General features: G+C 70.8%; 216 protein-coding genes, 2 tRNA genes and 1 pseudogene (2 of these 219 running past the window's edge). 87 read left to right on the forward strand and 132 right to left on the reverse strand.

The genetic code is table 11. The features are described 5' to 3' along the window. The 4 genes from EUA94_RS00560 to leuS form a co-directional block, all read right to left on the reverse strand. On the reverse strand, positions 1-532 hold the start of the coding sequence (locus EUA94_RS00560; protein ID WP_129423641.1) for a ComEC/Rec2 family competence protein. The gene continues 1,733 nt to the left of window position 1, outside the view; only the first 532 of its 2,265 coding nucleotides appear in the window; its start codon is at positions 530-532; its stop codon lies off the left edge, out of view. Positions 533-535: 3 nt separating this feature from the next. Further along, the gene (locus tag EUA94_RS00565) at positions 536-1,357 is read right to left on the reverse strand and encodes a ComEA family DNA-binding protein (protein WP_129423643.1); all 822 of its coding nucleotides are present in this window, start codon (positions 1,355-1,357) and stop codon (positions 536-538) included. 62 nt (positions 1,358-1,419) lie between these two features. Then, on the reverse strand, positions 1,420-2,277 hold the full coding sequence (locus tag EUA94_RS00570; protein WP_129423645.1) for a DegV family protein: 858 nt from the start codon (positions 2,275-2,277) through the stop codon (positions 1,420-1,422). Positions 2,278-2,306: 29 nt separating this feature from the next. After that, on the reverse strand, positions 2,307-4,802 hold the full coding sequence (gene leuS / locus EUA94_RS00575) for a leucine--tRNA ligase (protein WP_129423647.1): 2,496 nt from the start codon (positions 4,800-4,802) through the stop codon (positions 2,307-2,309). A 156-nt stretch (positions 4,803-4,958) separates the two neighbouring features. On the opposite strand from leuS, the gene EUA94_RS00580 reads away from it, so the two are divergent. Further along, on the forward strand, positions 4,959-5,723 hold the full coding sequence (locus tag EUA94_RS00580; protein WP_129423649.1) for a hypothetical protein: 765 nt from the start codon (positions 4,959-4,961) through the stop codon (positions 5,721-5,723). Positions 5,724-5,727: 4 nt separating this feature from the next. Here EUA94_RS00580 and EUA94_RS00585 read toward each other — a convergent pair whose 3' ends face one another. Further along, positions 5,728-6,213, reverse strand: coding sequence for a DUF4870 domain-containing protein (locus tag EUA94_RS00585; protein ID WP_129423651.1), 486 nt, complete (start codon positions 6,211-6,213; stop codon positions 5,728-5,730). 307 nt (positions 6,214-6,520) lie between these two features. Between EUA94_RS00585 and EUA94_RS00590 the strand changes: the two genes are divergently transcribed. From EUA94_RS00590 to EUA94_RS00600, 3 genes are read left to right on the forward strand one after another with little or no spacing between them, the layout of a single operon-like run. Beyond that, on the forward strand, positions 6,521-7,078 hold the full coding sequence (locus tag EUA94_RS00590) for an ArsR/SmtB family transcription factor (protein ID WP_129423653.1): 558 nt from the start codon (positions 6,521-6,523) through the stop codon (positions 7,076-7,078). Then, positions 7,075-8,316, forward strand: a complete 1,242-nt coding sequence (locus EUA94_RS00595; protein WP_129423655.1) for an MFS transporter — start codon at positions 7,075-7,077, stop codon at positions 8,314-8,316. Before EUA94_RS00590 ends, EUA94_RS00595 begins: the two co-directional genes overlap by 4 nt. Positions 8,317-8,333: 17 nt before the next feature. Continuing rightward, positions 8,334-9,095: an SDR family NAD(P)-dependent oxidoreductase gene (locus tag EUA94_RS00600; RefSeq protein ID WP_129423657.1), complete on the forward strand. Its 762-nt coding sequence runs from the start codon at positions 8,334-8,336 to the stop codon at positions 9,093-9,095. Here EUA94_RS00600 and EUA94_RS00605 read toward each other — a convergent pair whose 3' ends face one another. The 8 genes from EUA94_RS00605 to EUA94_RS00635 all read right to left on the reverse strand — a co-directional run bounded on the left by EUA94_RS00605 (position 9,096) and on the right by EUA94_RS00635 (position 14,883). Next, complete coding sequence (locus EUA94_RS00605; protein ID WP_129423659.1) at positions 9,096-10,364, reverse strand: VOC family protein; 1,269 nt, start codon at positions 10,362-10,364, stop codon at positions 9,096-9,098. It abuts the gene before it with no gap. Positions 10,365-10,379: 15 nt separating this feature from the next. After that, a complete protein-coding gene (gene rocD / locus EUA94_RS00610; protein WP_165356748.1) occupies positions 10,380-11,618 on the reverse strand; it encodes an ornithine--oxo-acid transaminase in 1,239 nt (412 codons plus the stop codon). A 95-nt stretch (positions 11,619-11,713) separates the two neighbouring features. Beyond that, positions 11,714-11,789, reverse strand: a tRNA-Ala gene (locus EUA94_RS00615). A gap of 31 nt (positions 11,790-11,820) precedes the next feature. Beyond that, positions 11,821-12,468, reverse strand: a complete 648-nt coding sequence (locus EUA94_RS00620) for a histidine phosphatase family protein (RefSeq protein WP_165356749.1) — start codon at positions 12,466-12,468, stop codon at positions 11,821-11,823. Further along, entirely contained in the window at positions 12,465-12,824 is a 360-nt protein-coding gene (gene rsfS, locus EUA94_RS00625) for a ribosome silencing factor (protein ID WP_129423661.1), read from the reverse strand. The genes EUA94_RS00620 and rsfS overlap by 4 nt, the downstream gene beginning before the upstream one ends. Further along, the gene (gene nadD, locus EUA94_RS00630; RefSeq protein ID WP_277986068.1) at positions 12,821-13,447 is read right to left on the reverse strand and encodes a nicotinate-nucleotide adenylyltransferase; all 627 of its coding nucleotides are present in this window, start codon (positions 13,445-13,447) and stop codon (positions 12,821-12,823) included. The genes rsfS and nadD overlap by 4 nt, the downstream gene beginning before the upstream one ends. Before the next feature lie 4 nt (positions 13,448-13,451). Then, positions 13,452-13,601: a hypothetical protein gene (locus EUA94_RS21985; protein WP_165356750.1), complete on the reverse strand. Its 150-nt coding sequence runs from the start codon at positions 13,599-13,601 to the stop codon at positions 13,452-13,454. Positions 13,602-13,632: 31 nt separating this feature from the next. After that, positions 13,633-14,883, reverse strand: a complete 1,251-nt coding sequence (locus tag EUA94_RS00635; RefSeq protein ID WP_129423663.1) for a glutamate-5-semialdehyde dehydrogenase — start codon at positions 14,881-14,883, stop codon at positions 13,633-13,635. Positions 14,884-14,958: 75 nt separating this feature from the next. On the opposite strand from EUA94_RS00635, the gene EUA94_RS00640 reads away from it, so the two are divergent. Continuing rightward, positions 14,959-16,503 (forward strand): hypothetical protein, encoded by a 1,545-nt coding sequence (locus EUA94_RS00640; protein ID WP_129423665.1) that lies wholly within the window; start codon positions 14,959-14,961, stop codon positions 16,501-16,503. A 66-nt stretch (positions 16,504-16,569) separates the two neighbouring features. Here the strand turns inward: EUA94_RS00640 and EUA94_RS00645 are convergent, their stop codons facing one another. The 6 genes from EUA94_RS00645 to EUA94_RS00670 form a co-directional block, all read right to left on the reverse strand. Then, positions 16,570-17,523, reverse strand: a complete 954-nt coding sequence (locus tag EUA94_RS00645; protein ID WP_129423667.1) for an electron transfer flavoprotein subunit alpha/FixB family protein — start codon at positions 17,521-17,523, stop codon at positions 16,570-16,572. Between the two features lie 22 nt (positions 17,524-17,545). Beyond that, entirely contained in the window at positions 17,546-18,328 is a 783-nt protein-coding gene (locus EUA94_RS00650; protein ID WP_242494603.1) for an electron transfer flavoprotein subunit beta/FixA family protein, read from the reverse strand. A 129-nt stretch (positions 18,329-18,457) separates the two neighbouring features. Then, complete coding sequence (locus EUA94_RS00655) at positions 18,458-19,126, reverse strand: Ig-like domain-containing protein (protein WP_129423671.1); 669 nt, start codon at positions 19,124-19,126, stop codon at positions 18,458-18,460. Then, on the reverse strand, positions 19,126-20,304 hold the full coding sequence (locus EUA94_RS00660) for an Ig-like domain-containing protein (RefSeq protein ID WP_129423673.1): 1,179 nt from the start codon (positions 20,302-20,304) through the stop codon (positions 19,126-19,128). Before EUA94_RS00660 ends, EUA94_RS00655 begins: the two co-directional genes overlap by 1 nt. A gap of 40 nt (positions 20,305-20,344) precedes the next feature. Then, positions 20,345-20,644, reverse strand: coding sequence for a hypothetical protein (locus EUA94_RS00665; protein ID WP_242494604.1), 300 nt, complete (start codon positions 20,642-20,644; stop codon positions 20,345-20,347). Between the two features lie 50 nt (positions 20,645-20,694). Continuing rightward, a complete protein-coding gene (locus tag EUA94_RS00670; RefSeq protein ID WP_129423677.1) occupies positions 20,695-21,471 on the reverse strand; it encodes an enoyl-CoA hydratase/isomerase family protein in 777 nt (258 codons plus the stop codon). 97 nt (positions 21,472-21,568) lie between these two features. On the opposite strand from EUA94_RS00670, the gene glgX reads away from it, so the two are divergent. Then, the gene (gene glgX / locus EUA94_RS00675) at positions 21,569-23,749 is read left to right on the forward strand and encodes a glycogen debranching protein GlgX (protein ID WP_242494605.1); all 2,181 of its coding nucleotides are present in this window, start codon (positions 21,569-21,571) and stop codon (positions 23,747-23,749) included. On the opposite strand, the gene EUA94_RS00680 is transcribed toward glgX, so the two are convergent. Next, positions 23,746-24,144 (reverse strand): hypothetical protein, encoded by a 399-nt coding sequence (locus EUA94_RS00680; protein WP_129423681.1) that lies wholly within the window; start codon positions 24,142-24,144, stop codon positions 23,746-23,748. The two genes, glgX and EUA94_RS00680, sit on opposite strands and share 4 nt — an antisense overlap. Before the next feature lie 116 nt (positions 24,145-24,260). On the opposite strand from EUA94_RS00680, the gene EUA94_RS00685 reads away from it, so the two are divergent. Beyond that, positions 24,261-24,629 (forward strand): hypothetical protein, encoded by a 369-nt coding sequence (locus EUA94_RS00685; RefSeq protein ID WP_129423683.1) that lies wholly within the window; start codon positions 24,261-24,263, stop codon positions 24,627-24,629. 128 nt (positions 24,630-24,757) lie between these two features. On the opposite strand, the gene EUA94_RS00690 is transcribed toward EUA94_RS00685, so the two are convergent. Next, entirely contained in the window at positions 24,758-25,084 is a 327-nt protein-coding gene (locus tag EUA94_RS00690) for a hypothetical protein (protein WP_129423685.1), read from the reverse strand. An 82-nt stretch (positions 25,085-25,166) separates the two neighbouring features. Then, positions 25,167-27,749: an alpha-glucan family phosphorylase gene (glgP, locus tag EUA94_RS00695; protein ID WP_129423687.1), complete on the reverse strand. Its 2,583-nt coding sequence runs from the start codon at positions 27,747-27,749 to the stop codon at positions 25,167-25,169. 92 nt (positions 27,750-27,841) lie between these two features. Here glgP and EUA94_RS00700 point away from each other — a divergent pair, with 92 nt between their 5' ends. The 5 genes from EUA94_RS00700 to glgB all read left to right on the forward strand — a co-directional run bounded on the left by EUA94_RS00700 (position 27,842) and on the right by glgB (position 38,778). Beyond that, a complete protein-coding gene (locus EUA94_RS00700; protein WP_165356751.1) occupies positions 27,842-31,618 on the forward strand; it encodes a M36 family metallopeptidase in 3,777 nt (1,258 codons plus the stop codon). 107 nt (positions 31,619-31,725) lie between these two features. Next, positions 31,726-33,699 (forward strand): alpha-1,4-glucan--maltose-1-phosphate maltosyltransferase, encoded by a 1,974-nt coding sequence (locus EUA94_RS00705; protein WP_242494615.1) that lies wholly within the window; start codon positions 31,726-31,728, stop codon positions 33,697-33,699. Positions 33,700-33,737: 38 nt separating this feature from the next. Next, on the forward strand, positions 33,738-35,477 hold the full coding sequence (treS, locus tag EUA94_RS00710; protein ID WP_129423690.1) for a maltose alpha-D-glucosyltransferase: 1,740 nt from the start codon (positions 33,738-33,740) through the stop codon (positions 35,475-35,477). Then, the gene (locus EUA94_RS00715; protein ID WP_129423692.1) at positions 35,474-36,895 is read left to right on the forward strand and encodes a maltokinase N-terminal cap-like domain-containing protein; all 1,422 of its coding nucleotides are present in this window, start codon (positions 35,474-35,476) and stop codon (positions 36,893-36,895) included. The genes treS and EUA94_RS00715 overlap by 4 nt, the downstream gene beginning before the upstream one ends. After that, on the forward strand, positions 36,892-38,778 hold the full coding sequence (gene glgB / locus EUA94_RS00720; protein ID WP_242494606.1) for a 1,4-alpha-glucan branching protein GlgB: 1,887 nt from the start codon (positions 36,892-36,894) through the stop codon (positions 38,776-38,778). Before EUA94_RS00715 ends, glgB begins: the two co-directional genes overlap by 4 nt. A gap of 12 nt (positions 38,779-38,790) precedes the next feature. Here the strand turns inward: glgB and EUA94_RS00725 are convergent, their stop codons facing one another. Continuing rightward, complete coding sequence (locus EUA94_RS00725) at positions 38,791-39,624, reverse strand: hypothetical protein (RefSeq protein WP_129423696.1); 834 nt, start codon at positions 39,622-39,624, stop codon at positions 38,791-38,793. A gap of 194 nt (positions 39,625-39,818) precedes the next feature. Between EUA94_RS00725 and EUA94_RS00730 the strand changes: the two genes are divergently transcribed. From EUA94_RS00730 to ppdK, 3 genes are all read left to right on the forward strand, one after another. Beyond that, on the forward strand, positions 39,819-41,651 hold the full coding sequence (locus EUA94_RS00730) for a multicopper oxidase domain-containing protein (RefSeq protein WP_129423698.1): 1,833 nt from the start codon (positions 39,819-39,821) through the stop codon (positions 41,649-41,651). A 132-nt stretch (positions 41,652-41,783) separates the two neighbouring features. Then, complete coding sequence (locus EUA94_RS00735) at positions 41,784-42,524, forward strand: NUDIX domain-containing protein (protein WP_129423700.1); 741 nt, start codon at positions 41,784-41,786, stop codon at positions 42,522-42,524. A gap of 14 nt (positions 42,525-42,538) precedes the next feature. After that, positions 42,539-45,217: a pyruvate, phosphate dikinase gene (gene ppdK, locus EUA94_RS00740; protein WP_129423702.1), complete on the forward strand. Its 2,679-nt coding sequence runs from the start codon at positions 42,539-42,541 to the stop codon at positions 45,215-45,217. Here the strand turns inward: ppdK and EUA94_RS00745 are convergent. After that, positions 45,203-46,141, reverse strand: a complete 939-nt coding sequence (locus EUA94_RS00745) for a co-chaperone YbbN (protein ID WP_129423704.1) — start codon at positions 46,139-46,141, stop codon at positions 45,203-45,205. The genes ppdK and EUA94_RS00745 overlap by 15 nt on opposite strands. Positions 46,142-46,200: 59 nt before the next feature. Between EUA94_RS00745 and EUA94_RS00750 the strand changes: the two genes are divergently transcribed. Beyond that, the gene (locus EUA94_RS00750; protein WP_129423706.1) at positions 46,201-46,800 is read left to right on the forward strand and encodes a GtrA family protein; all 600 of its coding nucleotides are present in this window, start codon (positions 46,201-46,203) and stop codon (positions 46,798-46,800) included. Positions 46,801-46,872: 72 nt separating this feature from the next. After that, positions 46,873-47,589, forward strand: a complete 717-nt coding sequence (locus tag EUA94_RS00755; protein WP_129423708.1) for a Rossmann-fold NAD(P)-binding domain-containing protein — start codon at positions 46,873-46,875, stop codon at positions 47,587-47,589. A gap of 5 nt (positions 47,590-47,594) precedes the next feature. Here the strand turns inward: EUA94_RS00755 and meaB are convergent, their stop codons facing one another. Both meaB and EUA94_RS00765 read right to left on the reverse strand, forming a co-directional pair. Beyond that, positions 47,595-48,554 carry a methylmalonyl Co-A mutase-associated GTPase MeaB gene (meaB, locus tag EUA94_RS00760; RefSeq protein WP_129423710.1) on the reverse strand — a complete coding sequence of 320 codons (960 nt, stop codon included), beginning with the start codon at positions 48,552-48,554 and terminating at the stop codon, positions 47,595-47,597. Between the two features lie 7 nt (positions 48,555-48,561). After that, positions 48,562-49,746, reverse strand: a complete 1,185-nt coding sequence (locus EUA94_RS00765) for an acetyl-CoA C-acetyltransferase (protein ID WP_129423712.1) — start codon at positions 49,744-49,746, stop codon at positions 48,562-48,564. A gap of 150 nt (positions 49,747-49,896) precedes the next feature. Here EUA94_RS00765 and mce point away from each other — a divergent pair, with 150 nt between their 5' ends. The 4 genes from mce to EUA94_RS00785 all read left to right on the forward strand — a co-directional run bounded on the left by mce (position 49,897) and on the right by EUA94_RS00785 (position 54,484). Then, positions 49,897-50,349 carry a methylmalonyl-CoA epimerase gene (mce, locus tag EUA94_RS00770; RefSeq protein WP_129423714.1) on the forward strand — a complete coding sequence of 151 codons (453 nt, stop codon included), beginning with the start codon at positions 49,897-49,899 and terminating at the stop codon, positions 50,347-50,349. A gap of 82 nt (positions 50,350-50,431) precedes the next feature. Further along, complete coding sequence (ccrA, locus tag EUA94_RS00775) at positions 50,432-51,772, forward strand: crotonyl-CoA carboxylase/reductase (RefSeq protein WP_129423716.1); 1,341 nt, start codon at positions 50,432-50,434, stop codon at positions 51,770-51,772. A gap of 130 nt (positions 51,773-51,902) precedes the next feature. Continuing rightward, positions 51,903-53,180 carry a coiled-coil domain-containing protein gene (locus EUA94_RS00780; RefSeq protein WP_129423718.1) on the forward strand — a complete coding sequence of 426 codons (1,278 nt, stop codon included), beginning with the start codon at positions 51,903-51,905 and terminating at the stop codon, positions 53,178-53,180. 86 nt (positions 53,181-53,266) lie between these two features. Further along, positions 53,267-54,484 carry an AI-2E family transporter gene (locus EUA94_RS00785; RefSeq protein WP_165356752.1) on the forward strand — a complete coding sequence of 406 codons (1,218 nt, stop codon included), beginning with the start codon at positions 53,267-53,269 and terminating at the stop codon, positions 54,482-54,484. Here EUA94_RS00785 and EUA94_RS00790 read toward each other — a convergent pair. Next, positions 54,462-55,433 (reverse strand): EamA family transporter, encoded by a 972-nt coding sequence (locus tag EUA94_RS00790; RefSeq protein WP_207210342.1) that lies wholly within the window; start codon positions 55,431-55,433, stop codon positions 54,462-54,464. The genes EUA94_RS00785 and EUA94_RS00790 overlap by 23 nt on opposite strands. A 59-nt stretch (positions 55,434-55,492) precedes the next feature. Between EUA94_RS00790 and EUA94_RS00795 the strand changes: the two genes are divergently transcribed. After that, the gene (locus tag EUA94_RS00795; protein ID WP_129423724.1) at positions 55,493-56,029 is read left to right on the forward strand and encodes a CGNR zinc finger domain-containing protein; all 537 of its coding nucleotides are present in this window, start codon (positions 55,493-55,495) and stop codon (positions 56,027-56,029) included. A 7-nt stretch (positions 56,030-56,036) separates the two neighbouring features. Here the strand turns inward: EUA94_RS00795 and EUA94_RS00800 are convergent, their stop codons facing one another. Beyond that, positions 56,037-56,834, reverse strand: coding sequence for an alpha/beta fold hydrolase (locus tag EUA94_RS00800; protein WP_129423726.1), 798 nt, complete (start codon positions 56,832-56,834; stop codon positions 56,037-56,039). Between the two features lie 46 nt (positions 56,835-56,880). Beyond that, positions 56,881-57,642 carry a hypothetical protein gene (locus EUA94_RS00805; protein WP_129423728.1) on the reverse strand — a complete coding sequence of 254 codons (762 nt, stop codon included), beginning with the start codon at positions 57,640-57,642 and terminating at the stop codon, positions 56,881-56,883. Positions 57,643-57,913: 271 nt separating this feature from the next. On the opposite strand from EUA94_RS00805, the gene EUA94_RS00810 reads away from it, so the two are divergent. Both EUA94_RS00810 and EUA94_RS00815 read left to right on the forward strand, forming a co-directional pair. Further along, on the forward strand, positions 57,914-60,349 hold the full coding sequence (locus EUA94_RS00810; protein WP_129423730.1) for a LuxR family transcriptional regulator: 2,436 nt from the start codon (positions 57,914-57,916) through the stop codon (positions 60,347-60,349). 47 nt (positions 60,350-60,396) lie between these two features. Beyond that, positions 60,397-60,858: a VOC family protein gene (locus EUA94_RS00815; RefSeq protein ID WP_129423732.1), complete on the forward strand. Its 462-nt coding sequence runs from the start codon at positions 60,397-60,399 to the stop codon at positions 60,856-60,858. On the opposite strand, the gene EUA94_RS00820 is transcribed toward EUA94_RS00815, so the two are convergent. Both EUA94_RS00820 and EUA94_RS22325 read right to left on the reverse strand, forming a co-directional pair. Continuing rightward, a complete protein-coding gene (locus EUA94_RS00820; protein WP_129423734.1) occupies positions 60,859-62,652 on the reverse strand; it encodes a 3-hydroxyacyl-CoA dehydrogenase family protein in 1,794 nt (597 codons plus the stop codon). A gap of 46 nt (positions 62,653-62,698) precedes the next feature. Then, positions 62,699-63,781, reverse strand: a complete 1,083-nt coding sequence (locus tag EUA94_RS22325; protein WP_207210343.1) for a GNAT family N-acetyltransferase — start codon at positions 63,779-63,781, stop codon at positions 62,699-62,701. Here EUA94_RS22325 and nucS point away from each other — a divergent pair. Continuing rightward, positions 63,770-64,495, forward strand: a complete 726-nt coding sequence (gene nucS / locus EUA94_RS00835) for an endonuclease NucS (protein ID WP_129423736.1) — start codon at positions 63,770-63,772, stop codon at positions 64,493-64,495. The genes EUA94_RS22325 and nucS overlap by 12 nt on opposite strands. Here the strand turns inward: nucS and EUA94_RS00840 are convergent, their stop codons facing one another. Next, positions 64,496-65,083, reverse strand: a complete 588-nt coding sequence (locus EUA94_RS00840; protein WP_129423738.1) for a 3'-5' exonuclease family protein — start codon at positions 65,081-65,083, stop codon at positions 64,496-64,498. 17 nt (positions 65,084-65,100) lie between these two features. On the opposite strand from EUA94_RS00840, the gene EUA94_RS00845 reads away from it, so the two are divergent. After that, on the forward strand, positions 65,101-65,544 hold the full coding sequence (locus EUA94_RS00845; protein ID WP_207210345.1) for a DUF952 domain-containing protein: 444 nt from the start codon (positions 65,101-65,103) through the stop codon (positions 65,542-65,544). 6 nt (positions 65,545-65,550) lie between these two features. Here EUA94_RS00845 and EUA94_RS00850 read toward each other — a convergent pair whose 3' ends face one another. The 5 genes from EUA94_RS00850 to EUA94_RS00870 form a co-directional block, all read right to left on the reverse strand. After that, a complete protein-coding gene (locus tag EUA94_RS00850) occupies positions 65,551-65,769 on the reverse strand; it encodes a hypothetical protein (RefSeq protein WP_129423742.1) in 219 nt (72 codons plus the stop codon). 44 nt (positions 65,770-65,813) lie between these two features. Beyond that, the gene (locus EUA94_RS00855; protein ID WP_129423744.1) at positions 65,814-66,422 is read right to left on the reverse strand and encodes a histidine phosphatase family protein; all 609 of its coding nucleotides are present in this window, start codon (positions 66,420-66,422) and stop codon (positions 65,814-65,816) included. Continuing rightward, the gene (locus tag EUA94_RS00860) at positions 66,415-67,326 is read right to left on the reverse strand and encodes an FAD-dependent oxidoreductase (protein WP_129423746.1); all 912 of its coding nucleotides are present in this window, start codon (positions 67,324-67,326) and stop codon (positions 66,415-66,417) included. Before EUA94_RS00860 ends, EUA94_RS00855 begins: the two co-directional genes overlap by 8 nt. 32 nt (positions 67,327-67,358) lie before the next feature. Further along, positions 67,359-69,368 (reverse strand): protein meaA, encoded by a 2,010-nt coding sequence (locus EUA94_RS00865; RefSeq protein WP_129423748.1) that lies wholly within the window; start codon positions 69,366-69,368, stop codon positions 67,359-67,361. 68 nt (positions 69,369-69,436) lie between these two features. Next, a complete protein-coding gene (locus EUA94_RS00870) occupies positions 69,437-69,745 on the reverse strand; it encodes an STAS domain-containing protein (protein ID WP_129423750.1) in 309 nt (102 codons plus the stop codon). Positions 69,746-69,886: 141 nt separating this feature from the next. On the opposite strand from EUA94_RS00870, the gene EUA94_RS00875 reads away from it, so the two are divergent. The 3 genes from EUA94_RS00875 to EUA94_RS00880 all read left to right on the forward strand — a co-directional run bounded on the left by EUA94_RS00875 (position 69,887) and on the right by EUA94_RS00880 (position 71,885). Continuing rightward, entirely contained in the window at positions 69,887-70,462 is a 576-nt protein-coding gene (locus EUA94_RS00875; RefSeq protein WP_129423752.1) for a cob(I)yrinic acid a,c-diamide adenosyltransferase, read from the forward strand. Between the two features lie 136 nt (positions 70,463-70,598). Then, the gene (locus EUA94_RS21990) at positions 70,599-70,751 is read left to right on the forward strand and encodes a hypothetical protein (protein WP_165356753.1); all 153 of its coding nucleotides are present in this window, start codon (positions 70,599-70,601) and stop codon (positions 70,749-70,751) included. Positions 70,752-71,078: 327 nt separating this feature from the next. Beyond that, positions 71,079-71,885 (forward strand): ArsR/SmtB family transcription factor, encoded by an 807-nt coding sequence (locus EUA94_RS00880; protein ID WP_129423754.1) that lies wholly within the window; start codon positions 71,079-71,081, stop codon positions 71,883-71,885. Here the strand turns inward: EUA94_RS00880 and EUA94_RS00885 are convergent. From EUA94_RS00885 to argS, 23 genes are all read right to left on the reverse strand, one after another. After that, positions 71,882-73,051, reverse strand: coding sequence for an MFS transporter (locus EUA94_RS00885; protein ID WP_129423756.1), 1,170 nt, complete (start codon positions 73,049-73,051; stop codon positions 71,882-71,884). The genes EUA94_RS00880 and EUA94_RS00885 overlap by 4 nt on opposite strands. Before the next feature lie 5 nt (positions 73,052-73,056). Further along, the gene (locus tag EUA94_RS00890) at positions 73,057-73,500 is read right to left on the reverse strand and encodes a DUF2550 domain-containing protein (protein ID WP_129423758.1); all 444 of its coding nucleotides are present in this window, start codon (positions 73,498-73,500) and stop codon (positions 73,057-73,059) included. 86 nt (positions 73,501-73,586) lie between these two features. Further along, positions 73,587-73,991 (reverse strand): F0F1 ATP synthase subunit epsilon, encoded by a 405-nt coding sequence (locus EUA94_RS00895; RefSeq protein ID WP_129423760.1) that lies wholly within the window; start codon positions 73,989-73,991, stop codon positions 73,587-73,589. Then, positions 73,991-75,448: a F0F1 ATP synthase subunit beta gene (gene atpD / locus EUA94_RS00900; protein ID WP_129423762.1), complete on the reverse strand. Its 1,458-nt coding sequence runs from the start codon at positions 75,446-75,448 to the stop codon at positions 73,991-73,993. Before atpD ends, EUA94_RS00895 begins: the two co-directional genes overlap by 1 nt. A 3-nt stretch (positions 75,449-75,451) precedes the next feature. After that, positions 75,452-76,372 (reverse strand): F0F1 ATP synthase subunit gamma, encoded by a 921-nt coding sequence (locus EUA94_RS00905; RefSeq protein ID WP_129423764.1) that lies wholly within the window; start codon positions 76,370-76,372, stop codon positions 75,452-75,454. Between the two features lie 3 nt (positions 76,373-76,375). Continuing rightward, a complete protein-coding gene (gene atpA, locus EUA94_RS00910; RefSeq protein WP_129423766.1) occupies positions 76,376-78,019 on the reverse strand; it encodes a F0F1 ATP synthase subunit alpha in 1,644 nt (547 codons plus the stop codon). 63 nt (positions 78,020-78,082) lie between these two features. Beyond that, complete coding sequence (locus EUA94_RS00915; RefSeq protein ID WP_129423768.1) at positions 78,083-78,877, reverse strand: F0F1 ATP synthase subunit delta; 795 nt, start codon at positions 78,875-78,877, stop codon at positions 78,083-78,085. Beyond that, positions 78,877-79,458, reverse strand: coding sequence for a F0F1 ATP synthase subunit B (locus EUA94_RS00920; RefSeq protein WP_129423770.1), 582 nt, complete (start codon positions 79,456-79,458; stop codon positions 78,877-78,879). Before EUA94_RS00920 ends, EUA94_RS00915 begins: the two co-directional genes overlap by 1 nt. Before the next feature lie 29 nt (positions 79,459-79,487). Then, positions 79,488-79,676, reverse strand: a complete 189-nt coding sequence (atpE, locus tag EUA94_RS00925; protein WP_207208869.1) for an ATP synthase F0 subunit C — start codon at positions 79,674-79,676, stop codon at positions 79,488-79,490. A 106-nt stretch (positions 79,677-79,782) separates the two neighbouring features. Beyond that, positions 79,783-80,583 carry a F0F1 ATP synthase subunit A gene (atpB, locus tag EUA94_RS00930; protein ID WP_129423774.1) on the reverse strand — a complete coding sequence of 267 codons (801 nt, stop codon included), beginning with the start codon at positions 80,581-80,583 and terminating at the stop codon, positions 79,783-79,785. A 4-nt stretch (positions 80,584-80,587) separates the two neighbouring features. Beyond that, the gene (locus EUA94_RS00935; protein WP_129423776.1) at positions 80,588-80,836 is read right to left on the reverse strand and encodes an AtpZ/AtpI family protein; all 249 of its coding nucleotides are present in this window, start codon (positions 80,834-80,836) and stop codon (positions 80,588-80,590) included. A gap of 29 nt (positions 80,837-80,865) precedes the next feature. Next, the gene (locus EUA94_RS00940; RefSeq protein ID WP_129423778.1) at positions 80,866-81,333 is read right to left on the reverse strand and encodes a hypothetical protein; all 468 of its coding nucleotides are present in this window, start codon (positions 81,331-81,333) and stop codon (positions 80,866-80,868) included. A 73-nt stretch (positions 81,334-81,406) separates the two neighbouring features. Further along, positions 81,407-82,642 (reverse strand): MraY family glycosyltransferase, encoded by a 1,236-nt coding sequence (locus EUA94_RS00945; protein WP_129423780.1) that lies wholly within the window; start codon positions 82,640-82,642, stop codon positions 81,407-81,409. Positions 82,643-82,644: 2 nt separating this feature from the next. Continuing rightward, on the reverse strand, positions 82,645-83,310 hold the full coding sequence (locus EUA94_RS00950; RefSeq protein ID WP_129423782.1) for an L-threonylcarbamoyladenylate synthase: 666 nt from the start codon (positions 83,308-83,310) through the stop codon (positions 82,645-82,647). After that, the gene (gene prmC / locus EUA94_RS00955) at positions 83,307-84,149 is read right to left on the reverse strand and encodes a peptide chain release factor N(5)-glutamine methyltransferase (protein ID WP_129423784.1); all 843 of its coding nucleotides are present in this window, start codon (positions 84,147-84,149) and stop codon (positions 83,307-83,309) included. Before prmC ends, EUA94_RS00950 begins: the two co-directional genes overlap by 4 nt. Further along, complete coding sequence (gene prfA, locus EUA94_RS00960) at positions 84,150-85,223, reverse strand: peptide chain release factor 1 (RefSeq protein WP_129423786.1); 1,074 nt, start codon at positions 85,221-85,223, stop codon at positions 84,150-84,152. A gap of 88 nt (positions 85,224-85,311) precedes the next feature. After that, positions 85,312-85,545 carry a 50S ribosomal protein L31 gene (gene rpmE / locus EUA94_RS00965; RefSeq protein ID WP_129423788.1) on the reverse strand — a complete coding sequence of 78 codons (234 nt, stop codon included), beginning with the start codon at positions 85,543-85,545 and terminating at the stop codon, positions 85,312-85,314. 129 nt (positions 85,546-85,674) lie between these two features. Then, the gene (gene rho, locus EUA94_RS00970) at positions 85,675-87,444 is read right to left on the reverse strand and encodes a transcription termination factor Rho (RefSeq protein ID WP_242494607.1); all 1,770 of its coding nucleotides are present in this window, start codon (positions 87,442-87,444) and stop codon (positions 85,675-85,677) included. Positions 87,445-87,563: 119 nt separating this feature from the next. Then, on the reverse strand, positions 87,564-88,475 hold the full coding sequence (gene thrB, locus EUA94_RS00975) for a homoserine kinase (protein WP_129423790.1): 912 nt from the start codon (positions 88,473-88,475) through the stop codon (positions 87,564-87,566). Between the two features lie 2 nt (positions 88,476-88,477). Then, positions 88,478-89,545 carry a threonine synthase gene (gene thrC / locus EUA94_RS00980; protein ID WP_129423792.1) on the reverse strand — a complete coding sequence of 356 codons (1,068 nt, stop codon included), beginning with the start codon at positions 89,543-89,545 and terminating at the stop codon, positions 88,478-88,480. Continuing rightward, positions 89,542-90,849 (reverse strand): homoserine dehydrogenase, encoded by a 1,308-nt coding sequence (locus tag EUA94_RS00985; RefSeq protein ID WP_129423794.1) that lies wholly within the window; start codon positions 90,847-90,849, stop codon positions 89,542-89,544. The genes thrC and EUA94_RS00985 overlap by 4 nt, the downstream gene beginning before the upstream one ends. After that, the gene (gene lysA, locus EUA94_RS00990; protein WP_129423796.1) at positions 90,846-92,252 is read right to left on the reverse strand and encodes a diaminopimelate decarboxylase; all 1,407 of its coding nucleotides are present in this window, start codon (positions 92,250-92,252) and stop codon (positions 90,846-90,848) included. The genes EUA94_RS00985 and lysA overlap by 4 nt, the downstream gene beginning before the upstream one ends. A 6-nt stretch (positions 92,253-92,258) precedes the next feature. Then, positions 92,259-93,944, reverse strand: a complete 1,686-nt coding sequence (gene argS / locus EUA94_RS00995; RefSeq protein ID WP_129423797.1) for an arginine--tRNA ligase — start codon at positions 93,942-93,944, stop codon at positions 92,259-92,261. Positions 93,945-94,016: 72 nt separating this feature from the next. Between argS and EUA94_RS01000 the strand changes: the two genes are divergently transcribed. Beyond that, positions 94,017-94,514 (forward strand): thioesterase family protein, encoded by a 498-nt coding sequence (locus EUA94_RS01000; RefSeq protein WP_129423799.1) that lies wholly within the window; start codon positions 94,017-94,019, stop codon positions 94,512-94,514. A gap of 84 nt (positions 94,515-94,598) precedes the next feature. Next, positions 94,599-94,671 (forward strand) — tRNA-Arg (locus EUA94_RS01005). Positions 94,672-94,688: 17 nt separating this feature from the next. Here the strand turns inward: EUA94_RS01005 and EUA94_RS01010 are convergent. Then, positions 94,689-95,621 (reverse strand): LCP family protein, encoded by a 933-nt coding sequence (locus EUA94_RS01010; RefSeq protein ID WP_129423801.1) that lies wholly within the window; start codon positions 95,619-95,621, stop codon positions 94,689-94,691. Next, complete coding sequence (locus EUA94_RS01015; RefSeq protein WP_129423803.1) at positions 95,621-96,238, reverse strand: hypothetical protein; 618 nt, start codon at positions 96,236-96,238, stop codon at positions 95,621-95,623. The genes EUA94_RS01010 and EUA94_RS01015 overlap by 1 nt, the downstream gene beginning before the upstream one ends. Before the next feature lie 206 nt (positions 96,239-96,444). On the opposite strand from EUA94_RS01015, the gene EUA94_RS01020 reads away from it, so the two are divergent. Together EUA94_RS01020 and EUA94_RS21995 are read left to right on the forward strand one after the other, a co-directional pair. Beyond that, positions 96,445-100,221, forward strand: coding sequence for a multifunctional oxoglutarate decarboxylase/oxoglutarate dehydrogenase thiamine pyrophosphate-binding subunit/dihydrolipoyllysine-residue succinyltransferase subunit (locus EUA94_RS01020; protein WP_129423805.1), 3,777 nt, complete (start codon positions 96,445-96,447; stop codon positions 100,219-100,221). A 12-nt stretch (positions 100,222-100,233) separates the two neighbouring features. Beyond that, positions 100,234-100,410: a DUF6104 family protein gene (locus EUA94_RS21995; protein WP_165356754.1), complete on the forward strand. Its 177-nt coding sequence runs from the start codon at positions 100,234-100,236 to the stop codon at positions 100,408-100,410. Here the strand turns inward: EUA94_RS21995 and EUA94_RS01025 are convergent. Both EUA94_RS01025 and EUA94_RS01030 read right to left on the reverse strand, forming a co-directional pair. Continuing rightward, on the reverse strand, positions 100,407-101,513 hold the full coding sequence (locus tag EUA94_RS01025; RefSeq protein ID WP_129423807.1) for a fatty acid desaturase family protein: 1,107 nt from the start codon (positions 101,511-101,513) through the stop codon (positions 100,407-100,409). The genes EUA94_RS21995 and EUA94_RS01025 overlap by 4 nt on opposite strands. 11 nt (positions 101,514-101,524) lie before the next feature. Then, positions 101,525-102,613, reverse strand: coding sequence for a ferredoxin reductase (locus EUA94_RS01030; RefSeq protein WP_129423809.1), 1,089 nt, complete (start codon positions 102,611-102,613; stop codon positions 101,525-101,527). Positions 102,614-102,715: 102 nt separating this feature from the next. On the opposite strand from EUA94_RS01030, the gene EUA94_RS01035 reads away from it, so the two are divergent. Together EUA94_RS01035 and EUA94_RS01040 are read left to right on the forward strand one after the other, a co-directional pair. Further along, positions 102,716-103,363 (forward strand): TetR family transcriptional regulator, encoded by a 648-nt coding sequence (locus EUA94_RS01035; protein ID WP_129423811.1) that lies wholly within the window; start codon positions 102,716-102,718, stop codon positions 103,361-103,363. Continuing rightward, the gene (locus EUA94_RS01040; protein WP_129423813.1) at positions 103,363-103,884 is read left to right on the forward strand and encodes a nitroreductase family deazaflavin-dependent oxidoreductase; all 522 of its coding nucleotides are present in this window, start codon (positions 103,363-103,365) and stop codon (positions 103,882-103,884) included. Before EUA94_RS01035 ends, EUA94_RS01040 begins: the two co-directional genes overlap by 1 nt. Here the strand turns inward: EUA94_RS01040 and EUA94_RS01045 are convergent, their stop codons facing one another. Together EUA94_RS01045 and EUA94_RS01050 are read right to left on the reverse strand one after the other, a co-directional pair. After that, positions 103,885-104,580, reverse strand: coding sequence for an SDR family oxidoreductase (locus EUA94_RS01045; protein ID WP_129423815.1), 696 nt, complete (start codon positions 104,578-104,580; stop codon positions 103,885-103,887). A 13-nt stretch (positions 104,581-104,593) separates the two neighbouring features. Next, positions 104,594-105,562 carry a zinc-binding dehydrogenase gene (locus tag EUA94_RS01050; protein ID WP_129423817.1) on the reverse strand — a complete coding sequence of 323 codons (969 nt, stop codon included), beginning with the start codon at positions 105,560-105,562 and terminating at the stop codon, positions 104,594-104,596. A 37-nt stretch (positions 105,563-105,599) separates the two neighbouring features. Between EUA94_RS01050 and EUA94_RS01055 the strand changes: the two genes are divergently transcribed. Continuing rightward, positions 105,600-106,841 carry a GNAT family N-acetyltransferase gene (locus tag EUA94_RS01055; protein ID WP_129423819.1) on the forward strand — a complete coding sequence of 414 codons (1,242 nt, stop codon included), beginning with the start codon at positions 105,600-105,602 and terminating at the stop codon, positions 106,839-106,841. Between the two features lie 9 nt (positions 106,842-106,850). On the opposite strand, the gene EUA94_RS01060 is transcribed toward EUA94_RS01055, so the two are convergent. Beyond that, positions 106,851-107,768: a DUF6910 family protein gene (locus EUA94_RS01060; RefSeq protein WP_129423821.1), complete on the reverse strand. Its 918-nt coding sequence runs from the start codon at positions 107,766-107,768 to the stop codon at positions 106,851-106,853. 33 nt (positions 107,769-107,801) lie between these two features. Here EUA94_RS01060 and EUA94_RS01065 point away from each other — a divergent pair, with 33 nt between their 5' ends. Together EUA94_RS01065 and EUA94_RS01070 are read left to right on the forward strand one after the other, a co-directional pair. Further along, positions 107,802-108,164, forward strand: a complete 363-nt coding sequence (locus tag EUA94_RS01065; RefSeq protein ID WP_129423823.1) for a hypothetical protein — start codon at positions 107,802-107,804, stop codon at positions 108,162-108,164. 32 nt (positions 108,165-108,196) lie between these two features. Then, on the forward strand, positions 108,197-109,408 hold the full coding sequence (locus EUA94_RS01070; protein WP_129423825.1) for a D-arabinono-1,4-lactone oxidase: 1,212 nt from the start codon (positions 108,197-108,199) through the stop codon (positions 109,406-109,408). Between the two features lie 18 nt (positions 109,409-109,426). Here the strand turns inward: EUA94_RS01070 and EUA94_RS01075 are convergent, their stop codons facing one another. After that, positions 109,427-110,614 (reverse strand): NAD(P)-dependent malic enzyme, encoded by a 1,188-nt coding sequence (locus EUA94_RS01075; RefSeq protein ID WP_129423827.1) that lies wholly within the window; start codon positions 110,612-110,614, stop codon positions 109,427-109,429. 20 nt (positions 110,615-110,634) lie between these two features. Further along, complete coding sequence (locus tag EUA94_RS01080) at positions 110,635-111,015, reverse strand: S24/S26 family peptidase (RefSeq protein ID WP_277986069.1); 381 nt, start codon at positions 111,013-111,015, stop codon at positions 110,635-110,637. Between the two features lie 64 nt (positions 111,016-111,079). Between EUA94_RS01080 and sodN the strand changes: the two genes are divergently transcribed. The 4 genes from sodN to EUA94_RS01100 all read left to right on the forward strand — a co-directional run bounded on the left by sodN (position 111,080) and on the right by EUA94_RS01100 (position 113,864). Continuing rightward, positions 111,080-111,481 (forward strand): superoxide dismutase, Ni, encoded by a 402-nt coding sequence (sodN, locus tag EUA94_RS01085; RefSeq protein WP_129423831.1) that lies wholly within the window; start codon positions 111,080-111,082, stop codon positions 111,479-111,481. Positions 111,482-111,610: 129 nt separating this feature from the next. After that, positions 111,611-112,570, forward strand: coding sequence for an SDR family NAD(P)-dependent oxidoreductase (locus EUA94_RS01090; protein ID WP_129423833.1), 960 nt, complete (start codon positions 111,611-111,613; stop codon positions 112,568-112,570). 45 nt (positions 112,571-112,615) lie between these two features. Continuing rightward, a complete protein-coding gene (locus EUA94_RS01095; RefSeq protein WP_129423835.1) occupies positions 112,616-113,029 on the forward strand; it encodes an ATP-binding protein in 414 nt (137 codons plus the stop codon). A gap of 1 nt (position 113,030) precedes the next feature. Further along, entirely contained in the window at positions 113,031-113,864 is an 834-nt protein-coding gene (locus tag EUA94_RS01100; protein ID WP_207210346.1) for a SigB/SigF/SigG family RNA polymerase sigma factor, read from the forward strand. On the opposite strand, the gene EUA94_RS01105 is transcribed toward EUA94_RS01100, so the two are convergent. Next, the gene (locus EUA94_RS01105) at positions 113,861-114,229 is read right to left on the reverse strand and encodes a hypothetical protein (protein WP_129423839.1); all 369 of its coding nucleotides are present in this window, start codon (positions 114,227-114,229) and stop codon (positions 113,861-113,863) included. The genes EUA94_RS01100 and EUA94_RS01105 overlap by 4 nt on opposite strands. A gap of 172 nt (positions 114,230-114,401) precedes the next feature. Here EUA94_RS01105 and EUA94_RS01110 point away from each other — a divergent pair, with 172 nt between their 5' ends. Then, positions 114,402-114,653, forward strand: a complete 252-nt coding sequence (locus EUA94_RS01110) for a WhiB family transcriptional regulator (protein WP_056601527.1) — start codon at positions 114,402-114,404, stop codon at positions 114,651-114,653. A 10-nt stretch (positions 114,654-114,663) separates the two neighbouring features. Here EUA94_RS01110 and EUA94_RS01115 read toward each other — a convergent pair whose 3' ends face one another. Genes EUA94_RS01115 through EUA94_RS01140 form a run of 6 tightly spaced genes read right to left on the reverse strand, consistent with a single transcriptional unit; the run spans position 114,664 to position 122,671 of the window. After that, complete coding sequence (locus EUA94_RS01115) at positions 114,664-116,133, reverse strand: sensor histidine kinase (protein ID WP_129423841.1); 1,470 nt, start codon at positions 116,131-116,133, stop codon at positions 114,664-114,666. Positions 116,134-116,142: 9 nt separating this feature from the next. Next, on the reverse strand, positions 116,143-117,171 hold the full coding sequence (locus EUA94_RS01120) for a LacI family DNA-binding transcriptional regulator (protein WP_129423843.1): 1,029 nt from the start codon (positions 117,169-117,171) through the stop codon (positions 116,143-116,145). A gap of 22 nt (positions 117,172-117,193) precedes the next feature. Then, positions 117,194-119,071 (reverse strand): ABC transporter ATP-binding protein, encoded by a 1,878-nt coding sequence (locus EUA94_RS01125; protein WP_129423845.1) that lies wholly within the window; start codon positions 119,069-119,071, stop codon positions 117,194-117,196. A 1-nt stretch (position 119,072) separates the two neighbouring features. Further along, positions 119,073-119,999, reverse strand: coding sequence for an ABC transporter permease (locus EUA94_RS01130; RefSeq protein WP_129423847.1), 927 nt, complete (start codon positions 119,997-119,999; stop codon positions 119,073-119,075). After that, on the reverse strand, positions 119,996-120,985 hold the full coding sequence (locus tag EUA94_RS01135) for an ABC transporter permease (protein ID WP_129423849.1): 990 nt from the start codon (positions 120,983-120,985) through the stop codon (positions 119,996-119,998). Before EUA94_RS01135 ends, EUA94_RS01130 begins: the two co-directional genes overlap by 4 nt. Positions 120,986-120,997: 12 nt before the next feature. After that, complete coding sequence (locus tag EUA94_RS01140; RefSeq protein WP_129423851.1) at positions 120,998-122,671, reverse strand: ABC transporter substrate-binding protein; 1,674 nt, start codon at positions 122,669-122,671, stop codon at positions 120,998-121,000. A gap of 181 nt (positions 122,672-122,852) precedes the next feature. On the opposite strand from EUA94_RS01140, the gene EUA94_RS01145 reads away from it, so the two are divergent. Genes EUA94_RS01145 through EUA94_RS01170 form a run of 6 tightly spaced genes read left to right on the forward strand, consistent with a single transcriptional unit; the run spans position 122,853 to position 133,708 of the window. Continuing rightward, positions 122,853-126,107, forward strand: a complete 3,255-nt coding sequence (locus EUA94_RS01145) for a cellobiose phosphorylase (RefSeq protein WP_129423853.1) — start codon at positions 122,853-122,855, stop codon at positions 126,105-126,107. Next, entirely contained in the window at positions 126,107-128,269 is a 2,163-nt protein-coding gene (locus EUA94_RS01150; protein WP_129423855.1) for a glycoside hydrolase family 3 N-terminal domain-containing protein, read from the forward strand. The genes EUA94_RS01145 and EUA94_RS01150 overlap by 1 nt, the downstream gene beginning before the upstream one ends. Continuing rightward, positions 128,266-130,656, forward strand: a complete 2,391-nt coding sequence (locus EUA94_RS01155) for a beta-galactosidase (RefSeq protein ID WP_129423857.1) — start codon at positions 128,266-128,268, stop codon at positions 130,654-130,656. Before EUA94_RS01150 ends, EUA94_RS01155 begins: the two co-directional genes overlap by 4 nt. A gap of 33 nt (positions 130,657-130,689) precedes the next feature. Continuing rightward, positions 130,690-131,544: a DUF2785 domain-containing protein gene (locus EUA94_RS01160; RefSeq protein ID WP_129423859.1), complete on the forward strand. Its 855-nt coding sequence runs from the start codon at positions 130,690-130,692 to the stop codon at positions 131,542-131,544. Between the two features lie 10 nt (positions 131,545-131,554). Next, positions 131,555-133,225, forward strand: a complete 1,671-nt coding sequence (locus EUA94_RS01165) for an acetolactate synthase (protein WP_129423861.1) — start codon at positions 131,555-131,557, stop codon at positions 133,223-133,225. Between the two features lie 3 nt (positions 133,226-133,228). Beyond that, on the forward strand, positions 133,229-133,708 hold the full coding sequence (locus tag EUA94_RS01170) for a GNAT family N-acetyltransferase (protein ID WP_129423863.1): 480 nt from the start codon (positions 133,229-133,231) through the stop codon (positions 133,706-133,708). On the opposite strand, the gene EUA94_RS01175 is transcribed toward EUA94_RS01170, so the two are convergent. Both EUA94_RS01175 and EUA94_RS01180 read right to left on the reverse strand, forming a co-directional pair. Continuing rightward, the gene (locus EUA94_RS01175; protein WP_129423865.1) at positions 133,705-135,105 is read right to left on the reverse strand and encodes a hypothetical protein; all 1,401 of its coding nucleotides are present in this window, start codon (positions 135,103-135,105) and stop codon (positions 133,705-133,707) included. The two genes, EUA94_RS01170 and EUA94_RS01175, sit on opposite strands and share 4 nt — an antisense overlap. Continuing rightward, positions 135,102-135,638, reverse strand: a complete 537-nt coding sequence (locus EUA94_RS01180) for a SigE family RNA polymerase sigma factor (protein WP_129423867.1) — start codon at positions 135,636-135,638, stop codon at positions 135,102-135,104. The genes EUA94_RS01175 and EUA94_RS01180 overlap by 4 nt, the downstream gene beginning before the upstream one ends. A 68-nt stretch (positions 135,639-135,706) precedes the next feature. On the opposite strand from EUA94_RS01180, the gene EUA94_RS01185 reads away from it, so the two are divergent. Continuing rightward, a complete protein-coding gene (locus tag EUA94_RS01185) occupies positions 135,707-136,084 on the forward strand; it encodes a thioesterase family protein (protein ID WP_129423869.1) in 378 nt (125 codons plus the stop codon). Between the two features lie 403 nt (positions 136,085-136,487). On the opposite strand, the gene EUA94_RS01190 is transcribed toward EUA94_RS01185, so the two are convergent. From EUA94_RS01190 to EUA94_RS01205, 4 genes are all read right to left on the reverse strand, one after another. Next, a complete protein-coding gene (locus EUA94_RS01190) occupies positions 136,488-137,267 on the reverse strand; it encodes a hypothetical protein (protein ID WP_129423871.1) in 780 nt (259 codons plus the stop codon). 259 nt (positions 137,268-137,526) lie between these two features. Continuing rightward, on the reverse strand, positions 137,527-139,815 hold the full coding sequence (locus EUA94_RS01195; RefSeq protein ID WP_129423873.1) for an AAA family ATPase: 2,289 nt from the start codon (positions 139,813-139,815) through the stop codon (positions 137,527-137,529). A gap of 114 nt (positions 139,816-139,929) precedes the next feature. Next, complete coding sequence (locus EUA94_RS01200; RefSeq protein WP_129423875.1) at positions 139,930-140,931, reverse strand: phospholipase D-like domain-containing protein; 1,002 nt, start codon at positions 140,929-140,931, stop codon at positions 139,930-139,932. 101 nt (positions 140,932-141,032) lie between these two features. Beyond that, complete coding sequence (locus tag EUA94_RS01205; protein WP_129423877.1) at positions 141,033-141,599, reverse strand: hypothetical protein; 567 nt, start codon at positions 141,597-141,599, stop codon at positions 141,033-141,035. Between the two features lie 354 nt (positions 141,600-141,953). On the opposite strand from EUA94_RS01205, the gene EUA94_RS01210 reads away from it, so the two are divergent. From EUA94_RS01210 to EUA94_RS01220, 3 genes are all read left to right on the forward strand, one after another. Next, positions 141,954-142,553 carry a hypothetical protein gene (locus tag EUA94_RS01210; RefSeq protein ID WP_129423879.1) on the forward strand — a complete coding sequence of 200 codons (600 nt, stop codon included), beginning with the start codon at positions 141,954-141,956 and terminating at the stop codon, positions 142,551-142,553. Between the two features lie 2 nt (positions 142,554-142,555). Beyond that, positions 142,556-144,142 (forward strand): exonuclease domain-containing protein, encoded by a 1,587-nt coding sequence (locus EUA94_RS01215; RefSeq protein ID WP_129423881.1) that lies wholly within the window; start codon positions 142,556-142,558, stop codon positions 144,140-144,142. A gap of 179 nt (positions 144,143-144,321) precedes the next feature. Continuing rightward, entirely contained in the window at positions 144,322-145,767 is a 1,446-nt protein-coding gene (locus EUA94_RS01220; RefSeq protein ID WP_129423883.1) for a hypothetical protein, read from the forward strand. Positions 145,768-145,832: 65 nt separating this feature from the next. Here the strand turns inward: EUA94_RS01220 and EUA94_RS23080 are convergent, their stop codons facing one another. The 6 genes from EUA94_RS23080 to EUA94_RS01245 all read right to left on the reverse strand — a co-directional run bounded on the left by EUA94_RS23080 (position 145,833) and on the right by EUA94_RS01245 (position 149,068). Then, the gene (locus tag EUA94_RS23080) at positions 145,833-145,907 is read right to left on the reverse strand and encodes a 50S ribosomal protein bL37 (protein WP_369759046.1); all 75 of its coding nucleotides are present in this window, start codon (positions 145,905-145,907) and stop codon (positions 145,833-145,835) included. A gap of 64 nt (positions 145,908-145,971) precedes the next feature. Next, positions 145,972-146,244, reverse strand: a complete 273-nt coding sequence (rsrA, locus tag EUA94_RS01225; protein WP_129423885.1) for a mycothiol system anti-sigma-R factor — start codon at positions 146,242-146,244, stop codon at positions 145,972-145,974. Continuing rightward, positions 146,241-146,903 (reverse strand): sigma-70 family RNA polymerase sigma factor, encoded by a 663-nt coding sequence (locus EUA94_RS01230; RefSeq protein ID WP_422879870.1) that lies wholly within the window; start codon positions 146,901-146,903, stop codon positions 146,241-146,243. The genes rsrA and EUA94_RS01230 overlap by 4 nt, the downstream gene beginning before the upstream one ends. A gap of 75 nt (positions 146,904-146,978) precedes the next feature. Beyond that, positions 146,979-147,641 carry an alpha/beta hydrolase family protein gene (locus EUA94_RS01235; RefSeq protein ID WP_129423887.1) on the reverse strand — a complete coding sequence of 221 codons (663 nt, stop codon included), beginning with the start codon at positions 147,639-147,641 and terminating at the stop codon, positions 146,979-146,981. Next, complete coding sequence (locus EUA94_RS01240) at positions 147,638-148,375, reverse strand: SOS response-associated peptidase (protein ID WP_129423889.1); 738 nt, start codon at positions 148,373-148,375, stop codon at positions 147,638-147,640. The genes EUA94_RS01235 and EUA94_RS01240 overlap by 4 nt, the downstream gene beginning before the upstream one ends. A 30-nt stretch (positions 148,376-148,405) precedes the next feature. Then, complete coding sequence (locus EUA94_RS01245; protein WP_129423891.1) at positions 148,406-149,068, reverse strand: hypothetical protein; 663 nt, start codon at positions 149,066-149,068, stop codon at positions 148,406-148,408. 249 nt (positions 149,069-149,317) lie between these two features. Here EUA94_RS01245 and EUA94_RS01250 point away from each other — a divergent pair, with 249 nt between their 5' ends. The 4 genes from EUA94_RS01250 to rsgA are packed head-to-tail and all read left to right on the forward strand — an operon-like array spanning position 149,318 to position 153,921. Continuing rightward, positions 149,318-151,039 (forward strand): sigma-70 family RNA polymerase sigma factor, encoded by a 1,722-nt coding sequence (locus EUA94_RS01250; protein ID WP_165356755.1) that lies wholly within the window; start codon positions 149,318-149,320, stop codon positions 151,037-151,039. Positions 151,040-151,093: 54 nt separating this feature from the next. Further along, a complete protein-coding gene (locus EUA94_RS01255) occupies positions 151,094-151,624 on the forward strand; it encodes a DoxX family protein (protein ID WP_129423895.1) in 531 nt (176 codons plus the stop codon). An 18-nt stretch (positions 151,625-151,642) separates the two neighbouring features. Further along, positions 151,643-152,920 carry a 3-phosphoshikimate 1-carboxyvinyltransferase gene (gene aroA / locus EUA94_RS01260; protein WP_129423897.1) on the forward strand — a complete coding sequence of 426 codons (1,278 nt, stop codon included), beginning with the start codon at positions 151,643-151,645 and terminating at the stop codon, positions 152,918-152,920. Continuing rightward, positions 152,917-153,921 (forward strand): ribosome small subunit-dependent GTPase A, encoded by a 1,005-nt coding sequence (rsgA, locus tag EUA94_RS01265; protein WP_129423899.1) that lies wholly within the window; start codon positions 152,917-152,919, stop codon positions 153,919-153,921. Before aroA ends, rsgA begins: the two co-directional genes overlap by 4 nt. A gap of 31 nt (positions 153,922-153,952) precedes the next feature. Here rsgA and EUA94_RS01270 read toward each other — a convergent pair whose 3' ends face one another. From EUA94_RS01270 to EUA94_RS01280, 3 genes are all read right to left on the reverse strand, one after another. Continuing rightward, positions 153,953-154,732 (reverse strand): alpha/beta fold hydrolase, encoded by a 780-nt coding sequence (locus EUA94_RS01270; RefSeq protein ID WP_129423901.1) that lies wholly within the window; start codon positions 154,730-154,732, stop codon positions 153,953-153,955. Positions 154,733-154,736: 4 nt separating this feature from the next. Next, positions 154,737-155,147, reverse strand: coding sequence for an ester cyclase (locus EUA94_RS01275; protein ID WP_129423903.1), 411 nt, complete (start codon positions 155,145-155,147; stop codon positions 154,737-154,739). A 100-nt stretch (positions 155,148-155,247) separates the two neighbouring features. After that, positions 155,248-155,709: a DUF2231 domain-containing protein gene (locus EUA94_RS01280; RefSeq protein ID WP_129423905.1), complete on the reverse strand. Its 462-nt coding sequence runs from the start codon at positions 155,707-155,709 to the stop codon at positions 155,248-155,250. 42 nt (positions 155,710-155,751) lie between these two features. Here EUA94_RS01280 and EUA94_RS01285 point away from each other — a divergent pair, with 42 nt between their 5' ends. Genes EUA94_RS01285 through EUA94_RS01295 form a run of 3 tightly spaced genes read left to right on the forward strand, consistent with a single transcriptional unit; the run spans position 155,752 to position 157,527 of the window. Continuing rightward, the gene (locus EUA94_RS01285) at positions 155,752-156,642 is read left to right on the forward strand and encodes an inositol monophosphatase family protein (RefSeq protein ID WP_129423907.1); all 891 of its coding nucleotides are present in this window, start codon (positions 155,752-155,754) and stop codon (positions 156,640-156,642) included. A 57-nt stretch (positions 156,643-156,699) separates the two neighbouring features. Continuing rightward, positions 156,700-157,131 carry a CBS domain-containing protein gene (locus EUA94_RS01290; protein WP_129423909.1) on the forward strand — a complete coding sequence of 144 codons (432 nt, stop codon included), beginning with the start codon at positions 156,700-156,702 and terminating at the stop codon, positions 157,129-157,131. A gap of 54 nt (positions 157,132-157,185) precedes the next feature. Continuing rightward, positions 157,186-157,527 (forward strand): FKBP-type peptidyl-prolyl cis-trans isomerase, encoded by a 342-nt coding sequence (locus EUA94_RS01295; protein WP_129424107.1) that lies wholly within the window; start codon positions 157,186-157,188, stop codon positions 157,525-157,527. Here the strand turns inward: EUA94_RS01295 and EUA94_RS01300 are convergent. Continuing rightward, positions 157,524-158,207: a response regulator gene (locus tag EUA94_RS01300; RefSeq protein ID WP_207210348.1), complete on the reverse strand. Its 684-nt coding sequence runs from the start codon at positions 158,205-158,207 to the stop codon at positions 157,524-157,526. The two genes, EUA94_RS01295 and EUA94_RS01300, sit on opposite strands and share 4 nt — an antisense overlap. Beyond that, entirely contained in the window at positions 158,204-159,355 is a 1,152-nt protein-coding gene (locus EUA94_RS01305; RefSeq protein WP_129423911.1) for a sensor histidine kinase, read from the reverse strand. The genes EUA94_RS01300 and EUA94_RS01305 overlap by 4 nt, the downstream gene beginning before the upstream one ends. 138 nt (positions 159,356-159,493) lie before the next feature. Between EUA94_RS01305 and EUA94_RS01310 the strand changes: the two genes are divergently transcribed. Both EUA94_RS01310 and EUA94_RS01315 read left to right on the forward strand, forming a co-directional pair. Next, positions 159,494-160,390: an ABC transporter ATP-binding protein gene (locus tag EUA94_RS01310; protein ID WP_129423913.1), complete on the forward strand. Its 897-nt coding sequence runs from the start codon at positions 159,494-159,496 to the stop codon at positions 160,388-160,390. Further along, the gene (locus EUA94_RS01315) at positions 160,387-161,190 is read left to right on the forward strand and encodes an ABC transporter permease (protein ID WP_129423915.1); all 804 of its coding nucleotides are present in this window, start codon (positions 160,387-160,389) and stop codon (positions 161,188-161,190) included. The genes EUA94_RS01310 and EUA94_RS01315 overlap by 4 nt, the downstream gene beginning before the upstream one ends. Before the next feature lie 4 nt (positions 161,191-161,194). Here EUA94_RS01315 and EUA94_RS01320 read toward each other — a convergent pair whose 3' ends face one another. Continuing rightward, complete coding sequence (locus EUA94_RS01320; protein WP_129423917.1) at positions 161,195-161,443, reverse strand: RNA-binding S4 domain-containing protein; 249 nt, start codon at positions 161,441-161,443, stop codon at positions 161,195-161,197. A gap of 36 nt (positions 161,444-161,479) precedes the next feature. Here EUA94_RS01320 and EUA94_RS01325 point away from each other — a divergent pair, with 36 nt between their 5' ends. Continuing rightward, positions 161,480-162,667 carry a phospholipase D-like domain-containing protein gene (locus tag EUA94_RS01325; protein WP_129423919.1) on the forward strand — a complete coding sequence of 396 codons (1,188 nt, stop codon included), beginning with the start codon at positions 161,480-161,482 and terminating at the stop codon, positions 162,665-162,667. Between the two features lie 9 nt (positions 162,668-162,676). Here the strand turns inward: EUA94_RS01325 and EUA94_RS01330 are convergent, their stop codons facing one another. Then, positions 162,677-163,951, reverse strand: coding sequence for a DUF445 domain-containing protein (locus EUA94_RS01330; protein WP_129423921.1), 1,275 nt, complete (start codon positions 163,949-163,951; stop codon positions 162,677-162,679). Positions 163,952-163,988: 37 nt separating this feature from the next. On the opposite strand from EUA94_RS01330, the gene EUA94_RS01335 reads away from it, so the two are divergent. Further along, complete coding sequence (locus EUA94_RS01335) at positions 163,989-164,384, forward strand: FAD synthase family protein (protein WP_129423923.1); 396 nt, start codon at positions 163,989-163,991, stop codon at positions 164,382-164,384. 66 nt (positions 164,385-164,450) lie between these two features. After that, a complete protein-coding gene (locus EUA94_RS01340; RefSeq protein ID WP_129423925.1) occupies positions 164,451-165,998 on the forward strand; it encodes an MXAN_6640 family putative metalloprotease in 1,548 nt (515 codons plus the stop codon). A gap of 3 nt (positions 165,999-166,001) precedes the next feature. Here the strand turns inward: EUA94_RS01340 and EUA94_RS01345 are convergent, their stop codons facing one another. Then, positions 166,002-166,622 carry a TetR/AcrR family transcriptional regulator gene (locus EUA94_RS01345; RefSeq protein WP_207210349.1) on the reverse strand — a complete coding sequence of 207 codons (621 nt, stop codon included), beginning with the start codon at positions 166,620-166,622 and terminating at the stop codon, positions 166,002-166,004. 28 nt (positions 166,623-166,650) lie between these two features. On the opposite strand from EUA94_RS01345, the gene EUA94_RS01350 reads away from it, so the two are divergent. From EUA94_RS01350 to EUA94_RS01370, 5 genes are read left to right on the forward strand one after another with little or no spacing between them, the layout of a single operon-like run. Continuing rightward, positions 166,651-167,904 (forward strand): acyl-CoA dehydrogenase family protein, encoded by a 1,254-nt coding sequence (locus EUA94_RS01350; protein WP_129423927.1) that lies wholly within the window; start codon positions 166,651-166,653, stop codon positions 167,902-167,904. Then, a complete protein-coding gene (locus EUA94_RS01355; RefSeq protein WP_129423929.1) occupies positions 167,901-168,662 on the forward strand; it encodes an SDR family NAD(P)-dependent oxidoreductase in 762 nt (253 codons plus the stop codon). The genes EUA94_RS01350 and EUA94_RS01355 overlap by 4 nt, the downstream gene beginning before the upstream one ends. Then, on the forward strand, positions 168,659-169,729 hold the full coding sequence (locus EUA94_RS01360; protein WP_242494609.1) for a phosphotransferase family protein: 1,071 nt from the start codon (positions 168,659-168,661) through the stop codon (positions 169,727-169,729). The genes EUA94_RS01355 and EUA94_RS01360 overlap by 4 nt, the downstream gene beginning before the upstream one ends. Beyond that, the gene (locus tag EUA94_RS01365; protein WP_129423931.1) at positions 169,726-170,394 is read left to right on the forward strand and encodes a histidine phosphatase family protein; all 669 of its coding nucleotides are present in this window, start codon (positions 169,726-169,728) and stop codon (positions 170,392-170,394) included. The genes EUA94_RS01360 and EUA94_RS01365 overlap by 4 nt, the downstream gene beginning before the upstream one ends. Positions 170,395-170,403: 9 nt before the next feature. Next, a complete protein-coding gene (locus EUA94_RS01370; RefSeq protein ID WP_129423932.1) occupies positions 170,404-171,147 on the forward strand; it encodes an SDR family oxidoreductase in 744 nt (247 codons plus the stop codon). 14 nt (positions 171,148-171,161) lie between these two features. Here the strand turns inward: EUA94_RS01370 and EUA94_RS01375 are convergent, their stop codons facing one another. The 6 genes and pseudogenes from EUA94_RS01375 to EUA94_RS01395 all read right to left on the reverse strand — a co-directional run bounded on the left by EUA94_RS01375 (position 171,162) and on the right by EUA94_RS01395 (position 176,544). Beyond that, positions 171,162-171,509: a hypothetical protein gene (locus EUA94_RS01375; protein WP_129423934.1), complete on the reverse strand. Its 348-nt coding sequence runs from the start codon at positions 171,507-171,509 to the stop codon at positions 171,162-171,164. A 541-nt stretch (positions 171,510-172,050) separates the two neighbouring features. Further along, positions 172,051-172,272 (reverse strand): HNH endonuclease signature motif containing protein, encoded by a 222-nt coding sequence (locus EUA94_RS23020; RefSeq protein WP_340640846.1) that lies wholly within the window; start codon positions 172,270-172,272, stop codon positions 172,051-172,053. Beyond that, a pseudogene (locus EUA94_RS01380) lies at positions 172,264-173,040 on the reverse strand (DUF222 domain-containing protein); the annotation flags it as partial. The gene EUA94_RS23020 and the pseudogene EUA94_RS01380, both read right to left, overlap by 9 nt. A gap of 389 nt (positions 173,041-173,429) precedes the next feature. Next, the gene (locus EUA94_RS01385; protein WP_129423938.1) at positions 173,430-173,996 is read right to left on the reverse strand and encodes a TerD family protein; all 567 of its coding nucleotides are present in this window, start codon (positions 173,994-173,996) and stop codon (positions 173,430-173,432) included. Then, positions 173,989-174,732 carry a hypothetical protein gene (locus EUA94_RS01390; protein WP_129423940.1) on the reverse strand — a complete coding sequence of 248 codons (744 nt, stop codon included), beginning with the start codon at positions 174,730-174,732 and terminating at the stop codon, positions 173,989-173,991. The genes EUA94_RS01385 and EUA94_RS01390 overlap by 8 nt, the downstream gene beginning before the upstream one ends. Positions 174,733-174,816: 84 nt before the next feature. Continuing rightward, the gene (locus EUA94_RS01395) at positions 174,817-176,544 is read right to left on the reverse strand and encodes a sulfatase-like hydrolase/transferase (RefSeq protein WP_129423942.1); all 1,728 of its coding nucleotides are present in this window, start codon (positions 176,542-176,544) and stop codon (positions 174,817-174,819) included. A 183-nt stretch (positions 176,545-176,727) separates the two neighbouring features. Between EUA94_RS01395 and EUA94_RS01400 the strand changes: the two genes are divergently transcribed. Next, positions 176,728-177,612: a formylglycine-generating enzyme family protein gene (locus EUA94_RS01400; RefSeq protein ID WP_207210356.1), complete on the forward strand. Its 885-nt coding sequence runs from the start codon at positions 176,728-176,730 to the stop codon at positions 177,610-177,612. Between the two features lie 16 nt (positions 177,613-177,628). On the opposite strand, the gene EUA94_RS01405 is transcribed toward EUA94_RS01400, so the two are convergent. The 3 genes from EUA94_RS01405 to EUA94_RS01415 form a co-directional block, all read right to left on the reverse strand. After that, on the reverse strand, positions 177,629-177,832 hold the full coding sequence (locus EUA94_RS01405) for a hypothetical protein (RefSeq protein WP_242494610.1): 204 nt from the start codon (positions 177,830-177,832) through the stop codon (positions 177,629-177,631). Positions 177,833-178,032: 200 nt separating this feature from the next. After that, positions 178,033-178,476 (reverse strand): hypothetical protein, encoded by a 444-nt coding sequence (locus EUA94_RS01410; RefSeq protein WP_129423948.1) that lies wholly within the window; start codon positions 178,474-178,476, stop codon positions 178,033-178,035. 12 nt (positions 178,477-178,488) lie between these two features. Continuing rightward, complete coding sequence (locus tag EUA94_RS01415; RefSeq protein WP_129423950.1) at positions 178,489-178,953, reverse strand: DUF5709 domain-containing protein; 465 nt, start codon at positions 178,951-178,953, stop codon at positions 178,489-178,491. 64 nt (positions 178,954-179,017) lie between these two features. Between EUA94_RS01415 and EUA94_RS01420 the strand changes: the two genes are divergently transcribed. Continuing rightward, positions 179,018-179,443 (forward strand): P-loop nucleotide/nucleoside kinase family protein, encoded by a 426-nt coding sequence (locus EUA94_RS01420; RefSeq protein ID WP_165356756.1) that lies wholly within the window; start codon positions 179,018-179,020, stop codon positions 179,441-179,443. 129 nt (positions 179,444-179,572) lie between these two features. Here EUA94_RS01420 and EUA94_RS01425 read toward each other — a convergent pair whose 3' ends face one another. Both EUA94_RS01425 and paaK read right to left on the reverse strand, forming a co-directional pair. Then, positions 179,573-181,687, reverse strand: coding sequence for a DEAD/DEAH box helicase (locus tag EUA94_RS01425; RefSeq protein WP_129423954.1), 2,115 nt, complete (start codon positions 181,685-181,687; stop codon positions 179,573-179,575). Between the two features lie 198 nt (positions 181,688-181,885). Further along, positions 181,886-183,193 carry a phenylacetate--CoA ligase PaaK gene (paaK, locus tag EUA94_RS01430; protein WP_129423956.1) on the reverse strand — a complete coding sequence of 436 codons (1,308 nt, stop codon included), beginning with the start codon at positions 183,191-183,193 and terminating at the stop codon, positions 181,886-181,888. Positions 183,194-183,244: 51 nt separating this feature from the next. On the opposite strand from paaK, the gene EUA94_RS01435 reads away from it, so the two are divergent. Then, positions 183,245-183,838: a TetR/AcrR family transcriptional regulator gene (locus tag EUA94_RS01435; protein ID WP_129423958.1), complete on the forward strand. Its 594-nt coding sequence runs from the start codon at positions 183,245-183,247 to the stop codon at positions 183,836-183,838. Positions 183,839-184,040: 202 nt separating this feature from the next. Beyond that, a complete protein-coding gene (locus tag EUA94_RS01440) occupies positions 184,041-184,886 on the forward strand; it encodes a hypothetical protein (protein WP_129423960.1) in 846 nt (281 codons plus the stop codon). On the opposite strand, the gene paaE is transcribed toward EUA94_RS01440, so the two are convergent. Genes paaE through paaA form a run of 5 tightly spaced genes read right to left on the reverse strand, consistent with a single transcriptional unit; the run spans position 184,883 to position 188,636 of the window. Then, entirely contained in the window at positions 184,883-185,950 is a 1,068-nt protein-coding gene (paaE, locus tag EUA94_RS01445) for a 1,2-phenylacetyl-CoA epoxidase subunit PaaE (RefSeq protein ID WP_129423962.1), read from the reverse strand. The genes EUA94_RS01440 and paaE overlap by 4 nt on opposite strands. 4 nt (positions 185,951-185,954) lie before the next feature. Continuing rightward, positions 185,955-186,446 (reverse strand): 1,2-phenylacetyl-CoA epoxidase subunit PaaD, encoded by a 492-nt coding sequence (gene paaD / locus EUA94_RS01450; protein ID WP_129423964.1) that lies wholly within the window; start codon positions 186,444-186,446, stop codon positions 185,955-185,957. Beyond that, positions 186,443-187,399, reverse strand: a complete 957-nt coding sequence (gene paaC, locus EUA94_RS01455; protein ID WP_129423966.1) for a 1,2-phenylacetyl-CoA epoxidase subunit PaaC — start codon at positions 187,397-187,399, stop codon at positions 186,443-186,445. Before paaC ends, paaD begins: the two co-directional genes overlap by 4 nt. Then, a complete protein-coding gene (gene paaB / locus EUA94_RS01460; RefSeq protein WP_129423968.1) occupies positions 187,399-187,692 on the reverse strand; it encodes a 1,2-phenylacetyl-CoA epoxidase subunit PaaB in 294 nt (97 codons plus the stop codon). Before paaB ends, paaC begins: the two co-directional genes overlap by 1 nt. Then, positions 187,689-188,636: a 1,2-phenylacetyl-CoA epoxidase subunit PaaA gene (gene paaA / locus EUA94_RS01465; RefSeq protein WP_129423970.1), complete on the reverse strand. Its 948-nt coding sequence runs from the start codon at positions 188,634-188,636 to the stop codon at positions 187,689-187,691. Before paaA ends, paaB begins: the two co-directional genes overlap by 4 nt. A gap of 113 nt (positions 188,637-188,749) precedes the next feature. On the opposite strand from paaA, the gene paaZ reads away from it, so the two are divergent. After that, positions 188,750-190,780: a phenylacetic acid degradation bifunctional protein PaaZ gene (gene paaZ, locus EUA94_RS01470; protein WP_129423972.1), complete on the forward strand. Its 2,031-nt coding sequence runs from the start codon at positions 188,750-188,752 to the stop codon at positions 190,778-190,780. Positions 190,781-190,907: 127 nt separating this feature from the next. Continuing rightward, complete coding sequence (locus EUA94_RS01475; protein WP_129423974.1) at positions 190,908-191,207, forward strand: hypothetical protein; 300 nt, start codon at positions 190,908-190,910, stop codon at positions 191,205-191,207. Between the two features lie 4 nt (positions 191,208-191,211). On the opposite strand, the gene EUA94_RS01480 is transcribed toward EUA94_RS01475, so the two are convergent. The 4 genes from EUA94_RS01480 to EUA94_RS01495 are packed head-to-tail and all read right to left on the reverse strand — an operon-like array spanning position 191,212 to position 194,119. Continuing rightward, positions 191,212-191,868, reverse strand: coding sequence for an SDR family oxidoreductase (locus EUA94_RS01480; RefSeq protein ID WP_129423976.1), 657 nt, complete (start codon positions 191,866-191,868; stop codon positions 191,212-191,214). 21 nt (positions 191,869-191,889) lie between these two features. Continuing rightward, positions 191,890-192,078, reverse strand: a complete 189-nt coding sequence (locus EUA94_RS01485; protein WP_129423978.1) for a hypothetical protein — start codon at positions 192,076-192,078, stop codon at positions 191,890-191,892. A 52-nt stretch (positions 192,079-192,130) separates the two neighbouring features. Continuing rightward, positions 192,131-193,153 carry an LLM class flavin-dependent oxidoreductase gene (locus EUA94_RS01490; RefSeq protein WP_129423980.1) on the reverse strand — a complete coding sequence of 341 codons (1,023 nt, stop codon included), beginning with the start codon at positions 193,151-193,153 and terminating at the stop codon, positions 192,131-192,133. Between the two features lie 42 nt (positions 193,154-193,195). Next, positions 193,196-194,119, reverse strand: a complete 924-nt coding sequence (locus EUA94_RS01495) for a cation diffusion facilitator family transporter (RefSeq protein WP_242494611.1) — start codon at positions 194,117-194,119, stop codon at positions 193,196-193,198. A gap of 52 nt (positions 194,120-194,171) precedes the next feature. Between EUA94_RS01495 and EUA94_RS01500 the strand changes: the two genes are divergently transcribed. Genes EUA94_RS01500 through EUA94_RS01510 form a run of 3 tightly spaced genes read left to right on the forward strand, consistent with a single transcriptional unit; the run spans position 194,172 to position 196,767 of the window. After that, the gene (locus EUA94_RS01500; RefSeq protein ID WP_129423984.1) at positions 194,172-194,861 is read left to right on the forward strand and encodes a GntR family transcriptional regulator; all 690 of its coding nucleotides are present in this window, start codon (positions 194,172-194,174) and stop codon (positions 194,859-194,861) included. Beyond that, positions 194,858-195,898, forward strand: coding sequence for a 1-aminocyclopropane-1-carboxylate deaminase (locus EUA94_RS01505; protein ID WP_129423986.1), 1,041 nt, complete (start codon positions 194,858-194,860; stop codon positions 195,896-195,898). Before EUA94_RS01500 ends, EUA94_RS01505 begins: the two co-directional genes overlap by 4 nt. Before the next feature lie 17 nt (positions 195,899-195,915). Further along, positions 195,916-196,767: a phosphotransferase family protein gene (locus EUA94_RS01510; protein ID WP_129423988.1), complete on the forward strand. Its 852-nt coding sequence runs from the start codon at positions 195,916-195,918 to the stop codon at positions 196,765-196,767. Here EUA94_RS01510 and EUA94_RS01515 read toward each other — a convergent pair. Continuing rightward, positions 196,760-197,449: an aspartate/glutamate racemase family protein gene (locus tag EUA94_RS01515; protein ID WP_129423990.1), complete on the reverse strand. Its 690-nt coding sequence runs from the start codon at positions 197,447-197,449 to the stop codon at positions 196,760-196,762. The two genes, EUA94_RS01510 and EUA94_RS01515, sit on opposite strands and share 8 nt — an antisense overlap. A 31-nt stretch (positions 197,450-197,480) precedes the next feature. On the opposite strand from EUA94_RS01515, the gene EUA94_RS01520 reads away from it, so the two are divergent. Continuing rightward, the gene (locus EUA94_RS01520; protein WP_129423992.1) at positions 197,481-198,080 is read left to right on the forward strand and encodes a GNAT family N-acetyltransferase; all 600 of its coding nucleotides are present in this window, start codon (positions 197,481-197,483) and stop codon (positions 198,078-198,080) included. On the opposite strand, the gene EUA94_RS01525 is transcribed toward EUA94_RS01520, so the two are convergent. The 4 genes from EUA94_RS01525 to EUA94_RS01540 all read right to left on the reverse strand — a co-directional run bounded on the left by EUA94_RS01525 (position 198,064) and on the right by EUA94_RS01540 (position 202,179). Then, complete coding sequence (locus tag EUA94_RS01525) at positions 198,064-199,149, reverse strand: TolB family protein (RefSeq protein WP_129423994.1); 1,086 nt, start codon at positions 199,147-199,149, stop codon at positions 198,064-198,066. The two genes, EUA94_RS01520 and EUA94_RS01525, sit on opposite strands and share 17 nt — an antisense overlap. Before the next feature lie 11 nt (positions 199,150-199,160). Then, the gene (locus tag EUA94_RS01530) at positions 199,161-199,451 is read right to left on the reverse strand and encodes a hypothetical protein (protein ID WP_129423996.1); all 291 of its coding nucleotides are present in this window, start codon (positions 199,449-199,451) and stop codon (positions 199,161-199,163) included. Positions 199,452-199,555: 104 nt separating this feature from the next. Then, positions 199,556-200,206: a response regulator transcription factor gene (locus EUA94_RS01535; RefSeq protein ID WP_129423998.1), complete on the reverse strand. Its 651-nt coding sequence runs from the start codon at positions 200,204-200,206 to the stop codon at positions 199,556-199,558. Next, on the reverse strand, positions 200,197-202,179 hold the full coding sequence (locus EUA94_RS01540) for a sensor histidine kinase (protein ID WP_129424000.1): 1,983 nt from the start codon (positions 202,177-202,179) through the stop codon (positions 200,197-200,199). The genes EUA94_RS01535 and EUA94_RS01540 overlap by 10 nt, the downstream gene beginning before the upstream one ends. Before the next feature lie 150 nt (positions 202,180-202,329). Between EUA94_RS01540 and EUA94_RS01545 the strand changes: the two genes are divergently transcribed. Continuing rightward, positions 202,330-204,996 (forward strand): FAD/NAD(P)-binding protein, encoded by a 2,667-nt coding sequence (locus EUA94_RS01545; RefSeq protein ID WP_129424002.1) that lies wholly within the window; start codon positions 202,330-202,332, stop codon positions 204,994-204,996. A gap of 7 nt (positions 204,997-205,003) precedes the next feature. Then, positions 205,004-205,141, forward strand: a complete 138-nt coding sequence (locus EUA94_RS22000) for a hypothetical protein (protein ID WP_165356757.1) — start codon at positions 205,004-205,006, stop codon at positions 205,139-205,141. Here the strand turns inward: EUA94_RS22000 and EUA94_RS01550 are convergent. Together EUA94_RS01550 and EUA94_RS01555 are read right to left on the reverse strand one after the other, a co-directional pair. Then, on the reverse strand, positions 205,138-205,329 hold the full coding sequence (locus tag EUA94_RS01550) for a hypothetical protein (RefSeq protein ID WP_129424004.1): 192 nt from the start codon (positions 205,327-205,329) through the stop codon (positions 205,138-205,140). The genes EUA94_RS22000 and EUA94_RS01550 overlap by 4 nt on opposite strands. Before the next feature lie 21 nt (positions 205,330-205,350). Further along, positions 205,351-205,728: a DUF6281 family protein gene (locus EUA94_RS01555; protein WP_129424006.1), complete on the reverse strand. Its 378-nt coding sequence runs from the start codon at positions 205,726-205,728 to the stop codon at positions 205,351-205,353. A gap of 634 nt (positions 205,729-206,362) precedes the next feature. On the opposite strand from EUA94_RS01555, the gene EUA94_RS01560 reads away from it, so the two are divergent. Then, a complete protein-coding gene (locus EUA94_RS01560) occupies positions 206,363-207,658 on the forward strand; it encodes a calcium-binding protein (RefSeq protein WP_129424008.1) in 1,296 nt (431 codons plus the stop codon). A 156-nt stretch (positions 207,659-207,814) separates the two neighbouring features. Here the strand turns inward: EUA94_RS01560 and EUA94_RS01565 are convergent, their stop codons facing one another. Continuing rightward, a complete protein-coding gene (locus EUA94_RS01565) occupies positions 207,815-209,053 on the reverse strand; it encodes an IS110 family RNA-guided transposase (protein ID WP_129424010.1) in 1,239 nt (412 codons plus the stop codon). 286 nt (positions 209,054-209,339) lie between these two features. On the opposite strand from EUA94_RS01565, the gene EUA94_RS01570 reads away from it, so the two are divergent. Both EUA94_RS01570 and EUA94_RS01575 read left to right on the forward strand, forming a co-directional pair. Next, on the forward strand, positions 209,340-209,918 hold the full coding sequence (locus tag EUA94_RS01570; RefSeq protein ID WP_165356758.1) for a DinB family protein: 579 nt from the start codon (positions 209,340-209,342) through the stop codon (positions 209,916-209,918). 106 nt (positions 209,919-210,024) lie between these two features. Then, positions 210,025-211,497 (forward strand): hypothetical protein, encoded by a 1,473-nt coding sequence (locus tag EUA94_RS01575; protein ID WP_129424014.1) that lies wholly within the window; start codon positions 210,025-210,027, stop codon positions 211,495-211,497. Positions 211,498-211,503: 6 nt separating this feature from the next. Here EUA94_RS01575 and EUA94_RS01580 read toward each other — a convergent pair whose 3' ends face one another. Continuing rightward, positions 211,504-212,214, reverse strand: a complete 711-nt coding sequence (locus tag EUA94_RS01580; protein WP_129424016.1) for a hypothetical protein — start codon at positions 212,212-212,214, stop codon at positions 211,504-211,506. Between the two features lie 4 nt (positions 212,215-212,218). Then, positions 212,219-212,725, reverse strand: a complete 507-nt coding sequence (locus EUA94_RS01585; protein ID WP_129424017.1) for a SigE family RNA polymerase sigma factor — start codon at positions 212,723-212,725, stop codon at positions 212,219-212,221. Positions 212,726-212,832: 107 nt separating this feature from the next. On the opposite strand from EUA94_RS01585, the gene EUA94_RS01590 reads away from it, so the two are divergent. Next, positions 212,833-213,174 (forward strand): DUF2200 domain-containing protein, encoded by a 342-nt coding sequence (locus tag EUA94_RS01590; RefSeq protein ID WP_129424019.1) that lies wholly within the window; start codon positions 212,833-212,835, stop codon positions 213,172-213,174. 10 nt (positions 213,175-213,184) lie between these two features. Here the strand turns inward: EUA94_RS01590 and EUA94_RS01595 are convergent, their stop codons facing one another. Beyond that, positions 213,185-214,864, reverse strand: coding sequence for a copper resistance CopC/CopD family protein (locus tag EUA94_RS01595; RefSeq protein WP_242494612.1), 1,680 nt, complete (start codon positions 214,862-214,864; stop codon positions 213,185-213,187). Next, positions 214,861-215,442, reverse strand: a complete 582-nt coding sequence (locus tag EUA94_RS01600; protein ID WP_129424021.1) for a YcnI family copper-binding membrane protein — start codon at positions 215,440-215,442, stop codon at positions 214,861-214,863. The genes EUA94_RS01595 and EUA94_RS01600 overlap by 4 nt, the downstream gene beginning before the upstream one ends. 159 nt (positions 215,443-215,601) lie before the next feature. On the opposite strand from EUA94_RS01600, the gene EUA94_RS01605 reads away from it, so the two are divergent. Then, on the forward strand, positions 215,602-215,826 hold the full coding sequence (locus tag EUA94_RS01605) for a tautomerase family protein (protein ID WP_129424023.1): 225 nt from the start codon (positions 215,602-215,604) through the stop codon (positions 215,824-215,826). Between the two features lie 84 nt (positions 215,827-215,910). On the opposite strand, the gene EUA94_RS01610 is transcribed toward EUA94_RS01605, so the two are convergent. The 4 genes from EUA94_RS01610 to EUA94_RS01625 form a co-directional block, all read right to left on the reverse strand. Then, complete coding sequence (locus EUA94_RS01610; RefSeq protein ID WP_129424024.1) at positions 215,911-221,691, reverse strand: LamG-like jellyroll fold domain-containing protein; 5,781 nt, start codon at positions 221,689-221,691, stop codon at positions 215,911-215,913. A 221-nt stretch (positions 221,692-221,912) separates the two neighbouring features. Beyond that, positions 221,913-223,010, reverse strand: a complete 1,098-nt coding sequence (locus EUA94_RS01615; RefSeq protein WP_129424026.1) for a sugar kinase — start codon at positions 223,008-223,010, stop codon at positions 221,913-221,915. After that, entirely contained in the window at positions 223,007-223,648 is a 642-nt protein-coding gene (gene eda, locus EUA94_RS01620) for a bifunctional 4-hydroxy-2-oxoglutarate aldolase/2-dehydro-3-deoxy-phosphogluconate aldolase (protein WP_129424028.1), read from the reverse strand. The genes EUA94_RS01615 and eda overlap by 4 nt, the downstream gene beginning before the upstream one ends. After that, positions 223,645-224,701 carry the 3' portion of an aldehyde dehydrogenase family protein gene (locus tag EUA94_RS01625; protein ID WP_129424030.1) on the reverse strand. 446 nt of this gene lie beyond the right edge of the window, so the window shows 1,057 of its 1,503 coding nt (coding positions 447-1,503); its start codon lies off the right edge, out of view; it ends in the stop codon at positions 223,645-223,647. Before EUA94_RS01625 ends, eda begins: the two co-directional genes overlap by 4 nt.

Consider the following 224,701-nt stretch of genomic DNA (forward strand, 5'->3'; position numbering starts at 1 on the left):
CGGGCTCGGCGACGACGCGCGGGTCGCCGGTGGGGCGGACCAGCGCTGCCACCTCGTCGTCGCCGGGCACCAGCCGGGCCGTGGTCTCGAACGACGTGCCCAGCGGCAGTCGCGGCCACCCGGCGTCCGCCATCAGCACGACCGGGACGTCCAGCGACCACGCGCTCCCCCGGCCCTCGACGCGCGACACGTCGGCGCGCGCCACCAGCAGGTCGCCGTACTGCCCGGCCACGACGCGTACGTCCGACGTGAGCTCGAGCCGCAGCGTCACGACCGCACCCTCCTCGGCCAGTGACGCCACGGGCGAGGTCGTGACGAGGGCCTGCTGGAGGGCAGCCACGCCCGCCACCGCGACGAGGGCAGCCAGCGGCCCGAGCCACGCAGCGGACCAGCGCCTCCCCCGTACGCCGGCGCCGACGACGACCACCAGCAGGCAGACGGCCCCGAGCGCCGCCGAGCCCGGGAGCACGAGGACGAGGAGTGCCCCGCCCCAGGCGCCTGCGCCGAGGGCGATTGCCCGCAGGTCCGGCATCGGTCAGAGCGTGACGAGCGGGGCGAGGTCCTCGAGCGTGGCCTCGCCGATGCCGTCGACCTCCAGCAGCTCGTCGACCGAGGTGAACCCGCCGTTGTCGGTGCGCCAGGCGAGGATCGCCCCGGCAGTCACGGGGCCGACCCCCGGCAGTGTCTCGAGGACGGTCTGGTCGGCCGTGTTGAGGTTGACCAGCGACGTACCTTCGGGCGCGCTCGTCCCGAGGCTGCCTGCGATGCCCGGCGCCGGCGCGACTCCGACCAGGATCTGCTCGCCGTCGACAACGAGCCGGGCCAGGTTCAGCGCCGTGAGGTCGACCCCGCGCCGCGCTCCCCCGGCCGCCTTCAGCGCGTCGACCACGCGCGACCCGGGCGGCAGGACGGCGATGCCGGGCTTGCGGACCTTCCCGGCGACGTCCACCACGAGGTCGACGTCCTGGCCGACGGCCTCAGTCGACTCCTCGGGCGTCACCGGGGCCAGCGGCTCCGCAGACGAGGTCACGGTCGCGGTCGGCACGAGCTCGGCCTGGTCGCGGACGGCCCACCAGGCCGCGAGGGCCACCGCGGACGCGGCCACCACAGCGACGACCGCCAGGTGCACCGGCCCGAGCTGCAGCCCGCCGATCCGCAGCCGCCGCGACGCGTGCCGTCCCGGCACCGCCAGCACGACCGGCACGGGCGGGTCGTCGGGCCGCTCGCGCACCCGCGTGTGGGTGGACGGGTCGGACTGCGCCGGCTCACCTCGTACGGCGGCGAGCTCGGCGCTCAGCGTCGCCAATCGCCGCGACACCGCCTCGGCGTGCTCGGGCGAGGACTGGGATCGGCGCATCCCTCCACGCTAGGAACGCCGACACCCGCCCAACAGGGGCGATCGGCAATCTGTGGACAGGCTCAGGGACGGGGCGAGACGCAGACCGCGACCATGCCCGGCCCGACGTGGGCGCCCAGCACCGCGCCGAGCTCGCCGCACATGACCTCGCGGCCCTCCAACCCTGACGCGAGCCGCTCGGTCAGCAGTGCGGCAAGCTCCTCGGCGCGGTCGGCGTTGGCGAGGTGGGAGACGCAGACGTCCAACGACTGCTCACCGGCGGCCTCGACGGCGAGGTCGGCGAGCCGGGCCAGCGCGCGCGACGCCGTACGCACGCGCTCGAGCGGCATCACCTTGCCGTCGGTGATCTGCAGCAGCGGCTTCACCGAGAGGGCGCTGCCGAAGATCGCAGCCGCCGCCCCGATCCGGCCGCCGCGGCGGAGGTACTCCAGGGTGTCGACGTAGAACAGCGACGTCGCGCCCTCGCCCCGGGCCAGCGCCGCCTCGGCGGCCTGCTCAGCCGTCCCGCCGGCGTCGAGGACGTCGCAGGCGGTCAGCGCGGCATAGCCGGTCGCGATGCCGACCTGGCCGGAGTCGACGACGTGCACCGGCAGCTCGAGCTCGAGCGCGGCGAGCTGCGCGGACTCGAAGGTCCCGCTCATCTCGCCCGACAGGTGCACCGACACGATCTCGTCGACGCCCTCGGCCTCCAGCGAGCGGTAGAGCTCGGCGAAGAGCGCCGGCGCCGGGCGCGACGTGCTGACCGGCACGAACTCGCGCAGCGCCTCGGCGACGACCTCGGGGGTCGCACCGTCCGGCCCCTCGTCGAGCACCTTCGCGCCGATCACGACCTGCAGTGGCACGACCCGGATCCCGCGAGCCTGCGCCACCTCGGCGGGCAGGCTCGCGGTCGAGTCGGTGACAACGACCACACGAGACATAGGGGCGACCCTACTGGCGCGCAGGAGCCTCAGACGACGATGTTCACGAGCTTGGGCGCGACCACGATCACCTTGCGCACCGGAGCGCCGTCGATGGCCCGCTGCACGCCCTCGTCGGCCATGGCTGCCGCTTCCAGGTCGGCCTCGGTGACGTCCGGGGAGACCTCCAGGCGCGCGCGCACCTTGCCGCGGACCTGCACCACCGCCGTGACGGTGTCCTCGACCAGCAGCGCCTCGTCGACCTCCGGCCACCCGACGCGTACGACGGTGGGCTCGTGGCCCAGCCGCTCCCACATCTCCTCGGCCGTGTAGGGCGCGACCAGCGACAGCAGGATCGACACGGCCTCGGTCGCCTCGCGTACGGCGGGGTCTGCGGGACCGCACCCGGAGTCGATGGCCTTGCGCGTGGCGTTGACCAGCTCCATCACGCGCGCGACCATCACGTTGAAGCGGTAGGCCTCGACCAGCTCGGCAGCGTCGTGCACCGTCCGCGCGGTCGTACGCCGCAGCGCCAGGTCGCCGGTCGACACGTCAGCACCGGGCGACGAGGTGACGTCGCCCGACAGCCTCCAGGCGCGCTGCAGGAAGCGCAGCGACCCCTCCGGCGACATGTTGGCCCAGTCGATGTCGTCCTCGGGCGGACCCGCGAAGACCAGCGTCAGGCGCACCGCGTCCACACCGAAGGCACCCAGCTGGTCCCCCAGGTCGACGCCGTTGCCCAGCGACTTGCTCATCTTCTTGCCCTGGTTGATCACGAAGCCCTGGTTCAGCTGCGCCGACCACGGCTCGCGGAAGTCGACCAGGCCCATGTCGTTCAGGACCTTGGTGAAGAAGCGGCCGTACAGCAGGTGCAGCACGGCGTGCTCGACGCCGCCGACGTACAGGTTCGACGGCATCCACGCGTTGACCTTGGCGCTGTCGAACGGCTGGGTGTCGTCGTGCGGCGAGCAGTAGCGGAACATGTACCAGGACGAGTCCACGAAGGTGTCCATGGTGTCGGTGTCGCGGGTGGCCGGACCACCGCACGTGGGGCACGCGACGTTGACCCACTCGGCCGCCCCGCCCAGCGGCGAGGTGCCCTTGGGCTTCAGGTCGGAACCGCGCAGCATCGGCAGCGTCACCGGCAACTGGTCCTCGGGGACGGCGACCTCACCGTCGACGGGGCAGTGGATGATCGGGATCGGCGCGCCCCAGTAGCGCTGACGGCTCAGCAGCCAGTCGCGCAGGCGGAAGTTCACCGTGCCCTTGCCGGTCTTCTGCGCCTCCAGGAACTCGATCGTCGCGCTCTTGGCCTCGGCGACCGGCAGGCCGTTGATGTCCAGCGGCGCGGCGCTGCCCGGTGCGGGCGAGTTGATGGTCGCGCCCTCGCCGCTGTACGCCTCACCGTCGAAGTCGGCCGGGACCTCGGTGGTGCGTACGATCGGCAGCCCCATCGTGGTCGCGAACTCCCAGTCGCGCTGGTCGCCGCCGGGCACGCCCATGACGGCGCCGGTGCCGTAGTCGGCCAGCACGTAGTCGGTCGCCCACACCGGGATCTGCTCGCCGGTCACCGGGTTGGCGGCGGTGATGCCCAGGTCGACGCCCGTCTTGGCGCGGTCGGTCGCCAGGCGCTCGATGTCACTGGCCTTGCGGACCTCGTCGCGGTAGCCCTCGAACGCCTCGCGCTGCCCGTCGCTGACCAGCTCGGCGGCCAGCGGCGAGTCGACGGCGACGACCATGAAGGTCGTGCCGAAGATCGTGTCGGGGCGCGTCGTGTAGACGGTGACGGGCTCGTCACGCCCGGCGATGATGAAGTCGACGTGCGCACCCTCGGACCGCCCGATCCAGTTGCGCTGGGCCGTGACCACGCGGTCGGGCCAGGTCTTCTCCAGGTCGTCCAGGCCGTCCAGCAGCTCCTGGGCGTAGTCGGTGATCTTGAAGTACCACTGGGTCAGCTCCTTCTTGGTCACCTCCGCCCCGCACCGGTCGCAGACGCCGCCGACGACCTGCTCGTTGGCCAGCACGGTCTGGTCGTTGGGGCACCAGTTGACCGCGCTGTTCTTGCGGTAGGCCAGGCCACGCTTGAAGAACTCCAGGAACAGCCACTGCGTCCAGCGGTAGTAGTCCGGGTCGGAGGTGTTGAACGTGCGCGACCAGTCGAAGGACGCGGCGTACTTCTTGCACGACTCGATCGACTTCGCGATGTTGGCGCGCGTGTAGGTGTCGGGGTGCTCGTCGTTGCGGATCGCAGCGTTCTCCGCGGGCAGGCCGAAGGAGTCGAAGCCCATCGGGTTCAGCACCTCGTAGCCGCGCTGCCACCAGTAGCGCGCGACCACGTCGTGCAGCGCGAACACCTCGGCGTGACCCATGTGCAGGTCACCGCTCGGGTACGGGAACATCGTCAGCGCGTAGCGCTTCTCGCGCGGGCTGTCGTCGTCGGCGCGGAACGGGTCGAGCTCCTCCCAGACACGCTGCCACTTCGTCTCGGTGGCGGCGATGTCGTACGTCGCGCGCTCTCCGTCGTGAGCTGCGTTGTCCTGCGTCATGGCGTGTCCTCTTGTTGCTGGCTGCTGGGTGGTGGCATGAAAAAACCCCTCACATGGAGGGGTAGCCGCGTGTCGGTCCTCGTGGGTGGGAGGACTCGATCAGCGCGGCTGAGGAAGGAGGAGCTGGTTCTGCACGGGACCAGCATACTCGTTTCCGTGAGTGCCGACCTGAGCAGGTACGACGACGTCCTCGATCTCCTCCGCGACCTGCCCCGCCGCGTGCCCGCGCTGCAGGTCGTCGTGGTGAACGGGTCCGCGGCTGCTGGCGGCTGGGACGACCACTCCGACCTCGACATCGAGGCCTGGTGCAGCGGCGACGCCGCCACGACGTACGCCGCCGTGCTGGCGCTGCTGCGCGCCGAGCTCACGGTCGACAGCGTCTGGGAGCTGCCCGAGGCGACGTGGCCGGACGGGCGCCAGTGCTTCGTGCACCTCCAGCCCGACGCAGCCGACCTGTCGCGGCCGACGCGGCTGCTCGACATCGTCGTGCTGACCACGCCCGAGCGGCTGACGATGGACACACGCCGCCACGGCACACCGATCGTCGTCCACGACCCCGACGGACTGCTCGTCCTGGAGGACGACGACGAGGCCGAGCTGGCAGCCCAGCGCGCGCAGGCGATCGAGCAGACCGCGGCGCGGCGCCAGACGGCCGCGTGGCTGGTGGAGCGGGCGATCGCGCGCGACGACCTGGCCGAGGCGACCCTGCTGCACCTGCGGTTCGCGGTGGAGCCGCTGGTCAAGCTGCTGCGCATCCAGCACTCCCCCGCCCGCTTCGACTTCGGGCTGCGCTACCTGCGCACCGACCTGCCCGACGGGTTCGCGGAGCGGGTGGAAGCACTGCTGCCCGGGCCGGACCTGGCGGTCCGGTCCCGGGCAGCGTTCGCGTGGCAGGACGAGGTCCTGGATCAGCTCAGGTGACGACTCACTTCACGAAGCGCGGCGTGAGCGGCGGGTTCCACCACTCGCCGTTGTAGGCCTTCACGGCACCGATCACGTGCAGGATGCCAGCCACGACGAACGCCGCGGCGAGCGCCGGGAGCATCACGACCAGGCCGAGGCCGAGGGTCAGCAGGGCGATCGGGATGGTGAGGATGCCGAGCACCACCAGCCAGATGAACATCGTGATCTGGATGTTGAGCGAGTTCGCGGCGTGGGCCCGGACGAACGGGCCGCGGTCCTTGTGGATCACGTAGACCGCGATCGAGGCGAGGAAGCCCAGGAAGCCGGCGGAGCAGATCATCGCGACGACCGCGCCGGCGTGGCTGATCGCACCCCAGGTGCGCTCGTCCTCGGCGGACATCGTCGACGGCTGGGTCTGGTAGCCCTGCGGCTGCTGGACGTACGCCTGCGTCGGGTGGGGCTGCGTCGGGTCCGCGGCCTGCGGGTCCTGCGGGTACTGGTCGGACATCTCACTCACTCCTCGGTGGGCCGGGTGCCCTGTCGATGACACCCACTCAAGCACGCCGGGAGCACCGTTTCATCCCGTTCCGGGGTCGAGTCAGGGTCGGGTCAGGGGTCGTTCCGGGCGGGGCGTCGTCGCGATCCCCGGGTACCCGGGGAAACTGCAGCCTCCACCCCGAAACTTCGCGGGTGAGGCTCCAGTTTGGATATGGAACCTCCGCCTCCCGCCTCCCCGACATCGACTGCCCAATAAGTGTTTGACAGTCGCCGGTCCGCGGGGCACACTCACTCCCCAAGAACTCTTGGAGGGTGAGATGGCGGACGAGACGCGCGATCCCGGCGACGTGGCCCGGCTGCGGGCGACGGCCCACCCCGTACGGCTGCGCATCATGTCCTTGCTGACCGCGGAGGCGATGAGCGCGGCCGACGTGGCCCGCGCGCTGGATCTCACGCACGCCAACGCGTCGTACCACCTGCGCGTGCTCCACGACATCGGCGAGCTCGTCGTGGAGAGCGAGGAGAAGATCCGCGGTGGGGTCGCCAAGCGCTACCGGTACGACGCCACGCGCGAGGTCGCGGACCGTACGAGCCAGGTCGACGACCGGATCGCGTACGCCCGGGCCAACGCGCTCGAGGTGGAGCGGCGGCTGCGCGACGCCGCCACCGGGTCGGGCTCGGCCAGCGACCTCGAGGCCTGGGTGCCCGTCGCGGCGTGGCACCGCGCGCTCGACCTCCTCCACGAGGCCTCGCACCTCCTGCACGCCGCCGCGCTCCCGGCGGGCACCCCCGACACCGTCCACATCAGTGCGACGACGAACGCCTTCACCATGACCGGTGGCCTCACGGGCGAGGTCGCGAGGTGGCGGCCGTGACCTGGTCCAGCGCCCTCGCGCCCCTGCGCAACCGCAACTTCGCGTGGTACTTCGCCTCGCGCTTCGTCAACACGCTCGGCAACATGATGGCGAGCATCGCGCTCGCCTTCGCCGTCCTCGACATCACCGACTCCCCCACGGCGCTCGGCCAGGTCCTGGCTGCCCACACCATCCCGATGGTCGCGCTGCTGCTCTACGGCGGTGTGATCGCGGATCGGTTCCCCCGCACGCTGGTGCTGCAGTTCTCCAACGTCGCGTCGGCCCTGAGCCAGGGCGCGATCGCCGTGCTGGTGCTGGCCGGTCATGCCGAGATCTGGATGCTCGTCCTGCTGAGCATCGTCCACGGCGCAGTGTCCGGCGTCGGGTTCCCCGCGATGGCCAGCGCGCTCCCACAGCTGGTGCCACGCTCCGACCTCCAGCCGGCCAACGCGCTGATCTCGCTGACGCGCAACGGGATGATGGTGATCGGCCCCACCCTCGGCGCGCTGCTGGTCGTCACGGTGGGATCGGGGTGGGCGCTCGCGGTCGACGCCCTCACCTGGGCGCTCGCTGCGCTCCTCCTGGTACCGGTGACCATCCCGCCCAAGGAGTCCGCGGGCGAACCGGCCGACACCCTCCGTGAGCTGCGCGAGGGATGGAGCTTCTTCTGGGCGACGCCCTGGCTCTGGATCGTCGTCGTCGGCTTCGGCGTCCTCAACCTCATCCACGCCGGCGCCTGGTCCACGCTCGGACCCGCGATCGCCGACGACACCATCGGCCGACAAGGCTGGGGCTTCGTGCTGTCCGCGGAGGCAGCCGGATTCCTGGTCACGACCGTCGTCCTGCTCCGGGTCCGTCTGGAGCGCCCCCTGCTGCTGGGCATGCTCGGCGTGCTGCTGATGGCACCGCCCATGCTGATCCTCGGGGTCTCACCGCACCTGGTCGGCCTCGTGATCGCGGCCTTTGCGGCCGGCGCCGGCACGGAGGTGTTCGGCATGGGATGGAACCTCGCCATGCAGGAGAACATCGAGGACCGCATGCTGTCGCGCGCCTACTCCTACGACGCACTCGGCTCCTTCGTGGCGATCCCGATCGGTCAGATCGCATTCGGGCCCCTGGCCGCAGCCTTCGGCTACCGGCCGGTCCTCATCACCTCCGCCGTCGCCTACGTCGTGGTCGTGGCACTCGTGCTCTGCTCTCGGTCCGTACGCACCCTGCCGCGGGCACCGGTCTCCGAGCCTGCACCGGCCGCGCAGTAGGTCGCTAGGGTCGCGTCATGAGCCTCCTGGACCTCTTCCGCCTCGACGACAAGGTCGTCATCGTCACCGGCGCCTCGAGCGGCCTCGGCGTCGCTTTCGCCCACGCGTTCGCCGAAGCCGGGGCCGACGTGGTCCTCGGCGCGCGGCGGGTCGACAAGCTCGAGGCGGTGGCCGAGTCCGTACGCGCCACTGGCCGGCGCGTGCATACGGTGGCCACCGACGTGGCCGACCCCGAGCAGTGCCAGCGGCTCGTCGACGAGGCGATGGAGGCGTACGGCCGCGTCGACGTCCTCGTCAACAACGCGGGCATCGGCACCGCCGTCCCCGCCACCCGCGAGACGCCCGAGCAGTTCCGCTCGGTCATCGACGTCAACCTCAACGGCTGCTACTGGATGGCGCAGGCCTGCGGGCGCGTCATGCAGCCGGGGTCGAGCATCATCAACATCTCCTCGATCCTCGGCATCACCACCGGCGGCCTGCCGCAGGCGGCGTACAGCGCCTCGAAAGCGGGACTCGGCGGACTGACCCGCGACCTCGCCCAGCAGTGGACGGGTCGCAAGGGCATCCGCGTCAACGCGCTGGCGCCCGGGTTCTTCGCCTCGGAGATGACCGAGACCTATCCCGACGGCTACCTCGACCTGGCGATGCAGCGCGTGCCCGCCGGACGCACCGGCGACCCGCGCGAGCTCGCCGCCACCGCGGTCTGGCTCGCCTCCGGCGCCGGCGGGTACGTCACCGGTCAGATGATCCCCGTCGACGGCGGGCTCACGATCGCCTGATCAGACCCAGGGTTCCCCGCGCAGCACGCCGTCCGTACGCGTGCCGTCGACGGCCTCGGCGAGCCACTGGGCTGCCTCGTCCGGCTCGTGGAGCCCCGACCCGCTCCAGCCGTCGAGCGACCGGACCACGAGCGACCGGCCGTCCCGCACGGCGTACACGCCACCGGTGAGCGCCAGGACGAAGGCGTCGTCGATCCGCCCGGCCTCGTGCCCCGCACCGGGCGAGCGCCACTCGGGCTGGCGTTCGAGCAGCACCGGAGCGGCGCCCACGCCGATCCCCACGACATCGTCGCCGAAGGTGGGGTGGGCACCCCACTGGACGGTGATGGGCTGGGTGGCGCGCGGACCCGTGAGTCGCACCGTCCTGCGGACCTCGAGGTTGGGTCCGTCGGACCACGCCAGGTCCACCGGCTCGCTTACGGCCCGCCCGGACGCCACCAGTGCATCGACCCAGGCCTCCGCACGTGCGGAGGCGCCCGTGCTCCCGTCCTGCGGCACGAGCGTCGACGCCGCGAACCGCCGCCGGTCCGGCCAGGCCACGACGGCCACGCCGTCGAGGGTGACCTGGGTCAGCTCACCGGACGACGTACGCAGCGCGAGCGTCGCACGCGTTCCACGCTCGTCGTCGTCCCAGCCCATCGACCACGAGGCCGGACCCAGGTCGACCTGATCACCGATGGGCTCCAGCGTGATCCCCACTCCCCCGCCGGAGGGCTCGAACACCCGCCGGGGCCAGTGGCGGCTCGGCTCGAACCCGAGCGCGATCAGCAGGTCGGCGACCCGCTCGGGGTCGGGAGGGCTCAGCTGCAATCGCTCCACGACGGCCCCGTCCGCAGGCCCGGGAGGCATCGGCGACGTCCACTGGATCAGGAACGGCAGCGCATCGTCGTACGGTCCACCGCCGACGTCGCAGACCTCCCACTCGACGAGGTCACCGTCAGGAGTGCGACGCGAGCCCGGCACAGCGGGTGCGGGCTCGAAGCCGCCGGCCGAGAGCGACGTACGCGCCGCCTCGAGGTCGTCGACTGCGATCGCCCACGAGATCGGTCCCCGGGCGGCGCGGATCCGGTCCAGCCAGGGGTTCGACTCGTCGGAGCCCGCCGCGATCAGCTCGACGTACGCCGGGCCGGGACCGCGAACGAGGGCGTTCTCGGTGCCGACCGGGTGCCTGCCGCCAGGGGCAGCGGGAATCCCCGCTGCCGTCCACCGGGCCGCCGCCTCGTCGAGGCCCTCGACCGCGACGACCAGGTGGTCGAACCGGGCGATCATCGGGACGGCCAGGTCTCAGCCGGCGGCGAGGATCTCGGTGACGGCGGTGACCAGACCGGCGATGTCCTCGTCGCTGGCGACCAGCGGCGGGGCGAAGCGGACGGTCGAGCCGTGGGTGTCCTTGGCGAGGATGCCGCGCGCCATCAGGGCCTCCGACATCTGGCGACCGGACATCAGGGACGGGTCGATGTCGATGCCGGCCCAGGCGCCGCGGACGCGTACGTCGGACAGACCGCTGCCGATGAGCGGGGTGAAGCCGGCCTCGAGCTGGGCGCCGATCTCGGCCGAGCGGGCCTGGAAGGTGCCCTCCTCGAGCATCGCGACGACCTCGGTGCCGATCGCGGCGGCGAGCGGGTTGCCGCCGAAGGTCGAGCCGTGCGAGCCGGGCGTGATGACGTCCATGATGTGGTGGTCGGCCGCGATCGCCGAGACGGGGTAGATGCCGCCGCCGAGCGCCTTGCCTAGGATGTAGATGTCGGGGACGACGTCCTCGTGGTCGCACGCGAACGTCCGGCCGGAGCGCGCGAGGCCGGACTGGATCTCGTCGGCCACCATCAGCACGTTGCGCTCGGTGCAGAGCTCGCGCAGGTCGCGCAGGAAGCCCTCGGGCGGCATCACGACGCCGCCCTCGCCCTGGATCGGCTCGAAGAGCACGGCGACCGTGGTCTCGTCGATCGCCGAGGCGATGGCCTCGATGTCGCCGTACTTCGCGCTGCGGAACCCGGTGGTGAAGGGCGCGTAGCCCGAGGTCGCGACGTCGTCGTCGGAGAAGCTGACGATCGTGGTGGTGCGGCCGTGGAAGTTGCCCTCCATGGTGATGATCGTGGCCTGTCCGGCGGGCACGCCCTTGACCTCGTAGCCCCACTTGCGGCTGACCTTGATCGCGGTCTCGACGGCCTCGGCGCCGGAGTTCATCGGCAGGATCATGTCCTTGCCGGTGAGGCGGGTCAGCGCCTCGGCGAAGCCGCTGAGCTGGTCGTTGAAGAAGGCGCGGCTGGTCAGCGTGAGCTTGCCGAGCTGCTCGCGCGCGACCGCGACGAGCCGCTCGTTGGTGTGGCCGAAGTTGAGCGCGGAGTAGCCCGCGAGGCAGTCGAGGTAGCGCTTGCCGTCGACGTCGATGACCCATGCGCCGTCGCCCTGCGCCAGCACCACCGGAAGGGGGTGGTAGTTGTGCGCTGCGTAGCGCTCGGTGGTCTCGACGTGGGAGGCCGTGAGGTCGGAGACGGTGCTGGTGGAGGAGGCGGTCGCGGTCATGAGCACATGGTGCCACCGGCCCTCGCCGAACGCCGATTTCGCTGCGATCGGTGCAACGAGAAGAGGCCGGACCCTTGCGGATCCGGCCTCTTCGTTGGTGGAGGTGAGGGGACTCGAACCCCTGACCCTCTGCATGCCATGCAGATGCGCTACCAGCTGCGCCACACCCCCAACAGCAGAGAAGATTAGCCGACGCCTCGACCTAGGTGAAATCGGGGTCCGTGGCCGGTGACGCGAGGCGGTTCCACGCGATCAGGCGCCACCGTTCGACCCCGCCGGTCCACGTCGAGGCCGAGTGCTCGAGCACCACCCAGCCGCAGTTCGCGAGCACGCCGAGCGACTCGGCAGGGTCGCCCGACCACCCGAGGAAGGCCGGCACGGCCACGCGCAGCGCGGCTCCATGGGACACGACCAGGCCGGTCTCGCCGTCGGCGAGCGTGTCGACGTACGACGTCAGCGCGGGCACGAAGCGCGCCAGCACGTCGTCGCGGGTCTCCCGCCCCGGGATCGCCTCGAACTCGCCGGCGAGCAGGGCGGCGTACTCCTCCGGGTGCGCGGCGGCGTACTCCTCGCTGGTCAGGCCGGCGCGGTTCGGGCCGATGTCGAACTCGCGCAGCCGCGGGTCGCGGACCGGCTCGAGGCCGCACTCGGCGGCGACGGCATCGGCCGTCTGTGCCGCGCGGGCGAGGTCGGACGACCAGATCGTGACGGGTCGCAACGCGGCGAGCACCGGCGCAACCTCCTTGGCCTGCGCCAGCCCGACGTCGTCGAGGGGCACGTCGGCGTGGCCCTGCGCACGGCCGGTGTCGTTCCACTCCGTGCGCCCGTGCCGCAGGAGAACGAGCCTCACGTCAGGGTGAGCGGGATCACCGGGCAGTCGCTCCAGAGCCGCTCGAGGGCGTAGAACATCCGCTCCTCCTCGTGCTGCACGTGGATGACGATCTCGCCGTAGTCGAGCAGAACCCAGCGACCCTCGCGGTGGCCCTCGCGGCGGATCGGCTTGGCGCCGGCGTCGCGGAGCTTGTCCTCGACCTCGTCGACGATGGCGCCCACCATCCGCTCGTTGGTGGCGCTGGCCAGCACGAAGGCGTCGGTGATCGCGATCTGCTCGCTGACGTCGAAGGCCAGGACCTGGTCGGCCTTCTTGTCGTGCGCGGCCTGGGCCGCGACGGCGACGAGCTCGAGGGCGTGGTCGGTGGCTGTCATGCAGTGTCCTTGCTGTCGTGCGTGGTCGAGGGAGAGGCGTAGAGGTCGTGCTTGGCGATGTACTGGACGACGCCGTCGGGCACGAGGTACCAGACCGGTTCGCCGCGCCGATGACGGTCGCGGCAGTCGGTCGAGGAGATCGCCAGTGCGGGGATCTCGACCATGGTGACCTTGTCGGACGGGATCTTCTCAATCGTCGCGGGGTCCATCTCGTAGCCCGGCCGCGTACAACCGACGAAGGTCGCCAGCTCGAAGAGCTCGTCGGCGTCGCGCCAGGTGAAGATGTCGGCCAGTGCGTCGGCGCCGGTGATGAAGAACAGCTCCGCGTCGGGCATCTCGGACTTGAGGTCGCGCAGCGTGTCGATCGTGTACGTCGGCCCGTCGCGGTCGATGTCGACGCGCGAGACGTTGAACCGGGGGTTGGCCGCGGTCGCGACCACCGTCATCAGGTAGCGGTGCTCCGCCTCGGTGACGTCGCGGTCGCTCTTCTGCCACGGGTCGCCGGTGGGGACGAAGACGACCTCGTCGAGGTCGAACCACGACTGGACCTCGGAGGCGGCCACCAGGTGTCCGTGGTGGATGGGGTCGAACGTGCCGCCCATCACCCCGACGCGACGCACCACGGGATCAGCTGTGCTCGCGTCCGCCACCGAAGGAGACGACGGCCGCCAACAGCACGAGGAGCAGGCCGAGGGCGATCGCGCCCACGAGGTAGGGGCTCACCACGGGGTCGCCGTGCTCCGCCTCGGCGGCGAGGACGATCAGGGAGTTCAGCATGCGCGCATCCTATCGGCCCGGCCGGTGCGCCTCAGCGCACGTGCCCGTCACCGACCACGACGTACTTGCTCGAGGTCATCTCGGGCAGCCCCATCGGGCCGCGGGCGTGCAGCTTCTGGGTCGAGATCCCGATCTCGGCGCCGAAGCCGAACTCGCCGCCGTCAGTGAACCGGGTGGAGGCGTTGACGACCACGGCGGCGGAGTCGACGGCCGCGACGAAGCGTCGGATGGTGGCCTGGTCCCGCGCCAGGATCGCCTCGGTGTGGCCGGAGGAGTAGCGCCGGATGTGCTCGATGGCACCCTCGACGTCGTCGACCACTGCCGCCGAGATCTCCATGGCCAGGAACTCGGCCGCGTGGTCCTCGTCGGTCGCCGGCACCACGTCGTCGTACTCAGCGAAGGCGGGGTCGCCGTGGACCAGTACCCCCGCGGCCTGCAGGGCCTCGACGACCGTCGGGAGGAACTCGTCGGCGACGTCGCGGTGCACGAGCAGCGACTCGGCCGCGTTGCACACGCTCGTACGTTGGGTCTTGGCGTTGAGCACGATCGCGAGCGCCTGCTCGAGGTCGGCGGACGCGTCGACGTACACGTGGCAGTTGCCCACCCCGGTCTCGATCACCGGGACCGTGGACTCCTCGACGACGCTCCGGATCAGGCCCGCGCCGCCGCGCGGGATCAGCACGTCGACCAGCCCGCGGGCCCGCATCAGGGCCTTCACGCTGTCGTGGGTCTCCCCCGGCACCAGCTGTACGACGTCCTCCGGCAGGCCGGTGCCGGCCAGCGCCCCGCGCATCGCCGCAACGAGGGCGGCATTGCTCGACCGGGCACTGGACGAGCCCCGCAGCAGCACGGCGTTGCCGGCCTTGAGGCAGATCCCGGCAGCATCGGCGGTGACGTTGGGTCGGGCCTCGTAGATCATTCCGACGACGCCGAACGGCACCCGTACCTGCCGCAACTCGAGGCCGTTGGCCAGCGTGCTGCCGCGCAGCACCTCGCCCACCGGGTCCGGCAGCGCCGCGACGTCGCGCAGTCCCTGCGCCATCGCCGCGAGCCGGTTGGTGTCGAGACGCAGCCGGTCGACGATGTTGGCCGGGGTGCCGCCGGACTCGGCGCGCGCGACGTCCTCGGCATTGGCGGCCAGCACATCGGCTTCGGCGGCGAGCAGCGCGTCGGCCATCGCGTGCAGCGCGGCGTCCTTGGTCGCCCGGGTGGCCGTGGCGAGGACATGGCTGGCCGTCCTCGCCCGGGTGGCGACCTCGCGGACGTCCTCCTCGCTGCTCATGCCGCACAGCGTAGGCCGGTGAGGCGTCCGGGGCGTCGAGCGCGGTGGCGCGTGGACCGGGACTACCCTCCCTCCATGTCGCGCTACACCGGGCTGGTCGTCGCACTGGCGACGGCCGCAGCAGTCATGACCGTCGCGACCGTGGACGCCACTCCGCCGGCGACATTCGCGGTGGCGGCAACGGCCGAGCTGCCACGCGACATCGAGACCGGCGTCGAGCTCACGCTCGCCGACGGCGACCTGTTGCGGGTGTGGGCGGAGGACAGCGACGGACGCAGGGTCTGGTCGCGCCGGCGCGATGCGGCGGCCGGCGTCTGGGGCCCACGCCTGCTGGTCCTGAAGACGACGAAGGGCCAGTGCGACGACGTCGACGCGCGCACGGCGAACGGAGCGGTGGCGGTCCTGGCCCACTGCGACATCGGCGGCATGGGGGACGAGTCGACGCCGACGCCCGACGCTCGCGCCCTCTGGTCCCCCGACGCGGTCACCTGGTCGGCGTACGAGCTCGAGGGCGAGGCGGGCGAGGAGCCCGGCATCTCCCCCGACGGCCTCAACGCGGTCTGGCCGATGGCGGACGGGTACGTCACCCACACCGCGGCCGGGTTCGCGCCGCACGTGCTGGCCACGCCCGACCGGGAGACGGGCGCAACGGCCACCATCAACGACGCCGCACTGGTGTCCTACCTGTACGGCATCACGTCCGGCGATGCCTGCAGTCTCGTCGTGCTCACGCGGACCGGCGACGGCTCACCCGCGCGCCAGGACCTTCCTCTGCGCAGTGAGTGCTGGCACACCTTGATCGCCAACATCGACGCGGACACCGCCTGGGTGGGCGACGTCCACTACCCGGAGGGGCGCGCGGTGGTCTCCCGTCCAGACGCCGGCTCGCCGTGGTCGGTCACCCAGATCGCTCCCATCGACGCGCCGGGGCTCGAGGACGTCAGCGGAGTGCTCTCCACCGACTTCTTCACGGCGCCCGGGCTTCCTCTCGTCGCACTCGGGTCACGTGTCGGCCGGCAGGTGCGCGCCCAGCGCTACGACCCGGCCGCCCAGGCATGGGGACCGGTGACCACGGTGCACAGGTCGCGCACCCCGTGCCAGTGGGGCAACAACCTCATCGAGACGCCGCTCGCCGTCCTCGCCATCGTCCTGCAGTGCGGGGACAGCAACGTGGTGCTCACCACGCGCGACGGCCTGGCGTGGAGGGCGCTACGGATGGGTGAGCGCCCGGTCGGCAACTCACCCGACGGTCGCTACGTCGCCGTGCCCGGACCGACCAGCACCCACGTCATCTCGGCCGAGCTCGGCGTCGTGAGCCTGCCCGGCGGGATCACGGGGCGGTGCGACGTCGTGGTCCCCGACGGTCCCCGGGCAGCCGTGCAGCTGCTCGCGGAGGCAGGCTCGCGGCGGTGGCCGACACTCCTGCGGCGCGTCTCCGCGACCGGCACGAAGCGGCTGGGGCGGTACGCGGCGCGGACCACCGGCCGGTGCTCGGAGGCCGAACCGGGTTACTACCTGCCCCTCCACTTCGACATGAGGAGCACCCGCATCGACCTGGGCCAGGCTGTGCGGATCGTGCGGCGCGACAGCGGCTGGACGGTGCGGATCAAGCGTTTCTGACGGGCCCGGACGCGCGGACGGCCCGGCAGATCGCCTGCCGGGCCGTCGTACGCGGTGGTGCTGGGCTCAGCCCTTGCGCTCCTTGACCTTCTCGGTCGCGGCGGGCAGGACCGTGTGCAGGTCACCCACGACGCCGAAGTCGACGAGCTCGAAGATCGGCGCCTCGGGGTCCTTGTTGACCGCGACGATCGTCTTCGACGTCTGCATGCCGGCGCGGTGCTGGATCGCACCGGAGATGCCGTTGGCGACGTAGAGCTGGGGCGAGACCGTCTTGCCGGTCTGGCCGACCTGGAACGCGTGTGGCATCCAGCCCGAGTCGACCGCTGCGCGCGAGGCGCCGACCGCTGCGCCGAGGCTGTCGGCGAAGCCCTCGACGGGCTCGAAGTTGCCGCCGGTGCCACGACCGCCGGAGACCACGATGGCCGCCTCGGTCAGCTCGGGGCGACCGGTGGACTGGCGCGGCTGGGTGGCCACGATCTGCGCGGTCTTCGCGCCGTCGCTGATGGTCGCGGCGAACGCCTCGACCGTCCCGGCACCCTCGGACTCCTCGGGAGCGGCCGAGTTCGGCTTGACGGTGATGATCGGCGTGCCCTGCGTGACCTTGGCCTGCACGGTGAAGTTGCCGGCGAACACGCTCTGCGTGGTGACGCCGCCCTCCTGCACGTCGACGGCGTCGGTGATCAGCCCGGAGCCGATCTTGATCGCCAGGCGCGCGGCGACCTCCTTGTTCTCGAAGGTCGAGGGCAGCAGGATCGCGGCCGGAGAGGTCTTCTCGACCAGCTGCTGCAGGGCCTCGGCCTTCGGCGCGACGAGGAACCCCTTGATCTGCGCGTCGTCGATCACGTAGACCTTCGCGGCGCCGTACTTCTTGACCTTCTCGGCCACGGCGTCGCCCTGCTCGGGCGAGCCGAAGAACACTGCGGCCGGCTCGCCGAGGCGCTTCGCGATCGTGAGCAGCTCGTAGGTGGGCTTCTTGACCTCGCCGTCGGCGTGGTCGACGACTACCAGGACTTCAGACATGTTCTCGCTCCTCTTCCCGGTCTCAGATGAACTTCTTGGACGCGAGGAAGTCGACAAGCGCGCCAGCGCCCGAGCCGTCCTCGTCGGTGACGATCTCGCCGGCCGTACGCGGCGGGCGCTCGGTGGTGTCCTCCACCTGCGACCAGGCGACCGACAGGCCGACCTCGCCGGCGTCGACACCCAGGTCGGACAGCGACCAGGTCTCGAGCGGCTTCTTCTTCGCGGCCATGATGCCCTTGAACGACGGGTAGCGGGCCTCGCCCGACTGGTCGGTCACGCTCAGGACGATCGGGAGCGTCGCGCCGATGACCTCGGTCGAACCCTCGTTGTCGCGCTTGATCCGGATCTGGTCGCCCTGCGACTCGATCACGGAGGCGAGCGTGACCTGCGGCAGGCCGAGGCGCTCGGCGAGCATCGCGGGGACGACGGAGCCCGACGCGTCGGTCGACGCCATCCCGCAGATCACGAGGTCGGCACCGGCGTCGGCCTTGATCTTCTCGACGGCCTTGGCCAGCACCAGCGAGGTGGCGATGTAGTCGGAGCCGGCGATCGCGTCGTCGACGACATGGACACCGGAGTCGGCACCCATCTGCAGCGCCTTGCGCACCGCGTCGGCGGCCTTCTCGGGGCCGACCGTGAGCGCGGTGACGGTGATCTCCTCACCCTCACGCTTCTCGCGGAACTGCAGGGCCTGCTCGACGGCGTACTCGTCCAGCTCGGACAACAGGCCATCGACACCGACGCGGTCGACGGTGAAGTCGTCCTCGAACTTCCGGTCGGCCGTGGCGTCCGGCACGTGCTTCACACAGACAACAATGTTCATGGTGGTGTGGCCTCGCGGCCCCTCCTGTGGACTCGGATGTGCTTGCGAGGTTACTAGCCAGTCACCCCGGCACGGAATGCCGTTCCGGGTGGAGTGGCTCACAGCCCTCGCTCAGCGTTGCCGGACCGCGAACTTCTCGGAGTGGCGCTCCGCGAGGTGCTGGCCGTCGCCGGCGTACGTCACCCGCAGGCGGTACGTGCCCGTGCGGAGGATGCCGAACCGGGCGAGCGCGGCTCCGGTCGTGTCGAGCGTGCGCTCACGCGGCGTGATCGTGCCGGTTCCGAGATGACGGACGGTCACGGTCACCGGACCCGTCGGGCGCGTGCCGTACTCCCCCGCCGCCGTCACGACCACGGAGGTGGGGATGCGTGCGCCGCGCCCCGTCACCCGCACCTGGAGGCGGGTGCGCACCTGACTGACCACCCACGTGACGGTCGGGGACGCGCTGCTCGCCTGCCGGTCGGGGAACTGCGGGGCGAACGTCGCGGACACCGGGTGCTCCCCCACGAGCGCGCGCGGCAACACCGCGCTCGCACTGCCGTCCGCCCTGAGGTTGGCCTTGATCACGCTGCCGTCGATCGTGAACGTGACGTCCCCCTCTGCGGGTCCGCCGGGGGTGTCCACGTGCGCCGACGCGGTCACGGTCTGGCCGTACGCCGACTGCACCGTGCTCAGCACCAGCGTGGTCGTCGACGTCGGGGCGCCGTACGCAGGCACTGCCGACGCCGCGCCCGCGAGGACGAGGAGTGCGACGGTGCCGGCGGCACGGGACCCGACCATCAGCGGCGCGCGACCTTGAAGGTCTTGGTCTTCCGCTCGGCGAGGTGGTTGACGTCACCGCGGTAGGTCACCACGACGCGGTAACGCCCCTGGGCCAGCACGCCGAGGCGGATCTGCGCGGTGCCGGCGTCGCTGAGCGTGCGGCTCTTGAGCCACTTGCCGGGCTTGCCGAGGCGCTTGACCTTGAGCTGCACCTTGCCGGTCGGCACGGTGCCGTACACGCCCGCTGCCTTCACGCCCACGCGGGTGACGGAGTTCGTGGTCCTGCCGGTGACGGGGATCCGCACCTTGGTCTCGGCCTTGGCCACGGTCCAGGCCTGAGCAGCCGACGAGCTGCCGACGAACGCCGCCAGGTCCGTCGGCGCGAAGGTCGCCACGATGCTGTGGGCACCGACGGCCGCGTCCGGCAGCACGAGCGACGCGATCCCGTCCTTGTCGACCTTCGCGCGGGTCACGATCCCGTCGACGAAGAACACGACCTCTCCCGCCGGGGTGCCGGACGACGCCACGACCTTGGCCGAGGCGTTGACGTCCTGGCCGTACGTCGCCGTGGCCCTCGCGAGCGTCAGCGTCGTGGTCGTGGAGGCAGCGACTGCGATCGTGTCGATGACGGGCGGCTTGCCGTTGGGCGCCTCGCAGGAGATCGCTGCGTCGCCCGCGGCCACGTTGTTGTTGAAGAACCGCAGCGATCCGGTGATCCTGCCGGCGGAGACCTCGAGGGTCGACGGGGTCGGAGGGGCGGTGTACGTGAAGGGAGCCGAGGCACCGTTGAGCAAGACCGCCGTGGGGACCGTCTGGTCGTTGAGCGCCGTCCTGGGGACGTTCAGGACGGGGTTGGCCGCCGCCGTACCGAAGGTGACGCTCGAGGTCAGCGTCGCCTCGACCTGGGTTGCCGGCTTGGCGGCGATCGCCTTCGCCGTCTCACCGGGCAGCGTGGCCTTCGCCGTGACGATCAACTGCGTCGACTGGCCCGTGATCATCCGCGGCGGGGCGTTGGTGTCGAGGACGACCGGCAGGGTGAAGGTGCCGAGCCCGTCCGCGGTGCAGGTGTAGTCGATCGACGGACTCACCGCCTCGGCGGCGGGCGGAAGCGCCGCCAGGGCAACGACGGCGAGCGAACCGGAAGCGACCGCCGCGGCGGCGCGGCGGGACCGGGTGCGTACGGAGAACGTCATCATGCCCCTGACGATAGACGCTCCGAGGCGCCGCCCGGTGGGATCAGGGCTTGATGATCCGGTCGAGGATGCGACCCACGACCAGGTAGGCGATCGCGCCGAGTCCCCAGTTGAAGAGCGCGTTCTTGACCTGGGCGCCGTCGCCCTGGAACTGCTTGATGCCGTCCTTGCGGGAGAAGACGTCGAGGTCGACGTAGTCGGCCGCGCGGAGGACGAAGTCCACCGCGACGTTGGAGCGGTTGGCGTCGAGCGCGATCAGCAGCGCCCCCACGGCCAGCAGCAGGGCGGCCAGGACGCACACCAGCCAGATGAGCTGGGCCACGCGTGCCCGGATCTTCGTCACCACAGGTCGTTCTCCTCAGTTCGTGCCGGTCGTGTGTGGTCGAGCGGGGATCACCGTCCCACGAAACTCGCCTTGCCCGGTCCGTTGTCAACGAACGAGGTCATGCCGCGGGTACGGTCTTCGGTCGCGAAGATCGCGGCGAACTGCTGGCGCTCGATCTCCAGGCCCGTGTCGAGGTCGGTCTCGCTGCCCCGGTCGATGCACTCCTTGGCGGCCCGAATCGCGAGCGCAGCGCCCCCGCTGAACTGCGCGGCGTAGGCAACGGCCTCCTCGAGGACCTTCTCGGCCGGGACCACCCGGTCGACCAGGCCGATCCGGAGCGCCTCGTCGGCCTTGACGAAGCGGCCGGTGAAGATCAGGTCCTTCGCCCTCGCCGGGCCGACCAGGCGGGTGAGGCGCTGCGTACCGCCCGCGCCCGGGATGATCCCGAGGAGCACCTCGGGCTGGCCGAAGACCGCGTCCTCTGCGGCGAAGCGCAGGTCTGCCGATAGCGCCAGCTCGCAGCCCCCGCCCAGGGCGTACCCGTTGACGGCGGCGATCACCGGCTTGGGGATCCGCGCAATGGCCGTGGTGGCCGAGCTGGCCGACGTGGCGACCTTCACCATCTCGGCGTACGACAGGTCCACCATCTCCTTGACGTCGTTGCCGGCGGCGAAGACACGCTCGCCGCCCCACAGCACCACGGCGCGTACGTCGTCACGCTCGGCGAGCTCGGCGGCGGCCTCACGCAGGTCGGCCTGCACCTGCAGGCTGATGGCGTTCATCTTCGGCCGGTCGAGCCGCAGGACGCCGACCCCGTCGGTCACGTCGATCGAGACGAACTCCATGGTGTGCTCCTCATCGTGGTGGTCCCGGCGTCAGGAAATGTGTGACGCGAGTGAGATGTCGCATTGTGCCGTGCGCCTTGTCCACCACAATGACCCGGTGACACCGCCCCCCGACACGACACCAGTCTGGAACCACGACGGCGAGACGCGAGAGGTCTGGCCCGGTCGCCACTTCCCCCTGGGCGCGACCTGGTCGCACGAGTCGACCAACTTCGCGGTGTACGCCCCCAAGGCCGAGGAGCTGTGGGTCTGCCTGTTCGACGAGGACGGCGTCGAGGAGCGGCACCTGCTCAGTGAGTCGACGCTCGGCGTCTGGCACGGCGCCCTGCCGCGTGTCGCCCCGGGAACGTGCTACGGCTACCGCGCCGCAGGACCGTGGGACCCCGCGGCCGGCCTGCGGTTCAACTCCGCCAAGCTGCTGCTCGACCCCTACGCCAAGGCCGTCTCCGGCGAGCTGGTCGTCGACGACGCGATCTTCGACTACGTCCCCGCCGCGCCCGCGACGAAGAGCGACCTCGACTCGGCGCCCTTCGTGCCGCGCAGCGTGGTGGTCTACGACGAGTTCCAGTGGGGCGCCGACACGGCACCGCACCGCCGCTGGCGCGACACCGTCATCTACGAGATGCACGTCAAGGGCATGACCGCCCTGCACGACCGCGTGCCCGAACACCTGCGCGGGACGTACGCCGGCCTCGCGACGCCTGCCGTCACCGACTACCTCAAGGACCTTGGCGTCACGGCCGTCGAGCTCCTCCCGGTGCACCAGTTCTTCTCCGAGCCGGCCCTCTCGGCGAACGGGCTGGTCAACTACTGGGGATACAACTCACTGGGCTTCTTCGCCCCGCACAACTCCTACAGCGCCGCGGGCGACCGCGGCCAGCAGGTCACCGAGTTCAAGGAGATGGTGCGCGCCTTCCACCGCGCCGGGCTCGAGGTCATCCTCGACGTGGTCTACAACCACACCGCCGAGGCCGGTCCGACGGGCCCGACGCTCAGCTTCCGCGGCCTCGACGACCTGGGCTACTACCAGCGGGTGGTCCACCCGCCGCCGAAGAAGGCCGGCGACAAGCCGATGTCCGACACCTACTGGGACGTCACCGGCTGCGGCAACACCGTCGACGCGACGCACACCCAGAGCCTGCGGATGATCCTCGACTCGCTGCGCTACTGGGTCAACGAGATGCACGTCGACGGCTTCCGCTTCGACCTGATGAGCGCCCTGACCCGCACCAACCAGGTGGTCGACATGGGCAGCCACCTGATCACCGCGATCGGGCAGGACCCCGTGCTCCGGCACGTCAAGCTCGTCGCGGAGCCGTGGGACGCCTCGATGGACGGCTATCGGGTGGGCGAGTTCCCGCCCCCGTGGATCGAGTGGAACGACCAGTTCCGCGACACGATGCGGGACTTCTGGCGCGGGCACTCCGCCGGCGTACGCACGGTGGCGACGCGGCTGGCCGGGTCGAGCGACCTGTACGCCGACGACGGCCGCTCGCCGTACGCCTCGGTCAACTTCGTCACCGCCCACGACGGCTTCACGCTGCGCGACCTCGTGTCCTACAACGACAAGCACAACGAGGCCAACGGCGAGGACAACCGCGACGGCACCGACAACAACCGGTCGTGGAACCACGGCGTGGAGGGCGAGACCGACGACGCGGAGATCATCGCGCTGCGTCGCCGGCAGGCCGCGAACCTGATGGCGACGCTCTGCTTCTCCAGCGGTGTGCCGATGCTGACCGCGGGCGACGAGCGCGGCCGGACGCAGGGCGGCAACAACAACGCCTACGGCCAGGACAACGAGACGTCGTGGATCGACTGGCGATCCGACGACGCGTGGCTCGACGTCTACGAGATCACCAAGACCGCGCTGCGGCTGCGCCGCGAGCACCCGGCGCTGCGCCAGCGACACTGGTTCGAGGGCCGACCCACCATCAAGGGCGGCATCAAGGACCTGGTCTGGGTGCACCCCAGCGGCCGCGAGATGTCGACCAGCGACTGGAACGACGACTCGGGCCGCATCGTCGGGATGTTCCTCAACGGGGCGCCGCTGCGCTACCCCGGCCCGCGCGGCGAGCAGGTGCGCGACAAGTCCTTCATGATCTGGCTCAACGCCGGCCCCGACGACGCCAAGCTCACCCTCCCCGACAACCAGTGGGTGCACCACGGCGAGGTCGTGCTGTCGACCAACGCCGAGCTCGCCATCGGCACGCCCATCCTGGCCGGCAGCTCGCTGGAGCTGCAGGCGCAGTCGGTGCTGGTGCTGCGCCAGACCTAGGCCGGCTCGGCCACCCACTGGGCGGGGTCGCCGGCGTCGAGGTCGGTGATCCCGAGGGTCTCGAGGGCGCCGAGCACCACGAGCCGCCGGACGGCCGCGAAGGTCAGCACGTGGGCGATCATCCCGCCGTAGGTGAAGACCCTCGGCGGCTCGCAGGTGACGTCGACGAACGTGTCGTCGAGGCGGCCCTCCTCGACCGTCGTACGCGCCTGGGCGAGGAACGCGGGCCCCTCCTCCGCCAGCTCGCGGCGCAGGGTGGTCACCGACTGGCCGCGCTCCTGGTCCCAGTCGTACGACCGCTGCGTGGCCGCGGCGCTCCACTGCGCGAGCTGGCCGACGAGGCGGCCGCACACCGACCGGATCGTCATGTCGTCGTCGATGGTGCCGATCGGCATCTCGATCGGGGCATCGAGCTGCTCGTCGGTCAGGCGGGCGGCCCGGTCGAGGATCTCGCACCTGCGCAGTCTGCACCGAATCGCCGCGCCGGCTCGCGGGCTGGGACACTGGTCCCATGGCCAGCAGCGTTCCGTCCCGTCGTCAGGAGAAGGGCCGCGGCCACCTCCTCGACATGAATGCGCCGCGGCAGGTCATCAAGGACCCCGAGAAGGACGCCCGCGACCTCGCCCGCGTCCAGCGCTGGGTGATGTCGGTGCTCGCCGTGACCACGATCATCCACCTCGTCGTCGGCCTTGTGGTCGCCGCCGTGATGATCGACGACGTGCCCGACACCTCGAAGATCGGGCTCACCGTCATCGCCGGGATCTTCGGCGCCATCGCCGTCGCGACCGGCCTCGCCATCCACGGCAAGCGGATCCTTTCGCCCTGGCTCCTGCTCGGCGTCGTACCCACCGCGATCGGCCTGTGGCTGGCCTTCGCCTGACGGTGTCGTAGACGCGCGGACCCGCCCGCCCGGTCAAGCCGACGAACGGACCGAACGCGCAGACAACACCGAGGTCCACGATCGTCGGGACGGACCGAGCGGACGTTCGGTCCGTTGATGGGCACGGCTCAGAGCCCGAGCACCTGGACCGTCACGAGGTACGCCGCGCGTACGCCCTCCGGGTCGTGAAGCCCCGCGGCGGACGGGGCCGCAGCACACGCGCGTACGGCCTCCGTCGGGTCCGGCGCAACGAGCGCCGTGGCGAGGGTGGCGACGGCCACTCCCAGGTCGTGCTCGTCGAGGTGGTCGAGGGCCAGGCTGTTGTGCAGCATCGCCGCCGCCTCGCCCATCAGCTCGCGGGCGAGGTCACCGTCCACCTCCGGCCGCACAGCAGCAGCCGCATCGGCGGCGGCGAGGAACGGCTGGAGGATGGCGGGCGGCACGGTCATGACCATGGGCCCGATCCTCGCGAGCCCCTCCTCGCGTGGCAACGGCATATCCCGCGAGCAGGGGTTGTCAGGCGTCCACTGGAGAAGCTCAGGCCGGCTCGGCCACCAGCCCGAGCTCGGCGACCGAGGCAAGGGCCGCGTTGCGCGGGACGACGCGGACGGTGTAGCCGAAGGGGCCGGACGTCGTGAGCGGGACGGTGGCGTCGAAGCGGTGGCGGTTGCCGTCGTAGGACTCCCCCACCGACATCGGCGTGGTCGAGGTGGCGGTGAGCACGTCGTCGGACCCGATCCGGCCGTGCACGACCTGCACCTCGACGTCGTCGGCGGAGAGGGAGCCGAGGGCCACCCACGCACGGACGGCGAGCGTGGCGCCGACCTCGGCCTGGTCGCCGACGCCCTCGGAGTCGATGTGCTCGACCCGGACGCCCGGCCACGCCGCGCGCACCGACTGCTTCCAGCCGGACAGCTCGTGGGCACCGGCGTAGTCGGAGTTGAGCGAGCGCGTCGTCTGCGCGGCGGGGGCGTACAGCTCGCGCACGTAGTCACGGACCTGGCGGGTGGCGAGCACCTTGGGGCCGAGCGACTTCAGCGTGTGCCGCACCATCTCCAGCCAGCGCGGCGGGACGCCCTCGTCGTTCGTCTCGTAGAAGCGCGGCACGACGTCGGTCTCGAGCAGGTCGTAGAGCGCGTTGGCCTCGAGGTCGTCACGACGGTCGGCGTCGACGATGCCGTCGGCGGACGGGATCGCCCAGCCGTTGGTGCCGTCGTACCACTCGTCCCACCAGCCGTCGAGGATCGAGAGGTTGAGGCCACCGTTGAGCGCAGCCTTCATGCCCGACGTGCCGCACGCCTCGTACGGGCGCAGCGGGTTGTTGAGCCACACGTCGCAGCCGGGGTAGAGCGGCTGCGCCATGGCGATGTCGTAATTGGGCAGGAACGCGATCCGGTGCCGCACCGCCGGGTCGTCGGCGAAGCGCACCATCTCCTGGATCAGCCGCTTGCCCGTCTCGTCGGCCGGGTGCGCCTTGCCGGCGATGACCAACTGGATCGGGCGCTCGGGGTCGAGCAGCAGCGCCTTGAGGCGGTCAGGGTCGCGCAACATCAGCGTGAGGCGCTTGTACGTCGGCACGCGACGCGCGAAGCCGATGGTCAGGATGTCGGGGTCGAGCGCGGTGTCGATCCAGGTGGTCTCGGTGGGAGCGAAGCCCCGCTTGGCCGCCGACTTCTTCATCCGGTCGCGCGCGTCCTCGATGAAGCGGGTGCGCAGGGTGCGCTTGAGGTCCCAGATCTCCCGGTCGCCGAACTGGTCGACGAGCGGCCAGAGGGCGTCGGTGTCGTCGCCGTCGATGTCGGCGCCGCGGCTGGCCGCGAGCTCGATGACCTCGCGGGCGATCCAGGACGGGCCGTGCACGCCGTTGGTGATCGACGTGATCGGCACCTCGGCCTCGTCGAACGCCGGCCACAGGCCGTTGAACATCCCGCGCGACACGTGACCGTGCAGCTCGGAGACGCCGTTGGCGCGCTGGGCCAGGCGGAAGCCCATCACCGCCATGTTGAAGACACCGGCGTCGCCGCTGTCGTAGTCCTCGGCGCCGAGCGCGAGGATCCGGTCGACCGGCACGCCGGGCGTGGGCGAGTTGCCGCCGAAGTACTGCGAGACCAGCTCGCGCGGGAAGCGGTCGATGCCGGCCGGGACCGGCGTGTGGGTCGTGAAGACGGTGCCGGCGCGGGTGACCTCGAGCGCGGTGTCGAAGTCGACGTGGGGACCGTCGTCGCCGACCGTGAGCTCGCGGATCCGCTCGATGCCGAGGAAGCCCGCATGGCCCTCGTTGGCGTGGAACACCTCCGGAGCGGGGGCGCCGGTGATGCGCGACCACACCCGCAGGGCGCGTACGCCGCCGACGCCGAGCAGGAGCTCCTGGCGCAGCCGGTGCTCGGAGTTGCCGCCGTACAGCCGGTCGGTGACGTCGCGGTAGTGGGCGCTGTTCTCCTCGATGTCGGTGTCGAGGAGCAGCAGGGGGACCCGGCCGACCTGCGCGACGAGGATCCGGGCCACCAGGTCCGGTCCGTCGGGAAGCGCGATCGACACCGTGGCGCGGCTGCCGTCGGACTCGCGGAGCTGGGTCAGGGGGAGCTCGTCGGGGTCCAGGACGGGGTAGCTCTCCTGCTGCCAGCCGTCGCGGTCGAGCGCCTGTTTGAAGTAGCCGTGGCGGTAGAACAGGCCGACCCCGACCAGTGGGATGCCCAGGTCGGAGGACGCCTTCAGGTGGTCGCCGGCGAGGATGCCGAGGCCGCCGGAGTACTGGGGCAGCACGGCGGCGATGCCGAACTCTGAGGAGAAGTAGGCGATGGCACGCGGCGCGTCGGCGCCGGCCTTGCGGGCGTACCAGCGGTCATCGGACAGGTAGCGCTGCAGGTCGTCGTGCGCCGCGTCGAGGCGGGCCCGGAAGTCGGCGTCGTCGACCAGCTCGTCGAGCCGCTCCCGGCCGATCGCTCCGAGGAACCGGACCGGGTCGCCGGCCACGTCGCGCCACAGCGTCGGGTCGATGGACGCGAAGACGTCCTGCGTCGGTGGGTGCCACGACCAGCGGAGGTTGCCCGCCAGCACGGACAGGGTGCCGAGGGGCTCGGGCAGGACAGGACGGACGGTGAATCGTCGGAACGCTCGCACGATCGAGCACGCTAGGGCATTTCTTGGAACGATCCAAGCGCGTGTCGCGAACTGGTCAGTAACCTGCGCGCACCTCCGGCAGTTGTCGCAGCATGACCTCTCGCCGCCGTCTCGGCCGCACATCCCTCGCGGTCGCATCGCTCCTCGCGATCTCCACCCTCGCCACGATCGCCTCGCCGGCCACCGCCGAGCCAGAGACGATCACCCCCGGCAAGACGCCGCCGGACATCCGTACGTTCGGTGACCCGGTCGCCGGGCCGAGCGACACCGACGAGCGCGGCACCGCGGTGCCGACCACCGTCCAGCGCCAGGCCGTCGCAGCGCTGGGAGACGTCACCGCCCGCTGGAACACCCTCGGCACTCCCGCCTCGATCCTCCCTGCCAGCGGCAGCCTCGGGGCCGCGACCGGCGCCCCCGACGTGGCCGCCCGCGGCTGGCTGCGCGACCACGCCGCCCTCTTCGGCATGTCCGCCCCCGCTGTCGACGGGCTCGAGCTCGTCAGCTCGCAGAAGCTCGCCCAGTCCGACGCCCGGGCCGTGCTGTTCCGCCAGGACTTCGGCGGGGTCGCCCCCGCCCTCGGCGGCCTGGTCACCGTCGGCGTCGCGGACGGCAAGGTCGCGTACGTCTCCTCGTCCCTGGCGCGTACGACGAGCGCGATGCCCGCCGCGTCCCTCACGCCCCTCCAGGGCTGGCTGAAGGCGGCCGGCGACCTGTCGGTCCTGGCCGACGTCGAGGTCGCGGACATCACGAAGACCGTGAGCGGAGGCTGGACCCGGCTGACCGTCCCCGGCTTCGCCCAAAAGCAGCAGGTGCGCCTACGGGCCCTGCCGATGGCCGACGGCACCGTACGACCGGTCCTCGAGGCCAACGTGGTCAACGTCGCCGGCGCGGCCTCGCTCGCGTTCACCAGCCTCGTCGACGCGGTCACGGGTGACGTGCTCGCCCGCCACAACAAGTCCGAGAACTTCGTCTACAACGACGTCTTCCAGGGCACCGTGACCCCCACCGTGTGCGGCAAGCACTCGTTCGAGCTCACCGACGACCTCACGAAGACGATCAGCGCCGTCGCCGTGGGCGCGCCGGTCGACGACTTCGTCGTCCGGATCGTCAAGGGCAGCACCGTCCTGGCCTCCGGTGACACCGCCACCAACCCCGAGGCCGTGACCTACTCGGCCGCCTCGATCCCCTCGGGCACCTACTCGGTGGAGGTCTGCGCCTTCGACGCCGCCTCGATCGTCGTCGGGCAGTACGCCGTCGCGGTCTCCACCGGCGACACCGCGGCCCCCGGCACCGGCGACCTGACCGGCAACCCGAAGTGGCGCTACTTCACCGCCAACCCGAACAGTGACGGCACCAACTCGGTCGTCGGGTGCTGGCGGCCCACCGCCCCGGACTGCACGACGCCTCCGGGCGAGCTGCGCAACGTGGCCGCCTTCGGCCCGTGGGACACCATCGGCCCGCTGTCGACCTTCACGACCGTCGGCAACAACGCCAACACGCACGAGGCCTGGCTCAGCCCGCTGACCCCCGGCGGCCTCGCCCAGGCGCCGCTGTCCCCGACCCGCGAGTACACCGAGGGCTTCGAGGACCGCTGGAACAACAGCCGGTGCGACGTCGCCGAGCTCGTCCCGGGCGGCAACGACATCAACGCCTCGGTCGGCAACCTCTTCGTCGCGCACAACCGGATGCACGACTACTCCTACTACCTCGGCTTCACCGAGGAGAACTACAACCTCCAGCTCGACAACGGCAGCCGTGGCGGCGTCGGCGGCGACCAGGAGGTCGGCAACGCCCAGGCCGGCGCGATCTCCGGCGGCAGCCCGAGCTTCCTCGGCCGCGACAACGCCAACCAGGTCACGCTGCAGGACGGCACGCCCGGCATCACGAACCAGTACCTCTTCGAGCCCATCGCGGGCGCCTTCTACGCGCCGTGCACCGACGGCGGCCTCGACATGGGCATCGTCGGCCACGAGTACACCCACGCCATCAGCAACCGCATGGTCGCCGGTCCCGACGAGGGGCTGACGTCCGAGCAGGGTGGCGCGATGGGTGAGTCGTGGGGCGACCTGGTCGCCGGCGAGTACCAGTTCGCGCACGGCTACAGCAACGGCGGCAACGTCTGGGCCGTGGGCGCCTACGCCACCGGCAACACGGAGACCGCGATCCGCGACTACTCGATCGACCAGAACCCGCTGAACTACTCCGACTACGGCTTCGACACCACCGGCACCGAGGTGCACGCCGATGGCGAGATCTGGAACGGCACGATGTGGGAGGTCCGCCAGGCCCTCGTCGAGAAGTACGACGCCCAGTTCCCGTACGCCGACAAGGCCCTGCAGCTCGCCTGTGCCGACGCGACGGCCGCGGCCACGCCGCGCGCGGCCGACGCCTGCCCGGGAAACCGCCGGTGGGTCCAGCTGATGTTCGACGCCTTCCTGCTCCAGCAGGGCGCCACGTCGATGCTCGACGCCCGCGACGCCATGATCGCCGCCGACCAGATGCGCTTCGGCGGGGCGAACACGAGCACCATGTGGGCCGCCTTTGCCCGCCGCGGGATGGGTGTCGACGCCACGGTGGCCGACGCCGACGACGACGAGCCGACGCCGAGCTTCGCCACGCCGACGGGCTCGAGCCCGACGATCACGTTCGCCACAACCGGCAAGGCGAAGATCTACGTCGGTGACTACGAGGCCCGGGTGACCCCGGTCGCCGACACCGACCCGACGACCGCGCTGGGTGCCGGCGCGGCCTTCACCCCCGGCACGTACGACATGGTGGCGGTGTCCCCGGACCGCGGCTTCACCCGCTGGACCATGACGGTCCTGCCCGGTGGCGGCGACCGCACCGAGACACTGGGCGACGTGGTCAACCTGGCCTCGGCGGCGGCCGGCGCGACGGTCCTGGGCTCCACCGAGGGCTCGCTCAACCCCGAGGCGCTGATCGACGGCACCGAGGCGACCAACTGGGGCGGCGTGACCGAGGCCCAGGTCGACGAGTCGAACCCGTCGGTCTCGGTCGACCTCGCTGGCGCGGTGAGCACCGTGAAGCGGGTCCAGGTGAGCGCCTACCTCACCCCGGCCCCGGCCTCGCCGACCGACCTCCCGCTCGCGCAGGAGGACCCGGACTCGGGCTCGCGATTCACCGCACTGCGCCAGTTCGCCCTCGAGGCGTGCACCGCGGGCTGCGAGTCGGGCGATGCCACGTGGACGCGGTTCTACACCTCGCCCGCGGACGCCTTCCCGAGCATGCTGCCCCGCCCGGTCGCGCCGACGCTGAACATGCGGGCGTTCGACGTGCCCGACACTCAGGCCGCCGCCGTACGCCTGGTCACGCTGGAGAACCAGTGCACCGGCCAGGCGGCGTACGCCGGCCAGCAGACGGCCAGCGCGACCGTGCTGACCGACTGCAAGGAAGGCTCCGACCGAGGCACGATCGTCCACGCCTCCGAGCTCCAGGTGTTCGGTGAGGACGCGACGCTGCCGACGCAGCCCGCCCCTCCGGGCACCGGCGGTTCAGGCACCGGCACGGGCACCGGCACCGGAACGGGCACGACCACCGGGGCCGCGGCGACGCGCATCCGGATGATCGTGAAGCGGGCCTTCCAGACCCCGCAGAAGCCGGCGCCGGTCCTCTTCCTGACCATCCGCTCCGCGGTGGAGAAGGAGGCCGGGAAGTTCATCGTGCGGATCAACAAGAAAAAGTTCAAGGTGGTCACCACCGCTGGTGGCACGGCCCGCATCAAGGTGAAGAAGTCGGTCCTGCGCAAGCGGAGCAACACCGTGCGCGTCCGGTTCGTGCCGGCCGACACCACTGCGCTGGCAGGGTCGAAGACCAGGCTGCGCCGCATCACCGTCGCCGAGAGCCGCTGATCCCGCACCGCGCCCGGGCCGTCCCAAGGGGTGGCCCGGGCCGCGGTCGGCTTGCGCCCGGCCTACGGGTTCGCAAGTGTGGGGTCATGGTTGGACGCATACCCGTGATGGATGTTTCACCTGTCGTCGACCTCGGTCGCCAATCGGCGAAGGCCACTGTCGGTGAGCCCATGCCCGTGCGCGCCGCAGTGTTCCGCGAGGGCCACGACCAGCTCGCCGCCGAGGTGGTCGCGATCGACCCGTCGGGCCGCCGGCGGACCCCGGTGCGCATGCGTCTGGAGGGCGACCAGCCCAACCGCTACGTGGCCCACGTGACGCCCGACGTCGAGGGCGAGTGGACCTTCGAGATCCACTCCTGGTCCGACCCGATCGCGACGTGGCAGCACGACGGCGGCATCAAGATCCCCGCCGGCGTCGACGTCGAGCTGATGTTCACCGAGGCGCGGCTCCTGCTCGAGCGGGTCGCCGCCACCACGGGTGACGACGCGCTCGACGCGCGCGGCGCGACCCTCGTCGCCGGGGCGATCGCAGCGGCGTCGGACACCGAGCGTCCCGCCGGCGCGCGCCTCGCCGCCCTGCAGGACCCCGAGCTCGACGCCGTGCTGCTGGCCCACCCCCTGCGCGAGCTCGTCACGATCACCGGTCCCTTCCGCTTCCGCGCCGACCGGGTCCGCGCCCTCTTCGGCAGCTGGTACGAGTTCTTCCCGCGCTCCGAGGGAGCGACGCGCGACGAGAAGACCGGCAAGGTCATCTCCGGAAGCTTCATCACCGCCATCGAGCGCCTCGACCGGGTCGCTGAGATGGGCTTCGACGTCGTCTACCTGCCGCCCATCCACCCGATCGGCGAGCTCAACCGCAAGGGCCCCAACAACACCCTCACCCCCGGCCCCGACGACCCCGGCTCACCGTGGGCGATCGGCAGCAAGGACGGCGGCCACGACGCCATCCACCCCGAGCTCGGCACGTTCGACGACTTCGACGCGTTCGTCGAGCGGGCCCGGGAGCTCGACCTCGAGGTCGCGCTCGACCTGGCCCTCCAGGCCGCGCCCGACCACCCGTGGGTGACCACCCACCCCCAGTTCTTCACCACGCGCGCCGACGGCACGATTGCGTACGCCGAGAACCCGCCGAAGAAGTACCAGGACATCTACCCGGTCAACTTCGACAACGACCCCTCCGGCATCTGCCGCGAGGTGCTCCGGATCGTTCGGCTGTGGATCTCCCACGGCGTGAAGATCTTCCGCGTCGACAACCCCCACACCAAACCCCTCGCGTTCTGGGAGTGGCTGCTGGCGGAGGTACGTCGTACGGACCCCGACGTGCTGTTCCTGTCCGAGGCCTTCACCAAGCCGGCGATGATGCACGGCCTGGGCTCGGTGGGCTACCACCAGAGCTACACCTACTTCACCTGGCGCACCGGCAAGCGCGAGATCGAGGACTACCTCGTCGAGGTGTCGAGCGAGTCCGACCACCTGATGCGGCCGAACTTCTTCGTCAACACCCCCGACATCCTCCACGCCTACCTGCAGTACGGCGGCCCGGCGGCGTTCAAGGTCCGCGCGGCCCTCGCCGCCACCGGCTCGCCCAGCTGGGGCGTGTACGCCGGCTACGAGCTGTTCGAGCACGTCGCGGTGAAGCCCGGCTCGGAGGAGTACCTCGACACCGAGAAGTTCCAGATCCGGATCCGTGACTGGAAGAAGCACGACACCGAGGGCACGACGCTCGCGCCGTACCTCACCCGGCTCAACGAGATCCGTCGCCAGCACCCGGCCCTCCAGCTGCTGCGCAACATCTCGATCCACCACGCCGAGGACGACCACGTGCTGGTCTTCAGCAAGCGCCACGTCCTGCCCGACGGCCAGAGCGACACCGTCATCGTCGTGATCAACCTGGACCCCCACGGCACCCGGGAGACGATGATCCACCTCGACATGCCCGCGCTCGGCCTCGAGTGGCACGACTCCTTCGGCGCGCACGACGAGATCACCGGCGCCGACTGGAGCTGGCACCGGCACAACTACGTCCGCCTCGACCCCGGCCACGAGCCTGCCCACATCATCAGTGTCAGGAGCACGCGTTGACCGACCCGTCCACCCCCGCTCATCCCACATCGGCACAGATGCCGGCGGACGCCGGCGCGGCGACCGCCGTGCTCAATGCCGAACCCGACTGGTTCCGCACTGCCGTCTTCTACGAGGTGCTGGTCCGCTCGTTCCGCGACTCCAACGGGGACGGCACCGGCGACTTCAAGGGCCTCATCGAGAAGCTCGACTACCTCGAGTGGCTCGGCGTCGACTGCCTGTGGGTGCCGCCGTTCTTCACCTCGCCGCTGCGTGACGGCGGCTACGACGTCGCCGACTACAACAACATCCTCCCCGAGTGCGGCACCGTCGAGGACTTCCACGAGTTCCTCGACGCCTGCCACCAGCGCGGGATCCGGGTGATCATCGACTTCGTCATGAACCACACGAGTGACGCGCACCCGTGGTTCCAGGCCAGTCGCAGCGACCCCGAGGGTCCGTACGGCGACTTCTACGTCTGGTCCGACACCGACGAGCTCTACCAGGACGCGCGGGTGATCTTCGTCGACACCGAGCCGTCCAACTGGACCTACGACCAGGAGCGCGGCCAGTACTTCTGGCACCGGTTCTTCCACCACCAGCCCGACCTCAACTTCGACAACCCCCAGGTCCACGACGCGATGCTGGAGGCGATGGCCTTCTGGCTCGACATGGGCCTCGACGGGTTCCGCCTCGACGCGGTGCCCTACCTCTACGAGCGCCCGGGCACCAACGGCGAGAACCTCCCCGAGACGCACGAGTTCCTCAAGAAGTGCCGCCGCTTCGTCGATGAGAACTACCCCGGCCGCGTGCTCCTCTGCGAGGCCAACCAGTGGCCCGCCGACGTCGTCGAGTACTTCGGTCCCGAGCAGACCGAGGACGGTCGCTGGATCGGCACCGAGTGCCACATGGCGTTCCACTTCCCGGTGATGCCGCGCATCTTCATGGCCGTACGCCGCGAGTCGCGCTTCCCGATCTCGGAGATCCTCGAGCAGACGCCGGCGATCCCCGACGGCTGCCAGTGGGGCATCTTCCTGCGCAACCACGACGAGCTCACCCTCGAGATGGTGACCGACGAGGACCGCGACTACATGTGGTCGGAGTACGCCCACGACCCACGCATGAAGGCCAACATCGGGATCCGGCGACGACTGGCCCCGCTCCTCGACAACGACGTCAACCGGATGGAGCTCTTCACCGCGCTCCTGCTCTCGCTGCCCGGCTCCCCCGTCCTCTACTACGGCGACGAGATCGGGATGGGCGACAACATCTGGCTCGGAGACCGCGACGGCGTGCGTACGCCGATGCAGTGGACGCCCGACCGCAACGCGGGGTTCTCCTCCGCCACGCCGGGCAAGCTTCACCTGCCGGCGGTGCAGGACCCGATCTACGGCTACCAGTCCGTCAACGTCGAGGCGCAGCTGGAGAACAGCTCCTCGCTGCTGCACTGGACCCGACGGCTCGTGCACGCCCGGCGCCGCCACCCGGCCTTCGGGCTCGGCGGGTTCACCGACCTCGGCGGCTCCAACCCGAGCGTGCTGTCCTACATCCGCGAGCACGACCTGACGGGTGACCAGGAGGGCGAGCGCGACGTGATCCTCTGCGTCAACAACCTCTCCCGCTTCCCCCAGCCGGTCGAGCTCGACCTCCGCCAGTGGGAGGGCATGGTCCCCGTCGAGCTGCTCGGCGGCGTGCCGTTCCCGGCCATCGGCGAGCTCCCCTACCTGCTGACGCTCGGCGGCTACGGCTTCCTCTGGCTGCGGCTCACCGAGAGCAGCGTCTCGGGGGTGGCCGGATGACCATCCCCCACGACCAGCTCCGCGGCTTGATCGACCACGCCCGGTGGTTCGGCGGCAAGGGTCGCGAGTGGACCCTGGCGGGCGTACGACGCGTGGGCGAGCTGCCCGACGCACCCGACGGCCTCCACGTGGCCATCGACCTCGCCGAGATCGCGTACGACGACGGGACGACCGACTACTACCAGCTCCCGCTCGCCCTCTACGCCGAGCCGCAGGACCGCCTCTCGCACGCCTTCGTCGGCGAGTGGGACGACGAGGACCACGGCCACGCATTCGTCTACGACGCGCTCCACGACCGAGAGTCGATGGGCCTGTGGTTGCGCGCGTTCGCCGTCGCCGAAGGCGCGAACAGTCCCGGGCTGCTGGCCTTCCACCGCCTGCCGGGGCACGAGTTCGACCTCGGAGCGCACTCCACGCTCTTCTCCGGCGAGCAGTCCAACTCCTCGGTCGCCTTCGGCGAGGACTCGCTGATGAAGGTGTTCCGCAAGGTCACCCCCGGGGTCAACCCGGACATCGCGATCCACCAGGTGCTGACCGAGGCGGGCTCCTCGCACGTCGCGGCACTGTACGGCTGGCTGGACCTCGTCGATGACGAGGTCGGAGGCACCTACTCCACCATCCAGCTCGCGATGCTCCAGCAGTTCCTGCGCACCGCCAGCGACGGCTGGGACCTGGCCCTGGCCAGCGTGCGCAACCTGTTCGCCGAGGCCGACCTGCACGCCGACGAGGTCGGCGGCGACTTCGCCGGCGAGGCCGCCCGCCTCGGCGTGGCGCTCGCCGAGGTGCACGCCGACCTGGCGGAGCACTTCCCGGTCGAACGGCGCGACGGGGCGGCCCTCGACGCCCTGGCCGGGGCGATGGAGGGCCGGCTCGACGCCGCCCTCGACGTGGTGCCCGACCTGGCGCCGTACGCCGGCGGGCTGCGCGAGACGTTCGGTCGGCTCCGCGAGCTCGACGGGATCGACGTCCAGCAGGTCCACGGTGACTTGCACCTCGGGCAGACCCTGCGCACCGTCAAGGGCTGGAAGATCGTCGACTTCGAGGGCGAGCCGGCCAAGCCTCTCGCCGAGCGTCTCCTGCCCGACTCGGCCTGGCGCGACGTGGCCGGGATGATCCGGTCGTTCGACTACGCCCCCCGCGTCGTGGCGATGACCGGTGGCGCCAGCCTCAACCAGCAGAGAGACATCGACGCCGAGTCCGACCAGCGCGCCTACCGGGCATCGGAGTGGGCAGCGCGCAACCGCGCCGCCTTCCTCGACGCGTACACGACACACCGGGGCCAGGACCTCGACAGCACGGCCAGCACCCTGCTGGAGGCCTACCTCGCCGACAAGGTCGTCTACGAAGCGGTCTACGAAGCACGCAACCGCCCGGGATGGCTGTCCATCCCCCTTGCAGCGTTGGGAGACACGTCATGACCGACACGCACGCACCCGGTGAGCTCGACCTGCACCTGATCGGCGAGGGCCGCCACGAGGAGCTGTGGACCGTCCTCGGCGCCCAGGTGACTGAGACGGGCACGTCATTCCGGGTCTGGGCGCCCAACGCGCTCGAGCTCCAGGTGGCCGGCGAGTGGGCCGGCTGGGACGGCTCACGTCACCCGATGACCAGGCTCGACGGCTCGGGCGTCTGGCACGTGCACGTCGACGGCGCCGGCGTCGGCGCGCAGTACAAGTACCGCCTGCGCGGCGCCGACGGCCAGTGGGGCGACCGGGCCGACCCGCTCGCCCAGTACGCCGAGAAGCCGCCGAGCTCGGCCTCGGTGGTCTGGAAGTCGCAGCACCAGTGGGGCGACGACGCGTGGCTCGAGAAGCGGCGTACGAGCCAGCCGGTCGACGAGGCGATGTCGACCTACGAGGTGCACCTGGCGTCGTGGCGCAAGCACTACTCGGGCGAGCTCTACTCGTGGGACGAGCTTGCCGACGCGCTGGTCCCCTACGTGTCCGACCTCGGCTTCACGCACGTCGAGTTCATGCCCGTCATGCAGCACCCGTTCGGCGGGTCGTGGGGCTACCACGTCACCTCCTACTTCGCCCCCGACGCCCGCTTCGGCGACCCCGACGGCCTCAAGCGGCTCATCGACCGGCTGCACCAGGCCGGCGTCGGCGTGATCCTCGACTGGGTTCCCGGCCACTTCGCCACCGACGAGTGGGCGCTGGCGCGCTTCGACGGCACCCCGCTGTACGAGGACCCCAACCCGCAGCGCGGGTGGCACAAGGAGTGGGGCTCCCACATCTTCAACTTCGGGCGCAACGAGGTCCGCAACTTCCTCTACGCCAACGCGGTCTACTGGCTCGAGGAGTACCACGCCGACGGCCTCCGGGTCGACGGCGTCGCGTCGATGCTCTACCTCGACTACGCCCGCGAGCACGGCGAGTGGTCGCCCAACATCCACGGCGGCCGCGAGAACCTCGAGGCCGTCCAGTTCCTCCAGGAGATGAACGCGACCGTCTACAAGCGCATCCCCGGCATCGTCACGATCGCCGAGGAGTCGACCGCGTGGCCCGGCGTCACCGGCCCCACCAGCGAGGGCGGGCTCGGCTTCGGCTTCAAGTGGAACATGGGCTGGATGCACGACTCGCTCAACTACGTCGCCAAGGACCCGCTCTACCGCAGCCACCACCACGGCCAGCTGACGTTCTCCCTGGTCTACGCGTTCGCGGAGAACTACGTCCTGCCGATCAGTCACGACGAGGTCGTCCACGGCAAGGGCTCGCTCCTGCGCAAGATGCCCGGCGACCGCTGGCAGCAGCTGGCGAACCTGCGCGCCTACCTCGCCTTCATGTGGGCGCACCCCGGCAAGCAGCTGCTCTTCATGGGCTGCGAGTTCGGCCAGGAGTCGGAGTGGGCCGAGAGCCGCGAGCTCGACTGGTGGCTGCTCGAGCATCCGGAGCACTCCGGCGTGCACGCGATGGTGCGGGACATGAACGCCGCGTACGCCGGGTCCGGTGCGATGTGGGGCCGCGACAACGACCCGTCGGGGTTCCAGTGGATCGACGCCAACGACGCGGGCCGCAACGTCTTCTCGTTCGTACGCCGCTCGCCGGGCGAGCCCGACGTCGTCTGTGTCGCCAACTTCGCCGGCACGCCCCACGAGGGCTACCGCCTCGGGCTGCCCTCGGCCGGCACGTGGTCGGAGGTGCTCAACACCGACGCCCAGGCCTATGCGGGCTCGGGCGTCGGCAACCTCGGGGCGATCACGGCCACCAGGGGCGACCACCACGGCCAGCCGGCGTACGCCGACATCGTGGTGCCGCCCCTGGCGACGGTGTGGTTCCGTGCAGAGGAGACGACCTCCTGAACCGGGACTGACCTACGTCAGGTGGATCATCTCCAGCATCCCCATGAGGGCGTGCGGCATGCCGTCCATCTTCGGGTCGGGGAAGAAGCACATGACGACGTACTGACCTGCCGGCAGGTCGTAGTCCACCGTCATGCTCCTGCCTGGGCTGAGCGAGGCCGACTCCATGCCTCCGGGCAGTCCCCAGGGCGGCTGTCCCTCGTCACCGCTCTGGAGGTACTCCAGCACGGTGTCGGTGGTGGTGCCCTCCGCGACCTGCTGCAGGACGAGGAAGTGCGGGACGCCCGTGTTGCCCTTGTTCTTGAACAGGAGCCTGCCCTGCGCCGGCAGGGTCGTCGAGCCGCCCCACGCGGGGCCGGTCGTGGCGAGGATCCTGCCGTCGGTGCGAGGCGTCGACGACGCGCGCTTCTCCCCACGGACGATGATCGGGTCACCCAGCACGACGCCGCGCCTGCCGATCGAGAACGGCGTGTACGAGCCCGCCCTGGGCAGCACGACGGTGCCCGACCCGCCGCCCTCGAAGCCGCCGAGGATCTGCGTGTTGGCCAGGGCGTGCTTGAGCGCCTTGATGTCGTTCTTCGCGCCGAAGAGGCCGATGTCGGCGTTGAAGTCCTCGCCGTCGTAGCCGCGCTTGAACATCGCGATCTCCACGACGCCCTTGCCTTCGACGCTGAGCTTCACCCGGCCCGGTCGCAGGTGGTCGGCACCGGTGACCTCGATGGTCTTCCCGGTGAGGGTGGCGGTGAGGTGGGGCGTCGCTGCGCGTGACGTCGTGGGTGCGGGCGAGGCAGTCGCTCCGATCGGTGCGAGCAGGAGAGGCGTGCACGCGAGTGCGGTTGCACTCATCACGGCCACCCCTCTGCGCAGTCTGTTCACCATCTGCATGAGTGGACCAAACCTTTCTGGTGTGCTGGACGTTCCCCCGGCAACAGACCAGTAATGGCACGATCCGAGGACCCCGTCATCGGTAGTTCTGTCCATGTCCAGACCACCGCAGAAAAGGCGTGCCTTCCCCTCCGTGGAGGAGGAACATCGACGGGATGTGGGGACGGGTCCGGGTCGGTGCCGTCGCGGTGCTGCTCGCGACCACGGCCCTGGTGGCGTACGACGTCGGCGGTGCGTCCGAGACACCGCAGGCCTTCGCCGAACCGGTGCGCAACGCCACCGTCGTGATCGAGGAGGGCGGTGCCCGCAAGGGCTACTCCACCCCCGCGGTGACTGTGACCGGGGGTGGCACCGTCACGGTGGTCAACCTCGACTCGATGGACCACACCGTGACATCGGTGGCCAAGGGCGCCGACGGCCTGCCCGTGTTCGATGTACGCATCGCCGCCGGGACGACCGCGACGGTCCCGGACGTCGAGTCGCTCGCCGACGGCGACTGGGCGTTCTACTGCAAGTTCCACCCGAGCATGCGGGGCGTCCTGACCGTCGCCGGGGCCGGCGGCGGGGTCGAGCCCGAGCGGCCGAGCTTCGACCAGCCGCTGGTGGTGCCCGCGACGAAGCGCGGCGCCGAGATCCGACTGGTGATGAGGCGCAGCCGCGTACGCACCCTGCCGCACGGGCGGCGTACGTCGATGTGGACCTACGACGGCACCTACCCCGGCCCGACGATCCGGCGCCGCGGCGGCCGTGGCACCCGGGTCACCGTCGTCAACCGGCTGCCGAAGGGTGCCGGCTCCATGTCGACCCACCTGCACGGCGACCACCACGCGTCGAAGGACGACGGGCAGCCCACCAGCCGGCTGATCCGCCGCGGCTCCAGCCGCACGTACGACTACCCGCTCACCTACGACGGGCGTGCCGAGCCGGGGTCGTTCTTCTGGTACCACGACCACCGGATGGACCGGACCGCGCGCAACAACTGGCGCGGCCTCCAGGGGATGTTCATCGTCACCGATCCCCCGACGCCGGGGCTGCGGCTCCCCAGTGGGGCGCGCGACATCCCGCTGATGATCTCGGAGCGGTCGTTCACGCCGAGCAACCAGCTCACCGACCCGTTCGCCGACGGCCCCTCGATGGTCGGCCACCACGGCGAGATGGCGTGGATCGGCCCGAACGCACCGCCGGACGACGCCACGGTCGGCGACACCGTCCTGGTCAATGGTCGCGCGGCCCCGTACCTCGGCGTGACCGCGACCCGCTACCGGCTGCGGCTGCTCAACTCCTCGCCGTTCTCCAGCTACAACCTGACCCTCTCCGACGGGCGACCCCTCCTCCAGATCGGCACCGGCAGCGGCCTGCTCCCCCGCGCCGTCGTCCGATCGTCGGTGCTCCTCGGTCCGGCCCAGCGCGCGGACGTCATCGTCGACTTCAGCGGCGCCACCGGCCGGCGCCTGGTGCTCGAGTCGGTGCCCGCGGCCATCGGGAGCACCGGCGCCGATGCCCGCGAGACGGCCGTGATGGAGTTCCGCGTGGGCGCCAGCGCCCCCGACCCCTCCCGCCTCCCCTCGCGCCTGCCGTCCCCCGAGCTCGTCTCCCCCGTTCCTGCGACGGTCTCGAAGACGTGGACCTTCGGCCTCAGCGAGGGCCACCACAGCAGCTCCTGGACGATCAACGGCCAGGCCTTCGACCCCACCCGCACCGACCACCGCGCGGGGCTCGGCACCGTCGAGCGCTGGCGCTTCCGCAACACCAGCGACCTCACCCACTACGTCCACATCCACGCCGAGCAGTGGCGCACCCTCCTGCGCGACGGCAAGGCACCGCCGCCGTGGGAACAGGGCCTCGAGGACACCTGGCGCCTCGAGCCCGGCGAGGAGGTCGAGGTGTCCGCCCGCTTCACCGACTACACCGGCGCCTTCATGATCCACTGCCACATGCTCGACCACGAGGACCACGGGATGATGGCCCGCTTCGACGTGGTCCCCTGACCCGATCAACGTAGGCAGTTCGCCCTCCCACCAGCCAGTGCTGAGCATGGAACGGGCGGAGCTCCACGCCAACTGCCTACGTTGGTGCTCGGGCGGCGACGGCCGTGACCCGCCCCTCGTTAGGGTGGCGGAGTGCCCAGCCCGATCTCCGTGACCTCCGGCGACGGGGTGGCCCGACTCCAGTGGGCGGGCGAGGTCAGCACCGACGAGCTCCGACGCGAGGTCGCCGAGGCGCTCACCGGGCACTCCCGGGTCGAGGCGCTGGTCGCGAGCGGCGACACGACCGGGCAGCGGGCTGCGACGTGGGCCGGCATGCACCGCGAGGGCGTACGCCGGGGGCTGGGGCCGGGCGGTGAGCAGGAGGACCGGATCGTCTACGCGCGGCTCGTCACGGATGCTCCCGTCAACGAGCCCGGCGGATTCCGGTCGCTGCTCAACTCCTTCCTCCCCCGCAAGCGGGCGATCTCGCAGATGCTGGTGCGCGACCTGGAGGGGCGCGTGCTGCTGTGCCAGCTGACGTACAAGCGCGACTGGGACCTGCCCGGTGGCGTCGTCGAGGTCGGCGAGTCGCCGCGCCTCGCGGTGCAGCGCGAGGTCGAGGAGGAGCTCGGTCTCCAGATCGAGCCGGGCGGCCTCCTGCTCACCGACTGGCTGCCCCCGTGGGGTGGCTGGGACGACGCCGTGTGCCTGGTCTTCGACGGCGGCACCAAGGACGCGTCGGTGCTCGACCAGGTGGTCAAGCAGGAGCGCGAGATCCGAGACGCCCGGTTCTGCACGCTCGAGGAGGTCGACGAGCTCGCGGCCGACTTCACCGCCAGGCGCGTACGAGCGGCGGTCGAGGGTCGCCAGCCGTATACGGAGTCCGGCCGCTGAGGCAGGATGCCTCCATGGCGTGGGTCTACGAATTCTCAGAAGGCAACAAGGACCAGAAGGACCTCCTCGGCGGCAAGGGTGCGAACCTCGCCGAGATGACGACGCTGGGACTCCCGGTGCCACCCGGCTTCACGATCTCGACCGAGACGTGCCGGGCCTACCTGGCGCTCCAGGAGTCGGGCGAGGGCGGCATGCCCGAGGGCCTCGACGAGGAGGTCACCGAACACCTGGAGGCCCTCGAGGCCGCGATGGACAAGAAGCTCGGTGATGCGACCGACCCACTGCTCGTCTCGGTGCGCTCCGGCGCGAAGTTCTCGATGCCCGGGATGATGGAGACCGTCCTCAACGTCGGGCTCAACGACACGTCCGTCGGCGGCCTGGCCGCCCGCAGCGAGGACGAGCGGTTCGCCCTGGACTCCTACCGCCGCCTGCTCCAGATGTTCGGCGGCACCGTCCTGCACGTCGACTCCGAACTGTTCTCCGAGGCCCTCGACGAGGCGAAGAAGGCGAAGGGCACCGAGTCCGACCTCGACCTCGACGCCGACGACCTGCGCGGCATCGTCGAGGCGTTCAAGGGCATCATCAAGGAACAGACCGGCCGCGACTTCCCGCAGGACCCGCGCGAGCAGATGGACCTCGCGATCCGCGCGGTCTTCGACTCGTGGAACACCGACCGTGCGCGGCTCTACCGCCGCCAGGAGCGGATCCCCGAGGACCTCGGCACAGCCGTCAACGTGCAGGCCATGGTCTTCGGCAACTTCGGCATGGACTCCGGCTCCGGCGTCGCGTTCACCCGTGACCCCGCGAGCGGCGCCCAGGGTGAGTACGGCGACTACCTCCAGAACGCGCAGGGCGAGGACGTCGTCGCCGGCATCCGCAACACCGTCAGCCTCGCCGACATGGCCGACATCGACCAGAAGTCGCACGACGAGCTGATGGCGATCATGACCCGCCTCGAGCGGCACTACCGCGACATGTGCGACATCGAGTTCACGGTGGAGCGCGGCAAGCTCTGGATGCTCCAGACCCGCGTCGGCAAGCGCACCCCCGAGGCGGCGTTCCGGATCGCGATCCACATGGTCAACGAGGGCCTGATCCAGATGGACGAGGCGGTGCTGCGGGTCACGGGCGACCAGCTCGCCCAGCTGATGTTCCCCCGCTTCGACGAGAAGGCCGAGCGCACCCTGCTCGCCAAGGGCATGAACGCCTCCCCCGGCGCGGCCGTCGGCAAGGTCGTCTTCGACTCCGACACCGCTGTCGAGTGGGCCGAGCGCGGCGAGGACGTGATCCTGGTCCGCAAGGAGACCAACCCCGACGACCTGCGCGGCATGGTCGCGGCCCGCGGCATCCTCACCAGCCGCGGCGGCAAGACGTCGCACGCCGCCGTCGTCGCCCGCGGCATGGGGCGTACGTGCGTGTGCGGCGCCGAGTCCCTCGACGTCGACACCAAGGCCCGGACGTTCCGCGTACGCGACGGCGAGACCATCGGCGAGGGGGACGTCATCTCGATCGACGGCACCACGGGCGAGGTGTTCGCAGGCGCCGTACCGGTCACGGACTCCGTCGTCGTACGCCACTTCGAGGGCGAGAAGCTGGACGACGACCTCGCCCACGCCGTGGCGCGGATCATGGCCCACGCCGACGGCGCGCGCCGGTTGCGCGTGCGCACCAACGCCGACACGCCGGAGGACGCCGCGCGCGCCCGCCGCTTCGGCGCCCAGGGCATCGGGCTGTGCCGCACCGAGCACATGTTCCTCGGCGAGCGGCGCGAGCTGGTCGAGAAGCTCATCGTCGCCGAGGACGAGGCCGGCACGGAGGCCGCCCTCGCCGCGCTGCTCCCGCTGCAGCGCCAGGACTTCACCGAGATCCTCGAGGCGATGGACGGGCTCCCGGTCACGATCCGCCTGCTCGACCCGCCGCTGCACGAGTTCCTGCCCGACCTCACCGATCTCAGCGTGAAGGTCGCCGTGGCCGAGGAGCGCGGGGAGGTCGACGCGCACGACGCCGCCCTGCTCACCCACGTACGCCGCCTGCACGAGTCCAACCCGATGCTCGGCCTGCGCGGCGTTCGCCTCGGCATCCAGATCCCCGGCCTGTTCCGCATGCAGGCCCGCGCGATCGCCGAGGCCGCCGCCGACCGCACCGACGCGCACGGCACGCCGCGCGCGGAGATCATGGTCCCGCTGGTCGCGAGCGTGCGCGAGCTGGAGATCGTCCGGGCCGTGCTCGAGAAGGAGATCGCCGAGGTGCAGGAGTCGCGCGGAGTCACGCTCGACATCTCGATCGGCACGATGATCGAGCTGCCACGCGCCGCGTTCCTCGCCGACCGGATCGCGATGGAGGCCGACTTCTTCTCGTTCGGCACCAACGACCTGACCCAGATGGGATGGGGCTTCTCCCGCGACGACGTCGAGGCGGCGTTCTTCTCCCGCTACTTCGAGCACGCGATCTTCGACGTGTCCCCCTTCGAGACCCTCGACCAGCTCGGGGTCGGCGGGATGGTCGAGATGGGCACGATCAAGGGTCGCCAGACCAAGCCCGACCTCAAGGTCGGCGTGTGTGGTGAGCACGGCGGCGACCCGCGCTCGGTGCACTTCTTCGACCGGATCGGCCTCGACTACGTCTCGTGCTCCCCGTTCCGGGTGCCCGTCGCCCGGCTCGAGGCCGGACGCTCCGTTCTAGAAAAGCGCTGACGCCAGGTTGCGGCGGCCCGCCAGCACGCGCGGGTCGTCGTTGCCGACGGCGGCGAAGAGGCCGAGCAGGTGGTCGCGCGCCTTCGTACGGTCGGCGTCGGCCGTCCGGGCCACCAAGTTCACCAGCCGGGTGAAGGCGTCCTCGACGTGGCCGCCGAGCATGTCGAGGTCGGCGACCATCGTCTGCGCGTCGACGTCGTCGGGCTGCTCGGCCGCCGCGGCGCGGGCCGCCGCGAGGTCGACGCCCTGGGTGCGCTGCATGACCTTGGCCATCGCCAGGCCGCCGGCCGCCTCCGCGTCCGCCGGGTTGGCGTCGAGGAGCTTCTGGTACTCCGCGACGGCACCGTCGATGTCGCCGGCGACGAGTGCATCCTGGGCGGGCGCGTAGCGCGGGTCGACCGTCTCCTCCTCGCCCTCGGCGGCCGGGGCGGCGCTCGAGCGCGGCTGGTGCCGCCCGGCGATGCCCTGGGCGGTGAGCTGCTGGCCGACCTGCGTCAGCGCGGTGCGCAGCTCCTCGATGGGCAGCGCATCCTGCAGCAGCGGCATCGGCCGCCCGTCGACGACGGCCACGACCAGCGGGATCGACGGGATCTGCATGGCCTGCGCGATCTGCGGCACGGCGTCGACGTCGACCAGGCCGAGCAGGTAGCGGCCCTCGTGCTCCTCGACGACCGTGACGAGGTCGTCGGCGAGCTGGCCGCTCTCGGGCATCCGGGTGCGGGAGTAGAACGCCAGCAGCACCGGCGCGGTCATCGACTGCTCGAGCAGGGCCTGGAAGCCCGGCTCGTCGACCTGCACGCTGTACGACGACCCCGCGGCGCTCGGTGTACCCGCGGGTGCTGATGCGGCCGCCCGGGGCGGCGCGGGCTGTCCGAGGCCGGAGAGGTCGATGGCACCGGGGCGGCTGAACGGTTGCTGCGTCATGGGGTCAATCCTAGGGAGACCGCCCTCGCGGGAGCGCCCGGGTCGGTAGCCTCCGCGGTATGACTTCTCGGAGCACCCGGCTCTACGTGCGCCACCGGCGTAACCTCGGGCTCCTGGCGCGCTTCGGGGTCGTCGGCGGATCGGGTGTCGCGGTCAACCTGCTGACCCTCGTCCTGCTGCGCCGGCTCGGCCCGCACTTCGACGAGGCCGTCGTCGGGCTCGGCGGCTCGGACTTCAACCTCCGCTGGTACCACGTCTACTCGACGATCGCGTTCCTCGTGGCCAACCTCTCCAACTTCCAGCTCAACCGCACGTGGACCTTCCAGAGCAGCCGGCACTCCCGGTGGTGGCACGAGTACTGGCCGTTCCTGGTGGTCGGCTTCGGGGGCCAGGTCGTGGGCCTGGCCCTGCTCACCCTCCTGCTGCACCCGCACTCCCCCGTCGGCCTGCCGACCGGCATCTTCGACGACTCGAGCGGCCTGCGCAGCCGCCTCTACTGGTCGCAGCTGATCGTCATCACGCTCGTGATGCCGGTGTCGTTCGTCTTCAACAAGCTGTGGACCTTCGCGGCCGTGCGGACCGGCCGTCCCGACCTCGCAGACCCGCTTTTCGAGGGGGAAGTGGTGGTTGTGGAGGAAGTGGTCCGAGACCACTCCTGAGGTTCCTTGCCGACTGTGACCTCACCCCACAGGCGTGGTAGACACACCCGGAGTCGAGGGGAGGCCGGAGCCATGACATCGGGGTCATACGACTTCGCCGGCTACCAGGTGCTGGTGGTCGGCGGCGCGCGCGGCGAGGGTCACACCATCGCGACGTCCTTCGCCGAAGCAGGGGCGTCGGTGACGGTCACCGGCACGATGATGCTGCGCGCGCTCTACGACACCGACCTCTCGCCCTTCGAGTACGAGTCGGTCAACCTGGCCCGCCAGGACTCGATCGACCACCTCGCGGCGATGGTCGACCACCTCGACGTGCTCGTCCTCGCCGCGTCCTGCAACCTCCCGTACGCATTGCCGCCCGACGAGCGCACGTTCATCGCCCAGGCGGCTCGCTCCGGCCTCCTCGGCCCGACGTTCCTCACCACCCGCCTGCGCCTCAAGCTCAGCCAGAGCCCCGCGCCCGGAGGCGGCTGCGTCGTCAACACCGGGGCCGTACGCAGCTGGCTCGAGCTCTCCTCCACGGCCGACGAGGCCCAGGCACAGGTCATCGAGTCCACCGCCCGCGCCGGCGAGAAGTGGGCGGGACTCGGGGTCCGGGTGAACTCCGTGCTGCAGACCACGCGCCCGGTGCTGCCCCGCCCGTACGCCCCGCGCGCCGGCACGCGCATGGCGGGCGGCGACACCCTCGTACGCTCGCAGGAGGCGCGCACCGGTGAAGCGGTCGCCCAGGCCGCGCTGTTCCTCGCCGCGAGCGCCCGGATCACCGGTCAGACCCTGCGCCTCAGCTGACGTCGTCAGGCTCCGTCGACCAGCTCGTCCGCCGCTGCATAGGGATCGGCCTCCCCGTCCGCCACCCGGGCGGCCAGCCGGTCCAGGTCCGCCCCGCCGCCGGCCGCGGCCCACCGCTCGCTCATCGTGGCGAGCGCGATCGCCTCGACCTCGCTCCGCGCCCGCGCCGTACGACGCCGGACCATCTCGCCCGACTCGGCGAGCCAAGCGGCGTGACGATCGATCTCCGCCAGCAGTGCGTCGATCCCCTCCCCCGTGCTGGCCACGGTCTGCAGGACGGGCGGGCGCCAGGCGCCCTCGGGCCGTTCGGCCATGGTCAGCATCGTGCGCAGCTCGCGCCGGGTGCGGTCCGCACCCTCCCGGTCGGCCTTGTTGACGGCGTACACGTCACCGATCTCGAGGATGCCGGCCTTGGCGGCCTGGATGCCGTCGCCCATGCCGGGGGCAAGCAGCACGAGCGTGGTGTCGGCCAGGCCGGCCACCTCCACCTCGCTCTGCCCGACGCCGACGGTCTCGACGACGACGACGTCGCAACCCGCGGCCTCCAGGACGCGTACGGCCTGGGGGGTGGAGCGGGCCAGTCCCCCGAGGTGCCCGCGGGCGCCCATCGAGCGGATGTAGACCTCCGGGTCGAGGGCGTGGTCGCCCATCCGCACCCGGTCGCCGAGCAGGGCCCCGCCCGAGAACGGGGACGACGGGTCGACGGCCAGCACCCCGACCCGGCGGTCGTCCGCGCGCATGGCCGCGACCAGGGCGTTGGTCGAGGTCGACTTGCCGACGCCGGGCGCCCCGGTGATGCCCACCACGTGGGCGCGACCGGTGTGCTCGCGCAGGGCCGACATCACCTCGCGCAGGGCGGGCGAGTCGGCCTCGACGAGGGTGATCAGGCGGGCGACCGCGGCGGCCTCGCCCTGCCGCGCCCGGGCGACGAGGTCAGGTACCGCCGGGGCGCTCCGCCGGGTCACGCCTCCCTCAAGACGCGGGGACGCGGATGATCAGGGCGTCGCCCTGGCCACCGCCACCGCAGAGCGCGGCGGCACCGACGCCGCCGCCCCGGCGCTGGAGCTCCAGCGCGAGGTGCAGCACGATGCGGGCGCCGGACATGCCGACCGGGTGGCCGAGCGCGATGGCGCCGCCGTTGACGTTGACCCTGTCCTGGTCGACGCCGAGCTGCCGCGCCGACTCGATGCCGACAGCGGCGAACGCCTCGTTGAGCTCGAAGAGGTCGATGTCGGAGACCGCGATGCCCTCCTTCTCGGCCGCCTTCGCGATCGCGTTGGCGGGCTGGAGTTGCAGCGAGGAGTCGGGGCCGGCGACCTGGCCGGAGGCGCCGATCTCGGCGAGCCAGGTCAGCCCGAGCTCCTCGGCCTTCGCCTTGCTCATCACGACCACGGCGCAGGCGCCGTCGGAGATCTGGGACGCGGACCCGGCGGTGATGCTGCCGTCCTTGGCCACCGGGCGCAGGCCCGAGAGCGACTCCACCGTGGTGTCGCCGCGGATGCCCTCGTCCTCGGCGACGGTGATGTCGCCCTTGCGGCTGGAGATGGTGACCGGGACGACCTCGTCGTCGAAGACGCCGTTCTTCCAGGCCACGGCCGCGCGCTGGTGCGACTGCGCCGCGAACGCGTCCTGCTCCTCACGGGTCAGGTTCGCGCCGGCCGCGTTGCACCCGTCGGTCAGGCTGATCATCGCCTGGTGGGTGAACTGGTCGTAGAGCGCGTCGTAGGCCATCGAGTCGACGAGCGTGGTGTCGCCGTACTTGAAGCCCTCGCGGCTCTTCGGGAGCAGGTGGGGAGCCTGGGTCATCGACTCCATGCCGCCGGCGACGACGATCTCGTGCTCGCCGGCGCGGATGAGCTGGTCGGCCATCGCGATCGCGTTGATCCCGGACAGGCACACCTTGTTGATGGTGATCGACGGGACGCTCATCGGGATGCCGCCCTTGACGGCAGCCTGGCGGGCGGTGATCTGGCCGGTCCCGGCCTGGATCACCTGGCCCATGATCACGTAGTCGACCTGCTCGCCGCTCACGCCCGCCTTGTCGAGGGCGCCCTTGATCGCGACGCCGCCGAGGTCGGCCGCCGACTGGTCCTTGAGGCCGCCGAGCAGGCGGCCGATCGGGGTGCGTGCTCCGGCGACGATGACTGAACCGGTCATGGGCTTTTCCTCCAGGCGATGCGGGTGAGGGGTACGTCTGGCGACGATACCCACCCCTGCGCCCGGCGCGGCAGGGGCTGTGACGCGCTCGGCGTGAGGCACACGTCACACCCCCTCGCGCCCCGCGCCGCCTTCGGCCACCATGTGGCCATGAGCGCTCCCGAGCAGTCCCTGCCGCAGGACGTCCAGCACCTCTTCACGGCGATCGACCACGTCGGCATCGCGGTGCCCGACCTCGACGAGGCGATCGCGTTCTACCGCGACACCTACGGCATGCAGGTCCTCCACGAGGAGGTCAACGAGGAGCAGGGCGTACGCGAGGCGATGGTGGGAGTCGGCGACACCGGCTCCTGCATCCAGCTGCTCGCGCCGCTGACCCCCGAGTCGACGATCGCGAAGTTCCTCGACCGCAGCGGCCCCGGCCTGCAGCAGCTCGCGTTCCGCGTCGACGACGTGGAGCACGTCGCCGACGTGCTGCGCGGGCGCGGCCTGCGCCTGCTGTACGACGCCCCGCGCCGCGGCACGTCCGACAGCCGGGTCAACTTCATCCACCCCAAGGACGCGGGCGGGGTGCTCGTCGAGCTCGTCGAGCCCGCTCGCTAGCGACGTACCTCACACCTCGGCCCACCCGAGGTTACCGACCGGTATCTTGACCCGACCGACCTTCGCGCCTCAGGAGACACCCGTGCAGAACATCCTCGACGCCATCCAGTCCGGCTCCGCGACCGCGGAGGACTTCGCCTCACTGGCGCTCCCCGAGTCCTACCGCGCCGCCTTCGTGAAGAAGGAGGAGGTGGACATGTTCGAGGGCCTCACCGCCAAGGAGAAGGACCCGCGCAAGTCCCTCCACGTGGACGAGGTGCCGCTGCCCGAGCTCGGTCCCGGCGAGGCCTTCGTAGCCGTGATGGCCTCCGCCATCAACTACAACACCGTGTGGACCTCGATCTTCGAGCCGGTGTCGACCTTCGGCTTCCTCGAGCGCTACGGCCGCAACAGCGAGCTCACCAAGCGCCACGACCTGCCGTACCACGTGGTCGGCTCCGACCTGTCCGGCGTCGTCCTCAAGACGGGCCCCGGCGTCACCAAGTGGAAGCCCGGTGACCGTGTTGTGGCGCACTGCCTCTCGGTCGAGCTCGAGGGCCCCGACGGCCACAACGACACGATGCTCGACACCGAGCAGCGGATCTGGGGCTTCGAGACCAACTTCGGCGGTCTGGCCGACGTGGCGATGGTCAAGGCCAACCAGCTGATGCCCAAGCCCGAGCACCTGACCTGGGAGGAGGCCGCCTCCCCCGGCCTCGTGAACTGCACGGCGTACCGCCAGCTGGTCTCCAAGAACGGCGGCGACATGAAGCAGGGCGACAACGTCCTGGTCTGGGGCGCCTCGGGCGGACTCGGCGGCTTCGCGACGCAGTACGCCCTCAACGGCGGCGCCACCCCCGTGTGCGTGGTCTCCAACGAGGAGAAGGCCGCCATCGCCCGGAGCATGGGCGCGGAGCTGATCATCAACCGCTCCGAGGAGGGCTACAAGTTCTGGAACGACGAGAACACCCAGCAGGACCCGAAGGAGTGGAAGCGCTTCGGCGCCAGGATCCGTGAGCTCACCGGTGGCGAGGACATCGACATCGTCTTCGAGCACCCGGGTCGCGAGACGTTCGGCGCGTCGGTCTTCGTGACCCGCAAGGGCGGCACGATCACCACGTGCGCCTCGACCTCGGGCTACATGCACGAGTACGACAACCGCTACCTGTGGATGAACCTCAAGCGGATCATCTCCAGCCACTTCGCCAACTACCGCGAGTCGTGGGAGGCCAATCGCCTCATCGCGAAGGGCAAGATCCACCCGACGCTGTCGCGCACGTACACCCTCGAGGAGGTCGGACAGGCCTCGCTCGACGTCCACCACAACACCCACCAGGGCAAGGTCGGCGTCCTGTGCCTGTCGCCGGAGGAGGGCCTCGGCGTCCTCGACCACGAGCTCCGCGCCCAGCACGAGACCGCGATCAACCGGTTCCGCGGGGTCTGATCGCGACCTGAGACCTTTCCCTCACCCTGCGGGGCGGATCCCCTGCGAGCCGGGGTGTCCTCATCCCCGGGCATCGGACAGACTGGCACCGAAGCAGTCCGTACGACGACGTGAGAGTGGGTGTCGCAGCATGAGCTCCGACCAGGGCCTGTCCATCTTCGACGAGCCGGAGTCCGACGGTGACGACCCGGCAGGCGCGGGCGAGGAGACCCAAGTCCTCCCCGTGACGCCGAAGGACGAGCCCGCGCGGGGAGAGGCGGCGCCCGAGAAGGCGCCCGCCGCGGCCAAGCCGGCGGAGCCGACGATGCCCGTGAAGGCCGCGGAGCCCGCGAAGCCCGCCCCCGTGGTGCCCCCGCGCGCTGCCTCGCCCGACCTGGAGACGACCCGACGGTCCCCCGTGGTCCCGGCCGCTGGCGCTGCCCCGCTGCCCCAGGTGAGGCGCGGCGGCTACGACAGGACCGCGGTCGACCAGCGCGTCGGCCAGCTGCAGACCGAGAAGTCTGGCCTGGCAACGAGCCTGGCCAGCAGCGAGCAGCGGGTCATCGACCTCGAGGGCGAGATCGCCCGGCTGCGCACCGAGCTCGAGGAGAACAGCAACCCGACGTACGCCGGCCTCGGTGGCCGCGCCACCTCGATGCTCAAGCTCGCCGAGGACGAGTCGACCGACGTGCGCAACGCCGCGCGGCGCGACGCCAGCGAGATCCGTTCGCAGGCCGAGCGAGACGCCCAGGGCATCCGGGCCGACGCCGCCCGCGAGGCCGACGACATGCGCATGGTCCAGCTCAAGGAGCTGGACGAGATGCGCGCCCGACTGACCGCGGACGCCGAGACCGAGCGCAGCCTGGCCAAGGCGGAGGCGGAGGACCTTCTTGCCGCCGCGCGTCGCGAGTCCGACCAGGTCCGGCTGGCCGCCCAGCAGGAGACCAACGAGATGCGCGTGACCGCCACCCGCGAGTCCGAGCAGGCCCGCGCCGCCGCCGACCGGGAGGTCCAGGAGGCGCGGCGCACGCTGTCGGTCGAGAAGGAGCGGCTCACCCGCGAGGCCGCCGAGCACCACAGCAACGCCACCGCCGAGACCCAGCGCCTCGTCACCGAGGCCGAGGAGCGCTCCACGGCCGCCGAGCAGCGCGCCCGGGAGGCCACGGCCCAGGCCAACGCCCACCGCCAGCAGGCACAGGCCGAGGCCGAGGGCCTGCTGTCACGGGCGCGCCGCGAGGCCGAACAGGTCGTCTCCTCGGCCCGCAGCCAGGCGGACTCGATCGGCACCAGCCGTGTCGCCGAAGCCGAACGCGAGCTCGCCAACATCCAGGCCGAGGTGGACCGGATGGCCAAGCGCCGCGACGCGATCACCGCGCAGCTCGGTGCCCTCCGTGACGTCGTCGCCGGCTTCAAAGAGGACGAGTCCTGAGCTGGCGCGACCGGCTCCGGGAGGCGACCTCCCGCGACGCCGCGTCCGACATCCCGCTCGACACCACCCTCGCCGAGGCACCCGAGGTGCTCGAGACGGTGGTGGAGCAGGTGAGTGAGGACGCCGACCGCGCCGAGGCCGCCGCCGAGTCCGCCGAGGAGTCGGCGAAAACGGCCGCCGAGATCGCCGAGAAGATCGACGACGCGACCGACCTCGTGATCGACGACGCTGCGCCTGCGCCGTACGTCGAGGCCGAGCCGGGCCCTGCCCCGCTGCTGCTGCGCCACTCCCCCTTCAAGATCGGGTTCTTCGGCGCGCTGGGCGCGGTCGTCGCGATCTTCCTCAGCCAGCAGCTGCTCAGCATCTCCTCGGTCATCATCCTGCTGGTGATGTCGATGTTCCTGGCGATCGGGCTCAACCCGGTCGTCGAGTTCTTCATGCGCCGAGGGGTCCGTCGCGGGCTCTCCGTCCTGCTCGTGCTCGTCGTCGTGATCGGCGTGCTCGCCCTGTTCGTGGTCGCCATCGCGCCCGTGATCAGCGAGCAGATCGCCCAGATCACCAAGAACGCGCCCGGGTGGCTCGACGACCTGCAGGCCAACAAGCAGGTCCAGAAGCTCGACGACCAGTACGACGTCATCGCCAAGGCGCGCGAGTACATCCAGAACGGCGACTTCGGGCAGAAGGTGTTCGGCGGCGCGCTCGGCGTGGGCCTCCGGGTGCTCTCCGCACTGGCCAACAGCCTCATCGTGCTCGTGCTGATGATCTACTTCCTGGCCTCGCTCCCCAGCATCAAGCACGCGGGCTACTCCCTCGCGCCGGCCTCGAAGCGGCCCCGTGTCAGCGAGCTCGGCGACCAGATCATCCGGTCGACGGGCGCCTACGTCGCCGGCGCCTTCTTCGTCGCCCTGTGCGCGGGGATCAGCACGCTGATCTTCTCGTTCATCGTCGGCCTGGGCGACTACGCCTTCGCGCTCGCCTTCGTGGTCGGGCTGTTCTCGCTGATCCCCGTGGTCGGCGCGTTCGTCTCCGGGGCGCTGATGACGCTGCTCGCCCTCACGGTGTCACCGACCATCGCGCTCATCGCGCTCGTCTACTACGTCGCCTACCAACAGGTGGAGTCCTACTTCATCTACCCGCGGATCATGAAGAAGTCCGTGGACATCCCCGGTTCGGTGACCGTGGTCGCCGCGCTGGTGGGTGGCTCGCTGATGGGCGTCATCGGCGCACTGCTGGCCGTCCCCGTCGCGGCCGCGCTGCTGCTGCTGCACCGTGAGGTGTTCCTCAAGCGGCAGGACGCTCGCTGAGCTCCGTCTGGGACTCCGGCAGCGGCTCGACGACGAGCGGAGCCCGGCCCTCGCCCAGCTTGACCACGACGACGCCGGCCAGCACCAGCAGGCCGCCGGCCAGCTGGACGGGGCGGGGCAGCTCGCCCAGCAGGAGCCACGCCCAGATCACGGCGGCGAGGACCTCGCCGAGCGCGACGAAGGACGCCAATCGGCTGCCGAGCCGCCGCCCGGCCGCGATGCCGGTGACGTAGGAGAAGGCCGCGGTGACCAGGCCCAGCGCCACGACGGGGATCCACCATGCGACGGCCCGCCCGTCGTACACCGCGTCGTCCGTCGAGGCGTGGAACGGCAGCAGACCCGAGGCGCCCGCCACCAGCAGCACGAGACCGCCCACGAGCAGTCCGCCGGCTGCCAACGTGATGCCGGGGAGCCCGTTGTCCTCGTCGGCAGAGATCACGAAGTAGGTCGCGGCGCCGACCATCGCGCCCAGGGCCCACAGGGCCCCGACGGCGCTCAGCTCGGCGCCGGAGATGACGTCGAGCACCAGCACCAGCCCGGCGGCGGCGATGCCCGCGCCCAGGAGGGTCAGGGCCGAGGGACGGTGGCCGTGGCGCAGCCAGAGCCACACGACCACGGCGACCGGTGCGGTGTACTCCAGCAGCAGGGCGACGCTCACCTGCATGTAGGTGACGGCGTAGAAGTAGCAGAGCTGCGCGCCTGCGACGGCCGCGACGCCGTACACCGCGATGAGGCCGGCGTTGACGCGAAGCAGGTGCCACCGCCCCCGGAGGGCCAGGGCTCCCGGGACGACCAGCACGGCAGCGGCGATCGCGATGCGCAGCGCCACGGTCGCACCCGCGCTCCAGCCGGTGTCGAGCAGCCCGCGCGCGAGCACGCCGGACAGGCCGAACGACGTCGCCGAGGCGACCGCCAGTGCCAGCCCGGTGGTGGTCCGGGAGCGTGCCATGTCATGCGTCAAAGCCGTCACGGTCATGACACTATGGCGGCCTGATGTAATGTGTCAACATGCTTTTCACGGATGACACGGACGCCTCGCTCCAGGCCGCGGTCGCCCTCGTCAACTCCACCGACGAGCCCGGCGAGCCACTCGGCTCGGTCGACGACCTGTCCGCCTTCCTCGCCTCGTGGCCCTACACCGGTCGGCTCGACGCCACGCAGGGCGAGCTCGACGCCGTACGCCGGCTCCGGCCCGCGCTCAAGGCCCTGCTGCTCGCCGAGCGCGACGAGGCCGCCGAGATCGTCAACAGCATGCTCGCGAAGGCGAAGGCCCTCCCCCAGCTCCAGCGGCACGACCACTGGGACTGGCACGTCCATGCCGTCGACCCCGACCGCCCGCTCGAGGAGCGCGTCGTGGTCGAGACCGCGATGGCGATGATCGACGTCATCCGGGCCGACGAGATGTCGCGGCTCGACCGGTGCGCGTCCGACGACTGCGACGACGTCGTGCTCGATCTCTCGCGCAACCGATCGCGTCGCTACTGCTCCACCACCTGCGGCAACCGCGAGGCCGTCGCGGCCTACCGCGCGCGCCAGAAGGCCTGAACCGCGGCTAGCGAGACGCGTCGGGCAGGAACCGGCGCAGCACCTCGAGGAAGACCGCCGGCTGCTCGGAGTGCACCCAGTGCCCGGCACCCTTGACCAGCACCCTGCGGTTGCGCGGAAAGCGTCGGTCCATCTCGGGCGCGTGCGCGTCGTCGATGTAGTCGGAGTCGGCACCGCCGACCCACAGCACCGGACCGTCGTACGACGCCGCGCCGAGCGCGTCGCCCGGCCAGCCGGTGAGCCCGTCCATCGACGCGCCGAGCAGGTCGAGGTTCACCTGCCAGTGCCAGCCGTCCTCGGTGCGGCGGAGGTTCTGCAGGAGGAAGCTGCGAACAACCGGGTTGGGCACCGGATCGCGCAACGCCTCGTCGGCCTGGTCGCGGCGCTCGAGCGTGGAGAGGTCGAGACCGCGCATCGTCTCGATGTAGCCGACGAACTCGCGGCCGCTCGGGTAGGCCACCGGCGCCACGTCGACGACGACCAGCCGCTCGACGAGGTCGGGGTGCCGCAGGGCCAGGCACATCGCGATCTTGCCGCCCATGGAGTGCCCGACCAGTGCCACCGGAGTCTCCGGCGACCGCTCCCGCAGATCGACGGCGACGAGGTCGGCCAGCTCGACGTAGTCGAACGTCTCCGTCCACGGCGAGCGGCCGTGGTTGGGCATGTCGAGCAGGAGCACGCGGTGGTCGGAGCTGAGCGCCTTGGCGACCTGCGTCCAGTTCTTGCCCTGCCCGAACAGGCCGTGGCAGAAGGCGACGGTCGACCCGGGTGCGTCCTCACCGAGGACGGTCGTGTGCAGGCTCACGTGACCATCGTGTCAGGCGGGCGAACGTGCCCTGGAAGGGGTCGGGTCAGAAGTCGAAGCCGTCGAAGAGGCCGCCGATGCCGTCGCCGATGCCGCCGAACATGTCACCGAGCCCCTCGCCGAGGGCGCCGATGCCGTCGCCGATGCCGTCGAAGCCACCGCCGAACAGCATGCCCATGAACATCCAGTCCATCGGGCCGAAGCCGCCGAAGTAGCCCTGGGCGTACGGCTGGTAGGCCCGGCCGCCCTGCCAGTAGGGCACCCGGCGCGAGCCGACCATCACCTTGCGGATGTCGGGCTCGGCGCCGGCGCGCACGCGCTCGGCGTCGAGCGCGCACGCGGGGACGTCGCGGGACGCGCCACCGGGCGGCACCCACGGGACGTCGACGACCGACAGGCCGTGGCGGGGGTCGAAGAAGCACGGGGGACGGCGCTGCGGCAGCGGCTGGCCGGCCACCCGGGCGCGTACGCACGCCATGGCGTAGCGGCCGTCCTCGAGGATCTCGGTCACGTGCCGCACGTCGTCAGGACGAGTCAGGGCGGCCGCGGCCGCCTTGGCGGACTCGTACGAGTCGAGAGCGCGCTGGTAGTCGGCGTTGGCGCCGGGGTCGAGCTCCTCGCCGGCGAGGTCGATGTCGAGGTCCTGGAGCTCGACGCCGAGGGCCGTGACGTCCTCCTCGGCGAGCCGCTTCACCGGTGCGACCTCGGCCTCGGCGCGGGCCAGCTCACGTCGCTTGCCCGTCTTGCCGGCCGCCACCGCGACGCCGGTCAGCCCGCCCAGGACGAGCAGCACGAGGACGAGTTCCATGGGCACAGCGTACGCAGCGGCGGCAAGGTCCTGACGGCGGTCGGAGCGCGCTCCGGGAAGCGGTCGGAGCGCGCTCCCGCGCACGCAGGAGCAGGTCGCACATCGACCCCCATCGATGCGCGACCTGCTCTGAGAGGCGGCCAGCGGCCGTCGAGACCATCCCCTGTGCGGTCCCGACGTCCTCGGCGTGCGCCAAGCCTCCCGCGCGGGGCCGGTGACCGGCATCCGTAGTCCTACCTAACTCCGGGCGCCGGGACGATAGATTCGGCCCGTGCTGTCTCCGTGCCTGGGCCGTGACGACGTCCAGCGCGCGCTGGGCGCCGCGCTCGCCGAGTCGCGCTGGGTGACCGTCGTGGGCCCGCCCGGTAGCGGCAAGACGCTGATCGTCCGCCACGTCGCAGCCGACACCGAGACCTGGTGGGTCGACGCGCGCACCCTGCGCAGCCTCGACGACGTGCTCGTCGCCGCCCTGCAGTGCCTCGACGCCGAGACCGCTCCCGGCGACTCCCTCGTGGGTGCACTGGGGCGCGCCGTCGACGGCCGCGCGTGCCTGCTGGTGCTCGACGGCCTCGACCTCGACGCCACCGATGCCGGACCGATGCTGCAGGCGGTGCTCGAGAGCACGAGCGATGCCCGGGTCGTGGTGACCGCGCTGACCACGGCCGGCCAGCCGCACGAGTCCGTCGTACGCGTCGGCCCGCTCCCGGTGCCGTCCCACCGCTCGCCCCTCGAGGGGCCGGCCGTGGAGCTGTTCCTGCGCCGGGTCCGGTCCGCGGGCGGCCAGCCGGTCGACCTCGACGCGCAGGCCCACGAGGTACGCCGGCTGCTGCGAGCCACGGGCGGCCTCCCGCTCCTCATCGAGCAGGTCGCCGTGCAGTCGGCGCTGGTCGGGCTGAGCAACGCGATGTCGAGTGCCAGCCTCGACGAGGCGGTCGACTCCGCGCACGACCTGCTCGACGACGACAGCGCCACCGCGCTGCGCCGGATCGGGCTGCTGGGGTTCCCCGTCGGGCTGGGCGTGCTCGCACGGGTGCTGGACGAGTCCTCGGCCCGCGCCGCCGACCTGGCCGGCAACCTCGTCCGCCGCAGCCTGCTCGAGGTCGACCCCCGAGGACGCTTCGACATGCTCTCGCCCATCCGGGGCCGGGCGCGCGCCATCGCGCGGCCGCACGACGTGGCGGCGGTGGAGTCGGGGCTCATCGGCTGGGCGGACGACAACGCACCGGCCCACGACAACTACGGCGCCGCCGACGCCGACTGGCTCAAGGACCTGCCGGCGATGCGCCACGCGGTGCTCACCGCCTGCGAGAAACCGGAGACCCGCGCCGAGGGCTACTCGGTGGCCAACCGGATCTTCTCCTCGCTCTACACCTCGATGCGCGCGCGTGACGCCGTCGAGATCCTCGAGGCCGCCCTGTCGAGCGGCGACGGGCCACCGGCGATCGGTGCCCAGATCGCCCGGCGGGCCGGGATCGCCGCCTCCGAGATGCGCGGGACCTACGAGGGACTCTGGCTGCTGGACCGGGCCGACGAGCACGCCTCGTCGGCACCGAGCCCCGAGGAGCAGCTGGCCAAGACCGCGTCCATCCGGGCCGAGATGCACCTCGACGCCGGCGAGATGGAGCTCGCCGAGCGCGAGGCCCGCCGCGCGCTCGACCTTGATCCCGAGGGTTCCATCCGGCGCCAGGCCACCCGGACCCTTGCCGACGTCTACACGTCCCAGGGTCGCTTCGCGGAGGCGGCGCAGGCGGCCGGTGACGCCCTCCCGGCGCGGATGAGTCGCGACGAGCGGTGGATCGACCTCTCCGCCCGTACGCTCCTGGCCCGGATCGCGCTGGAGCAGGGACGCGTCGCCGAGGCGGTCGCCGGCACCCGGGCCGTGGTGCTCGAGGCCCGCGAGCTCGCCGAGGACCGGGTCGGCCTGCTGGCCGAGACCCTCCTGCGGGGGCTCGACCCGACGTGGGAGCCGCTCGAGGTCGACCGCCAGAGCCTGCCGTGGGCAGTACGCCTCCCGGTGCTCACCCAGGACGGGCGCGACCTGCTGGTGCGCGGCGAGCTGCGACAGGCGGCCGGCCTCGCCGCCGACGTGGTCGCGCTCGCGGACTCCGCGCGGCTGGGTCGCGACAGCGTCGAGGCCCGGCTGCTGCTCGGCCGCGCGCTCGTCGGGCTCGGTGATCTCGACCAGGCCACCACGACCTACCTCACCGCCCTCGACCACTGCCGCACGATGCGGCTCCCCCTGCGCGCCGCCGACGTGCTCGACGGACTCGCCGGGGTCGCGCGCGCCCGGCAGCTCCCGGAGACGCGGTCGCTGGCGGCAGCCGCGGCCGCACTGCGCACCCCGCGGATGGCGGTGCGGTGGGGCTACGCAGCCGACTACGACGTGGTGCCGGCGAGCCGGGCTCCCGAGGCGTGGATCCACGGCGAGGACCTGTCCGCCGACGCCGTCACCCTCATCAGCGCCGTCTTCAACCGCCCCACCTCCGAGCCTCCGTCCGTGCTCGACCAGCTGACGGCGGCCGAGCGGTTGGTCGCCGAGCGCGTGGCTCAGGGCCTCACCAGCCGCGCGATCGCCGAGGAGCTCTTCGTCTCCCCGCGCACGGTCGACGCCCACCTGACCCACATCTACCGCAAGCTCGACATCAACACCCGCGCCCGGCTCGCGGGGCTGGTCACCGAGCAGACCCACGGACGCGCCCACGCCTGAGGCCGTCGTCGCACGCGCTGTCGGTGGGGCGCGGCAGGATGTCGGGCATGAGCCGAACGATCCAGGTCACCTTCGACGCCCACGACCCCGAGACGCTCTCGCGCTTCTGGGCGGCAGCCATGGGCTACGTCAACCCGCCGCCGCCCGGCCGCGAGGTCGAACCCGGGCAGGACGTGTTCGACGTCTGGCACGACTTCCTGCGTGAGGTCGGGGTCCCTGAGTCGGAGTGGAACTCCGCGTCGGCGGCGCAGGACCCCGACGGTGACGGACCGCGGCTGTTCTTCCAGCGCGTGCCGGAGGGCAAGACCGCGAAGAACCGGGTGCACCTCGACCTCCGCGCCGCGCCGGGCCTCGAGGGCGAGGAGCGGATGGCGGCCCTGGAGGCGGAGTCCGAGCGCCTGGTCGTCCTCGGCGCGACACGGGTGGAGCGGCACGAGCCCGCCCCGCCGATGACCGGTGGTCACCTGGTGATGAGCGACCCCGAGGGCAACGAGTTCTGCCTGGACTGACTAGCGCGCGCTGTAGTCCCGGAAGCCGCGCCCGGCCTTGCGACCGAGGTAGCCGGCCGTGACCAGGTGCTCCAGCAGCGGTGCCGGGGAGAACCCGGGCTCGCGGAACTCGAGGTAGAGCTCCTTCTGGATGGCCAGCGACACGTCGTTGCCGACGACGTCGAGCAGCTCGAAGGGACCCATCGGCAGCGCGCAGCCCAGCTTCATGGCCATGTCGATGTCGTCGGCGGTGGCGTAGTGCGCCTCGAGCATCTTCACGGCGTCGTTGAGGTAGGGGAAGAGCAGGGCGTTGACGATGAACCCGGCACGGTCACCGCACCTCACGGCGACCTTGCCGACCTTTTCGCACAGCGCGAGCACGGTCTCGGTCACGGCCTCGTCGGTGGCGACCGTGGAGACCACCTCGACGAGCTTCATGATCGCGGCCGGGTTGAAGAAGTGCATGCCGATGACGTGCTGGGGACGCTTGGTCACCTTGGCCATCGAGATGATCGGCAGCGAGGACGTCGTCGTGGCGAGGATGGCGCCGGGCTTGCAGATCTCGTCGAGGTTCTCGAAGAGCGTGGTCTTGATCGCGAGGTCCTCCGCGATCGCCTCGACGACGAGGTCGACGTCGCGGAGGTCGTCGAGCGAGGTGGTGCCGCGTACGCGACCCAGCACCTCGGCCTTCTGCTCCTCCGTGGCCCGGCCGCGCTGGATCTGCTTGTCGAAGTTCCGGGTGATCGCGGCGACGACACCGGCGATCTTGTCCTGGCCGCGACCGGTGAAGAGGACGTCGTAGCCGGCCTTCGCGAAGACCTCCACGATGCCCGCGGCCATCGTCCCGGTGCCCACGACCCCGACGAGCCGGATGTCGTGGTGGAGCTGCGGCAGGTCGTCGGTGCTCGGCGTCTGGGCGTCGTCGACGACGATCGGGGAGTCGGGCGCCTCGTAGGTGTAGAACCCGCGGCCCGACTTGCGACCCAGCAGGCCGGCGGTGACGTACTGCTTGAGGATCGGCGCCGGCGCGTGCAGCCGGTCGCGGCCCTGCTTGTACATCGTGTCGAGGATCTCGTACGCCGTGTCGAGGCCGATGAGGTCGAGCAGCGCGAGCGGACCCATCGGGTAGCCGCAGCCGAAGCGCATGGCGGCGTCGATGTCCTCGCGCGAGGCGTACTTGCCCTCGTACATCGAGACCGCGTGGTTGAGGTAGCCGAAGAGCAGCGTGTTGGCGATGAAGCCGGCCTTGTCGCCGCACACGACCGGGTTCTTGCCCAGGCCGCGCAGCACGCCCTGGACGTCCTCCAGGACGCTCGGCTCGGTGACCACGGTGCGGATGATCTCGACGAGGTTCTGCACGGGTGCGGGGTTGAAGAAGTGGACCCCGATGACGCGGCCGGGCTTGGAGTTGGCCGTCGAGATCTCGGTGACGCTCAGCGAGGAGGTGTTGGTCGCGAGCACGGCGTCATCGCGGACGATGCCGTCGAGCAGCCGGAAGATCGACTTCTTGACCTCGAGCGACTCCACCACGGCCTCGACCACGAGGTCGGCCACGGCCAGGGCCTTCATGTCGGTGGTGAGGGTGATCCGGCCGAGCAGCTCGGCCTGCTGCTCCGCGGTCATCTTCTCGCGCTTCACCGCGCGCCCCGTGGAGTGCTCGAGGTGCTGGTGGCCGCGCTCGACGGCTCCGTCGTTGAGCTCGACGCCGATCACGGTGTAGCCGTTGCGGGCGAAGACCTCGGCGATGCCGGCGCCCATGGTGCCGAGGCCGATCACGCCGACCGTGCTGAACTCGCGGGCAGTCTCGTCAGTCATGGACGCATGCTCCCACGCGGGTGCTGCCCTGCGGGTGTGGGAACCGTCACGTCGTGGGGCGTACGACGACCACCTCGTCGCCCGGTCGGACCGGGCCCGGCCGCACCACCTTGGCGCACAGCCCGCGCAACCGCCGCGGCTTGCCCTCGTCGCCGTTGACGAAGGCCATCGCGTCCTTGCCGTAGCGGGCGATGAACTTCGCGCAGCCGTTGTGCGGCTGGTCGGTCACGACGACCACGGCACCCTCGGGACCGCCGATGTGGAGCTCGCTCCACGCGGGGAGGTTGGCGTGGGACAGGTCGAGGTCGAGGAACATCTGGTCACCGGCGAGCACCTCGCGGTCCGGGTCCTGCGCGACGAACTCCACGAGTCGGTGGCTCATCAGGTTGAGCTGCATGTCGGGGTGCGCCGCACCGTCGGGCATCCGCCGGCTGCCGCGCGAGCGCCACGTGTCGCCGACGAGGCCATCGGCGACGTCGAGGTGGCCGACCTCCAGCACCTCGCGCTCCCCCACGGCGGGCCGGCGTACGACGGTGCGGAGGACGCCGACGTCGCGCGGGGCATCGTCCAGCGTCGGGAGGAACGCGGTGAGCTCCGCGGTCGAGCGGTGGGCGCGGAGCGGTCGCCGCATCCAGGCGCGCGGGCCGTGCCGGGACAGGCCGAGCCGCTCCTCGTCCTCCGAGATCGCGAGCTGGGCGGCGGTCATCGGCTCGTCGGCAGCGACCTCGACGAAGCCGTGGCGGGCGTAGAACGGCCCGTTCCACGGCAGGTCGGCGTACGTCGTGAGGGTGAGCGAGCCGTGGCCCTTGAGCGCGGCCCGCTCGGCCGCCGCCTCGAGCAGCGCGCTGCCGACGCCGCGGCGCCCGTGGTCGGGGTGAACCGAGATCTGGGCGAGGTGGGCGTGGGACTCCAGGTCGACCACGTGGGCGAAGCCGATCGCGGGGTCGCCGGCGACGAGGAGGAATCCCGGCTCCGACATCCGCTGCTGGCCGCTGGGGGCCGGGGACGCGAGGGCATCACCGGTCAGGTCACCCAGCACCTTCTCGAACATACCGATCCCCGAGTCCTCGATCGCGGCGATCAGCGGCAGGTCGCGCGCCCGCGCGGGGCGTACTGCGTGGTCCGTCACGGGGCCACTGTAGATTCGCCCGTCGTGAGGATCGTCGTGGCGCGCTGCCAGGTGGACTATGCCGGGCGGCTGACCGCCCACCTGCCCCTTGCGACCCGGGTCCTGATGCTCAAGTCGGACGGCTCGGTCCTCATCCACTCCGACGGCGGCTCCTACAAGCCGCTCAACTGGATGTCGCCGCCGTGCACGGTCCGCGAGGGCGTCGACGAGGACGGCCGCCCCGAGTGGGTGGTGACCGCCGGCAAGACCGACGACACCCTGCGCATCCTCATCGACGAGGTCCTCCACGACACCTCGCACGACCTCGGCGTCGACCCCGGCCTGCAGAAGGACGGCGTCGAGAAGCACCTCCAGGAGCTGCTCGCCGAGCACCCGGCCACACTGTCCGACGGCCTGACCCTCGTCCGTCGGGAGTTCATGACCGCCATCGGCCCGGTCGACCTGATGTGCCGCGACGCCGACGGCCTGTCGGTCGCCGTCGAGATCAAGCGCCGCGGCGAGATCGACGGCGTCGAGCAGCTCACCCGCTACCTCGAGCTCCTCAACCGCGACCCGATGCTGACCATCAAGGGGCCGGTCCGCGGCATCTACGCCGCCCAGGAGATCAAGCCCCAGGCGCGCGTGCTCGCCACTGACCGCGGCATTGCCTGCGCCCTCGTCGACTACGACGCGCTCCGCGGGATGGACGACGGAGCCGAGCACCGGTTGTTCTAGTCAGCCCCGCGCGCGCCGCATGACCTCGACCAGGAGGTTGGCGTAGCCGCGGGCGTCGTCGATGGCGCGGTGGGTGTGCTCGACCTCGCCGAACCACTCGCTGGGCAGGTCGTGGACCGAGAACGTCGCCCAGTCACCGCCGGTGACGCCGCAGGCGAGGCTCTTGAGACAGAGGCCCGGACCGTGGAAGAGACGGTCGGTCTCGTCGGGACCTTGCGTGAGGCCATACGCCGTGAACCGGCGCAGGTAGTGGTCGACGTAGGTCCCGTCGAAACCGAGCGGGGACGCGACGAACTCGCGCTCCTCCCCCAGCCCCTGGACCCACGTGACGAAGTCGGACATCACCTCGGGGACCGGGCGGGCGCCGACGGTCGACGCGGCGAGAACCTCCGGCGGCTGGGAGAGCCACCAGTCCCACGTGGCCGGGTTCGGCTGCGCGCCGGGCAGCCGCTCGAGCACGGCCTCGAACTCCCCCACGTGCGCGCCGGATGCCGTCACGGCGACGGAGGCGAAGGCGAGCATCGAGTGCGGGCCGGGGACGAAGCCGTCGACCTCGATGTCGGTCACGACGTAGACGCGCTCGCTCATGTCGTTACCCTCGCACGGTGACCTCGCCCGTTCCCGAGCGCATCTTCCACATCGCCACCGCAGCCGACTGGCGACGTACGCTCGGCACCGGGACCTACACCACCTCGACCGCGGGCCGCACCCTCGCCGAGGAGGGCTTCATCCACGCCAGTCGTCGTGACCAGGTGCAGGGCGTCTTCGACCGCTACTACCGATCGGCGGGTGAGCACCTGCTGCTCCTGACGATAGACCCGACGCGGCTCACCGACGCCGAGGTGCGGGTGGAGGCCGTCGGGGACGACACCTACCCGCACGTCTACGGACCGATCAACCGCAGTGCCGTCGTCGACGCCAGCCCGCTCGACCGACGCGGTCGCCCCGAGACCGTCACGTCGCTGTGGGTCAAGGGCATGGCCCTGCGGATGGGCATCGCGGTGGCCGTCATGCTGCTGGTCGCGGTCGTGGTGACCGTCGTCCTGTGAGCCGCCTCAGGCCGCCTTCGTCCCCGACTTCTTGCCGGTCTTGACCCCGACCTTCACGAGCTTGCGCTTCTTGACCGTGTAGCCGGGAGGGAGGGTGCCCTCCTTGAGCATCCGCAGCGGGCAGCGCCCGCACTTGGGGGTGTCGACGCAGCACTTCTTCTTGGGCAGCTTGGCGACGGTGCCTGCCTTCTTGACTGCCTTCTTGGCTGGCTTCTTCGAACCCACGGTCGGCAGCGTACCCGAGACTTAGGCAAGCCTCACCTTTGGTCTCACAGTGTCGTCCCGGCCCACGAGCGGGCCACCCAGCCGTCGTCGTCCCCCTCGAGCGCCACGACACCGCAGTTCGGCATCGGGAGGTCCCGGCTGTGGCTGAGCGCGAGGTTGCGCGCGAGCGCGGACAGGGCCATGCACATCACTCCGCCATGGCTGACCACCAGCACCGACTCCCCGCGGTGGGCGTCCGCGATCTCCTCGAGGACCGCGCCGTAGCGCTCGACCACCTCCTCGCCGCTCTCCGCGCCGGGAATCCGCGCGGCGAGGTCGCCCGCGAGCCACGACGCGAACGTCGCGGCGAAGGGGTCGGGCACGCCGTCGGTGCCGGCCGCGTCGCCGACGCCGAACTCCCGCAGTCCCTTGCGGACCACGACATCGACGCCGAGCGCGCCCGCCACGATCTCGCCGGTCTGTACGGCGCGCGCCATGTCGCTCGTCCACACGCGGGCGATCCGTTCGTTCGCCATCGCCTCGGCCAGCAACCTGGCCTGCTCGCGTCCGAGCGTGGTGAGCCAGCCGCCCGCGTCGCTCAGCAGCTCGCTCTCGTAGACGGCCTCGCCGTGCCGGGCGACGAACACCCGCGCGGCGCACTGGAGATCAGTCACGCGCCAAGTCCACCACGTCGTCTGCGCAGCCCCACGACACGGTGACCCCGCACCCGCCGTGGCCGTAGCAGTGGATCACTCCCCCGTCGCGCTCCAGGCGGACGGTCGGCCGGCCCGGGCGCAGCCCGACCTTGTGGCGCAGGATCCGGGCTCCGACCAGCCGTGGTTCGATCTCCGCGGCCGACGCCAGGATCGCCTCGGCGGTGGCGGCATCAGGCGTACGACTCCAGTCGCCGGCGTCAGCGGTGCCGCCGAGCACGACGTCGCGACTGCGCGGCACGACGTACGCCGGCGTCTCGGCGTCGATCCACCAGTGGTCGATCCCGACCTGCTCGACGAGGACGACCTGGCCGCGCACCGGCGCGACGGTCCGGTCGCCACCGAGCAGCCGCGCACCGATGCCGCTGGCGTTCACGACGAGCGCATCACCTGTGGGCAGCGCGGACAGGTTCATCCGGGTGATCGAGCCGCCCAGCTCCTCGACGCGGGCGGCCAGCCAGCGGAGGTAGACCGGCATCTCGATGACAGGCGTGCGCATCGTCAGGCCCGACGCGTAGCCCGGCGGGAGGCTGGTCTCGCGATCGGGACCGGCGCCCGGCGGCAGGGCTTCGCGCCACCAGAGGTCCCCGCCGTCGTGCCGGAAGAGCTCGGTGCCGGTGCGCATGACCACGCCCGTGGCCTCGTCGTCGCACAGCGCGGCGAATGCGTCGTACGCCGCCCGCGCCCAGCGCACGACGTGCTCCTGCGGCTGGGAGTACGGCGACCACACGGCCGCGGCGACCGACGAGGTCGTCTCCAGGGACAGGTCGCGGGCGACCACGTCGACCCGGTGGCCGGCCTCGAGCAGCCGGACCGCGCAGGACAGCCCCACCACCCCGGCCCCGACCACGATCACGCGTCGCATGGGCCGAGTCTGCCAGCCGGGGGGCGGGTGGGTCAGTCGAGCCCGTTGGCCCTGCGGATCACGTCGACGATGCCACCCATGATCTCGGTGAGGCCGTAGTCCTTCGGCGTGTAGACCGCTGCGACCCCGAGCTCGCGCAGCCGGCGGCCGTCGGAGTCGGGGATGATCCCGCCGACGATGACGGGGATCTCGGACAGTCCCGCCCGCTCCAGGCCGTCGAGCACGTCGGGGACGAGCTCCATGTGCGACCCGGACAGGATCGACAGGCCGATGCAGTTCACGTCCTCGGCGACGGCCGCGGCGACGATCTGGTCGGGCGTCAGCCGGATGCCCTGGTAGATCACCTCGAAGCCGGCGTCCCGGGCGCGTACGGCGACCTGCTCGGCCCCGTTGGAGTGCCCGTCGAGACCGGGCTTGCCGACCAGCAGCCGCAGCCGTCCGCCCAGCTCCTCGCCGGTGGCCCTCACCCGCTCGCGCACGGCCGTGAGCTCGACACCGGCCTCGGCAACGGCGGCCCCACCGACCCCGGTCGGTCCGCGGTACTCGCCGAAGACGCCGCGCAGGGTGGCGGCCCACTCCCCCGTCGTCGCACCGGCGCGGGCCGCGACGAGGGTCGGGACCATCAGGTTGTCCTCGCCCTTGGCTGCCTCGGCGAGGGCCGCGAGCGCCTGCTCGACCTCGGTCTCGTCGCGCTCGGCCTTCCACGCCTCGACGCTCGCGCGGGCGGTCTGCTCGGCCTCGGGGTCGGCGGCCATGATCGCGCCGTCGACATCGGCGGTGAGCGGCGACGGCTCGGTGGACTCGTACTTGTTGACGCCGACGATGACCTCCTCGCCCGACTCGATCCGGGCCCGCCTCCTGGCGTGGGAGGAGACCAGCTCGGACTTCATGTAGTCGACGGCGGCGATCGCGCCACCCAGCTCCTGCACCCGGTCGATCTCGGCCTTGGCGCCCACCACGAGCTCGGCCACCTTCGCCGCGATCACGTGCGAGCCGTCGAAAATGTCGTCGTACTCGAGCAGGTCGGACTCGAAGGCCAGCACCTGCTGCAGCCGCAGCGACCACTGCTGGTCCCAGGGGCGCGGCAGGCCGAGCGCCTCGTTCCAGGCGGGCAGCTGCAACGCGCGGGCGCGGGCGTTCTTGGAGAGGGTCACGCCGAGCATCTCGAGCACGATGCGCTGCACGTTGTTCTCCGGCTGGGCCTCGGTGAGGCCGAGCGAGTTGACCTGTACGCCGTAGCGGAACCGGCGCATCTTCTCGTCGGTGACGCCGTAGCGCTCGCGCGTGATCTCGTCCCACAGCTGCACGAAGGCCCGCATCTTGCAGGTCTCCTCGACGAACCGGACGCCCGCGTTGACGAAGAACGAGATCCGCCCGACGACCTTCTCGAAGTCGTCGTCGGAGACCTGCCCGGCGCCCTTCACCTCGTCGAGGACGGCGATGGCGGTGCTCAGCGCGTACGCGAGCTCCTGCACGGGCGTCGCGCCGGCCTCCTGCAGGTGGTAGCTGCAGATGTTGATCGGGTTCCACTGCGGGATCTGGTGGACCGTGTAGGCGATCATGTCGGCGATCAGCCGCATCGACGCCTCGGGCGGGAAGGCGTACGTCCCGCGCGAGAGGTACTCCTTGATGATGTCGTTCTGGGTGGTGCCGGCCAGCTGGGCGGCGACGTCCTCCGGCGCGAGATCAGGGTTCTGCTCCTCGGCGACGACCTGGTACATCGCGAGCATCCACATCGCGACCGCGTTGATCGTCATCGAGGTGTTCATCTCGGTGAGCGGGATGTCGGCGAAGAGCTTGCGCATCTCGCCGAGGTGCGGGACGGGCACGCCCACCTTGCCGACCTCGCCGCGGCTCAGCGGGCTGTCGGGGTCGTAGCCGGTCTGGGTGGGCAGGTCGAAGGCGACGCTCAGGCCGGTCTGCCCCTTCGCGAGGTTGTTCCGGTAGAGCGCGTTGGACGCCTCGGCCGTGGAGTGGCCCGCGTAGGTGCGCATCACCCAGGGGCGATCCTTGTCCTTGTGGCGTCCCGCAGCTTGGGTCATGGCGACAGGGTAGGGCGCCGGTTACCGGTCAGTCACCGCCTCCGACGTGTGACAACAACCTCAGCGGGTCAGGCGGTCGCCGCGACCCGCTCGACCTCGATGGCATGGGCCAGGTGGGTGAGGTGCGCCATCCGGCGTACAGCGGGGCCGGGGTTGCGGACCGTGAGGTGGTGCCCGGTGAGCCAGGCGTGCCGGGTGGCGACCGCTAGGAGGCGCAGGGCGGTGGCGTCGATCGTGGCGACGTCGGTCATGTCGAGGACGACGTCGTCGTCGTAGGAGTCGAGGCGTTCGTAGATCGCCGCGCGCACCTGCCACGTGCTGCGTACGTCGAAGTCGCCGTGCAGGACCAGCGTCGGTCCGTCCGAGATGATGTCCATCGGGTGCTCCTCCCGACGTCCCCCGACGCCGCTTGCGTGACCTGTGTCACTCCTATGACGTCGTTGTACCCCCTCAGGTTGCATCCATGCCTGATCTCGTCGGCGAGTCGACGCCGATAGGCGCCCACTAGGATTTGCCGCATGGTCAACCTGACGCGCATCTACACCCGCACCGGCGACGCCGGGCGCACCCGGCTCGGCGACATGAGCGAGACCTCGAAGACCGACCTGCGGCTCGAGGCGTACGCCTGCGTCGACGAGGGCAACGCGCAGATCGGGGTCGCCCTGGCGCACGTCGACCTGGCCGACGATGTCGTCTCCGTGCTCACCCACGTGCAGAACGACCTGTTCGACGTGGGCGCCGACTTCTGCACCCCGGTGGTCGCGGACCCGGAGTACCCACCGCTGCGGATCGAGCAGGACTACGTCGACCGGCTCGAGGCGTGGTGCGACCACTACAACGAGGAGCTGCCCGCGCTGCGGTCCTTCATCCTCAACGGCGGCACCCTGGGCGCCGCCCACCTGCACGTCGCGCGCACCGTCGTACGCCGTGCTGAGCGCGCCGGCTGGGCCGCCTGGGCCGAGCACGAGGACACGATGAACCCGCTCGCCATCACCTACCTCAACCGGCTCTCGGACCTGCTCTTCATCCTGGCCCGCTACGCGAACCGCGAGAACGGCGACGTGTTGTGGGTGCCGGGCGGCGAGCGGGGCTAGGGGTTGCCCCAGCCACGCGAGGTAGCCCGTGGCCAGGCCGATGAGCGTCATCCCGGCCACTCCCGTGGGGGCGAAGATGTGGCCGACGTGCACGAGCAGCGCTCCGGGGGCCAGCGCGAGCCCGGGGATCGCGACCATGCCCAGTCGACGCACCGCATCGGCCGCGACGACCACGGCGCAGACGATCAACGCCAGGGACCCCACGTCCCCGATCCTCCCGCCGATGGCGAAGAGGTGGCGCACCTCGTCGGGCCGTGCGGCCCCCTCCCCCAACCGCCAGGTGACGTAGCCGGCGCCGATGCCGCTGATCACGTCCAGTGCCGAGTACGCCGTCGCGTAGACGTACGCCGTCAGCGCCACCAGCCCGGCCACGACATCGCGCCGGCCGCCGACGAGCGCCACGAGCGCGAGCGCGACGAGTGGAAAGACGAACAGCCCGGCGACGTGCAGCAGCGTCCACCGCGGTGCCGAGTCGTGGCTCAGCGAGTGGGGGTGGAACAGGCCCGCGACAGCGAGCGTGAGCCCGGGAAGTGCGAACAGGACGGCGCGGCGCAGCGGGGACACAGGTCGACGCTACTCGTTGACATGTGACCATTTAGTCACCTATGGTCGACGCATGGACGAGGTGTTCAAGGCACTGGCAGACCCGACCCGTCGGGCGCTGCTGGACGCGCTCTTCGCAGACGACGGCCAGACCCTGACTGCGCTGGAGGGGCGTCTGGAGATGACCCGCTTCGGTGTGATGAAGCACCTGAAGGTGCTCGAGGAGGCCGGCGTCGTGACCACGCGCAAGCAGGGCCGCGAGAAGCTGCACTTCCTCAACCCCGTCCCGATCCGGCTCGTCCACGACCGGTGGGTGAGCAAGTACGCCGAGCCCTGGGCAGCCACGCTCAGCGGCCTCAAGCGCTATCTGGAGGATGAGGACATGACCGCAGTGAAGACAGTCTCGTGGGAGCAGGGCACCGCGCCCGTCGCCGAGGGGACGGCGGTGTTCGAGGTCTACATCAAGACCACGCCCGAGCGCCTGTGGGAGGCCATCACCGATCCCGCGCAGCGCGCGATCTACAGCTTCGGCGTGCAGACGTCGAGCGACTGGACCCCGGGCTCCGACTACACCGCCGGCATCCCCGGTGCGATCGACATCTCGTCCGGCACCAACCTCGAGGTCGATCCGCCGCGCCTGCTCGTGCAGAGCTTCGATGCCCTCTGGAGCGACGAGGTCAAGGCGCACGGCACCACCCGCGTCACCTGGCAGATCGTGCCGGTGGGCAGCTCGTGCCGACTCACGGTCATCCACGACGGGTTGCCCGACCGGGCCAACCCAGAGCTCTACGGCGGCTGGCCGATGATCCTGTCCGGGCTCAAGACATTGCTGGAGACCGGCGAGAGCCTCGACACCCCCGGTTCGCTGCTCTACTCCTAGGATCCCTGGGCGCCGGACGCGCGAGTTGTCTCGCGGGCCGCGGGCACGACCAGCGCGGCCGGCATGAGCAGCACGGCGACGACCAGCAGCGCCTTGAGCGTGCCGACCTCGTCGCCGACGAAGCCGAGGAACGGCGGTCCGGCGAGGAACGCCGCGTAGCCGATCGTCGAGACCACGCTCACCCGCGACGCGGCCCGGACCGGGTCGTCGGCCGCGGCGCTCATGCCCACGGGGAAGCCCAGGGAGGCGCCGACGCCCCAGAGCAGGATGCCGGTGACGACCAGCGCGGGGGCCTCGGCGAAGACGATGAGCAGCACGCCGGCACCGGCGAGCACCATGGTCCCCCACAGGACGGTCACCCGGCCGAAGCGGTCGATGAGGCCGGTGCCGGCGAAGCGGCCGGCGGTCATGGCCAGGACGAAGACCGCGAAGCCGGCGACCCCCACCGCGTGGGAGACGTCGTGGCCGTCGACGAGCGCGACGGCGAGCCAGTCGTTGGCCGTGCCCTCGGTCATCGCGAGCGCCAGCACCATCACGCCGATGAGCAGCGTCCGCGGCTCCAGCCAGGCCCGGGCGGCAGAGATCCGCTGCTCCTCGTGGGTCTCGACGACGGGCAGGAACGCCGGGGACGTACGCCACACCAGCACCAGCGCGAGCAGCACCACCGCCCCGAGGTGGGCGGCGGCCGGCACGGACAGCTCGACCAGCAGGGCACCGGCAAGCGCGCCGACGACCGTACCGCCGCTGAATCCGGCGTGGAACCGCGGCATGATCGTGCGACCCAGTCCCCGCTCGACCTCGGCTCCCTCGACGTTCATCGCAACGTCCCACACCCCGATGCCGAGGCCGTAGACGACGAGCCCGGCGACCGTCAGCGGGAGCACGTGGCCCAGGCCGAACGCGGCGGCCAGCATGCCCGCGGTGGCGGCGGTCGCCCCCAGACGTACGACGCGCACCGTGCCGAGGGCGTTGATCACGGCACCGGTCGTCGGCAGTGCGACGACCGAGCCGACGGCGATGGCGAGCAGGACCAGGCCGAGCTGGCCGTTGGTCAGGTCGAAGCTCGAGCGCACCTCGGGGATGCGCGAGACCCAGCTGGCGAAGACGAGCCCGTTGAGGAAGAAGGTCAGCCCGACGGCGTTGCGGGCAGAGGTCAGCTCCGGCACGCGCGTCAACGCCTGTTCCAGTCCGTGCCGGGCGGGCCCGACTCCAGCCAGGACTGGAACCCGGTCAGCGAGGCCTCGCTCATCGCGATCTCGAGGGGCTCACCGCCGTAGTGGCACGACACCACGACGTGTCCGTCGTAGAGCGACACCTCCTCGGTCCCGGCAGGGGCCCGGCGACCGGCGTAGTCGAGGAGCTCGCGCGCCCAGACCCGCTTGGGTCGCGGCGACAGCGAGAAGATCCGGAACCACTCCAGGGACTGGCCGGAGTAGCGCCCGATGCCGAGCAGCCAGCCGCGGCCTGGGCTGTCGGAGCGCACGCGATAGCTCAGCTCGAAGGTGCCGCCGTGGCGGGCCAGGAAGCGCCGCCGGAAGATGAGCGAGATGCCGTAGAGCAGCGCAAGGAGCAGGAAGAGCCCGACGATGTCGAGTGCCCATTCCCAGGCCGGCATGCACCCTCCCAACGACCCCACGAACAGATGAGCGCACGAACCCGGAGGTTCGTGCGCTCACCCTAGCGGTCTGCTGGAGACGTCAGTCAGGACGCCCGCTCCGCGGCACGGATGCGTGCCTCGGCCCGGCGTACGGCTTCCTCGGCAGCGTCGTCGTTCTCGCCCGAGGTCTTGGCCCGCTCGAGGTCCTGGCGTGCCTTCTCCAGGTCGATCTCGTGCGACATCTCGGCCCGCTCGGACAGGATCGAGACGCGGTTGTCGGCGACCGACAGGAAGCCGGCATCGACGGCAGCGATCCAGGTCTCACCATCCACCGTCTGCACGTCCACGACGCCCTCGATGATCGAGGAGAGCAGCGGTGCGTGGTTGGGCAGGATGCCGACGTCGCCCTCGGTGGTGCGGGCGATGACCATGGTGGCCTGGCCCGACCAGACGAGCCGGTCGGCAGCGACCAGCTCGACCTGGAGGACCTTGTCGGTGGACTCTGCCATCAGAGGCTCTTCTGGATCTCGGCCCACTTCTGCTCGACGTCGTCCAGACCGCCGCACATGAAGAAGGCCTGCTCGGCCACGTGGTCGTACTCGCCGTCGGCGATCTTGTTGAACGCCTCGATGGTGTCGGCCACCGGCACGGTCGAACCCTCGATGCCGGTGAACTGCTTGGCGACGTAGGTGTTCTGCGACAGGAAGCGCTGGATGCGGCGCGCCCGCGACACGATGACCCGGTCCTCCTCGGAGAGCTCGTCGACACCGAGGATCGCGATGATGTCCTGGAGCTCCTTGTTGCGCTGCAGGATCTGCTTGACCCGCACCGCGCAGCGGTAGTGGTCCTCGCCGATGTACTGCGGGTCGAGGATGCGCGACGTCGACGTCAGCGGGTCCACGGCCGGGTAGATGCCGAGCGAGGCGATCTCGCGCGACAGCTCGGTCGTGGCGTCCAGGTGCGCGAACGTCGTGGCCGGGGCCGGGTCGGTGTAGTCGTCGGCGGGGACGTAGATCGCCTGGAGCGACGTGATCGAGTGACCACGCGTCGAGGTGATGCGCTCCTGCAGCTGACCCATCTCGTCGGCCAGGTTGGGCTGGTAGCCCACGGCGGACGGCATGCGGCCGAGCAGCGTGGAGACCTCGGAGCCGGCCTGGGTGAAGCGGAAGATGTTGTCGATGAAGAGCAGCACGTCCTGCTTCTGCACGTCGCGGAAGTACTCCGCCATCGTCAGGGCCGACAGGGCGACGCGCAGGCGCGTGCCCGGCGGCTCGTCCATCTGGCCGAACACGAGGGCGGTCTGGCCGAGGACGCCGGCCTCCTCCATCTCGACGATGAGGTCGTTGCCCTCACGGGTGCGCTCGCCGACACCGGCGAACACCGACACACCACCGTGGTCCTTGGCGACGCGCGCGATCATCTCCTGGATGAGCACGGTCTTGCCCACGCCGGCACCGCCGAACAGGCCGATCTTGCCGCCCTGGACGTAGGGGGTGAGCAGGTCGATGACCTTGATGCCGGTCTCGAACATCTGGGTCTTCGACTCCAGCTGGTCGAACGCGGGCGCCTTGCGGTGGATGCCCCAGCGCTCGGTGGGCTCGAAGGTCTCGCCCTCCTCGAGGTTGAGCACGTCGCCGGTGGTGTTGAACACCTTGCCGAGCGTGATGTCACCGACGGGGACGGTGATCGACGCACCGGTGTCGGTGACCTGGCTGCCGCGGACCAGGCCGTCGGTCGGCTTCATGGAGATGGCGCGGACCATGCCGTCACCGATGTGCTGGGCGACCTCGAGGATGATCGACTTGGTCTCGCCGCTCAGCTCGAACTCGCACGTCAGCGCGTTGTAGATCGGGGGCATCGAGTCGGACGGGAACTCGATGTCCACGACCGGGCCGATGACGCGGGCGATGCGGCCCACTCCGCCTGCAGACTTCGTCTCTGCGGACTCGTTGATGGTGGCAGTCATATCTCATTCACTCCCGGCTTGTGCGTCGGCCAGCGCGTTGACGCCACCGACGATCTCGCTGATTTCCTGTGTGATGCCAGCCTGGCGAGCCTGGTTGGCGATGCGCTTGTACTTCTTGATGAGCTCGTCGGCGTTGTCCGTCGCGGCCTTCATCGCCTTCTGGCGCGCAGCCAGCTCCGAGGCGGCAGCCTGGAGGAGGGCGAAGAAGATCCGGCTCTGGACGTAGCGCGGCAGCAACGAGTCGAGCACGTCGCTGGGCGAGGGCTCGAACTCGTAGAGCGGCAGCAGGTCGCCCTCCTCGGGCGGCTCGGTGCCCTCGACGACCTCCAGCGGAAGGAGGCGTACGGCGGTGGGCTCCTGGAGGAGCATCGACCGGAAGCGCGTGTAGACCACGTGCACCTCGTCGACCGCTGCCACCTCGTCGTCACCCTCCTCGGCGAGGAAGGTCGCGATGAGCGTGGCGCCGATCTCCGCCGCGACGTCGTAGGTCGGCTGGTCGGAGAAGCCCGTCCATGCCTGCACCACGCGACGCTGGCGGAACTTGAAGTACGCCTCGCCCTTGCGACCCGACGTGTAGAGGTCGACGTCCTTGCCCTCGCCCTTGAGCTTCTCGACGAGACGCTCGGCCTCCTTGAGCACGCTCGAGGAGTAGGCGCCGGCCAGACCGCGGTCGGAGGTGACGATCAGGACCGCCGCCTTCCTGGGGTTCTCCGGCTCGACGGTGAGGGCGTGGTCGACGTTGGAGAACGTCGCCACGGCCGACACCGCGCGGGTGAGCTCGCGGGCGTACGGCGCTGCGGCCTGGGCCCGCTGCTGCGCCTTGATGATGCGGGACGCGGCGATGAGCTCCATGGCACGCGTGATCTTCTTCATCGACTCCGTCGACTTGATCCGCGCGCGGTACTCGCGTACCGAGAGAGCCATGCCTCAGCCCCGCTTCTGCTTGACGATCTGCTCCTGCTCGACGTCCTCGTCCTCGAGGGCGACGTGCTCTTCCTTGCCGGCCTTGATGCTCTGGCCGTCGGAGGTCTCGAACTGATCGAGGAAGGAGTCGTAGGCAAGCGCGAGCTGGTCCTCGGTGGAGTCCTCGAACTTCGAGGTCTCCCGGATGCCCGCGAGGATGCCCTCGTGGCTGCGTCGGAGGTAGTCGAGGAACTCGTTCTCGAAGCGGAGCACGTCGTCGGTGGGCACCTTGTCCAGGCGACCCGACGTGCCGGTCCACAGCGAGACGGTCATCTCCTCGACCGGATACGGCGAGTACTGCGGCTGCTTGAGCAGCGCCATCAGGCGCTGGCCGCGGTCCAGCTGCTGGCGCGACGCCGCGTCGAGGTCGGAGGCGAACATCGCGAACGCCTCCATCGCGCGGAACTGCGCCAGGTCGACCTTGAGCGAGCCGGTGACGGTCTTCATGGCCTTCGTCATCGCCGAGCCACCCACGCGCGAGACCGAGACACCCACGTCGATGGCGGGGCGCTGGTTGGCCGCGAACAGGTCGGACTGCAGGAAGATCTGGCCGTCCGTGATCGAGATGACGTTGGTCGGGATGAACGCCGAGACGTCGTTGGCCTTGGTCTCGATGATCGGCAGGCCCGTCATCGAGCCCTTGCCCATCTCGTCGGAGAGCTTGGCGCAACGCTCGAGGAGCCGGCTGTGCAGGTAGAACACGTCACCGGGGTAGGCCTCGCGGCCCGGCGGGCGACGCAGCAGCAGCGACACGGCGCGGTAGGCCTCGGCCTGCTTGGTGAGGTCGTCGAACACGATGAGGACGTGCTTGCCGTCGTACATCCAGTGCTGGCCGATGGCCGAGCCGGTGTAGGGGGCGAGGTACTTGAAGCCCGCGGAGTCGGACGCCGGGGAGGCCACGATGGTCGTGTACTCGAGAGCGCCGGCCTCCTCGAGGGCACCGCGCACGGCGGCGATGGTCGAGCCCTTCTGGCCGATCGCGACGTAGATGCAGCGGACCTGCTTGTCCGGGTCGCCGGACTCCCAGTTGGCCTTCTGGTTGATGATCGTGTCGATCGCGATCGTGGTCTTGCCGGTCGAGCGGTCGCCGATGATGAGCTGGCGCTGGCCGCGGCCGATGGGCGTCAGGGCGTCGATCGCCTTGATGCCGGTGGCGAGCGGCTCGTGGACCGACTTGCGCACCATCACGCCGGGCGCCTGGATCTCGAGCGCGCGGCGACCCTCGAGCGGGGTGATCTCGCCGAGGCCGTCGATCGCGGTGCCGAGCGGGTCGACCACGCGGCCGAGGTAGCCGTCGCCGACGGGGACCGAGAGGATCTCGCCCGTACGACGGACGACCTGGCCCTCCTCGATCTTGTCGAAGTCACCCAGGACCACGACGCCGACCTCGCGGGTGTCGAGGTTCAGCGCGATGCCGAGCGTGCCGTCCTCGAACTCGAGCAGCTCGTTGGCCATGACCGAGGGCAGGCCGCTGACGCGGGCGATGCCGTCGGCAGCCTCCGCGACCGTGCCGACCTCTTCCTTGGCCGCCGAGTCGGGCTTGTAGTCCGACACGAAGCGCTGAAGCGCGTCCCGGATCTCGTCCGGACGGATGGACAGCTCCGTCATTTCATTCACCTGTTCTCTGGGTCTGCTGCTGCTCGAAAAGTTCTGGGATGTTCAGTGGTGGCGTCAGCCGGCGAGCCGGCGACCGGCGTCGTCGAGGCGGCTGGAGACCGTCCCGTCGATGACGTCGTCACCGATCTCGACGCGGATGCCGCCGAGGACGTCGGGGTCGACGATCACGTTGAGGTGCACGTCTCGACCGTAGGTGCGCGCCAGCGCACCGGCCAGCCGCTGCCGATCGTCGTCGGCGAGGGGACGGGCGACGCGAACGGTCGCCACTCCCTCACCGCGGACCTCGGCCGCGATCTTCTGGTACGCGCCGAGGGCCACCGCCACCGTGCGGTGGCTGCCGGACAGCGACTGCTGCACGAGCGCCACCGTGGCGGGAAGCACCTTGTCGCCCAGCAGGCCCTCGACCAGGTCTGCCTTGTCGGAGCGGCTCCGTGCCGGGTCGGAGAGCGCGTCGCGCAGCTCCGGGTTGGCCTGCACGAGCCGGCCCACCGCGAAGACCTCGTCCTCGAGGCGACCGGCGTCACCGCCGGTGGAGCGCACCGTGGCCACGACGCCGAGCTGCTCGAGGGCGTCGCTCAGGTCGCGACCCGAGGTCCACCGCTGCGTCACTGCCGTCGCGATGACCTCGAGGGCCTCCGGGGAGACCTTGTCGGCCAGCACTCCGCGGAGCAGGTCGGCCTTGGCCTCGCCGCGCAGCGACACGTCGGTGGCGACGCGGCGCAGGCCCGGCTCGGAGCGGAGCAGGTCCGCGGTCCCGAACAGGTCCTGGCCCACCCGGCCCAGGTCGCCGGTGCCCGGAAGCACTGCGGCGGCCGCGGCGTAGGCGTCTGCGGACGCACCTCGCATCATCAGTTGACGCTCCCCGACGTGGTGCTGTTGGAGGCCTCCAGGTCGGCGAGGAAGCGCTCGACGACGCGGCTCTGACGGGCCTCGTCCTCCAGGCTCTCCCCGACGATGCGACCGGCCAGGCCGGTTGCCAGGGCGCCGACCTCGGCACGGAGCGAGGTGACCGCCTGCTGGCGCTCGGCCTCGATCTGGGCCTTGCCGTGCTCGACGATGCGGGCGGACTCGGCCTGGGCCGTCTCCCGCATCTCCGCCACGATCTGGGCTCCCTGCTCACGCGCCTCCTCGCGGATGCGCGCGGCCTCGTGCCGGGCGTCGCCGAGCTGCTTCTCGAGTTCGGCGAGCTTGGCGTCGGCCTCGGCCTGCTTGGTCTCGGCCGCGGCGATGCCACCCTCGATCGCCTGCGTGCGCTCGGCGAAGGTCTGCTCGAAGCGAGGAGCCACGAACTTCCAGATGAGGAACAGCAGGATGCCGAAGGTGACGAGCGACAGGGCGAACTCGACGGGCACGAAGCCGAGCGGGTTCTCCGGGGCGTGACCGCCCTCGGTGGGCTCGGTTCCTTCCGCGAGGAAGATCAGATTCTGCATGAAGGAGTCCTAGGTCTGGAGGGCCAGCGTCAGTTGAGGACGAACGCGAGGGCGATACCGATGATCGCGAGCGCCTCGGCGAGCGCGAAGCCCAGGATGGCGATCGACTGCAGGCGGCCCTGGGCCTCCGGCTGACGGGCGACACCGGAGATGTAGGCCGCGAAGATCAGGCCGATACCGATACCGGGGCCGATGGCCGCCAGGCCGTAGCCGATCATGTTGAGCGAGCCGTTGAGTTCACCGTTCACGGTGAGTTCCTTTCGTTCGGTACTACTTCAGGTGTTGGTGGTGCAGACAAGGGGTCGAGCAGGTCGTACGGGTGGATCAGTGCTCGTCGGCGAGTGCACCGGAGATGTACATCGCGTTGAGCAGGGTGAAGACGTAGGCCTGGAGGAACTGCACCAGGAGCTCGAGGAACGAGATCGCGATCGCCAGCACCCAGGCCAGCGGACCGGCGACGTAGCCGACGCCGCCGTACTCGAGCAGGAAGAGGCCGCCGGTCGAGAACAGGATCAGCAGCAGGTGGCCGGCGAACATGTTGGCGAAGAGTCGCAGCGCCAGCGTGGCGGGGCGGACGAGGATGTTGGAGAAGAACTCCAGCGGCACCAGCAGCGGGTACATCGCCGGGCTCACGCCGGACGGCACGCTCTGCAGCTTGAGGTAGCCCAGCAGGCCGTGCTTGTGGATGCCCACCCCGTTGTAGATGACCCAGCTCAGACCGGCGAGCGCGTAGGCCATCGAGGCCCGCGAGAAGGTCGGGAACTGGATCGCCGGGATCGAGGCGAAGGCGTTGTTGACCAGCAGGAAGAAGAAGATCGTCACCAGGTAGGGGACGAACCGGGCGAAGTCCTTGCTGCCGATGATGTCGCGGCCGATCGAGTTGCGGACCATGCCGTAGGCGGCCTCGCCGGCGAACTGGAGGCGACCGGGCACCAGGGTGGCGCGGCGGGCGGCGGCGTAGAAGAACACGAAGACGACGAGCGCACCGAGCAGCAGCTGGACCATGGGCTTGGTGACCGCGAGACCACCGAGGTGGAACAGCGGGACCTCACTGAAGTCGAAGCTGTTGGGGCCGGGGGCGAGGAACTCGCCGCCGCCGGACTCAGCCATCGTGATGCCGAACATCGAGTCAGTCTCCTACTGGCTTGTCTTGACTTGCGCTTGCCTTGTTGAACCGGGCCCACGTCATGTAGATCCCGAACCCCGCACCGATGAGGATGCCGATCGCCACGAGGAAGGTCGTTCCGAGCCAGCGATCGAGAGCCCAGCCCGCCAGCCCGTAGAAAGCAACACCGGAGACGACGTAGCCGAAGGCGTGCCAGGGGTCGCCCTTGGGGGTGTCGTCGGGTGAGGCCGTCGGGGGAAGCTGTCGAGCCATCGCGCCCCGCACACTAGCAGCGGAATCGGTCATCGCTCACCCCCGGGGTGATCGACCGTCTCGACGGCGACGGACGTGTCGTAGACCGGGATCCGCTGACGGGTGGCGGCGACCATCTGACCCACGACCCAGGTCAGCGTGACCGCGATGACGGCCGCGGCGAACCAGCCGCGGGACAGCGTCCCGGCGCTCAGGTCGGCACCGTCGATGGCCGCGACGACGAGCGCCAGGACCAGGAGCTGGAGCACGTACGTCATCAACGCCACGAGCAGCGAGGCACCCGGCAGGAGCCGGGCCACGAAGCCGACCACGGCGACGCCGAGGGCGAACACGGCCAGCGTCAGCACTCCCCCGACCGCGACGCCGACGACGCCGGGACGACCGCTCACCAGGGTGGCGACGACGATCAGGAGGACCACCATCACCGCACCCGAGACCACGGCACCGAGGAGCGGCGACAACCCGTTGCGGGGGCCTGTCTTCGACTCGGTCGTCATGGCGGCGGCCTGTCTCTCAGAGGTCTGGGTGACTGCTCGTGAAAACTATCACAAAGTCCTCGGAGGCCTCCACTCAGGTGCCGGGATACCCCTGGACCGACCGGTCGACGGGCTCGTCCACGGGTTCGAGGAGCGGTTCGTCGGCCTCGTCGGTGCGTCCCTCGATCGCGGCGTTCTCGCGGAGCCCGGTGTCCCCCAGCCCGGTCTTGCGCGGCCGCTGGACGCGCGGCAGCACGAAGGTCAGCGCGATGGTGAGCGCGAGCATCGAGCCCAGGCTCCACCAGACCCACGCGTCGTCGAACAGGCTCACGATCACGGCGCCGGCCGCGATGGTGAACGCCCAGAGCCACATGATGATGACGGCGCGGCGCTGGGAGTGGCCGATCTCGAGGAGCCGGTGGTGGAGGTGCTGCTTGTCGGCACTCATCGGTGAGCGACCCGCGCGTGTTCGTCGTACGACCGCCAGCACGAGGTCGACGATCGGCACCATCAGCAGCGAGATGGGCAGCAGCACCGGCAGAACGGTGACGAAGAAGCTGTTGCCCGCCGAGGTCGGCATCCCGAAGAACTGGCCGGTGAGCGTGAGCGCGCTCGCGGAGAGCACCAGGCCGATCAGCATCGACCCGGAGTCGCCCATGAAGAGACGAGCGGGATGGAAGTTGTGCGGGAGGAACCCGGTGCACGCGCCGGCCAGGGCCACGCTCAGCAGGGCGCCGGTGGTGGCCAGGGTCAGCTTGTTGTCGGCCGACAGCTGGTAGCAGTAGACGAAGAAGGCAGCGGCCCCGATGCCGACCACGCCCGCCGCGAGCCCGTCGAGGCCGTCGACGAAGTTGACCGCGTTCATCGTGCCGATGACCAGCACCAGGGTCAGGATCGCGCCCTGGGCGTCGCCGAGGGAGTAGTAGGTGCCGTCGGTGCCGGGGAAGTAGTAGAACCGCACGCCCTGGGAGACCAGCAGGCCGGCGGCCAGCACCTGGCCGCCGAGCTTGGTGAGGGCGTCGAGCTCGAAGATGTCGTCGATCACCCCGACGGCGCACACGAGCGCTCCGGCGAGGAGCACCACGCCGGCGTCGTCGAAGACGAACTCGTCGCTGCCGGAGAGGAAGGGCAGCTGCTGGGCGACGAGGTACGCCGCGATGAGGCCGCCGAGCATCGCCAGCCCACCGAGGTACGGGATCGGCTCGGCGTGGACGTCGCGGTCGCGCACCGCCGCCACGGCTCCGGTGCGCAGGGCGATCTCGCGGGCGACGACCGTGAGGAGGTAGGTCACCGACAGGGCGACCAGGAAGACGAGGAGGTACTCCCGCACCGTCAGCCCTCGTCCGTCAGCACGACGCCATGCTCCTCGATCGCCGCGTTGAGGCGGTCGAGCGAGAGGGCGCCGAGCCGCAGGACACGTCCCTCGGGGACGGTGACGTCGATGATCGTGGAGGCCTCGCCGCCCGGCGAGGTGCCGGCGTCGACGATGACCGCCACGACGTCGCCGAGCATCTCCTCGGCCGCGTCGGCGTCGGTGGCGGCCGGGCGACCGGTGAGGTTGGCCGAGGACACGGCGAGCGGGCCGGTGCGCTCGAGCACGGCCAGCGCCACCTCGTCGTCGGGCATCCGGACCGCGACGGTGCCGCGTGTCTCCCCCAGGTCCCACACGAGCGAGGCCTGCTGGTGGCAGACGAGGGTCAGCGGACCCGGCCAGAACTCCTCGACGAGGGTGCGGGCCCACGTGGGGACGCCCTCGGTGAGCGCGTCGAGCGTGGTGGCGGACGAGATCAGCACCGGCGGCGGCATGGCGCGGCCGCGGCCCTTGGCCTCCAGCAGGCCGCGGACGGCGTCGGCGGAGAAGGCGTCGGCGGCGATCCCGTAGACGGTGTCGGTCGGGATGACGACCAGGTCGCCGCGTCGTACGGCGCCGGCGGCAGCGGTCACCGCTGCCTCGCGCTCGTCCTCGGTCGAGGTCGTAAACCTGTCCACGTCGCTCATCGTGCCAGTCGTGCGGTCACGTAGCGTGCCCGACCCGCGAGGTCGCGGTGGTCGGCCACGTCGCGCCACCGCCCGGTGGCCGCGAAGACCTCGGGCGCGGACTCCCCCTGCACGTCCGCGTGCTCGGCGCCGACCACTCCCCCGGGGCGCAGCAGCAGGGCGGCGCGCTGCTCGAGCACGCGGATGGCGTCGAGGCCGTCCTGGCCGGAGAAGAGGGCGAGGTGCGGGTCGTGGTCGCGGGCCTCTGCGGCCACGGACTCCCAGGCCTCGAGCGGGATGTAGGGCGGGTTGCACACGACGACGTCGACGGTGCCGACCAGGTCGTCGAAGGCGGTGGCCAGGTCGCCGTGGCGCAGGTCCACGCCGGTGCCGGCGAGGTTGCGCTCCGCCCAGGCGAGGGCGCCCTCGTCGAGCTCGACGGCGTGGACGTCGGCGCCGGGGACCTCGTCGGCGATCGCCCGGGCGATCGCGCCCGAGCCGGTGCAGAGGTCGACGACGACGGCCGGGCGGCCCAGCGCGAGGGCGGCGTCGATGGCCCAGCCGGCCAGCAGCTCGGTCTCGGGACGGGGCACGAAGACCCCGGGACCGACGGCCAGCTCGACGTGGCGGAAGGCGGCGCTGCCGGTCAGGTGCTGGAGCGGCTCACGCGCGGCGCGGCGCGCCACGAGGGCGGCGTACGTCTCGTGCTGCGCGGGCTCGAGGTCATCGACGAGCGGCAGCCGGCCCAGCCCGACGTCGAGGACGTGTGCGAGCAGGAGGTCGGCGTCGCGCTCGGGCGAGGCGACGCCGGCGTCGCGGAGGCGGGCGGCTGCCTCGCGGCGTGCCGCGCTGGACCGCACTCAGGACTCCAGTGCCGCGAGGCGGGCCGCCATGTCGGTCTCGACGCACGAGTCGAGCACCGGCTGGAGGTCGCCGTCGAGCACCTGGTCGAGGTTGTAGGACTTGTAGCCCGTCCGGTGGTCGGAGATCCGGTTCTCGGGGAAGTTGTAGGTGCGGATCCGCTCGGAGCGGTCGACCGTGCGCACCTGCGAGCGCCGGGCGTCGCTCGCCTCGGCGTCGGCGGCGTCCTGCGCGGCCTGGAGCAGCCGCGAGCGCAGGATCCGCATCGCCGACTCCTTGTTCTGCAGCTGACTCTTCTCGTTCTGGCAGCTCGCCACGATCCCGGTCGGCACGTGGGTGATCCTCACCGCCGAGTCGGTGGTGTTGACGCTCTGCCCGCCGGGCCCGCTGGAGCGGTAGACGTCGATGCGCAGGTCGTTGTCGTCGATGGTCACGTCGACCGGCTCGGCCTCGGGCGAGACGAGGACCCCGGCCGCGGAGGTGTGCACGCGGCCCTGCGACTCGGTGACGGGCACCCGCTGGACGCGGTGCACGCCACCCTCGAACTTCAGGAGGGCGTACGGCGCCTGGCCGGGCTCGACGGTGCCCCGCGCCTTGACGGCCGCCGTCACGGACTTGTAGCCGCCCAGGTCGGACTCGGTCGCGTCGAGGATCTCCACGGTCCACCCGCGGGTCTCGGCGAAGCGGGCGTACATCCGGAGCAGGTCGCCGGCGAACAGGGCCGACTCCTCGCCGCCCTCGCCCGACTTGATCTCCAGGAGCGCGTCCTTGCCGTCCGCGGCGTCGCGCGGCACCAGGAGCCGGCGGAGCCGCTCGCTGGCCACCTCGCGGCGTACGGCGAGCTCGTCGGCCTCCTGCGCGAAGGCAGCGTCCTCCGACGCGAGCTCACGGGCCGCCTCGATGTCGTCGCCGAGCTGGAGCCAGTCCTGCCAGGTCGTGACGACGGCGGTCAGCTCGGCGTAGCGCTGGTTGAGCTCCTTGGCCAGGCGCTGGTCGGCGTGCGTCTCGGGGAGCGCCAGTCGCTGCTCGATCTCGGCGTGCTCCTGGCGCATGCCTTCGACGGCCTCGAACATCCGACTCCCTCTCGATTCCCCCAGCGGTTGGACAGACGACAAGGCGCCGGCCACCCGCACGGAGCGGGCGACCGGCGCCTGACGTGGACTACTTGCTCTCGGCCTTCTCGGCCGGGGCCTTCTTGGCGTAGCGCGCCTCGAAGCGGGCGACGCGGCCACCGGTGTCGAGGATCTTCTGCTTGCCGGTGTAGAACGGGTGGCACTGCGAGCAGACGTCGGCGTGGATCGAGCCGGAGGTCGCGGTGCTACGGGTGGTGAACGACGCACCGCACGTGCAGGTGACGGCGGTCTCGACGTAGTCGGGGTGAGTGTCCTTCTTCATGGTGTCCTCTCAGGTGTTCCGGGTCGTCCGCGTGGATCGCAACTGACGTGAACCGGAACCGACGCACAAGTGTGCCACCGCTCTCAACGCCGGCGCCAATCCGGCCATTCCCCCCGACGCCGACCCGGCTCAGCGGGAGCCGAACACCTTGGCGACCGCCTGCGGGCTGTCGGCCGCGGCGAGCCGCTTGCGCAGGTCACCGACGACCGCTCCCTCGGCGGGCGCGAGCAGCTTCTCCTCGTTGCGGGTGCCCGACGACGCCACGTCGACCGCGGGCACGATGCCCTTGGCCGCGCGCTCGGCGCTGAGCACCAGCTCGAGGTTGGCGGTGCCGGCGAGCTCCTCGAGGAAGAACTCGTCAGTGGCCGAGCCGGTGCCGACCGAGACCGTCGCCAGGATGGTGAGCGACCCGGCGTCCTCGATCTTGCGAGCGGCGCCGAAGAACTCCTTGGTCGGGTGCACCGCGGAGGCGTCCACGAGCCCACCCAGGACCCGGCCGTTGGCAGGCGCGGCGAGGTTGTACGCGCGGCCGAGGCGGGTCAGCGAGTCGAGCAGCACGACGACGTCGTGGCCCAGCTCCACCAGCCGCTTGGCGCGCTCGATGGCGAGCTCCGCGACCAGGGTGTGGTCGGCCGGCTGCCGGTCGAAGGTCGAGGCGACGACCTCGCCCTTGACCGAGCGCTGGAAGTCGGTGACCTCCTCGGGGCGGGTGTCGACCAGCACCACCATCACGTGGCACTCGGGGTTGTTGGTGGTCACCGACTGGGCGATCGACCGCAGGAGCGTCGTGGTGCCCGTACGCGGCGGCGTCAGCACGAGCCCGCGCTGGCCCTTGCCGACGGGAGCGGCGATGTCGACGACCCGGCCGATCAGGTTGGCCTCGTCGGTCGCCAGGCGCAGCCGCTGGTGCGGGTGGACCGGCACCGAGTCCGCGAAGTCGGGGCGCTCCTTGGCGCCCTCGGCCTCCGTGCCGTTGATGCTGTCGATGCGGACCATCGGGTTGAACTTCTCCCGACGCTCGCCCTCGCGCGGCTGCCGGACCTGCCCGACGACCGCGTCACCGCGACGCAGGTGGTACTTCCGGACCATCGACAGCGAGAGGTACACGTCCTCGGGCCCCGGCAGGTAGCCCGAGGTCCGGACGAACGCACAGTTGTCCAGGACGTCGAGGATGCCGGCGGCCGGCACCAGCACGTCGTCCTCGAGGATCGTGGTGTCAGGCTCGTTTCGGGCGCCCGTGGTGCGCACCGCCGTGCGGTCGCGACCGCGACGGCGGCGGTTGCGGCGGCTGCCACCCTCGCCGTCCTCGTCGTCGTCGAGCTGGTCCTGCTGCCGCTGCTCCTGCTGGCGCTGGTCCTGCTGCTTCTGCTCCTGCTGGCGCTGGTCCTGCTGCTTCTGGTTCGGCTGGTTCTGCTGGTTCTGGGGGTTCTTCGCCTGGCCCTGCTTCTGGCCCTGCTTCTGGTCGTTCTGCTTGCCCTGGTCCTGCTGATTCTGCTCGGGCTGCTTCTGGTCCTGCTTCTGCTCGACCTGCTTCTCGACGTGCTTCTCGACCTGGGCCTCGGCCTGCTCGGCCTGGCGCTGCTTGCGGGTGCGGGTCCGCACGGTCGTCTGGGGAGCGGGCTCGTCGGCCTGCGGCTCGACGCGCGGCGCCTCGGCCCGCGGGGCTTCGGCCCGCGGGGCTTCGGCCTTCGGGGCTTCTGCCTTCGGGGCTTCGGCCTTGGGCGTCCCGGCGGACTTGATCGCCTCGACGAGCTCGGCCTTCTTCATCGAGCCGGCGCCGGCGATGCCGATGCCCGTGGCCATCGACTTCAGGTCCGCCAGCAGCATCGAGTTGAGGCCGCCAGCCTTCTTGGCAGGCTTCTTCGCCGCAGCGGTCTCGACAGAGGGGGTTTCGGTCACGTGGGTCCTTCGCACGTTGCGTCGCCGACGCGGCCGGAGGAGCCCGCGAGGCGGATGGTGGTCGCCCGTGCACGCGGCCAGATGGACCGGGACGGGCGGGTACGCCGAACGGCGCGCCGTCAGGTTAGCAGGACGGCGCCGTCCGGCTCGATCGCCAGGTCGTGGCACGCCCAGCCGTCGGGACAGCGGCCGATGAGGTCGGACGTGTCGGCCGTGCCGAAGGCCAGGACGGTGGGGCCGGCACCCGAGACCACGGCCGGCACGCCGTCGGCGCGCAGGCGGCGTACGAGGGCGAGCGTGTCGGGCATGGCGGGCTCGCGCTGCTCCTGGTGCAGCCAGTCGCGCGTGGCGGCGAGCAGGTGCTCGGGCTGGCCGGTGAGCGCGGCGACGAGCAGAGCGGCACGACCGGAGTTGGCGGCCGCGTCGGCGTGCGGCACGACCTCGGGGAGCAGGCCGCGGGCGACCTTGGTCTCGACGCCGGTCGGCGGCACGAACACGACCGCGGTGATCCGCGGGTCGACACCGGCGCGCACGGCGTACCAGCGGTCGTCCTCGCGCCCGGAGATCACGAACCCGCCGAAGAACGCAGGCGCCACGTTGTCGGGGTGGCCCTCGAGGTCTGCGGCGAGGTCGAAGAGCGCGTCGTCGGAGGCCAGCAGCTGGCCGCCGGCGACGAGACCGCGGGCGAGCACGACGCCGGCGACGATCGCGGCGGACGACGAGCCGAGGCCGCGGGCGTGCGGGATCAGGTTGCGGCACGACAGGCGGAGCCCGGGCGGCTGCTCCCCCATCAGGTCGAAGGCGGCCCGCATGGCGCGTACGACGAGGTGTGTCTCGTCGCGGGGCACGCCACCCCCAGCCGTGTCGGCGCCGGCTCCTTCGACCTCGACCACGAGACCCTCGGGCAGCACCTCCGCCTCGAGCTCGTCGCGCAGCGACAGCGCGAGGCCGAGCGAGTCGAAGCCGGGACCGAGGTTGGCCGAGGTCGCCGGGACGGTGACGCGGACCGGCCCCTCGACGAAGGTCGTCATGCTCAGGCGAGACCGGCGGCCGCGGCGGCGGCGTGGACATCGGCATCGACGACCGTGTCGACGAAGCCGGCGTGGCTCTCGAGGGCGGTCGCAGTGTCCTTGAGCCCGTGGCCGGTCACCGTGACCACGACGGTCTTGTCGCGATAGCTGTCGCCAGCGGCGAGCTCGGCCAGCATCCCGGCGATGCCGGCCGCGGACGCGGGCTCGACGAAGACGCCGTCGCGCCGGGCCAGCTCGGCCTGAGCGGCGAGGATCTGCGCGTCGCTGACCGCGGCGAAGCGGCCCTCGGACTCCTTGGCCGCCATCTCGGCGAGGTGCCACGACGCCGGGTTGCCGACGCGGATCGCGGTCGCCTTGGTCTCGGGGTCGGGGAACGGCTCGCCGGTCACCAGTGGTGCCGCGCCCTCGGCCTGGAAGCCGCGCATCACCGGCAGGTGCGTGGCGCGGCCGAGCTCGGCGTACTGCTGGTAGCCGAGCCAGTACGCCGAGATGTTGCCGGCGTTGCCGACCGGGAGGAGGTGGTAGTCGGGAGCGTCACCGAGGAAGTCGACGATCTCGAAGGACGCGGTCTTCTGGCCCTGGAGCCGGACCGGGTTGACCGAGTTGACCAGCGCGACGGAGTAGTCGCGGGCCAGGCCGCGGGCGATGTCGAGGCAGTGGTCGAAGTTGCCTCGGACCATGATGATCTGGGCACCGTGGACGACGGCCTGGGCCATCTTGCCGGCGGCGATCTTGCCCTCCGGGATGAGGACCAGCGGCTTGAGCCCGGCCTTGGCGGCGTAGGCCGCCATCGAGGCCGACGTGTTGCCGGTCGACGCGCAGACGACCGCTTCGGCGCCCTCGTGCTTCGCGACCGAGATGGCCGCCGTCATGCCGCGGTCCTTGAAGGAGCCGGTGGGGTTGTTGGCCTCGACCTTGAGCCACACCTCGGCACCGGTGAGTCCGGAGAGCCACTCGGAGTGGACCAGCGGCGTGCCGCCCTCGCGCAGCGTCACCGCCTCCAGCCCTTCGGGCAGGTCGAGCAGGTCGCGGTACTCCTCGATGACGCCCAACCACTGACCGTGCGTCATTCGTCCCCGCCCTCCACACGCATCACCGAGGTGACCTCACGGACGATGTCCATGCTCCGGAGCTGCTCCACGGTCGCGCTCAGCGCCGCGTCGGGCGCCGCGTGCGAGACGACGACGAGCTGGGCGTCGGCGCCGCGGCCCTCCTGCCGCACGGTCTGGATCGACACGTCGTGGTCGGCGAAGGCGTTGGCGACCGCCGCCAGCACACCGGCGCGGTCGTCGACGTCGATGGCGACGTGGTAGCGGGTGCGGGTCTCCCCCATCGGCTGCACCGCCCGGTCGGCGTACGCCGACTCGCCCGCGCCGCGGGTGCCGGCGAGCCGGTTGCGGCCCACGGTCACCAGGTCGCCCAGGACGGCACTGGCCGTGGGGGCGCCACCGGCGCCGGGGCCGTAGAACATCAGCTGGCCGGCGGCCTCCGACTCGACGAAGACCGCGTTGTAGGCCTCGCGCACGCTGGCCAGCGGGTGGGAGCGCGGGATCATCGCGGGATGCACGCGTACGGCGACCTGGTCCTGGCCGTCGGGGCCCGGGCGCAGCTCGCAGATCGCCAGCAGCTTGACCACCGCACCCATGTCGCGGGCGCTGGCGACGTCGGCGGCGGTGACCTCGGAGATGCCCTCGCGGTAGACGTCGGAGGCGGTCACGCGGGAGTGGAAGGCCAGGCTGGCGAGGATCGCGGCCTTGGCCGCGGCGTCGAAGCCCTCGACGTCGGCGGTCGGGTCGGCCTCGGCGTAGCCGAGCTCCTGGGCCTCCTCGAGCGCCTCGGAGAAGCCGCTGCCGACGGTGTCCATCTTGTCGAGGATGAAGTTGGTGGTGCCGTTGACGATGCCGAGCACCCGGGTGACCTTGTCGCCGGCCAGCGACTCGCGCAGCGGGCGGACGATCGGGATCGCACCGGCGACGGCCGCCTCGTAGTAGAGGTCGCGCTCCGCCTTGGCGGCCGCCTCGAAGAGCGTCGGCCCGTCCTCTGCCAGCAGCGCCTTGTTGGCCGTCACGACGCTCGCGCCGTTGTCGAGCGCCGAGAGGATCAGTGACCGCGCAGGCTCGATGCCACCGATCACCTCGACCACGACGTCGACGTCGGCCCGGGCCACCAGCCCGGCCACGTCGGTGGTCAGCAGGCCGTCGGGCAGGTCGATGTCGCGGGGCGCGTCGAGGCGGCGTACGCCGACTCCCACCAGCTCGACCCGGGCGCCGACCCGCGCGGCGAGGTCGTCGCTCTGCTCGGTCAGCAGGCGGACCACCTGGGACCCGACCGCCCCGCAGCCGAGCACGGCCACCTTGAGAGTTCGCTCGCTCATGAAGAAACACCCACATCGGTCGCCAACAGGTCGGCCTCAGTCTCTCGTCGCAGCACGGTGAAAGTCTTCCCGTCCCGAACTCCGATCACCGGAGGACGCAGCGCGTGGTTGTAGTTGGAGGCCATGGATCTGCAGTAGGCGCCCGTGCCGGGCACCGCGACGAGGTCGCCGGGACGTACGTCGCCGGGCAGGAACTCGTCCTTGACGACGATGTCGCCGGCCTCGCAGTGCTTGCCGACGACGCGGGCGAGCGCGGCCGGTGCCCCGGACGAGCGGGAGGCCAGGGTCGCGGAGTAGTCGGCGTCGTAGAGGGCGGTGCGGATGTTGTCGCTCATCCCGCCGTCGACCGAGACGTAGGAGCGGCGGGCGCCACCGTCGAGGGAGACCTCCTTGACCGTGCCGACCTCGTAGACGGTGCACATCGACGGTCCGACGATCGCGCGGCCCGGCTCGATGGACAGTCGCGGCTGCGCAATGCCGAGCGCGCGGCACTCGTGCTCGACGATCTCGGACATCCCCTGCGCCAGCTGCTCGGGCTCGGACGGGTCGTCCTGGGTCGTGTACGCGATGCCGAAGCCGCCGCCGAGGTCCATCTCGGGCATCTCCACGCCCAGCTCGGCACCGACGCGGGCGTGCAGCGCGAGCACTCGGCGGGCCGCGACCTCGAAGCCGGACGTGTCGAAGATCTGGCTGCCGATGTGGGAGTGCAGCCCGAGCAGCCGCAGCCCCGGTGAGCCGAGCACGCGGCGCACGGCCTCGAGCGCGTCGCCGCCCGCGATCGAGAAGCCGAACTTCTGGTCCTCGTGGGCGGTGGCGATGTACTCGTGGGTGTGCGCCTCGACGCCGGCGGTGACGCGGACGAGCACGCCCGTAGTTCCACCGAGCTCGGTGGTGACGGCCGCGAGCCGCTCGATCTCGGCGAAGGAGTCGACGATGACGCGACCGACGCCGAGCTCCACCGCCCGCTCGAGCTCGCCGAGCGTCTTGTTGTTGCCGTGGAAGCCGATCCGGTCCATCGGGAAGCCGGCGCGCTCGGCGACCGCGAGCTCGCCGCCTGAGCAGACGTCGAGCGAGAGCCCGTCCTCGGCCAGCCAGCGCGCGACGGTCGTGCAGAGGAACGCCTTGCCGGCGTAGAACACGTCGTAGCCGGCGAAGGCGTCGCGGAAGGCGCGGGCGCGGGCACGGAAGTCGTCCTCGTCGAGGACGTAAGCCGGGGAGCCGTGCTCGCGGACCAGCTCGGGCAGCGGCACTCCCCCGACGCTCAGCACGCCGTCGGTCTTGGCGGCCGTACGCGACCACAGGTGCTCGACGAGCGCGTTGGGGTCGGCCGGCTCACGGAGCCAGTGCGGACCCCGCAGGGCCCCGTCGGCGTGCGCCCAGCCGGAGGGGTGGGCGGTCGGCACGCCCGATCACATCCTCTCGGGAGCGGAGACGCCGAGGAGGCGCAGTCCGTTGGCGAGGACCGTCCGTACGGCGTGCACCAGGACGAGGCGCGCCTCGTTGGTCGGGGTGACAGGCTCGTCGCCGACCGGCAGCATCCGGCACTCCTTGGTGTCGTACCACCGGTTGAAGACGGCGGCCGTGTCCTCGAGGTAGCGCGCGATCCGGTGCGGGGCGCGGAGCTCGGCGGCAGCGGTGACGACCCGCGGGAACTCCGCGAGCGCGCGGAGCAGCGTGCCGTCCAGCTCGTGGGCGAGCAGCGACGGGTCGAATCCGTCACCGGGCAGCGCCATCCCGAGGTCGGCGGCGTTCTCGATCATCCGGCAGGTGCGCGCGTGGGCGTACTGCACGTAGTAGACGGGGTTGTCGTTGTGAGCCCTCGCCCACAGGTCGAGGTCGAGGTCGATGTTGGTGTCGTTGGTGTAGCGCGCGAGGGCGTAGCGGCTCGCGTCGACGCCGATCGCGTCCACCAGGTCGTTGATCGTGACCGTGGTGCCGGCCCGCTTCGACATCCGCAGCGGCTTGCCCTCCCGCAGCAGGTTGACCATCTGGCCGATGAGGATCTCCAGGTCCTTGCCCGGCTCGTCGCCGAACGCGGCACACATGGCGTTCATCCGTCCGACGTAGCCGTGGTGGTCGGCGCCGAGCATGATGAAGCAGCGGTCGAAGCCGCGCTCCTTCTTGTCGAGGTAGTAGGCCAGGTCGCCCGAGATGTAGGCAGGGGTGCCGTTGGAGCGGACGATCACGCGGTCCTTGTCGTCGCCGTACTTCTCGGTGCGCAGCCAGAGCGCGCCGTCCTCGGTGTAGGTGTTGCCCATCTCCGTCAACCGCTCGATCGCGCGCTCGACGGCGCCCGACTCGTGCAGGTTGTTCTCGTGGAAGTAGACGTCGAAGTCGACCCCGAAGTCGTGGAGCGACTGCTTGATCTCGGCGAACATCAGCTCGACGCCCTCGGCCCGGAAGACCTCCTGCGCCTCGTCCTCGGGCAGGTCGAGGACCTCGGGCCGCTTGGCGACCACGTCCTTCGCGATCTCCTCGATGTAGGCGCCGCCGTAGCCGTCCTCGGGCACCGGACGACCCTTGGACCAGGCGAGCAGCGAGGAGCTGAACCGGTCGAGCTGGGCGCCGTGGTCGTTGAAGTAGTACTCCCGCGTCACCTCGGCCCCCGAGAAGGTGAAGACCCGTCCCAGCGCGTCGCCCACCGCCGCCCACCGCACGGCACCGATGTGGAGCGGACCGGTCGGGTTGGCCGAGACGAACTCGAGGTCGATCTTCTCGCCCGCGAAGGCGTCGGAGGAGCCGTACGCCTCACCGGCGGCGACGACGTCGGCCGCGACCTGTCCCTGGGCGTCGGCGGCAACCGTGATGTTGAGGAAGCCGGGGCCGGCGACCTCGACCTCGCTGATGGCGTCGGACTCGCGCAGCTGGGCGGCGACGAGGTCGGCGAAGGCGCGCGGGTTCGTCCCCTGCCCCCCGATCTGCACGAGCTTCGAGAGCTGGAGCGCGACGTTGGTGGCGTAGTCGCCGTGACCCTTCTGCCGCGGTCGCTCCACCGTGACCTGGGTCGGCACGCCGTCGGGCAGCGTGATCGCACCATCGGCCACGAGGGCCGCCAGCGCGTCGACGATGGTCTCGGAGAGCTGCTCAGGATTCACCCACCAAGCCTATCGGCGGGGCACCCGTCGGGCCGAACCGGTTTCACGTCTGGACCACTAGGGTTCTGCGCTGTGACGACGCACCCGACCTACGACCAGCTGATCGACCTCCCCGCCTACGTCGAGCAACCCGTGCCGATGCCCTTCGAGGACATCAACGGCCACCTCAACGTCCGGCACTACATCGGGATCGCCAGCGAGGGCCTCGACGAGTCGCTCGTCGAGGTCGGCATCCCGCAGATGTGGCCCCTCACCCACGGCCAGGCGTGCTTCACCGCCGAGCACCACGTGACCTACCTCCACGAGCTCCGCACCGGCGACACGATGTCGGCCCGGGTGCGCCTGCTCGGCCGCTCCGAGCGCGCCGGCCACGCCCTGGTGTACCTGCTCGACCACACCCACCAGCAGGTGGCGTGCGTCGTGGAGGAGATCTTCCTGCACATCGACCTCGAGAGCCGGCGTACGGCGCCGTGGCCGGCCGACATCGCCGCCGCCCTCGACGCCCGGGTCGCCGAGCACGAGGCACTCGGGTTCGCGGCCGGGACCTCTGGATCGCTCGCCCTGCGCTGAGGCTCCGCGGTCCGGGGCGGGCGGTTTCCTGACCGCCGCAGGCGACCGGTAGTCTTCAGCGCGCACCGGCCCAGGCCGGTGCCGGCCTCCGTAGCTCAGGGGATAGAGCACTGGTTTCCGGTACCAGGTGCCGCAGGTTCGAATCCTGCCGGAGGCGCACATCCGACCGGCTGCTCAGCAGCCCTTCAGGGCCGCGTCGCTCCGGGCCTCGCGCCCCAGGCGCCGGGCCTGGGCGACGTCGGGGAACACCACGCTCGCGGCGCCGACGAAGCCGATGCGGCCGCGGATCACGCACGTGGTGATCTTGCGCGGGTCGACCTGGGCGACGGCCTGGGCGAGCTCGAAGAGGTCGGCGGGTGAGGCGTTGGTGGCCATGTGCTCCATCACGGTCAGCACGCCGCGCTCGATGAATCCCGGGCGCGAGGCCTGCGAGCGGATCCGCGCGTGGATCCCGCGCAGCGTGCGCTGCTGGTTGGCCGACCGATCGAAGTCGCCACCCGCCAGGCCCTTGCGGATGCGGGAGAAGGCCATCGCGTTGTAGCCGTCGAGGTGGATCCGCCCTTGCTTGAACCCCTCCTTCTTGAGGTACGGGTCGTAGAACCGGCGCGGGTTGGTCACCGTGATGCCGCCGATGTCGTCGACCATGTCCTCGAAGAAGGGGAACCGCGTGACCATCACGTAGTCGGGCTCGATGCCGGTGAGGTTGCGCATCGCGCCTGCCATGCCGCGGGGTCCGGCGAAGTAGAGCGCGGAGTTGATCTTCTCGCGGCCGTGGCCGGGGATGCTGACCCACGAGTCGCGCGGCACGCCGATGGCGGTGGCCGACCCAGTGCGGGTGTTGATGCCCACCAGCTGGAGCGCGTCACCGCGCGAGCGGGTCATCAGCTGGCCCGGGCGCGCGTCGGAGCCGACCGCCAGGATCCACACGACGTCCTCGCCGCCGACGGCGACGCCCTGTGCGTGGCGGATCTTGACCAGGCTGACGTCGGTGGGCTGCACCGACGACTGGGGTACGACGACGGCGGTGGTGGCCAGCACTGCGGCCAGGACGATCGCCTTCGCGGCCCGGCGCGTGCGGCGTACGACGGCTGTCACGGGGTGTCCCATCACTTCGATCCCTTCGCGACGTCGTAGCCGAAGATGCGCCAGGCACCTCGCTTGTGGACGAGGAACAGGCGGCCGCGGACGGTCGTGGTGCCGGCCTTGTCGCCGCTGCTCTCGAAGCGCAGCACGAAGGCGGCCGTCACGGTTCGGGCCTGCTTGCCCGTGGCCAGGATGTCGAGCGACACCGACTTGTGCCGGGCCGTCACGGAGTCGACGTGCGGGCCGCGGGTCTGGTTGGTCAGGAGCGCCTTGTCGGCCTTTGCCCGCTGCTCGGCACCGGCGGTGAAGCCGGGGAACGCCGACGGGAAGCTGCTGCGGGGATAGGTGCCACCGAGGAAGGCGGCGTCCCACCAGCGGTCGACGACCTGGCCGACCTGCCGGCGTACGGCCTTGCGGCGCGCGTCGGGCAGCCGACCGTGGACCCGCTGGATCTTCGTGGTCGTGGGCATCGCGTGCGAGGCGAGGCTCGCCTGGGCGTCGTTGCGACTGAGCCGCTCCGGCGAGGCGGAGGGCTCGGACGCCGACTGGCAACCGGTCGCGGAGAGGGGGACGAGCAGGACGAGCACGAGTCCGGCGCAGCGGCGGGCCCACGACGTGGGACCCGACGAACGGCTTGGCATGACGACTCCAGGCAGGTGAGACAGGGTGTTTTCGGGGGCGACATCGCGTCAAAGACGACAATGACTAGTGGTGTGGTCGACACCATGCCTCACACGCCCTCCCCGCCCCTGCATTTGCGTGCGTGTGCGACTAGCCTTGTGAACGCCCTAGACAGGCACAGTTGTCCAACCCATGCGCGAGTGATTCTGGAAGAGGCGAAAGAAGCGTGGCGCAGTCCCCGAACGGGCAGTCCGGCAACCCCACCTCGGTTGCTCCGTCATCTGACCTGGGAGCCAACGAGTGGCTCGTGGAGGAGATGAAGGAGCAGTACGACAAGGACCCGGCCAGCGTCGGTCCTGAGTGGGCGACGTACTTCGGCAACGGGACGCAGGCGCCCGCGAAGGCCGCCCCGCAGAAGGCCGCCCCGCAGAAGGAACCTGCGAAGGCCGCCGCGCCGGCCGAGAAGCCGGCCGAGAAGCCCGCCGAGAAGCCCGCCGAGCAGGCCGCCCCCAGGTCGACCGCGAAGTCGACGCCGCGCCCGGCGGCCGCCGCCGAGGAGCCGGCCAAGGGCACCAGCACGCCCGTCGCCAAGGACCCCAAGCCGACCGCGCCGTCCCAGACCAGCGACTCCCCCACCTACACCGTCCTGCGCGGCGCGCCGGCGCGCACCGCCGCCAACATGGACGCCTCGCTGACCGTGCCGACCGCGACGTCCGTGCGCTCGGTGCCGGTGAAGCTGCTCTGGGACAACCGCACCGTCATCAACAACCACCTCGCCCGCGCCCGCGGCGGCAAGGTCTCGTTCACCCACCTCATCGGCTACGCCCTCGTCCGGGCGCTGCGGTCGATGCCGGAGATGAACGTCGGCTTCGAGGTCGTGGACGGCAAGCCCAACCTCATCACGCCGGCGCACATCAACCTCGGCCTCGCGATCGACATGAAGAAGCCCGACGGCACCCGCCAGCTGCTCGTGCCGAGCATCAAGGGCGCCGAGACGATGGACTTCGCCGCCTTCTGGACGGCGTACGAGGACGTGGTCCGCAAGGCCCGCGACAACAAGCTCGCCGTCGTGGACTTCCAGGGCACCACGATTTCGCTGACCAACCCCGGCGGCATCGGCACCGTCCACTCGGTGCCGCGGCTGATGTCCGGGCAGGGCGCGATCATCGGCGTCGGCGCGATGGAGTACCCGCCGGAGTGGCAGGGAGCCAGCGACGAGGCGATCAACCGCAACGCCATCAGCAAGGCGATGACGCTCACCTCGACGTACGACCACCGGGTCATCCAGGGCGCGCAGTCGGGTGAGTTTCTCAAGCGCGTGCACGGCCTGCTGCTCGGCGAGAACGAGTTCTACGACGAGATCTTCCGCTCGCTGCGCATCCCGTACGAGCCGATCCGCTGGTCGCGCGACGTCGTCGCGAGCCACGACGACGACATCGTCAAGCAGGCGCGCATCCTCGAGCTGATCCACGCCTACCGGGTCCGCGGCCACCTGATGGCCGACACCGACCCCCTCGAGTACCGCCAGCGCAGCCACCCCGACCTCGAGGTGGAGTCGCACGGCCTCACGCTGTGGGACCTCGACCGCGAGTTCGCGACCGGGTCGTTCGGCGGCGAGGGCCGGCGCTTCATGAAGCTGCGCAACATCCTCGGCATCCTGCGCGACTCCTACTGCCGCACCACCGGCATCGAGTACATGCACATCATGGATCCCGAGCAGCGCAAGTGGATCCAGGAGCGGGTCGAGCAGCCGCACGTGAAGCCGCCCCGCGAGGAGCAGCTCCGCATCCTGCTCAAGCTCAACCAGGCCGAGGCCTTCGAGACGTTCCTCCAGACGAAGTTCGTCGGGCAGAAGCGCTTCAGCCTCGAGGGCGGCGAGACCACGATCCCGCTGGTCGACGAGATCTGCGAGGCGGCCGCCGAGGCGGGCCTCGACGAGGTCACCATCGGCATGGCCCACCGCGGCCGGCTCAACATGCTGGCCAACATCGTCGGCAAGAAGTACAGCCAGATCTTCCGCGAGTTCGAGGGCAACATCGACCCGCGCACCGTGCAGGGCTCCGGCGACGTGAAGTACCACCTCGGCGCCGAGGGCGAGTTCGTGGCTGGGTCCGGCGCCAAGATCAAGGTCTCCGTGGCGGCCAACCCCTCGCACCTCGAGGCGGTCAACCCGGTGCTCGAGGGCATCGCGCGCGCCAAGCAGGACATCCTCAACAGGGGCGCCGACTACCCCGTGCTGCCGCTGCTCGTCCACGGCGACGCGGCCTTCGCGGGCCAGGGCGTGGTGGCCGAGACGCTCAACCTGTCCCAGCTCCGCGGCTACCGCACCGGCGGCACCGTGCACGTGGTGATCAACAACCAGGTCGGCTTCACCACCTCGCCCGGCTCGTCGCGCTCCTCGCTCTACGCCACCGACGTGGCACGGATGGTGCAGGCGCCGATCTTCCACGTCAACGGCGACGACCCCGAGGCCTGCATCCGCGTGGCCCGGCTCGCCTTCGACTACCGCCAGGCGTTCAACAAGGACGTCGTCATCGACCTCGTCTGCTACCGCCGCCGCGGGCACAACGAGGGCGACGACCCGTCGTACACGCAGCCGCTGATGTACGACCTCATCGAGCAGAAGCGGTCGGTGCGCAAGCTCTACACCGAGTCGCTCATCGGTCGCGGCGACATCACGATCGAGGAGGCCGAGCAGGTCCTCAAGGACTACCAGCTGCAGCTGGAGCGGGTGTTCACGGAGGTCCGCGAGGCCAGCTCCGAGGCCCCGACCGAGTGGACCACCGTCCCGGACTACCCGGACAAGCCGGCCGGCGACTTCTCCACCGCGGTGACGCCGGAGGTCCTCAAGCGGATCGCCGACAGCTACGTCACTCCCCCGGAGAACTTCACCGTCCACCCGAAGGTCATGCCGCAGCTGCAGCGTCGGTCCGCCGCGATCACCGAGGGCCCGATCGACTGGGGCACCGGGGAGATCCTCGCGTTCGGCTCGCTGCTGATGGACGGTCGCCCGGTGCGCCTGGCCGGTCAGGACTCGCGACGCGGGACGTTCGTGTCGCGCTTCGCCACGATCATCGACCGGGTCAACGCCGACGAGTGGACGCCCCTGACCAACCTCACCGAGGACCAGGCCAAGTTCCACGTCTACGACTCGCTCCTCTCGGAGTACGCCGCCCTCGGGTTCGAGTACGGCTACTCCGTCGCGCGCCCCGAGGCGCTGGTGCTGTGGGAGGCTCAGTTCGGCGACTTCGTCAACGGCGCCCAGATCGTCATCGACGAGTTCATCTCCGCGGGCGAGACCAAGTGGCGCCAGCAGTCCGGCGTCGTCCTGCTGCTCCCCCACGGCTACGAGGGGCAGGGCCCCGACCACAGCTCGGCCCGCATCGAGCGGTTCCTGACGATGTCGGCCGAGGACGCGATGGTCGTCGCGCAGCCCTCCACCCCGGCGTCGTACTTCCACCTGCTGCGCCGCCACTCGCTCGGCGAGGAGCACCGTCCCCTCATCGTCTTCACCCCGAAGTCGATGCTCAAGCGGAAGGAGGCCGCCTCGCAGCCGGCCGACTTCGTCGGGGACACGACGTTCCGCCCGTTCATCGGCGACGCCGACGCCGACGCCTCGCAGGTCGAGACGCTCATCCTGTGCTCGGGTCGGGTGACCTGGGACCTGATGGTCGATCGCGCCAAGCGCGAGAACTCCTCGACGTTCGCGATCGGCCGGATCGAGCGGCTCTACCCCAACCCCGTCGACGAGATCAAGGCCGAGATCGCCAAGTACCCGAACCTGAAGGCGATCCGCTGGGTGCAGGACGAGCCGCGCAACATGGGCCCATGGCCGCACTTCCAGCTCAACGTGTGGCCCCAGCTCGATCTCACGGTCGAGCCGGTCACCCGGATCGCGTCCGCCGCCCCGTCGGTCGGCACGGTGAAGCGCCACATCGAGGAGCAGAAGGCGCTCCTCGACGCGGCGTTCGAGTCGCCGCGCGGTCGCGGCAACGACTACTGAGCGAGACCCGGCATGTACTTTACCGATCGCGGCATCGAGGAGCTCGAGCAGCGCCGGGGTGACGAGGAGGTCACCCTGGCCTGGCTCGCCGAGCAGCTCCAGGCGTTCGTCGACGCCCACCCGGACTTCGAGATCCCGATTGAGCGGCTGGCCGTGTGGCTGGCCCGCCTCGACGATCCGGAGGACTAGGCCGCGAGCGGCTGCTGCGCCACTGGCTCGGGCGCCTCGGACGTACGCCGGTCCGGGAGCGCGAGGCGGCAGATCTTCCTCGCCACGCTCATCAGCTGCTTGCGCAGCGGTCCGGTCGTGTAGTCGATGCCGTAGCGCTCGCAGATCTCCCGCACCTCGGGCGCGATCTGCGGGTAGCGCCGGGCCGGGAGGTCCGGGAAGAGGTGGTGCTCGATCTGGTGGCTCAGGTTGCCCGACAGCACGTGGAGGAGCGGCCCGCCGGAGATGTTGGCCGAGCCGAGCACCTGGCGGTAGTACCAGTGGCCGCGGGTCTCCTTGCCGTCCGGACCGTCCGCGCACTCCTCCTCGCTGAACGTCTCGGCGCCGGCCGGGAAGTGGCCGCAGAAGATGATGTTGAACGCCCAGATGTTGCGGACGAGGTTGGCGGTCGCGTTGCCCGCGAGGGTCAGCGGGAAGAACGGTCCGGTCAGCGCCGGGAACAGGACGTAGTCCTTCAGCGCCTGGCGCCGCACCTTGCGCATGATGCCGGCGTGGAGGGCCTTGTTCTCCTCGAGCTTGCGGGTGCCCTTGACGATGTTCTCGACCTCGAGGTCATGCATCGCGACGCCCCACTCGAAGAAGAGCATCAGCAGCACGGCGTACACCGGGTTGCCGAGGTAGTAGGGGTGCCACTTCTGGTCCTCGTCCATCCGCAGGATGCCGTAGCCGATGTCGCGGTCCTTGCCGAGGATGTTGGTGAACGTGTGGTGGATGTAGTTGTGGGAGTACTTCCACTGCTCGCCGGGGCAGACGTTGTCCCAGTCGTAGATGCGCGAGTTGAGGTGCGGGTCGCCCATCCAGTCGTACTGCCCGTGCATCACGTTGTGGCCGATCTCCATGTTCTCGATGATCTTGGAGAGCGAGAGGGCGGCGACCGCGAGCGGCCAGGCCGGCGGGAGGTAGAACAGCGCGCGGCCGAGGACCTCGAGCTGCTGCTGGCGCTTCACGACGCCGCGGATGTAGTTCGCGTCGTCCTCGCCGAGGTCGGCGACGATCCGCTGGCGCAGGGCGTCCATCTCGCGGCCGAAGGCCTCGAGCTGGTCGGGGGTCAGTCTCTGGTTCATGGTGTGACCTTTCAGAGGTCGACGACGCAGTCGCCGACGGGAGCGGAGACACAGATCTGGATGTCCTCGTCGGGGAGCGAGGACTCGGAGCCGGTGAGCACGTTGCGTACGGTGCCCTCGGCCTTGCGGGTGGTGCAGGAGAAGCAGATGCCCATCCGGCAGCCGAAGACGGGGCTCAGGCCCGCCTCCTCGGCCTGCTCGAGGATCGAGGCACCCGTGTTGGTGACCTGGCGGTCGGTCTTGTCGAAGGTGAGGTCGCCCTCGGCCGCGCCGCTGGAGGTCGTCGAGGGCTTGAACAGCTCGAGCCGCAGCCGCGGGTTGTCGGCGTACGCCTCCCGCACCAGGTCGATCATCCCAGCGGGACCGCAGGCCCAGGTGTCGGTGTCGCGGTAGCCGGGGACGAGCCGGCGCAGCTCCAGCTCGTGGAAGACGGCGTCGCCGTGGCGCAGGTGGACCGCGACGTCGTTGTCGTCCGCGGCGATCCGGGCGAGCTCGTCGGCGAAGATCTGGTCGGCCTGCGAGCGGGCGTAGTGCAGGAACGTGACGGGCCGACCGGCACGGCCGTCGTACCCGTCGCGCAGCAGCGTGCGCACCATCGACATCGCCGGCGTGATGCCCGACCCGCCGGTGATGAACAGCAGCGGGTCGATGCCCGGCGTGGCCGGGCTGACCGGAAGCGTGAAGACGCCCTGGGCCTGCGTCAGGTGGAGCAGCTGGCCCGGCTCGGCGTCGACGAGGTACTTGCTGACCTGTCCCTCTGCGTGCGCGCGGATCGTCAGGGTGAACTCCTCCCCCGCGCCCGAGGCGGCCGAGGAGATCGAGAAGCAGCGGGTCATCCGGCGCGCGGAGCCGGGCAGGTCGAGTCCGACCTGGACGTACTGGCCGGCGCGGTGGCCCCGCCACGTGGCGGTGGGCTGCACGGTCAGGGTGGCGACCGGGGCGCCCGCGGTCTCGGTCTCGCGGGTCACGGCGACGACCCGGCCGCGCACCTCGTGCGCCGCCCACATCGGGTTGACCCGCGACAGGTAGTGGTCGACACCGTGCGGCGACGTCAGCGCCGCCACGGTGCGTGAGCGAGCGATCCTCGTCATGGCGATCATCTCGGCCTCCTTGTTCAGTGAACGTGTGTTCACTCAATAGTGACGGAGGGGACGGCACAGGTCAACGGGTCGACACGTGATCCGCCGCACTACGATCACGCCATGGCCGAGGACGAGGGCACCACCGAGTCGCGCGCCGAGCGCAAGGAGCGCACCCGGCGCGCCATCCTCGACGCTGCCCTGGCGCTGGCCGCCGACTCCAACCTCGCGGCGATCTCGCTGCGCCAGGTCGCCAAGCAGGTCGGGGTGGTGCCGACGGCGTTCTACCGGCACTTCGGGTCCCTGGAGCTGCTCGGGCTCGCGCTGGTCGACGAGAGCTTCCGCTCGCTCCGGCTGATGCTGCTCGACGTGTGGCGCCACGCCCCGGAGTACCGCGACTTCATCGACGGCTCGCTGCCGATCGTGGCCGACCACGTGCGCGACAACCGCTCCCACTACGCCTTCATCGCGCGCGAGCGGGTCGCCGGACCGCCGCGGGTCCGCGAGGCGATCAACCACGAGATCGCGCTGATCACCCGCGAGCTCTCGACCGACATCGCCCGCAGCGGGGCCGCCGAGCAGTACTCCAGCACCGACATCGGCCTGCTGGCCGACCTGATCGTGTCGTTCGTGGTCACCATGGCCGAGCGCCTCGTCGAGGACCCCGACTCCGAGGCGCGCACCCTCGACCAGGCCCGCACCCAGCTGCGGATGCTGCTGGTCGGCGCGCTCAACTGGCGTTCGCGCGAGCCGGCTGACGGAGGCCGTTGATGGGCCTCGCCGCCGACCTCGACTACACCCACCACTCGGCCAATCCCCTGCACCGGCTGGTCCGCTGGGGCGCCGGCACCCGTCCTGGCGGCTGGCTCTTCGCCCACTCCCTGCGCCACCTCGACGACGTCGTCGGTCGGCTCACCCGCGGACGGCACAGCGCCCCGAGCCTGCTCGCCGGGCTGGCGGTCCTCGACGTGACGACCACCGGTCGCAAGTCCGGCCAGCGTCGTACGAGCCACCTCATCGCGACGCCGTACGCCGGCACGCTGGCGCTGCTCGGCACCAACTTCAGCCAGCCGTCCACCCCGGCGTGGGTGCTCAACCTCGAGGCCGACCCGCAGGCGACGGTGACCTACCGCGGCGTCTTCCGCGAGGTGGTCGCGCGGGCCGCGACGGCGGGCGAGACCGACGAGGTCTTCGCCCTCGCCGGGGAGTTCTACCCCGGCTACCTCAGCTACCGCGAGCGGGTCGGGACGAGCCGGCGGATCCGGGCGTTCGTGCTGGAGCCGACGGTCTGATCAGGTCCCGGGCCGCGGCACGACCGGTCGTACGGTCACGTCGGGGATCGTGGCGTCGGCCGGCAGGTCGATCACGTGGAGGAGCGTGTCGACCACCGTCTCGGGACTGATCCAGCGCGAGGAGTCGTACGTGCGGCCCTCCTGCTCGTGCACCTTCTCCTGCATCGGCGTTGCGGTGCGGCTGGGGTAGACCGTGCTCACCCGCACCCCGTGGTCGACCTCCTCGGCCCTGAGCGAGTCGGCGAGGGCGCGCAGTCCGAACTTCGAGGCGGCGTACGCCGACCACTCCGCGCTGGCGGCGAGACCGGCCGAGGAGTTCACGAAGACGACCGTGCCCCTCCCCTCGCGGACGTGCGGCAGCAGCTCCCGCGTCAGCACCGCCGGGGCCGTGAGGTTGACCGCGATCTGCTCCTCCCAGTCGGCGAGCCGCAGCCGGTCGACCCGGCCCAGCTCGACGATCCCGGCCACGTGGACCAGCGAGTCGACCGGTCCGTCGACCTGGCGACCGATCCCGTTGAGGGTGCCGGGGTCGGCGAGGTCGGCGACCAGGACCTGCGCCCCGGCGAACGTAAGCGTCAGCTCGGTCGCCCGCGCCTCGCTGCGCGCCACCAGCACCAGCTCGTCGCCGCGACCGGCCAGTCGGTGGGCCAGTGCCAGACCGATGCCGGACCCGGCGCCGGTGAGGACGTGCTTCACCTCGTGCTCCCCCTCACAGCGTGAAGGCGATCTTGCCGAAGACGTCGCCCTCCGCCATGGCTGCGAACCCGTCGCGCGCGTCCTGCATCGGGATGGCCCGGTCGATCACGGGGCGCGCGCCCGTCGCGTCGAGGAGCTGGACCAGCTGGTCGAGCTCGCCGCGAGTGCCCATCGTCGAGCCGATGATCGAGAGCTGCTTGAAGAAGACGTGGGTGAGTCCGGCGTCGTCGACGTCCGGACCCGACGTCGTGCCGCTGATGACGATGCGGCCGCCCGGACGCAGCGAGCGGATCGAGTGGGTCCAGGTGGCCTTGCCGACGGTCTCCATGACCGCGTCGACCTTGACCGGCAGGCGGGCACCCGACTCGAACACCTCGTGGGCGCCGAGCTCGCGAGCCCTCTCACGCTTGGCCTCGTCGCGGCTGGTGGCCAGCACCCGGAGCCCGGCCGCGCGGCCCAGCGTGATGAGCGCGGTCGCGACGCCGCCGCCCGCACCCTGCACGAGCACCGTCTCGCCGGGCTTGCAGGCGCCCTGCACGAAGAGCATCCGGTAGGCCGTCAGCCACGCGGTGGGCAGGCACGCCGCCTCCTCGAAGGAGAGGGAGGCGGGCTTGGGCACGAGGTTGCGGCGCGGGACGATCACCTGCTCGGCAAAGGTGCCCTGGTGACGCTCGGAGAGCAGCGACCGGCCGGGGTCGTCCGCCTCGTCGCCGGTCCAGCGCGGGTCGCCGATCACGCCGTGGACGACGACCTCGTTGCCCTCCTCGTCGACACCCGAGGCGTCGCAGCCGAGGATCATCGGCAGCGCCTCCTGGCGCAGCCCGACGCCGCGCAGCGACCAGAGGTCGTGGTGGTTGAGGCTGGCGGCCTTCACGGTCACTGTGGCCCACCCGTCCGGGGCCTCGGGGGCCGGCCGCTCCCCCACCACCAGGCCGCTCATCGGGTCGTCGAAGGAGAAGGACTCTGCATAGACGGCGAACATGTTTCGACCCTAGCGAAGCGGCTTCTAGGGTGGCCGGGTGGACATCGACGTACGACCGTCAGAGGACGCCGAGAAGTACCTGGCCACCGACCAGCTCGTCTGGTTCGGCGAGGTCACCGACGCCGACATCGAGCACCTGCGGCTCGGGCTGCCCGAGGACCAGCGGTTCGCGGTCGACCTGCCCGACGGGCCGCAGGACCTGCACTCCGGCGTCTACGGCGTACGCCCCATGGAGATGTCGCTGCCCGGCGGGTCGGTGGTCCCGATCGCCGGCCTCACCTGGGTCGGCGTACACCCCGACTCGCGCCGTCGCGGCGTGCTGGTCGCGATGATGACCGACCACCTCGCGCGCACCCACGACGACGGCATCGCGATCTCCGCCCTCCATGCGAGCGAGGCAGCGATCTACGGGCGCTACGGCTACGGCATCGCGGCGCTGACCCACCAGGTCGACCTCGGCAGGGGAACGACGTTCACCGCACCGCACCTCGAGGACGAGGTCGCCGGCATCACCACCCAGCTCGTGACGATGTCCGACCCCGGCGTGGCCGAGCGGATGCGCGCCTGCCAGCTCGCGCACGCCGGCGACTTCCCCGGCACGATCGTTGGCTCCTCCGACTTCTTCTCGCTCATGTCGCTCGAGCCGCCGGAGCAGCTCCGCGACAAGGAGCGTCGTCGCATCATCTTCGCGCGGCGCAACGGGGAGGACGTCGGCTTCACCGGCCTGCGCCGCGAGGACAAGTGGGAGAACGCCCGCCCGTCCGGCACCGTCGTGGTCGGCACCTTCACCGGCGGGCCTGCGGCCCGGCTGGCGCTCGCCCGCCGCGTCGTCGACCTCGACCTGATGGGCACGACCAAGCTGGAGAACATCGGGCTCGACGACCCGATCCTCGGTTGGGTCGGCGGTCCACGAGGCACCGGCGACATCAAGACCTGGGACAGCACCTGGGTCCGGCTCGTCGATCTCGGAGCCGCCTGGCCGCTCCGGGCCTACGAGGCCGACTGCGACGTGGTCGTGGAGGTCGAGGACCGCTACGCCCCGTGGAACGCAGGTCGCTGGCGGCTGACGGCCTCCGCCGGTTCCGGGTCCGCGGAGCGCACCGACGCCGCCGCCGACCTGACGCTCGACGTCAACGTCCTCGGTGCCGGCTTCCTCGGCCACGGCATCGGCGGGCTGCTCCGCGCGGGCCTGGTGAGCGAGCACCGACCGGGCGCGTACGCCGAGCTGGCACGGGCCCTGCGCACCCTCGTCGCGCCGGAGCCCTCCATCGGCTTCTGACGGGCTGGGTCAGAGCCGCACGTGGAGCGTGGCGGACCAGGACGCCGCCTCCGGATCGTCGACGTCGATGACGACGAACAGCGTCGTCGCCCTGTCGTCGTGGTCCAGCACCATCAGCCCCTCGACCTTCAGGACGGCACCGTCGAGAGTGGGAAGCGGGACGACCTCGACCACGCGATCTCCACGGATGCGCGCGAGTGCCGTCGCCGTCACCGGCCCGTCGTCGCGGGGGTTGGGGCTGTCCTCTGCGGCAGCGCAGGCGAGGATGTCGCCGTCGGGCAGTGCGACGACATCGGTCACCGCCAGGCCCACCCCGGCCACGGACCCGAGGTCGTAGTGCACGGGACGGGTGACCCGGAGGTCCGCTGCCTCGCCGCCGCGGGCTGCCGCCACGGCCGCCTCGACGTCGAGGTCGATGCTGGCCGAGGGCAGGCCGGCCGCGGGGAGGCCGCGGTGGAACCACCGCAGGCTGCCCCCCACGACGCAGGCACCCTCCAGGTTGAGCTGGTCGGGATCGATGCCGAGGGCGGCCGCGACGCTCGCGTAGACCTCGGCCATGTCGGCGACTACGACCTCCGCCTTGCCGCCGTCCAGCCGGAGGAGGCACCACCGCATCCGTCGCGGCGACGAGCCGGAGCCCATCACCAGCACCGCCGGGGCACCGTCGACGGACACTCGACACGCTGTCTCGAGGTCGGGCTTGAGGTGCTTGGTCCCCGACTCCTCGTCGAAGAGCTCGTGACCGTCGACCGGCGGCAGGAGTCGTACGCGGGTCGCCGCCGTCCCCGGGCGGAACCAGGCCGCATGGGTCGTGTCGTCCGACACCACGAGGTGGCCGTCGCCGAACGGGACGACCGCGGACGCTGCTCGCACGGGACTGCCGTCAGCGAACCGGAGCCGTTGCGCCCCGAGCACCTCGACATCCATGACGCGATGCTGCCAGAGGCGCATACTCGAGACATGGACAGGGCACGGGCCGCGCTCGCTGCGGGGATTCTCATCGTCCTCGCCGCGTTCGCGTACGGCACGGAGGTCAGCTCCTCGACGACCGTCGACGGCGTACGCGCCGACTGTGGGTCGGCCATCTCCGCCTCCTGGCTGGTGTCCGGCACGGGGGACGAGGCCTTCGACGTCGTCGGCAGCGAGACCCGGGCCGACGAGCGGCGGCACGCCGCCTGCGGCGCGGTGGTCCAGCGAGCCCGTACGGGTGTGCTGGCCACCATGGCCGCCGGCGCCCTGCTCGCCCTCGTCGGCTGGAGCTCCTACCAGCAGCCGCGTGAACGTCCGCGCTCCCCACGTCCCCAGGTCGCCTCCGACCGTTGACGGCAGGTCCGCCGCTGGTCAGGCTGACCCGCATGACCTGGACCAACTGGGTGGGCAACCAGTCCTTCGCGCCCGTCTCCTCCGCCTCCCCGCGCGACGAGGAGGAGGTCGTCGCGCTGGTGCGGCAGGCGGCCGAGCGCGGCCAGGGCGTACGCGTCGCGGGCGCCGGGCACTCGTTCACCCCGGTCGTCCAGACCGACGGGCTGCTGCTGGATCTCTCCGCCATGCGCGGCGTCGTCGCCACCGATCCCGCGGCCCGACGCGCGACCGCACTCCCCGGCACGCTGATCCGCGACTTCTACGAGCCGCTGTGGGACGTCGGCCTCGCGCTGCGCAACCAGGGCGACATCGACACCCAGCAGATCGCAGGCGCGGTCGCCACCGGCACCCACGGGTCCGGCACCCGCTACACGTCCCTGTCCGGCGTTGTACGCGGCGTACGCCTCGTGACCGCGACGGGCGACGTACGCGAGGTCGGCGAGGACGACCTGGACCTGCTGCACGCGGCGCAGGTGTCCGTCGGCATGCTCGGCGTGGTGACGCAGCTCGAGCTCGAGGTGACCGAGGCCTACCGGCTGCGCGAGCAGGTCGGCCTCCGGTCGTGGGACGACGTTATGGAGCACTGGGGCCAGCTCGTCGCGGAGCACCGCCACTTCGGGATGTTCTGGCTGCCGACCGAGGAGTCGGGCGCGCTCTACAACCTCGACGGCCACGGCGAGCGACTGGCGGACCAGTGCTACGTCAAGGTCTACGACGAGGTCGGCCCCGAGGCGCCGGACGACGACACCGTCGGTCGCCGGGTCGACCGGTGCTACCGCATCTTCCCGATGGTCTACGACCCCAACTTCCACGAGCTCGAGTACTTCGTTGCGCTCGACCGGGCACCGGAGGCCCTCGCCGCCATGCGCGAGCTGATGCAGCGCAGCCTGCCGGACTCCGTCTACCCGCTCGAGGTGCGCACGGTCGGTCCCGACGAGGCGTTCCTCTCCCCGCAGTACGGCACGCCGACCGTCGTCATCTCGGTGTCGGGCACGCCGGGCACCGACTACTGGGCCTACCTCCGCTCGGTCGACGCCCTCCTCGCCGACTACGACGCCCGCGTCCACTGGGGCAAGCTCCACTTCATGACCCCCGAGCGCCTCCACGCGCTCTACCCCCGCGCCGCCGACTTCATCGCCCTGAGGCGCGAGCTCGACCCGGACGGCATGTTCCTCAACGACCACCTGCGCCCGCTGTTCGCGTAGCCGCCTGCCCGGAGCCGGTCAGCGGCGGGCGACCCCGTCGGCGCGAGCGGCGGCGGCGACGGCCGTACGCACCGCACCCGGCACGCGGGGGTCGAAGGGGGACGGGATGACGAGGTCCTCGCGGAGGTCATCTCCGACCAACGACGCAAGCGCAGTCGCGGCGGCGACCTTCATGCCCTCGGTGATCGCTGAGGCGTGGACGTCGAAGGCGCCACGGAAGATGCCGGGGAAGGCCAGCACGTTGTTGATCTGGTTGGGGTAGTCGGAGCGCCCGGTGGCGACCACGCGGGCGTACTTGTGGGCGAGGTCGGGGTGCACCTCGGGCGTCGGGTTGGCGAGGCCGAAGATGATCGCCTCGGGCGCCATCGAGGCCACGACCTCCTCGGGGACCTGTCCGCCGGAGACGCCGATGTAGACGTCGGCGCCGGCCATCACGTCGGCCAGGGTGCCCCGGCGGCCGAACACGTCGGCCGTGTCGCGGGCGAGCGCGGCCTTCACGGAGGTCAGGTCGTTGCGCGACGAGTTGAGCACGCCCTGCCGGTCGAGCACGGCGATGTCGCGCACGCCCGCCTCCAGCAGGATGCGGGCCACGGCGACGCCCGCCGCACCGGCGCCCTGCACCACGACGCGTACGGTCGCGGCGTCGCGGCCGGTCAGGCGCAGCGCGTTGGTCAGCGCGGCGAGCGCGACGACGGCGGTGCCGTGCTGGTCGTCGTGGAAGACGGGGATGTCGAGGAGCGACTTGAGCCGCGCCTCGATCTCGAAGCAGCGCGGCGCCGAGATGTCCTCGAGGTTGATCCCGCCGAAGCTCGGCGCCAGCCGCACGACGGTCTCGATGATCTCCTCGACGTCGGTGGTGTCGAGGCAGATCGGCACGGCGTCCACGCCGCCGAACTGCTTGAAGAGGACGGCCTTGCCCTCCATCACCGGCATCGCCGCGGCGGGGCCGATGTCTCCCAGGCCGAGGACGGCGGTGCCGTCGGTGACGATCGCGACGGTGTTGGGCACCCACGTGTAGTGCTGGGTCATCGACGGGTCGGCGGCGATCGCCTCGCAGACCCGCGCGACACCGGGCGTGTACGCCAGCGACAGCTCGTCGGGACCGGTGAGGGCCACCGTCGAGACGGTCTCCATCTTGCCGCCGACATGCAGGTCGAAGACGGGGTCACCAGCGAAGGGGTGCGGCCGATCGTTGCCCTGGTCCATGGCCGCGATACTCGCACAGCTCAGGTGCGCGACAGCCTGCGTCCCAGACGTGGCGAAGGCCACACCCGCAGTCGTACGACGCCCAGCACGTGGTCGTCGGGGACCGGTCCGCGGTGCCGCGAGTCGACACCCTCGTCGGGGTTGTCGCTCACCAGCCACCACCCGTCCCCGCCAGTGCGCGTACGCCGTCGCTCCCCCGCCCGCTTGACCGCCAGCGTGCCGTCGGCGAAGCGGGTCACGACGAGGTCCCCGGGACTGACGCGGGCACCGTGCCGGACCAGCAGGAGGTCGCCCGCACGGAGGGTAGGAAGCATCGAGCGACCCCGCACGCGGGCGGTCCCGAAGGGCGCTCCGGAGGCACCACCCCATCGGGCGAGACCCCGGTTTCGACCCCTCTGCACGCGGAGTAGTGTCGCAGCCAGATGCCCTACCCGATTGATGTGTCCCCAGATCGAGAGGAACCAGATGCTTCGCCACCTGCTTGCCCCGACCGTCGAGGTCTCCGCCCACTGCGACCTGCCCTGCGGTGTCTACGACCCCGCCCAGGCACGCATCGAGGCCGAGTCGATCAAGGCGATCATCGCCAAGGTCGCCGACAACGACGACCCGGACTTCCGGACGCGGGCCGTCCTCATCAAGGAGCAGCGCTCCGAGCTGGTCAAGCACCACCTCTGGGTGCTCTGGACCGACTACTTCAAGCCCCCGCACTTCGAGAAGTACCCCCAGCTCCACATCCTCGTCAACGAGGCCACCAAGCTCGCCGGTGCCTCGGGCACCAAGGGTGAGCTCGACGCCGGCAAGGCCGACGAGCTGCTCGCCAAGATCGACGAGATCGCCGAGATCTTCTGGGAGACGAAGAAGGCTTGATCAGACGCGGCGGAGCCGCGACTGCTCAAGCCTTCTTCTGAGCAGCTTGCTGCTTCGTCCCCAGCACTCGGACCCGGCTGCCCTCGCGGCAGCCGGGTCCGCTGCTTTCCTCACCACGACTGGAGCGCCATGACCACCTGCATCACCACCCCCTTCGACGCCACCAGCACGGCCGCGGAGGTGGTCGCCGGCCTCGACCTGACCGGGCGGCGCGCCCTGGTGACGGGCGGGGCGGCCGGCATCGGGCTGGAGACCGCCCGCGCGCTGGCGGGAGCCGGCGCCCAGGTGACCCTGGCGGTCCGTGACGTCGGAGCCGGTCGTACGGCCGCGCGCGACATCGCGACGAGCACGGGCAACGACGCAGTGGCCCTCGGCCACCTCGACCTCGCCGACCTGGGGTCAGTGGAAGCGCTGGTCGCCGCATGGGACGAGCCGCTCCACATCCTGGTGAACAACGCGGGGATCATGGCCAGCCCGGAGGCGTACACCCCACAGGGCTGGGAGCTGCAGTTCGCCACCAACCACCTCGGCCACTTCGCGCTGGCGCTCGGCCTGCACGAGGCCCTCGCCGCAGCCGAGGACGCCCGCGTCGTGTCGGTCAGCTCGAGCGGCCACGGCAATGCGCCGGTGGACTTCGACGACCTCTTCTTCGACCGCCGCCCGTACGACGCCGGGACCGCCTACGGCCAGTCCAAGACCGCCAACGTGCTCTTCGCCGTCGAGGCCCACCGCCGCTGGTCAGGGGACGGCATCACCACCAACGCGCTCATGCCCGGAGGCGTGTGGACCGGCCTCCAGCAGCACTGGGACCCGAAGACCCTGGCCGCCACCAAGGCGCAGGTCCCCGCGACCGATGCCTCCGGAATGGGGGTCAAGACGCCCCAGCAGGGTGCCGCGACGTCCGTGCTCCTTGCGACCTGGCCCGGAGTGCAGGGGGTGGGCGGCGGCTACTTCGAGGACTGCCACGAGGCAGAGGTCGTCGACCAGATTCCCGACGGCCTGCACGGCGTCTGCGCCTACGCCCTCGACCCCCTGGCGGCGGAACGCCTCTGGGACGTGTCGGCCTCGCTGGTGGCGAACGCGCACTAGGGTGTGGCCCAGCACATCAGCCTCGAGGACGGGACGCGGACGCAGATGTCAGACACACACGGGGACGATCGCGCCGACGTCGAGCTCCGACTACCGGCCGAGGGCGCCTACGCGACGGTGGTACGGACGACGGCAGCCGGGCTGGCCGCGCGCCTCGACTTCACCATCGACGACATCGAGGACCTGCGCATCGCGATCGGCGAGGCCACCGCGCTGGCCATCCCCGAGGCCGACCCCGGCACCGACATGGTGGCCTGCTTCTTCTTCGGCCGCGGCTCGATGACGGTCACGCTCGAGACCGAGGCGATGGACGATCCCCCGCTCGACACCGAGAGCTTCGCCTGGCAGGTGCTGGACACGATGGCGCAGGACGCGTCGGCCGGTCCGGAGGGCGGGCGCTTCACGGTCCGATTCACCGTGACGTCCCATGTCGCCGAGGGGTCGGGTGCCGAGCGCTGACATGAGCGCACACACGGGGGAAGGGGTGGCGGGGGCCGCCGAGCACCGCACGATCGACGAGGTCGCGACGAGCGGGCTCGACCTGCTGCGCGCCCGCAGCGCCGAGCTGTTCTCGGTGCTGCGCGACGACGACGCGAGCGACGCCACCCGCTCGGTGGCCCGCGACGACCTGGTGCACCTGCACCTCTCGCTGGTCGAGCACTGCGCGCGCCGCTTCCGCAACCGCGGCGAGCCGTTCGTGGACCTGGTGCAGGTCGGCACGATCGGGCTGATTAAGGCCGTCGACCGCTTCGAGACCGACCGCGGCGTCGAGTTCTCGACCTATGCCACCCCGACGGTCATCGGGGAGATCAAGCGGCACTTCCGCGACAAGGGCTGGGCGATCCGGGTGCCCCGGCGCCTGCAGGAGCTCCGGATGCAGATCGGCGGCGCGACCGGCGAGCTCACCCAGAAGCTGGGCCGCTCCCCCACTCCGCGCGAGCTCGCCGAGGTCATCGGCTGTACCGTCGAGGAGATCATGGAGGGCATCGAGTCCTCCCACGCCTACGCCACGCTCTCGCTCGACGCCTCGGACGACTCCGACGACGGGCCCCCGGCGATGCTCGCCACGCTCGGCATCGAGGACGCCAACATCGAGCACGTCGAGATCCGCGAGTCGATCAAGCCGCTGCTCGAAGGCCTCGGCGAGCGCGAGAAGCGGATTCTGCTGCTGCGGTTCTTCAAGAACATGACCCAGTCGCAGATCGCCGAGGAGATCGGCGTCTCGCAGATGCACGTGTCCCGGCTGCTGACCCGCACGCTCGCCCAGCTGCGTACGTCGCTCGAGGCCGACTAGTCTTCCAGCAACTCGGTGCTGGCGGGGTGCACCAGGCCTGCGATGACGACCAGCGCCACCACGGCCAGCCCGAGCGACAGCACCTTGGTCGCACCGTCCCAGAGGTTCCACGCGAGCCCCAGCACGATGAGCTGGGCCATCACGACCGGGCCGCGCGCCCAGCGGCTGGCGCGCCACAGCGACCAGGCGCACCACGCGAGTGCGACACCGGCGCCGACGAAGAAGGCGGCCGTCGTGACGCCCATTGTCAGCCGGACGGAGTTCAGGCTGGCGACCTCCAGCAGGCCCAGGCCGACCATCATCACGGCCTCGACCGCGGTCAGCGAGGCCGCCACGACGAGGGGCGGCGGGGACGTAACAGGCACTCGCCCACCCTAGTTGTGACCGACACGACGACGGTGGGGGGTTGTGTGAACGTTCAAAGGTTGCGAGTCTTGTCGCTGCCCGCCCCACGGAACGTACTGAGGCGCGCCCGGGCCACGCTGATCGTCCGACAACAGCACCTTGCCTGTGACAGAAAGAGGGAATTCCCCACTCATGGATTGGCGCAGCCGCTCCGCATGCCTCGACGAGGACCCTGAGCTGTTCTTCCCAATCGGCAACACCGGGCCGGCCATCCTCCAGATCGAGGAGGCCAAGCAGGTGTGCCGACGATGCGAGGTGCGCGAACAGTGCCTGGCCTGGGCCCTGGAGGCCGGTCAGGACCACGGAGTGTGGGGTGGCCTCAGCGAGGACGAGCGTCGCGCGCTGAAGCGCCGCAACGCCCGCGCCCGCATCCGCACCGCCTGACCGACCCGACCTAGTCGACGGGCAGGTCCGCCTGCACCCGGGTGCCCCGGCTCCCGGGACCGATCTCGAGCACGCCCCCGAGCTCGGACTCGACGAGCGTGCGCACGATGGACAACCCGAGCTGGGTCGACCCGTCGAGGTCGAAGTCGTCGGGCAGCCCACGGCCGTCGTCCTCGACGACCACGTGCAGCCGCCCGACGATCCGTCGCGCGGTCACCACGACGCGTCCGGCGGAGCGGTCTGTCAGGCCGGCGTAGCCGTGCTCGACGGCGTTCTGCAGGAGCTCGGTCAGCACCATCGCCAACGGCGTCGCGGCCTCCGACGACAGCTTGCCGAACGAGCCCTCGCGGACGACCCGCACGGGCACCTCGACCCCGCTGACGTCGACGACCATGGCACCGAGCCGGTCGGCGATGTCGTCGAAGTCGACGGTCTCCTCGAGCGCGTGGCTCAGCGTCTCGTGGACGATCGCGATCGAGCCCACCCGGCGTACGGCCTCCTCCAGCGCGGCCTTGGCGTCCTCGGCCTGCGTACGCCGTGCCTGCAGGCGCAGCAGCGCGGCGACGGTCTGGAGGTTGTTCTTCACCCGGTGGTGGATCTCGCGGATCGTGACGTCCTTGGTGACCAGCTCGCGGTCGCGGCTGCGGAGGTCGGTCACGTCGCGCACCAGGAGCAGCGCCCCGCTGCGGTCGCCCTGCGGGCGGAGCGGGATGCTGCGCACGATCAGCGTCACCTCGTCGGTGCCGACCTCGGTCGCCCGGCCGTCGCGGCCGCCCAGCACCGCGCTCAGCGTCTCCTCGTCGGGCCGCTTGCGCACCGGCACCAGGTCGCGGGTGAGGTCGGTCAGCACCAGCCCGGCGAGGTCGCCCTGCAGGCCGAGCCGCCGGTAGGCCGAGAGACCGTTGGGGCTGGCGTAGACGACCTTGCCCGCGGGGTCGAGCCGGACGAACCCGTCACCCACCCGCGGTGAGTCGGCGTGGTCGCTGCGCTGTCCCGGCAGCGGGAAGTGTCCCGACGCGATCATCTGGGTCAGCTCGGCCGCGGTCTGGAGATAGCTCAGCTCGAGCCGGCTGGGAGTGCGTACGCCGAGCAGGTTGGTGTTGCGGGCGATGTGGGCGATCACCCGGCCGGCCCGGCGTACGGGGATGACCTCGACCCGCACCGGCACGTCGTCGCGCCACTCGGGGTCGCCCTCGCGCACCAGCCGTCCGGTCGCGAACGACTCGTCGAGCATCCGACGACGCCCGGTCGGGATGAAGGTGCCCAGCACGTCGTCGACCAGCGCGGTCGGCCCGGTGGTCGGGCGCATCTGGCCGCCGGCCCAGTAGCCCCTGCCCTCCCGGTCGGGCAGCCAGAGCACCAGGTCGGCGAACGAGAGGTCCGCGAGGATCTGCCAGTCCGCCATCAGCAGCTGGAGCCACGCGACGTCGTCCTCGCCCAGCTCGGTGTGGGCTCGCACGAGCTCGTGGAGGGAGGGCACCGGACCACCCTAGGCCGCGGTCGGGCCGTCCCACTCGCAGCCGCAGGAACCGCGGACCACCAGCCGGGTGGGCAGCACCTGCGGGCGCACGTCGTGGGTGCGCCCCTCGATGCGCTCGTGGAGCCGGATCGCCGCCCAGTGGCCGAGCGAGCGCATCGGCTGGAGCACCGTGGTCAGCCCCGGGTTCGCGTAGCGCGCGGTCATCAGGTCGTCGAAGCCGACGACGGCCAGGTCCTCGGGGACCCTGACCCCCTGCCGGGACAGCACCGACATCATCGCGACGGCGAGCTCGTCGTTGGCGCACACCAGGGCGTCCGCGGGCTCGGCGAGGTCCCGGACCGCGGCGACGGCCTCCGGGCCGCTGCCCTCCTCGAGCGCCACCAGCACCGGCGGCCGCGCCTCGTACGCGGTCGAGCGGGCGAGCGCGGCCCGGAAGCCGGCGTAGCGCTCGGTCACGTCGTGGGAGTCGGCCGGGTCGCCGACGAAGACGAACCGCTGCCGGCCGTGGCGCAGCAGGTGGTCGGTGAGCTCCTGGGCCGCGCGCACGTTCTCGACCAGCACCGTGTCGCACCCGTGCACCGGGTTGCGGGCCACCAGCACGGTCGGCGTCCCGCGGCAGGTGTGGCGTACGAACGCGTCGGAGACCGTGTCGTTGGCCAGCACCAGGCCGTCGACGCGGCCGAGCAGTCGGCGTACGGCCTCCTCGAGGTCGGCCGTCGGAGAGGCCAGCTGGATCACCACCGACTGGCCGTAGCGCGCCGCGGCGGCCTCGAAGCCGGTGAGGAGCTCGGAGTAGTAGGGGCCGTTGAGCCCGGGGAGCACCAGCCCGTGCGTCTGGTGGCGGGGCACGTCGACCTTGCGAGCCGCCCGCAGCGGGATGTACTCCAGCTCCTGGACCGCCTGGAGCACCTTGCGGCGCGTGGTCGGCGACGTCGGCGCCGTGCCGCGCAGCACGCGCGACACGGTGGCGATCGAGACTCCGGCACGGTCGGCCACGGTGTAGATGGTGACCGGACGGTCGGCCGGCTCTGTGCTCACTCCCCCAGCCTAGGGTCCGGAGTCAGAACGGGTTGGGCACCGCATCGAGGAGCGTGCGGGTGTAGGGGTCCTGCGGGTCGCGGATGACCTGCAGCACCGGCCCCTGCTCGACGACGCGTCCCTCGTTGAGCACGATCACCTCGTCGGCGAGCATCCGCGCGCTGAGCAGGTCGTGGGTGATGTAGAGGATGCCCACGTCGTGGTCCTGGACGAGGTCGTTGAGCAGCTCGAGGATCTCGGCGCGGATGGAGACGTCGAGGCTCGAGATCGGCTCGTCGGCCACGATCACCTCCGGCAGCACCGCGAGCGCTCGGGCGATCACGACGCGTTGCCGCTGGCCGCCGGAGAGCTCGTACGCGTAGCGGTTGATGAAGCGGTCGGCCGGGGTGAGGGCGACCGTCTCGAGCAACTCCTCGACGCGCTTGCGGCGGGCGTCACCCTTGAGGCCGTGGTAGTTCACCAGCGGCCGCTCGAGGATCTGGCCGAGCCGCTTGGTCGGGTTGAGCGCGGAGTAGGGGTCCTGGAACACCATCTGCACATGGCTGCGATAGCTGCGGAGCGCGCGGCCGCGGAACGACGCGACCTCCTGGTCGCCGTCGGGGCCGTGGAAGACGATGCGCCCCTCGGTCGGGCTGTCGATACCGGTGATCATCCGCGCCAGCGTCGACTTGCCGCTGCCGCTCTGGCCGACCAGCGCGGTGACCGCGCCCTTGCGGAGCACGAAGCTCGTGTCGGCGACCGCGACGGTGCGGTCGACCTTCAGCCCGCGCCGCTTCTCGAACACCTTCGTCACGTTGTCGACGGTGAGCACGATGTCGCGCTCCCGGGCGTGGGCCGACTCGTCGGCGGTCTTGACGAACTCCGGGCCGACGAAGCGCCGGTTGCGCTCGGGCAGCTCGATGCCGTCCGCGCCAACGAGCCGGTGCAGCGCCGCGACGTGGCAGGCCACCTCGCCCGACTCGATCGGGAGCAGCTCGGGGTACTCGGTCAGGCAACGGTCGATCTTCTCGGGGCAGCGCGGCGCGAAGCTGCAGCCCTCGGAGACGAGGCTGAGGTCCGGCGGGCGCCCCGGGATGTAGGTGATCCGTACGGTCTCGGCGCGCGGGTCGCCGTACGAGCCAAGCAGCCCCTTCGTGTACGGGTGCAGCGGCTCGCGGAGCAGCTCGGCGGCCGTCTGGTCCTCGACGATCCGCCCGGAGTACATCACCAGGATCCGGTCCGAGAGGTCGAGCACCGTGCCGATGTCGTGGCTGATGAAGAGGACCGCGAAGCCCTTCTCCTCCTGCAGCTTGCGGACGTTCTGCAGGATCGAGTGCTGCACGACGACGTCGAGGCCGGTGGTGGGCTCGTCGAGGAGCACGAGCTTGGGGTCGAGGGCGAGCGCCAGCGCGAGGTTGACGCGCTGCTTCATGCCCCCCGAGAGCTCATGCGGGAACGCCGTGATGAACCGGTGGTCGATGAAGACCATGTCGAAGAGCTCGCGGACCCGCGCGGACACGTCCTCGCCGCGCAGGTCGGAGTGCTGCTCGATCGCGTCGCGGAACTGCGGCTCGATCCGGACGACGGGGTTGAGCGAGTTCATGCTGCTCTGGAACACGGTGGACAGGTCGCGCCAGCGGATCGCGCGCAGCTCGTCCTGGTCGAGGTGGGTGATGTCCGTGCCGTCGAACATGATCGTGCCGTTGCTGATCCGACCGGGCTTCTCCAGCAGCCGCAGCAGCGCGGTGGCCAGGGTCGTCTTGCCCGAGCCCGACTCCCCGATGAGGCCGACGAACTCTCCGGGCGCGATGGTGAAGTTGACGTCCTGGACCGCCGTCAGCGACCGGCTCGCCTTCGGCTCGTAGCGGACCTCGAGGTTGCGGACCTCGAGGAGGGGTGTGCCCTCGTTCGGCCTGGCCATGTCAGTCCTCCCGCAGGTGGGGGTTGCTCAGCAGGTCCACGCCGAAGTTGATGAAGGACATGGCCGTGATGAGGATGGCCAGCGCCAGGCCGGGCGCGAAGATCCAGGTGAGCAGGCCCTGCTGGATCGCCCCCTGGGCGTCGGCCTGGTAGAGCATGGTGCCCCACGAGACGGAGCGCGTGTCACCGAGCCCGAGGACCGCGAGGCCAGCCTCGGCACCGACCGCGCCGGTGGCGGCACCGACGAATCCGGCCACGACCAGCGAGCTCATGTTGGGCATGATCTCGGAGAAGATGATCCGCGCCGATCCCTCTCCGGAGAACTTGGCCGACGTGACGAAGTCGCGGTTGCGGAGCGTGATGATCTGCGCCCGCTTGCCACGCGCGGCGCCTGCCCAGGACGTGAGGGCGATGATGCCGACGATGAGCCACACGCCGCGAGTGTCGGAGTAGGCGACCAGCGTGATGATGAGCGGGAGCGCGGGGATCACCAGGGCGACGTTGGTGACGAAGCTCAGCACGTCGTCGACGATCGTGCCCTCGGTGTAGCCGGACACCAGTCCGACGACGAGCGCGATCGCGGTCGCGAGCGCGCCGCCGAACAGCCCGACGAGCAGCGAGATGCGGCTGCCGAAGATGAGCTGGGAGGCGATGTCACGACCGTTGGTGTTGGTGCCGAGCCAGTGCTCGCCCGAGGGCGGCAGGAGTGGGGTGAAGCTGCCGTCGAGCGGGTCGTGGGGAGCGATGAGCGGAGCGAAGACCGCCATCAGGACGTAGAGCCCGAGGATGACCAGCCCGACGCGGGCCTTCTTGCTCGACCAGACCACCTGCCACCAGCTGTCGGGGGTCGTCGAGCTCCCGACCTGCTCGACGGCCTGGCCCTGGTCGGGCTCGCCCTCCGCCATGAAGTCGTTCGGGGTGGTGCTCATCCCTCTGCCCTCCGTGCCCTCGGGTCCAGCACGCCGTAGAGCAGGTCGGCGATCAGGTTCGCGATCAGGACGCCGGTGGTGGTGAGGAGCATCAGCGTCTGCAGCAGGGGGTAGTCCTTGTTGCTCACGGCCTCACCCATCAGCCGGCCCAGGCCGGGGTAGTCGAACACGGTCTCCACCAGGATCGTCCCGCCGAGGACGCTGCCGAGCGCCAGCGCGAAGCCGGTGACGCTCGGCAGCAGCGCGTTGCGGGCGGCGTACCTCAGTGCGACGGTGCGATCGGGAAGACCCTTGGCCTTGGCCAGCCGGATGTAGTCCTCGCCGAGGTTCATGATCATCGTGTTGCGCATGCCGAGGATCCAGCCGATGGGCGTCACGATCAGGAGCGCGACCGCCGGCAGCGTCGAGTGCGAGAGCACCTCCTCGATGAAGAACATGTTCAGGCCGGGGGTCGAGGCGGAGTAGCCGCCAGAGGTGGGGAACCAGCCCAGCGTGTAGCCGAACACGTAGAGCAGCACCAGGGCGATCCAGAACGGCTGCAGAGTGCCGAGGAACGTCGAGCCGAGGGTGATCGTCGTGTCCAGCTTGGAGTTGCGCCGCCAGGCTGCGTACGCCCCGAGCACGATGCCGACCACGAACGAGATGATCTGCGTGACGACCACCAGGCCGACGGTCCACCAGATCGCCTGGCCGATGACCTCGGCCACCGAGAACGGGTAGTAGGTGTAGGACACCCCGAAGTCCCCACGGAGCAGGTCGGCGAGGTAGGCCCAGTACTGCGTCCACAGCGACCCGTCGGGCGCCCCGAGCATCGAGCGCATCGCCTCGACCTGGGCCGTGTCGAGCTGGCTGTCCTTCCCCTGCAGCCGACGCACCATCAGCTCGGCAGGGTCACCCGGCTGGAGCCGGGGGATCATGAAGTTGAGCGTGACGACGGCCCACAGGGTGCCGAGGAAGAACCCCAGCTTGCGGAGGAAGTATCTCACCGACGTGTCGACTCAGCTCGGCGGCGTCAGGTGCGTCATCACCAGGAGCCGGTCGTCCGCGCCGCTGGCGTAGGCGTCGTCCTCGGTCGGCCAGCCCTCGGCGTTCTCGGTGCGGTAGATCGTCCGCGAGGGGGCGTAAATCAGTGCAGTGACCGGGTACTCGGTCATCATCACGTCGACCAGCTCTCCCAGGAACGGCTTCTGCTCCTCGCGGTCCGTCGCACCCGAGAGTCCGTCGATCGCGTCGTCGGTCGCCGGGTCGGAGTAGCGACCGACGTTGGGGAGGATGTCCTGCTCGGTCGGGAACTGCTTGCTGCTCAGCTTGGAACCGAGGTTGCGGGCCAGCTCGCACCCGCCGTGCAGGTACTCCAGGACGACGTCGAAGTCGCCCGTCTTCTTCTGCTCGTCGACCGACTCGGGAGCCGACGCGGTGACCTTGGTGTCCACACCGAGGTCGTTGAGGTTGTCGGTGACGACCTCGGCGATGGCCTCGTAGTCGATGAAGCCCGCCTGCACGGAGAAGTTGATGGACAGCGGGCTGCCATCGGGCAGGGTGCGATTGCCGCCTGCCCCTTCCTCGTAGCCGGCCGCGTCGAGCATCTCGCGAGCCTTGTCGGGGTCGTAGGGCAGGACGGTGTCGGCGCTGGCGAACTCCTCGGGGAGCAGGTCCTCCATCGCGGGGAGCTTGAGGCCTGTCTGGCTGGCCGGCGCCATGATCCCGTAGATGCCCTTCTGCGACATCGCCTCCTTGTCCATGCCGAAGGAGATCGCCTCGCGGAACTTCGGGTCGCTCCACGGCTCCTCGGTCAGGTTGCCGGTCAGCACGGTCTCGCCGGCGGGGGCGTAGAAGTAGTGGTTGTTCTCCGGGTCCTTCTCGACCAGGGTCTTCTCCGGGTTGGGGATGTCGCCGTAGTAGGCGTCGATCTCGCCGTTCTCGAGCTTGAGGGCAGCCTGCGAGGAGTCGAAGATGCCCTCCTGGACGATCTTCTCCACCTTGATCTTGTCGGCCTGCCAGTAGTCGTCACGACGGGCCAGGGTGAGCCGGCGGCCGTTGTAGCTCTCGACCTCGAACGGTCCCGTCCCGACCGGCTCCTTGTCGACGTACGTCGTCGGGTCGTCGACCTCGGAGTAGATGTGCTCCGGAAGGATCTTGGTGGAGATGACGCCGTCGTACTTGGCGGCGGCGTTGCCCTCGAAGGTGATGACCACTTGGTTGCCGTCGGCCTCGACCGAGCTGGCCGGTGCGCCGAACGTGTCGTTCCAGAGTCCGGCCTTGTCCATGCCGGGGAACTCCTTCTGGAGATTCATCGTGAAGGCGACGTCGTCCGCGGTGAAGTCCTCGCCGTCGCTCCACTTCACGCCCTCGCGGATGTCGAGCGTCAGCTTGTCGCCCCCGTCCCACGTGGCGCCGGTGGCGAGCCACGGGGTCTCCTCGCAGGTGAGGTTGTTGCGCACGATCAACGGCTCGTAGAGCCACACGGCCGTCAGCGGCGTCGGCGAGTAGGGGTTGTAGTTGCCGAGCCCTCCGACCGTCGCGTCGACCTCGGCGGGGAAGGTCAGCTGGGCGATCATCCCGTCCGCGCCGCCCCCCGATTCCTTGTCCTTGGCGCTTCCCGCGCAACCGGCGGTGGCGAGGGCGAGCGCGAGCCCGCCGACGAGCAGTGAGGGGGTCTTCGACATGCGCATGGAGCTGGCCTCCCGAGGCGTGGGTAGGTGCCCAACGTGACCGGCGCCACATCGCCTGTCAACCGCCCCGAGGGATGTAAGTAGTTACATGCAGAGCTTCACGCGTGGGGCTCCAGTTACATCTATTTACAAGGGCTCTCGGGCCTGACGTGGCCCACTGGGACTGGTAGGAACGAGCACCATGCGGACAGACCAGAGGCCTGCCTCGCGGGCCCGACTTCGACTCGGGAGCCCCACAGGTTCACTCGTCGAGGCCAACGCCCACGGTGCCCTGACCCGGTTCGAGGCCCACGGCCTCAGCCTCCTGCTCAACCCCGCGACGAGCATCGAGGCGGGGCCCGCCAACGTGCACCTGAGGGTCCACGACCACGGGTCGGTGCGGCGTACGCCACTGCTCGGACAGGCCTCGCCCAGCCGCCTGTCCGTGGTCGACGACGCCCTGCGCGCCACCGGCCGGTGGGAGGGTCTCGACTACACGCTCTCCCTGGTGCTGGGCCGCGAGGACGCGACGTGGGCGTGGCACCTGGAGGTCGTCAACACCACCGACGCACCCGTGCGGATCGACGCCGTCCTGACCCTGGACCCCGCGCTCGCCCCCGCCGGCGCGGTGGCCAACAACCAGTACTACGTCAGCCAGTACCTCGACCTGACCCCGATCGACACCGCCGATCACGGGGTCGCCCTGGCCGTGCGGCAGAACATGCCCGGCGAGCGGGTGCCGTGGGTCGTCGTCGGCTCGCTCGGACATGGTGTCCGCTGGGCCACCGACGTGCTCCAGCTGGTGGAGCGGACCGCGGACGGCCCCGTCTGGTCGGGACTTGACCTGCCCGACCTGCCCTCGACCCGGCTGCAGCACGAGCACGCCCTCACCGCGGTGCAGGACGAGGCCGTGGTGCTCGCACCCGGCGCGACGCACCGCACCGGTTTCTTCGGCCTGGTCCTGCCGGACCACCCGGCCGCCACCGGTCCGGACGACGTACGCCACGTCGAGACGGCGGTCCGCGCAGCCGCCCTCTGCGCCGCGGGCGCCGCAGGCGCGGTCGAGGACCACGACGATGCTGTGCCCGAGGGCCCCGCATCGCTGCTCGCCTCCTCCCCCGTCCTGTCCTGCGTCCCGCTGACCGCGGACGACCTGCAGGTCCTCGACCTCGCCGCCGACGAGGGCTCGACCGAGCACGACGCCGACGGGACGCCCACGACCTGGCGCACCCCGCGCGGCGAGATCGTCACCACTGCCCGCGAGCTCGAGGTGCTCCGTCCCCACGGCCAGATCCTGCGCACGGGCGACACCCTCACCCCCGATCCCGGCAGCGTGACGACGACCGTCTGGATGAGCGGCACGTTCCACTCGCAGGTCACCGTCGGCCACGTCGGGCGCGATCCCCTGCTGACCGGCCGGCGCAGCTACGTCGGCCTGTTCCGCGGCCAGGGCCTGCGCGTGCTGGTGCGCGATGCCGACGACGCGGGCTGGCAGCTGCTCGACCTCCCGAGCGCGTGGTGCAACGGCCTGGACGCCTGCGTCTGGTGGTACGCCACTCCCGACGGCAGGCTGATCGAGGTCGAGTCGCGCGCACCGGCGGAGCGCCACGAGCTCACCCTGACCGTCCGGGTCCTGCGCGGCCCCGCCACGCGGCTGCTCGTCACCCTCGACACCGGCTCCGACGAGGCACCGGGCCTCGACCTCGGCTGGACCGGCGAGGCCGACGTCGTGCGCGACGAGGACTGGCTGGTCCTCGACGTCGAGCCGACGAAGGACTGGCGGCTCACCCTCCCCGCCTCCGACGCGCAGCCGGGCACCGGCGACGCGGACTTCTGGGCCCGCCTCACCGGCTCGCTGGACCTCGCCCTCGACGGTGACGGTCCCGAGTCGGCCGAGGTCGCGGCCGTCGCGGACGCCCTTCCGTGGTTCACCCACAACGCCCTGGTCCACTACCTCGCGCCCCGCGGGCTCGAGCAGTACTCCGGCGGTGGCTGGGGCACCCGCGACGTCTGCCAGGGACCGGTCGGCCTGCTCACCGCGCTGGACCGGCACGACGAGGTCCGCGACGTGCTGGTGCGGGTGATGGGCGCGCAGAACGCCCGCGGCGACTGGCCGCAGGCGTTCGAGTTCATGCCGCCCACGGCCGAGCACGGCCAGCAGGACTCCCATGGCGACGTCGTCTACTGGCCGCTCCTCGCGGTCGGTGAGCACCTGCTCACGGTCGGCAACGCAGCGATCCTCGCTGCCGAGGTCGCCTTCGTGGGCGACAACGGGGCGACCGCGCCCGCACCGGTCGAGGAGCACCTGACGCGCGCGGTGGACCGGATCGAGGCGCTCGCCGTCCCCGGGACGCCGCTGCCCGCGTACGGCAACGGCGACTGGAACGACTCGCTCCAGCCCGCGGACCCCGACCTCGCCCGACGCCTGGCCTCCACGTGGACGGCAGTCCTCCAGGTGCAGGCGCTCGACGCGCTGGCCCAGGGCCTCGAGGCCGTGGCCGCCGCGCCCGCCCTCGCCGACAGGGCCGCGTCCCTGGCCGCCTGCACCCGCGAGGCGATCGGCCGCGACATGGTCATCGACGACCTGATGCCCGGCTACCTGCTCTACGACGACGCAGGAGTCCAGGCCGAGCCGCTCGTCCACCCCCGCGACACCCGCACCGGGCTGACGTACGGGATCCTGCCGTGGGTCCACGCCGTCGCCGCCGACGTGCTCGACCCGGAGGCCGCGGCCCACCACCTGGCCACGATCGAGCGGCACCTGCTCGGGCCCGACGGAGCGCGGCTCTTCGACTGCCCGGTGACCTACCGCGGCGGCCCGATGACGACGTTCCAGCGCGCCGAGGCGAGCACGTTCTGGGGGCGCGAGATCGGTCTCATGTACGTCCACGCGCACCTCCGGTACGCCGAGGCGCTCGCGCGGGTCGGTGACGGTGCTGGACTGTTGAGTGCCCTCGCCCTCGCCAGCCCGTGGGGCCTGACGTCCCGCGTGCCGCAGGCCCGTCCGCGGCAGCGCAGCTGCTACTACTCCTCCTCCGACGGCGTCTTCGCCGACCGCCTCGACGCCTCGCGGCGCTACCCCGACCTGATGGCCGGGCAGGTGCCCCTCGAGGGCGGCTGGCGGATCTACTCCTCGGGCCCGGGCCTCGCCCTCCGCCTGGTGGTCGAGCGGCTGCTCGGCCTCCGGCGTCGCGGCGAGCGGTTCGAGGTCGACCCGGTGTTGCCGCCCGGCAGCGACGGGCTCCGGGCCACCGTCCGGCTCGCCGGCCGGCTCGCCCACGTGACGTACACCGTCGGCCCCGAGGGGGTCGGCGTACGCCGCGTCGTCGGCGCCCACGGCGAGCTCGCCCTCGAGCAGCTCGCCAACCCCCACCGCCGCGCGGGTGCGTCCGTCCGGACCGGCGACCTGCAGGCAGCCCTCGACGCCTCCCCCGACCTGCTTCTGGAGACCTACTGATGGATCGCCCCTGGCTCGACCCCGCCCTCGACGTCGAGGCGCGGATCGACGCGCTGATGGCTGTGATGACCCTCGACGACAAGGTGGGCCAGACCCACCAGGTCGCCAACATCAACCCCTACGAGGACGTCGAGGCACTGCGCGGCGGCCGGATCGGCTCGAGCCTGTACGCCTCCGGGGCGACCGCCGGCAACGAGCGCGACGAGGGCGTGCTGGCCGGCGTGATCGACGAGATCCAGGTGCTGGCCGGAGAGAGCCGACTCGGCATCCCCGTGCTCTTCGGGCGCGACGTGATCCACGGTCACCGCACGGTGGCCCCGATCCCGCTGGGACTGGCGGCGTCCTTCGACCCTGAGCTGGTCCGGCTCGCCGCGGAGAACGCCGCTGCCGAGGCGGTGGTCGACGGCATCGCCTGGACCTTCGCGCCGATGCTCGACCTGTCCGAGGAACCGCGCTGGGGACGGGTGGCCGAGTCGTTCGGCGAGTCGCCGGTCCTGGCGTCCCGGCTCGCGGCCGCCGCGACCCAGGGCTTCCAGGGCGACGACCCGTCCCGGCCCGACCGGATCGCCGCGTGCGCCAAGCACTTCGTCGGCTACGGGTTGTCTGCGGGGGGCCGCGACTACGACACGGTCTCGGTGGGCGAGAACACCCTGCGCAACCTGCACCTGCGGCCCTTCCGGGCCGCGGTGGAGGCCGGCGTGCTCAGCGTGATGGCCGCGTTCAACGACGTCGACGGCATGCCGATGCACGCGCACCGCCACCTGCTGCGCGACGTGCTCAAGGGCGAGTGGGGCTTCGACGGCGTGGTCGTCGGCGACTGGAACGGCATCGGGCAGATCGTCTTCGCGGGCGTCGCCGCCGACGACCGCGAGGCCGCCCGGCTGGCGATCGAGGCCGGCGTCGACCTCGACATGGTCAGTGGCGCGTACCTCGCGCACCTCGCCGACCTGGTCCGTGACGGCGAGGTCGACGAGGCGCTGGTCGACGATGCCTGCCGCCGCGTGCTGCGGATGAAGCTCCGGCTGGGCCTCTTCGACGGTGCCGCGGCACCGGGCACCCGGCCGGTGGGCAACGAGCCGACGCCGGAGAGCCGAGCGCTCGCCCGGCGCGCTGCCGTCGGCGCCCACGTGCTGGTGCGCAACGAGGGGGCGCTCCCCCTCGGCGACGAGGGGTCCGTGCTCCTCACCGGCTCGTTCGCCCACGAGGGCGACGTGCTGCTCGGGACCTGGGTCCTCGACGGCCGCGCCGAGGACGTCGTGACACCGGCCGCCGCCCTCACCGAGCGCCTCGGCGACCGGCTCACCGTCGACGACGGCCGCTTCCCCGACCGCACCCTCCAGCTCGCCCGACTCGCCGACGTCACCGTCGCGCTGGTCGGCGAGCACCCGAACCGCTCCGGCGAGGCCAACTCCGTCTCGGACCTCCGCCTGCCGCCGGGACAGCTCGACCTGCTCCGCACCCTGGCCGGGCTCCGCAAGCCCCTGGTCGTGGTCGTCTACACCGGCCGGCCGCTCGACCTCGGCGAGGTGCTCGACCTGGCCGACTCGGTCATCGTGGCGTGGCACCCCGGCGTGGAGGCCGGCAGTGCGCTCACCGACGTGCTGACGGGCGACACCGGACCCCACGGCCGGCTGCCGATGACCTTCCCGCTGTCGACGGGCCACATCCCGACGAGCACCCACCAACGTCCGACCGGCCGGCTGATCCGCGCCGACGTCGACCACCGCGAGGGTCGCTACGCCGATGCGCTCACCTATCCCCGACTGCCGTTCGGGTTCGGCCTGACCTACTCCGAGGTGGCGTACGCCGCCCCGCAGGTGGCCGACGCAGAGATCGGGCTCGAGTCGGCGACGACGCTCACCGTCGCGGTCACCAACACCGGCGACCGACCGTGCCGCGAGGTCGTCCAGGCCTACTTCCGCGACCCCGTCGCGCAGGTCACCCGGCCCCTGGTCGAGCTCATCGACTGGTCGGTCGTCGACCTGGCGCCGGGCGAGACGAAGGAGGTGACGTTCGAGGTGTCCGCGACCGCGTTCGCGTACTTCGGCGCCGACCTGAGCGAGCGCGTCGACGAGGGCGAGATCCTGCTGATGACCGGGCCGGACGCCGCGCGGCTCCAGGACGTGTCGCTGCGGATCACCGGTGCCGAGGTGCGCCCGTGATCGCGCTCGAGCACAAGCAGCTCGTCATCGACGGCGAGCCCCGACTGGTGATGGCCGGGGAGGTGCACTACTTCCGGGTCGCCCGCGAGGAGTGGGATCAGCGGCTGGACCTCGTCGTCGAGGCCGGCTGCACGGCCGTCGCGTCGTACATCCCCTGGATCTGGCACGAGCTCCCGGACGGCACCATCGACGTCACCGGTGCCACCCGGCCCGAGCGGGACGTCGCCGCGTTCATCGACGCGTGCGCCGAGCGGGGCCTGTGGTTCATCGCCCGGCCCGGCCCGTTCGTGATGGCCGAGCTCAAGAACGAGGGCATCCCCTACCGCGTGTACGACGAGCACCCCGAGGTCGTCCCGATCGGCTGGGACTGGAAGCCGGCGCCGTCGCGCACCGTCGACTACCTCGCGCCGGCCTTCATCGACGAGACCGCGCGCTGGTTCGACGCGATCATGCCGGTGCTGGCGCCGCGGCTGCAGCCGCGGGGCGGCAACATCATCGGGGTCCAGCTCGACAACGAGGTCGGGATGCTGGCCTGGGTGACCAACAGCCCGGACCTGACCGACGGACTCATCGACGACCTCGGCCACTGGGTGGACGACGAGCACCCCGCCCGCGACCGCTACCCGGAAGCACCGGGGTCGCCCGGCTGGGCCGACCAGGTCCGCTCGCCGTCGGAGGAGGTCGCCGGACGCCTCCGCGTCGACCTCGCGGAGTACATGCGCGACCGGTTCGCGGCGTACGTCACCACGCTCCGCGACCTCTGCGAGGCGCGGGACGTGCGCGAGGTCCCGTTCCTGGTCAACATCCACGGGACGGAGAGCGGCAGCGGAGGGCCCTTCCCGATCGGGATCAGCCAGCTCGTCCGCACGTACGCCGGCGTCCCGGGCATGGTGTCGGGGTCCGACCACTACCTCGGCGCGGCGACCTCGGACACCCTCACCGACCTCTACGTCATGAATGCCTTCATGGACGCCGTGCACGACGCCGACCAGCCGCTGACCTCGCTGGAGTTCGAGGCCGGCACCGGCGACTACAGCGGTGGTATCGAGAGCCAGCACGACCCGTCGACGGTCGACCTCAAGACCCGCCTCTGCGTCGCCCAGGGCAACCGGCTGATCAACTACTACCTCCTGGCCGGCGGCATCAACCCGCCGCTGGAGGAGGTCGTGGGTGACGGCAACGACCGACTCAGCTTCACCGGCGAGCGGCACGGCACCGCCGCACCGATCGGTCCCGAGGGCCAGCGCGGCTTCACGTTCGACGCCACGGCCCGTACGGCCCGCGCGATGACGGCGCAGCAGGACTGGTTGTCGCGGATGGACGAGGAGCACGACGGGGTGCAGCTCGGGCTGGTGCTCGACGCGTACGCGACCGAGTACCACCACCCCGAGTCGGCCCTGATGAGCGAGGTCGTCGACGACCTGACGGGCCACCGCGGCGCCGGCCAGCGACGGTTCGTCGCCCGGTCGCTGCTGCTGGGCGGCTTCCGCTTCGGCGCCGTGCGCCTGGAGGAGCGCGACCCCGAGCCGGGAGGCGTGCTCGCCCTCGCGTCCGGGCGCCACCTGTCCGCCACCGTGCAGCAACGCGTGCTCGACCACGTACACGCCGGCGGCGGCCTGCTCTACCTCGGCCCGCTGCCCGAGCGCGACCTGGCGAACAAACCCTGCACGGTGCTCGCCGACGGGCTCGGCCTCGCGGCCGGGGACTTCGTGCACGACAGCTCCGACTTCTTCCCGTCGGTCGTGCGCCACGGCTGGGCCGCACCCGGACCGGAGGTCAGGGTCGGGTGGCGCCAGCGCCTCGACGCTCCCGAAGGGGCCGAGATCGTCCTCACCGACGTCGACGGCGCGGTCTGCGGCGTGTCGGTGGCTGCCGGAGCCGGTCAGGCCGTGGTGCTGGCCGCCGGGCTGCCGTCCGACCCGGTCCTCGTCGAGCGGGCGCTCGCCCACCTCGGGCAGCGTGCGGGGGTTCGGGTCGACGCACCGTGGCCCGGCGTCCTCGCCACGACCACGGCCAGCGCCGACGGCCAGCGGGCGCTGCACCTCATCAACCACTCGGGCGTCGACATGCGCGTGAACGTCGCGGTCGACGGAGCTGACCTGCCCTCCGACGGCGCGCTGTCGCTGCCGGCCCGGAGCGGGCACGTGCTGCCGCTCGGGATCGACGTGGCTGGCCACCGGATCCTGTGGGCCAGCGCCGAGATCACGGGGCACTCCGCCACGCACGTGGACCTCGCTCCCGGCCTCGACCAGGACGGTCGGACCACGGTCCTGCTGGCCCCCGGCACGGCGGTGCTCGACGACGCGTCGTACGCCGTGGACGACGGTCCCGACGGCGCGGTGCGCGTCATCGGAGGCCCCGGACCGATCTCCGTCAGATTCGGTTAGCCGGTCGCCCGGACGGCTGGCAGGATGGGCGGCATGTCGACGGGCTACTGGGACCAGGTGCAGGCCGCCGACTTCGAGGTCCCCGGGGACCGTCCGCTCGACGACCTCACGGCCGAGCTCACTACGATGCTCGGGTCGACCAGCCCGGAGGTCCGCGACGGCACGGCGTTCCCCGCCCTTGCGACCTGGATCGACCGCGGCGTCTACGACGACCTGCTCGCCGGGCTCGGTGACGGGATGGTCGCCGGGCTCGCGGTCGGGCTGGGCGAGACGGACACCGACACCGTCTTCCGCCGCAGCTTCAGCGCCCTGATCGTCGGGGCGTGCATCGAGCGCGACAACGAGCAGCACCTCCTGCCGATCGACAAGATCCTCGACTGGGGCGACCGCATCGCCGTCTGGTTCCTCACCGAGAAGGACAGCCGCGGCTGGGTGCCCGACAAGGGCTGGGCCCACGCGATCGCGCACGGCGCCGACGCCATCGGCGCGCTCGGTGAGTCGCCGCACCTCGGCGCGGCCGAGCACGAGGCCCTCCTCGACGTGCTCGCGGAGCGGCTGCTCCAGCAGCCGGTCGACGTGCCACTGGCGGCAGGCGAGCCCGACCGCATCGCCGCCGCGGCCATGCAGATCCTGCGCCGCGGGACCCTGGGCACGGACCTGCTCGAGCCGTGGGTGCACCGGCTCGGTGCCGCCGCCAACGCGTTCAAGGGTCCGGTCGACCACGACCCGTACGCCCCGACGGCGGCTCCGCAGGCGTTCCTGCGCGCCCTCTTCCTCCACCTCTCGCTCTCCCCCGAGCCACCGGCCGTCCGCTCCGACCTGCTGCTCGTCGTGATCGACGCCCTCCGGATGACGAACGCTCCCTACCTGCGAGTAGCCACCCGATAACCTCTGCTGCATGACCGAGATCTCCGGGCACAGCGGCGAGCTGGCCGTCCACGTCGCGCGCGCCCACGGCGTCGAGACGATGTTCACCCTGTCGGGCGCACACGTGTTCCCGATGTACGACGGCGCGGTGAAGACGCAGCAGGAGGGCCAGGGCCCGCCTATCCGGCTGCTCGACGTACGCCACGAGCAGACCGCGGCGTTCGCCGCGGAGGCCACCGGCAAGCTCACCCGAGTCCCCGGTCTCGCCGTCCTCACCGCCGGTCCGGGCGTCACCAACGGCATCAGCGCCATCGCGCAGGCCCAGTTCGCGGGCTCGCCGATGGTCGTCGTCGGCGGCCGGGCACCGCAGAACCGTTGGGGCACGGGCTCGCTGCAGGAGCTCGACCAGCCGCCGATCATCGCGCCGGTCGCCAAGTCCGCGAAGACGCTGATGACCGCCGCCGACGTGGCCCCCGGGATGGACGAGGCCTTCACCCTCGCCCGCTCCAGCCACCGCGGCCCGGTCTTCGTCGACGTGCCGATGGACGAGTTCTTCAACTCCTCTACCGGCACCCTCGGCTCAGGCGAGGGCACCCGCATCGAGCCCGACACCGACGCCGTCGAGCGCATCGCGCGGCTCCTCGCGCGGGCACAGCGGCCGGTGCTGATCCTCGGCACCGACGTCTGGGCCGACCACGCCGAGGCCGCCGCACTGCGCTTCGTCGAGGACCTGGGCATCCCGACCCTGACCAACGGGATGGGCCGCGGCGTCATCCCCGGCGGTCACCGCTCGCTGGTCACCAAGGCCCGCGGCGCGGCCCTGTCCGGCGCCGACCTGGTCGTGGTCGTCGGCACGCCGCTGGACTTCCGGCTCGGCTACGGCGCCTTCGGCGGTCCGGACAAGAACCCCGACGGTGCCTTCGCGAAGGTCGTGCACATCGCCGACTCGGCAGCCCAGATCTCCACGCACGCGGAGCTCGCCGACGCGGTCGCCGGCGACCTCACGACCGTCCTCGACGGCCTCCAGGCCGCGATCGAGCGCGGCGACAAGCCCGACTGGCGCGCGTGGGCCGACCGGCTCGCCGACCAGGTGAAGGTCGCCGCCGCCCGCGACGCCGAGCTGCTGACCGCCGAGGCCGACCCGATCCACCCGGCCCGGATCTACGGCGAGCTCGTCCCCCGGCTGGCCGACGACTCGGTCGTGATCGGCGATGGTGGCGACTTCGTCTCGTTCGCCGGCAAGTACGTCGAGCCGCAGCGCCCCGGCGGCTGGCTCGACCCCGGCCCGTACGGCTGCCTGGGCGCTGGTCTCGGTGCCGCCATCGCCGCCCGGATCGCTCGCCCCGACGCGCAGGTCACGCTGCTGCTCGGTGACGGCGCGGCCGGCTTCTCGCTGATGGACGTCGACACCCTCGTGCGCCACGACCTGCCGGTCGTCATGGTGATGGGCAACAACTCCGCCTGGGGGCTGGAGAAGGGCCCGATGCAGATGCTCTACGGCTACGACGTCATCGCCGACCTCGGCCAGCGCACGCCGTACGACGACGTGGTCAAGGCGCTCGGTGGCGCGGGCGAGACGGTCACCGACCCGAAGCAGATCGGCCCGGCCCTCGACCGCGCGTACGCGTCGGGCGTGCCCTACCTCGTCAACGTGATCACCGACGTCGAGGCGGCCTACCCGCGCAGCACCTTCGGCATCTGAGCCATGGACCTGCGTCGCATCCGGCCGCACGAACTGAATGCCGCGGGCGACGTGTGCGTCGCGGCGTACGAGCCGTTCCTCACGAGCGCGGAGGACTTCTACCGCGAGCGGCTGCGCGACGTCGCGACCCGCGATGCGCAGGCCGAGGTGTGGGTGGCCGTCGACGACGAGCGGGTGCTCGGTCTCGTGACCTACTGCCCGCCGGGGTCGCCGTGGCGGGAGATCGGCCGGGACGACGAGGGCGAGTTCCGGATGCTCGCGGTCGATCCGGCCGCCCAGGGCTCCGGTGCCGGCACCGCGCTGGCCCGCATGTGCGAGGAGCGAGCGCGTGAGCACGGCGCCACCGGCATGGCGTTGTCGTCCCTCGCCGAGATGACCGGAGCCCACCGGATCTACGCCCGGCTCGGCTACGACCGCGCGCCGGTGCGGGACTGGTCACCCACGCCCGAGGTGCACCTGCTCGCCTTCAGCAAGGCCCTCTAGCAGCTGCCCACCGTCGACTGGACCTCGACGTCGTAGAAGCACACGGTCCCGGTGGGGAAGGCCGCCATCTCGGTGCGCGACACCATCACCCACTTCCACGCCTGCCAGCTCGCGTCCTCCTGCAGGACGACCGTGACCAGTGCGCCGTTGCGGGTCAGCCACGTGCGGGTCGGGCCCTCGTCGACGAGGGTGATCTCACCGACCGGCTCGAGTGCCCGCATCCGGTTGCCGTCCTGGACCAGCACCTGGATGTACGACGGGTCGGAGCCCGACGTCAGGACCAGCGACGCTCCGTCGAAGAAGAGGTCCGTGGGCGCCTGGACGTTGACCTGCGGGTCGCCGACCTCGAGACCGTGGTTGACCGTACGGCCGTCGTCGCCCTCGACCACCAGGCTCGGGTCGGCGACGGCCTCCAGCCGCGCGGAGAACCCGTAGCCGTCGGCGTACTCGGCCTGCTCCCCCACGCCGATTGTTTCGTTCGCCACGGGTGTGACGACCGGCAGGTCGTCGACCTGACCAGGGGCGCAGACCACGAACGACTCGAGTCCTTGCGCGCGACAACCGGCCTCGACGGGCCGCAGCACGCCGTCCTCGCCGAGCACCCACTCCCACGCGTCCATGACGTAGGTCTCGGGCCGCATCGTCGTCATGGTGTCGCTGGCGAACTCGTTGACCGAGCGGGCCGAGAAGAGCTTGCCTTCCTCGATCCAGTAGTCGTGGGGCCGGACCATGTCGTAGAACTCGGCGGCGGTGCCGGGCACGGGCACCTCTCCACGGAGGAGCAGGTCGGCGGACTCGACCGGTGCCTGCACGAGCAGCCCGTCGCGCAGGTCGAACACGATCGGGTGGTTGCCCTGCACCGGACCGGAGAAGAGCTCGTCGCGGTAGAGCACCAGCTCCTGGTCGCCGTCGCCGTCCGCGTCGATGGGAGGCAGCGCGACCGTCCCGATGGTGGTGCCGAGCTCGGCGATCCCGTACGCCTCCTCACCGGTGCTGCTCAGGGTCGTCTGCATCCGGGTGCGGCCGTCGAACGTGTCGGTCGGCTCGCCGAGGAAGACGACCTTCTCCTTGGCGCCGTCGCCGTCGAGATCGAGGCGGGCCGGCGTGGAGAGGTCGTTGGTCTTCCAGTCCCGCCCGACGTCGGCGGGCAGCTCGATCGTAGGGGCGTCGGGGTCCGGCTCCGGCGCGAGCCGGTCGGACCGCTCGCGACCGCCCACCCCTTGCAGGACCACTCCGAGGATGAGCAGGACCACCGCAGCGGTCGCGAGCAGCACCCACGGCGACTGCCAGCGCGGCCGCAGCGGAACGACCGTGGCCAGCGGGGCCAGGTCCTCGGGACGTACGAGCTCGGCGCGGGCGGCCAGGGCGGCGCGCAGCCGGTCCTCGGTGATGGTCATCGCTCCTCCTCCATGGCCTTCTCCAGGGCGACCAGCGCGCGGCTGGCCGTCGACTTCACGGTGCCCTGGCTGATCCCCAGCGTCCGGGCGATGTCCGCCTCGCTCAGGTCGGACCAGTAGCGCAGCACCAGCACCTCGCGCTGCCGTGGCGCGAGGCGGTGGAGCGCCGCGATCACCTCGCGGTGCTCCTCGGCCAGCACCGCGGTGTCCTCGGGCGAGGGCGGCGACAGGTCGTGGGGTGGCGAGTACCCCCGCGCCGTACGTCGTCGGCGCAGCGCCGAGCGCGCGGTGTTGACCACTGCGACCCGGAGGTAGGCCAACGCCTTCGACGGGTCCTTGACCGCGTCGGGACGCCGGGCGAGCGCGGCGAACGCGTCCTGCACCACGTCCTCCGCCGACGCGACGTCGTCGACCAGCAGGACCGCGAGGCGTACGAGCGGCAGCCGGTGGGCGGCGTAGAGCTCGGTGATGTCCACTGCCGGCTCCGCAGTCACCATGCCGATCGCCCTCGTCCCGGCCGCCCTCGTGCTCATGTCTGGTAGACGTGTGTCAGTCCCTCAGGTTGCCCCATCGACGCAGAATTTCCCCGGAAGGCCCGCACATGCCGCACCTCGAGCCCGCCACGCTCGCGTACACCGTCACCGACGACGACACCGCCGCGGCCGTCGGCAGCGGCTCGCTGCCGGTCCTCGGGACGCCGCGCCTCCTCGCCTGGCTCGAGGCCGCCACCTGCGCCAGCCTCGAGCCGACCCTCGCCGAGGGCTCCACCAGCGTGGGCACCCGCATGCAGGTCGAGCACCTCGCCGCCAGCCCCGTCGGCGCCGAGGTCGAGGTCAGCGCGTCGAGTGCGTACGTCGACGGCCGGCTCCACCGCTTCACGGTGAGCGCCCGCGACACCACCACCGGCAAGGTGCTCGCCGCCGGCGAGATCACCCGCGTCGTGGTCGACGCGGAACGGTTCCTCTCCCGGCTCGGCTGAGCTCGATGCTGCCGTGACGAGTGACGCATGCGCTCGGAGAGCCGTCCGGCCGGGGCTGGGTGTGCTGCGGACGGAGAGTTAGGGCATTGCCCCACTCCGCCCAGAATGACGCGGGGCAAGAAGCCGATCACCGCAACCGGCATCACTTCCTGGTCTGATCCGCCAGCCAGAAGAGGTGCGGAGAATGGGGGCCACGGCACTTAGTGCGGGCGTTCGGCCTGATCCCAACGGTGCTATGGCACCGCCATCCACGCGTGGGTTGCTTATTGCGCTGAGCGTTGGACCGGATGAGCACTCGGGTGCCCACCAGATGTGCGCCGGCGACAAGGCGCGCAGGCCAAGCAGCGGGGTGCTTATTGCGCTGGGCCCACGACCTTCGAGACGGATCGGAGCTCGGCCCCGATCAACGATCGCTTCGCTGCTCGATGGGATCGGGATCAGTCTCGACTCGATCCAATCCCAGAAGCTTCCCCAGTTCGGTCAGCAGGTCGCCGGTCAGCACGGACGGGTTTGCCTCCAACGCTTCGATGATGCCCTTGACCTGTTGCGGCGGGAGTTCAGCGAGCGTCCGTTGCAGCTCACCAAGAGCTTCTCCGTCAACAATGTTGGCGTTGGAAACGAGCTTGATCTGCTCTTCGCTGAAGGCCCGCGCCGCGAGGGCAGCAAGATAGCGGGCCTGCGCCTCCGCGCTGCTCATGTCTGTTCGGTAGACCTCTTCGGCGACAGCCAACTCCTGCCCCGAGTCCACCACCATCGCCTCAAGCACGATGGGGTGTTTGGCGGCTTCCTTGACGGCCTTGCGTGCAGCCTTCTTGGACTTGCGCTCAGCCTTTCTCGCTCTGCGAGCCTCAATGGCCGGGCGAGCCTTCTCGTGCCATAACCGCTTGGCATGGGGTGTAGCCACTGCGACTAGCAGGATCACTACCTTCGCAACCAGCTCGGCGTTCTCTTCCCGCTCACGCTCGCGCCGACGCTCGTATTCCTCGTCGTACACGGAGACCGGCTCGTAGGCGAAGACGGGTTCAAGCTCCGAGTCGTCCTGCCTCTCATCAGGGATGAATCGTGCGCTCCCCTTGAGGTTGCCCTCGCTGTCGAAGAGGTTCTGATGAAGCCCGCCCTCCTTCTTCTTGCCAGGAGTTAGGTCGTCATCGTCGTACTCGTACCGGCCCTTGATGCTAGCCACGGGGCACCTCGGGCATGAGGTCGCACGGTGGGTGCCGCGCGGCAGTCTGGGGGTCGCCGGTCATGGATCGACTCTACTTGCGACCTCCGGAATACCGACGGCCGAAGCGTGCAGAGCCGGGCCCAGGACGGCTGGTGCGTCGGCTCAACAGTCGCGTGGCGGGTTGACGGGTTCACCCACCCTCAGCCGCTTGCCTCGCTCCTACTGTCACGGGTTCGAATCACTAAGAGAATGATGGCGGAGGCGCCTGCGACGGAGGCTAAGCGATAGCCGTAGCGTCCGAGTCCGTTGCCTTGCACATGCGCTCAAAGTGCTCAGGGTCGGCAAACCTCAAGAACTCCATGCACCTGCGGATCTGCCCGTGAATGGCGCGGGAATCCAGCACATCCACGCTCTCGCTTCCTTCGCCATGGGAATAGCGATTGCAGAAGTCATAGACGTCTCGATACGGGTTGGAGGAAAGGTCTCCACCCATGAGGTCCTCAAGCCGCTGGTCAAAGGTGCCGAGGTGCGGAGCCTTGTAGCTGGCGAACACCTCGAGGACACGACGCGCCGCATTGGGGAGCAGGAACAGCCGGTCGTGATCAGTGCCGTCGACCACGCCGTCCATCACCTTGGCGAAGAGGTAGGCGTACTCGCTGGTGTGCTTCACCAGGGTTGGCGGAAGGGGTGCGACCTGCGTCCTTCGCACGTCATCCTTCGTCGCTGCGTACATCTCCAAGAAGGCCACCTTGGGGAAGCGGATCTCATCCGCATCCCCCTTCTTGATCTTGTTGCGAGAGGTTCCCCATGCGCTCCCCTGCGACTTAAGAAAGAGCCGCAAAAGGCCGAAGTCGTGTGTGAGCACGATGAACTGGCCGAAGCCCTTCAGCGTGTCCACCAGCCACTGGTGCGTGGCGAAGAGCGCTTCGCGGTCCAAGGAACTGGACGGGTCATCAATGACCACGATCCGTCCCGACTTGTCCCCACTGATGGTCTCGTCCTCCAACTTCCGAAGGAAGTAGAGGAGTGACAGGGTGGTGCGCTCGCCATCGCTCAGGTGCGTAGCCGGCGCCTTCCCCCGACGACAGGCATAGGACCTGCCGTCCTCGGTTACGGCGACACTGAGGTGGTCCTTTCCGTAGACGCGGGCTAGGTCCTTGGTGAGAGTCTCTGCCATCTTGCTGTTGGAGAACTGCTTCTGGCGAAGGTCGGTGAGCGTCCGTTCTGCTAGGTCGGCACCGTCCTTTGCAGCCCTGCTCTCGGCCTGCGCGCTCTTGGCACTCGCCTCATGCTGACGGAAGGCCTCTGCCCGCGACCCGATGATGTGGTCGAGCACGGTCTCGTAACGTGCCTCGACCACTGTGTTGTGGTCGTCCACCTGTGCGTTGTGCTCGGTGATCGCCTTCTGAAGAGGGGCGGCCGACAGCTCATCGGCGAGGAGCGACCATTCCGGGGCGGCAGGTGTTGTGGCTGGGTCTTCGACCTTCTCCTTGAGAACCTGCCCGAGTTCATCAAGCACCGCGATTCGCAACGCCGCGCCTTCCTTCACGCCCTCAAGGTTCGCGGTGTAGCCATCTCGGAGTTCGCCCGCAAGCGTCTCCGGTGCTGGCACCGCATCAAGCCAGCTACTCAGGGCCGCCTTCCGGCTCTGCACCTGCTGCAGCAGCGACTGCGCGCGCTGGCGGATGTCGAACCAGCTCTTGTCGAAGTGCTTGGCAAGCTGCTCCCGGCGCTCGGCCGTTACGGCGTTCCCGCAGAAGAGGCAGTCATCTAGCCCCTCGTGTAGGCGAAGACCCTGCTCGGCCCACCGCTGCCTTTCCTGATCTGCGGCGAGGGATGCGAGCGCCACGCTTGTGGGCGTCTCCGCAAGCAGGACGTCGACTCCGCTCAGCACCGTCGTCAGTCCACCCGGCGCATCCACCAGTGCGGATACGTGCTTAGGTGCGGGCTCGCTCAGACGCTTGAGCGCCTCGACACTCTTGTTCTCGTCAGGGAACTCGCCCTTGTAGCTGCGGAGAAGCCCTTCAACGGTTGGCATCGAGTACTTGTTCTTCGTAAAGCGCTGGTAGTGGAAGCTCTTCAGTTGATCTGCGATGCCGTCCTGAGCCGCGCTAGCCAACTTCTTGGCCTTGGCCGTTGAGTCCTGACTCTTCTTTCCTGCCTCGGTGGCCTCAAGGCGGAAGGCGTCGATCTTCTTGCCGAGTTCGACCTCCTGCTCCTTAGCTTCGATGGCCTCCTCGCCAAGGGTGACGATGGGTGAGGCGGTGTCGCCATCGAGGAACTGCGAGAGGTTACGGCGCACCCATTCCTTGGTGAAGACCGCCATGGCGGGCGAAGGTCCGCCGCTGCCCACGGGCACCGTGTGACTCACCCCCAGTTCGTCCTCCCAGACGACCTCCGTGGTTGCGTCGTCCGAGGCGATCTCAAGGAGAAGCGATGCAAAGGAAGACTTACCGCTGCCGTTGTGGCCGTAGACGACAGAGCGCCCACCCAAGGGCAGTGCCGGGGGCCAGAAACCCTTACTCAGAGAGCGGTAGGAGGTCGTCGGGTCAAGTCGGCGCAGCATGGGGGAACCCTATGCGCGGAGACCGGTACATCCACGCGCGTTATCCAGTGGGTCTGCTACGCGAACTGTTGTCAGCCTGACCTAGCCCATTCCGCCGCAATCCGCTGTCGTCGACTACGGTCTGCCGCTGAGATAGCGCAGAGCCGCGGCGAACTCACTCAACCCCAGTCGCTTGTGACCGCCCTGAAGCGACAAGCCGGTGAAGCCCAGCGCGGAAAGTGGAACTCCCGTGGCCACGGGAACCTGGAGACGGCCAGACACGGGAGTCACCCAGGGCCAGCGATCTGCGCTCGCTTGAGGCACGCCCTGCGCGAGCAAGAACGGGACATCGTGGCGAGTGGAACCGGCCACTTGGACGACAGCGTTGCACCTTCCAGCCGCCTTGGCGTAGATGAGCAGAAGATCGCCCACAGCGAACGACGGCTTGCCCTTCTTCGAACTGTTAACAAAACTGTCGCTCCGCCACGGATCGTCCGCTGTCACAGCATCCCGATACAACGCTTTGACCCAGAGTGCGACGCCCCCTGCTTCAGCCAACAGAGCATTGGCGGCTTCTACCTCTGCGGTGATCGGGTTACCCGCGCCGTTCGAAGGAGCGGGCACGGGTACCGACGCCGGGAGCTTGGCGGCTGCCTCCTCTGTGGCGGCGAGCATCTGTTCAGTGACGGGATCACTCTTGGCCCACCACGAAGCGAATTGATCTGCGGCCGCGCCGAGCGTAGTTCGAGGAAGTAGGAAGCCGAGCTCAAGGTTCGCTCGTTGACCGCTTCCGAGCCCCGCATGTGTCAGATTGGCCGACCCGACAAGCCCGAACACCGGGTCACATAGAAAGAGTTTGGCGTGGAGGTTGGAGGCTGTCCGCAGCTCGACAGACGCATCCCGAAGCGCCCGCAGCCCTTGAATGCTCAGCGACCCGTGGGCTACCGCGGCGGCGTCAAGGGACGTCAGAATCGACCAGTTTGCCGAACCATCTTTGGCGATGCCGGCGAGTTCGTGCGCGACTCCCGCAGAGATGTAGGGGCTAGCCAGCCGGACCTGCTGCCTCGCCTCCGTCGCCGCTTGCATCAACACAAGCCCTGCCGAAGGTACTAAGCCAGTCATGCCGCTGTCCGTCATTAGGAGAACCTATGACAGCTTTTCACTGCGGATGATGATTCGCCATGCGGGCGGACTCACGAGCGTCCTTCCGCCGCGTTGGCCCGCATTGTTTGTGACGCTCAGGCTTCGACGTACCAGAACTGCGAGTTGTTTCCGCCCGGGGACGTTGTAGTCACGCGGTGGCCCCGACGGTTCATCTCATGCAGTGCGTCGTAGATCGAGATGTAGACGACGTTAGGGATGCGCTCAACGACCTGCCACAGCCGCAGTCCGTTCTCGCCGCGGACCCAACCACCGCTGTCTAGAAGTCGTTCAACCTCCGCGATCGCCTCGTCCAGCGACAGTCGCTTGACCTCTGGATAGGACGAGGGCGCCATCAAGGGGCCCTCAACATTCGGGTGGCTGATCAGGAGCCACTCGCGTTGAAGGTCGTTGCTAACGCGGTTCCAAACTTGCCGTGGCGCGTCGTCTTCTCCGAACTCCGCCTGGATGCGGCGAAGCCACCCCTCCCAAGGTTCGCGCACTCCCGCCTCGTGTGACGACAACACGAACTCGCGGACAGCAGCGTCGAGCCCGTTGGGGCCGCCGCGCTTTGAAGGCAACTTAATCTCGACGTGGGCGACTTGGCCGTGCTGCCCGCAATAGCAGGGGTCGGCGTCGCAAAGGTGGCAGTAGGTATCGCTCATCGTGGGTCGAAGGTATCCGCCAGGGCCGTCCCGGGTCTGCTGCACAACCACGTACCTGCCCCACTTCGCCGCCTGCGCCGCGACAGTTGGCGTAACTCAGCCACAACCGCGATGGATCCAACAGTGTGCCTGTTGAACTCGTCGACCTGCTCGGCTGGCTCCAGTACTCCACGATGGTTTGGCCCCGGACCCCTGCATCTCGTAGCCGTCGAGATATGCCTCCACGACCTCGAATCGGGTCACCTAGCCAACGCCACTCGCCTCCTGTCCTTCCCATACCAGCGACGAATGTCTCCGGCTGTGGTTAGCCTCGATGCGGCGACGCCAGACGGGCTAGCCAGGGGGAACTGAAACATGCGTGGGATCACGACCATCGACAATCAGCCGGGGAGCGACACCATCACCCTCTGGGTGACCTCGGCGAAGGATACGCAGGCTCGGCACGTCAACGCCGTAGAAGTAGATGCGGCGAAGGACCTAGAGGACGCCATGGATGCGGTCTCCTCGCTAACCCGCTGCTGCGGGGTGCTTGTCACGAACGGGACCACACTCGACGGGCTACCAGTAGCGGGGAAGCCGCTCACCGAGTCTGACCTCACCGACCTCGTGGCCTATACCGAGGCGCATCAGCACGCCATCTCTGAGGCTGTCAGGGATCACAAGCGCCGAACGCGGTCGGCCTCAGTCGCGATGCCGGTGTTCCCTGTCAGCCCCATCCCTGCAGACTTCGCTCCAGTGGACGACACCCCGACCAGCAGGGCCTTTGCTACGGCGAACTACCTCGCCCTAGCGTGGACGGCGTGGCTCAAAACCGACGAGGAGCGGCGCCGGCGCACGACCCGCCCGAAGACGGGTGAGACGCCGTGGATCATGCCGGAGTCAATGAATTCCCCTTTGATCGCCACTTTCCCTGAGTCGTTTGCGGCACGGGTCCACGAGCAGGCGTTGGTCTGACGATGCTCGACTTCACCGCGCTCGACTTCGAGACTGCCAATGCCTACCGGGGCTCACCCTGTGCGGTCGGATTGGTCCGAGTGCGGGACGGCGAAGCCGTCGATGAGCGACGCTGGCTCATTCGTCCCCCCGAGCAGGTGAACTACTTCGACGCCTTCAACACCGCGCTGCACGGCATCGACGCCAGCATGGTTCGGCACGCTCCCCGATGGAACGACATCCTCCCCGCCATCGTGGACTACATCGGGGACGACGTGGTGGTGGCACACAACGCAGGCTTTGACATCGGCGTGATCCGCTACGCCTGCGCGGTGGACAACATCGAGTGGCCCGAGATGCGCTTCTTGTGTTCGATGGTCATGGCGCGGCGCGCACTCAGTTTGCCGTCGTATCGACTGCCGTACGTGGTGGAGTCGCTTGGATCGCAGATGGGCGACCATCACGATCCGTTGGCCGACGCGCACGGTGTTGTGTCGGTGGTCAATGGCCTAGCAGACGCGGCGGGAGTCACCGAGCTCGCTGACCTAGTAGCCGCCCATCACTTGGGCATTGGGCACATGAGCAGCGGTATTTACGCCGGCAGCGTCGCTCTCGGCAGCGGCGGGAGGAACTTCACGCCCATCGAGGTCAACACGGACGCAGACCCGAGCGGCTACCTCTACGGCCGGGTCGTCGTGTTCACCGGCACGTTGATGTCCATGACCCGTGATGTTGCTCGACAGGAGTGCGCTCGCGTCGGTGCCACGCCCGAACAGAACACAACGAAGCGGACCCACGTGCTGGTGGTCGGCGACATCAATCCCGCCGTTCTACGGCCGGGCTCAAACGTCACTGGCAAGGCGCGCAAGGCGTTTGACCTACAGGACGGAGGCCAACCCATCGAGGTCATGACTGAGGACGACTTCGCGCGGTGCATCCAAGGCAAGCCGATTACTGACTTCGCGAACGTTGCCGACCTGTTCCCCGTGCCCACCCCAGGGACGGGTACACCACCGAAGCGAGGTCGCCTCCGGTCGGTCCCGCTTGCTGAACGGCCAGCACCTACACCGCCGAAGCCCCCCAAGTCGCCGAAGCCTCTGCGTCGAGTACCTGTTCCCACTGACCAACTCTGTTCAATCGATACCTGCACCAACGGTGCCGCTTTCAAGACGTATAAGAACCCGACCTACTGCTACACCCACATCGACGTGATCCTGGGCAGAGGGGGCTTGGAGCCGCTGGAGTCCTTCACGCATCCGAAGGACTGGCTGCTCACCCGGTGCCTACGGTGCGGCAACGTCGCGCACTACCGATTCGTCTACGTGCAGGACAACAACGTCGCGAACGTCGAGACCTGCCGGGCCTGCTACTGGCGCGAGTGGGGGGCTGAGCAGCGTGCGGCGCTCGGACCATATGGCGACAACAAGCCGGTGACCTACGAGCGGGCAGAAGCCACCGCCGAGGAGCATGGCTATATCTACCTCGGGCCGCTCACCAACCCGTCCATGGCTTACGACCCTCACCGGGTCGAGTGCTCTCGATGCGGGAAGATCAGCGCAGAGCGCCTCGGAGACATTTCTTTTGGGTGCACCTGTCAGCCGCGCCTGTAGAGCCCGGGTCCGCTGCACGAACGGGTGTCAGTCCCATCTAGCCCATTCCGCCGCCATTGGGTCGCGCAACCCGAAGTCAGGTTTGCCCGCCACGACGTGAGTCGATCCCAGCGCCGAGACGGATATCAACAGGCACCTATGCCTCTTGCGGCTCGAACACCTGTTCGATACCCTGAGGCATGACTATCGCCGCTCTCCCCCAGCAGCCGCCACAGGCGGCCGATGAGGCGTCGGCGAGCGACCTGCTGAACTCCGCTACCGAGGCGCTGCGCGCGCGCCGGCTCGCGGAGGTTGCGGAGCTGGAGCTCGCAGTTCGGTGGGCGGTCACCAACGGGCACGCGCGAGACGACCGCGACCCGATGCTCACTCCCGGCGGCGACGGCACGCCTGCCATGCGCGAGCACGCGATCCCCGAGCTGGCGATGGCTCGGGAGACTCACCCCACCACCACGCGCGCGCTCCTCGCAGACGGGCTCGACCTCGTCCACCGACTCCCGCGCACCTGGGCGGTCGTCGAGGCCGGCCGCTGCGAGCCGTGGGTGGCACGCAAGGTCGCCGTGCTCTCCCGTGCCCTGCTGTCCGAACAGGTCGTACGCGTCGACCGAGCCGTGGCCAGGGCCATCGCCGGCCACGCACCCTCGACCGTTCTCGAGATCGCGCGAGCCAAGGTCATCGAGGCCGATCCCGAGACCCACCGCGCCGAACGCGAGCGTTCCCGGCACGAGCGCTACGTACGCCTGTCCCGCACCGACGAGTACGGCTACCGCCACATCATCGCCCGCATCACCGCCGGTGACGCTGCCTGGATCGACGCCATGGTCGACCGGGTCGCCGACATCCTCACCACCACCATGGGTCACGACCACAACCACGACGAGCTCCGCTCCCTCGCCATGGGCTGGCTCGCGCGCCCCCTTGATCTCCTCAAGCTCCTCGTCGAGCACACCGACACCGAGGGCAGCGCGGACGCCGACACGGACCAGCCGGCACAGCCCCGCCAGCCCGTGTGGGCACCCGACCACATGGCCGACACCGTCAACCGGCTCTGTTCTCTCCCCGCGCGCAAGCTGGCGAAGCTCCGCGGCCGCGGACGCTTGTTCGTCCACCTCACCGACGACGCACTCCGCACCGGCACCGGCGTCGCCCGGGTTGAGGGCGTCGGCCCCATCGACGTGTCCCAGCTCCACGAAGTGCTCGGCCACGCCGACGTCACCGTCACCCCGGTCCTCGACCTGCGGATGCGCCGCCGCGTCGACGCCTACGAGCACCCCGAGGTGGTCAAGGACCACGTGTGGGTGCAGACCGGCGGCGACTGCTTCCCCTTCACGCCCCGCAGCGCGACCCGCGACGGCGTCGACTACGACCACGCGATCCCCTACGACGACACCGGTCCACCCGGCCAGACCGGCCCGCACAACTCCGGGCCACTACGCCGCAGCCACCACCGCACCAAGACCCACGGTGGCCTCACCACCCGAGTCGTCGGCCCCGGGCGGCACCTGTGGCGCACCCCGCACGGCCAGGCCTTCCTCGTCGACCACACCGGCACGGCGAGACTCACCGATCAGCAAGCGATCGCCATGACCGAGGCGATCGAGGACGGCGTCGAGCTCTACTTCCACTGACCTCGGACATGCAAAAGTCCCCGCCGTGGCGGGGACTCTCACGATGACGTGTCGAAGAAGACGCGTCAGGCGTTGGGGCGCTTGCCGTGGTTCGCGCCCTTCTTCTTGCGAGCGCGGCGCTTGCGTCCGGTCTTGCCCATCTGGTCCTCCTGAAGTCGGTGCTCGGGTCAGTCTCTCAAAAGAGGCCGACAGGAGCGAATCGGCTCAGGACCCGCCCTCGGTGATCTGGATCCGCACCTCGCGCAGCCGGAGGCGTACGCGGTCGCGGAGCGACTCCGGCGCGGCCTCGCCACAGGACCTGGCGACGAGCTGCTTGACCGCCTTCTGGAGGTCGTGGCGCTCGAGGCAGGGCCCGCACTCGCGCAGGTGCATCTCGACGACGGCGCAGGACGCCTGGTCGAGCTCGTTGTCGATGAAGTAGACGATGCGCTCGATGTAGTCGACGCAGTCGTCCTTGCCGTGCTCGTGCGTGCTCACGACTCGCTCCCGTCAGTGCCGGGGACGGTGGCGGCCGGCAGCAGGTCGTTGGCCCGGACGTAGTCGGCGAGCATGTCGCGCAGCTGGCGACGACCACGGTGCAGACGTGACATCACGGTGCCGATCGGCGTGTCCATGATCTCGGCGATCTCCTTGTAGGGGAATCCCTCGACATCGGCGAGGTAGACCGCGAGCCGGAACTCCTCGGGCAGGCGCTGCAGCGCGTCCTTCACCTCGGAGTCGGGCAGGTGCTCCAGCGCCTCCATCTCCGCCGACCGGAGGCCGGTAGAGGAGTGCGACTCCGCGCGGGCGAGCTGCCAGTCCTCGACGTCCTCGGACATCGACTGCTGCGGCTGGCGCTGCTTCTTGCGGTAGGAGTTGATGTAGGTGTTGGTCAGGATCCGGTAGAGCCAGGCCTTGAGGTTCGTGCCGGGCTTGAACTGGTGGAAGGCGCTGTACGCCTTCGCGAACGTCTCCTGCACCAGGTCCTCGGCGTCGGCGGGGTTGCGGGTCATCCGCATCGCCGCGCCGTAGAGCTGGTCGAGGAACGGCAGCGCGTCGCGCTCGAAGCGCGCGGTCCTGTCGTCGGGGGTCTCGTCCTCCACGACGATGTCGGCGTCGTCCAGCGTGGACATCTCGTCCTTCAGCGATTCAGTCATCGCCTCCCACAGTACCGCCGTGGAGGAGGGCGAGGGACGGTCGAGGGTGAGTGCTTGCACACCACCTCCAACACCTCACCCCCTGCGGGGATTCCCGACGACTTCGCGGACCAGCCACTCGAGGGTCGACTCGACCACGATCCCCATCGCCTCCGCCTGGCTGACCTCGCCCCGGGCCGGCACCTTGAGGCCGTGGTCGGCGCCCGGGATGACGACCAGGTCGAGGCGGTCGAGGTCGCCGGGGAACTCCTCGGGACGGCCCATCGGGTCGCGCTCGCCCTGCACGACGAGGGTCGGCAGGCCGGACGTGCGCAGCTCCGGGAGCCGGGTGGGCTCGGTCTTCCCGGGCTGGTGGAGCGGGAACGACAGGGCAAGGCAGCCAGACGCACCGAGCGCCTTCGCCGTACGCGCCGCCGAGCGGGCACCGGCGGAGCGGCCGCCCACGACTAGGGGCGTACGCACGCGCATCGCGTCGGCGGCGCGGGTCAGGCCGACGTCGAGGGTCGCCGGAGCGGTCGCGACCTTGCGGCCGGCCACCCGCCACGGTTGCTCGAAGAGCACCACCGACACGCCCTGCGCCGGCAGCGCGTCGGCGAGGGCCCACAGGTCACGTGCCTCGACCCCGCCGCCGGCGCCGTGGCTGAGCAGCAACGTGGCGATCGGACTGGTGGCCCGGCGGGTGTGCAGGCGGCCCTCGCCGTGGGGCGTGTCGACCATCCGGACCGAGGCCTTCTTCATGAGGTGGCCTCCAGGGGGACGACGAGCTCGGGGCCGTTGTTGCGGACGTTGCTGACCAGCGTCGGGACGGCGTACGCCTCGAGCCGGCCGGGCGCGGCCGGGACCAGCAGGGACGTGTCGCCGGGCGTGGTCGGGTCGAGCCACTCGTGCCAGCGGTCGCGCTCGACCATGAGCGGCATCCGGTCGTGGATGTGGCCGAGGGAGTCCTCGGCCTCGGTGGTGAGGACGGTGCAGGTCCAGCGGAACCGGTCAGGGTCGTCCTCGGCCTTGGTCGGGTCGCGCCAGATCTCGTAGAGGCCCGCCATCGCCAGGACACCGCCGTCCCGGGGCCGGATGAAGAACGGCTGCTTCACGGGCTTGCCCTTGGCGTTGGTGAGCGAGGTCGGGTACCACTCGAAGTAGCCGTCGGCGGGCAGCAGGGCACGGCGGGTGGCGAACGCCTTGCGGTAGGCCGGCTTCTCGGCGACGGTCTCCATCCGGGCGTTGATCATCCGGTTGCCGATGGACGGGTCCTTGGCCCACGACGGCACCAGGCCCCAGGTCAGCACCCGCAGCTGGCGCTGCGGCGGCTCCTCACTCTCGCGCGACGGCGGCCGCTCGACGATCGCGTAGACCTCCTTGGTCGGCGCGACGTTGTAGTCGGCCGCCAGCGGCGCGGCCACCCGGCTCTCGACGACCTCGAACTCCTCGATGAGGTCGTCAGGCTGACGGGACGAGGCATAGCGGCCGCACATGTCACGGACCCTAGCGGGGACCGGGGACGTTCAGCCCCGGGCGAGCTCGTCGAGGAGCGCTCCGGCGAGGTGGTCGGTGCCGGGCAGGCCCTCGATCCAGAGCCGTACGGGCGTGCCCTCGGGAGATCCCTCGAGCAGGGTGCCCAGCACCCGCACCCGGCGGCCGAGGCGCTCGTCGCGCCGGCACAGGATGCCGACCCGGTGCATCCCGAGGCGGGCGACGGTCTCGTCGCCGGCGAAGGCCGTACGGGCCAGCTCGCCGGCCCGGGCCACGCGCATGGCGCGGGTGAAGTGGTCGCCGGGCTCGTCCGACGGGTCGTCGCCGAGCGGCAGCGCGCACACGACCAGGGCGTGGCCGGGGACGTCGTCGGCCAGCCGGTAGAGCTCGGAGATCCGGCTGCGGAGGTGGGCCTGGCTCGCGAGCCCCGTGAGCGGGTCGTCGCAGGAGAGCTGGTGCAGGTAGCCGAGGGTGATCTCGCTCCAGGCAGTGACCAGCGCGCTCACGGCGTCGTACGACGGGTCGCCCGCCGAGGCGTGCTGCCAGGTGTCGCGCAGCCCCTCGAGCGTCTCCTCCATCGAGGCTCCGTCGCGGGCGAGGTCCTCGCCCGCGACGGCGCACGCACGGAGCACGTCCGATCCCGAGGTGAGCGCCTCCCCCAAGGCCTCGAACCGGTGCGGCAACCCCGACCGCACGGAAGACCCTGGCCCGCTCACCCCAGGACCGGAAGCCGGGAGACGTCGCCCACGTGTGGCGAATATCTTCACGGCAACCCCCTCTGTGTGTCCTGCTCACCGATGTGACGGCCGTCATCGGCGCCCATGACGCGGACCAGACCGGGGTTTTCGCGATTTTGCCCAATGGCACCCACGCATCGCGTGGAGGACTACAGTTTGTGCCACTTGGCAAAGGCCAAGGAAAGTTTCCGGGAAGCATCCGTTGACATGAGCGTCGCGACCAGCATCGAGGCACCGGGGGACGCCGAGCTGATCTCGGCGGTCCGCGGCGGGGACGTCGACGCCTACGGCGACCTGTTCGAGCGCCACGTCGAGGCCGCGCGGCGCCTCGCCCGGCAGCTCGTGCCGGCCGGCGACGCAGACGACCTGGTGTCCGAGGCCTTCGTCAAGGTGCTCGGCGTGCTCCAGCGCGGCGGCGGGCCCGACGTGGCCTTCCGCGCCTATCTGCTGACCTCCGTCCGGCGCCTGCAGGTCGACCGCATCCGGGCGACCGCGAGGCTGCACACCACAGACGACATGGAGGCGTTCGACCCCGGCGTGCCGTTCGTCGACACCGCCGTCGAGGGCTTCGAGAGCGCGGCCGCCGCCCGGGCGTTCGCCTCGCTGCCCGAGCGCTGGCAGCTGGTGCTCTGGCACACGGAGGTCGAGGGCGACAAGCCCGCCGACATCGCGCCGATCCTCGGGATGAGCGCCAACTCGGTCTCCGCCCTCGCCTACCGCGCCCGTGAGGGCCTGCGCGAGGCGTTCCTGACCCAGCACGCCGTCGAGCTCGAGGCCGACACGTGTCGCTGGACGCACGGCCAGCTCGGCGCGTACGTCCGCTCGTCCATCTCCCGCCGCGACGGCGCGAAGGTCGAGGAGCACCTCAACGAGTGCCGTGCGTGCATGGCCGTCTACATCGAGCTCACCGAGGTCAACTCCAACCTCGGTGCACTCCTTGCCCCCCTCCTCCTCGGCACGGCGGCGACGGCGTACCTCGGGGCTGCGGCAGCCGGCGGCTCCGTGCCCGTCGGGATCGCCTTCCTGTTCGGCCGGGCACGCGACCTCGTGACCGGGAACGCCGCCACCGCGGCGGTGGCCGGTGTCGCCGCCAGCACCGCGATCGTGGCGGGCGGCATCGCCCTCGGGACGCGCGGGCCCGACGCCGCGCCCGACGCGTCGGCGACCCGCGACCAGACGGCATCGGCCACGATCAGCGCCTCGGGCACCGCGTCGCCGACCGCAGCGGCCACCGACCGGTCGACCCGCGAGCGGACCACCCCGGCGGCCGTCGTGCTGACCCCCGGCGACGAGGTCGACTTCCTGACCGATCCCACGACGGACCCGACCACCGACCCCACGACCGGTGACCCGACGTCCGACCCGACGTCCGACCCCACCTCCAGCCCCACCTCCGACCCCACCTCCGACCCGACGTCCGACCCGACCTCGAGCCCGACGTCCAGCCCGACCTCCAGTCCCACCTCGAGCCCGACGTCGCGGCCCACGGACGGCCCGACGTCGAACCCCACGTCGAACCCGACCACCACCCCCACCTCTAACCCCACCTCGAACCCCACGGCCACCGCGACGCCGACCACACCCAGCACCCCGACTCCCCCGCCACCCGCCCTGCCCGACCCGTCGCTCAGCGGCAGCGTCGGCGGCGCGCGGCCGACGTACGACGTGGTGCTGCGGATCGCGGGCCTGCCGTCGGGCGCCAGCGCCGTCCTCGTGGTCGAGTCGGCGGACGGCAACGTGGTGCGGACGACCGACGGGCGCTGCACCTTCGCGAAGGCGCGGGCCACCTGCCAGATCTCCGCGGCAGACCTCTCCCCCGTCAGCCTCGAGGTCGTGGCGCCACAGGGGGCGACTGTGGTCGCGAGCCTCAGCACCGCCTCGCAGGACGCCGACCCCGGCAACAACACCTGGCGCGCCGACCTGGGGTGAGCCGCACCCCTGCGGACGGGGCACCGTCCCCGCGCATCGTGTAGACAAGGACGCATGACGATCACCCGGTTGCTCGCCCGTCCGATGCTGGCCACGATCTTCGTCGTGGGTGGGGTCAACGCCCTGCGCGCGACCGAGGCGCACGCCGCGAAGGCGAAGAAGGTCACCGACCGGATCGTGCCGCTCGCCCAGCGGGCCGCGCCCGGAGCGCCCATCCCCACTGACGCCGCCACGCTCGTACGGATCAACGCCGGCGCGCAGATCGTTGCCGCCGCCGCCCTCGCCACCGGTCGCGCACCGCGGCTCAGCGCGACGGTGCTCGCCGCGTCGCTGGTGCCCACCACGCTGGCCGGACACCGGTTCTGGGAGGAGTCGGACCCGCAGGCCAAGTCGATGCAGCGCCTCCAGTTCGCCAAGAACACCTCGATCCTCGGCGGCCTCCTCCTCGCCGGCGTCGACACCGAGGGCAAGCCCGGCCTGGCCTGGCGCGCGCGCCGCGCCGCCAAGGACGTACGACGCGAGGCTCGCCAGGTCGCCAAGGACGCCCGCCGCGAGGCGAGGCTGGCCCGCGCCCAGCTGACCTGACCTCGATAGGGTGCGCGGGTGAGTGAGCACTGGCCTGCGCCGCGCCCTGACGGGCCCGTCGAGCGGGTCGTCTCCCTGCCCGGCAGCAAGTCGCTGACCAACCGCGCCCTGCTCCTCGCCGCGATCGCCGACGGCCCCAGCGTCGTACGCCGTCCGCTGCGCTCGCGCGACACCCTGCTGATGGCCTCTGCGCTCGGCGCCCTCGGCACCGGCATCGACGACGTCGACGGCGACTGGGCCGTCACCCCGGGCCCGTGGGACCGCGACGCCGACGTCGACTGCGGCCTCGCCGGGACGGTGATGCGGTTCGTGCCGCCGGTGGCCGGGCTCGCGCGCGGCACGGTCGGTTTCGACGGCGACCCCCACATGCGGCAACGCCCGGTGGGTCCGATGCTCGCGGCGCTCGGCGTCCTGGGCGTACGGATCGACGACGGCGGTCGCGGCGCCCTCCCGTTCTCGGTGGCCGGTGCGGGCAGCGTCGCCGGGGGGACGGTCACCATCGACGCGAGCGCGTCGTCGCAGTTCGTCTCCGCCCTGCTCCTCGCCGGGGCGCGCTACGACCACGGGGTCGACGTACGACACGTCGGCAAGCCGGTGCCGTCGCTCCCCCACATCGAGATGACCGTCCAGATGCTGCGCCGCCACGGCGTCGAGGTCGACGACGGCGACGCCAACCGATGGGCGGTCGCGCCCGGTCCGGTGAAGGCGGTCGACCACGACATCGAGCCCGACCTGTCCAACGCGGCACCGTTCCTCGCCCTCGCCGCGGCGACCGGTGGACGGGTCACGGTCAGGGACTGGCCGGCGGCGACCACGCAGCCCGGCGACCAGCTCCGCGAGATCCTGGCGCTGATGGGCTGCGAGGTCGACCTGGGCGACGACGGCCTCACGGTCACCGGACCCACGCGACTCACCGGGGTCGACCTCGACCTCCACGACGTCGGCGAGCTGACCCCTGCCATCGCCGCGCTGTGCGCGCTGGCCGACTCCCCCTCGCACCTGCGCGGGGTCGCCCACATCCGCGGGCACGAGACCGACCGGATCACCGCCCTCGCGACCGAGCTCGGCAGGCTGGGCGGCGACGTCACCGAGCGCGACGACGGCCTCTCGATCAGCCCCGCCCCCCTGCACGGCGGCGTCTTCCACACGTACGCCGACCACCGGATGGCGCACGCCGGCGTGATCCTCGGGCTCGCCGTCGACGGCGTCCTGGTCGAGGACGTCGCCACGACCGCCAAGACGTTCCCCGACTTCGCCGGGGCCTGGACCCTCGCGGTGCACGGGGCCTCGCAGTGACCACGGGGCGGTACTCCGAGCACGACCACGAGCACTACGAGCGGCCCCGACGCCGCACCCGCCCGCGCACCAAGGACCGCCCGTCGTACGACGACGCCGTCCTTGCACTTGTGGTGACCGTCGACCGCGGCCGCTTCACCCTGTTGTACGAAGGCCGGCGGGTGATGGCGATGAAGTCGCGCCCGCTCGGCCGCAAGGGGGTCGTCGTCGGCGACCACGTGCGGGTGGTCGGCGACATGAGCGGCGTCGACGGCTCCCTGGCCCGCATCGTCGAGGTCGTCCCCCGCACCACGACGCTGCGTCGCACCGCCGACGACGACGACCCCGTCGAGCGCGTCATCGTCTCCAATGCCGACCAGCTCGTCGTGGTGACCGCGCTGGCCGACCCCGAGCCGCGCCCGCGCCTGATCGACCGCGCGCTCGTGGCGGCGTACGACGCCGGGATGGCGCCGCTGCTCTGCCTCACCAAGGCCGACCTGGCCGATCCCGAGGTGCTGCTGTCGACCTATCGGTCCCTCGGCGTGCCGTGGGTGGTCACGCAGCTCAGGGGCGAGGGTGCCGGCGACCTGTCCGACCTGCTCGACAAGCTCCGCGGGCGTACGAGCGTCTTCGTGGGCCACAGCGGGGTCGGCAAGTCGACCCTCGTCAACGCGCTCATCCCCGACGCGCACCGCGAGGTCGGCATCGTCAACGCCGTCACGGGCCGCGGGCGCCACACGTCCACCAGTGCCTACCTGCTCGAGCTGCCGGGCGGCGACGGCTGGATCATCGACACCCCCGGCATCCGCTCCTTCGGGCTCGCGCACGTCGATCCCGACCAGCTCATCGGGGCGTTCCCCGACCTCGACGAGATGACCGAGGACTGCCCGCGCGGGTGCAGCCACGGCACGGGCGAGCCCGAGTGCGGGCTCGACGAGGCCGTCGCCGCCGGCCAGGCCGACCCCGACCGGGTCGAGTCGTTCCGCCGGCTGCTCGCCGCCAGGTCCGTGGACGACTACTGACCAGCGGCGTGGCCGGCGGGAGCAACCGACCTCAATCTGTGCTGTCGAGAATCAGCTGAGTGGCTTCCCGCGGTGCGTCCCATTGTGGGAAGTGACCGCATCGCTCGAACCAGTGCAGCACCGCGTCGGGGAACAGCTCCGTGGCGCGTGCGGCCTGTCTCGGCACGGTCACCAGATCACGGCGTCCCCACCCGATCGTGACCCGGCCGGGCACTGTGCCAGCCGGCGCGCCCTCTTGCTTGGGCCCCTTGGTCAGGGCGTCCAGCGCCGCGCCGGTCGACGGGGAGTCGGCCAGCCCGCGCACGTCCGGCAACACGGTCTCGCCCGAGAGCGCCCAAGGTCGCGCCGACAACTGCGCCAGCAGCAGAGTCCTGCCCACCGGGTTGCCGAGCAGTGCTGGCAGCACTCCTCGCAGCGCCCGGACCAGAGCGATCGACGGACGCAGCGTGGCGCCGAAGACGGCCAGCTCGCGGTCGCTCCAGAAGCCGCCCGGGTCCAACGCCACGGTGTCGCCGCCGACTCCGCGCCGCGCAAGCTCGAGCACCATCCGGCCGCCCATCGACTGGCCCACGGTGGAGACCCCGTCCAGCCCCTGTTCGCGGATGAAGTCCGCAACGGAGTCGGTCAGGGTGGCGATCGAGACCTCGCCGGTCAACGCCGGCGTCTCACCGAACCCCGGTAGGTCGACAGCGATGACCTCACGGCGCTCGGCCAGGTCGTCGATCACGGGGGCCCAGGATCGCCACCCTGCGCCCAGACCGTGCACGAGCAACAGTGGACTGCCGCTTCCGCGTCGGACATGGTTCAACACGGGCTCACGCCAACCCGAGCTGGGTCAGGATTCCGAGCTCGTCGGAACTGCCCCAGCGCTCAGTCATCTTGCCGTCTGTGAACCGGCTGATCTGCATGCCTCTGACCTTGATCGACTTGCCTGTGGCGTCGTGGCCCTGGAAGGCGCCCTGGTGGGTGCCGCTGAGCGTGTAGGCGAACGCCACCTTGTCGTCGTCGGCGACCATCGTGTCCACGTCGAGGTGCATGTCGGGGAACGCGGTGCGCATCTCGTTGAAGAACGCCTTGTATCCCTCCGGACCAGGCTGCTGCCCGGGTGCCGGGTCGTGGTCGACGCTGTCCGCGGCGACCAGCTGGTCGAAGGCCTCGACATTGCCGGTGTTGACCGCTTCGCCGAAGGCTTCCTGTGCGGCGATGTTGCTCTTCTTGTCGAACATCTCGGTCCTTTCGTCGGCGGGCTGGTACAGGCGTCCGTACCCCGCTGACGACGCCACATGTGCCGTCTGCAGCTCCTGTCCTGCGCGAGGACGTCGCGACCTACCCCCACACGGCGCGGGCGCCGGAGTCGCCGGCGAGGAACAGGCACACCCCCAGGGCAACCGCACCGTCCGTCAGCAGTGCCATCACCGGGATCCCCAGCCGGGTCTCCCGCGCTCCCCTGCCCGACGCCAGCGCCGAGACGCCGCCCAGTGCCCACGCCGCCAGCAGGGAGACGAGGGCATAGCCGAGCGCCACGTTGCGCAGCAGCTCGCCGCGCTCCTCGTGCTCCTCGACCAGCGGCTCGAGCTCGGGACGCGACTCGAGCAGCGCCTCACCGGACTGCGTGGCCAGGACCGCCGCCGCCGCGGTGACCACTGCGAGGACGACCAGGGGCCAGCGCAGGAGCCAGCGCCACCGCGGGACGAAGGCGTACGCGAGTCCCGTGAGGGCGGCCAGAGGACCGAGGACGACCACCGCGTGGACGATGAGCGGGTGCAGCGGCACACCGTTGAGTTCCATGCGTGCAGGGTAGGACCGGTTGCTGGGAATAGCCTGTGAACCATGCCCATCACCGGCTCCACTGACTACACCGACGACCTGCGCCTGGCGCACGTCCTTGCCGACGACGCGGACTCGACGACGCAGTCGCGCTTCAAGGCGCTCGACCTGCACGTCATGAGCAAGCCGGACCTCACTCCGGTGACCGACGCCGACTCGGCTGTCGAGGACGGCATCCGCCGCACACTCTCGCGGGTCCGCTCGCGCGACGCGGTCATCGGCGAGGAGCAGGGCACCACCGGCCACAGCCAGAGGCGCTGGATCGTCGACCCGATCGACGGCACCAAGAACTTCGTCCGCGGCGTCCCGGTCTGGGCCACCCTCATCGCCCTCGCGGTCGACGACGAGATCGTCCTCGGCGTCGTCTCCGCGCCGCAGCTCCAGCGTCGGTGGTGGGCCTTGGTCGGCAACGGCGCCTGGACCGGCCGCTCGCTCCTCAAGGCGACGAAGTGCGAGGTCTCCGACGTACGCCGCCTCGAGGACGCGTCGCTCAGCTACTCCAACCTCTCGGGCTGGGACGAGCGCGACCGGCTCGACGACTTCGTGTCCCTGTCGCGGCGCTGCTGGCGCACCCGTGCGTACGGCGACTTCTGGTCCTACATGCTGCTGGCCGAGGGCGCCGTCGACATCGCCGCCGAGCCGGAGCTGGCGCTCTACGACATGGCAGCGCTCGACGTCATCGTGCGCGAGGCCGGTGGCCGCTTCACCTCGCTGGACGGCACCGACGGTCCGTGGGGCGGCAACGCCCTCGCCACCAACGGCCACCTCCACGACGCCGCGCTGTCCTTCCTCGGCGCGATGGACGACGACGACGCCGACCCCGACGTGCCGCGCCGCGGCCCCGGCTCGGTGAGCAGCCTGCGCGAGCGCCAGGCCCCTCCGGTCCTCGATTGAGCGCTACGGTGACCCATCAGTAGTCCCAGGAAACTGGACGAGCGAGAGGTCGAGACCGTGAAGATCAACGACGTCATCAACGCCAAGCCCAGCCACCAGGTGGTGACCATCGGCCCCGACGCGACCGTGCGCGAGCTGATCGCGCTGCTCGCGGAGCACAACGTCGGAGCGCTCGTGGTGAGCGACGACGGCGAGCGGGTCTCGGGCATCGTCAGCGAGCGCGACGTCGTACGCCGCCTGAACTCCGACGCCGCCGTGCTCGAGAGCCAGGTCCGGGAGATCATGACCGCCGACGTGCGGACGTGCTCCGGCACCGACGGCCTCACCGACCTCATGCAGACCATGACCGAGCACCGCATCCGGCACGTCCCGGTGGTCGCCGACGGAAAGCTGACCGGCATCATCTCCATCGGTGACGTGGTCAAGAACCGCATCGGCGAGCTCGAGTTCGAGCGCGACCAGCTCGACAACTACGTGCACCAGACCTGACAACGCAACTGAACGGAGACACCTGTGAGCGAGAAGCCCGACGTCGACCCCCACATGGGCGAGGCGCCCACCGACCTGGAGGTCACCGACCTTGTCGAGGGTGACGGTGCCGAGGCCACGTCCGGCTCGACCGTGTCGGTCCACTACGTGGGTGTCGCCCACTCCTCGGGCGAGGAGTTCGACGCGTCCTACAACCGTGGCACCCCGCTGCAGTTCCGCCTCGGCATCGGCCAGGTCATCTCCGGCTGGGACACCGGCGTGCAGGGCATGAAGGTCGGCGGCCGCCGTCGCCTCGTCATCCCGCCGCACCTCGGCTACGGCGACCGCGGTGCCGGTGGGGCGATCAAGCCCGGCGAGACGCTGATCTTCGTGGTGGACCTGCTCGAGGTCCGCTAGCCGCCCGACGCCCAGCCCTGGGCGTCGTGGACCAGGATCGCGACCTGCACCCGGTTCTCGACGCCCAGCTTGGCGAAGATCCGTCCGACGTGCGTCTTCACCGTCGGCACGCCCATGAAGAGCTCGGCGGCGATCTCGGCGTTGCTCAGGCCGCGGGCCACCCCGTCGGCGACGTCGCGCTCCCGCTCGGTGAGCGCGGAGAGGGCGTCCGTGGCAGAGCGCGTGCGCTCCTGCGCCGCCGTGGTCGCACCGTCGCGGGTGACGGCCGCGATCAGCTGGGCGGTGACGCTCGGCGACAACATCGGCTGCCCCGCGGCGACCGTCCGGATGGCCTCGACCAACCGGGCGGGCTTGGTGTCCTTCAGCAGGAACCCCGCCGCCCCGATCCGCAGGGCACGCAGCACCATGTCGTCGGTGTCGAAGGTCGTCAGCACGATGATCCTGAGGTGCGGATGCGTGCGCAGCAGCTCCTCGGTCGCGCTCAACCCGTCGCGCACGGGCATCCGGATGTCCATCAGCACGACGTCGGCGCCCGACGCCGGTACCACGCGCAGGGCCTCCTCGCCGTCACCCGCCTCGGCGACGACGGTGATCCCCGAGTCACCGCCCAGCATCATCCGGAGCGCGGCGCGCACCATCGGGTCGTCGTCGACGACCACGAGCGAGATCGCGGTGCTCACGGCATCCACGGGATCCACGCACGCACCGCGTAGCCACCGGTCGGGTCGACCCCGTGGCTGATCCGGCCACCGGCCAGCTCGGCCCGTTCGGCGAGGCCGATCAGTCCGAGGCCTGACGCCGGCAGGGCAGGTCCGGGCACGGCGCCCACCGGCGCGGCGTTGCGCACGGCGATCACCAGACCGTCGTCAGGCGTGCCGGCGATGTCGACGGTGACGGCTGTCCCGGTCGCGTGCTTGCGTACGTTCGTGAGCGCCTCCTGCACGATCCGGTAGGCCGTACGTCCGGTGGCGGCGGGCATCTCGTCGTCCACGCGGTTCGCAAGGCGTACGCGCATCCCGCCGGCGGCCTCGTCCGCCACCAGGGCGGCGACGTCGTCGATCCCCGGCTGCGGCCGCTCCGGCGTGCCGTCCGTCGGGAGCGTGGGGTCACGCAGCACCCCGAGCACCGCACGCAGGTCGGACAGCGCCCGGTGCGCGTTGTCCTCGATCGACCTCGCCGCCGAGGCGCGCTCGTCGTCCGAGAGGTCGGTGCGATAGCTCAGCGTGCCGGCGTTCATCGCGACGAGCGAGATCCGGTGCGCGAGCACGTCGTGCATCTCGCGCGCGATGCGGGTGCGCTCGGCCGCCCGTGCCTGGGCGACGCGGGCGAGCTGCTCGCGCTCGGCGGTGAGGGCGCGATCCCGGTAGGAGTCGAGGAGCTGGCGCTGCGAGCTCATCGCGTAGCCGGTCGCAACGAGGATCCCGGCGACCAGCAGGCCGAAGGCGATCGAGGCCCACAGCGGGAGGGGGTCCTCGGTGGCGCCGATGCGCTCCTGCACCACCCCGCCGGCAACGGTGAGCGGCACCACGACCGAGAGCAGCCGCCAGCGACGGTGCGCGGCGAGCGAGCCGACGACCCACGACGACGGGCCGACGCTCGACGTCGAGACGAAGGAGAAGAGCCCCAGCACGATGCCGATGAGGGTGGGCTGACGGTGACGCCACCGGATCAGGACGAAGGAGGCGACGCCGAGGGCCAGGTCTCCGACGAGCAGCCACGTCATCAGGCGATCGCTCACGCCCACGTCGACGGCAGTGAAGACCGTGACGCCCCAGGCGACCGCGCTGATCAGCAGCGCCAGCGCGTAGCGCCACATCGTCGCCATCATGGGCCGAGCCTAGGGCGACCGGAGTCGTGGCCGCGTCCGACCCAGGTGTCGACCTGGCGCGTACGGCGATACCTGGGGTGGAGGTCGTCGAGCCCTGCGCCCGATGTCCCGGACCCGTTGCTCACGGAGGCTAGAGCCATGATCACAGTCGAGAACCTCACCAAGCGCTACGGCGGCTTCACCGCCGTCGACGACATCTCCTTCCAGGTCCGCCCGGGCAGCGTCGTCGGGTTCCTGGGGCCCAACGGAGCCGGCAAGTCCACCGCGATGCGGATGATGACCGGCCTCACGCCCGTCACCGCGGGCCGCTCCACCATCCTCGGGCAGCCCTTCCGCGATCTGCACAACCCGGGCCGCCAGGTGGGCGTGATGCTCGACGCGTCGGCGCAGCACCCGGGTCGTACGGGCCGCGAGGTGCTGCGCGTCGCGGCAGTCTCCGTCGGCGTCTCGAAGGCGCGGGTCGAGGAGGTGCTCGCAGTCGTCGGCCTCACCGACGACGAGGCGGGCCGCCGGGTCCGCAACTACTCGCTCGGCATGCGCCAGCGGCTGGGCATCGCCGCGGCGCTGCTCGGCGAGCCGCAGGTGCTGATCCTCGACGAGCCGGCCAACGGCCTCGACCCGCAGGGCATCCACTGGATGCGCGGGCTGCTGCGGCGCTTCGCCGACGGCGGCGGCACCGTGCTGCTCTCGAGCCACCTGCTGCACGAGGTCCAGATCGTCGCCGACGACCTGGTGATGATCGGTCGCGGCCGCATCGTGGCGATGGGCTCCAAGGACGAGCTGCTCAGCCGAGGCGGCACCACCGTCCACTCCACTGACGACACGCGACTGGTCGCGCTGCTCGAGCAGGCCGACGTCCCGGTCACGCGCACCGGCTCCGGGCTGGTCGTCGACGCCGAGCCCGCCGTCGTCGGCAGGATCGCCGCCGCGGAGCGGATCGTGCTCCTCGAGCTGCGCACCGGCGGCTCCGAAGGCCTCGAAGAGATGTTCCTCGGCCTCACGGCCGCCACGTCCCGCGAAGGAGAAGCAGCATGAGCACCACCACGACGTACGCCGGCACCCCCGCCGTCGGCGGGAGCCCCACCGCACCCACTCCCCAGCCCCTGGCCGGACGGCCGGGCGTCCCCTTCGGGCGCACGCTCCAGGCTGAGCTCCGCAAGATGGTCGACACCCGCGCCGGGCGCTGGATGGTCATCGTGATGGCGGCGGCGACCGTGGTCGTCCTCGCAGCGTTCATCATCTGGGGACCGGCCGAGGAAGCGACGTTCGCGAGCCTGGTGCAGCTCTCGACCGTGCCCCTCGCGATGCTGCTCCCGATCCTGGGCATCATGGCCACGACCGCCGAGTGGTCGCAGCGCACCGGGCTGGTCACGTTCACCCTCGAGCCGCGTCGTGGCCGGGTGGTCCTGGCCAAGGCGCTCGCCGCCCTGCTGCTCGCCCTGGCGCTCCTCGTCGTCGCGTTCGCGGCCGCTGCTGCAGCGACCCCCTTCGGCACCGGCGAGTGGGACCTGTCGGCTGCGGCCGCCGGCGGTGTCGTGCTGGCGCTGATGATCTTCGTCCTGCAGGGCGTCGCGTTCGGGCTGCTGTTCCTCAACACCCCCGTCGCGATCGTCACGGTGCTGGTGCTGCCGACCGTCTGGTCGATCGCCACCTCGATCATCGGCGCGCTCGAGGACGCCGGGACATGGCTCAACCTCGACTCAGTGACCGCTCCGCTGTTCACGGGCGAGATGGCGGGCAAGGACTGGGCCCACCTCGCCACCTCCGGTGCCGTGTGGGTGCTGCTGCCGCTCGCGGTCGGCACCTACCGGGTGCTGCACCGCGAGGTGAAGTAGCGCCTCACCAGGGGACGTCGATCTCGACCTCTCCGGTGGCGACCCTGGCCACCTGCCCGCCCATCGTGACCACGTCACCCGGGGCGAGCTGGCGGCCTCGGCGCGTCTCGACCTCACCGTTGACCGACACCGCACCGTCGGCGATGACGGGCTTGGCCTCGGCGCCGGACTCGACCAGGTTGGCCAGCTTCATGAACTGGCCCAGCCGGATCGACTCGTCGCGGATCGGCACGTCGACGGGTTCGGATGTCATGTGTCCAGTCAACCACTGCGGCTAGGGTCGGCGACCGTGCGGACTCGACGCTGGATCCTGAAGCTCGCAGCCGGCCTGCTGGGCCTGGCCGCGCTGACGACGTCCACTGCATCCGGCCAGAGTGCGGCTGCCGGGAAGTCGGGCTGCGCGATCCGCGGCGGCATCGAGGCCTGCTTCACCTCGCCGCCGACGGTGACGGCCGACCCCACGGTGCTCGGCCGCGCCAGCACGCTCTTCGACGCAGCTGGCCCCGGGGACACGATCCGGGTCGCCATGTTCCGCTGGGACATCAAGCCGCCCACCGACGCGCTCATCGCCGCCCAGCGGCGCGGCGCGGTCGTCTACCTCGTCGGCGACGACGACCTGCGGCTGAACCGCCACGGCCGTCGGCTGATCGAGACGATCGAGCAGCAGGACCCCGACCGCACCAACGTCACCATCTGCGACGGCGCCTGCCTGCCGTGGCGGGCACCGGGTCCGTACCCCGACAGCCAGGACGTGCAGCACCTCAAGTTCTACCTGACCGAGATCGGCGGGGTGCAGTCCTTCATCACCTCCTCGGCCAACCTCGAGGACCGGCAGTACCGCCAGTACAACTCCTTCCTCAAGATCGACGACCCAGGCCTGTACGCCTTCGGGCTCGACTACTTCGCCCGGCTCGAGGCGCAGAGCGTGAAGGCCGGCGGCACCCGGTGGGACGACCGGCGCAAGACCTGGTCCAACGGCACGATCACGGCGTCGGTCTACCCCAACCGCAGCGACCTGCTCCTGACCACGCTGCGCGACCTGTCGTGCCCGCGCGGGTCGCGGGTGTCGGCCATGTTCGCGGTCATCCAGCGCGACGACGTACGCCGCCAGCTGGCGCGACTGTCCGACGCGGGGTGCCGCGTGCGGATCGTCACCTCGCGCGACACCGTGGAGAACTGGCTCGAGTCCCCGCAGCCCACCGGCGACATCCCTGACGCACTCGTCCGCACCGTGCTGACCCACGACAAGATGCTGGTCGCGCACGCCGGGTTCCGCGGCAAGGTCAGCGACGTGGTCGTGACCGGGACGTCCAACACGACGTGTGGCGGCCTGCTCTACAACGACGAGGTGATGGTGCGGGTCGTCGGCAACCGGTGGCTGCACGACCAGTACCTCGCGCACTTCGACGACGCGTACGCCCACGCGCGCCAGGGCACGACGCGGGTCATGCCCGTGATGAAGCCCTGCCTGGCCTGAGGACGGGCCTCAGCCGACCGCGAGGCTCACGGCGTGGATGACGATGCCCACCAGGCCGCCGACGATGGTGCCGTTGATCCGGATGAACTGCAGGTCGCGGCCCACGTGCAGCTCGATGCGGCGCGCGGCCTCCTTGCCGTCCCAGCGCTCGATGGTGTGCGTGATGACCGTCGTCAGCTCGGCGCCGTAGCGCTCGATCATGAACACGGTCAGGTCGGCGGCGGTGCGGTCGAGCCGCTCGCGCAGCGCCGCGTCCTCGCGCAGCCGCCCGGAGAAGAGGTTGAGCTCCGACAGCAGCCGCTGGCGGACCGCGCCCTCGCGGTCGCGGATCGAGACGAGCAGTGCCGAGCGCATCGCCTTCCACAGCGAGATGGCCGTGGTGACGACCTGGGGGTGGTCGAGCAGCCGCACCTTGAAGGCCTCCGCGCGGGCCTGCGTCTCGGCGTCGTTGAGCAGGTCGTGGGCGAGCTGGCCGAGCATCGAGTCGAGGGCGTCGCGGGCGCGGTGGTGCGGGTCGTCTCGGATGTCCTCGACCCAGGCGACCGCCTCCGTGTGGATCCGCGTGGTCACCGCGTCGTTGAGCTTGGGCGGCGCCCACCACGGCGCCCGCTCCCCCAGCACCCGCGCGAACGTGTCGGGGTTGTCCACCAGCCACCGGTGCATCTCCTCGACCACCAGGTCGACGACGCCGTGGTGCAGGTCGTCGCGGAGCACCTCCATCAGCGTGGTGCCGAGCAGCGGCGAGATCGGCTCCTCGCGGAACCGCGGCACGAAGGCCTGGGTCACCAGGTCGGCGATGTGGTCGTCGCGCACCTTGCCGAGCGCGATGGCCGCCACGTCGGAGACCTCGTCGACGACGCGGCGGGCGTTGGCGGGATCGCTGAGCCAGTCGCCCACGCGCGCCGAGATCGTCGCGGCGGCGACCCGCTCGCGGATGATGTCCTCCTGCAGGAAGTTCTCCCCGACGAACTCCTCGAGCCCCTTGCCCAGCTCGTCCTTGCGGCGCGGGATCAGCGCGGTGTGCGGGATCGGCAGGCCCATCGGGTGCTTGAAGAGCGCGGTCACCGCGAACCAGTCGGCGATCGCACCGACCATCGACGCCTCGGCGCCTGCGTTGACAAACCCCCAGAAGCCGTCCCGGCCCAGCGTGGCGACGTACACGCAGGCGGCGAGGAGCAGCAGGCCGACGGCGACCGTACGCATCTGGCGGAGGCCGCGGCGACGTGCCTCGTCAGCGTCCGGATCGGGCGTGATGAGGGAGATCGGGGGCGAAGTAGCGGCCATGTCTCCCATCCTCCCCGACCATGCCAGAATGCCGCGCATGCCTCGCACCGTGATCACCTTCGGGACGTTCGACGTCTTCCACGTCGGGCACCTGCGCGTGCTGGAGCGCGCTGCGGCGTTGGGTGACCGGCTCGTCGTCGGTGTCTCCGCCGATGCGCTCAACGAGCGCAAGAAGGGCCGCGCCCCGATCTTCAGCCAGCGCGAGCGGCTGGCCATCGTCGGCGCCCTCAAGGTCGTCGACGCGGTCTTCGTCGAGGAGAGCCTCGAGCAGAAGCGCGACTACGTCATCGAGCACGGCGCCGACGTCCTGGTCATGGGCGACGACTGGGCCGGCCGTTTCGACGAGCTCGGCGACGTGTGCGAGGTCGTCTACCTCGAGCGCACCCCCGCCATCTCCACCACGGCGATCATCGAGCACATCGCCGACCTCTGAGCCGTCCTCTGGCTGTCACCCGGCTGGGTTAGGGTCGCCTCCGAGATGACAACCACGAGGGGAACCATGCGCCGAATCGTCACCACAGCCCTGGCCGTGGCACTGATGGGCGGTGCGGTTCTCTCCGCGCCCGCCGTCGCCGCCGACGCCGACCGACCGACCGTCCCGGGACTCGAGGTCGCCCCCGATCCCGCGCTCCCCGCCTTCGGCGAGCCGACCGCCCAGGACTCGCTCTCCACGGCCCGTCGCGTGCTGTCCGGTCAAGCGCTGCGGCGCGACCCGTCGGCCACGCTGGCCCTGCGCGACCTGTGGCTGCGCAAGTCCGAGCTGCGCGGCAACGACCGCAAGATCGCCAACGCCCTGCTCGCCCGCCCGACCGACGGCGCCGGTGACGACCAGGGCTTCGGCTACACCGAGCCCGAGGCTGCGCCGATCTGCAACACGCGCCTCTGCCTCCACTACGTCGCCGCCGGCACCGACGCACCGCCGTCGCCCGAGTGGCCCGCGCAGAACCTGGCGGTCATGGACTCCGTGTGGAGCACCATCGTCGACCAGCTCGGCTACCGCGCACCGCTGACCGACGGCACCCGCGGCGGCAGCCCGCTCTTCGACGTCTACCTAAAGGACCTCGGCGGCGACATCTACGGCTTCTGCGCCGGCGAGAAGCGGGTCAAGAAGCGCACCGGCTCCGGCTACTGCGTCCTCGACAACGACTTCGCCGCGGCCCAGTTCCCCACCGGCACGCCGACCGACAACCTCGTCGTCACAGCCGCCCACGAGTTCTTCCACGCCGTCCAGTACGCCTACGACTACGCCGAGGACCCGTGGATGATGGAGGCGACCGCCACCTGGATGGAGGAGCGCATCGCCACCCAGGTCAACGACAACCGGCAGTACTTCCCGTGGAGCCAGATCTACGCTGCCAACGTCCCGCTCGACGCGTTCAGCCGCAACGCCGGCTACCAGTACGGCAACTGGGTCTTCTGGGAGCACCTGTCGAGCAACTACGGCATCGACATCGTCAAGAAGGCCTGGGAGCAGGCCGGCTCGCTCAAGCAGGACGGCGGCAAGTACAGCATCACTGCCCTGCAGAAGGTGCTGAAGCGCAAGGGCGGCCTGGCCAAGGTCTACGCGAAGTACGCCGCCGGCAACCTCACCCCCGCCGTCAACTTCCCCGAGGGCGCCGAGTACGCGTTCCCCAAGGTCGACGGCGGCAAGCAGCTCAGCAAGGGCAAGCGGTCCAAGCGCTTCGCGACCAAGGTCAACCACCTGGCCTCGGCGTCGTACGTCTACGCACCGGGAAAGGGCCTGTCGGGCAAGAAGTGGAAGCTATCGCTCGCGGTCACCGGGCCGGTCAAGCGCACCACCCCGTCCGCCGTCGTCGTCGTGCACCTGCTCGACGGCAAGCGCCAGGTCAAGATGGTCCGGCTCAACCGTGGCGGCGACGGCCGGATCAAGGTGAGCTTCGACAACCGCAAGGTCGGCGCCGTCTCGGTGACCCTGGTCAACGGATCGACGCGCTACACCTGCGGCAAGCGCACGGTCCTGGCCTGCCAGGGTCGTCCGCTCGACGACAAGGCGCGCTTCGCGGTGTCGGGTCGCGTCACGAAGTAGCCGTCAGGCCGTGATGGCCAGGAGGGCGTGGAGCGCGGCGACGCACTCCGCCACCAGCTCCGACACCGGGACCGGGCGTTCGCCGGTCGGCACTGCCGACCAGGTGAGCGCCCGGTCCTCCGTGTAGGCCCACCACGCGCGTACGACGTCGCGCTGGCGCTCCGGCACGTCGAGGGCCTGGACGACCCGCTCGGTGCTGCCGTCGCGCACCGAGTCCATCACCTCGCTGACGCGCGGGTCCGCGACCCCGTGGCCGTGCACGAGCGCGAGGTAGAAGTCGCGGCGGCGCTCGATCTGCTCCACCATCAGCCGCGTCACCATCTCGACCTGCTCCTCGCCCGGGAGGTCCTCGTCGGGCGCGGTCGTACGGAGCATCCGGCGCCCGGCGGCGGCGATGCAGGCGAGGTAGAAGTCGGTCTTGGTCGGGAAGTAGTGGAAGAGCAGGCCCCGCGAGATGCCCGCCTCGGCCGCGATGTCGTCGAGCGAGAGGTCCTGGATCGGCTTCTCGACGATCTTGGCGAGCCCGATGCCCACGAGCTGGCGGCGCCGGTCTTCCGCAGTCAGGCGGCGGCGTACGGGCGCTGCGGCACCTTTTGCTGAACCGTGGGACACACTGTTGAGCATTGCTCAACAGTGTGCGAGGGTCAAGAGCATGGACTTCTCCCTCTCTCCCCGCGCCGCCGACCTCCGCGACCGGGTGCGCGCCTTCGTGTCCACCGAGGTCGAGCCCATCGAGGCCGAGGCGCACGCCCGCATCACCCGGCTGCGCGAGTCGGGCGGCGACAACTGGACGCCCGACCCGGTGATCGGCGAGCTGCAGGCCAAGGCCCGCGCGCAAGGCCTGTGGAACCTCTTCCTCCCGGCCGAGCACGCCGGTCACTACGCCGCGGACTTCGGCACCGACGGCGGCGAGGGACTCTCCAACGTCGACTACGCCGCGGTGGCCGAGGAGATGGGCCGCTCCTTCATGGCTCCGCTCGTCTTCAACTCCAACGCCCCCGACACCGGCAACATGGAGGTGCTGCTCAAGTACGGCACCGACGCCCAGAAGGAGCAGTGGCTCGAGCCGCTGCTGCGCGCGGAGATCCGCAGCGCCTTCTGCATGACCGAGCCGGACGTCGCGTCCTCGGACGCGACCAACATGGCCGCGACCGCAGAGGTCGACGGCGACGAGATCGTCATCAACGGCCGCAAGTGGTGGTCCACCGGCGTGGGCAACCCCGAATGCAAGATCTTCGTCTTCATGGGCCTCTCCGACCCCGAGGCCGACCGGCACTCGCGCCACACGATGGTGCTGGTCCCCCGCGACGCTCCTGGAGTGACCGTGGAGCGGATGCTCACCACGATGGGCTACTACGACGAGCCGCTGGGCCACGGCGAGGTGTCGTTCGACAACGTCCGCGTGCCGGCCGCCAACGTCCTGCTCGGCCCCGGCCGGGCCTTCGAGATCGCCCAGGGTCGCCTCGGCCCGGGCCGCGTCCACCACTGCATGCGCGCCATCGGCCTCGCCGAGCGGGCCCTCGAGCTGGCGTGCACCCGCGCGCTCTCGCGTACGGCGTTCGGCAAGCCGATCGCCAGCCTCGGCGGCAACCGCGAGCGCATCGCCGACGCACGGATCGCGATCAACCGCTCGCGCCTGCTGGTGATGCACGCGGCGTGGCTGCTCGACCAGGGCATGAGCCGCGAGGCGTACTCCGCCGTCAGCGAGATCAAGGTCGAGGTGCCCAACATGGCACTCGACGTGATCGACATGGCGATCCAGCTGCACGGCGGCGCCGGCGTCTCCGACGACTTCCCGCTCGCCTCCGCCTGGGTGGGCGCGCGGACGCTGCGGCTGGCCGACGGCCCCGACGAGGTGCACCGCAACGTCATCGCCAAGATCGAGCTCGGGAAGCACGCTTCATGAGCCGGGTGCTCGTGACCGGCGCGGCGTCCGGCCTCGGCGCCGCCCTGGTCACGGCCTTCCGCGCCCGGGGTGACGAGGTGCTGGCCACCGACCGGGTCGCCGCCGAGGGCATCGACCTGGTCCTCGACATCACCTCGGACGACGACTGGGCAGGCGCGCTCGAGGCCGTACGCGAGCGGTGGGGCGGCCTCGACGTCCTGGTCAACAACGCCGGCGTCGCCGGCGGGGGCCGGGTCGACCGCTGCACGCTCGAGGAGTGGCAGTGGATCACCGACATCAACCTCTTCGGCCTGGTGCGCGGCACCCGGACGTTCGTGCCGCTGCTCAAGGAGCAGGGCTCCGGCCACCTGGTCAACGTCGCCTCGCTCGCCGGGCTCGTGCACCCGGGCGGGATGGGCTCGTACAACGCGGTGAAGGCCGCGGTGGTGGCGTTCACCGAGACGTGCGGCCACGAGCTGGCGTCGTACGGCATCCGCGCGAGCGTGGTGTGCCCGTCCTACTTCCGCACCAACCTGATGGACTCGATGCAGGGCAGCGACGAGCTCGTCGGCCAGGTCGTCGGCGGCCTGGTCGAGCGCTCGCGGATCACCGCCGACGACATCGCGGCCGCGGTGCTCGCCGGGATCGACGCCGGTGACGACGTGATCGTGCCGGACGAGCCCGCTCGCCAGGCCTACTTCCTCAAGTGGGCCGACCGGCCGGCCTACGACGTGGTGATGCGCGACCAGGCGGCCAAGCTCCAGGCGGCCGGATCGTGACCGCCGTACCCGGCGCGCGGGAGGTCCGCGAGGAGGACGCCTTCGATGTGGCGCGGGTAGCCGACTGGCTCCGCGCCCACGCCGGCACGCCGGAGGGCCTCGACGGCGAGCCCGCGATCCGTCAGTTCACCGGCGGCGCGTCCAACCTCACCTACCTGCTGCGCTATCCGTCGGGCCGCGACCTCATCGTCCGGCGTGCCCCGCAGGGCACCAAGGCCAAGGGCGCGCACGACATGCACCGTGAGTACGTCATCCAGTCGGCGCTGGCACCGGTCTTCGACTACGTCGCCCCGATGGTCGCCTTCTGCGACGACGCCGACGTGGTGGGCGGCGACTTCTACGCGATGGACCGGATCGCCGGCGTGATCCCGCGCAGCGAGTGGCCGGCCGACGTGCCACTCTCCCCCGAGCAGGCCCGCGCGCTCTGCCTCGACGCGGTCGACGTGCTCGCCGAGCTGCACGGCATCGACCCCGAGGCCGCTGGCCTCGCCGACCTCGGCAAGGGCACGGGCTACGTGCGGCGCCAGGTCGAGGGCTGGTCGACCCGCTACCGCAACGCCCGCACCGAGGACGTGCCCGACCTCGAGACGGTGATGGCGTGGCTCGACGTGAACCAGCCCGACGACGTCGCGAACTGCGTGATCCACAACGACTTCAAGCTCGACAACCTCGTCCTCGATGCCGACGACGTCACCCGTGTGGTGGGCGTGCTCGACTGGGAGATGGCGACCCTCGGCGACCCGCTCATGGACCTCGCCGGCTCGATGGCCTACTGGGTGCAGGCCGACGACACCGAGGAGTTCCAGATGATGCGCCGGGTGCCGACGCACCTGCCGGGGATGCTCACCCGCGACGAGTTCGTGGCGGCGTACGCCGAGCGCACCGGCCGCTCCGTGACGCCCGAGCAGTGGCGGTTCTACGAGGTCTTCGGGCTGTTCCGGATGGCGGCGATCGCCCAGCAGATCTACTACCGCTACTTCCACGGTCAGACGAATAACGAGATGTACGCCCTGTTCGGTCCGGCCGTGCAGATCATCGGGCGCCGGCTCGACGGGCTCATCGCATGAGCTCGATCCTCCTGGTGCGGCACGGCCAGGCGTCGTTCGGCGCGGCCGACTACGACAACCTCTCCCCCACTGGCCACGAGCAGTCCCGCGTGCTGGGCGCTGCCCTGGCCGCGCGCGGCATCGCGCCGGACCGCGTCGTCGTCGGCCAGATGCGTCGCCACGTCCAGACCGCTGCCGGCGTCCTCGAGGCGGCGCGTTGGGCTGGCGAGCCGGTGGTCGACGCCGGCTGGAACGAGTTCGACCACGACCAGGTGCTCGGCGTGCACGACGAGCCGACGACAGTGGAGGGCGAGTCGGAGAAGGCGGCCTTCCAGCGCTGGTTCGAGGAGGCGACGCGACGCTGGACGTCCGGCGAGCACGACGAGGCGTACGACGAGTCCTTCGCCGCCTTCACCGCGCGGGTGGATGCCGCAATGGCCCGCCTCACGGACTCCCTACCGGCTCGCGGGACTGCTGTCGTGCTCACGAGCGGCGGATCGATCGCGTGGACGGTCGCCTGCCTGCTCGCCGACGACACCGCAGCCCGCACCGACCTCTGGCTCCGGCTCAACCCGGTCTCGATCAACACCGGCACCTCGACGATCGTGCGCGGCGGCCGCGGCACCACCCTCGTCTCGTTCAACGCCCACGACCACCTCTCCCCCGACCTCGTCACCTACCGCTAGGACTCACCGATGCCCTCGATCCTCATCACCGGCGCGAGCAGCGGCCTCGGCGCCGAGATGGCCCGCCAGTTCGCGGCACTCGGCTACGACCTGGCGCTGTGCGCCCGGCGTACGGACCGGCTCGACGAGGTCGCCTCCGACATCACGCGGACGCATCCGGGCGTCCGGGTCTCGGTCAAGGCGCTCGACGTCAACGACCACGACGCGGTCTTCCGGGTCTTCGAGGAGTTCCGCGAGGAGCTCGGCGGGCTCGACAAGGTCGTCGTCAACGCCGGCCTCGGCAAGGGCCAGCCGCTCGGCACCGGACGCTTCGACGCCAACAAGGAGACCGCCGAGACCAACTTCATCGGCGCCCTCGCCCAGACCGAGGCCGCGGCCGGGATCTTCCGCGCCCAGAACGCCGGCCACCTCGTCATGGTCTCCAGCTTCTCCGCGCTGCGCGGGATGCCGAGGAACATCACGACGTACGCCGCCACCAAGGCCGCGGTCGCCCACCTCGCCGAGGGCTTCCGCGCCGACGTGCACGGCACCCCGATCAAGGTCACCGTGCTCTATCCGGGCTACATCGTCTCCGAGATGTCGGGCACGTCCGCCAAGACGCCGCTGGTGGCCTCGACCGAGAAGGGCGTACGCGCCATGGTCGACGCCATCGAGAAGGAGAAGAAGTCGGCCCGGGTGCCCGCGTGGCCCTGGGGGCCGCTCGGCTTCGTGGTCAAGCGAGTGCCGGTCGGTGTGCTGCGCCGGATGAGCTGATCCTTGACAAGTGACTAGGTGCGAGGGATCAGGATTGCCATCACTGCGTCCTGCAGCCAGTCGCGGATACCGAACCCGCCGCCGCTTGCGTGCTCGAAGAGTTGCTTTCGCGCATCCTCGCGCGACTCGAACTGTTGCCCGGCGGCTCGGGAGACGATTCCGATACTTTCTAATGCTTCCGCGCGCCGCATCTTCCAGTCGCGCGCCCCATGGAGCTCGGTGATCTCGGGATCCAACAGATCTCGAAGCTCATCGCTCGCTAGGAACTGATCGAGGGCGTCGATGGGGAACGCAACGCGGCCCATCGACCCGATCTGGCCCGGCTGACGAATCCACCCCGGGATGTGCACGTTCTCGGACACCACCGAGCCCGTGGCCAAGTCCGTGACAGTCACTCCGGCGGCTGCGTACCGATCCCAGCCTTGGACTGAGCCGGGTACGCGCGTCAGCCGCATGTGTTCAGAGCGGGTAACTGTCGCGCCTATCGCGAGATGAGTCAGAAGCCACCGCACAGCATCCTGGTGTGGGTTGAGAAGGACTAGATCGGTCAGGTACTTGCGCGTGTACACGTGCTCGTGTTCTAACCGTTCGCCCGCGTTGCCCGCGGCTCCGTCACTGACGTACCTCGTTCGCCCCTTTCCGGGCAGCGTTCCCTGGGTGACGAGGGACAGCACGTACGTCCGCAAGACCTCTCGACGCACCGATGGCCGCACGTCAAGCGCAGGACTTGCAGCGGCAAACGCCGCCAGAGCCACTGCTGCGTCCAGAACGTCGTCGGCCTGGGGCGCTCTTGCCCACGTCATGTTGGCCTCCGGTACTCGGGAATGTGGCGCGACGTTCGAACCATCGCACCTCATCACGACATCGGTGGACAAGTGGGAGGAATGGGCGTGGTCGGCATTCCTACGTCCTCATCACGAAGCTCACCTTGTTGTCAGCATGGACCGTCATCGCGTAGCGCGAGTCATGGGCCAGGCGGTGGTGGCGCGGACACAGCAACCGGCCGTTGGCCAGGTCGGTGAGCCCACCCTTCGACCAGGGGTCGTCGTGGTGGGCGTGGCAGCCGGAGGCAGAGGTCTCGCACCCGCGTGCAGTGCAGCCTCGGTCGCGGAGGCCGAGGGCGATGCGCTGGGCCTTGCTGAAGAGGCGGGCCAGGCGACCCAGGTCGAGCGGCCGCGACTTCATGCCGAGCACCACGGGGACGATCCCAGCCTCGCACGCCAACCGGCGCGCCTGACCGGCGGACATCCGCGTGCCGTCATCGAGAAGCGCCGTGGCCTTTTCGGCCAGCAGCTGCTCGAGGGTCATCGTCACCACGACGGTCGCGTTGACCCCAGCGGTCTGCGGAGTGGCGTCGGTCGGGTAGCGCTCGACGTACTCGACGAACGCCTCGCCCATGCGACGGCGCAGCGGCTTCCAGTCGCCGGACTCGTCGCGCATCTCGGCCTCGGTGTGCCGTGCCGGGCTGGCGAGCGCCAGCAGGTGTCGCTTCAACATCGCGCCGACGTGCGAGGGGATGGTGAACCGGCCGTGGCAGCGACCCTCGCCGTCTTCGCGCAGGCTGAGCTCGACGGCAGCCATGGCGCGGGCCTCTTCCTTCTGCAGCGCGTCGGCCTCGTGGCACTCCCCCACCTCGGGCGCCACGACGTCGAGGATCCGTTTCCCGATCTGCTTGAGGTCGCGGGCATCGTGCTCGGTCGCAAGCTTGAGCAGTGCCGCCTCCGCCCGAGCACGTACGTCCGCGTCGACCGAGCGGGGCAGGGCGTCGACCGCCTCGACGATGACCCGCGCCTGCTCGACGCGCAGTCCACCCGCGGCCAGCTCGCGCGCCACCGACGCGTGCTGGCCGGACTCGAGCGCCGTGCCGAGCCTGGTGAGCCGGGCCGCCTCCGCGTGCGTCCGCCGGCTGCGGCCGGCTGGTCAGCCGGCCCGAGGCAGCGGTGGTCGCGTCGAGCAGCCGTACGACGTCCGCGTCGGTCAGCGCTCCCCACGAGACCTCGTGGAGGTATGACAGCACCCGCTCGAGGCGCAGCAGCAGCGCGGTCACCTGTGGCGACGCGTCGGCGTCGACGCCGGGCGCACGCCACGGAGAATCGCTCTCGGCTGGGATGGCACTCACGGGACTGGACCTCTCCGCGCCATGGAGGCGCGTCAACAACAGGAGGGGCCGTGTCTGTGAGGTGAGTTCAGCCGATGTGCGGCTATCCGTGGGGCCCGAGCTCGCTCGCTCGAATCTGTCTCCGACGCTACAAGTCGCCACCGACAGCGCCCGGCCGCGAGCCTCAGACGAAAGGCAGGAGTGCCTCGATCGAGTCCGTCGGGGTCTTCAGGGCGATGCCGGTGCCGATGGCGCCGAGCTTCCAGCCCGAGCCGTCACGGGACAGCTTCGCCATGACGAGCCCGGTCTCGCGAACCCCGAGGGTGATGGTGAAGCGGGCCAGCTCGGTGTCGTTGTCGTCGACGAGCCGGCAGTAGGCGTTGCGGATGTACTCGAGCGAGTGCCCCTGATAGCTGCTGACCAGGAACAGGATCGACTCGACCTTGGCGTAGACCCGGCTGAGGTCCACCGTGATCACCTCGTCGTCCCCGTCGCCCTTCCCGGTGGTGTTGTCGCCCAGGTGGACCACCGATCCGTCCCGGGTCGCGAGGTTGTTGAAGAACGCGAGGTCGAAGAGCTGGCCGCCGGCGAACTGCACGGCCGAGGCGTCGAGGTCGATGGGCGCTGCGCCGCTTCCGATGAAGCCGGCAGTCGGGGCGTGGTCCCAGCCGACCGCCATCTGCACCTTGGTCAGCGGCGTCCCGTCCACGGCGGTGAGGGTGATCTCCTGACCCGGGGTCAGCTCAATCATGGGTCGCTCCTCCGGTCGGCGATGCTCCCGAACGTACAGGGACCATCCCGTCAGCCGTACGAGCGCGCACCAGTCGTACGCCGGTCGCGAGCAGCCATACGAGCCAGGCGAAGTAGCCCGGCAGCCCCACGAACAGGAGCGGCGAGCCGTCCGCGATCGCGAGGTTGGCCGTCCCGGCGGCGATCAGCAGGCCTGCCCCGGCCACGCCGAGCAGACGCTGCCACGGCGGCGTCAGCAGGCTCGCGTGCGTCGCCAGCGCAGCGCCGATGAAGGTGGTGCCGAGCGCCGGCAACGCCAGCGCGAACGCTGCTGCATGCAGCTGCCAGGCGAGCTCGAGCTCCGGAGTGGGCACGACGAGCTCGCCGGCGGACAGCACGACACCGTTCCACAGGACGGCGTACAGCGCGAAGATCGCCGAGAGTGCCGCGCCTGCGGCCACCGCCAGGCGCGACCGGTCCGCGCCCGCACCCCCGCGGCGCTCGACGAGCCCGTGGAGGCCGGTCACGAACCCGAGCAGCAGCGGCAGGTTCAGCGCCTCCAGGCCGACGGCGATCGCGACCGCGCCCCGGTTCTCCGCGTGGAAGGCGAGGACCTCCGTGATCGGGTCCCCGTACGCCGGTGCTTCCGTCCACACCACCACCGCGTTCTGGATCACCAGCGACGCAGCCAACGCGATCGCCGTCGCTCCCACGACTCGTTCTCGGTGCGCTCGGGTCGGGGTCTGCAGTGATGTCATGGCTCCACGATCGAGCACTGCAGAGACGGGCGGATCGGCCTCTCGGCCGTGTTGCTCGGCCGAAAGGACGATCCGCCCCGCTCACTACGGCTTCGGCAGCACGAACGGCACCGGGTCGCCGGCCGCGATGGTGATCGTGTCGCCGCGGTGGCGGGTGACCTCACCGTCGGCGTACGTCTCGCCGGTGAAGTCCTCGATCACCCGCGTCGCCTGGCCGGCGCGGAGCGTGGCGAGCGGCGCGTCCGTCTCGTCGAGCCAGCCGATGAGCTGCTCGCCGAGCTGGTGGACGAGCCCCGGCTTCCGCGACGCGAGGTCGATCGTCTCGCCGATGTCCTGGGACAGGTCGTACAGCTCGAACGAACCGTCGGTGTACTCGTAGTAGAGCTTCCACTTGCCGTCGCGGACCATCGAGGCCGGACCCTGCACGCCGACGTAGCCCGGCAGGTGGTGGAAGTGCTCACGGTTGATCTTCGTGCCGTTGCTGAAGGCCGGCTTCAGGTCGATGCCGTCGAGCGGCACACCAGCCGGGAGCGTCGCCTGCGCGTAGGACGCGAGCGTCGTGTAGAGGTCGGTGCTGTTGATGATGGTCTCGTTGGGGCGACCACCACCGCGGACGAGCGCCGGGTTCTTGCTCCACACGATCCACGGCACGCGCACCCCGCCCTCGTACATCTGGCCCTTGTCCTCGCGGAGCGGCCCGTTGTACGCACCCGAGTTGATCGGGTCCTCCTCGCCACCGTTGTCGGAGGTGAAGATCACGAGCGTGTTGTCCGCGAGCGGCTTGCCACCGTTGCGCGGGTCCGGGGTCTCCTCGAGGTAGTCGATGATCCGGGCCACGGACTGGTCGACACCCTCGGTCAGCGCGCCGTACGACGGCTTGGCCGGCGCCTGGCCGGGCGTCTTGGCCTGGTACTTCGCCAGCAGGTCGGACCGCGCCTGGGCGTTGTTGACCGGAAAGTGCGGCGCGAACTCGCTCACCCACGCGAGGAACGGCTCGTCCTTGCTCCGGTCCATGAAGTCGAGCGCCGCGTCGGTCTGGGCGTCGGTCACGTGCTTGTCGGTGCCGACGAGGGCGTTGAGCTGCGCCTCGGTGACCCCGACGCTGTACGGCGCGATGTTCGCGTCGACGTAGTCCTGGGTGTAGTCGCCGGCGAACTGGTCCAGCGACGGGGAGACCGAGTCGTTGAACTGGTTGTTCGTCGCGAAGTAGTAGGTCGCGTGCGAGTTCTGGCTGCCGCCCCAGTTCTCGTCGAACCCGTGGCTCGCGACGATCTCGTCGGCCGAGCCCGCGACGTGGAACTTGCCGCTGTAGCCCGTGGTGTAGCCGGCGCCCTGCAGGGTCTCGCCCAGCGTCGTGTAGCCCACCGGGACGGCCGTCTTGCCGTCCTCGGCCAGCCGACCCTGGGTGACGCCGCGCAGCGGGGCGCTCGCCGGACCGGTGACGGCACCGACGGCGTAGACGTTGTTGGTCGGGCGGGTGGCGTACTGACCGGTGTGGAGCGCGGTCCGCGTCGGGCTGCACTGCACGGAGGCGTACGCCTCGGTGAAGACCTGGCCCTCCTCGGCGAGCTGGTCGATGCGCGGCGTCTCGTTGTAGTCGTTGCCGAAGCCGCCGTTGGTGAGACCGGTGCTCAGGTCGGCCCAGCCGAGGTCATCGGCCATGATGAAGACGAGGTTGGGACGGGGTGCGTCCATGGGCGCCGGGGCGGCACTCGCGGTGCTGGACGCGGACGTGCTGAGGGCGGGCGCGATGCTGGCCAGCGTGAGGACAGCCGGCGCAGCGATCGCCAGGAACAGGTTCCGAGATGGCATCGGGGGGTCTTCCTTCTCCAGAGTGGATGGACCACGAACTATCTACAGTTCGTGGGTTGACTTACTCTAGTCAGGTAGTTTGGAGACATGACGACCGACCACCACGCGGGCTCCTGCTGCGCTCCCGCGGTCGACCGGGCCGATGGGGCCGACGTGGCGACTCTGCCTCGCGGCGAGCGGAGCATGCGCGGCCAGGTGCGCATCCCCGCAGGCACGTTCTGGATGGGAGACAGCCACGGCGACGGGTACGTCGCCGACGGCGAGCGACCGGTCCACCAGGTGCGGTTGTCGTCCTATCTCATCGACGCGAAGGCCGTGACCAACGCGCAGTTCGCCGCCTTCGTGAAGGCGACGGCGTACGTCACCGACGCGGAGCGCGACGGCGTCTCCGCCGTCTTCCACCTCGCCGTCGACGCCGCTCCGGCCGACATCCTCCAGCGCGCTGCCGGCGTGCCGTGGTGGCTGGCGGTCCGCGGCGCCGACTGGCGGCACCCGGCCGGCCCGCGCTCGGGCATCGGTGACCTGCAGAACCACCCCGTCGTCCACGTCTCGTGGCTCGACGCCCAGGCGTACTGCCGCTGGGCCGGCAAGCGGCTGCCGACAGAGGCGGAGTGGGAGCACGCCGCCCGCGGCGGCCTCGACCGGGCCCGCTACCCCTGGGGCGACGCGCTCGGCACCGGTGGGCGGTGGCGCTGCAACATCTGGCAGGGCGAGTTCCCGCAGCGCAACACCCTCGACGACGGCTACCTCACGACGGCGCCGGTGACGGCGTTCCAGGCCAACGGGTACGGCCTCCTCAACGCCGTCGGCAACGTCTGGGAGTGGTGCCACGACGCCTTCCGCGAGACCGAGTACGCCGAGCGTGCGGGCGCGGAGCCCGTCGTAGACCCGGTCGCCGCGGAGTCGGCGGACGTGGACGACCGGCAGGTCCCTCGGGTCATGCGCGGAGGGTCCTACCTCTGCCACGACAGCTACTGCAACCGCTATCGGGTCGCCGCGCGCTCCTCGAACACGGCCGAGTCGTCCTCGGGCAACATCGGCTTCCGCTGCGCCAACGACGCGGCGTGACAGGTGTCAGCCGCGGTCAGCCACCGCTGCCGTTGCACGCCTGTCCGGGCGAGGGTAGGAACGCCTTGGCGCCCGCCTTCACGAACATGCCGTAGCTCTGGATGCCGTGGTAGCGGTCGACCCCGCCGGGGCTCTGGTTGCCGCGTACGGCCAGCAGGTCGTCGTCGAAGCCCTCGGGGTTGCCCTCGAGGGAGTCCAACGTGTCCAGGCCGGAGAACACGCACTCTAGTCCCGCCGCTACGGCGGACACACTGATCCAACGCTTCATGACGTGATCTCCCTCGGTTCGACAACCGGCAGAGTGTCCACCGATACGGACGAGCCGGTACGAACATCGTCGACCGGCCGACGACGTGCCGCTACCTGCCGATCTCACTGGTTCGACTCACATTCGACTCGAGGTCGATGTCCCGGCGACCCCTAGACGTCCGTCCCGGGAGACTCGGGCTCGGTGCCGACGGGCGAGCACTGGCCGAGCGTGATCGCCTTGTACTTCGCGAACTGACGCGAGGAACGGGCGGCCTCGGGGTAGCGCTCCGCATCGAGCTCGGCGTAGTAGCGCACGGCCTCGACGAGATCGCCCGCCAGCGCCGAGCCGTCGTCCTGGTCCTCGGCCAACGGGACGGCGGCCACGAAGTGCTCGACCGTCCCGGCGTAGTCACCGTCGTTGAAGGCCGCGATCCCGGTCCGTACCTCCTCGCACGCCTCGCTGTCGACGACGGGGACGTCCGTGTCGGGCGTCGCGGCGCTCGACTGGTCGTCCGTCTCCGGCGGGTCGGTGCTGTCGCCGCTGCCGCCGCTGGAGCAACCGCCCGTGAGCGCGACGACCACGGCGGTCGCGGTCGCCACCACGAAGGACCTCATCTACCCGAGACCTCAGCCCTCGAAGGGCTCCGGCTCGGGCTCGCGCGTGACGTGCATCGCGGCCTCCTCGGCCGAGGCGCCGGCGCCGTCGATCCCCACGTCGTGGGCCAGCTCCTGCTTGTCGACGTCCTCGCCGAGGCCCTCGTCGGGCGCCACGAGCCTCCCGGTGCGCTCGTCAGCCTCGTCGAGGCCGAGCTGCTCGTCCAGGGCGTTCTCGTCCTCGTGGTCCGACTCCTCGACCTCGGCGTACGGGTCGATGTCGGGCTCCTCCTCGGCGAGCTTCTCGTCGAGGGACTCTCCCTGGAGGCGCTCGGCCTCGGTCGGGTAGTCGTCGTAGCCCTTCGGCGGGCGGTCCGGCGGCGAGTAGCCGCGGTCGAGCACGTCGTCGACGTCGCCGTCGTCGAGGGTGTCACCCGGCTGCAGCTGGTCCTCGTCGTCGACGGACTGGTCGCCGTAGTTCTCGCGGTCTTCGCTCATGCCATCAGTCGTACGCGGTCGAGTGCCCGCGGACAACCCCCGAAAGGCGAACTATGGTCGTGGCGTGCTCGTGCAGATGTCCGGGATCCCCGGGACCGGGAAGTCGACGCTGGCAGCGCGACTCGGCGAGAGGCTCGGGTACGTCGTGCTCGACACCGACGTGGTCAAGAGCGCACTGCTGCGGAGCGGCATACCGCTCGAGCAGTCCGGGCGGGCGACTTACGCCGCAACCCTCGACGTGGCCGCTCACCTCCTCGCCCAGGGCCAATCGGTCATCCTGGACTCGCCGTGCCGGTATCCCGAGCTGCTCGACGCCGGGCAGCAGAGGCCGCCCTCGATGCCGGAGTGCCCTACCGGCTCATCGAGCTCTGGGTCGACGATGTCGCACTGGTGCTTCCCCGCCAGGATGCTCGGACGCCTCGGCTCTCCCAGGTCGCATCCGCCTCGCGGCCACCCGAGGGGAGGGAGTGGGAGACGGGCACGAACCTGACCCATGCGATCGAGTTCCTGTCGCGGCCGGCTGACTCAGCTTCGCCAAAGTAGGCAGTTCGAGAACCTGCGCTCACCCGTCACGCTGAGCGGGCAAGCCAACCGTACGAACTGCCTGCTGTAGTGCTGCTCAGCCGAGCTCGCGCTCCAGGGCGTCGGTCAGCAGCGTGACCAGGGCCTCGGTCTGGATGTTGGCCGACGACGAGACCTCCTCGTCGGAGCCGTCGAGGGCGCGCGCGGCCAGGCCGGCCTTGGAGTCGATGAGCTCCGCGATCCGGGTGTCGATCGTCTGGGCGGCGATGATCCGCCACGCCGTGACCGGGTCGCTCTGGCCGATGCGGTGCACACGGTCGATCGCCTGCGTCTGCTCGGCGTCGGTCCAGGACAGCTCGGCGAGCACGACGTTGGACGCGACCTGGAGGTTCACGCCGACGCCGGCCGCGGCGAGGGAGCAGACCACGACCGCGACGTCGGGGTCGTTGACGAAGGAGGTGATCGCCTTCTCGCGGGCCTTGGGCGTCTGGTCGCCGCGGATCGAGACGTGCTTGAGGCCACGCTTGGTGAAGGTGTCCTCGGCGATGTCCATGACGTCGACGTGGCGGGCGAAGAAGACCACCTTGCCGACGTTGCGCGCCAGCTGGGCGGCGTAGTCGGCGGACAGGCCGGCCTTGGCGCGGCCGATGCGGCGGAACATCGAGAAGACGTTCTCCCCCGACGTGCCGGTGTCCATCTCCTCGCGCTCCCACGTCGCGACGCGGCGTACGAGATCGTGGTCGATCCCGTCGACGACGGAGCCCGTACGACGGGTCTCGAGCGCCGCCTTGTAGCGCTGGACGAGCCGACGCGCGAGCTCCCTCTCCGCCGAGCGGATCGAGCGGGCGTCCTCGTCGTCGAGCTCGACGGGGATGTCGGCGATCCGGCGAGCCGGGATGTCGGCGGCGACGTCGACCTTGCGACGCCGCACGATGCCCATGTCGATCACGGCCTTGCGCGCGGCGGGGTAGAACGAGTGATCGGCCGGCGTCAGGTCGGACTCCTCCAGCGACTCCATCAGGCGGGTCGTCGGCATGGTGTCGTCGATCCAGCCGAGGAACTGCCAGATCGCGCGGAAGTCCTCGATGTCGTTGATCAGCGGCGTGCCGGTCAGCGCCATCAGCAGCGGTCGGGCGGTGCGCGCGCGCAGCCGCTCGGAGAGCTCGAGCACGTGGCGCGAGCGCTGCGATGTCTTGTTCTTGATGAAGTGGGCCTCGTCGACGACCATGCTCTTGAAACCGAAGCTGCCGAGCCAGCCGACGTGCCGGTCGAGGATCTCGTAGTTGACGATGATGACGTCGGCGAAGGCGTCGACCTGGCCACCGTCGCCGTGGATGACGGTCGCGCGGCGGCGCGGGGTCCAGCGCTCGGTCTCGCGGGCCCAGTTGGTCTTGACGACGTTGGGGCACACGACGAGCAGCGGGAAGGCGTCGGCGGCCTGCGCGGCGAGCAGCGCCTGGGCGGTCTTGCCGAGGCCGGGCTCGTCGGCCAGCAGGAAGGTGCGGTGGCCCTCGGCGGCCGAGGCGATCATCGCCGCCTGGTGCGGCATCAGCTCGAGGCTCCCGGGGGCGTCCAGCGACGTGGGCTCGGGCAGCTCCATGCACGACGAGGCGCCGCCGAGCTCGAACGAGCGGAACAGGGGGCCGAGGAGCTCCCACGTCGACAGCCGGCCGTGCACGCGGCGGCGCTCGCGGCCGATCTCGAAGTCGGGGACCAGGAACGGGTTGGCCAGCTGGTGCTGCGCCACGGACTGCGGGATCACGCGCCGCTCGCCGACGCCGGGGCCGGACTCGTCCTCGGGCTTGGGCTCCTCGACCACAGGCTCGACGCCAGCCTTGCGCAGCATCTCCACGCGCAGGTCACGGGCGCTCTCCGTAACGACGGATTCCTCGGACAGCAGGGCGAAGAGGGACGGGTCGCGGGTCGCGGTCTTGGCGAGGATCGTCGCGATGCCGTCGAGGCGCTTGAGCTCGTCGGCCTTCTGCGGGTCGGTCAGCTCGGTCGAGGCGCGTACGTCGCCGCGGTGCTCGCGCACGAGCAGGGCGACGACCTGGAAGCGCACCCGCTGGCCGGGCGCGAGCGGGCCGCGCTGCACGGCGGACTCGAGCTCGCGGACGGCTCGCGCCAGGACGGGGACGATGCCCTCGTTGTCCTTGTGGCGGGCGTGCGCAGGGGTGCGGCGAGTGCCGCGTTGACGCTGGCGCTGGGCCAAGGTGTCCTCCCGGGACGGAGTACGCGTCGTGGAGCAGGCGAGCCGGGCTGCCTCGGCCTGCACGCCACGGCGTGGAGGTGTGGAACGACGCGTCGTGGTCGTGGCCGGTGGATCAAGGGTGATCAGTGCGGCACGGCGTCGGGACGCTGCATCCACTGTAACCCCCGAGTGGCGGCCACCGGTAAACAACCCGCAGGTTCAGCGCGGCGGGCGGTGGTCGACGATGCGGCGCATCTTGCCGACGGACCGCTCGATGGAGGCCACGTCGACGACCTCGACCCCGACGCTCACGCCGATCCGGTCCTTGATCCGCTGGGTCAGCTCGGCCTGGGCCGCGGCCGCCTCCTCGGGCGACGTACGGTCGCGGCGCTCGACGTGGACCGTCAGGGTGTCGAGGTTGCCGCTGCGGTCGAGGTGGCACTGGAAGTGCGGCGACAGCGCGGGCAGGCCGAGGACGATCTCCTCGATCTGGGTCGGGAAGAGGTTCACCCCGCGCAGGATGATCATGTCGTCGGTGCGGCCGGTGATCTTCTCCATCCGGCGCATGCTTCGGGCGGTCCCCGGCAGCAGCCGGGAGAGGTCGCGGGTGCGGTAGCGGATGACCGGCATCGCCTGCTTGGTCAGCGTCGTGAAGACGAGCTCGCCCTCCTCGCCGTCGGGCAGTACCTCGCCGGTCACGGGGTCGATGACCTCGGGGTAGAAGTGGTCCTCCCAGACGTGCAGGCCGTCCTTGGTCTCCACGCACTCGCTCGCGACGCCGGGCCCGATCACCTCGGACAGGCCATAGATGTCGACCGCGTGCATGTCCATCCGCTCCTCGACCTCGCGGCGCATGTCGTTGGTCCACGGCTCGGCGCCGAAGATGCCGACCTTGAGCGACGTCGAGCGCGGGTCGACGCCCTGCGCCTCGAGCTCGTCGATGATCGAGAGCATGTAGGACGGCGTCACCATGATGATGTCAGGCTCGAAGTCGAGGATCAGCTGCACCTGCCGCTGCGTCATCCCGCCCGAGACCGGCACGACCGTGCAGCCCAGGCGCTCGGCGCCCGCGTGCGCACCCAGGCCGCCGGTGAACAGGCCGTACCCGTAGGCGTTGTGCAGGATCATCCCGCGCCGCCCGCCCGCAGCCCGGATCGAGCGGGCGACCACGTCGGCCCACATGTCGAGGTCGTCGCGGGTGTAGCCGACGACGGTCGGCTTGCCGGTCGTACCGCTCGACGCGTGGAGGCGTACGACGTCCTCGCGGGGCACCGCGAACATCCCGAACGGGTAGTTGTCGCGCAGCGTCGCCTTGGTCGTGAACGGCAGCCGCGCGAGGTCGGCCAGCGAGGCGATGTCGTCGGGGTGGACCGAAGCCTCGTCGAACGCCTGCCGGTAGTGGTCGACGTGGTCGTAGGCGTGGCGCACCGACCACTGCAGCCGCGCGAGCTGCAGCGCACGCAGCTCCTCGACGGGAGCAGTCTCGACCGGGTCCAGGTCGCCGGGCCGGGGGCTGAGGTCGTGCACGGTGTGTCCTTTGATCGGTGGCCGGGTGGTCGGTCGTGAGAACGTTCATCCATGTCAGAGCGCGTACGTCGCGGCCGGCCGGGCCACGACCAGCAGTCCGTCCTCCGGGTCGCGATCGAGCTCTTCAACCGACAAGGCTACGACGCCACGAGCATGGGCGACCTGGCCCGCGAGCTCGGCCTGACCAAGTCGGCGATCTACCACCACGTGCCGAGCAAGGAGCACCTCCTCGAGCGGGCGCTGGACGAGGCCCTGGACGAGCTCACTGCCGCGCTGGACGCCGTACGTGCCGACGCCTCGGCCACCCCCGAGCAGCGGCTGCGCTCCGCCGTCCGGAGCAGCGTGGTGGTCCTCGCCGGGCACCTGCCGGCAGTGACCCTGCTGCTGCGGGTCCGCGGCAACACCCCCGCCGAGAAGACGGCCCTCGCGCGTCGCCGCGAGATCGACCACCGGCTGGCCGAGATGGTCCGCGAGGCCGCCGACGCCGGCGCCATCCGCGACGACGTCGACCCCCTGCTGACCAGCCGGCTGCTCTTCGGGATGGTGAACTCGATGACCGAGTGGCTGCGGCCCGAGACCGATGTCGAGCAGCTGGCGGACACCGTGACTACCCTTGCTTTCGACGGACTGATGCGGCACGACTGAACGACTCGGGGGACGACGGGGTGAGACGCAGCCATGCCCTGCTCACCGGGCTGCTGACGGCGGTGACGATGGCACTGACCGGCCTGTCCGTCGTCGCGGCCCCGCCCGCGGTCGCCGCCGACACGTTCCAGGGCAACGTGGAGGAGATCGTGTCGCCGCGCCGGGCCAGGTCCGCGTCGCCGGCTGGATGTTCGACGACGACGTGCCGACCACTTCGATCAGCTATCACGTCTACGTCGGGGGCGGCCCCGGGGACCCGAACGCCATCGGCTTCAACATGGGGCTGGCCGCCGTCCAGCGCGACGACGTGGCCCGCAACTACCCGCACGCCGGTCCCTTCCACGGCTTCGGCGGCACGGTCGAGGTCCCGCTGCGAGGCAGCCAGCCGGTCTACGTGTTCGCCATCAACGGCGGTGGCCCGACCGACGTCAACCAGCTCATGGGTGCCGGGACGGTCAACATCTCGAACCCGTTGCCCGAGACCACGATCACCTCTGGACCACCCGCGCAGGGCACCAGCCCCACCGTGAGGTTCGGATTCACCGCCAACGAGGCGAGCACCTTCCTGTGCCGCATCGACCAGGCGGCGTGGTCGGCCTGCTCGAGCCCGTACGTCACGACTGTCTCCACCTACGGACCCCACTCGTTCCAGGTCTACGCCACAGACACCGAGGGGGCGGCCGACCCGAGCCCGGCGTCGTACGCCTTCACCGTCGCCGCGCCACCGCCTCCGCCAGCGCCCCCGCCGGTCGTCGACCCCACTCCCCCACCGCCGCCACCACCCACGCCGACCATCACCCTCGAGCTGAGGGCGGTGAAGAAGAAGTCGCGACTGCGGGTCGACATCGGACCGGACCTCGATCCGTCGAACTACCGCTTCACTGTCCAGCGCCGCGCCGACGGCAGGTGGCGGACCGTGAAGCGGACGCAGACCCTCGGCGCGCAGGACGTCTCGATCATCAACCTGCCGAGCGGGCGCTACCGCGTCGTGGTGCCGCGCCAGCACGACCTGGCCGGCACGCGCGCCGAGGCGCGGCTGCGCCGCTAGGCGTCGAAGTCGACGGTGACCGCGTCGCTGACGGGGTACGTCTGGCAGGTCAGCACGAACTGCTGCTCGACCTCGGCGGGCTCGAGGGCGTAGTTGCGCACCATCTCGACCTCGCCGTCGACGACCTTCGCCCGGCAGGTGCCGCAGACGCCGCCCTTGCACGCGAACGGCAGGTCGCTGCGCACGGCCTGCGCGGAGTCGAGCACCGTCGTGTCGCGCGCCATCGGCGTGGTCGTCGTACGTCCGTCGAGCACGACGGTGACCTCGCTCGTGACGCCCTCGACCACCCGGTCGGCGTGCCGCAGCGTCGGCGGCGGCTCGTCGACGAAGAACAGCTCGAAGTGGACCTTCTCCTGCGCGACGCCGAGCTCCTCGAGCACCGTACGGGCATCCTGGATGAGTCCCAGCGGACCGCACAGCCACACGTGGTCGATCGCGGCGAGCGGCACCTTGATCGGCAGCAGCCGGCGGAGCCGATCGGCGTCGAGCCGGCCGGAGAACAGCTCGACGTCACGCGGCTCGCGGGAGAGCACGTGGACCAGGTCGAAGCGCGGCCCGTGCAGGTTCTTGAGGTCGCCGAGCTCCTCGGCGAACATCACCGACGTCGTCTCGCGGTTGCCGTAGAGCATCGTGACGGTGCTGGCGGGGTTGGCGAGCACCGAGGCGGCGATCGACAGCATCGGCGTGATCCCGGAGCCCGCGGCGATGCAGAGGTGCCGGCCGGGGCTGCCCGGGTCGGCGCGGAAGCTGCCGGAGGGCTCGGCCACCTCGACGGTCTCCCCTGGCTCGACCTGGTGGATCAGCCACGAGGAGAACATCCCGTCGGGGATCTCGCGTACGCCGATGCGTGGGGCGGCGCCGGCGGGTGCGCAGATCGAGTACGTGCGGCGGTGCTCCACGCCGTCGACGACCCGGCGCAGGGTCAGCGACTCCCCCGGCTCGAAGTCGAAGAGCTCGCGCAGGTCGTCGGGCACGTCGAAGGTGACGGCGGCCGAGTCGTCGGTCAGCGGCTCGACGTCGCGCACGGTGAGCCGGTGGAAGGCCTGACCTTGACGGGGTGCCACGGCCTCAGATCTCCTTGACGTGGTCGAAGGGCTCGAGGCAGTCGCAGCAGCGGTACTGCGCCTTGCAGGCCGTCGAGCCGAACTCCGAGACCAGCTCGGTCGCGGGCGAGCCGCACTGCGGGCAGCGCACCTGCCGAGCGGTGGGGCTGAGGGTCAGCGGGATCGGGCCCGTGGTCGACGGCGCGGGGCCGGGCGGCGAGATGCCGGCGGCGGCCAGTGCGGCACGGCCCGTCGGCGTGATCCAGTCGGTCGTCCAGGGCGGGTCGAGGCTGACGCGCACCTCGACGCGGTCGAACCCGGCGCCGCTCAGCTCGCGTACGAGGTCGTCGCGCATCGCCGCCATCGCAGGGCAGCCGGAGTACGTCGGGGTGATGTCGACGACCACGTGGGAGCTGCCGACCACCTCGACGTCGCGCAGCACGCCCAGGTCGGCGAGCGACAGCATCGGCAGCTCGGGGTCGGTGACCCGCTCGGCGATCCTCCTCGCGCGATTCACCACTGCCCCCGCAGGTGCGCGCGGGCCACGGACTGCATCTCGGCGAGCATCCGGCTCAGCGGCTCACCGTGCATGCCGTCGCGGCCGGTCTTGCCGAGCACGCCCGAGCGGCGCGGTGCCTGCGACGGCTCGACGTCCGCCGCGGTGAAGACCTGGTCGAGGACCGCCTCGGCCGCCTCACGCACCGACGCCGGGTCGACCCCGACGCCCGCCTCGGCAGCGGCCGCCTCGACCGGGTGGGTGTCGAACAACTCGGGCCACAGCGGCCAGAGGCTGTCGAGCGCAGTGATCAGCCGGGTGCGGGACTCGTCGGTCCCACGTGCCAGCGTGACGAACCACCGCGCGGCGTAGTCGCGGTGGTAGGCCAGCTCCTTGACGCCCTTGGCGGCGACGGCGGACAGCACGTGGTCCCGGCTCTCGCGGAGCTTCTCGAAGGTGGCGAGGCGCCAGACCGAGAAGAGCAGCACGCGCACGGTGGCCTCGGCGAAGTCGCCGTTGACGACCTCGGCGAAGCGGACGTTGCGGAACTCGTGGGCCTCGCGGAAGAAGGCCAGCGCGTCCTCGGGCGGCGCGGGCGAGCCCTCGGGGAGTGGGGGGACGGCGGACTCGTCGGCCTTGGCGGCCCGCGCGAGCAGCAGCCGCGCCTGGCCGAGCAGGTCGAGCGCGATGTTGGACAGCGCGATGTCGTCCTCGAGGTCGGGCGCGTTGCTCGTCCATTCCGCGATGCGGTGCGACATGACGAGCGAGTCGTCGCCCAGCATCAGGGCGTACGTCGACAGGGTGACCGCGTCGACGCCCTCGGGGATGGTCGTGTCGACTCCCGCGAGCGGGTCCTCGCCAAATCCAATTGACTCAGTGGCGGTGCCGAAGGCCCAGTGGGCGTCGTTGACGAGCAGGCCGCTGTAGGCGCTGTCGTGCTCGTCCTCGGGAGAGGTGTGGATGTGGTCAGCCATCACATGTGAGGAACGTTGTCGGGGATGTCGTAGAACGTCGGGTGGCGGTAGACCTTGTCGCCGCTCGGCGCGAACATCGGGTCCTTCTCGTCGGGGCTCGACGCGGTGATCGCGTCGGCGCGCACCACCCAGATGCTCACGCCCTCGTTGCGGCGGGTGTAGACGTCGCGGGCGTGCAGCAACGCCATCCGGTCGTCGGCCGCGTGCAGCGAACCGACGTGCACGTGGTTGAGCCCGCGCTTGCCGCGCACGAACACCTCGTAGAGCGGCCACTCGGGCTCGACGGTGCTCACGACGCGGCCTGCTTCGCGGCGTACGCCGTCGCGGCCTCGCGCACCCAGGCGCCGTCCTCGTGGGCGCGGCGCCGGTGGGCCATCCGCTGGGCGTTGCAGGGACCGTTGCCCTTCACGCCCTCCATGAACTCCTCCCAATCGGGCTGGCCGAAGTCGTGGTGGCCGCGCTCCTCGTTCCAGATCAGCTCGGGGTCGGGCAGGGTCACGCCCAGGGCCTCGGCCTGAGGCACGGACATGTCGACGAACTTCTGGCGCAGCTCGTCGTTGGTGTTGCGCTTGATGCCCCACGCCATCGACTGAGCGGTGTTGGGCGAGTCGGCGTCGGGCGGGCCGAACATCATCAGCGCCGGCCACCAGAACCGGTTCACCGACTCCTGCACCATCGCGCGCTGCTCGTCGGTGCCGCGCATCATCGTGGCAAGGAGCTCGTAGCCCTGGCGCTGGTGGAAGGACTCCTCCTTGCACACCCGGATCATCGCGCGGCCGTACGGCCCGTAGGACGTGCGGCACAGCGGCACCTGGTTGCAGATCGCGGCGCCGTCGACCAGCCAGCCGATCGTGCCGACGTCGGCGTACGACAGCGTCGGGTAGTTGAAGATCGAGGAGTACTTCTGGCGCCCCGAGATCAGCATCTCGGTCAGCTCGAGGCGGGAGACGCCGAGCGTCTCGGCCGCTGAGTAGAGGTAGAGGCCATGCCCGGCCTCGTCCTGCACCTTGGCGAGCAGGATCGCCTTGCGGCGCAGGCTGGGCGCGCGGCTGATCCAGTTGCCCTCGGGCTGCATGCCGATGATCTCGCTGTGGGCGTGCTGCGCGATCTGCCGCACGAGGGTCTTGCGATAGCCCTCGGGCATCCAGTCGCGCGGCTCGATGCGGTCGTTGCGCGCGATCGTCGCCTCGAAGTGGCGCTCGAGCACGTCGTCGGGAGCATGGTCCGTGAGCGTCATCTGGCCTCACTCGTTCGGTGGAGTGACATTTACTGACCGATCGGTCTGGTATTAGTGTGTCACCAGCCACTCTGGCACGCAAACACCTGCCTGAACATCCAAGGGAGACACCCGTGAGCCGTCTGCTCGAGAGCTACGCCGCCGGCCGCTGGTACGCCGCCTCCGCCGAGGGCGACCCCCTGCTCGACGCTGCCACGGGCGAGGAGGTCGCCCGCATCTCCAGCGCCGGTCTCGACCTCGGCGCGATGGCCCACCACGCGCGTACGGTCGGCGGTCCCGCGATCCGCGAGCTGACCTTCCACGAGCGTGCGCTGCTGCTCAAGGAGCTCGCGACGCACCTGACCGGGCTCAAGGACGAGTTCTACGAGCTCTCGCTGGCCACCGGGGCCACCCGCCGCGACTCGATGATCGACATCGACGGCGGCTTCGGCACGGTCTTCAGCTACTCGTCGAAGAGCCGACGTGAGCTGCCGAACGACATCGTGGTCTGCGACGGCGACCTCGAGCAGCTCGGCCGTACGGGCGCCTTCATGGGCCAGCACGTCTACACCTCGCGGCCCGGGGTCGCGGTGCAGATCAATGCCTTCAACTTCCCCGTCTGGGGCATGCTCGAGAAGCTCGCGCCGGCCTTCGTCGCGGGCCTGCCCTCGCTGGTCAAGCCGGCCAGCCAGACGGCGTACCTCACCGAGCTCGTCGTCCGCCGGATCATCGAGTCGCAGATCCTCCCCGAGGGCTCGCTCCAGCTCCTGTCCGGCTCGGCCGGCGACCTGCTCGACCACCTCGGCGTGCAGGACTCGGTGGCCTTCACCGGCTCCGCCCACACCGCCGGCATCCTGCGCCAGCACCCGTCGGTCCTTCACGGAGGCGTCACGCTCCAGGTCGAGGCCGACTCGCTCAACTGCTCCGTGCTCGGGCCCGACGTCACCTCGTCCGACCCCGAGTGGGACCTGTTCGTCAAGGGCGTCGTCACCGAGATGACCGCCAAGGCCGGCCAGAAGTGCACCGCCATCCGCCGGGTGATCGTGCCCGCGGCCGTCGCCGACGAGATGACCGAGTCGATCTCCGCCAGGCTCGCGACGATCACCGTCGGCAACCCCGCCGACGAGTCGGTCCGGATGGGCCCGCTCGCCTCGCTCGGCCAGCGCGAGGAGGTCCGCAAGGCCGTCGAGGCGCTGCGCTCCTCGGCCGACGTCGTGCATGGCGACCCGGCAGCCATGAGCGGCTTCGTCGGCGACGCGGACCGAGGCGCCTTCATGTCACCCGTGCTGCTCCGGGCCCGCGCCGGCGCCGTGGAGCCGCACGACGTGGAGCCCTTCGGCCCGGTGTCGACCGTGATGTCGTACGACTCCCTCGACGAGGCGGTCACCCTGGCCGCGCGCGGCAAGGGCTCGCTCGTCGGCTCGGTCGTCACCCACGACCCCGCCGTCGCCCGCACGCTCGTGCTCGGCCTCGCGCCCTGGCACGGCCGCATCCTGGTGCTCGACCGCGACGACGCCCCGGAGTCGACCGGCCACGGCTCTCCCCTGCCGATGCTGGTCCACGGTGGCCCCGGCCGCGCCGGCGGCGGCGAGGAGCTCGGCGGCGTACGCGCCGTGCTGCACCACATGCAGCGCTCGGCGATCCAGGCCTCCCCCGACATGCTCACCGCCATCACCGGCCGGTGGACGCGCGGGTCGCAGCGCACCATCACGCCGGAGCACCCCTTCCGCCACTCGCTCGCGACGTTGCAGGTCGGCGACACGATCGCGTCGGAGCCGCGGGTCATCTCGCTCGACGACATCGACCACTTCGCCGACTTCACCGGCGACACCTTCTATGCCCACACCGACCCCGAGGCGGCCGCCCAGAACCCGCTCTTCGGCGGCATCGTGGCCCACGGCTACCTCATCGTCTCGATGGCGGCCGGCCTGTTCGTCGACCCGGCGCCGGGTCCGGTGCTCGCCAACTTCGGCGTCGACAACCTGCGCTTCCTCACCCCCGTCAAGGCCGGCGACTCGATCCAGGTGATGCTGACCGTCAAGCAGATCACCCCGCGCTCGTCGGCCGACTACGGCGAGGTCCGCTGGGACGCGCTCGTCGTCAACGGCGACGGCGAGCCGGTCGCGACGTACGACGTGCTGACGCTGGTGGCCAAGGACGCCTGAGCCGCGCGGCGGCGCACGACTTGCCCGCCGGCGGTGGGTGAAGGGGATATCGACGCGTTGCTTTCCGCCTCACACACCGCCCGCGGTGAGCCCCTTACGCAACGGGCAACGGCGCTACGGTGACTCCGTGACTCCCGCTGCCCAACGCGTCGTCGGCGTCGTCGTCCTGCTGGTCACCGGCGTGATGAGCTTGCCGGTGGCCGCATTCCTGCTCGACGGCCGCACCACGGAGAACTGGATCATCCCGGTCCAGCTGCTCGCGATGGCGGCGACCGGTGCCGCCCTCACCGTGGCCCTGCCCGCGCTGGCGCGCGAGGGCGCCTCGACGGGCCGGCGGGTCCGGACGGGGATCTGGTGGGGCCTGCTCGCGTCGCTCGGCGGCGTGGTGCTGGCGTTCTTCCTGCTCAGCGGCTTCAGCGGCGCCTGAGCGCTCAGCCGCGGTAGGCGACCTCGCTCGTCCACTCACCCGCGTCGCGGGTGACCGCGTCGAAGATCGCGTCGGCGACGCGGTCGGGCGTGAACGCACCCTCCCGCGCGAGGGTGCCGCGGACGGTGACCGAGACCGCGCGGATGCCGTCGGCGGCCAGCGTCTTGTCGAGGCTGTGCACGAGGTTGCGAACACCGGCCTTCTGCACGCCGAGCGAGGCCGCGCCCTCCCACGGGTCGTCGGCCGCCATGCTGCCGGTGACGCTGATGCGACCGCCCGACGACATGTACGGCCGGGCCGCCTGCGCCACGGTCAGCAGCGCGCCCACCCCAAGCGCGACGTCCTCGAGCAGCTCGACGACTGTGAGGTTCAGGGGGTCCTTCTCGCGGAAGGCACTCGGGTTGAAGTGCAGCACGTCGATGCGACCGGTGTGCTCACCGAAGCGGCGTACGGCGTCCCGTGCGGCCTGCTCGTCGGTGACGTCGACGACGGCATGACCGACGGTCGCGCCCCGCGCCTCGAGGTCGGGGACGAGGTCGCCGATGACCGCCTGGTCCGCCCCGAGCAGCGCGACGTCGTACCCCTCGTCGGCGAAGCGACGGGCCACCGACCCGCTCACGCCCGGTCCGGCGCCCACCACCACGATCACTGGCTTGCTCATGCGGACTGTTCTACCGCAGCGTCACTGCTGGTGCGGGTGCTCGCCCGTCGGGTCGTCGGGGATCGCGTTCGGGCCCTGCGTGCCCTCCTCGACCTCACCGGACTCCTGATCCGGCTGGCCCGCGACGGAGTCACCGGCGCTGATCAGCTCGGGCTCGTCGCCCTCGGGTGCGAGCTCGGAGACCTGGCCCTCGTTCGTGTCGTTGTCCATGCCTCCACACAACCACCGGGCACCTGAACAGCTCACCTGCCCGGGTGGGCCGTCAGCGCCAGCCGAGGTCGGGGGCGACCTGCGTCAGGATCGTCTCCAGCAGGTGCGCGTTGTAGTCCACGCCGAGCTGGTTGGGCACCGTGAGCAGCAGCGTGTCCGCGGCCGCGACGGCCTCGTCGTCGGCGAGCTCCTTGACCAGGATGTCGGGCTCGGCGGCGTACGTCTTGCCGAAGACCGCGCGCAGGTTGGCCTCGATCTGGCCGAACTGGTCCTGGCTGGTGCCCTCGCGCCCGAAGTACATCCGGTCGAGGTCGGTGGTGATCGGCATGATCGACCGGCTCACCGACACCCGCGGCTCGCCCTTGTGGCCTGCGGCCTTCCACGCCTCGCGGAACACCTCGATCTGCTTGCGCTGCTGGACGTGGAACGGCTCGCCGGTCTCGTCGGCCTTGAGCGTCGACGACATCAGGTGCATGCCCTGCTCGGCCGTCCAGCGCGCGGTGGCGTCGGACGACGCACCCCACCAGATGCGCTGGCGCAGACCCGGCGCGTACGGCTCGACGCGCAGCAGGCCGGGCGGGTTGGGGAACATCGGGCGCGGGTTGGGCTGGGCGAAGCCCTCGCCCTCGAGCACCTGGAGGAAGACCTCGGTGTGGCGGCGGGCCATGTCGGCCTGGTCCTCGCCCTCGGCGGGTGCGTAGCCGAAGTAGCGCCAGCCCTCGATCACCTGCTCCGGTGATCCGCGACTGATGCCGAGCTGGAGTCGCCCGCCCGAGATGAGGTCGGCGGAACCGGCGTCCTCGGCCATGTAGAGCGGGTTCTCGTAGCGCATGTCGATCACGCCCGTGCCGATCTCGATCCGGCTCGTACGCGCGCCGACCGCGGCGAGCAGCGGGAACGGCGAGGCGAGCTGCCGGGCGAAGTGGTGCACGCGGAAGTAGGCGCCGTCGGCGCCGAGCTCCTCCGCCGCGACCGCGAGGTCGATCGACTGGAGCAGCGTGTCGGAGGCGCTCCGGACCGCGGACTGCGGCGAGTCCGTCCAGTGGCCGAAGTTCAGGAAACCGATCTTCTTCATGACTGGTTCAACGCTCAACCACTCTGGATGTTCCCGGCTCGCTCACTGGAACCCGTCCCCCGCCGTCGGCGTCCGGCCCGGAGCCGCGAGTGAGAGCACGGCGCGGACGATCTCCGGGCGCTCCTCGAGGTGGTCCTCGAGCCGCTGGAGCTCCTCCGCGGCGTGGGTCTCCGTGTCGTCGCCGACCAGGTCCACCGAGCCGACAAGGAAGATCTTGCCCGGCCCGACGTACTCCAGGTGGAGGGTGCTGACGGTCTCCACCTCGGGCCGCTCGCGCAGCCAGCCGAGGACGGTCTCGTGGATGCGCGGGTCCGCGATCTGGCCGACCAGGAAGTCCATGTTGCGCCGCAGCAGGTAGATCGCGACGAAGCCGAGCAGCAGGCCGACCAGGATCGAGCCGATCGCGTCCCACACCGGCTGGTGGGTGACCTGGTGCAGCGCGAGGCCGGTCACCGCGATGACGATGCCGACGAGCGCTGCCGCGTCCTCGAAGAAGACCGCGCGCAGCGTCGGGTTCGACGTCTTGTCGAGGAACGTCACGCGGCTCACGTCGGCCTTGCGCGCGCCGCGGCGTACCTCCCGGCGGGCCTGGAAGAACGACACGCTCTCCAGCACGAAGGCCGCGCCGAGGACGAGGTAGGCCCACAGGTAGTCGGCCTCCGCCTCCTCCGCCGTCAGCGACTGGATGCCGTGCCACACCGACACCCCGGCGCCCACGCCGAAGAGCCCGAAGGCGGCGATCATCGACCAGACGTACGCCTCCCGTCCGAAGCCGAGCGGGTGGGTGGCGTCGGCGGGCTTCTCCGCGCGGCGCTCGGCGATCAGCAGGAAGACCTCGTTGCCTGCATCGGCCCACGAGTGCGCCGCCTCGGCGACCATCGACGCCGAACCGGTGAGCACCGCGACGATGCTCTTGAGGACCGCGAGGGTCGTGTTGGCGGCGAGCGCGATGACGACGGTGAGCACCGGCCCAGCCTCCCACTTGACGCGCAGGCCGTTGCGATGTGCAATATATTGCATGCCGGTCCCCACCTCCGTCGCCCCCGTACGCACGACGCTGCTGCGTGACACGGTCCACGGCCGGCTGCGCGACGCGATCGTCGACGGCACGCTGGCGCCGGGCGAGGTCGTCCGCGACACCGAGCTCGCCACGTGGCTCGGCGTGAGTCGTACGCCCGTCCGCGAGGCGTTGCTCCGACTCGGCGAGACCGGGCTGGTGCGCGCCGCCCCCGGACGCTCGACCGTCGTCGCCGAGATCGACCTCGCGGAGGTGCGCGAGGCCCACGCCGTGGTGGCGACGATGCACCGGCTCGCGGTGGCCGAGACGGTCGGCCGGCTCACGCCCGCGGACCTGGGGAGCATGCGCCACGCCAACGCCCGCTTCGCCGCAGCGATCGACGCGCACGACACCGACGCCGCGCTGACCGCGGACGACGAGTTCCACGCCGTCGCCGTCGAGGCCAGCGGCAACCGTGCGCTCGCCACGGTGCTCGACCAGTTCGGCCCGGTCGTACGTCGGCTGGAGCGGCTGCGCTTCGCCTCCGCCGCCGCCACCGACTCGGTCAACCTGCACGACCGCCTGGTCGCCGCCTGCGAGGCCGGCGACGCCGAGGCCGCCGCCGACGTCACCTTCCGCACGTGGCACACCCTCGCCGACCTGATCCCCCCACCCGACACAGACCAGTCCGACCAGCAGGAGACCCCGTGATCCTCGAGCAGTTCCCCCGCCACCCCCTGACCTTCGGCCCCTCGCCGGTCCACCACCTGAAGCGGCTCAGCGACCACCTCGCGGCGAAGGGCGGCGGCGCGCAGGTGTGGGCCAAGCGCGAGGACGTCAGCAGCGGCCTGGCCTACGGCGGCAACAAGATCCGCAAGCTGGAGTACATCGTCCCCGACGTGTTCGCGAGCGGCGCAGACACGCTGGTCTCCATCGGCGGCTACCAGTCCAACCACACCCGCCAGGTCGCCGCGGTCGCCGCACACCTGGGGCTCAAGTGCCGCCTCGTGCAGGAGAAGTGGGTGCCGTGGGACGACCCGACCAACACTCAGGTCGGCAACATCCTGCTGAGCCGGATGATGGGCGCCGACTCGCGCCTCGACCCGCACGGCTTCGACATCGGCATCCGCGACTCGTGGACGGACGCGATCCGAGAGGTCGAGGAGTCCGGCGGCACGCCGTACGCCATCCCGGCCGGCGCGAGCGAGCACCGCCTCGGCGGGCTCGGGTTCGCCAACTGGGCCTTCGAGGTCGCCGAGCAGGAGAAGTCGCTGGGCATCACCTTCGACACGATCGTGGTCTGCACCGTCACCGGCTCCACCCACGCCGGGATGATCGCCGGCTTCGCGGCACTCGAGGACCTCACCGGCGTACGCCGCCGGGTCATCGGCATCGACGCGAGCGCGACCCTGGAGAAGACGCGCGACCAGGTCGCCCGGATCGCCCGCAGCACGGCGGACCTGATCGAGCTCGGCCGCGACCTGCGCGACGACGAGATCACCGTGCTCGACGGGTGGGCCGGCGAGCTCTACGGCGTGCCGGTCGACTCGACGATGGAGGCGATGGCGCTCGGCGCCCAGCTCGAGGCGATGATCACCGACCCCGTGTACGAGGGGAAGTCGCTCGCCGGGCTGGTCGACCTCGTCGCGTCGCGCGACATCCCGGCCGACTCGCACGTGCTCTACGCCCACCTCGGCGGCCAGCCGGCGATCAACGCCTACCACTCCCTCTGGCCCGCTCAGGGCTGACCGCTAGCGTCGCCCGGGTGTACGACGACGCGCTCGCCTGGGCCGGCTCCGTCCTCGGGAGCCGCGTGGTGTCGGCCGACCCGCTCGACGGCGGGATGACCTCGACGATGCTAGCGCTCCGCGACGAGGCCGGCACCGTGTCGGTGCTCCGGCTGATGACCAACGAGCCGTGGCGCTCCCACGGCGCCGAGCTGTCCACGCGCGAGCGCGAGGCCCAGCTGGTCCTCGTGAACACACCTGTCCCGGCGCCGGTCAGCCTCGGACTCGACGCCGAGGGAGCGGCCACCGGTGTCGCGGCGCACCTGATGTCCCGGCTGCCGGGCTCACCGCTTGTCGAGGTGACCGACGCACACCTCGACGCGATGGCGGACCTGCTGGCGACGATCCACGCCGTCCGGCCCGCCGAACCGTTCCGGACCTTCCAGTCGTGGGCGTGGGAGGCGAAGTGGGTGGTCCCGGCGCGGAGCCGGCACCCCGACTCGTGGCGGCGGGCCTTCGAGGTGCTCGCGTCCCCTGCACCGGCGTACGAGCCGACCTTCCTGCACCGCGACTTCGGCCACCGCAACCTGCTCTGGGCCGACGGCGCGATCACGGGCGTCGTCGACTGGGTCGAGACCTCGACCGGTCCGGCCTGGCTCGACGCCGCCCACGCCGCGTCGAACCTCGCCGTGATGTTCGACGCCGAGCCGGCTCGCGCGTTCGTGGAGAAGTGGGCCGCCACGTCGGGGACCGCGCCCGTACGCCACTGGCTGGTGATGGACGCGGTCGGCTACCTGCCGCCGCCCGGCAGGCCACCGATGTTCGGCGATCCCGCCCAGCAGCAGCGCCTGGACGAGTGGCTCGGCCTGGTGGTCGACGGACTCAGCTGAGCGCGAAGTCCACGGCCGCGCGGGCGTGCAGCGCGGTCGTGGCGAAGACCGGCACGTCGACGTCGTCCGGGCCGATGAGCAGCTCGATCTCCGTACAGCCGAGCACCACTCCCCCGGCGCCCTGCTCGACCAGCCGCCGCACCACGTCGCCGTACGCCGCGCGCGACTCGTCGCGGACCACGCCGAGCACCAGCTCGTCGTAGATGACGTCGTGGACGAGCGTGCGGTCGCCACCCTCCGGGACCAGGACGTCGATGCCGTGCGAGCGGAGCCGGTCGGCGTAGAACGGCTGCTCCATGGTGAACCGGGTGCCCAGCAGGGCCACCCGGTCGAGGCCGGCGGCGCGGACCGCGGAGGCGGTCACGTCGGCGAGGTGGAGCAGCGGGATGTCGACGGCGGCCTCGATCGCGTCGGCCACCTTGTGCATCGTGTTCGTGCAGAGCACCACGCACTCGGCGCCTGCCGCCTCGAGTCCCTGCGCCTCGCGGGCGAGCATGTCGCCCGCGGCCGCCCAGTCGCCCGCGACCTGCATCGCCTCGACCTCGGCGAAGTCGACCGACGCCATCACCAGCCGCGCCGAGTGGAAGCCGCCGAGCCGGTCGCGTACGTCCTCGTTGATCAGGCGGTAGTAGAGCTCCGTGCTCTCCCAGCTCATCCCGCCCAGCAGGCCGATGCGACGCATGACTGTCATTGAACACGTCTAGCGTGGGGCCATGGCCACGACGCCCCTCGCCCGGACCGACGGGCTGACCGTCCACCCGGCGACGCACGCGCGCTTCGACGACGTCCGCACGATGGTCGGACCGAAGAATCCGACCTCCAACGTCTGCTGGTGCCTGAGCCACCGCATCCCCGCCAAGGAGAACACGTCGCTCGCCGGGCAGGAGCGCGCCGACCACGTCGAGGCGCTGACCCGCAAGCGCACCAAGCCGGGGGTCCTCGCGTACGACGGCGACGAGGTCGTCGGCTGGGCGGCGGTCGCGCCGCGGGCCGACCTGCCGTTCGCCCGCTCGACCAAGATCCCGCACGTCGACGACCAGGCAGCGTGGTCGGTGTGGTGCATCCGGGTCCGCCCCGGCCACCGCGGTCGCGGCATCTCCCACGTCCTGCTCGAGGGCGCGGTCGCGTACGCCGTCCAGCAGGGCGCCCCGGTCATCGAGGGCTACCCGGTCGACAACCAGGGCCAGAAGGTCGACCTGACGATGGCGTACGTCGGCACGCGCGCCGTGTTCGAGAAGGCCGGGTTTGAGCTCGCCAGCACGACCGAGGCGACGTCGGCGGGATTCCCGCGGGTCATCATGCGCCGGGGATGAACCACTCGGCCTCGCGCTTGAAAGGGCCTGACGGCCCGACCTGACGCACCCGCGAACCATCCGCGTCCATGACGTAGAAGGCGTTGGCGGGGTGGGTGTAGAAGTCCGCGACGGGATTGAGCGCGAAGAGGATCCGCGTGCCGTCGGGAGACCAGGTCGGGTGCGAGGCGAAGAGCTCAGGGTGGTCGAACACCTTGACCAGGTGGCTCCCGTCCGGATGCACGGTCCACAGCGCGCCCCGCTGCGACGTACGTCCGTCCTGGAACAGCACCAGCCGCCCGTCCGGCGAGAATCGCACGGAGCCCAGCCCGACCACCACCGATGCCGGGACGAGCGGCCTGGCGCCACCGGCGCCGTCGAGGCGCATGATCATGAGGGTTCCCTGACTGGTGTTGCCCGTCGCGCCGGCCTCCTCCCGCAGGAAGACCAAGGAGGTGCCGTCCGGTGACACGTCGCCCGGGATGTCGTTGGTGCGGCGGAGCTCGCGGGTGAGCCTGACCCGGTGTCCGCCGTCGACGCTGTCGACGAGGTACATGCCCGAGACCGACTCGGTGCTGTCGTCCCACCCCTGGACGACGACCCGCTGTCCGTCCGGTGTCCACGCGCCCGGACCGAGGTTCAGCGTGCCCGGTGGGAGCGGGAGCGCCCGAGGACGACCACCGGACAGGGGGAAGATGCCGACGGTGATCCGGTCGTCCTTGGTCACGGACGCGCCGAGGATCGAGCGGTGGTCGGGTGACAGCCTGATGCAGCAGGTCACCCCCGAGGCAGCCAGCTCGACCTCGTGGCTGCCGTCGAGTCGGCTGACGAACGGCGTGTCGTCGGAGAAGGCGCCGCCGGCCTTGGTGAAGACGATGAGGCCGGCTGGGCGCACGGCACTCGTCGGGATGGTCGGCGCGGTCGCCGTCGCGCCCGGGGTGGACGACGGGTTCGTGGGGGTGCTGGTTGCGGTGGTGGGCTCGGCAGTCGGCGACGGTGTCTCGCTGCAGCCCGCGACCGGTGCGCTCAGCCCGAGTGCGGCAATGGTGCCGATGACGGCGCGTCGTACGCAGCTGGCGTGGACTGTCATGGCCGACTCCCTCAACCGAGATCGGCGATCGTCCACACGGCCATCATCAGGATCATCGCGGCAGCGACCACCACGGCAACGACGGCTCGGGTCCGACCGGTGCGCGAGCGGTTCAGCTGGGCCGCGCCCAGCGCCACGGCGAGCAGCGCCGGCGGAAGACCCCACGCGAAGCCGCCGCCGGGCAACCAGTCCCAGGTCACGATCGAACCGGGGACCGAGAGGACGGCCAGGACAAGGGCCGGGATCGACAGGTCCCGGGGCGGGGCGAGATCGACCGGGCGACGGGTGGCTGTGTGGTCCATGGGGTGCTCCTTCATCGAGTGTTCGGGTCGCTCTCGACGCTAGGCAGCACAGGACGCCCGGTCATCCGGGCAGGCACCCGCATCGGGACCGTCCTGGCACGGAGTCAGGCCGGACCGGGCACCCCGAGGTGGGCGAGGACGGCGAGCACCCGGCGGTGACCGCCCACGTCCTCGTTGAGCCCGAGCTTGAGGAAGACGTGCCCGGTGTGGGTCTCGATCGTCCGCTCGTTGAGCACCAGCCGTTCGGCGATGCTCTGGTTGGACAGCCCCTCGGCCATGAGTGCGAGCACCTCCCGCTCACGGGCGGACAACGCCTCGAGGACGGATCGGGAGCGGTCCGCGGCGAACAGCGTGGCCACGACCTGGGGGTCCAGCGCGGACCCGCCCGACGCCACCCGCTCTGCTGCGTCCATGAAGTCGGCGACCTCGAGCACCCGGTCCTTCAGCAGGTAGCCGAAACCATGCTGGCTCGCCAGCCCGACGACCCCGGCGGCCTCGATGTGCTGGGAGAGGAGCAGGACGGCGACCTCCGGGTGGTGCTCACGGATCCACCCCGCGGCGCGGAGGCCCTCGTCACTGAAGCTGGGCGGCATCCGAACGTCGACGACTGCCAGGTCCGGTGCGTGCTCCGCGACCGCGTCCCGCAACGTGTCGCCGTCAGCCACGGCCGCGACGACGTCATGACCGGCGTCGTCGAACAGTCGGGCGAGTCCCGCGCGTAGCAGGGCCTGATCCTCGGCCAGGACTACGCGCACGGGATCTCGACCTCCAGCCGTGTGCCCCGACCGGGTCCGCTGTCGATCGCCAGCCGCCCACCGACGCTGGCCAGCCGGTCCGCCAGGCCCACCAGCCCCGACCCGCCACCCGGAGTCGCCCCGCCGCGTCCGTCGTCGACCACCGCGACCCGCAGGACGCCGTCGGCGTGTGCGGCGATCAGCCGCACCCGGCTCGCACCCGAGTGCTTGACCGCGTTCGCCAGGCCCTCGCTCGCGACGAAGTACGCCGCCGCCTCGATCTCCGGCGCGAAGCGCTGGTCTGTCGCGTCGACCGCGGTGGGCAGGCGGGCGCTCGCTGCCAACCCGGAGAAGGCGGATGCCAGCCCTGCATCGAGAGCGTTGGGGCGCACCCCGTTGGCCAGGTCGCGCAGCTCCTGGATCGCCTCCGACAGGCCCGACACGGCGCCGTCGAGCGCGATACTGACCCTTTTGTCAGAGAGCGTCTGCTGGAGGTGTCGCAGGTCGAGCCCGACCGACACCAGCCGCTGCTGGGCGCCGTCGTGGAGATCGCGCTCGAGCCGTCGGCGCTCAGCCTGGGTTGCGGACAGGATCCGCAGTCGGGAGTCCTGCACCTCGGCGAGCTGGCGCCGTACCTCGACGCGGAGGCGGGCGACCTCGATCGCCAGGCCGGCGCGGACCAGAACGGCGTCCATCGTGCCGGGCGCGCTCCCGGTGTCCGGGTCGTGGATGAGGGTGGCGACCAGCAGGTCGCCGCGACGGATCGGCGTGCGGCCGACCGGGTGGTCCGGCAGCTGCGGGACGAGGCGGCCGGCGCTGTCGGCATGCACCCCGGGATCGGGTAGCCAGAAGTACAGCCGCAGCGTGGGGTCACGCAGACCGCGTGCCAGCACGCCCGCGACGACCTCCGGCTCGACGCGCCCGGAGCGGACGTCGTCCAGGAAGGCGTCGACAGCCTCCATGGCGTCGTACCGCGCACGGTTGAACCTGTGGTCGACCCGCCGTTGGGTGCGGTCGCGGAGCGGACGGAAGGCGAGGGCCACGCCCAGGGTCGCTACGGCCGTCGTGATCGTCGAGCCGTCGCCCAGTACGACCCCGCCGAGCACGATCACACCGACGAACGCACCGCCCAGCAGGGCAGTGAGCACACCGTAGAGCACGGCCACGGAGATCAGCCGGTCGATGTCGTAGAGCCGGTAGCGAAGCACGGCGATCGAGATGCTCAGCGGGACCACGACCAGCATCAGCACGAAGGGGACGACCGTCACCGCCGTAGGTCCGTCAGTCCCCGGGTCGAGGATGCCGCACGCGATCGACACGGGCACCGAGGCCCCGGACAGCGCGATCCACTTCAGCTGGTGGCGCTCGACGCCCCGGGAGGCGCGGAACCGCATCACCAGACAGGCGAAGCCCGCCACGAAGGTGAGGAGCATCCCGAGCAGGCCGACGAGCTGGAGGGCCGAGCCTACTCCGTCGGGAAGCACGGCCAGGGGTGGCACGACGTCGTACGGCCGGTCGAGAGGCGAGCGGCTGAGCACTCCGCTCGCGAGTGTCACGACGAAGGACGCCGTGCCCAGTGCAGCCGGGACCCGCCAGCGCCGCGACAGGAGCCTCCCGTCCGGGAAGACCCAGGCGAGGGCAACGAGCGGCGCGAACGTCGCCGACCATCCGTGCGTCTGCCACACGGCGGCGAGCCGCACCGGCGTCGACAGGGCGGCCCCGGACAGGGACAGCTGGGCGGCCGACTCGACGAAACCGGTGAGCGCCAGCACGACGCCGTTCAGGAGGAGCAGCCAGCCGATGACGTGCCCCGGCCGCCGACGGAGGACCAGGAGACCCAGGCCGGCGCTCGAGAGCATGGCCACCAGGAACAGGGCGTCCAGCGGAAGGTCAAGCACCGGTGCACCGGCCTCGACACGCACGAAGGGCGTGGCAACGAGCGCGATGGCCGCGACGGCGACCGCCACCCAGCTCCAGGCCCTCGACTCGATCATGGCGATCCGATCATCCGCCCAGCCTTCGGGGACGGCAACCGTGCCAGCACGGAGCCTCGCCCGTGAGCAGCGCGCCGACTCGCGTCCGGGCCACTCCGGTTGCTACCTTAGTGGAGTAATTCACTGCACAAAGAGGGACGGAGCCGCGGGATGTTGACGAACGAGGGTGACTGTCGGGTCGTCGTGGTCGGGGCGGGTGCCGGAGGCACGTTGGTGGCCACGCACCTGGTCACCGCGCTCTCCTCCCGGTTCCGCGTCGAGCTGGTCGACCCGGCGCCGACGACGGGCCGCGGCCAGGCGTACTCGACGACCGATGACCGCCACCTCCTCAACGTGCCGGCCTCGGGCATGAGCGCGTTCCCGCGCGACCCCGAGCACTTCCTGCGCTGGCTGCGCAACAACCACGACCCGAAGTTCCAGCCCCACGACTTCGCTCCGCGATCCGTGTTCGGCCGCTACCTCGAGAGCCTGCTCACCACGGCGACAGAGTTCCCCGGCAACGCCCGGCTCGTACGCCGTCGCGCCGAGGTCGTCGACGTCTCCGAGGCAGGCGGCGGATTCGTCGTCGAGCTCTCCGACGGCGACCGCATCGAGGCGCGCGCCGTCGTGCTGGCAACCAGCAGCCGACCCGGCACCGGCTGGGCGCCGCCCGAGCTGGCGAGCGACCCCCGGCTCGTCGCCGACCCGTGGACGCAGGGGATCCCCGAGGTCGGCGACGTGCTCATGCTCGGCTCGGGCCTGACCATGGTGGACCTCGCGATCAGCTCGGACCGCCCCGATCGCACCGTCCACGTCGTCTCGCGCACCGACGCCGTGCCGAAGCCGCACGTCCTGCCCACGACTCCCCCGGTCCCGCCGCCGCCCGGCATCACCCGCACCCAGGGCCTCGACGCCCTGCGGTCCACGCTCGCCGCACACGTCGAGACCACCGTCGAGGGCACCGGCGACTGGCGCGCGGCGATCGACGGCCTCCGGCCCGTCACGGCCCAGCTCTGGCGCGGGCTCTCAGAAGCCGACAAGTGCCGCTTCATCGCCGAGGACGCCCGCGGCTGGGACGTGCACCGGCACCGGATGGCGCCTGCCACCGCGCGTCGCTTCGACGCGATCGCGGCCGACGGCCGGCTCAAGCGTCACCGCGGCACCATCGCTGCCGTACGCGCCGGTGACCACGCACTCCACGTCACGCTCGACGACGGCACCGACCTCCGCGTCGCCGCGGTCGTGAACTGCACCGGACCCGTCGGCTCCATCGCCGCCGACCCGCTGCTGACCCGCCTCGCCCAGACCGGCCTCGTCCGCCCCGGACCTGCCGGCCTCGGCATCGACACCGCCGACGACGGCCGGATCCTCGGCACCCTGTCCGACGACCTGCCGTTCCTCGCGGTCGGCTCCCTGCGCCGGGGCAACCTGTGGGAGTCCACGGCGATGCCGGAGATCCGCGAGCAGGCGTACGACGTCGCCCGCGTCGTCAGCCGCTCGATGCACGGCGAGTCCCGCCGTCGGCCGGTCGACCCGTACGGCCTCACCCTCTCCACCACCAGCAGCGCCGCCGAGCGCTACAACGACGCCTTCGGCCGCCTGCTGCGCCTGCAGGACGGCGTCGAGGACGGGCTCGCCGCGGCCGTCGCCGAGGACGAGGGCTTCGTCCAGGCCCACGCCGCGCTCGCGCTCCTCGGCCACGAGTGGGGCACCAACGACCACTGGCACGCCTCGCTCCGCGCCGCCCACCGCGCTGCCTCCGAGCGCCACCTCGACGACCGCGAGAGCTCGTTCCTCGACGCGGTCACGACGCGCCTGCGCACCGACGAGGCCACCGGCTCGGCGGCCCTGCTGCGCCACGTGCGGCTCTTCCCGCGCGACGCCCTCGCCGTCAGCGTCGCCGTCCCGACGGTCGCCTTCGGTGGCCTCACGAGCGGCAGCCAGACCGCTGAGCTCGTCGAGTCGCTCGGCAGGTCCTACGGCGACGACTGGTGGTACGCCGGCCAGCTCGCGTTCGTCCGCCAGGACCAGGAGCGCTGGGCCGAGGCCGAGGAGCTGTCGTCGTACGCCCTGTCGGTCGAGCCGGCCTCGGGCCACGCGGTCCACGCCCGGGCGCACGTCTTCTACGAGACCGGCGACCACACGGCCGGGCTGGCGTGGCTCGACGAGTGGATCCGCACCCGCGGCCCGGAGGCCAACCACCGTTCGCACTTCTCCTGGCACGCCGCGCTCCACGAGCTGATGCAGGACGACATCGAGGCCGTACGTCGGCGCTACGCCCGCGAGCTCGACCCGTCCGTGGTCAGCGGCAGCCGGGTCGTGGTTGACAGCGGCGCGCTGCTCTGGCGCGGCCGGGTCACCGGGGCCTGGACCGAGAACCTCCCTGTCGCCGAGGTACGCGCGCAGGCGCCCGTCGAGTGGCTCACCGCGCCGCCGACACCGTTCGCCGCCATGCACAGCGCCGTCCTGCTCGCCGCCGACGGCGACGCCACCGCCCTCACCCGGCTGGCCGAGGAGTCGGCACGCCACGAGGACCGGGTCTTCCGCGACGTGGTTGCTCCCCTGTGCACCGGCCTCGTCTCGGTCGTCGACGAGCGCTGGAACGCCGCCTCCGCGACGCTGACCACCGTCGTCGCCACGATGGCGCCGCTGGGCGGCAGCAAGGCGCAGCGCGAGGTCGTCGAGGACACGTTGGTGCACGCGCTGGCGATGGCCGGTCGCACCACCGAGGCCGCTGCCGTGCTCGACGAGCGGCTCTCCCGCCGTTCGTCCGCCCTGGACGCCCGTCGCCGGGCGGCCGTCGCCGCTCCCGCCCACGCGGACTCGACGGGTTGGTGACCCGGCCGTGCTCCAGGACGCGCTGAGCACGGTCGCCGTGACGACGATGTTCGCCCTCGCGATGGTCGACCTCCACGTCGAGCTGGTCGCCGGTGCGGCGGCGTGGCTCGCGGCCTGGTGGCTCCTGCGGGAGACCTCGGCCTAGGCCTTCCTGACCACACCCACCGCAGCGAGCACGACGCCCACCACGATCATCAGGGCCGCGACCAGCCCCAGCATCGAGCCGATGACGCGTACCCCGTCGCTGCTCGCGGCGTTGAGTGCCATGGAGGCGAAGAAGATCAGGACCGCGACGCCGACGAGCGTGACTCCCCTGCGGGTCAGTGCGTTCATCTGCGGAACCTAGCAGCGCGCCTACTGGTTCTCGGCGAGGTCCGCTCGGATGCGCCGCTGCTCGTCGGCCGCCACATCGTCGGCGATCAGCACGCCGAAGGAGCCGTCGTCGTAGCGAAGGCCGAGGACCTGAGCAGGTGAGTAGCCCTCGAAGGTCCACGTCTGCACCTCGACGGGGTCGTCCGGGAACACCAGGCCCTCAGGGTCCTCCCCCGCGTCGTCACACTCGGCTCGGTCGGCGCTCGCGTGGCGGGTCGCATCCCGGCTGGTCACCCCGTTCCACGTGTAGACCACACCCTCCAGGCGGACCTGGTCCGGGCAGTCGGCCGAGGACTCCGAGCCGGCCTGCGAGCAGGCGGTCGCCGCGACGACGACCAGGCAGAGCGGGAGGGTCCTCACGCAATCAGTATGCGGGGGGTCGGCGTCGCGTGGACGACACCGGTCGTGACCTGGCAGATCCGTCAGCGACGGTCAGCCAGCAGCACGGCTACAGCAGCTTCATGGGTTGATCCGCCGTGTCGCTGCGTCTCGACGGCGCCGGCGACCACCTCGGCCACGCGCTCCTCCAGCGGCGCGATGTAGTGATCGAGGGAGTCATGACGTCGCTGGTCGTGTGAGGGATGGACCGAGTTCTGAGCCGCCAGAGCACGTACGCGCGTGCTGCTCTCCATGACGCCGAGCCAGCGGACGGCTGCCAGCCCGGAGTGCCACGGGCGCGCTCAGAGTGGCGTACTCGACGCGCCGCCACACCAGCACCACGTGGGAGTTCATCCGCTCACGCCGATGAGCGGATGTAGGCGTAACGCCGGGTGGTCGGCGCACCTTCGCATTGCCGACTGTGAGCAGCGTGCGCACCATCTCCTCGACGGAAGCCGCGTTTCACGACCTTCAGGGCCTTCCCTGGTGTCTGGCTGACTTTGTGTCCGTCGGCTGGGCCGACTCGTCCCGGGGGGCCTAGTCTCCGTCAGCGGGTCGTGACAACTTTGTGGGCCGATGCCTAGTCATAGTGGTTCGTCAACGATCAAAGGAAATCATGAGGACCATCACTCTGACCGCCGTCGCGCTTCTAGGCGCGGCGCTGCTCGCGCCAGTGGGCACGGCCGCCGCAGCGGGCGAGACATGTCAGGGGCAGGCGGCGACCATCGTCGGGACGCCAGGGGGCCAGATCACCGGAACGGAGGGCGCGGACGTCATCGTCACGAACGACGCGATCCGTGTCGACGCGCTCGGCGGCGATGACCTCGTGTGCGCGACCGGCGAGGGCGGCTACTACCACTCCGTCACCGCCATCCTCGGCGCGGGGGCCGACACGTTCATCCCCTCCGAGCGCAGCGGATCATCCACGGTCTACGCGGGCACCGTCGACGGCACCGACACCGAGGCCGACGTCATCCGCTCCACCCGTGGACCCGTCATCTCCGGCATGGCAGGCCAGCCGAACGCCGACATCATCGACCTCGCCTACGGCGAAGTCAGTTGGAGCGGCATCCAAACCGCCCCGGGTGCAGTGACGGTGGGCACGGGCAGCCTCTTGGGCGTTCGATCCGCCAACGGCGACGTCACCATGGACGCCAGCGGCACGGTGACGGGGGTCGACACGGCGCTCACCTGGACGGGCCAGTTCACCCGGTTCGTTTTCACTACGTCGGCCGAGTACGGACGGTTCACGTTCCGCGGAACCGACGGCACCGAGCGCGTCAAGGTCGACGCGCCGACGAGGTATGACCGCGACATCGCGCTCGGCGGCGGCTACGACCTCTACGAGTCGAACAGCCTGGGAGGAAAGGCGACGCGGATCAAGGGCGGCGACGGCGGGTACAGCCAACTGCTGCTCGACCTCAATAGCTACGACCGGGTGCGCGCCGACCTGAGCGGTTCCCGGGTGACGGCCACCAAGGCGGGCGTGGAGGAATCGGTCCGCTTCCGCGGCTTCGATGGCCTCTCCGTGGCCGCGAAGCGCGCCGACGTCATCGGCACCGACCGCGTGGACCACATCATCGTCGCCGCGTGCCGGACGACAATCAAGGGAATGAAGGGCCGGGACGTGCTCTACGCTGAGGTCAAGTTCAGAAGCACTCGCTTTGGTTCTTGGATTAGGCCTCAGTGCTCCAACTACGGGGCCACGATCGACGGCGGCCCTGGCAGCGACCTCATCGAAGGGAGCCCCGGCGATGACCGCCTTATCGGCGGCCCTGGCAACGACGGCATCACCGGGCAGTACGGCGATGACCGCCTCATCGGCGGCCCGGGCAGTGACGGCGTGGACGGTAAGAAAGGGCGCGACGTCTGTCAGGGCGAGCGGGTACGGAACTGCGAGAAGCGCATCTGACCGCGCGCCAAGCGCATCTTGTATACCCCGCAGTGGGTTAGGTAGCAGTCGGGCCGTCCCCTTCCCGGGGCGGCCCGGCGTCGCGTCCGCGTCTGACCGCGCGGAGCAAGCAGCGACCTCGATGAAAGACGAGGTCGGCTTCTACAAAGCGTCCGCTTATGCCGCGATGAGCTCACGGATCTGGCACCCCTCTGTGCAAGGAGCGCTCGGGACGAGGGTCTTCCGGCCGGCTGATGGTCGGCGTAGCGTCTGCTTCGCGGGTCCGGGAAGTGGCTGATCCGAAGTGTCGATGAGTGGGTGCGAGTCGGCCGCGCTGGATTGAAGAGTCGCCCCGCAGTGCCCTCCCGGATCCGCTCCACCCTGTTGCTGGGCGTCGGCGACGAGCTGGCGGTAGACGACGTCGGACAGGCGCCGTTTCAGGCACCTCAGTGCTTCCATCGGTGTCTTCCCTGCAGCGAGCTTGCGCCGGTAGTAGTCGCGACCTTCGGTGTCGTGACGGATCTGCACGATCGCCGCGACGTGCAGCACGTGGTTCATCCGCCGATTGCCCGCACGTGAGAGCCGGTGACGGGTCTGCTCCCCGGACGAGGCGTCTAGGGGTGCAGTCCCGGTCCAGGACGCGAACCGGTTCCGGTCAACGAACCGGGCCACGTCACCGACGTCGGCCAGGACCCGTGCCGCGCCGGCGGGTCCGACGCCGTAGATGTCCATCAGGGTCGAGCCGCGCTCGAGCACCGCGGCCTTCAGCTCGGCCTTGATCTTCTTCAGCTTGGCGTCGACCGCGACCAGGTCGGCGATCTCCTCGACCGCCATCCGGCGCCGGGTCTTCCCGGCGATGTCACGCGGCCGCACGGTGGCAAGCATCGCCTTCGCTTGCGTGGCGGACAGGTCGCGTTTGCGCTGGCCAGGCAGCAGCTCACTGAGCAGGCGCTGCAACCGGTTAACGGTCTGGACCCGCTGGTGGGCGAGCTCATCACGGCGGTCGGTGAGCATCCGCAGCGCTTCGAGCTCCCCGTCCTCGACCAGCACCCGCAACCCGTCGGTGCGGACCGCGACGACCGCGATCGAGTGGGCGTCCAAGGCGTCGGTCTTGCGGTTGTGACCGGTGTCCAACAACCGCACCCGGGCTGCCAACTTCGCCGGAACATCAACGACCTGCTCGCCAGCAGCGACGAGCCGTTGGGCCAGCGGACGACCGGCGCCGTTGGCACCCTCAACCGCCCAAACACGGTCCGGCCACTGCTTCACATAACGCTTCATCGCGGCATAGCCGGCGTTCGTGGTGTCGAACCGTCCGCGGCCGAGGAGCTGCTCGTGGGTGTCGACGACCTCAATCGTCACCGACATCTTGTGGGGATCAACCCCGATGATCACGCCCTTCTTCTTGCTGCTCATCTGCTCCACCTCGATGCGTCTGGGAACCGACAGGTCGACGAGGTGGGCATTGCTACTACGAGCTGGGCAGACCCCTCTGGAGCCACGCCTCGTCACGGTGGTCGACGGGTCGCAGTCCAGATGAGAGCCACACCCACGATCGAGTGGGCAGCCGATGAAAGAGCGTCCCGCCGATCACCTGGATCAAAGTCTGGCCAGACCCCGATCCTGCGGGAAGTCTCTTAGTAGGCGAGAGGTGGACGCGACATGCCGCCCGAGCGGTCACGCCAGTGGCAAGGTGCTGTTCGTGGACGACACGGCAGCGAAGACAAACCTGTACACCTACTTGAAGCACGAGCGCCAAGCAGTACTTGCCAAGTTGGAGGGGGTCTCCGAGTACGACTCACGCCGCCCGCTCACCGTCACCGGGACCAATCTGCTGGGCCTCGTCAAGCACCTGGCAACCTGGGAGGCGAGGTACCTCGGCGAGGTGTTCCACCGGCCCTTTCCAGAAGCGCTCCCTCGCTGGGATGACGAGACGGACCGTCTCGCCGACATGTGGGCGAGAGAGGACGAGTCCCGCCAAGCAGTCGTCGACCGCTACCAGCGGGTCTGGGCCCACAGCGACGTCACGGTGGATTCGCTCGCCCTGGAGGACACAGGCCGTGTGCCTTGGTGGGGAAACGCCGACGTTCCTCTCTTCAACGTGCTGGTCCACCTGCTCGCCGAGACCAGCCGGCACGCTGGGCACGCCGACATCCTGCGTGAACAGCTTGACGGCGCCGTCGGGACCGACGCCGAGGCCATGGCCGAGCAACAGCACGACGCAGCCTTCTGGACGGAGCAGCGCACGAAGATCGAGGCGGCCGCCAGGTCCGCGCGCTGATCTTTCATCGCCCGGCCCCGGTCCACTGATCTCCCACGCCGAGTTCCGTGTCTCCACAGGTCCTTCAACTCCTTGTTGTTCGAACACTTGTTCGATAAAATGAAGCATGACCATCGCCACCCTCCCCCAGCAGCCGCCACAGGCGGCCGGTGAGGCATCGGAGAGCGAGCTCCTGAACTGCGCTACCGAGGCACTGCGCACACGCCGCCTGGCGGAGGTGGCCGAGCTCCGGCTGGCGATCCAGTGGGCGATCGTCCACGGACACGCGCGCGGCGATCGCGATCCCATGGTCACTCCGGGCGGCGACGGCACGCCTGCCGTGCGCGAACACGCGATCCCCGAGCTCGCGATGGCCCGCGAGACCCACCCCGCGACCACACGGGCGCTCCTCGCAGACGGGCTCGACCTCGTCCACCGTTTCCCCCGCACCTGGGCGGTCGTCGAGGCCGGCCGCTGCGAGCCGTGGGTGGCACGCAAGGTCGCCGTGCTCTCCCGTGCCCTGCTGTCCGAACAGGTCGTACGCGTCGACCGAGCCGTGGCCAGGGCCATCGCCGGCCACGCACCCTCGACCGTTCTCGAGATCGCGCGAGCCAAGGTCATCGAGGCCGATCCCGAGACCCACCGCGCCGAACGCGAGCGTTCCCGGCACGAGCGCTACGTACGCCTGTCCCGCACCGACGAGTACGGCTACCGCCACATCATCGCCCGCATCACCGCCGGTGACGCTGCCTGGATCGACGCCATGGTCGACCGGGTCGCCGACATCCTCACCACCACCATGGGTCACGACCACAACCACGACGAGCTCCGCTCCCTCGCCATGGGCTGGCTCGCGCGCCCCCTCGATCTCCTCAAGCTCCTCGTCGAGCACACCCAGCCCGCCGACGACAAGGCCACCGGCGAACCTGGCGAACCTGGCGAACCCGAGCAGCCGGCCTGGGCACCCGACCACATGGCCGAGACCATCGACAAGCTGTGCGCGCTCTCCGCCCGCCAGCTCGCCCGGCTCCGGGGCCGCGGACGCCTGTTCGTCCACATCACCGACGAGGCACTGCGCACCCGCACCGGCATCGCGCGGGTCGAGGGCGTCGGACCGATCGACATCACCCAGCTGACCGAGGTCCTCGGCCACGCCGACGTCACCGTCACCCCTGTCCTCGACCTGCGCCTGCGGCGCCGCAGCGACGCCTACGAGCACCCCGAGCTCGTCAAGGACCACGTCTGGAACCAGACCGGCGGCGACTGCTTCCCCTTCACGCCACGCAGCGCAACCCGCGACGGCGTCGACTACGACCACGCGATCCCCTACGACGACACCGGCCCACCCGGCCAGACCGGCCCGCACAACTCCGGGCCACTACGCCGCAGCCACCACCGCACCAAGACCCACAGCGGCCTCACCACCCGAGTCGTCGGCCCCGGCCGGCACCTGTGGCGCACCCCGCACGGCCAGGCCTTCCTCGTCGACCACACCGGCACCACCCGGCTGACCGCAGACCAGGCCGCGGCCATGACCGAAGCGATCGGGGACGGCGTCGAGCTCTACTTCTCCACACCGTTGGGCTACGCGCCGGCCTGACCGTTCTCAGCGCACGACACCCTCGAGCACCAGCGACTGCTTGGCCTGCCCGTCCTCGGTCTGCTCCTCGCTCGCCAGGGTGGCATCCACCTCGAGCTCCAGCACCGGGGTCGGGGCGCACGCGGCCCGCGTGATCGTGAGGGTGCCTGTGCTGGGCGCCGAGCTGACCACCTCGTTGCCGTCCGGTGCCCCCTCCGTGTCGGCCATGAAGACGGTCAGCGGAGGCAGGTTCTTCGAGCCGCCGCCGTCGCCGAGCGGGAGGGTGAACGTGCGCGGTTGCTCGCCCGCGTCCACGGCAGCCTCGATGAGGACGAACGGCTCGCTCAACAGCTCTCCCTCGACACGTATCGGACTCGAGAGGTACACCCGGCTCCCGTCACCGACTCGGGCCTGTTCGCCCACCGGGGCAGGCGGGTCACAGCTGATCGTCAGACCCTGGAACTCGTACGTCGACCCGTCCGGTCGCGTCATGACCAACGCGCTCGGCGGCGGATCGACAGCCACCAGACCCCCGCGCCCGTCGTCCGAGCTGCCCATCGACACCGCGGCGTAGCCACCGGCCACCGCCACGACGGCCGCCGCGGCCACACCGGCGCCCATCAGTCGACCCCGACGACGTGTCGTCATCCGCTTCTCGATGCGGTCCAGCGCGTCGTGGGGTGCATGCAGGGCCGTGTCGAGACGCTCGTAGCCGTCCCTGATCTGTTCCTCGGTCATCGCGTCATCCTTCGTGTGTGGCCAGCAGTCCCTGGCCGCGCGCATGCTCACGCAGGCGCTCGGTGCCTCGGGACAGCTGGCTCTTGACGGTTCCTTCTGAGCAGCCCATGTGCTCGGCGATGCCGCGGACATCCAGGTCCTCGACGTGCCGCAGGGCCAGCGCCGTGCGTTGGCGCGGCGAGAGGGTGGCGAGCGCTGTCACGAGCCACGCCTCCATCCCGTCGAGCTCCTCGGCGGGTGCGGCCACCTCTGGTCCCGCTGTGGAGCGCGGCAGCTCGCGCCGCAGCCGCCGGACACGATCGATGTTGAGCCGCACCATCACCGTCCGGGCGTACGCCGCCGGTGCGTCGTACGCCGTCCGCCCCCATCGCTCGCCCATCCGCGCCAACGTCTCCTGGGTGAGGTCCCAGGCGTCGTGCGGGTTGGCCGTCAGCGCGTACGCGAAACCCAGCAGCGGCCGCGTCTGCGCCGCGACGAAGTCTGCGAACTCAGCCCTCGCACCGTCCTTCACCACGTCCCCCTGTTCATGCTCGCCCACCGTTCGCCGACGCACCTTTGACGAGGAGCACGCCACAAACGTTGAGGGCAGCACCCGCTGGATTCACCTATCCTCGACCCATGCACCGGATCTTCACGACGAGCGTGGCCTCGGTCTACCCGCACTACGTGACCAAGGTGGAGAGGAAGGGGCGCACCCGCGCCGAGCTCGACGAGGTCATCGAGTGGTTGACCGGGTTCGACGAGGACGCTCTCCAGAAGCACCTGGTGCAGGAGACGACATTCCACGACTTCTTCGAGGACGCGACGCTCAACCCGTACGTCGACCAGATCACCGGCTCGGTGTGCGGCGTGAAGGTGCAGGAGGTCGAGGACCCGCTCATGCGCCAGATCCGCTACCTCGACAAGCTCGTCGACGAGCTCGCCAAGGGTCGCCCCATGGAGAAGGTCCTGCGCGGCTGACCACGTTCGGTCAGGAGACGTCGAGCTCCACGGTCTTCACCGGGTTGTCGAACTCCGTCGTACGCAGGGACACCTGGACCTCCCAGGTCCCCGCGGTCGGCAGCACCACGTCGCCGGCGTACACACCCGGGCCGAGGTTGCTGAGCACCACGTCGCCGAGGTCGACGTCCCCCGTCGACAGGCGGAGGCGGAGGCGCGGAGCCTCGTAGCCCTCGGCCGGCTCCCCCGCCGCATCGGTCATCTCGAGGGTGATCGTGGCCGGGCCGACGGCGGGAGGATCGAGGGTCACCACGGCCGAGATGTCGACGAGCTCGACCGTACGGGAGGCCGTCCCGGCGCCCACCGAAGCCGCTGTGACCTCGACCCGGACCTCGGGACTGCGGTCGACGAGGAACCCCGTGACCACCAGGACGGCGACCAGCACGCCGGCCTCCGCGAGCGTCGTACGCACCAGCACTGCGGCTGCTGACGTGCGGTCTTGGCGACGGATGGTCTGGCGGAGCCGGGGCAGCAGGGAGAAACGGTTCCAGGTGGCGATTGCGATCGCTACCACGACGAGCAGCACCTTGACCAGGAGCAGCGTGCCGTAACCCGTGTCCAGGAGGGCGGCCCACGACCCGGCGATCCGCCAGGCGCTGACGGTGCCGGTGACGACGAGCGCCGCGAGCACCGCGGACGCCCACGTCGAGAAGCGGTTGAGGGTGAGCGCGCCGGAGTCGTCGCGGGAGGCGAGGTCACCCAGGACCAGGCCGATCGCCACCAGCCCGCCCAGCCACACCGCCCCGGCCAGGAGGTGGAGCACGTCGACGCCGATGACCAGCGCCTCGGGACGTGCCGCCCGGGTGTGCCCGGTGAACGCCGGCGCTGCAAGGGCGATCGCGCACCCGGCGAGGACGAGGACCGAGCGCGACCTGTCCGGGGCCGACAAAGGGAGGCAGGACGCCCCGAGCAGCAGGCCGACCACGACAAGAGCGGGTACGACGTACTCGGTCGGCGCGAGCGCGGACCAGGTCGAGCCGTCGCCGAGCGCCGAGGCCGGCAGGCCGAGCTGGTAGAGCGCGACCAGCGGGACCGCGGCCATCCAGCCGAGGGCGGCGAGCACGGTCGCCACCCGGACGGTGGTGCGGAGCCGGCGCCGGGACGGATCGACGTCGCGGCCGGCCGGGAGGAAGAGCACGGCGAATGCGGCGACCCCCGCCGCGACGAGCAGGCCGACGTAGCCGAGCCAGCGCACCACGCCCAGCAGGCGGGGCGCATCGGTGTCCGCGACCGCGTCCGCGGTCGGCACGTCCACCGCCTCGCTGGGCGCACCCACGGAGAAGCGGAGCGAGCCGCCGATCGGGTGCCCGTCCGCCGACACGAGGCGCCAGACGACCATGAGGGTCCCCTCGCCGACCTCCTCCTCGAGCGCCACGAGCAGCTGCGCGTCGCGCACGGTCGCGGACGACGCGACCTCCTCGCCGGTCGCGTCGAAGACCTTGATGCCGGCCGGGACGCCGATGACCGACTCGTTGAAGGTGAAGGTCACCTGCTCCGGCGCGACCTCGAGGACCGAGCCCTCTGCCGGGTCGGTCGCGATGAGCGTGGCGTGGGCCGAGGCGGGCGAGGCCGAGCCGACCAGGAGCAGGCACGCCAGCGTGACCAGCAGCATCCAGCCGGCCGCGCGGCGGACCCCAGCGGCGTACGTCATGCGCGTCGACGGCGCACGAGCAGCACCCCGCCACTGCCCAGGCAGCCGGCGGCCAGCACGCCGGCCGCGCCGACCGTCATCAAGCGGTCGGAGGCGGCACCCGTCACCACGATCACCGGCGCCGGTCTCTCGAGCCCGTCGCGGGCGGCCGCGTCGGCGCCGATCTCGATCCACGCCGCCTCGCCGTCCCCGCAGCGCTGCACACCGGGGAAGACGAGCGTGGTCCCGACCTCGACGGGAAGCAGGACGGAGAACTCGACCGTGTCCTCACGGCCGTCGGGCAGTGGGGCGTCGGTGCGATAGGTGATCGTCCCGTCGACCTCCTCGGCGACCCACCGGTCAGTGCTCGTGACGGTGACCTCGGTGACCTGCGCGGGCATCCGGACGGCCAGCTCGGTCGTGGCCGAGCCCGCGCAGCCGTGGGGGACCTCCACCCGCACGACGGCGGTGTCGCCCGCGGTGGTGGAGGACGGCGTGAGGGTCACGTGGGCCAGCGCGGGTGCGGCGCCGAGGGCGACCAGGACGCCAGCGGCGAGGCCGGACAGGACCGTACGCACGGCCGTGCGCGTGCGGTCCATGGGCGCTCCCGACAGGTCCGACGAGGTCTGGGGTGACCGTGCTCACATAACCAGCCTGTGGAACTGTTGTCAAGGATGTGAACTGAGCGTACGGTGATTCGAGACACTGAACCCAGGTCTTCGGTGTGAACTCCCAGCCCGCGACACGAAGGAACCCCCATGCCCAACATCACCGTCGAGCTGCTGCGCGGCCGCACGATCGAGCAGCGCCGGGACTTCGCGAAGGCCGTGGCCGACAGCGCCGTCGAGATCCTCGGCGCGCGCCGCCAGGACGTCCGCATGGTCTTCACCGAGATCACCGCCGACATCGTCGCCAACGGTGGGGTCCTCGCCAGCGAGGACGACAGCCGCGCGGGCGTCGTCGCCGCGCTCGCCGACGACTGATCGGCTCGCTCCCCCGCACCACGTACGCCGAGGCCGGCAGCTCCGCCAAGGAGCTGCCGGCCTCGTGCCGTGTCGGGCCCCCGGCTATCGGACCCGGACGGTGACGCGCGCCGTGGCCTGCTGCACCAGGTCGCTGCCGAGGTAGGACGCCGTCAGGGTGAGCTGGCCACCCTTGGGCGCCTTGGCCAGGGTGAACACGGCCTTCCCGCCGGAGACGACCGCCGTCATGGTCGCCCCTCCGTCGATCTCGATCCTGACCTGCCCCTCGACCGGGACGGCGTACGGCGCGGTGAGGGCCACCGTGACGGTCGCCTTGCCTCCGCTGGCCTTCGCGGCCGTGACCTCCATGGTGGGCACGACCTTGTCGACCTGTACGCGGACCGTCGAGGTCGCCGGCGCGTGGCCGGCATCGCCGAGGTAGCGCAGGGTCAGGTCGTGGACTCCCGGGAGGAGCGACCGCGCCGGGAGCACGAGCGTTCCGCGACCGGCGGCCACGGTGGCGACCGCGAGGAGCTGGGTGCCCTTGCGCAGCTCGACCTGACCACCCGCGGTGTCGGGCGAGACGACGACCGAGACGGTCCCGGCCGTGCCGTAGCCGATGGGCACTGCCACGCCGGCGACCGCCGTGACGGTCGGCGACTTGACCGTGATGGTGACCCGCGCCGGCGCCGACGTGTCCGCGCCGTCGTCCGCCCGGTAGGTGAAGACGTCCTTGCCGTTGAAGCCGGCGTCCGACACGTAGGTGAAGGAGCCGTCCGCTGCCACGGTGACCTCTCCGTTGGCGGGCTGGACGACGGCCGCCGTGGTGAGGACGTTGCCGTCCGCATCGGTGTCGTTGGCCAGGACTCCGGGCGCCGGGATGACGAGCGGCTCCCCGCCGACGGCGTCGTACGCGTCGTCGCCAGCGACCGGCGCGGTGTTGACCGGCTGCTGACCCTCCTCGACCGTGAGGGTCACCGTCGTCGCGGCGGAGGACGCTGTCCCGTCGCTGGCCTGGTAGGTGAAGGTGTCCGTGCCGAAGAAGCCGGCAGCGGGCGTGTAGGTGAACCCACCGTTCGCGGCCAGGGTGACCGTCCCGTGGGCGGGCTGGGTGACCCCGGTGGCCGTCAACGCGTCGCCGTCGGCGTCCGTGTCGTTGGCCAGGACTCCCGGTGCGGGGACGACGAGCGGCTCGTCCTCCGCCGTCCCGTACGCGTCCGACGCCCCCACCGGTGCGGCGTTGGTGTCGCCCTCGAAGAGTTCGAGGACGTCCGCGGCGGACAGCTCGTAGCCGTAGATCCGGAAGTCGTCGACCTGCTCGGTGGGACGCGGGTCGTTCCAGCTCGTGTTGCCGATGAAGTTGGCGCCGGTGCCGCCCAGTCCGACGTCACCGATGTCCACCGGAATGTTGTCCCGGGTGCCGCCGTTCATCAGCGCGCCGTTGAAGTAGATCTTGCCCGTGGTGCCGCCGCCGGTGGGCGAGGGACCGAGGGTGACCACGACGTGGGTCCACTGGTTGAGCGGCAGGTCGGTGGTGCCGGGGAGCTGGATGCGGAACTGCTCGCCGTTGTCGGCGCGCAGGGTCGCCGCGAAGCCGCGGACGCCGTTCTCGGTGCGCGACTGCAGGAGGAAGAACTCCTGCGTGCTCTTGCCGATCTGGACGTGGGTCGTCCAGTTGGGCAGGTTGGTCGGTCGGAGCCAGGTCGAGACGGTGAACTGCTCGTCCATGCCTTCCGTGATGTCGTTCGGCAGGGTGACGTGGCCGGCGCCGGGCAGGGTGACCCCGGCTCCGTACTTCGCCGTCGCGGTCCAGCCCGCGGTGCCCTGGAGCGTCGCGTTGCCGATCGAGGGGTCGGTGCCGGAGTTGGCCGCCGTGGTCCCCGTGCCCTCGTCGAAGGTGTAGTGGACCGGTACGCCCTCACCGACCGGTGGCCGGTCGACCGTGTGACTGACGGTCTTCGCGGAGCTGCGCCAGCCGTCGTCGGCGAGGAAGCGCACCTCTACCTGGTGCACCCGCGGCGACAGGGTGACCGCCGGGAACGAGACCGCTCCCCCGGTGACGTCGACCTGACCGCCCTCGCGGGCGCCGTCGATCCACAGCTCGGCGACACCGGTCGGCGTCGGGCCCGAGGCAGCGGCGACCGTCGCGGAGACCGCGATCGGCTCTGCGTACGGCGACGGCGAGGCCGGCGTGATGCTGACGTCGACCGTGGTCGGCAGGGCCGAGCCCTCGTCGTACATCGCGGCGATGTCGGCGTCGGTGAGCGTCGAGGTGTAGACGCGGACGTCGTCGACGAGTCCGTTGTACGACGGGTCGGGGAAGCCGTTGCGACCCAGCCAGTTGTTCGCGGTGGGGCCGACGTCGGCCATGGTGATCGTCAGGTCGGTGCGCTGGGCGATCTTCGCGCCGTTGAGGTAGAGCGTGCCCGTGGAGCCGGTGCGCGTGAACGCGACGTGGTTCCACTGGTTCGCGACGATGTCCCTCGTGGGGGTGGCGTACACGCGCTCCTGGAGGGAGCTGCCCTTCTTCTTGAAGGTCGCGGCCAGTCCGGTGCCGCCGGGGGCGGCGTCGGTCTGCATCTGGATCTGGAAGAAGCTGCCCGCGCCCTCCAGACCGTCACCGATGTGGAACAGCCCGATCCAGTTCGCCTTGGCGTCGGGTCGCACCCAGAACGCAGTGGTGAAGTCCGTCTCGCCCTGGAGCAGGTTGTCCGGGAGGTCGACGGCGTTGGCGTTGCTGCCGCCCTGGAGGTCGACGGCGCCACCGTGGATGCCGGCGGTGCTCCAGCCGGTCGTGCCGGTCAGCGTCGCCGCGCCGACGGAACCGTCGGTGCCGGTGTTGGCGGCCGACGTGCCGGAGCCCTCCTCGAACTCGTAGCGGACCGGGATGTCGGAGGCACCGGCGTCGGTGCCGACGACGACGAGGTCGTCGATCACGACACCAGCAGCTGCGCTGCTCGCCGAGACGGTCAGGTCGAGCTGGCGTGAGGTTGCGGTGAAGGTGCCCACGTAGGTCCCGAACTTCGTCGTGGACGACAGGTCGGTGCCGGCGGACAGGTTCGCAGAGAGGCCGGCGACGGAGATGTTGGCCCTGCCAGGAGCGGTGCCGGCGGACCGGCTGTCGCGGGCGTAGCGCGCCGAGAGGCGGTACTCGCGCCCCACGTCGAGGCCCTGCAACGTGCGGGTCATGCTGCCGTTCGTGCCGACGGCGAGGTGGTAGCCGGTGAGGCCGAGGCCGCCCTGGCTGCCGTCAGCGGCACGGATGAGCTGCACCTGGCGGGTGACCTCCCAGGGCGAGAGCCGGCCGTTGCCGGGCGCCACGTCCACGCTGTTCGGGTAGGTGCCCGACTGCCACGAGGTGGGGAGCCGCGGGTACTCGAACTGGTCGACCACCTTCGGGGCCGGCGAGTCCATCTCGACGGTCGGGTCGATCTGGACGATGTCGGCGACCGAGGGCGTGCCGTCCTCGTCGAAGACGAAGACCATGTACGCACCGGGCGGGGCGTACGTCGCGTCGACGGGGCTCTCGATGGTGAGCGAGCTCCCGTTCTTGGTGAACGCCAGGTCCTGGAAGTTCTGGTCGTTGTTGAACCCGTGGGTCACCGAGCCGTTGCGGACCAGGGTGACCCGGGAGACGGAGCTGGCGGTCGTCTGCGCGGTGAACGTGCCGCCGTAGCCGATCTCCTTCGGCACGGCCGTGACGTCGGGCCGGGTCGCGAGCTCGTCGCCGTCGTAGAGGTACGAGGGCGAGTAGAACTCCACGTCGGTGTAGTTGCGCGGGCCGGGGGCACCGCCGCCGCCCACCATGATCCGGCCGTCGGGCAGGAGCAGGGCCACGGAGTGGTAGAGGCGGGCGTGCTCGTAGGGCACCTTCACCTCGGTCCACTGGCCGGAGTCGGGGTTCCAGATCTCGGCGTTGGTGACGTATCCACCGTTGCCGTTGTTCTCGCGCGAGCCGCCCGTGACGATCACGTTGCCGTCGGGCATCACGGTCGAGGTGGCCCAGTGGCGGGCGTACTTCATCGGCTGGGTCGCGGTGACCACGGGCTGGGCGGTGCCGCCCGTGATGTCGACCGTGAAGCCGGCCTTGGCGCCGGCGGGACCGCCGCCGTTGGCCCACCAGCCGCCGCCGACCTGGAGGATCTTGCCAGGGCGGTACATCGTGGCCGTCGAGGTGGCGCCGACCGGGTTGCCGTTGGCGCCCTGGTTGGCGATGCCCGCGGGCAGGGTGCCGCGCAGGGTCACCGCACCGTCACCGGACGGGTCGAGCTCGTACATCTGGGTGCCGGTGATGTTGAAGACCTTGCCGTTGCCCGGCGCGACGAACGCGCGGGGGTACCACCAGCGGTTCTCGTCGGGCAGGCCGTTGCCGCCGTCGCCGTACGCCGCGGCGCTGGTGGCGCCGGTGAGGAGCTTCCACGAGCTGTCGTTCTCGGGGTCGTAGAGCTCCGGGGTGAGGACGCCGGGACCGCCGGGGCCGCCCTTGAGCGAGCCGCCCTGCACGACGACCGAGCCGTCGGGCAACGTCGTGCCGGTGGGGTACCAGCGCGGGTAGTTCATCGGGGCCTCGTTGCGCAGGCCGGAGTTGGTGGAGTAGCTCGTGACGCCGATGGCCGCGTCGTTGGGGGCGTTGCCGCCGAGGCCGTCGTCCCCGCCGACCGTGAAGGTCGAGCGGCGGTGCGGCATCTGCACCTGCATGGAGCAGAAGAGGTCGGTGTACGTCGCGTTGGGGACGACCCCGGCGATGACGTTGCCGATGGAGCGGATCACGCTCGGGTCCCAGACGTCGATCTGCATCTGGCCGCCCTGGGTCACGCAGCCGTTGCCGCCCCAGTCGTAGGGGTTGGCGTCGGTGCAGCCCGAGGACACCGAGCCGAAGGACTGGACCTTGCCGTCGGTGGTGAGCGCGGCGTTGATCGGGACCAGCGGCCACGGGGTCACGTCGCCCCACGAGCCCTGCTCGTCCTTGGCCGGCGGCGAGCAGTCGGCCGGGAGCAGCGCCGCCGAGTAGGCGAGGCCGTTGCGCAGCTGGGCGCGGACGAAGTTGTCGGCGTCGTTGTCGTTGGCGTTGCCACCGTCGTCGGCGGCCGTGTAGGCCGAGGCGTGGTGGCCCAGCGAGGAGTACCAGGACCGGCCCGCGTCGATGGTCTGGCACCACGTGACGGGGTGCGTCGTGCCCTCCTCGCCCACCTCGGTGCCGGCGGGGAACGAGGACTCGTCCACCGTCACCAGAGTGCGTACGTTCTCGCTCGGGTTGACGTCCCACTCGTACCACTCGTCGGTGTACGAGAGCTGGGCCGGCAGCCCTGCGGCCAGGGGGTGCGTGGTGTCGCTGACGCTGACGGTGCCGCGCTGCCCGCCCGCAGGCTCGGGGTGGCCGGTGGCGGCCGCGCCGACGAGGCGCCGGTAGAAGGGGTTCACGTCGTGCTCGGTCTGGTCGGGCGACCACGAGGTGTAGTGGATGCCGACGAAGCCGCCGCCGCCGCGGATGTAGGCCTCGAGCGCGGCGCGCTGCTCGGTGGTGAAGAGCACGCCCGCGGTGTGGGCGAAGACGAGGACGTCCTTGGTGGCCAGGTTCTCCGGGGTGAAGGCGGCCGCGCTGGCCGTCTCCTGGATGTCGGCTACGGCCTGGGCCGGGTTGCCGCTGTTGTTGTCGAGGCCGTACTCGGCCGCGAGGGAGTTGGACATCTCCCGCACCGCGGCGCGGGTGTTGGCCACCGAGCCGTGGACCCCGTCGCCGCTGGAGAACAGCAGGACCCGGAGCACGTCGTCGTCGGCCGCGGCGGCGGCCGCGGGAGCTGCGACACCTGCCGCCAGCGGGAGCACGACCACCCCGGCGAACAGGACGGCCAGGCCTCGGCGGACAGATCGGCGGAGCACGTTCATCTTCGTTCCCTTGGCTCGACTGGAGAGGAGCTCGGCGGGCGGCGGGTGCGGTCAGCGCTCACGAGATAGGACGACGTTATGACCCACGTCACATCAGAGTCAAGAACTCTGTCCAGAATCGTGAACAATTTATCCTGGCTGTTCACGTACATGAAAACAGACCTGGGCGGCCGATCCCCCGCACGGGGTCGACCACCCAGGCCTGGCCAGGGGTGAGGTGCTCAGCGGCGCACGCGCGCGCTTCCTCCGCCGGCCAGTGCGCGGACTTCCTCGCGCGTGGCCATCGAGGTGTCGCCCGGGGTGGTCATGGCGAGCGCGCCGTGGGCCGCCCCGAGCTCGAGGCACTGCTGCAGCGGCTCGCCCTCGAGCAGGCCGCAGACGAGCCCGGAGGCGAAGCCGTCGCCGCCGCCGACCCGGTCGAAGATCCCGAGGTGGTCGCGGGGCGTGGAGGCGAGGACGCCGGTCTCCGGCGACCACGCGATGGCCTGCCAGTCGTTGTCGCTGGCGTTGTGGACGGTGCGCAGGGTCGTCGCGATCACCTTGAACCACGGCATCTTCTCCGCGACCGTGCCGACCATCGCCTCGAAGCTGTCCATCGGCAGCGCGCTGAGGTTCTCGTCGACGTGGGCGACCTCGAAGCCGAGGGCGGCGGTGAAGTCCTCCTCGTTCCCGATCATCACGTCGACGTGAGCGGCGAGCCGGGTGTTGACGTCACGGGCGAAGTCGGGGCCGCCGATCCCCGCCCACAGGCTGGGCCGGTAGTTGAGGTCGAAGGAGACGACAGTGCCGTGTTTCCGCGCGGCTGCCATGGCCTCCTCGGCAACCGCGGCGGCGTTCTCGGACAGCGCGGCGTAGATGCCGCCGGTGTGCAGCCAACGCACCCCTCGGCGACCGAACAGGTCGTCCCAGTCCACCGTCCCCGGCGCCATCTGGGCGATGGCGGTGTGGGCGCGGTCGGAGACGCCGACGGCACCGCGGACGCCGTACCCGCGCTCGGTGAAGTTGAGGCCGTTGCGCACGCCGCGACCGATGCCGTCGTACGGCTCCCAGCGGATGAGCGAGGTGTCGACGCCGCCCTGCATGATGAGGTTCTCGACCAGGTGGCCGATCTCGTTGTCGGCGAGGGCGGTCACGACGCCGGCGCGCAGGCCGAAGACCTTGCGCATGCCGCGGGCGACGTTGTACTCGCCGCCGCCCTCCCACGCCTCGAACCGCCGGGCGGTGCGAATGCGCCCCTCCCCCGGGTCGAGCCGCAGCATCACCTCGCCGAGCGCGACGATGTCGAGCTCGCACTCGTCGGCGGGTCGGGTCTCGATCATGCGGGTGCTCCTAGCCCGTAGAGGGTGGTCGACGCGGCACAGCGGGCCGCGACCTCGTCCCAGCGCCCGTCGCGGAGCAGGTCGCCGGCGACCATCCAGCTGCCGCCGACGGCGGCGACGGACGGGTGCGCGAGGTAGGCCGGGGCGCTGTCGGCGGTGATCCCGCCGGTGGGCATGAAGCGCACCTGCGGGAAGGCCGCGGCCAGCGCCTTGATCGTCGGCAGGCCGCCGTTGGCCTCCGCCGGGAAGAACTTGACGGTGTCCAGGCCGAGGTCGAGCGCCCGCATGATCTCGCTGGGGGTGCTGATCCCCGGGATCACCGGCACGCCGACCTCCTGGCAGCGACGTACGACGTCCGCGCTGAGGCCCGGCGACACGATGAACCGCGCCCCCGCCTCGATCGCCTCGTCGACCTGCCGGGGCGTCAGCACGGTCCCGGCGCCGACCACGAGGTCGTCGTTGTCCGCGAGCCGGCGCAGCACGGCCGCGGCCTCCGGCGTACGGAACGTCGCCTCGGCGACCGGGAGCCCACCGGCGACGAGGGCGGCGCCCAGGGCGTCGGCGCGGGCTGGGTCGTCCAGGACGACCACCGGCACGATCCGGTGGCCACCCAGGACGTCTGTGGCGCTTGCGTTCACCGGAGCTCGGCGATGACGGTCTTGAGCTCGGTGTAGTCGTCGAGGCCGAACGAGCCCAGCTCGCGGCCCCAGCCCGACTGCTTGTAGCCGCCGCGCGGCAGGACCACGTCGTCGGCGTGCCAGGTGTTGAGCCACACCGTGCCCGCGCGCAGCTTGCTGCCGACCCGGTGGGCGGTGCCGAGGTCGCGCGACCACACGCCGGCCGCGAGGCCGTACACGGTGTTGTTGGCGGCAGCGACGACCTCGTCCTCGGTGTCGAACGGAATCGCGGTGATGACCGGGCCGAAGATCTCGTCGGTCTGGATGGCCATCTGCTCCGTGACGTCGGTGATGAGCGTCGGCGAGAAGAAGTAGCCCTTCTCGGCGGCCGAGTCGGGGCTGCCGGCGGCCAGCGTGGCGCCGTCCGAGACCGCACCGCGGACGTAGCCGATGACCTTCTCGTGCTGCTCCTGCGACACGAGCGGGCCCATGGTCGTGGCCGGGTCGAACGCGTCGCCGACCGTGATCGCCATCGCGGCCGCGGCGACGCCCTCGATGACCTGGTCGAAGACGTCGCGCTGGACGTAGAGGCGCGAGCCGTTGACGCAGCACTGGCCCTCGTTGAAGTAGCCGGCGAGCGCAGCGCCCGCGATCGCCGCCTCGAGGTCGGCGTCGTTGAAGATGATGTTGGGCGCCTTGCCGCCGAGCTCGAGCGAGACCTTCTTGAGGTTCTTCGAGGCACCGGCGGCGATCTTCTTGCCGACCTCGGTCGAGCCGGTGAAGGCGACCTTGTCGACGTCGCGGTGGTCGACGAGCGCGGCACCGGCGTCACCGAAGCCGGGAAGCACGTTGACGACGCCGGCGGGGACGCCGGCCTCGAGCAGCAGCTCGCCGAGGCGGAGCGCGGTGAGCGGCGTCTGCTCGGCCGGCTTGAGGATGACCGTGTTGCCGGCGGTGATCGCCGGGACGATCTTGAAGGCCGCCATCGTGAGCGGGAAGTTCCACGGCACGATGCCGGCGACGACGCCGATGGCCTCGCGGCGGGTGTACGCGTGGAACTCGCGACCGGGGACC

Source organism: Nocardioides zhouii (assembly GCF_004137345.1).
Classification (GTDB): Bacteria; Actinomycetota; Actinomycetes; order Propionibacteriales; family Nocardioidaceae; genus Nocardioides; species Nocardioides zhouii.

What these genes read in the sequence shown, in the direction of transcription:
- EUA94_RS01345 (WP_207210349.1), bottom strand. Translation starts at nt 166,622, where the DNA reads ATGCTCAACAGTGTGTCCCACGGTTCAGCAAAAGGTGCCGCAGCGCCC.
- EUA94_RS01240 (WP_129423889.1), bottom strand. Translation starts at nt 148,375, where the DNA reads ATGTGCGGCCGCTATGCCTCGTCCCGTCAGCCTGACGACCTCATCGAG.
- EUA94_RS01610 (WP_129424024.1), bottom strand. Translation starts at nt 221,691, where the DNA reads ATGAACGTGCTCCGCCGATCTGTCCGCCGAGGCCTGGCCGTCCTGTTC.
- EUA94_RS01035 (WP_129423811.1), top strand. Translation starts at nt 102,716, where the DNA reads ATGGCCGAGGACGAGGGCACCACCGAGTCGCGCGCCGAGCGCAAGGAG.
- EUA94_RS00755 (WP_129423708.1), top strand. Translation starts at nt 46,873, where the DNA reads ATGACATCGGGGTCATACGACTTCGCCGGCTACCAGGTGCTGGTGGTC.
- EUA94_RS00790 (WP_207210342.1), bottom strand. Translation starts at nt 55,433, where the DNA reads ATGGCACGCTCCCGGACCACCACCGGGCTGGCACTGGCGGTCGCCTCG.
- EUA94_RS01140 (WP_129423851.1), bottom strand. Translation starts at nt 122,671, where the DNA reads ATGCGCATGTCGAAGACCCCCTCACTGCTCGTCGGCGGGCTCGCGCTC.
- EUA94_RS01145 (WP_129423853.1), top strand. Translation starts at nt 122,853, where the DNA reads ATGCGGACAGACCAGAGGCCTGCCTCGCGGGCCCGACTTCGACTCGGG.
- EUA94_RS01295 (WP_129424107.1), top strand. Translation starts at nt 157,186, where the DNA reads ATGGGCGAGGCGCCCACCGACCTGGAGGTCACCGACCTTGTCGAGGGT.
- glgB (WP_242494606.1), top strand. Translation starts at nt 36,892, where the DNA reads ATGACCGACACGCACGCACCCGGTGAGCTCGACCTGCACCTGATCGGC.
- EUA94_RS01170 (WP_129423863.1), top strand. Translation starts at nt 133,229, where the DNA reads ATGGACCTGCGTCGCATCCGGCCGCACGAACTGAATGCCGCGGGCGAC.
- atpD (WP_129423762.1), bottom strand. Translation starts at nt 75,448, where the DNA reads ATGACTGCCACCATCAACGAGTCCGCAGAGACGAAGTCTGCAGGCGGA.
- EUA94_RS00805 (WP_129423728.1), bottom strand. Translation starts at nt 57,642, where the DNA reads ATGGAACTCGTCCTCGTGCTGCTCGTCCTGGGCGGGCTGACCGGCGTC.
- EUA94_RS00660 (WP_129423673.1), bottom strand. Translation starts at nt 20,304, where the DNA reads ATGATGACGTTCTCCGTACGCACCCGGTCCCGCCGCGCCGCCGCGGCG.
- EUA94_RS00880 (WP_129423754.1), top strand. Translation starts at nt 71,079, where the DNA reads ATGGACGAGGTGTTCAAGGCACTGGCAGACCCGACCCGTCGGGCGCTG.
- EUA94_RS01195 (WP_129423873.1), bottom strand. Translation starts at nt 139,815, where the DNA reads ATGCTGCGCCGACTTGACCCGACGACCTCCTACCGCTCTCTGAGTAAG.
- EUA94_RS00690 (WP_129423685.1), bottom strand. Translation starts at nt 25,084, where the DNA reads ATGGTCATGACCGTGCCGCCCGCCATCCTCCAGCCGTTCCTCGCCGCC.
- EUA94_RS00820 (WP_129423734.1), bottom strand. Translation starts at nt 62,652, where the DNA reads ATGACTGACGAGACTGCCCGCGAGTTCAGCACGGTCGGCGTGATCGGC.
- EUA94_RS01255 (WP_129423895.1), top strand. Translation starts at nt 151,094, where the DNA reads ATGACGATCACCCGGTTGCTCGCCCGTCCGATGCTGGCCACGATCTTC.
- EUA94_RS00840 (WP_129423738.1), bottom strand. Translation starts at nt 65,083, where the DNA reads ATGAGCGAGCGCGTCTACGTCGTGACCGACATCGAGGTCGACGGCTTC.
- EUA94_RS01320 (WP_129423917.1), bottom strand. Translation starts at nt 161,443, where the DNA reads ATGACATCCGAACCCGTCGACGTGCCGATCCGCGACGAGTCGATCCGG.
- EUA94_RS00600 (WP_129423657.1), top strand. Translation starts at nt 8,334, where the DNA reads ATGAGCCTCCTGGACCTCTTCCGCCTCGACGACAAGGTCGTCATCGTC.
- EUA94_RS00890 (WP_129423758.1), bottom strand. Translation starts at nt 73,500, where the DNA reads ATGCCGGCCTGGGAATGGGCACTCGACATCGTCGGGCTCTTCCTGCTC.
- atpA (WP_129423766.1), bottom strand. Translation starts at nt 78,019, where the DNA reads ATGACGGAGCTGTCCATCCGTCCGGACGAGATCCGGGACGCGCTTCAG.
- EUA94_RS00585 (WP_129423651.1), bottom strand. Translation starts at nt 6,213, where the DNA reads ATGTCCGACCAGTACCCGCAGGACCCGCAGGCCGCGGACCCGACGCAG.
- EUA94_RS01550 (WP_129424004.1), bottom strand. Translation starts at nt 205,329, where the DNA reads ATGAACGCACTGACCCGCAGGGGAGTCACGCTCGTCGGCGTCGCGGTC.
- EUA94_RS01230 (WP_422879870.1), bottom strand. Translation starts at nt 146,903, where the DNA reads ATGACTGAATCGCTGAAGGACGAGATGTCCACGCTGGACGACGCCGAC.
- EUA94_RS01400 (WP_207210356.1), top strand. Translation starts at nt 176,728, where the DNA reads ATGCGCGGCCAGGTGCGCATCCCCGCAGGCACGTTCTGGATGGGAGAC.
- EUA94_RS00645 (WP_129423667.1), bottom strand. Translation starts at nt 17,523, where the DNA reads ATGTCTGAAGTCCTGGTAGTCGTCGACCACGCCGACGGCGAGGTCAAG.
- EUA94_RS00730 (WP_129423698.1), top strand. Translation starts at nt 39,819, where the DNA reads ATGTGGGGACGGGTCCGGGTCGGTGCCGTCGCGGTGCTGCTCGCGACC.
- EUA94_RS01150 (WP_129423855.1), top strand. Translation starts at nt 126,107, where the DNA reads ATGGATCGCCCCTGGCTCGACCCCGCCCTCGACGTCGAGGCGCGGATC.
- EUA94_RS01130 (WP_129423847.1), bottom strand. Translation starts at nt 119,999, where the DNA reads ATGAGCACCACCCCGAACGACTTCATGGCGGAGGGCGAGCCCGACCAG.
- EUA94_RS00705 (WP_242494615.1), top strand. Translation starts at nt 31,726, where the DNA reads ATGGATGTTTCACCTGTCGTCGACCTCGGTCGCCAATCGGCGAAGGCC.
- EUA94_RS01480 (WP_129423976.1), bottom strand. Translation starts at nt 191,868, where the DNA reads ATGAGCAAGCCAGTGATCGTGGTGGTGGGCGCCGGACCGGGCGTGAGC.
- EUA94_RS01410 (WP_129423948.1), bottom strand. Translation starts at nt 178,476, where the DNA reads ATGAGGTCCTTCGTGGTGGCGACCGCGACCGCCGTGGTCGTCGCGCTC.
- EUA94_RS01205 (WP_129423877.1), bottom strand. Translation starts at nt 141,599, where the DNA reads ATGAGCGATACCTACTGCCACCTTTGCGACGCCGACCCCTGCTATTGC.
- EUA94_RS01520 (WP_129423992.1), top strand. Translation starts at nt 197,481, where the DNA reads ATGGCCACGACGCCCCTCGCCCGGACCGACGGGCTGACCGTCCACCCG.
- EUA94_RS01600 (WP_129424021.1), bottom strand. Translation starts at nt 215,442, where the DNA reads ATGGACCGCACGCGCACGGCCGTGCGTACGGTCCTGTCCGGCCTCGCC.
- EUA94_RS01220 (WP_129423883.1), top strand. Translation starts at nt 144,322, where the DNA reads ATGACTATCGCCGCTCTCCCCCAGCAGCCGCCACAGGCGGCCGATGAG.
- EUA94_RS01095 (WP_129423835.1), top strand. Translation starts at nt 112,616, where the DNA reads ATGTCAGACACACACGGGGACGATCGCGCCGACGTCGAGCTCCGACTA.
- EUA94_RS01275 (WP_129423903.1), bottom strand. Translation starts at nt 155,147, where the DNA reads ATGTTCGACAAGAAGAGCAACATCGCCGCACAGGAAGCCTTCGGCGAA.
- EUA94_RS01070 (WP_129423825.1), top strand. Translation starts at nt 108,197, where the DNA reads ATGACCTGGACCAACTGGGTGGGCAACCAGTCCTTCGCGCCCGTCTCC.
- EUA94_RS01435 (WP_129423958.1), top strand. Translation starts at nt 183,245, where the DNA reads ATGTCAGAGCGCGTACGTCGCGGCCGGCCGGGCCACGACCAGCAGTCC.
- EUA94_RS01525 (WP_129423994.1), bottom strand. Translation starts at nt 199,149, where the DNA reads ATGACAGTCCACGCCAGCTGCGTACGACGCGCCGTCATCGGCACCATT.
- EUA94_RS00940 (WP_129423778.1), bottom strand. Translation starts at nt 81,333, where the DNA reads ATGACGACCGAGTCGAAGACAGGCCCCCGCAACGGGTTGTCGCCGCTC.
- EUA94_RS00700 (WP_165356751.1), top strand. Translation starts at nt 27,842, where the DNA reads ATGACCTCTCGCCGCCGTCTCGGCCGCACATCCCTCGCGGTCGCATCG.
- thrC (WP_129423792.1), bottom strand. Translation starts at nt 89,545, where the DNA reads ATGACGCACGGTCAGTGGTTGGGCGTCATCGAGGAGTACCGCGACCTG.
- EUA94_RS01605 (WP_129424023.1), top strand. Translation starts at nt 215,602, where the DNA reads ATGCCCAACATCACCGTCGAGCTGCTGCGCGGCCGCACGATCGAGCAG.
- EUA94_RS01340 (WP_129423925.1), top strand. Translation starts at nt 164,451, where the DNA reads ATGCGCCGAATCGTCACCACAGCCCTGGCCGTGGCACTGATGGGCGGT.
- EUA94_RS01185 (WP_129423869.1), top strand. Translation starts at nt 135,707, where the DNA reads ATGCCGCACCTCGAGCCCGCCACGCTCGCGTACACCGTCACCGACGAC.
- EUA94_RS01040 (WP_129423813.1), top strand. Translation starts at nt 103,363, where the DNA reads ATGGGCCTCGCCGCCGACCTCGACTACACCCACCACTCGGCCAATCCC.
- EUA94_RS00815 (WP_129423732.1), top strand. Translation starts at nt 60,397, where the DNA reads ATGAGCCGAACGATCCAGGTCACCTTCGACGCCCACGACCCCGAGACG.
- EUA94_RS01565 (WP_129424010.1), bottom strand. Translation starts at nt 209,053, where the DNA reads ATGAGCAGCAAGAAGAAGGGCGTGATCATCGGGGTTGATCCCCACAAG.
- EUA94_RS01025 (WP_129423807.1), bottom strand. Translation starts at nt 101,513, where the DNA reads ATGAACCAGAGACTGACCCCCGACCAGCTCGAGGCCTTCGGCCGCGAG.
- EUA94_RS21995 (WP_165356754.1), top strand. Translation starts at nt 100,234, where the DNA reads ATGTACTTTACCGATCGCGGCATCGAGGAGCTCGAGCAGCGCCGGGGT.
- EUA94_RS01200 (WP_129423875.1), bottom strand. Translation starts at nt 140,931, where the DNA reads ATGACGGACAGCGGCATGACTGGCTTAGTACCTTCGGCAGGGCTTGTG.
- EUA94_RS00795 (WP_129423724.1), top strand. Translation starts at nt 55,493, where the DNA reads ATGCTTTTCACGGATGACACGGACGCCTCGCTCCAGGCCGCGGTCGCC.
- EUA94_RS00565 (WP_129423643.1), bottom strand. Translation starts at nt 1,357, where the DNA reads ATGCGCCGATCCCAGTCCTCGCCCGAGCACGCCGAGGCGGTGTCGCGG.
- EUA94_RS01285 (WP_129423907.1), top strand. Translation starts at nt 155,752, where the DNA reads ATGCCCATCACCGGCTCCACTGACTACACCGACGACCTGCGCCTGGCG.
- EUA94_RS00715 (WP_129423692.1), top strand. Translation starts at nt 35,474, where the DNA reads ATGACCATCCCCCACGACCAGCTCCGCGGCTTGATCGACCACGCCCGG.
- EUA94_RS01015 (WP_129423803.1), bottom strand. Translation starts at nt 96,238, where the DNA reads ATGCCAAGCCGTTCGTCGGGTCCCACGTCGTGGGCCCGCCGCTGCGCC.
- EUA94_RS01395 (WP_129423942.1), bottom strand. Translation starts at nt 176,544, where the DNA reads ATGCCATCTCGGAACCTGTTCCTGGCGATCGCTGCGCCGGCTGTCCTC.
- EUA94_RS01030 (WP_129423809.1), bottom strand. Translation starts at nt 102,613, where the DNA reads ATGATCGCCATGACGAGGATCGCTCGCTCACGCACCGTGGCGGCGCTG.
- EUA94_RS00670 (WP_129423677.1), bottom strand. Translation starts at nt 21,471, where the DNA reads ATGGAGTTCGTCTCGATCGACGTGACCGACGGGGTCGGCGTCCTGCGG.
- EUA94_RS01050 (WP_129423817.1), bottom strand. Translation starts at nt 105,562, where the DNA reads ATGTTCGCCGTCTATGCAGAGTCCTTCTCCTTCGACGACCCGATGAGC.
- EUA94_RS01575 (WP_129424014.1), top strand. Translation starts at nt 210,025, where the DNA reads ATGACCATCGCCACCCTCCCCCAGCAGCCGCCACAGGCGGCCGGTGAG.
- EUA94_RS00865 (WP_129423748.1), bottom strand. Translation starts at nt 69,368, where the DNA reads ATGACCCAAGCTGCGGGACGCCACAAGGACAAGGATCGCCCCTGGGTG.
- EUA94_RS01350 (WP_129423927.1), top strand. Translation starts at nt 166,651, where the DNA reads ATGGACTTCTCCCTCTCTCCCCGCGCCGCCGACCTCCGCGACCGGGTG.
- EUA94_RS01180 (WP_129423867.1), bottom strand. Translation starts at nt 135,638, where the DNA reads ATGAGCACGAGGGCGGCCGGGACGAGGGCGATCGGCATGGTGACTGCG.
- EUA94_RS00875 (WP_129423752.1), top strand. Translation starts at nt 69,887, where the DNA reads ATGGTCAACCTGACGCGCATCTACACCCGCACCGGCGACGCCGGGCGC.
- EUA94_RS01215 (WP_129423881.1), top strand. Translation starts at nt 142,556, where the DNA reads ATGCTCGACTTCACCGCGCTCGACTTCGAGACTGCCAATGCCTACCGG.
- EUA94_RS01125 (WP_129423845.1), bottom strand. Translation starts at nt 119,071, where the DNA reads ATGGCCAGGCCGAACGAGGGCACACCCCTCCTCGAGGTCCGCAACCTC.
- mce (WP_129423714.1), top strand. Translation starts at nt 49,897, where the DNA reads ATGAGCGCTCCCGAGCAGTCCCTGCCGCAGGACGTCCAGCACCTCTTC.
- EUA94_RS01280 (WP_129423905.1), bottom strand. Translation starts at nt 155,709, where the DNA reads ATGGAACTCAACGGTGTGCCGCTGCACCCGCTCATCGTCCACGCGGTG.
- EUA94_RS01385 (WP_129423938.1), bottom strand. Translation starts at nt 173,996, where the DNA reads ATGATTGAGCTGACCCCGGGTCAGGAGATCACCCTCACCGCCGTGGAC.
- EUA94_RS21990 (WP_165356753.1), top strand. Translation starts at nt 70,599, where the DNA reads ATGCCCAGTCGACGCACCGCATCGGCCGCGACGACCACGGCGCAGACG.
- EUA94_RS01540 (WP_129424000.1), bottom strand. Translation starts at nt 202,179, where the DNA reads ATGATCGAGTCGAGGGCCTGGAGCTGGGTGGCGGTCGCCGTCGCGGCC.
- EUA94_RS00635 (WP_129423663.1), bottom strand. Translation starts at nt 14,883, where the DNA reads ATGAGCAGCGAGGAGGACGTCCGCGAGGTCGCCACCCGGGCGAGGACG.
- EUA94_RS01175 (WP_129423865.1), bottom strand. Translation starts at nt 135,105, where the DNA reads ATGACCATCACCGAGGACCGGCTGCGCGCCGCCCTGGCCGCCCGCGCC.
- EUA94_RS01010 (WP_129423801.1), bottom strand. Translation starts at nt 95,621, where the DNA reads ATGGGACACCCCGTGACAGCCGTCGTACGCCGCACGCGCCGGGCCGCG.
- EUA94_RS00765 (WP_129423712.1), bottom strand. Translation starts at nt 49,746, where the DNA reads ATGACCGGTTCAGTCATCGTCGCCGGAGCACGCACCCCGATCGGCCGC.
- EUA94_RS00780 (WP_129423718.1), top strand. Translation starts at nt 51,903, where the DNA reads ATGAGCTCCGACCAGGGCCTGTCCATCTTCGACGAGCCGGAGTCCGAC.
- EUA94_RS21985 (WP_165356750.1), bottom strand. Translation starts at nt 13,601, where the DNA reads ATGCTGAACTCCCTGATCGTCCTCGCCGCCGAGGCGGAGCACGGCGAC.
- EUA94_RS00605 (WP_129423659.1), bottom strand. Translation starts at nt 10,364, where the DNA reads ATGATCGCCCGGTTCGACCACCTGGTCGTCGCGGTCGAGGGCCTCGAC.
- prfA (WP_129423786.1), bottom strand. Translation starts at nt 85,223, where the DNA reads ATGTTCGAGGCCGTCGAAGGCATGCGCCAGGAGCACGCCGAGATCGAG.
- EUA94_RS01235 (WP_129423887.1), bottom strand. Translation starts at nt 147,641, where the DNA reads ATGAAGAAGGCCTCGGTCCGGATGGTCGACACGCCCCACGGCGAGGGC.
- ppdK (WP_129423702.1), top strand. Translation starts at nt 42,539, where the DNA reads ATGGCGTGGGTCTACGAATTCTCAGAAGGCAACAAGGACCAGAAGGAC.
- EUA94_RS00915 (WP_129423768.1), bottom strand. Translation starts at nt 78,877, where the DNA reads ATGATGCGAGGTGCGTCCGCAGACGCCTACGCCGCGGCCGCCGCAGTG.
- paaA (WP_129423970.1), bottom strand. Translation starts at nt 188,636, where the DNA reads ATGACGCTCACGGACCATGCTCCCGACGACGTGCTCGAGCGCCACTTC.
- EUA94_RS00745 (WP_129423704.1), bottom strand. Translation starts at nt 46,141, where the DNA reads ATGACGCAGCAACCGTTCAGCCGCCCCGGTGCCATCGACCTCTCCGGC.
- EUA94_RS00685 (WP_129423683.1), top strand. Translation starts at nt 24,261, where the DNA reads ATGGCCAGCAGCGTTCCGTCCCGTCGTCAGGAGAAGGGCCGCGGCCAC.
- EUA94_RS01330 (WP_129423921.1), bottom strand. Translation starts at nt 163,951, where the DNA reads ATGGCCGCTACTTCGCCCCCGATCTCCCTCATCACGCCCGATCCGGAC.
- EUA94_RS01500 (WP_129423984.1), top strand. Translation starts at nt 194,172, where the DNA reads ATGCCGGTCCCCACCTCCGTCGCCCCCGTACGCACGACGCTGCTGCGT.
- EUA94_RS01595 (WP_242494612.1), bottom strand. Translation starts at nt 214,864, where the DNA reads ATGACGTACGCCGCTGGGGTCCGCCGCGCGGCCGGCTGGATGCTGCTG.
- EUA94_RS01370 (WP_129423932.1), top strand. Translation starts at nt 170,404, where the DNA reads ATGCCCTCGATCCTCATCACCGGCGCGAGCAGCGGCCTCGGCGCCGAG.
- EUA94_RS01390 (WP_129423940.1), bottom strand. Translation starts at nt 174,732, where the DNA reads ATGACATCACTGCAGACCCCGACCCGAGCGCACCGAGAACGAGTCGTG.
- EUA94_RS01545 (WP_129424002.1), top strand. Translation starts at nt 202,330, where the DNA reads ATGTTGACGAACGAGGGTGACTGTCGGGTCGTCGTGGTCGGGGCGGGT.
- EUA94_RS01315 (WP_129423915.1), top strand. Translation starts at nt 160,387, where the DNA reads ATGAGCACCACCACGACGTACGCCGGCACCCCCGCCGTCGGCGGGAGC.
- EUA94_RS01560 (WP_129424008.1), top strand. Translation starts at nt 206,363, where the DNA reads ATGAGGACCATCACTCTGACCGCCGTCGCGCTTCTAGGCGCGGCGCTG.
- EUA94_RS01165 (WP_129423861.1), top strand. Translation starts at nt 131,555, where the DNA reads ATGACCGAGATCTCCGGGCACAGCGGCGAGCTGGCCGTCCACGTCGCG.
- EUA94_RS01210 (WP_129423879.1), top strand. Translation starts at nt 141,954, where the DNA reads ATGCGTGGGATCACGACCATCGACAATCAGCCGGGGAGCGACACCATC.
- thrB (WP_129423790.1), bottom strand. Translation starts at nt 88,475, where the DNA reads ATGACGACCTTCGTCGAGGGGCCGGTCCGCGTCACCGTCCCGGCGACC.
- EUA94_RS01060 (WP_129423821.1), bottom strand. Translation starts at nt 107,768, where the DNA reads ATGGATGTCGAGGTGCTCGGGGCGCAACGGCTCCGGTTCGCTGACGGC.
- EUA94_RS01305 (WP_129423911.1), bottom strand. Translation starts at nt 159,355, where the DNA reads ATGATGGCGACGATGTGGCGCTACGCGCTGGCGCTGCTGATCAGCGCG.
- EUA94_RS01355 (WP_129423929.1), top strand. Translation starts at nt 167,901, where the DNA reads ATGAGCCGGGTGCTCGTGACCGGCGCGGCGTCCGGCCTCGGCGCCGCC.
- EUA94_RS00985 (WP_129423794.1), bottom strand. Translation starts at nt 90,849, where the DNA reads ATGAGCGAGCGAACTCTCAAGGTGGCCGTGCTCGGCTGCGGGGCGGTC.
- EUA94_RS00680 (WP_129423681.1), bottom strand. Translation starts at nt 24,144, where the DNA reads ATGCCGATCGGCACCATCGACGACGACATGACGATCCGGTCGGTGTGC.
- EUA94_RS00590 (WP_129423653.1), top strand. Translation starts at nt 6,521, where the DNA reads ATGGCGGACGAGACGCGCGATCCCGGCGACGTGGCCCGGCTGCGGGCG.
- EUA94_RS01100 (WP_207210346.1), top strand. Translation starts at nt 113,031, where the DNA reads ATGAGCGCACACACGGGGGAAGGGGTGGCGGGGGCCGCCGAGCACCGC.
- EUA94_RS01590 (WP_129424019.1), top strand. Translation starts at nt 212,833, where the DNA reads ATGCACCGGATCTTCACGACGAGCGTGGCCTCGGTCTACCCGCACTAC.
- EUA94_RS00895 (WP_129423760.1), bottom strand. Translation starts at nt 73,991, where the DNA reads ATGGCAGAGTCCACCGACAAGGTCCTCCAGGTCGAGCTGGTCGCTGCC.
- EUA94_RS01075 (WP_129423827.1), bottom strand. Translation starts at nt 110,614, where the DNA reads ATGGACCAGGGCAACGATCGGCCGCACCCCTTCGCTGGTGACCCCGTC.
- EUA94_RS01090 (WP_129423833.1), top strand. Translation starts at nt 111,611, where the DNA reads ATGACCACCTGCATCACCACCCCCTTCGACGCCACCAGCACGGCCGCG.
- rsfS (WP_129423661.1), bottom strand. Translation starts at nt 12,824, where the DNA reads ATGACAGCCACCGACCACGCCCTCGAGCTCGTCGCCGTCGCGGCCCAG.
- rocD (WP_165356748.1), bottom strand. Translation starts at nt 11,618, where the DNA reads ATGACCGCGACCGCCTCCTCCACCAGCACCGTCTCCGACCTCACGGCC.
- EUA94_RS01250 (WP_165356755.1), top strand. Translation starts at nt 149,318, where the DNA reads ATGAGCGTCGCGACCAGCATCGAGGCACCGGGGGACGCCGAGCTGATC.
- EUA94_RS00750 (WP_129423706.1), top strand. Translation starts at nt 46,201, where the DNA reads ATGACTTCTCGGAGCACCCGGCTCTACGTGCGCCACCGGCGTAACCTC.
- EUA94_RS01580 (WP_129424016.1), bottom strand. Translation starts at nt 212,214, where the DNA reads ATGACCGAGGAACAGATCAGGGACGGCTACGAGCGTCTCGACACGGCC.
- EUA94_RS01490 (WP_129423980.1), bottom strand. Translation starts at nt 193,153, where the DNA reads ATGAAGAAGATCGGTTTCCTGAACTTCGGCCACTGGACGGACTCGCCG.
- atpB (WP_129423774.1), bottom strand. Translation starts at nt 80,583, where the DNA reads ATGTTCGGCATCACGATGGCTGAGTCCGGCGGCGGCGAGTTCCTCGCC.
- EUA94_RS00870 (WP_129423750.1), bottom strand. Translation starts at nt 69,745, where the DNA reads ATGGACATCATCTCGGACGGACCGACGCTGGTCCTGCACGGCGACTTC.
- rpmE (WP_129423788.1), bottom strand. Translation starts at nt 85,545, where the DNA reads ATGAAGAAGGACACTCACCCCGACTACGTCGAGACCGCCGTCACCTGC.
- EUA94_RS01160 (WP_129423859.1), top strand. Translation starts at nt 130,690, where the DNA reads ATGTCGACGGGCTACTGGGACCAGGTGCAGGCCGCCGACTTCGAGGTC.
- EUA94_RS01310 (WP_129423913.1), top strand. Translation starts at nt 159,494, where the DNA reads ATGATCACAGTCGAGAACCTCACCAAGCGCTACGGCGGCTTCACCGCC.
- EUA94_RS00905 (WP_129423764.1), bottom strand. Translation starts at nt 76,372, where the DNA reads ATGGCTCTCTCGGTACGCGAGTACCGCGCGCGGATCAAGTCGACGGAG.
- EUA94_RS01485 (WP_129423978.1), bottom strand. Translation starts at nt 192,078, where the DNA reads ATGGACAACGACACGAACGAGGGCCAGGTCTCCGAGCTCGCACCCGAG.
- EUA94_RS01515 (WP_129423990.1), bottom strand. Translation starts at nt 197,449, where the DNA reads ATGCGTCGCATCGGCCTGCTGGGCGGGATGAGCTGGGAGAGCACGGAG.
- EUA94_RS00860 (WP_129423746.1), bottom strand. Translation starts at nt 67,326, where the DNA reads ATGCGACGCGTGATCGTGGTCGGGGCCGGGGTGGTGGGGCTGTCCTGC.
- EUA94_RS00950 (WP_129423782.1), bottom strand. Translation starts at nt 83,310, where the DNA reads ATGAGCGACGTGGACAGGTTTACGACCTCGACCGAGGACGAGCGCGAG.
- EUA94_RS00570 (WP_129423645.1), bottom strand. Translation starts at nt 2,277, where the DNA reads ATGTCTCGTGTGGTCGTTGTCACCGACTCGACCGCGAGCCTGCCCGCC.
- atpE (WP_207208869.1), bottom strand. Translation starts at nt 79,676, where the DNA reads ATGATCGGCTACGGCCTGGCGGCCATCGGCCCCGGTATCGGTATCGGC.
- leuS (WP_129423647.1), bottom strand. Translation starts at nt 4,802, where the DNA reads ATGACGCAGGACAACGCAGCTCACGACGGAGAGCGCGCGACGTACGAC.
- sodN (WP_129423831.1), top strand. Translation starts at nt 111,080, where the DNA reads ATGCTTCGCCACCTGCTTGCCCCGACCGTCGAGGTCTCCGCCCACTGC.
- treS (WP_129423690.1), top strand. Translation starts at nt 33,738, where the DNA reads ATGCCGGCGGACGCCGGCGCGGCGACCGCCGTGCTCAATGCCGAACCC.
- EUA94_RS01365 (WP_129423931.1), top strand. Translation starts at nt 169,726, where the DNA reads ATGAGCTCGATCCTCCTGGTGCGGCACGGCCAGGCGTCGTTCGGCGCG.
- EUA94_RS01335 (WP_129423923.1), top strand. Translation starts at nt 163,989, where the DNA reads ATGCCTCGCACCGTGATCACCTTCGGGACGTTCGACGTCTTCCACGTC.
- EUA94_RS01415 (WP_129423950.1), bottom strand. Translation starts at nt 178,953, where the DNA reads ATGAGCGAAGACCGCGAGAACTACGGCGACCAGTCCGTCGACGACGAG.
- EUA94_RS00640 (WP_129423665.1), top strand. Translation starts at nt 14,959, where the DNA reads ATGTCGCGCTACACCGGGCTGGTCGTCGCACTGGCGACGGCCGCAGCA.
- EUA94_RS00655 (WP_129423671.1), bottom strand. Translation starts at nt 19,126, where the DNA reads ATGGTCGGGTCCCGTGCCGCCGGCACCGTCGCACTCCTCGTCCTCGCG.
- EUA94_RS01530 (WP_129423996.1), bottom strand. Translation starts at nt 199,451, where the DNA reads ATGGACCACACAGCCACCCGTCGCCCGGTCGATCTCGCCCCGCCCCGG.
- EUA94_RS01110 (WP_056601527.1), top strand. Translation starts at nt 114,402, where the DNA reads ATGGATTGGCGCAGCCGCTCCGCATGCCTCGACGAGGACCCTGAGCTG.
- EUA94_RS00920 (WP_129423770.1), bottom strand. Translation starts at nt 79,458, where the DNA reads ATGCAGAATCTGATCTTCCTCGCGGAAGGAACCGAGCCCACCGAGGGC.
- EUA94_RS00725 (WP_129423696.1), bottom strand. Translation starts at nt 39,624, where the DNA reads ATGAGTGCAACCGCACTCGCGTGCACGCCTCTCCTGCTCGCACCGATC.
- EUA94_RS00935 (WP_129423776.1), bottom strand. Translation starts at nt 80,836, where the DNA reads ATGGCTCGACAGCTTCCCCCGACGGCCTCACCCGACGACACCCCCAAG.
- paaC (WP_129423966.1), bottom strand. Translation starts at nt 187,399, where the DNA reads ATGGCTGACCACATCCACACCTCTCCCGAGGACGAGCACGACAGCGCC.
- EUA94_RS01065 (WP_129423823.1), top strand. Translation starts at nt 107,802, where the DNA reads ATGGACAGGGCACGGGCCGCGCTCGCTGCGGGGATTCTCATCGTCCTC.
- EUA94_RS01615 (WP_129424026.1), bottom strand. Translation starts at nt 223,010, where the DNA reads ATGATCGAGACCCGACCCGCCGACGAGTGCGAGCTCGACATCGTCGCG.